At 51.9% G+C, this 230,686-nt stretch carries 195 protein-coding genes and 1 tRNA gene (2 of these 196 only partly in view); 98 read left to right on the top strand and 98 right to left on the bottom strand.

Features of this window, described 5'->3' with window-relative positions; translation table 11 throughout:
- The 3 genes from J2I46_RS11050 to J2I46_RS11040 all read left to right on the top strand — a co-directional run.
- Positions 1-388: the 3' portion of a DUF937 domain-containing protein gene (locus J2I46_RS11050; protein ID WP_207329053.1), read on the top strand. 959 nt of this gene lie to the left of the window's left edge; only the last 388 of its 1,347 coding nucleotides appear in the window; the start codon falls outside the window, past its left edge; the stop codon is at positions 386-388.
- A 121-nt stretch (positions 389-509) separates the two neighbouring features.
- A complete protein-coding gene (locus J2I46_RS11045; RefSeq protein ID WP_207329052.1) occupies positions 510-1,511 on the top strand; it encodes a sugar phosphate isomerase/epimerase family protein in 1,002 nt (333 codons plus the stop codon).
- 16 nt (positions 1,512-1,527) lie between these two features.
- Positions 1,528-2,856, top strand: coding sequence for a Gfo/Idh/MocA family protein (locus J2I46_RS11040; protein ID WP_207329051.1), 1,329 nt, complete (start codon positions 1,528-1,530; stop codon positions 2,854-2,856).
- A 73-nt stretch (positions 2,857-2,929) separates the two neighbouring features.
- On the opposite strand, the gene trpF is transcribed toward J2I46_RS11040, so the two are convergent.
- Entirely contained in the window at positions 2,930-3,550 is a 621-nt protein-coding gene (trpF, locus tag J2I46_RS11035) for a phosphoribosylanthranilate isomerase (RefSeq protein WP_207329050.1), read from the bottom strand.
- Positions 3,551-3,641: 91 nt separating this feature from the next.
- Positions 3,642-4,508 carry a tetratricopeptide repeat protein gene (locus J2I46_RS11030; RefSeq protein ID WP_207329049.1) on the bottom strand — a complete coding sequence of 289 codons (867 nt, stop codon included), beginning with the start codon at positions 4,506-4,508 and terminating at the stop codon, positions 3,642-3,644.
- Between the two features lie 405 nt (positions 4,509-4,913).
- Here J2I46_RS11030 and J2I46_RS11025 point away from each other — a divergent pair, with 405 nt between their 5' ends.
- Complete coding sequence (locus J2I46_RS11025) at positions 4,914-7,088, top strand: hypothetical protein (RefSeq protein WP_207329048.1); 2,175 nt, start codon at positions 4,914-4,916, stop codon at positions 7,086-7,088.
- Positions 7,089-7,134: 46 nt separating this feature from the next.
- On the opposite strand, the gene J2I46_RS11020 is transcribed toward J2I46_RS11025, so the two are convergent.
- Both J2I46_RS11020 and J2I46_RS11015 read right to left on the bottom strand, forming a co-directional pair.
- Entirely contained in the window at positions 7,135-7,767 is a 633-nt protein-coding gene (locus J2I46_RS11020; RefSeq protein ID WP_207329047.1) for a hypothetical protein, read from the bottom strand.
- A gap of 28 nt (positions 7,768-7,795) precedes the next feature.
- Positions 7,796-9,694 (bottom strand): beta-N-acetylhexosaminidase, encoded by a 1,899-nt coding sequence (locus tag J2I46_RS11015; RefSeq protein WP_207329046.1) that lies wholly within the window; start codon positions 9,692-9,694, stop codon positions 7,796-7,798.
- A gap of 162 nt (positions 9,695-9,856) precedes the next feature.
- On the opposite strand from J2I46_RS11015, the gene J2I46_RS11010 reads away from it, so the two are divergent.
- Entirely contained in the window at positions 9,857-10,324 is a 468-nt protein-coding gene (locus J2I46_RS11010; protein WP_207329045.1) for a hypothetical protein, read from the top strand.
- Between the two features lie 80 nt (positions 10,325-10,404).
- Here J2I46_RS11010 and J2I46_RS11005 read toward each other — a convergent pair whose 3' ends face one another.
- Positions 10,405-11,934 carry an aldehyde dehydrogenase (NADP(+)) gene (locus J2I46_RS11005; RefSeq protein WP_207329044.1) on the bottom strand — a complete coding sequence of 510 codons (1,530 nt, stop codon included), beginning with the start codon at positions 11,932-11,934 and terminating at the stop codon, positions 10,405-10,407.
- Positions 11,935-11,957: 23 nt separating this feature from the next.
- Entirely contained in the window at positions 11,958-12,797 is an 840-nt protein-coding gene (locus tag J2I46_RS11000) for a fumarylacetoacetate hydrolase family protein (RefSeq protein WP_207329043.1), read from the bottom strand.
- A gap of 219 nt (positions 12,798-13,016) precedes the next feature.
- On the opposite strand from J2I46_RS11000, the gene mnmA reads away from it, so the two are divergent.
- Entirely contained in the window at positions 13,017-14,144 is a 1,128-nt protein-coding gene (gene mnmA / locus J2I46_RS10995) for a tRNA 2-thiouridine(34) synthase MnmA (RefSeq protein WP_207329042.1), read from the top strand.
- An 88-nt stretch (positions 14,145-14,232) separates the two neighbouring features.
- Positions 14,233-15,075, top strand: coding sequence for a hydroxymethylglutaryl-CoA lyase (locus J2I46_RS10990; RefSeq protein WP_207329041.1), 843 nt, complete (start codon positions 14,233-14,235; stop codon positions 15,073-15,075).
- A 60-nt stretch (positions 15,076-15,135) separates the two neighbouring features.
- Here the strand turns inward: J2I46_RS10990 and J2I46_RS10985 are convergent, their stop codons facing one another.
- A complete protein-coding gene (locus J2I46_RS10985) occupies positions 15,136-15,660 on the bottom strand; it encodes a DUF7935 family protein (RefSeq protein WP_207329040.1) in 525 nt (174 codons plus the stop codon).
- A gap of 57 nt (positions 15,661-15,717) precedes the next feature.
- On the opposite strand from J2I46_RS10985, the gene J2I46_RS10980 reads away from it, so the two are divergent.
- Together J2I46_RS10980 and J2I46_RS10975 are read left to right on the top strand one after the other, a co-directional pair.
- Entirely contained in the window at positions 15,718-16,020 is a 303-nt protein-coding gene (locus J2I46_RS10980) for a HesB/IscA family protein (RefSeq protein ID WP_207329039.1), read from the top strand.
- Between the two features lie 87 nt (positions 16,021-16,107).
- A complete protein-coding gene (locus J2I46_RS10975; RefSeq protein WP_229379684.1) occupies positions 16,108-19,842 on the top strand; it encodes a sensor histidine kinase in 3,735 nt (1,244 codons plus the stop codon).
- A gap of 29 nt (positions 19,843-19,871) precedes the next feature.
- Here the strand turns inward: J2I46_RS10975 and J2I46_RS10970 are convergent, their stop codons facing one another.
- Complete coding sequence (locus tag J2I46_RS10970; RefSeq protein ID WP_207329037.1) at positions 19,872-20,489, bottom strand: NUMOD4 domain-containing protein; 618 nt, start codon at positions 20,487-20,489, stop codon at positions 19,872-19,874.
- A 279-nt stretch (positions 20,490-20,768) separates the two neighbouring features.
- On the opposite strand from J2I46_RS10970, the gene J2I46_RS10965 reads away from it, so the two are divergent.
- Positions 20,769-21,125 carry a CoA-binding protein gene (locus J2I46_RS10965; RefSeq protein WP_207329036.1) on the top strand — a complete coding sequence of 119 codons (357 nt, stop codon included), beginning with the start codon at positions 20,769-20,771 and terminating at the stop codon, positions 21,123-21,125.
- Between the two features lie 173 nt (positions 21,126-21,298).
- Here the strand turns inward: J2I46_RS10965 and J2I46_RS10960 are convergent, their stop codons facing one another.
- The 5 genes from J2I46_RS10960 to J2I46_RS10940 all read right to left on the bottom strand — a co-directional run bounded on the left by J2I46_RS10960 (position 21,299) and on the right by J2I46_RS10940 (position 25,365).
- Positions 21,299-22,306, bottom strand: a complete 1,008-nt coding sequence (locus J2I46_RS10960) for a 3-oxoacyl-ACP synthase III family protein (RefSeq protein ID WP_207329035.1) — start codon at positions 22,304-22,306, stop codon at positions 21,299-21,301.
- Positions 22,307-22,335: 29 nt separating this feature from the next.
- Positions 22,336-22,587: a phosphoribosylformylglycinamidine synthase subunit PurS gene (gene purS / locus J2I46_RS10955; protein WP_207329034.1), complete on the bottom strand. Its 252-nt coding sequence runs from the start codon at positions 22,585-22,587 to the stop codon at positions 22,336-22,338.
- Positions 22,588-22,676: 89 nt separating this feature from the next.
- Positions 22,677-23,411, bottom strand: a complete 735-nt coding sequence (gene pssA / locus J2I46_RS10950) for a CDP-diacylglycerol--serine O-phosphatidyltransferase (RefSeq protein WP_229379683.1) — start codon at positions 23,409-23,411, stop codon at positions 22,677-22,679.
- Between the two features lie 84 nt (positions 23,412-23,495).
- Entirely contained in the window at positions 23,496-24,143 is a 648-nt protein-coding gene (locus J2I46_RS10945; protein ID WP_207329033.1) for an MBL fold metallo-hydrolase, read from the bottom strand.
- Positions 24,144-24,663: 520 nt separating this feature from the next.
- Positions 24,664-25,365 carry an SAM-dependent methyltransferase gene (locus J2I46_RS10940; protein ID WP_207329032.1) on the bottom strand — a complete coding sequence of 234 codons (702 nt, stop codon included), beginning with the start codon at positions 25,363-25,365 and terminating at the stop codon, positions 24,664-24,666.
- Positions 25,366-25,516: 151 nt separating this feature from the next.
- On the opposite strand from J2I46_RS10940, the gene J2I46_RS10935 reads away from it, so the two are divergent.
- The 3 genes from J2I46_RS10935 (at position 25,517) to lptC (ending at position 28,245) form a co-directional block, all read left to right on the top strand.
- A complete protein-coding gene (locus J2I46_RS10935; protein WP_207329031.1) occupies positions 25,517-26,257 on the top strand; it encodes a type III pantothenate kinase in 741 nt (246 codons plus the stop codon).
- A gap of 54 nt (positions 26,258-26,311) precedes the next feature.
- Entirely contained in the window at positions 26,312-27,595 is a 1,284-nt protein-coding gene (gene bamG, locus J2I46_RS10930) for a BamG family beta-barrel-assembly machinery protein (protein WP_207329030.1), read from the top strand.
- A 62-nt stretch (positions 27,596-27,657) separates the two neighbouring features.
- The gene (lptC, locus tag J2I46_RS10925) at positions 27,658-28,245 is read left to right on the top strand and encodes an LPS export ABC transporter periplasmic protein LptC (RefSeq protein WP_207329029.1); all 588 of its coding nucleotides are present in this window, start codon (positions 27,658-27,660) and stop codon (positions 28,243-28,245) included.
- A 50-nt stretch (positions 28,246-28,295) separates the two neighbouring features.
- Here the strand turns inward: lptC and J2I46_RS10920 are convergent, their stop codons facing one another.
- The 10 genes from J2I46_RS10920 to J2I46_RS10875 all read right to left on the bottom strand — a co-directional run bounded on the left by J2I46_RS10920 (position 28,296) and on the right by J2I46_RS10875 (position 37,934).
- On the bottom strand, positions 28,296-28,736 hold the full coding sequence (locus J2I46_RS10920; protein ID WP_207329028.1) for a c-type cytochrome: 441 nt from the start codon (positions 28,734-28,736) through the stop codon (positions 28,296-28,298).
- 43 nt (positions 28,737-28,779) lie between these two features.
- On the bottom strand, positions 28,780-29,370 hold the full coding sequence (locus J2I46_RS10915; RefSeq protein ID WP_229379714.1) for an SCO family protein: 591 nt from the start codon (positions 29,368-29,370) through the stop codon (positions 28,780-28,782).
- A 52-nt stretch (positions 29,371-29,422) separates the two neighbouring features.
- Positions 29,423-29,902, bottom strand: a complete 480-nt coding sequence (locus J2I46_RS10910) for a viral A-type inclusion protein (protein WP_207329026.1) — start codon at positions 29,900-29,902, stop codon at positions 29,423-29,425.
- A 6-nt stretch (positions 29,903-29,908) separates the two neighbouring features.
- The gene (gene recN, locus J2I46_RS10905; protein WP_207329025.1) at positions 29,909-31,573 is read right to left on the bottom strand and encodes a DNA repair protein RecN; all 1,665 of its coding nucleotides are present in this window, start codon (positions 31,571-31,573) and stop codon (positions 29,909-29,911) included.
- 145 nt (positions 31,574-31,718) lie between these two features.
- Positions 31,719-32,630, bottom strand: coding sequence for a type IX secretion system protein PorD (gene porD, locus J2I46_RS10900; RefSeq protein ID WP_207329024.1), 912 nt, complete (start codon positions 32,628-32,630; stop codon positions 31,719-31,721).
- A gap of 16 nt (positions 32,631-32,646) precedes the next feature.
- The gene (coaBC, locus tag J2I46_RS10895) at positions 32,647-33,849 is read right to left on the bottom strand and encodes a bifunctional phosphopantothenoylcysteine decarboxylase/phosphopantothenate--cysteine ligase CoaBC (protein WP_207329023.1); all 1,203 of its coding nucleotides are present in this window, start codon (positions 33,847-33,849) and stop codon (positions 32,647-32,649) included.
- Positions 33,850-33,948: 99 nt separating this feature from the next.
- The gene (locus J2I46_RS10890) at positions 33,949-34,263 is read right to left on the bottom strand and encodes a DNA-directed RNA polymerase subunit omega (RefSeq protein ID WP_207329022.1); all 315 of its coding nucleotides are present in this window, start codon (positions 34,261-34,263) and stop codon (positions 33,949-33,951) included.
- A 7-nt stretch (positions 34,264-34,270) separates the two neighbouring features.
- Positions 34,271-35,170 carry an outer membrane protein assembly factor BamD gene (locus tag J2I46_RS10885; RefSeq protein WP_207329021.1) on the bottom strand — a complete coding sequence of 300 codons (900 nt, stop codon included), beginning with the start codon at positions 35,168-35,170 and terminating at the stop codon, positions 34,271-34,273.
- Positions 35,171-35,276: 106 nt separating this feature from the next.
- The gene (locus tag J2I46_RS10880) at positions 35,277-35,876 is read right to left on the bottom strand and encodes a T9SS type A sorting domain-containing protein (protein ID WP_229379682.1); all 600 of its coding nucleotides are present in this window, start codon (positions 35,874-35,876) and stop codon (positions 35,277-35,279) included.
- A gap of 147 nt (positions 35,877-36,023) precedes the next feature.
- Positions 36,024-37,934, bottom strand: coding sequence for an OstA-like protein (locus J2I46_RS10875; protein ID WP_207329019.1), 1,911 nt, complete (start codon positions 37,932-37,934; stop codon positions 36,024-36,026).
- A gap of 33 nt (positions 37,935-37,967) precedes the next feature.
- Here J2I46_RS10875 and tilS point away from each other — a divergent pair, with 33 nt between their 5' ends.
- The 3 genes from tilS to rho all read left to right on the top strand — a co-directional run bounded on the left by tilS (position 37,968) and on the right by rho (position 44,599).
- Positions 37,968-39,359, top strand: coding sequence for a tRNA lysidine(34) synthetase TilS (gene tilS, locus J2I46_RS10870; protein WP_207329018.1), 1,392 nt, complete (start codon positions 37,968-37,970; stop codon positions 39,357-39,359).
- Positions 39,360-39,494: 135 nt separating this feature from the next.
- A complete protein-coding gene (locus tag J2I46_RS10865; RefSeq protein ID WP_207329017.1) occupies positions 39,495-41,786 on the top strand; it encodes a carboxypeptidase regulatory-like domain-containing protein in 2,292 nt (763 codons plus the stop codon).
- A gap of 440 nt (positions 41,787-42,226) precedes the next feature.
- Positions 42,227-44,599 (top strand): transcription termination factor Rho, encoded by a 2,373-nt coding sequence (rho, locus tag J2I46_RS10860; RefSeq protein ID WP_207329016.1) that lies wholly within the window; start codon positions 42,227-42,229, stop codon positions 44,597-44,599.
- Between the two features lie 198 nt (positions 44,600-44,797).
- Here the strand turns inward: rho and ftsH are convergent, their stop codons facing one another.
- Together ftsH and rsfS are read right to left on the bottom strand one after the other, a co-directional pair.
- Positions 44,798-46,831 carry an ATP-dependent zinc metalloprotease FtsH gene (gene ftsH, locus J2I46_RS10855; RefSeq protein WP_207329015.1) on the bottom strand — a complete coding sequence of 678 codons (2,034 nt, stop codon included), beginning with the start codon at positions 46,829-46,831 and terminating at the stop codon, positions 44,798-44,800.
- A 106-nt stretch (positions 46,832-46,937) separates the two neighbouring features.
- The gene (gene rsfS / locus J2I46_RS10850; RefSeq protein ID WP_207329172.1) at positions 46,938-47,348 is read right to left on the bottom strand and encodes a ribosome silencing factor; all 411 of its coding nucleotides are present in this window, start codon (positions 47,346-47,348) and stop codon (positions 46,938-46,940) included.
- Between the two features lie 114 nt (positions 47,349-47,462).
- On the opposite strand from rsfS, the gene J2I46_RS10845 reads away from it, so the two are divergent.
- Positions 47,463-48,242, top strand: coding sequence for a biotin--[acetyl-CoA-carboxylase] ligase (locus tag J2I46_RS10845; RefSeq protein ID WP_207329014.1), 780 nt, complete (start codon positions 47,463-47,465; stop codon positions 48,240-48,242).
- A 70-nt stretch (positions 48,243-48,312) separates the two neighbouring features.
- On the opposite strand, the gene pafA is transcribed toward J2I46_RS10845, so the two are convergent.
- Complete coding sequence (gene pafA, locus J2I46_RS10840) at positions 48,313-50,010, bottom strand: alkaline phosphatase PafA (protein WP_207329013.1); 1,698 nt, start codon at positions 50,008-50,010, stop codon at positions 48,313-48,315.
- 120 nt (positions 50,011-50,130) lie between these two features.
- On the opposite strand from pafA, the gene J2I46_RS10835 reads away from it, so the two are divergent.
- Entirely contained in the window at positions 50,131-50,883 is a 753-nt protein-coding gene (locus J2I46_RS10835) for a fatty acid desaturase (RefSeq protein WP_207329171.1), read from the top strand.
- Between the two features lie 64 nt (positions 50,884-50,947).
- On the opposite strand, the gene J2I46_RS10830 is transcribed toward J2I46_RS10835, so the two are convergent.
- Positions 50,948-51,922 (bottom strand): polyprenyl synthetase family protein, encoded by a 975-nt coding sequence (locus J2I46_RS10830; protein ID WP_207329012.1) that lies wholly within the window; start codon positions 51,920-51,922, stop codon positions 50,948-50,950.
- A 239-nt stretch (positions 51,923-52,161) separates the two neighbouring features.
- Here J2I46_RS10830 and J2I46_RS10825 point away from each other — a divergent pair, with 239 nt between their 5' ends.
- Entirely contained in the window at positions 52,162-53,136 is a 975-nt protein-coding gene (locus tag J2I46_RS10825; RefSeq protein ID WP_207329011.1) for a patatin-like phospholipase family protein, read from the top strand.
- Between the two features lie 18 nt (positions 53,137-53,154).
- Here J2I46_RS10825 and J2I46_RS10820 read toward each other — a convergent pair whose 3' ends face one another.
- The 3 genes from J2I46_RS10820 to J2I46_RS10810 all read right to left on the bottom strand — a co-directional run bounded on the left by J2I46_RS10820 (position 53,155) and on the right by J2I46_RS10810 (position 58,912).
- Entirely contained in the window at positions 53,155-54,318 is a 1,164-nt protein-coding gene (locus J2I46_RS10820) for an ATP-binding protein (protein ID WP_207329010.1), read from the bottom strand.
- Between the two features lie 266 nt (positions 54,319-54,584).
- Positions 54,585-55,448, bottom strand: coding sequence for a glycerophosphodiester phosphodiesterase family protein (locus J2I46_RS10815; RefSeq protein WP_207329009.1), 864 nt, complete (start codon positions 55,446-55,448; stop codon positions 54,585-54,587).
- Between the two features lie 74 nt (positions 55,449-55,522).
- Positions 55,523-58,912, bottom strand: a complete 3,390-nt coding sequence (locus J2I46_RS10810; RefSeq protein WP_207329008.1) for a TonB-dependent receptor — start codon at positions 58,910-58,912, stop codon at positions 55,523-55,525.
- A 266-nt stretch (positions 58,913-59,178) separates the two neighbouring features.
- Here J2I46_RS10810 and selD point away from each other — a divergent pair, with 266 nt between their 5' ends.
- The gene (gene selD, locus J2I46_RS10805; RefSeq protein WP_207329007.1) at positions 59,179-60,246 is read left to right on the top strand and encodes a selenide, water dikinase SelD; all 1,068 of its coding nucleotides are present in this window, start codon (positions 59,179-59,181) and stop codon (positions 60,244-60,246) included.
- Between the two features lie 55 nt (positions 60,247-60,301).
- A complete protein-coding gene (locus J2I46_RS10800; RefSeq protein ID WP_207329006.1) occupies positions 60,302-61,081 on the top strand; it encodes an alpha/beta fold hydrolase in 780 nt (259 codons plus the stop codon).
- An 86-nt stretch (positions 61,082-61,167) separates the two neighbouring features.
- Here the strand turns inward: J2I46_RS10800 and J2I46_RS10795 are convergent, their stop codons facing one another.
- Positions 61,168-61,947: a glucose 1-dehydrogenase gene (locus J2I46_RS10795; protein WP_207329005.1), complete on the bottom strand. Its 780-nt coding sequence runs from the start codon at positions 61,945-61,947 to the stop codon at positions 61,168-61,170.
- Positions 61,948-62,304: 357 nt separating this feature from the next.
- On the opposite strand from J2I46_RS10795, the gene J2I46_RS10790 reads away from it, so the two are divergent.
- The 5 genes from J2I46_RS10790 (at position 62,305) to J2I46_RS10770 (ending at position 69,466) form a co-directional block, all read left to right on the top strand.
- Complete coding sequence (locus J2I46_RS10790; protein WP_207329004.1) at positions 62,305-64,017, top strand: sodium:solute symporter family protein; 1,713 nt, start codon at positions 62,305-62,307, stop codon at positions 64,015-64,017.
- Between the two features lie 136 nt (positions 64,018-64,153).
- Positions 64,154-64,852, top strand: coding sequence for a hypothetical protein (locus J2I46_RS10785; RefSeq protein ID WP_207329003.1), 699 nt, complete (start codon positions 64,154-64,156; stop codon positions 64,850-64,852).
- Positions 64,853-65,156: 304 nt separating this feature from the next.
- The gene (topA, locus tag J2I46_RS10780; protein WP_207329002.1) at positions 65,157-67,757 is read left to right on the top strand and encodes a type I DNA topoisomerase; all 2,601 of its coding nucleotides are present in this window, start codon (positions 65,157-65,159) and stop codon (positions 67,755-67,757) included.
- Positions 67,758-67,981: 224 nt separating this feature from the next.
- A complete protein-coding gene (locus J2I46_RS10775) occupies positions 67,982-68,695 on the top strand; it encodes an SIR2 family NAD-dependent protein deacylase (RefSeq protein ID WP_207329001.1) in 714 nt (237 codons plus the stop codon).
- Positions 68,696-68,761: 66 nt separating this feature from the next.
- The gene (locus J2I46_RS10770) at positions 68,762-69,466 is read left to right on the top strand and encodes an endonuclease III domain-containing protein (protein ID WP_207329000.1); all 705 of its coding nucleotides are present in this window, start codon (positions 68,762-68,764) and stop codon (positions 69,464-69,466) included.
- A gap of 65 nt (positions 69,467-69,531) precedes the next feature.
- Here the strand turns inward: J2I46_RS10770 and J2I46_RS10765 are convergent, their stop codons facing one another.
- The 5 genes from J2I46_RS10765 to J2I46_RS10745 all read right to left on the bottom strand — a co-directional run bounded on the left by J2I46_RS10765 (position 69,532) and on the right by J2I46_RS10745 (position 72,831).
- The gene (locus J2I46_RS10765; protein WP_207328999.1) at positions 69,532-70,254 is read right to left on the bottom strand and encodes a helix-hairpin-helix domain-containing protein; all 723 of its coding nucleotides are present in this window, start codon (positions 70,252-70,254) and stop codon (positions 69,532-69,534) included.
- Between the two features lie 12 nt (positions 70,255-70,266).
- Positions 70,267-70,761 carry a helix-hairpin-helix domain-containing protein gene (locus J2I46_RS10760; protein WP_207328998.1) on the bottom strand — a complete coding sequence of 165 codons (495 nt, stop codon included), beginning with the start codon at positions 70,759-70,761 and terminating at the stop codon, positions 70,267-70,269.
- Between the two features lie 19 nt (positions 70,762-70,780).
- Positions 70,781-71,740, bottom strand: coding sequence for an OmpA family protein (locus J2I46_RS10755; protein WP_207328997.1), 960 nt, complete (start codon positions 71,738-71,740; stop codon positions 70,781-70,783).
- A 75-nt stretch (positions 71,741-71,815) separates the two neighbouring features.
- Positions 71,816-72,061: a hypothetical protein gene (locus tag J2I46_RS10750; protein WP_207328996.1), complete on the bottom strand. Its 246-nt coding sequence runs from the start codon at positions 72,059-72,061 to the stop codon at positions 71,816-71,818.
- Positions 72,058-72,831, bottom strand: a complete 774-nt coding sequence (locus J2I46_RS10745) for a hypothetical protein (RefSeq protein WP_207328995.1) — start codon at positions 72,829-72,831, stop codon at positions 72,058-72,060. Before J2I46_RS10745 ends, J2I46_RS10750 begins: the two co-directional genes overlap by 4 nt.
- A 125-nt stretch (positions 72,832-72,956) precedes the next feature.
- Here J2I46_RS10745 and J2I46_RS10740 point away from each other — a divergent pair, with 125 nt between their 5' ends.
- A complete protein-coding gene (locus J2I46_RS10740; RefSeq protein WP_207328994.1) occupies positions 72,957-73,736 on the top strand; it encodes a UDP-2,3-diacylglucosamine diphosphatase in 780 nt (259 codons plus the stop codon).
- A 69-nt stretch (positions 73,737-73,805) separates the two neighbouring features.
- On the opposite strand, the gene J2I46_RS10735 is transcribed toward J2I46_RS10740, so the two are convergent.
- From J2I46_RS10735 to J2I46_RS10725, 3 genes are all read right to left on the bottom strand, one after another.
- Positions 73,806-74,699, bottom strand: a complete 894-nt coding sequence (locus J2I46_RS10735) for an SDR family oxidoreductase (RefSeq protein ID WP_207329170.1) — start codon at positions 74,697-74,699, stop codon at positions 73,806-73,808.
- A 116-nt stretch (positions 74,700-74,815) separates the two neighbouring features.
- The gene (locus tag J2I46_RS10730; RefSeq protein ID WP_207328993.1) at positions 74,816-75,655 is read right to left on the bottom strand and encodes a crotonase/enoyl-CoA hydratase family protein; all 840 of its coding nucleotides are present in this window, start codon (positions 75,653-75,655) and stop codon (positions 74,816-74,818) included.
- Positions 75,656-75,727: 72 nt separating this feature from the next.
- A complete protein-coding gene (locus tag J2I46_RS10725; RefSeq protein ID WP_207328992.1) occupies positions 75,728-76,174 on the bottom strand; it encodes a type I restriction enzyme HsdR N-terminal domain-containing protein in 447 nt (148 codons plus the stop codon).
- Positions 76,175-76,310: 136 nt separating this feature from the next.
- Here J2I46_RS10725 and J2I46_RS10720 point away from each other — a divergent pair, with 136 nt between their 5' ends.
- Positions 76,311-77,084, top strand: coding sequence for an AMP nucleosidase (locus J2I46_RS10720; protein ID WP_207328991.1), 774 nt, complete (start codon positions 76,311-76,313; stop codon positions 77,082-77,084).
- A gap of 140 nt (positions 77,085-77,224) precedes the next feature.
- Here J2I46_RS10720 and J2I46_RS10715 read toward each other — a convergent pair whose 3' ends face one another.
- Positions 77,225-78,565 carry a tetratricopeptide repeat protein gene (locus J2I46_RS10715; RefSeq protein ID WP_207328990.1) on the bottom strand — a complete coding sequence of 447 codons (1,341 nt, stop codon included), beginning with the start codon at positions 78,563-78,565 and terminating at the stop codon, positions 77,225-77,227.
- 275 nt (positions 78,566-78,840) lie between these two features.
- On the opposite strand from J2I46_RS10715, the gene J2I46_RS10710 reads away from it, so the two are divergent.
- Positions 78,841-79,275, top strand: a complete 435-nt coding sequence (locus J2I46_RS10710) for an Hsp20/alpha crystallin family protein (RefSeq protein ID WP_207328989.1) — start codon at positions 78,841-78,843, stop codon at positions 79,273-79,275.
- A 64-nt stretch (positions 79,276-79,339) separates the two neighbouring features.
- Here J2I46_RS10710 and pyrR read toward each other — a convergent pair whose 3' ends face one another.
- Complete coding sequence (gene pyrR, locus J2I46_RS10705) at positions 79,340-79,900, bottom strand: bifunctional pyr operon transcriptional regulator/uracil phosphoribosyltransferase PyrR (protein ID WP_207328988.1); 561 nt, start codon at positions 79,898-79,900, stop codon at positions 79,340-79,342.
- A 108-nt stretch (positions 79,901-80,008) separates the two neighbouring features.
- Between pyrR and pth the strand changes: the two genes are divergently transcribed.
- The 4 genes from pth to J2I46_RS10685 all read left to right on the top strand — a co-directional run bounded on the left by pth (position 80,009) and on the right by J2I46_RS10685 (position 83,417).
- Positions 80,009-80,569 carry an aminoacyl-tRNA hydrolase gene (gene pth, locus J2I46_RS10700; RefSeq protein WP_207328987.1) on the top strand — a complete coding sequence of 187 codons (561 nt, stop codon included), beginning with the start codon at positions 80,009-80,011 and terminating at the stop codon, positions 80,567-80,569.
- 240 nt (positions 80,570-80,809) lie between these two features.
- Positions 80,810-81,256 carry a hypothetical protein gene (locus tag J2I46_RS10695; protein ID WP_207328986.1) on the top strand — a complete coding sequence of 149 codons (447 nt, stop codon included), beginning with the start codon at positions 80,810-80,812 and terminating at the stop codon, positions 81,254-81,256.
- A gap of 244 nt (positions 81,257-81,500) precedes the next feature.
- Entirely contained in the window at positions 81,501-82,427 is a 927-nt protein-coding gene (locus tag J2I46_RS10690; RefSeq protein ID WP_207328985.1) for a helix-turn-helix domain-containing protein, read from the top strand.
- A gap of 108 nt (positions 82,428-82,535) precedes the next feature.
- Complete coding sequence (locus tag J2I46_RS10685) at positions 82,536-83,417, top strand: SDR family oxidoreductase (protein WP_207328984.1); 882 nt, start codon at positions 82,536-82,538, stop codon at positions 83,415-83,417.
- Between the two features lie 145 nt (positions 83,418-83,562).
- Here J2I46_RS10685 and J2I46_RS10680 read toward each other — a convergent pair whose 3' ends face one another.
- From J2I46_RS10680 to J2I46_RS10620, 13 genes are all read right to left on the bottom strand, one after another.
- Positions 83,563-85,830, bottom strand: coding sequence for an NADP-dependent malic enzyme (locus J2I46_RS10680; protein WP_207328983.1), 2,268 nt, complete (start codon positions 85,828-85,830; stop codon positions 83,563-83,565).
- Positions 85,831-85,917: 87 nt separating this feature from the next.
- Positions 85,918-87,213, bottom strand: coding sequence for a cation:dicarboxylate symporter family transporter (locus J2I46_RS10675; RefSeq protein ID WP_207328982.1), 1,296 nt, complete (start codon positions 87,211-87,213; stop codon positions 85,918-85,920).
- Positions 87,214-87,306: 93 nt separating this feature from the next.
- Positions 87,307-88,419 (bottom strand): hypothetical protein, encoded by a 1,113-nt coding sequence (locus J2I46_RS10670; RefSeq protein ID WP_207328981.1) that lies wholly within the window; start codon positions 88,417-88,419, stop codon positions 87,307-87,309.
- Between the two features lie 25 nt (positions 88,420-88,444).
- Positions 88,445-89,098, bottom strand: a complete 654-nt coding sequence (locus J2I46_RS10665) for an endonuclease III domain-containing protein (protein ID WP_207328980.1) — start codon at positions 89,096-89,098, stop codon at positions 88,445-88,447.
- Between the two features lie 64 nt (positions 89,099-89,162).
- Positions 89,163-90,365: an OmpA family protein gene (locus tag J2I46_RS10660; RefSeq protein ID WP_207328979.1), complete on the bottom strand. Its 1,203-nt coding sequence runs from the start codon at positions 90,363-90,365 to the stop codon at positions 89,163-89,165.
- A gap of 182 nt (positions 90,366-90,547) precedes the next feature.
- Positions 90,548-91,891 (bottom strand): RagB/SusD family nutrient uptake outer membrane protein, encoded by a 1,344-nt coding sequence (locus tag J2I46_RS10655; RefSeq protein ID WP_207328978.1) that lies wholly within the window; start codon positions 91,889-91,891, stop codon positions 90,548-90,550.
- Between the two features lie 25 nt (positions 91,892-91,916).
- Positions 91,917-94,994 (bottom strand): SusC/RagA family TonB-linked outer membrane protein, encoded by a 3,078-nt coding sequence (locus tag J2I46_RS10650; RefSeq protein WP_207328977.1) that lies wholly within the window; start codon positions 94,992-94,994, stop codon positions 91,917-91,919.
- 300 nt (positions 94,995-95,294) lie between these two features.
- Entirely contained in the window at positions 95,295-96,983 is a 1,689-nt protein-coding gene (locus J2I46_RS10645) for a RagB/SusD family nutrient uptake outer membrane protein (protein ID WP_207328976.1), read from the bottom strand.
- 18 nt (positions 96,984-97,001) lie between these two features.
- The gene (locus tag J2I46_RS10640; RefSeq protein WP_207328975.1) at positions 97,002-100,247 is read right to left on the bottom strand and encodes a SusC/RagA family TonB-linked outer membrane protein; all 3,246 of its coding nucleotides are present in this window, start codon (positions 100,245-100,247) and stop codon (positions 97,002-97,004) included.
- Positions 100,248-100,658: 411 nt separating this feature from the next.
- On the bottom strand, positions 100,659-102,305 hold the full coding sequence (locus J2I46_RS10635; protein ID WP_207328974.1) for a RagB/SusD family nutrient uptake outer membrane protein: 1,647 nt from the start codon (positions 102,303-102,305) through the stop codon (positions 100,659-100,661).
- Positions 102,306-102,332: 27 nt separating this feature from the next.
- Positions 102,333-105,503 carry a SusC/RagA family TonB-linked outer membrane protein gene (locus J2I46_RS10630; RefSeq protein ID WP_310589010.1) on the bottom strand — a complete coding sequence of 1,057 codons (3,171 nt, stop codon included), beginning with the start codon at positions 105,501-105,503 and terminating at the stop codon, positions 102,333-102,335.
- A gap of 352 nt (positions 105,504-105,855) precedes the next feature.
- Entirely contained in the window at positions 105,856-106,617 is a 762-nt protein-coding gene (locus tag J2I46_RS10625; protein ID WP_207328972.1) for a patatin-like phospholipase family protein, read from the bottom strand.
- A 63-nt stretch (positions 106,618-106,680) separates the two neighbouring features.
- Positions 106,681-107,520 carry an MBL fold metallo-hydrolase gene (locus J2I46_RS10620; protein ID WP_207328971.1) on the bottom strand — a complete coding sequence of 280 codons (840 nt, stop codon included), beginning with the start codon at positions 107,518-107,520 and terminating at the stop codon, positions 106,681-106,683.
- Between the two features lie 182 nt (positions 107,521-107,702).
- Here J2I46_RS10620 and J2I46_RS10615 point away from each other — a divergent pair, with 182 nt between their 5' ends.
- The 3 genes from J2I46_RS10615 (at position 107,703) to J2I46_RS10605 (ending at position 111,221) form a co-directional block, all read left to right on the top strand.
- A complete protein-coding gene (locus J2I46_RS10615; RefSeq protein ID WP_207328970.1) occupies positions 107,703-108,596 on the top strand; it encodes a cyclase family protein in 894 nt (297 codons plus the stop codon).
- 27 nt (positions 108,597-108,623) lie between these two features.
- A complete protein-coding gene (locus J2I46_RS10610; protein ID WP_207328969.1) occupies positions 108,624-110,516 on the top strand; it encodes a hypothetical protein in 1,893 nt (630 codons plus the stop codon).
- Between the two features lie 213 nt (positions 110,517-110,729).
- On the top strand, positions 110,730-111,221 hold the full coding sequence (locus J2I46_RS10605) for a response regulator (protein ID WP_207328968.1): 492 nt from the start codon (positions 110,730-110,732) through the stop codon (positions 111,219-111,221).
- Positions 111,222-111,390: 169 nt separating this feature from the next.
- On the opposite strand, the gene J2I46_RS10600 is transcribed toward J2I46_RS10605, so the two are convergent.
- On the bottom strand, positions 111,391-111,579 hold the full coding sequence (locus J2I46_RS10600; RefSeq protein WP_207328967.1) for a hypothetical protein: 189 nt from the start codon (positions 111,577-111,579) through the stop codon (positions 111,391-111,393).
- 383 nt (positions 111,580-111,962) lie between these two features.
- Positions 111,963-112,036 (bottom strand) — tRNA-Ile (locus tag J2I46_RS10595).
- A 116-nt stretch (positions 112,037-112,152) separates the two neighbouring features.
- On the opposite strand from J2I46_RS10595, the gene J2I46_RS10590 reads away from it, so the two are divergent.
- The 12 genes from J2I46_RS10590 (at position 112,153) to J2I46_RS10535 (ending at position 128,223) form a co-directional block, all read left to right on the top strand.
- Positions 112,153-113,400: an HD domain-containing protein gene (locus tag J2I46_RS10590; protein WP_207328966.1), complete on the top strand. Its 1,248-nt coding sequence runs from the start codon at positions 112,153-112,155 to the stop codon at positions 113,398-113,400.
- 213 nt (positions 113,401-113,613) lie between these two features.
- A complete protein-coding gene (gene lpxD / locus J2I46_RS10585) occupies positions 113,614-114,639 on the top strand; it encodes a UDP-3-O-(3-hydroxymyristoyl)glucosamine N-acyltransferase (RefSeq protein WP_207328965.1) in 1,026 nt (341 codons plus the stop codon).
- Positions 114,640-114,744: 105 nt separating this feature from the next.
- Positions 114,745-116,139 (top strand): bifunctional UDP-3-O-[3-hydroxymyristoyl] N-acetylglucosamine deacetylase/3-hydroxyacyl-ACP dehydratase, encoded by a 1,395-nt coding sequence (locus tag J2I46_RS10580; protein WP_207328964.1) that lies wholly within the window; start codon positions 114,745-114,747, stop codon positions 116,137-116,139.
- Between the two features lie 107 nt (positions 116,140-116,246).
- Positions 116,247-117,038 carry an acyl-ACP--UDP-N-acetylglucosamine O-acyltransferase gene (gene lpxA, locus J2I46_RS10575; protein ID WP_207328963.1) on the top strand — a complete coding sequence of 264 codons (792 nt, stop codon included), beginning with the start codon at positions 116,247-116,249 and terminating at the stop codon, positions 117,036-117,038.
- Positions 117,039-117,082: 44 nt separating this feature from the next.
- Complete coding sequence (locus tag J2I46_RS10570; protein WP_229379680.1) at positions 117,083-117,778, top strand: ABC transporter ATP-binding protein; 696 nt, start codon at positions 117,083-117,085, stop codon at positions 117,776-117,778.
- A 184-nt stretch (positions 117,779-117,962) separates the two neighbouring features.
- Entirely contained in the window at positions 117,963-121,241 is a 3,279-nt protein-coding gene (locus J2I46_RS10565) for a DUF7948 domain-containing protein (protein WP_207328962.1), read from the top strand.
- Between the two features lie 113 nt (positions 121,242-121,354).
- Positions 121,355-121,804, top strand: a complete 450-nt coding sequence (locus J2I46_RS10560) for a DUF4920 domain-containing protein (protein WP_207328961.1) — start codon at positions 121,355-121,357, stop codon at positions 121,802-121,804.
- A gap of 106 nt (positions 121,805-121,910) precedes the next feature.
- Positions 121,911-122,345 carry a hypothetical protein gene (locus J2I46_RS10555; protein ID WP_207328960.1) on the top strand — a complete coding sequence of 145 codons (435 nt, stop codon included), beginning with the start codon at positions 121,911-121,913 and terminating at the stop codon, positions 122,343-122,345.
- A gap of 80 nt (positions 122,346-122,425) precedes the next feature.
- Positions 122,426-123,727, top strand: coding sequence for a metal-dependent hydrolase family protein (locus tag J2I46_RS10550; protein WP_207328959.1), 1,302 nt, complete (start codon positions 122,426-122,428; stop codon positions 123,725-123,727).
- Between the two features lie 85 nt (positions 123,728-123,812).
- Positions 123,813-125,153, top strand: coding sequence for a hypothetical protein (locus tag J2I46_RS10545; protein ID WP_207328958.1), 1,341 nt, complete (start codon positions 123,813-123,815; stop codon positions 125,151-125,153).
- A 71-nt stretch (positions 125,154-125,224) separates the two neighbouring features.
- Positions 125,225-126,571, top strand: a complete 1,347-nt coding sequence (locus tag J2I46_RS10540; protein WP_207328957.1) for an MFS transporter — start codon at positions 125,225-125,227, stop codon at positions 126,569-126,571.
- Positions 126,572-126,702: 131 nt separating this feature from the next.
- Positions 126,703-128,223 (top strand): tagaturonate reductase, encoded by a 1,521-nt coding sequence (locus tag J2I46_RS10535; RefSeq protein ID WP_207328956.1) that lies wholly within the window; start codon positions 126,703-126,705, stop codon positions 128,221-128,223.
- A gap of 41 nt (positions 128,224-128,264) precedes the next feature.
- Here J2I46_RS10535 and J2I46_RS10530 read toward each other — a convergent pair whose 3' ends face one another.
- Positions 128,265-130,181 (bottom strand): DNA polymerase III subunit gamma/tau, encoded by a 1,917-nt coding sequence (locus J2I46_RS10530; protein ID WP_207328955.1) that lies wholly within the window; start codon positions 130,179-130,181, stop codon positions 128,265-128,267.
- 90 nt (positions 130,182-130,271) lie between these two features.
- Positions 130,272-132,980 (bottom strand): PAS domain-containing sensor histidine kinase, encoded by a 2,709-nt coding sequence (locus J2I46_RS10525; RefSeq protein ID WP_207328954.1) that lies wholly within the window; start codon positions 132,978-132,980, stop codon positions 130,272-130,274.
- Between the two features lie 155 nt (positions 132,981-133,135).
- Between J2I46_RS10525 and J2I46_RS10520 the strand changes: the two genes are divergently transcribed.
- Positions 133,136-136,000: an alpha-amylase family glycosyl hydrolase gene (locus tag J2I46_RS10520; protein WP_207328953.1), complete on the top strand. Its 2,865-nt coding sequence runs from the start codon at positions 133,136-133,138 to the stop codon at positions 135,998-136,000.
- Positions 136,001-136,120: 120 nt separating this feature from the next.
- Here J2I46_RS10520 and fdhD read toward each other — a convergent pair whose 3' ends face one another.
- Complete coding sequence (fdhD, locus tag J2I46_RS10515) at positions 136,121-136,972, bottom strand: formate dehydrogenase accessory sulfurtransferase FdhD (RefSeq protein WP_207328952.1); 852 nt, start codon at positions 136,970-136,972, stop codon at positions 136,121-136,123.
- A gap of 105 nt (positions 136,973-137,077) precedes the next feature.
- Between fdhD and J2I46_RS10510 the strand changes: the two genes are divergently transcribed.
- The 5 genes from J2I46_RS10510 to J2I46_RS10490 all read left to right on the top strand — a co-directional run bounded on the left by J2I46_RS10510 (position 137,078) and on the right by J2I46_RS10490 (position 142,362).
- Positions 137,078-137,593, top strand: coding sequence for a GNAT family N-acetyltransferase (locus J2I46_RS10510; protein WP_207328951.1), 516 nt, complete (start codon positions 137,078-137,080; stop codon positions 137,591-137,593).
- A 79-nt stretch (positions 137,594-137,672) separates the two neighbouring features.
- A complete protein-coding gene (locus J2I46_RS10505) occupies positions 137,673-139,631 on the top strand; it encodes a BamA/TamA family outer membrane protein (protein WP_229379679.1) in 1,959 nt (652 codons plus the stop codon).
- A 138-nt stretch (positions 139,632-139,769) separates the two neighbouring features.
- A complete protein-coding gene (locus J2I46_RS10500) occupies positions 139,770-140,234 on the top strand; it encodes a MarR family winged helix-turn-helix transcriptional regulator (RefSeq protein WP_207328950.1) in 465 nt (154 codons plus the stop codon).
- A gap of 36 nt (positions 140,235-140,270) precedes the next feature.
- Complete coding sequence (locus J2I46_RS10495) at positions 140,271-140,900, top strand: YceI family protein (RefSeq protein WP_207328949.1); 630 nt, start codon at positions 140,271-140,273, stop codon at positions 140,898-140,900.
- Positions 140,901-141,243: 343 nt separating this feature from the next.
- The gene (locus J2I46_RS10490) at positions 141,244-142,362 is read left to right on the top strand and encodes a trans-sulfuration enzyme family protein (protein ID WP_207328948.1); all 1,119 of its coding nucleotides are present in this window, start codon (positions 141,244-141,246) and stop codon (positions 142,360-142,362) included.
- A 78-nt stretch (positions 142,363-142,440) separates the two neighbouring features.
- Here the strand turns inward: J2I46_RS10490 and J2I46_RS10485 are convergent, their stop codons facing one another.
- On the bottom strand, positions 142,441-142,881 hold the full coding sequence (locus J2I46_RS10485; RefSeq protein WP_229379678.1) for a hypothetical protein: 441 nt from the start codon (positions 142,879-142,881) through the stop codon (positions 142,441-142,443).
- Between the two features lie 77 nt (positions 142,882-142,958).
- Positions 142,959-144,011, bottom strand: a complete 1,053-nt coding sequence (locus J2I46_RS10480) for a methyltransferase (RefSeq protein ID WP_207328947.1) — start codon at positions 144,009-144,011, stop codon at positions 142,959-142,961.
- A gap of 124 nt (positions 144,012-144,135) precedes the next feature.
- On the opposite strand from J2I46_RS10480, the gene J2I46_RS10475 reads away from it, so the two are divergent.
- Positions 144,136-145,203 carry a DUF3500 domain-containing protein gene (locus J2I46_RS10475; RefSeq protein WP_207328946.1) on the top strand — a complete coding sequence of 356 codons (1,068 nt, stop codon included), beginning with the start codon at positions 144,136-144,138 and terminating at the stop codon, positions 145,201-145,203.
- A 60-nt stretch (positions 145,204-145,263) separates the two neighbouring features.
- Positions 145,264-145,731 (top strand): RidA family protein, encoded by a 468-nt coding sequence (locus tag J2I46_RS10470; RefSeq protein ID WP_207328945.1) that lies wholly within the window; start codon positions 145,264-145,266, stop codon positions 145,729-145,731.
- A 44-nt stretch (positions 145,732-145,775) separates the two neighbouring features.
- Here the strand turns inward: J2I46_RS10470 and J2I46_RS10465 are convergent, their stop codons facing one another.
- From J2I46_RS10465 to J2I46_RS10445, 5 genes are all read right to left on the bottom strand, one after another.
- Positions 145,776-146,018, bottom strand: coding sequence for a hypothetical protein (locus J2I46_RS10465; RefSeq protein ID WP_207328944.1), 243 nt, complete (start codon positions 146,016-146,018; stop codon positions 145,776-145,778).
- A gap of 35 nt (positions 146,019-146,053) precedes the next feature.
- On the bottom strand, positions 146,054-146,881 hold the full coding sequence (locus J2I46_RS10460) for a toxin-antitoxin system YwqK family antitoxin (protein WP_207328943.1): 828 nt from the start codon (positions 146,879-146,881) through the stop codon (positions 146,054-146,056).
- Positions 146,882-146,964: 83 nt separating this feature from the next.
- Positions 146,965-147,771 carry a toxin-antitoxin system YwqK family antitoxin gene (locus J2I46_RS10455; protein WP_207328942.1) on the bottom strand — a complete coding sequence of 269 codons (807 nt, stop codon included), beginning with the start codon at positions 147,769-147,771 and terminating at the stop codon, positions 146,965-146,967.
- Between the two features lie 25 nt (positions 147,772-147,796).
- Positions 147,797-148,618 carry a toxin-antitoxin system YwqK family antitoxin gene (locus tag J2I46_RS10450; protein WP_207328941.1) on the bottom strand — a complete coding sequence of 274 codons (822 nt, stop codon included), beginning with the start codon at positions 148,616-148,618 and terminating at the stop codon, positions 147,797-147,799.
- Positions 148,619-148,733: 115 nt separating this feature from the next.
- The gene (locus tag J2I46_RS10445) at positions 148,734-149,576 is read right to left on the bottom strand and encodes an SDR family oxidoreductase (protein WP_207328940.1); all 843 of its coding nucleotides are present in this window, start codon (positions 149,574-149,576) and stop codon (positions 148,734-148,736) included.
- 108 nt (positions 149,577-149,684) lie between these two features.
- On the opposite strand from J2I46_RS10445, the gene J2I46_RS10440 reads away from it, so the two are divergent.
- Together J2I46_RS10440 and J2I46_RS10435 are read left to right on the top strand one after the other, a co-directional pair.
- The gene (locus tag J2I46_RS10440; RefSeq protein WP_207328939.1) at positions 149,685-150,278 is read left to right on the top strand and encodes an NAD(P)H-dependent oxidoreductase; all 594 of its coding nucleotides are present in this window, start codon (positions 149,685-149,687) and stop codon (positions 150,276-150,278) included.
- A 175-nt stretch (positions 150,279-150,453) separates the two neighbouring features.
- Positions 150,454-150,951: a hypothetical protein gene (locus tag J2I46_RS10435; protein ID WP_207328938.1), complete on the top strand. Its 498-nt coding sequence runs from the start codon at positions 150,454-150,456 to the stop codon at positions 150,949-150,951.
- A gap of 69 nt (positions 150,952-151,020) precedes the next feature.
- On the opposite strand, the gene J2I46_RS10430 is transcribed toward J2I46_RS10435, so the two are convergent.
- Entirely contained in the window at positions 151,021-152,172 is a 1,152-nt protein-coding gene (locus J2I46_RS10430) for a cysteine desulfurase family protein (RefSeq protein ID WP_207328937.1), read from the bottom strand.
- Positions 152,173-152,533: 361 nt separating this feature from the next.
- Positions 152,534-154,141, bottom strand: coding sequence for a WD40 repeat domain-containing protein (locus J2I46_RS10425; protein WP_207328936.1), 1,608 nt, complete (start codon positions 154,139-154,141; stop codon positions 152,534-152,536).
- 296 nt (positions 154,142-154,437) lie between these two features.
- On the opposite strand from J2I46_RS10425, the gene J2I46_RS10420 reads away from it, so the two are divergent.
- Positions 154,438-155,010, top strand: coding sequence for a pentapeptide repeat-containing protein (locus tag J2I46_RS10420; protein ID WP_207328935.1), 573 nt, complete (start codon positions 154,438-154,440; stop codon positions 155,008-155,010).
- A 22-nt stretch (positions 155,011-155,032) separates the two neighbouring features.
- Here the strand turns inward: J2I46_RS10420 and J2I46_RS10415 are convergent, their stop codons facing one another.
- From J2I46_RS10415 to J2I46_RS10400, 4 genes are all read right to left on the bottom strand, one after another.
- On the bottom strand, positions 155,033-156,433 hold the full coding sequence (locus J2I46_RS10415; protein ID WP_229379677.1) for a DUF418 domain-containing protein: 1,401 nt from the start codon (positions 156,431-156,433) through the stop codon (positions 155,033-155,035).
- 14 nt (positions 156,434-156,447) lie between these two features.
- Positions 156,448-157,845, bottom strand: coding sequence for a DUF418 domain-containing protein (locus J2I46_RS10410; RefSeq protein WP_207328934.1), 1,398 nt, complete (start codon positions 157,843-157,845; stop codon positions 156,448-156,450).
- A gap of 194 nt (positions 157,846-158,039) precedes the next feature.
- A complete protein-coding gene (locus J2I46_RS10405; RefSeq protein ID WP_207328933.1) occupies positions 158,040-159,182 on the bottom strand; it encodes a hypothetical protein in 1,143 nt (380 codons plus the stop codon).
- Between the two features lie 215 nt (positions 159,183-159,397).
- On the bottom strand, positions 159,398-159,550 hold the full coding sequence (locus J2I46_RS10400) for a hypothetical protein (RefSeq protein ID WP_207328932.1): 153 nt from the start codon (positions 159,548-159,550) through the stop codon (positions 159,398-159,400).
- 147 nt (positions 159,551-159,697) lie between these two features.
- Here J2I46_RS10400 and J2I46_RS10395 point away from each other — a divergent pair, with 147 nt between their 5' ends.
- The 3 genes from J2I46_RS10395 (at position 159,698) to J2I46_RS10385 (ending at position 164,132) form a co-directional block, all read left to right on the top strand.
- Positions 159,698-161,623 carry a pseudouridine synthase gene (locus J2I46_RS10395; protein WP_207328931.1) on the top strand — a complete coding sequence of 642 codons (1,926 nt, stop codon included), beginning with the start codon at positions 159,698-159,700 and terminating at the stop codon, positions 161,621-161,623.
- 170 nt (positions 161,624-161,793) lie between these two features.
- Positions 161,794-162,183 carry a BlaI/MecI/CopY family transcriptional regulator gene (locus J2I46_RS10390; RefSeq protein ID WP_207328930.1) on the top strand — a complete coding sequence of 130 codons (390 nt, stop codon included), beginning with the start codon at positions 161,794-161,796 and terminating at the stop codon, positions 162,181-162,183.
- 32 nt (positions 162,184-162,215) lie between these two features.
- Complete coding sequence (locus J2I46_RS10385) at positions 162,216-164,132, top strand: M56 family metallopeptidase (RefSeq protein ID WP_207328929.1); 1,917 nt, start codon at positions 162,216-162,218, stop codon at positions 164,130-164,132.
- A 65-nt stretch (positions 164,133-164,197) separates the two neighbouring features.
- Here J2I46_RS10385 and J2I46_RS10380 read toward each other — a convergent pair whose 3' ends face one another.
- Positions 164,198-165,325 carry a hypothetical protein gene (locus J2I46_RS10380; protein ID WP_207328928.1) on the bottom strand — a complete coding sequence of 376 codons (1,128 nt, stop codon included), beginning with the start codon at positions 165,323-165,325 and terminating at the stop codon, positions 164,198-164,200.
- A gap of 318 nt (positions 165,326-165,643) precedes the next feature.
- On the opposite strand from J2I46_RS10380, the gene J2I46_RS10375 reads away from it, so the two are divergent.
- Positions 165,644-166,285, top strand: coding sequence for a hypothetical protein (locus J2I46_RS10375; RefSeq protein WP_207328927.1), 642 nt, complete (start codon positions 165,644-165,646; stop codon positions 166,283-166,285).
- Positions 166,286-166,326: 41 nt separating this feature from the next.
- On the opposite strand, the gene J2I46_RS10370 is transcribed toward J2I46_RS10375, so the two are convergent.
- A complete protein-coding gene (locus J2I46_RS10370) occupies positions 166,327-167,169 on the bottom strand; it encodes a helix-turn-helix domain-containing protein (protein WP_207328926.1) in 843 nt (280 codons plus the stop codon).
- A gap of 121 nt (positions 167,170-167,290) precedes the next feature.
- On the opposite strand from J2I46_RS10370, the gene J2I46_RS10365 reads away from it, so the two are divergent.
- The 5 genes from J2I46_RS10365 (at position 167,291) to J2I46_RS10345 (ending at position 170,931) form a co-directional block, all read left to right on the top strand.
- Positions 167,291-167,935 (top strand): Crp/Fnr family transcriptional regulator, encoded by a 645-nt coding sequence (locus J2I46_RS10365; RefSeq protein WP_207328925.1) that lies wholly within the window; start codon positions 167,291-167,293, stop codon positions 167,933-167,935.
- Positions 167,936-168,008: 73 nt separating this feature from the next.
- Positions 168,009-168,773, top strand: coding sequence for a hypothetical protein (locus J2I46_RS10360; RefSeq protein WP_207328924.1), 765 nt, complete (start codon positions 168,009-168,011; stop codon positions 168,771-168,773).
- 41 nt (positions 168,774-168,814) lie between these two features.
- A complete protein-coding gene (locus J2I46_RS10355) occupies positions 168,815-169,075 on the top strand; it encodes a hypothetical protein (protein WP_207328923.1) in 261 nt (86 codons plus the stop codon).
- A gap of 248 nt (positions 169,076-169,323) precedes the next feature.
- A complete protein-coding gene (locus tag J2I46_RS10350) occupies positions 169,324-170,301 on the top strand; it encodes a porin family protein (protein ID WP_207328922.1) in 978 nt (325 codons plus the stop codon).
- A 294-nt stretch (positions 170,302-170,595) separates the two neighbouring features.
- Positions 170,596-170,931 carry an energy transducer TonB gene (locus J2I46_RS10345; RefSeq protein ID WP_207328921.1) on the top strand — a complete coding sequence of 112 codons (336 nt, stop codon included), beginning with the start codon at positions 170,596-170,598 and terminating at the stop codon, positions 170,929-170,931.
- Between the two features lie 41 nt (positions 170,932-170,972).
- Here the strand turns inward: J2I46_RS10345 and J2I46_RS10340 are convergent, their stop codons facing one another.
- The 4 genes from J2I46_RS10340 to J2I46_RS10325 form a co-directional block, all read right to left on the bottom strand.
- Positions 170,973-171,998 carry a bile acid:sodium symporter family protein gene (locus tag J2I46_RS10340; RefSeq protein WP_207329165.1) on the bottom strand — a complete coding sequence of 342 codons (1,026 nt, stop codon included), beginning with the start codon at positions 171,996-171,998 and terminating at the stop codon, positions 170,973-170,975.
- Positions 171,999-172,159: 161 nt separating this feature from the next.
- The gene (locus J2I46_RS10335; RefSeq protein WP_207328920.1) at positions 172,160-175,483 is read right to left on the bottom strand and encodes a M4 family metallopeptidase; all 3,324 of its coding nucleotides are present in this window, start codon (positions 175,481-175,483) and stop codon (positions 172,160-172,162) included.
- 119 nt (positions 175,484-175,602) lie between these two features.
- A complete protein-coding gene (locus J2I46_RS10330; RefSeq protein ID WP_207328919.1) occupies positions 175,603-176,175 on the bottom strand; it encodes an FAD-binding oxidoreductase in 573 nt (190 codons plus the stop codon).
- A 30-nt stretch (positions 176,176-176,205) separates the two neighbouring features.
- Positions 176,206-176,700 carry a SixA phosphatase family protein gene (locus tag J2I46_RS10325; RefSeq protein WP_207328918.1) on the bottom strand — a complete coding sequence of 165 codons (495 nt, stop codon included), beginning with the start codon at positions 176,698-176,700 and terminating at the stop codon, positions 176,206-176,208.
- 227 nt (positions 176,701-176,927) lie between these two features.
- Here J2I46_RS10325 and J2I46_RS10320 point away from each other — a divergent pair, with 227 nt between their 5' ends.
- Both J2I46_RS10320 and J2I46_RS10315 read left to right on the top strand, forming a co-directional pair.
- Positions 176,928-177,179, top strand: coding sequence for a YtxH domain-containing protein (locus J2I46_RS10320; RefSeq protein ID WP_207328917.1), 252 nt, complete (start codon positions 176,928-176,930; stop codon positions 177,177-177,179).
- A gap of 33 nt (positions 177,180-177,212) precedes the next feature.
- Positions 177,213-177,641 carry a YtxH domain-containing protein gene (locus tag J2I46_RS10315; protein WP_207328916.1) on the top strand — a complete coding sequence of 143 codons (429 nt, stop codon included), beginning with the start codon at positions 177,213-177,215 and terminating at the stop codon, positions 177,639-177,641.
- Positions 177,642-177,770: 129 nt separating this feature from the next.
- Here J2I46_RS10315 and J2I46_RS10310 read toward each other — a convergent pair whose 3' ends face one another.
- Positions 177,771-178,967 (bottom strand): alpha/beta hydrolase family protein, encoded by a 1,197-nt coding sequence (locus J2I46_RS10310; protein ID WP_207328915.1) that lies wholly within the window; start codon positions 178,965-178,967, stop codon positions 177,771-177,773.
- 218 nt (positions 178,968-179,185) lie between these two features.
- On the opposite strand from J2I46_RS10310, the gene J2I46_RS10305 reads away from it, so the two are divergent.
- Complete coding sequence (locus tag J2I46_RS10305) at positions 179,186-180,505, top strand: sensor histidine kinase (RefSeq protein ID WP_207328914.1); 1,320 nt, start codon at positions 179,186-179,188, stop codon at positions 180,503-180,505.
- A gap of 16 nt (positions 180,506-180,521) precedes the next feature.
- On the opposite strand, the gene J2I46_RS10300 is transcribed toward J2I46_RS10305, so the two are convergent.
- Positions 180,522-181,418 carry a 3-hydroxyacyl-CoA dehydrogenase gene (locus J2I46_RS10300; protein WP_207328913.1) on the bottom strand — a complete coding sequence of 299 codons (897 nt, stop codon included), beginning with the start codon at positions 181,416-181,418 and terminating at the stop codon, positions 180,522-180,524.
- A gap of 89 nt (positions 181,419-181,507) precedes the next feature.
- Positions 181,508-182,233, bottom strand: coding sequence for an NUDIX hydrolase (locus J2I46_RS10295; protein ID WP_207328912.1), 726 nt, complete (start codon positions 182,231-182,233; stop codon positions 181,508-181,510).
- Between the two features lie 104 nt (positions 182,234-182,337).
- Between J2I46_RS10295 and J2I46_RS10290 the strand changes: the two genes are divergently transcribed.
- From J2I46_RS10290 to J2I46_RS10250, 9 genes are all read left to right on the top strand, one after another.
- On the top strand, positions 182,338-183,141 hold the full coding sequence (locus J2I46_RS10290; protein WP_207328911.1) for an alpha/beta hydrolase: 804 nt from the start codon (positions 182,338-182,340) through the stop codon (positions 183,139-183,141).
- Between the two features lie 75 nt (positions 183,142-183,216).
- Complete coding sequence (locus J2I46_RS10285; RefSeq protein ID WP_207328910.1) at positions 183,217-184,104, top strand: alpha/beta hydrolase; 888 nt, start codon at positions 183,217-183,219, stop codon at positions 184,102-184,104.
- 8 nt (positions 184,105-184,112) lie between these two features.
- On the top strand, positions 184,113-185,690 hold the full coding sequence (locus tag J2I46_RS10280; RefSeq protein ID WP_207328909.1) for a carboxylesterase/lipase family protein: 1,578 nt from the start codon (positions 184,113-184,115) through the stop codon (positions 185,688-185,690).
- 106 nt (positions 185,691-185,796) lie between these two features.
- On the top strand, positions 185,797-187,425 hold the full coding sequence (locus J2I46_RS10275; RefSeq protein ID WP_207328908.1) for a carboxylesterase/lipase family protein: 1,629 nt from the start codon (positions 185,797-185,799) through the stop codon (positions 187,423-187,425).
- 88 nt (positions 187,426-187,513) lie between these two features.
- The gene (locus J2I46_RS10270) at positions 187,514-188,530 is read left to right on the top strand and encodes an alpha/beta hydrolase (RefSeq protein ID WP_207328907.1); all 1,017 of its coding nucleotides are present in this window, start codon (positions 187,514-187,516) and stop codon (positions 188,528-188,530) included.
- 28 nt (positions 188,531-188,558) lie between these two features.
- Complete coding sequence (locus J2I46_RS10265) at positions 188,559-189,854, top strand: CitMHS family transporter (protein WP_207328906.1); 1,296 nt, start codon at positions 188,559-188,561, stop codon at positions 189,852-189,854.
- Positions 189,855-189,914: 60 nt separating this feature from the next.
- Positions 189,915-191,252 (top strand): acyclic terpene utilization AtuA family protein, encoded by a 1,338-nt coding sequence (locus J2I46_RS10260; protein WP_207328905.1) that lies wholly within the window; start codon positions 189,915-189,917, stop codon positions 191,250-191,252.
- Positions 191,253-191,365: 113 nt separating this feature from the next.
- A complete protein-coding gene (locus J2I46_RS10255) occupies positions 191,366-191,671 on the top strand; it encodes an AtuA-related protein (protein WP_207328904.1) in 306 nt (101 codons plus the stop codon).
- Positions 191,672-191,785: 114 nt separating this feature from the next.
- Positions 191,786-194,746: a S9 family peptidase gene (locus tag J2I46_RS10250; protein ID WP_207328903.1), complete on the top strand. Its 2,961-nt coding sequence runs from the start codon at positions 191,786-191,788 to the stop codon at positions 194,744-194,746.
- Positions 194,747-194,829: 83 nt separating this feature from the next.
- Here J2I46_RS10250 and J2I46_RS10245 read toward each other — a convergent pair whose 3' ends face one another.
- On the bottom strand, positions 194,830-195,126 hold the full coding sequence (locus J2I46_RS10245; protein ID WP_207328902.1) for an antibiotic biosynthesis monooxygenase family protein: 297 nt from the start codon (positions 195,124-195,126) through the stop codon (positions 194,830-194,832).
- 222 nt (positions 195,127-195,348) lie between these two features.
- Here J2I46_RS10245 and J2I46_RS10240 point away from each other — a divergent pair, with 222 nt between their 5' ends.
- A complete protein-coding gene (locus J2I46_RS10240) occupies positions 195,349-196,431 on the top strand; it encodes a glutaminyl-peptide cyclotransferase (RefSeq protein ID WP_229379676.1) in 1,083 nt (360 codons plus the stop codon).
- Positions 196,432-196,480: 49 nt separating this feature from the next.
- On the opposite strand, the gene J2I46_RS10235 is transcribed toward J2I46_RS10240, so the two are convergent.
- The 7 genes from J2I46_RS10235 to nudK form a co-directional block, all read right to left on the bottom strand.
- Positions 196,481-197,356 carry a CE1 family esterase gene (locus tag J2I46_RS10235; protein WP_207328901.1) on the bottom strand — a complete coding sequence of 292 codons (876 nt, stop codon included), beginning with the start codon at positions 197,354-197,356 and terminating at the stop codon, positions 196,481-196,483.
- Between the two features lie 276 nt (positions 197,357-197,632).
- Positions 197,633-199,342, bottom strand: coding sequence for a RagB/SusD family nutrient uptake outer membrane protein (locus J2I46_RS10230; protein ID WP_207328900.1), 1,710 nt, complete (start codon positions 199,340-199,342; stop codon positions 197,633-197,635).
- 18 nt (positions 199,343-199,360) lie between these two features.
- Positions 199,361-202,651, bottom strand: a complete 3,291-nt coding sequence (locus J2I46_RS10225) for a SusC/RagA family TonB-linked outer membrane protein (protein ID WP_207328899.1) — start codon at positions 202,649-202,651, stop codon at positions 199,361-199,363.
- Between the two features lie 220 nt (positions 202,652-202,871).
- Positions 202,872-203,972 carry a FecR family protein gene (locus J2I46_RS10220; RefSeq protein ID WP_207328898.1) on the bottom strand — a complete coding sequence of 367 codons (1,101 nt, stop codon included), beginning with the start codon at positions 203,970-203,972 and terminating at the stop codon, positions 202,872-202,874.
- Positions 203,973-204,022: 50 nt separating this feature from the next.
- Entirely contained in the window at positions 204,023-204,670 is a 648-nt protein-coding gene (locus J2I46_RS10215) for an RNA polymerase sigma factor (protein ID WP_310589008.1), read from the bottom strand.
- A gap of 52 nt (positions 204,671-204,722) precedes the next feature.
- Positions 204,723-205,082, bottom strand: a complete 360-nt coding sequence (locus J2I46_RS10210) for a DUF4406 domain-containing protein (RefSeq protein ID WP_207328897.1) — start codon at positions 205,080-205,082, stop codon at positions 204,723-204,725.
- Positions 205,083-205,242: 160 nt separating this feature from the next.
- A complete protein-coding gene (nudK, locus tag J2I46_RS10205) occupies positions 205,243-205,821 on the bottom strand; it encodes a GDP-mannose pyrophosphatase NudK (protein WP_207328896.1) in 579 nt (192 codons plus the stop codon).
- Between the two features lie 54 nt (positions 205,822-205,875).
- On the opposite strand from nudK, the gene J2I46_RS10200 reads away from it, so the two are divergent.
- From J2I46_RS10200 to J2I46_RS10160, 9 genes are all read left to right on the top strand, one after another.
- Positions 205,876-206,628 (top strand): DeoR/GlpR family DNA-binding transcription regulator, encoded by a 753-nt coding sequence (locus tag J2I46_RS10200; RefSeq protein ID WP_207328895.1) that lies wholly within the window; start codon positions 205,876-205,878, stop codon positions 206,626-206,628.
- 160 nt (positions 206,629-206,788) lie between these two features.
- Entirely contained in the window at positions 206,789-208,783 is a 1,995-nt protein-coding gene (locus tag J2I46_RS10195) for a tetratricopeptide repeat protein (protein WP_207328894.1), read from the top strand.
- A gap of 148 nt (positions 208,784-208,931) precedes the next feature.
- Entirely contained in the window at positions 208,932-209,645 is a 714-nt protein-coding gene (locus tag J2I46_RS10190; protein ID WP_207328893.1) for a sensor histidine kinase, read from the top strand.
- A gap of 72 nt (positions 209,646-209,717) precedes the next feature.
- A complete protein-coding gene (locus J2I46_RS10185) occupies positions 209,718-210,476 on the top strand; it encodes a response regulator (RefSeq protein WP_207328892.1) in 759 nt (252 codons plus the stop codon).
- 232 nt (positions 210,477-210,708) lie between these two features.
- Entirely contained in the window at positions 210,709-211,407 is a 699-nt protein-coding gene (locus tag J2I46_RS10180; protein ID WP_510186067.1) for a YiaD family glycine zipper/OmpA-like lipoprotein, read from the top strand.
- Between the two features lie 8 nt (positions 211,408-211,415).
- A complete protein-coding gene (locus J2I46_RS10175; RefSeq protein WP_207328890.1) occupies positions 211,416-211,757 on the top strand; it encodes a DUF3140 domain-containing protein in 342 nt (113 codons plus the stop codon).
- 79 nt (positions 211,758-211,836) lie between these two features.
- Positions 211,837-212,292 (top strand): ferritin-like domain-containing protein, encoded by a 456-nt coding sequence (locus J2I46_RS10170; protein WP_207328889.1) that lies wholly within the window; start codon positions 211,837-211,839, stop codon positions 212,290-212,292.
- A 175-nt stretch (positions 212,293-212,467) separates the two neighbouring features.
- A complete protein-coding gene (locus tag J2I46_RS10165; RefSeq protein ID WP_207328888.1) occupies positions 212,468-213,847 on the top strand; it encodes a Gfo/Idh/MocA family protein in 1,380 nt (459 codons plus the stop codon).
- A 63-nt stretch (positions 213,848-213,910) separates the two neighbouring features.
- Positions 213,911-215,008 (top strand): mevalonate kinase family protein, encoded by a 1,098-nt coding sequence (locus tag J2I46_RS10160; RefSeq protein WP_229379675.1) that lies wholly within the window; start codon positions 213,911-213,913, stop codon positions 215,006-215,008.
- Between the two features lie 271 nt (positions 215,009-215,279).
- On the opposite strand, the gene J2I46_RS10155 is transcribed toward J2I46_RS10160, so the two are convergent.
- Positions 215,280-216,323, bottom strand: a complete 1,044-nt coding sequence (locus tag J2I46_RS10155; protein WP_207328887.1) for an isoaspartyl peptidase/L-asparaginase family protein — start codon at positions 216,321-216,323, stop codon at positions 215,280-215,282.
- 143 nt (positions 216,324-216,466) lie between these two features.
- On the opposite strand from J2I46_RS10155, the gene glgX reads away from it, so the two are divergent.
- The 4 genes from glgX to J2I46_RS10135 all read left to right on the top strand — a co-directional run bounded on the left by glgX (position 216,467) and on the right by J2I46_RS10135 (position 221,259).
- Complete coding sequence (glgX, locus tag J2I46_RS10150) at positions 216,467-218,572, top strand: glycogen debranching protein GlgX (protein ID WP_207328886.1); 2,106 nt, start codon at positions 216,467-216,469, stop codon at positions 218,570-218,572.
- Positions 218,573-218,657: 85 nt separating this feature from the next.
- Entirely contained in the window at positions 218,658-218,915 is a 258-nt protein-coding gene (locus J2I46_RS10145; RefSeq protein ID WP_207328885.1) for a hypothetical protein, read from the top strand.
- Between the two features lie 293 nt (positions 218,916-219,208).
- Complete coding sequence (locus tag J2I46_RS10140; protein ID WP_207328884.1) at positions 219,209-220,762, top strand: SGBP N-terminal domain-containing protein; 1,554 nt, start codon at positions 219,209-219,211, stop codon at positions 220,760-220,762.
- A 95-nt stretch (positions 220,763-220,857) separates the two neighbouring features.
- Complete coding sequence (locus J2I46_RS10135; RefSeq protein WP_207328883.1) at positions 220,858-221,259, top strand: DUF423 domain-containing protein; 402 nt, start codon at positions 220,858-220,860, stop codon at positions 221,257-221,259.
- Between the two features lie 54 nt (positions 221,260-221,313).
- On the opposite strand, the gene J2I46_RS10130 is transcribed toward J2I46_RS10135, so the two are convergent.
- The gene (locus J2I46_RS10130; protein ID WP_207328882.1) at positions 221,314-222,264 is read right to left on the bottom strand and encodes a 2-hydroxyacid dehydrogenase; all 951 of its coding nucleotides are present in this window, start codon (positions 222,262-222,264) and stop codon (positions 221,314-221,316) included.
- A 152-nt stretch (positions 222,265-222,416) separates the two neighbouring features.
- Between J2I46_RS10130 and pdxA the strand changes: the two genes are divergently transcribed.
- Both pdxA and J2I46_RS10120 read left to right on the top strand, forming a co-directional pair.
- Positions 222,417-224,222, top strand: coding sequence for a 4-hydroxythreonine-4-phosphate dehydrogenase PdxA (gene pdxA / locus J2I46_RS10125; protein ID WP_207328881.1), 1,806 nt, complete (start codon positions 222,417-222,419; stop codon positions 224,220-224,222).
- 108 nt (positions 224,223-224,330) lie between these two features.
- Positions 224,331-225,221 (top strand): YicC/YloC family endoribonuclease, encoded by an 891-nt coding sequence (locus J2I46_RS10120; RefSeq protein ID WP_207328880.1) that lies wholly within the window; start codon positions 224,331-224,333, stop codon positions 225,219-225,221.
- Positions 225,222-225,293: 72 nt separating this feature from the next.
- Here the strand turns inward: J2I46_RS10120 and J2I46_RS10115 are convergent, their stop codons facing one another.
- Positions 225,294-225,674, bottom strand: coding sequence for a hypothetical protein (locus J2I46_RS10115; protein ID WP_207328879.1), 381 nt, complete (start codon positions 225,672-225,674; stop codon positions 225,294-225,296).
- 108 nt (positions 225,675-225,782) lie between these two features.
- Between J2I46_RS10115 and J2I46_RS10110 the strand changes: the two genes are divergently transcribed.
- Positions 225,783-226,418, top strand: coding sequence for a DNA-3-methyladenine glycosylase (locus tag J2I46_RS10110; RefSeq protein WP_207329161.1), 636 nt, complete (start codon positions 225,783-225,785; stop codon positions 226,416-226,418).
- A 6-nt stretch (positions 226,419-226,424) separates the two neighbouring features.
- Here J2I46_RS10110 and J2I46_RS10105 read toward each other — a convergent pair whose 3' ends face one another.
- Complete coding sequence (locus tag J2I46_RS10105) at positions 226,425-226,994, bottom strand: RBBP9/YdeN family alpha/beta hydrolase (protein ID WP_229379674.1); 570 nt, start codon at positions 226,992-226,994, stop codon at positions 226,425-226,427.
- Positions 226,995-227,108: 114 nt separating this feature from the next.
- Between J2I46_RS10105 and J2I46_RS10100 the strand changes: the two genes are divergently transcribed.
- Positions 227,109-228,446 carry an MFS transporter gene (locus tag J2I46_RS10100; protein ID WP_207328877.1) on the top strand — a complete coding sequence of 446 codons (1,338 nt, stop codon included), beginning with the start codon at positions 227,109-227,111 and terminating at the stop codon, positions 228,444-228,446.
- 65 nt (positions 228,447-228,511) lie between these two features.
- Here the strand turns inward: J2I46_RS10100 and J2I46_RS10095 are convergent, their stop codons facing one another.
- The 5 genes from J2I46_RS10095 to J2I46_RS10075 all read right to left on the bottom strand — a co-directional run.
- The gene (locus tag J2I46_RS10095) at positions 228,512-228,856 is read right to left on the bottom strand and encodes a hypothetical protein (RefSeq protein WP_207328876.1); all 345 of its coding nucleotides are present in this window, start codon (positions 228,854-228,856) and stop codon (positions 228,512-228,514) included.
- 86 nt (positions 228,857-228,942) lie between these two features.
- A complete protein-coding gene (locus tag J2I46_RS10090) occupies positions 228,943-229,584 on the bottom strand; it encodes a hypothetical protein (protein ID WP_207328875.1) in 642 nt (213 codons plus the stop codon).
- 12 nt (positions 229,585-229,596) lie between these two features.
- Entirely contained in the window at positions 229,597-230,097 is a 501-nt protein-coding gene (locus J2I46_RS10085) for a methylated-DNA--[protein]-cysteine S-methyltransferase (RefSeq protein ID WP_207328874.1), read from the bottom strand.
- A 60-nt stretch (positions 230,098-230,157) separates the two neighbouring features.
- The gene (locus tag J2I46_RS10080; RefSeq protein ID WP_207328873.1) at positions 230,158-230,565 is read right to left on the bottom strand and encodes a response regulator; all 408 of its coding nucleotides are present in this window, start codon (positions 230,563-230,565) and stop codon (positions 230,158-230,160) included.
- Between the two features lie 80 nt (positions 230,566-230,645).
- A protein-coding gene (locus J2I46_RS10075) for a S9 family peptidase (protein ID WP_207328872.1) crosses the window boundary here: on the bottom strand, positions 230,646-230,686 show its 3' portion. It continues 2,140 nt past the right edge of the window; 41 of the gene's 2,181 nt are visible here — the last part of the coding sequence; its start codon lies off the right edge, out of view; its stop codon occupies positions 230,646-230,648.

Here is a 230,686-nt window from a genome sequence, read left to right as displayed (position 1 = left end):
CAATACTGCCATGACAACGTACCTGAACGATCCAACCCAACCCAAAGGACGCGTTTTCGGGTTAACGAGTGTAACTTTTCAGCCCGCTTCGCTGAGCATGACGCCCACATCGCAGGGCCAGATCAACGAGTTGGTGGCGTTACTTAAAGCGCGGCCAACACTTCAGATCCAGCTTCAGGGCTATGCCAACGACGCCCCCGGCCCAGCTGGCGGACTAACCAACAAAGCCCTGTCTTTCAAGCGGGTAAACGCCATTAAGCAACAACTTGTAGGGGCAGGCATCAACTACCTGAGGGTAGACGCCGTTGGCCTTGGCACCGGCGTCAAAGTAGGTGAACTCGGCAAGCAACCAATGAAAAAGATCAATGTGAAGGTGATCACCAAATAAAAACCAACCTCCGCTTCAGAGCGGTCACTGCCTGGCAGTGACCGCTTTTTTATTTATTGCCAATTAGCTGTTGACTAAAAGGAATTTAGTAGAAAGGTCTGTACGGCTACTTTGGCTGTACATGAAGCAACAGCTAATATCCTTACTCTTAAATCGCCAGCGGGCTTCTGACCACCTGGCGCCCGCCCTTGCTGATAGTCAGGAACAGACGGGTATCAACCGCAGGCAGTTTCTTCAGGCAGCAGGCGCTTCAGCGCTCGTATTGGCCGCCGGTGTAGACGGCATGGCAACACCGCCGAAATCAGGTCTGAAGATAGCGTACTCGGCCATTACCTGGGGCGGCAACGATGCCCAGGCCATCACAGACATATCGTCAACAGGCTTCAAGGGCATTCAACTGCGCGCCAATGCATTTGGGCCATATCGCACAAAGCCTTCAGAACTGAAAGCCCTGCTTGACCAACATGGGCTGCAGTTGGCTATGTTCTCGAGCGGTAATGTAGAGATTGACCCGGCTAAGTTCCAGAGCACCATCGATCAACACGTAGCCCATGCCAGCTTTGTAAAAGCACTGGGTGGGTCAGCTATACAGTTAACCAATTCAGCCCGGCCAAAAGACCGCCTCCCTACCACGGAAGAGTTGAAACGCCTGGCCACGGTAATGAACGAGATTGGCAAACAAACAGCCGATCTGGGTGTGCAGGCTGTATATCATAATCACATGCACCAGCTAGGCGAAACGCCCGCCGAAATTGATGTGATTGTGCAGGCGATGAAACCTAAGGCCATGCGCCTGCTTCTCGACATTGCTCACTTCAAACAGGGTGGCGGGCAGCCTGAACTTGCTGTTATCCAGTACCGCGATATAATTCATTCGCTCCACCTGAAAGATACGATGTCGCCACTGCCCGACCGGCCGGAGACGCCCAGCGCCTACAAATTTGTGGAACTCGGCCGTGGCAATGTGAACGTACCTGCCGTATTTAAAGCCCTGAAGACCATTAACTTCAACGGCTGGGGCATTATCGAATTAGACGGAGTACCTGAGCCAGGCCGCACAGCATTGCAGTGTGCCCAGACTAATAAAGAGTACATCACGCAAAACCTGAAATTTCCGCTTTAAAACAAGTACATAGCTTATGCATAACAGACGAGATTTTCTTAAAACATCAGCACTAGCCGGTTTGGGCATGAGCTTTTCGGCCAGTAGCTACGGGCGTATCATTGGCTCAAACGAGCGGGTACGCGTGGGCGTTATCGGCTTTTCTGACCGGTTTCGGCAGTCGCTCTCTCCCGCTTTTTCTGACCACGCCAAAGAACTGAACTTCTCTTTCGTTGGGGTATCCGACCTCTGGAATCGCCGCCGCGACGAAGCCAAGGCATATCTGACCGGCAAAGGCTGGGCCGATGCCAATAATTTTGCCATGTGCCGTAACAACGATGAACTCCTGGACCGGAAAGACATCGACGCGGTAATTATCAGTACGGCCGATTTCCAGCACGCGATTCACTGCGCCGATGCGGTCGAATCTGGCCGCGACGTGTACGTTGAAAAGCCGTTTGCTGAATCGATGGAAGATGCACGCAAAGCCCTGAAAGCCGTTGAAAAGTCGAAAAAGATCGTTCAGGTAGGGTCACAGCGCCGCTCGGCTCCTAACTACCACGCCGCGAATGACTTCATTAAGTCGGGCAAGTTTGGCGACGTATCGATGGTTGAAATGACCTGGAACGTAAACCAGCCCGGCCGGTGGCGCCGCCCTAAACTGGTATCCGAAATTCGCCAGGAAGATACCGACTGGAAACGCTTTTTGCTGAACCGCCCGGCCGAAGCCTGGGACCCACGCAAGTACCTGGAATATAGACTATTCTATCCCTACTCATCGGGTATTCCCGGCCAATGGATGTCGCACCAGATCGATACGGTTCACTGGTTCAGCGGCCTTGATCACCCCCGTTCGGTGGTTGCCAATGGTGGTGTATACGTTTGGAAAGATGGTCGCGTAAACGCTGATACATTCACCGCCGTATTCGATTACGGCCCGGACAATGACAAGAACAAAGGCTTCCAGGTGATGTACTCGTCGCGGATGCACAATGAGGCTGGCGGTACTAAAGAATACTACTATTCGAACGGCGGCATGATCAACCTCGACACCAACAAGATTTCGTCGGAAGGCGGCCTTCAGGCTAATTTCGCTCGTGAGATGGGTATGCAACCAAACCTGCTGGCAGCTCAAACGTTGTCGTCTGGTCCGAAGATTGAAACAAGCGCCAACACTGGTGGTGATCCAATGACATCGTTTCACATGCGGAACTGGATGGAGTGCGTGCGCAGCCGGAAAGAACCAAATGCCCCGGCTCGGGTAGGTTTCAACCACTCGGTAGCCAACATCATGGCCACTAAAGCGTTACATACCGGCAAACGGGTAACCTGGGACGCAACAAAAGGCGATATCGTTGTGGCATAAGCAGGTGGTTCAGGTGTCGAAGGCTCCGCAGACCTGCCGTTTTATCGGGTAGCACCCAGTTGACACGTGCTACTCAATCCACTTCCAGTACTTCCAGAATATCCATGAGCGCCCCAAAGTCACGGCTTCCGGGGCGTTCTTCATTTCCACCCGCCAGAGCAATTCCAGCTACGGGCAATTCGGCTAGCAATGGCTGAATGGTATCGGCTTCAAACCCAATGCCCAGCAGCACCGGATGACGGCCCGCAATCTGCTTCAGGGCAGCCATCAGTTCTTCGTCCAGATGGATAACAGACTGACTTTCAAGCAGTAAATAATCAATACCGGGCAACGCCGTACCGGCCACCGCATCGAGTTGTTCCAGCGACATTCCCGCCAGATCGACACGCAGCATCAGGGGTTTACCCATCGTACTTAGATAGGGTAACAGGGCCGTTTCTTCAACCTGCACTATATCGGGCTGATAATCAGCCATCAATTGCTCAATTTGCTCGGGATCGGCGCTGCTGGTTTCGCCCACGATGTGCACGCCGGCAACCCAACCCCGAATTTCGGCAAACCGGGCTGGATCGATATAATCAGGGCTGGTGCTATCCATTGAAAAGCCGAGAAGGTCAACACCCATTCCAGCACAATAACGGGCATCACTGAGGTTTGTGACGTTGGAAATTTTAACAATTGTCTGAAGGGCCATACGTACCTGCGCTTACTTATTTTTGGAGGGGCGAAAGTAGCACACACGAATTGTTCTTTAGCCACCAAACCGGCTAAAACACGCCAAAAAGTTATGCGCCAGCCTGTGCCCGCTTTAATATGCTACCTAGAAAACTGCCTACGAACGTGAGACCTATGGCTCCGTAGAGGCTGAACGACTCCACCTCCCGGTCAACGCTCGAGGCCGCAGGACCAACCACAAACGTGTATCCTGTCCAGATGAGCAACGCCTGACCAATGGCAAGCGCCCACCCTTTACGCGGTTCGGCAAAGCCAATCGCCCCTGCCGAAAAAGCGGCCAGTAGATAAGGCCAATGGATAACGGGACTATACTTGATCACAAACAATAACAGTAAGGCATTGATCACCGTAAAGCCAGCATTGACCACTAATGAACGACTGACGAACTCCGTCTGAACAGGGACCGCTGCGTCCATTGACAGTTGGGCCACCGATGTTATTGACTCTGCTCTGGCGAGGTCCTGCGCGGCTTCGGCAGGTTCGCCGGTTTGTTGTCGGGTTAGCCCGCGCCAGTAATAAGCTTCAGCTGAAGCCCCGTGGAAAATAGCCTTGTCAAAATCCTGAAAAGCGGTAACGTAATCCCCCAGTTGGTAATGGACCTGACCAGTTTCCAGGTGCAGGTCGGCAATGGTATCGTCATAACTTTTACCAGTTTCCAAATTCTTGAGGGCCGCCTTCATATCGCCAAGCGTCCGGTAAATTCGGGCACGGTACAGGTACGCCACGCCAAGTTTGGGTTGCGACTCCAGCGCCTGGTTGAAGTACGCCAATGCCGCCGCAAATTGGTCGTTCTGATACAGCGTAATACCTTCGCGCAGTTGATCGGCCTGCTTTTCAGCGGTACTCCGTTGATCAGCATAATTTCGTAGATAGATGATGTAGCCAACAAACGCGGCGACAGTGAGTAGTTCAAGCATACAAGACAGATCGCTAGTACCACAACTCCTGACCTCCCTATTTTGTGCCAGATTATCTGGATTCGGCCAGAACTGTAGTGAACGTACCTGATCATCACTCACCTCATGCCGGGCGTCGTTCGTGGATCTTGACGGCTATTCTTATAGCCATACGTTCGTGCAACAGTCATCCTTCAAGGATGATATGTATACCTGGCCTGGTATGGCACCAACACTTCCACAACACTGTCGTTAGAGTGTGACATAATTGACACACAAACTAAACGAACGTCGCCGGGTAACGTACCTACGGCAGCAAGGCTTGCAGTAGATGAAGCGGCCAATCGGGCCATAAGATGGATAGAAAGCAGTATTTAAGCCGTTGTGCATGCTCTGGCTTGTAGTATGTCGAATAATAATATCCAGATGAACACCATACGCCTGCTCTTGTCGTGCCTCCTCATCAGTTTATGCCTGAGTACGGTTGCCCAACGCGTATCCATTCAGCCTGCCGATCAGTCGCCCCAGAGCCGGTATGCGGTTGAACAGCTCTCAAAAGCACTCGTTGCCCGCGCCTACACCATAACGGCAGGCAAGGGCAGCAGCAATTCGTTCATGATTCGTCTGGCTCCGGCCAATTCAGTGCTTGGTGCCGAATCGTATGTGGTGCAACGGGGGGCCAATCAGCTCACCGTTACCGGGGGCGATGCGCGCGGTCTGATCTATGGCTGTCTTTCGCTTGTTGAAGACCTGCAAAATGGTATTGCACTACACAAACTAACGGCTCGTAGCGAACAGCCCCATCTGGCACTCCGCGCGATCAAATTCGACCTTCCCTGGGACACGTACCGGCACAGCTACGCCCTCGACCTGCATTACACTACCTGCCGCGATACCCTCTACTGGCGGGCTTTCCTAGACATGATGGTGGCCAACCGGTTCAATGCCCTGAGCCTCTGGAACCTTCACCCCTACACATTCATGATCAGGCCTACGAATTTCCCGGCGGCCACTCCGTTTGATAACCAGCAGCTGGCCGAATGGCAAACGTTGTTCAGAAGCATTTTCAGCATGGCGAAGGCGCGCGCCATTGACACGTACCTGATTCCGTTCAACATCTTCACCAGCCCTGAATTCTCAAAAGCGTATAACGTCAATCCGGCGGTGAACAACCTGGACCATCGCCATTTCATTGACGGCGATACGTCGGCTATTGTGAAACGATACACCCGCGAATGCGTTACGCAGGTGCTTAACGAATACCCGGACCTAACCGGCTTCGGCCTGACGCTGGGCGAGGGCATGGGCGGAATGACGCCCCAGCAGCGCGAAGATTGGATGACCGCCACCATCATTGACGGCATGCGACTGGCTAACCGGAAAACAAAACTCATCCACCGGATTCCGTTTTCCAGCACTACCGGCTCACTGGGCGTCACCAGCATTGACACGGAAAAACTGACGAGAAAATCAATTGAGCGTGAAGGGGCACTCGACTTTATTGAGGGGCCTGTCTGGGCCGATCTCAAATACAACTGGTCGCACGCCCATTCAACGCCAACGCTAGTAAAGGTGCATGGCGGCAAACTGTACGACACCTATTTCACGCCTAACCCATCTGCCTATAAAATTACCTGGACGGCCCGGAACGAAGATTTTTTCTGCCTGCGCTGGGGTGTACCCGCTTTCATTCGAGCCCATATTGCCGCCAATAATCAGGCATACGTGGGCGGCTATTTCCTGGGCTCCGAAACCTACATTCCCGCAAAAGATTACTTCACAACCCCCGGCAGGCCCGTCAACTGGACCTACGCGTTTGAGCGGCAGTGGCTGTTTTACAAACTCTGGGGGCGTTTGCTGTACAATCCGGCTACGGCTGATGCAGTGTTCAACGCGGAGTTCATCCGGCGGTATGGTTCATCGGCAAGTCCGTTGCTGGAGGCTTACTCGCTGGCTTCATCCACGCCCCTGCGGCTGGCGTCGGCCTTCGATTTTACGTGGGATTTTTCACTCTACAGCGAAGGCATGATGGCCCACGACGCCAACAAAAACGTATCATATATCTCCGTTAATCAGCAAATTACACAGCCTGTCCTTGATCCGGCCTACATGTCGGTGCTGGATTTCGTACGGGCCACAACAGCAGGAAGACCCATTGAAACCAACCGGGTAACGCCTCTTGCGCTGGCATCTATGCTGGAAACAGATTGCCGAAAAGCACTGCTGCTGGTTGGCCCGATAAAGACAACAACTAACCGATCATTGGCGTATGAGGTTGCAGACGTGAAGACGTGGGCGAACCTGGGGTTACACCTGGCGGCAAAACTACGGGGTGCCGTTGCGCTGCAAACCTACCGTTCTACGGGAAATGAAACAATGAAACAGGCTGCGGTTCAACACCTGAAAGCAGCGCTTGGGTACTGGGATGAAGTTGTTGCCATTACCCGACCGCTCTACAAGGATATGCCACTGGTTCACCTGAGCGAACAGAAAGGCAGCACACCGGCCCAGAATGACAAACTCCGGTTTCACTGGGCGTATCTCCGCCCACAGGTGGCCGCAGACGTGACTGTTGCGGAGCAGGCGCAACCAACCGAATAAGTATTTCAGGTACGTTGGCAACGTACCTGAAATACTTCTGTTTACTTCATTTTTTCGGGATCAGCTTACTGGTAAAATCCTGAAAACGAACAACACCCAGCTCATTTTTCGTCAGTACTTTAGGCGGCCTGGTATTGGTTGGCTGCCCAGGCGCAGCATATTCGAATGGCTGTAAGGTGATGGTGTGCAGCCACCAGTCGGGCCGTTTAGGGTCAAACTCAAACGTGATAACCTGCGAGGTTCGTTCGCCAAGTCCGTACGCACTGACAAACGAGAACAGATTTCCGTTGAATACTACCTTCACGAACGGATCGACCAGCGAACCACCGCCGCAGGTTGTACAGCGGAGAATCTGATCATTATACACGGCATTTCGAAGCTGACCGTTTGGCTGATACAGGAGCAGAATCACGCGCCGGGCCAACCCACCGGGCGCATCGCCGGGCTGGTGCTGCGTTCGTTGGGCGATGAGCACAACATCGGGTCGTTTGTCATTGTTCAGATCACCTACATAATGCCGCTCATAGCGATAAACGCCGGGTGTTTGCCCAATATGGCGCTGGTATAAAGCCACTGAATCGGCCGTGAGCGGTACCCGCCCCTGCCCATTTACCAGTATAGTGGCCCAACTCACTAGCAAAGCGGTAAGAAGAAGCTGACAACAACGTTGATGATTCATATAGACAGATAACGGCCCTGCAGACAGGTTATTTCGGTGCTCGCTTCACCAGTTCGTCGCGTTTAAGTGTCAGCTGGCGACCAGATGGCTTTCCGTTTCGATAGGTGACCACGCGCAGCGTAACGTTACCTTCAGGAATCAACAGTGGCTGTGAATACCGGGGGCTGTAGCGACCCGGCATCGTGTCGTCGATGGAATAGTAGATATCCGATCCGGGAATCTCCGAGTCGAGCATGACCGTCAGTTTGTTATCGGCCAGCACGGTTGTCACGATGGGGTCATACGCCGCGCGGGCGTAGTTGATGTTGGCCTGTTCGGCGCGCTGCATCTGGGTTTCCATACGGGGAATAAAGCCAGCCCAGTCGCGGCGGTTTCTGGGTGTCCAGAATACTTCTGCCAGGGCCCAGGCTCGCGGGAAGCTCATATATTCTACGTGTCCCATTGTTGGTGCCTGCTCTGTCCAGAGGTTACCCTGCCCGCCCAGAATCCGGGTCGAGTCGACGTCAGCGGGCACTGGTTCGAAGTTGTAACAGGTTTTCAGGCGAAGACTGGCGTAGATGCGTGGTTCCAGCGTGGGGTCGCTCTGCATATAATCGAGGTAAGCGAAGGTAGACGGCGACATCACGACATCGTGCCCGTTTTTGGCCGCTTCAATGCCTCCTTTCATGCCTCGCCAGCTCATAACCGTTGCGCTTGGCGACACGGTACCTCCTTCCAGAATCTCATCCCAGCCCATAAACTTCTTGCCTTTGGCATTAATGATCTGCTCAACCCGTCCCATAAAGTAGCCTTGTAACTCCTCTACTTTGGTCATGCCTTCCCGTTTCATCAGCGCCTGACAGCCGGGGTCTTTTGCCCAATACCCGTGGTAACATTCATCGCCGCCCGCATGGATATATTGCCCCGGAAAAAGAGCGGCAATTTCGCCAAAGACTTTGTCTAAGAACGTGTACACCGCTTCATCAGATGGGTTCAATGTGTTGTCGATCAACATTTTGAACGAGCCATTACCGTACCATTCAGCGAATTGCGTACCCGGGTTCACCCGCACCGAGGTGTCTTTGCTGCACGATAATTCGGGATAGGCCGCCAGGATAGCCATGCTGTGTCCGGGTACATCGACTTCGGGTACAATGGTGATGTTACGAGCCTGTGCATACCGAACAATTTCCCGAACCTCTTCCTGGGTGTAGAACCCACCATAGGTAGCTGCCTCGCCCGGCTTCGGATTGGGCCGCTCACCAAAATGGCCATCGCGCGGTACGCGCCATGCGCCCACGCTGGTTAACCGGGGCAACGACTTGATCTCGATTCGCCAGCCATTGTCATCGGTCAAATGCCAGTGTAACGTATTGATTTTAAGTTGGGCCAGCTCATCAATATACCGCATTACATCGGCTTTCGGGAAGAACGACCGGCTAACGTCGAGCATAACGCCCCGCCAGCCAAACCGTGGGTAGTCGACGATCTTCACCGCCGGAATCAAGAGTGTGGCGGTCTTTAGTGAGCCGGGCTGGGTACGTTCCACCGGCAGTAGTTGTAGCAACGTTTGTGCACCATAGAACAGCCCCGCCGACTGGTTGGCCGAGATCGTAATCCCTTTCGGGCCGCTGCTGAGTTTGTAGCCTTCGCGCCCCAGCCGGGCATCGGGCAACGAATTCAATACCAGGAAAATGGCATTGGCGGGAGCTACCAAAACGGCTTTACTAGTCAGGGTAAAGCTGGTTTGCCCGGCCAGTTGTTGAGCCAGCAAGGCTGCCAGCGTTGCCGATTCAGGTCTGGAGTAGGCGATGGTCGTTGCTTTGGTCAGCGCAAAATGGCCCGCTTGAGTCTGTACCGATACGGGTTCTGGAATGAGGTGAACGGGTTGTTGCGCATAGCTGGCCGACGTCAGCAGAAGCAGTGCGGTAAAGAGTAGTAGACGCATAGGGATATAGGGGAAGAGGCTGTCAGCCATTAATGATCAAGCCACCGGCTATGTACGTTAATGGCAACATCCGTTTACCAGCTTGAAAATTAAGTCCAAAACCGTTACAACCTTCTGCTATCATGAGCACACTTTGTCAGGAACGTTAACAGAACAAACCCCATGACAAAATTCCTGCTCCCCCTCAGCTTTATGCTGATGTATCTCCTGTCGGCTTGCACAACACCGGCCATCGAGCCAGCCACGACAACCGAAATGGCACAGGCCAGACAAGCCCAACAGTGGCTAACAGCCCAGGCAAAATGGGTGGTTTCAACGGCTAGTCAGAACAACGATGTGTATTATCAACGCGGCATTCAGCAGGTTGGCGAAGTAGACATGGAGGTTGAATGGCTGAGATTCCTGCCCGACAACCGGTTTGAGGTGCAGATGCTGGGCGGAACAAAGCCTACTGCCCTCTTTTACAAGATCGATGCGGCTACCAACGAACTCCTGGTTTCACAAACGGCCGACTTTACCAAGCTGTTGAACTGGAAAACCAAAATCGACAACATCCGCGAAAAAAGCGTCGATCTGTTTATTCGGGAGGGCGACGATGACCTGGTTACGCTATCACTCATTCCCCAGTAGAAAAGTGTCGAAATTGGAGTTTAGGCAAGATTGCTTCGCGCTCGAGACCCTTCGGTTAGAGCGCGAAGCAATCTTGCCCACTAGTACGCCTTCAGTACACCCTGCAACGTACCTGGCAGCGCTGAATCCGGAAATGCCTGGAAGCAGACAGGGCGCGTAAACCGGTATATCGCCGACGTACCCACGGATGAACTCCGGCTATCGGTAGTGGCCGGAAATGGTCCACCGTGTACCATCGCATGGTTCACCTCAACGCCCGTTGGAAACCCGTTGAATACCAAACGGCCTACCTTCATAGTCAATACGTCGATCAGGTCGGCGTACTCGGCCAGGTCAGCCTCTGTGCCGTGAATGGTTGCCGTCAGGTGACCATGCAGACTCCTGGCAAAGGTCATAAGTTCCTCCTTCGATTCGGCTACGATACCAACCGTTGATGGCCCGAATACTTCTTCCGACAACTCGGGATGCTGCAACGCGCTGGGTACGTTGGTCATTAGCAAATGCGGCTGGACGCCCTCATCTGTCCAACTGGTCGACGCCTGAGTACCCGTAAGGGAACGGAGGCGGGTAATGCCCTTGTGGTATGCCTGTTTGATACCGTCGGTCAGCATGGCCCCGCAGGGTGTGGCGGCCAGTTGGCGCTCCAGTTCGTCGGTAAAATCGGTTTGGCCCTTTCCAACAACGAACAAACCCGGGTTGGTACAGAATTGGCCAACACCCTGCGTAACCGATGCGGCAAAGGCCGTTGCCAGAGTCGCCTTGTTGTCGGCCAGCGCTCCCGGCAGAAAGAAAACCGGATTGGTGCTTCCCATTTCGGCATATACGGGAATCGGCTCGGGCCGGCGAACGGCCAGATCGTACAGCGCTTTTCCGCCCCGATATGACCCGGTGAACCCAACGGCTTTGATCAGCGGGTGCTGCACAAGCGCTTCACCAACCCGATGCGTTGCGCCCTGCAAGAGCGAGAAAACACCGGCGGGCAATCCCGTTTTCGCCAGCGCCCGGTTAATAGCCTGCCCCACCAGTTCGCAGGTGGCCGGGTGGGCCGGGTGCGCTTTAAAGACCACAGGGCAACCAGCCGCCAGTGCCGATACGGTATCGCCACCCGCTACCGAAAACGCCAGCGGGAAATTGCTGGCACCAAAAACAGCTACCGGTCCCAGCGCAATCTGCATCTGATGTAGCATCGCGGGTTCACCATCCGCTTTTTTCACAGCCTGTAACGGACTGCTGATGGCATTAACCCAGGTATCACTGCGGATAAAATCGGCGAATAACCGTAATTGACCTACGGTGCGGCCCCGTTCGCCTTCGAGGCGCGGCAGTGGCAGTGCTGACTCTTGCGAGGCCGTTTCGATCAGTTGAGCACCCAGGGCCAGAATCTCGTCGGCAATAGTTTCCAGAAAAGCAGCCCGCTCTGCGCCGGATGTTTTCCGGTATGTCCAGAACGATTCGTCGGCCAGTTTCACGGCCTGATCAATTTCGGCACCGGTCGCCTCGTAAAAGACCGTATCCATGGGTTGGTTGTTGTGCGGCGTGTAGGCCTGAAACTGTTCCAGACCCTCTCGTGAGCTTTCACCACCGATCCATTGTTTTCCAGTCAGTTGCATAGTTTTTAGTCGTTAAGCAATCGTTAGTCTACCCAGTTCACCAGCGATCCGATACCGTCAATGGTGATGGTGATCCGATCGGCTGATTGAAGTGTAAAGGTATTCGGTGGAACAATGCCAGTGCCGGTCATCAGAAAAACACCGTCGGGAAAACTGCATTCACGGAAGAGAAACGACACCAATTCGGTATGGTCACGCTTCATCTGACTGATCTGAATATCCTGCGAGAACATGATGGCACCAGCCCGTTCAATGGTCAGGCTTATCAGTGTCTCGGGCGCGATAGGCTTGCCAGGTACGTACAGACAAGGGCCCAGACTGGCCGAGCGGTCATAACTCTTTGCCTGTGGCAGATACAACGGGTTTTCACCCTCGATACTCCGCGAACTCATGTCGTTTCCCGCCGTATAGCCAACGATCTTGCCCGACGCGGTAATGAACAACGTCAGTTCCGGCTCAGGTACATCCCAGGTTGAGTCGCGGCGGATCCGGACGGAGTCGTTCGTTCCTACAGTCCGTTTGGCCGACGCTTTAAAGAACAGTTCGGGGCGTTCGGCATCATACACTTTATCATAGAACGTGTCGCCGCCCGCCACTTTCGATTCGTCCATCCGGGCGTCGCGGCTGCGCAGGTACGTTACCCCCGACGCCCACACTTCCTGGCTTTGAATGGGGGGCAGGATTGCCTGAGTTGCCAGCCAGTCGGCCCCAACGGCTTCGGCCCGATCGCTGTTGAAATCGGCCATTGAGGCTTCGTATAGATTATCACGGTTTATGTATCCGTCCCAATCCGTTGGGTCAAGCTGTTTCAGCTGATCATCCAGTTCAAGTACAATGCCGTTGGTTATCCGGTAAATTTTCATAGCTAAAAAAGTGGGGACATACGTCAATGAGTTCACTGGCAAAGGGTCAATTTATGGTTGACTTACTCATCCATGGCCGATTCGAAACTATTCACACTTCCATGCTCGTTAGCTAATTTGACGGCCTCGAATAGGGGCTGGGTGGCTGTAATGCGGCCCCCGAACACAAAACAAAACGAACCAGTACCTATCGCCGGACTTTGAACCCGGTCAGATACCATGAGCAAACACGGACGCATTCTGGTCGCGATGAGCGGCGGAATCGATTCTTCGCTGGCAGCGGTGATGTTGCACGAAGAAGGCTATGAGGTCATTGGCATGACCATGAAAACCTGGGACTACGCCTCGTCGGGCGGCACCAAAAAAGAGACCGGCTGCTGTAGCCTCGACTCAATCAACGACGCCCGCAACATCTCGGTGAGCCTGGGTTTTCCCCATTACATCCTTGACATTCGCAACGAATTCGGCGACGCGGTGATCGACCATTTTACGGGCGAATACCTGGAAGGCCGCACACCCAATCCCTGCGTGTTGTGTAACACCCACATCAAATGGGATGCCCTGCTCCGCCGCGCCGACCGCCTTGATTGCGAGCACATTGCAACGGGCCATTACGCACACATCCGGCAGGATACGACCGAAGGTCCATCAAATGGCAGGTACGTTATTTCGAAGGGTGTCGATACCTTGAAAGACCAGTCGTATGTGCTCTGGGGCGTATCGCAGGAAAGTCTGGCGCGGACCATTTTGCCGCTGGGGCACCTGCGAAAATCGGAGATTCGGGACATGGCAACCGAGCGCGGTTTTATGGAACTGGTGACTAAATCAGAGTCGTACGAAATCTGTTTCGTACCCGATAACGATTACCGGGGTTTTCTGAAACGCCGTGTTCCGACGCTGGAAGCAGAAGTAGCTGGCGGAAACTTCATTCTGGAAACTACCGGGAAAGTAGTGGGCAAGCACGAAGGCTATCCGTTTTATACCATCGGTCAACGCAAAGGGCTGGGCATTGCCCTGGGGCATCCGGTATTTGTGACCGAGATTCGGAAAGATACCAACGAAGTAATTCTGGGCCTCGACAAAGACCTGTACCGGAATGGGATGATGGTGAGTAAACTGAACCTTCAGAAATACGCCGGCATTGCCGAGCCGCTGCAAACGGTAACGAAAGTGCGCTACAAAGATCCGGGTACGTCGGCAACGGTTGTTCAAACCGGCCCTGACCAGATCGAGGTGCGGTTCGATGAAGGCGTTTCGGCCATTGCTCCCGGTCAGGCAGCAGTTTTCTACGAAGGCGACGACGTTGTTGGCGGTGGCTGGATCATGAAGAGTTTCAACCAGAACTAGTGAGTGGAGTAGCGGATGAGTGCATGCCTGGTTACCGCTTTGTGACACTATCCTGATCTGCTAATCCACCCATTCACTCATTTTTTTTATGCTCCTTACCGAATGTCCGCGCGATGCGATGCAGGGGCTGACCCGGTTTATTCCGACGACCGATAAGATTCGCTACCTGAATGCGTTGCTGAAAGTCGGTTTCGACACGCTCGATTTTGGCTCGTTCGTGTCGCCGAAAGCCGTTCCGCAGATGCAGGATACGGCCGAGGTACTGGCGGGGCTTGATCTGACCGGTACCCAAACCAAGCTGCTGGCGATTGTTGCTAACCGGCGCGGAGCTGAGCAGGCTATTGGCTACGAAGCAATCAGGTACGTTGGTTTTCCCCTGTCAGTATCTGAAACGTTTCAGCAGCGCAATACGAATAAATCTATTCAGGAAGCCCTTGCTGACGTAGCCGCCATGCAGCGCCTTTGCCAGCAGGCCGATAAAGGGCTGGTTGTTTACCTGTCAATGGGCTTTGGCAACCCCTATGGCGACTCGTACAGTCCTGCTTTAGTGGTTGATTTCACGACTCGGCTCGTTGACCTCGGCATTCGCCACATTATCCCCTCCGATACCGTTGGTACGGCAACACCGACTGCCATTGAGGCCCTCTTCGATCATCTCTCTGACGCCTTTCCGTTTCATGCGTTCGGGGCGCACCTGCACGCCCTCCCCGGCGAAGCGCCCGCGAAGGTACGCGCAGCCGTGCGGGCCGGCGTGAAGCGCATTGATGGTGCCATTGGCGGTCTTGGTGGTTGCCCGATGGCAGCCGATTCGCTCACCGGCAACCTGCCTACCGAAGAGATCATAGCTACGCTGGGTACGTTAGGTATTCCTACCGGTCTGGATATGGCAGCATTTTCCAGGGCCGTTGAGCTATCCCGCGAGGTTCTGTAAAACACGTCTCAATCAGACGATCATCGTTCACCGTGAAGGTGGTCTATCGAAACCACGGTTCTACATGAACATGGTTTGAATCTCATCTTTCACCGTCCGCAGCGCATCGGCAGTGGGCTGACGGTCGCGCTGGATGATACGTTCAAATATACGTTTTGATAGGTCGATAGCGGGCGCATCGGGGTGAACATCACCGCTGGCCTGATTGATGAGCGTTGTTACATCGTTCATGGCGTTCTGCACCTGGTCCCAGGCATGCTGACTCATGTAGACCTGTTGCGATAGATTATGATTGTATTCATCGCGGATGTCGCGCAGGAGGAGTTGTTGCAGCTCAAGTGTAGAATCGGCCGAACCGCCGAGTCGTAACAGCATGTTGTTGGGGCTGATTCGCTCCAGAAAGAGCACGATCCGCTCGTAGGCCTGCAGCCGAATCGGGATAACGTTTTCGCTATAGCGCTGTTTTACTTCGTTTTGGTGACGGGCCGCCTCCCGTTCCAGCAGTAACTTTACGGTCAGGTACATCCCGTACAGTACGAGTGCTGCGGGTACAAGAAGTTTCACTAGATCACTCAGGACGGTCATTTTTTCGTAGTTTAGTAGTTAGTTAACTGGCCGAGACACAGCTCGCCGATCTGTATTATGGTAATTGCCCCCGTTCAAATTCGCCCCGAAGCACGTGCCCGGATTATTGACACGCTAACAACGCAAAAAATTCCGGCAGAGTATGGACTTCGGGTGGGTGTGAAAGGTGGTGGCTGCGGGTCATCCTGGTTACTCGGTTTTGATCTGCCTGGCCCAACTGACGACATTTATTCGGTAGATGGAGTACGCGTAATCATCGACAAACGACATCTTCTTTATGTTCTGGACGCTACTATCGGGTTCGAGCAGACAGAAGAAGGGAACGGATTTGTAGTGAATCGACCCGGTGACCTGAAATAATGGCACGATTTTAGGTCACAATGCCCGGTAAGTACCTGTTTGTTTTTACTCGCACCTGTGGTTTTTATAGAACGTCATATCTTTTTGTTGTTAGCGATTGTCGCGTGTTTTGCGTCGGCACTTTGCTACACATTTTTAGAGCGAAATGCCCCCGGCGCCACTGATGAGCAATATGTCACATCGATTCAGGAACGCATCAAAACGGAAACGAAACAGTGCGATGATGAACTGACTCAACTGACAGCCAGCCTGAAGAACACGCCCAATTATACGTTTACCGCCTTAAGTCAACGGACTCACTACCCGTATTACATCTTCAAGAATAAGCGCTTACTCTACTGGTCTGATAACCGGTTTATCCCCGACTACGCCCTCGTAGCCCCTATCCGCTACCCGAAACTCATTGATTTTGATCAGGGCCGGTTTATTGTAAACCACAAACAAACGTCTCATCAGGGTGATACGCTGGATGTTTTTTCGCTTATCATGGTGTATCGCCAGTACACGACAACCAATCCTTTTCTTCAGTCGGGCTATAACCCGGCTTTATTTTCGCTTGATCCGCTTGCGCTGACCACCAGGAAAGGTGCTGCTTATCAGAATATATACGACTCTACACCAGTCTTCCTTTTCTCTGTTGTTCCTCCCAAAGTAGACCCTTTCCGAAATCGGACCACGCCGGTCAATACGGTTATTCTTGCCACACTGGCAGTGTTGTTCTTTGGCCTGTACGTAATCAGACGGTTACGGTGGGCTTCTCAGGTACGTCAGTATGAACTGGGTTTCCTGTGGCTTGCCGGTTATTTGCTGCTCCTGCGCGGCGTAATGCTCTATTTGGGCGTACCTTATCTGTTCATTGAGAACGATCTCTTCAACGCCAAATATTATGCGTCGTCTGAGCTGGCTCCGTCGTTAGGCGATCTGATGCTCAATAGTGTAGCGCTGCTGATCGTGGCCTTTTATATCGTCAATAATTTTTACCGTTCCCGTACCTACAACCGGCTTATTCACCTGCCTGCCTGGGCCTGGGCTATTGGTTCGGTAATGCTGGTGATGCTGAGCTACAGCGTGTATTTCGCCTGTTTCAGCCAGTTAAATGCGCTGTATGAAAAATCACAGTACACGCTCGACCTTGCCCTGAGCATTGAATTTTCGCCGCTGAAAGTGGCTAGTCTGCTTTTCTTCATTACCCTGTCGATCATTTATTTTCTGGTTCAGCATATTCTGGTCAGCCTGTTTATTCGGTTCAACCAACGCCTGTTGGTTGGGCTGGGGTTGTTTCTGGTGGGTACACTGTTGAGCTTCGGCGTTTACTATTTCTTTTTGGGCGACCAGTTCGAGCCGCTGTATCTACTCAACTCGGGCTATTTCCTGGCCCTGTATATCAGTCGGTTTCCCCGTTTCCTCTACACGTTTCAGTATAAAACATCGCTCTACTTTTTTCTGGGTAGCTTCATTTGCGCGTCAACAGCGGCCAGTGTAGTGTATCGGCAGCAGATACTCGAAGATTTGCGCACCAAGCAGGTACTGGGAAAAACGTTACTGGCAGAAAACGACGAATACGGCGAGCTCTTACTCCGAAAGGCTCAGATATCAATCAACAACGACCCGGAAATTCGACGGGTTTTTCGGAACGATACCCTTCTGGTTCGCCGGGAGCGCATCCAGGAACGCATTAAAGGACTGCACCTTGACAAGTACTTCGATAAGTATGATACCGAAGTTTCCTCATTCGATGTGGGCGGTACACCGCTGGATGCCAGCGAAAACCCGGCATCGCTCAGTGGGTACGTGCAGCAGTACCAGCAAAAGAAGTACAAAACAAAATATGCTGATCTCTACTTCGTCAATGAGGTTGGCAATCAGTTTATTAAGGAATATATTGATTTTATCGACATCCACGATGCAGATAGCGCCGTGGTTGGCTACGTGGTGCTGGATCTCAAACTTCGGAAAAAGGCACCCGGATCAGATTATTTTCAATTCCTGACGAATGATAAACTGGTGCAATCGCCTAAGATGCAGCATTACAGCCACGCTGTTTATGAACGCCTGCCCGGCTCGAAAGGCTTTCAGCGGCCTCACATCACGGGCACATATAACTATGAGCGCCGAATGCCGGCCAGTATTCTGAACAGCCCGGTGCTCTATGATAAAGGTATTGCGCACGAAGGCTTTGTTCACCTGGGTATTCGCGGCTCTAGTGGGCGAACACTCGTTGTATCGTCACCAAAGTACCCCTATGGCAGTGTATTCGCCAATTTCTCCTTTCTGTTCCTGATTTTGGTGCTTTCCGTGATCGTTGTCATCATCCTGTACTCCGTTCAGTATGGCTTTTCGCGGTTTAGCATCAACTATTCAACCCGTATTCAGGTATTGCTGAATTTGGCTTTCTTTTTGCCCCTACTCCTCGTAGTTGTTATCATCCTTGGCGTAATCAGCAGCAATTACATCAGCAACCAGGAAGCCAGCTACATCAGCAACACCAAAAACATTGCGGCTAATTTCCAGGCCTATCTTGACGAACACGTTAAAGGAATACGTAGCAAGGAAGCGATGGAACAGGAGTTGGAAACCATAGCCCGCGACGCCAACATTGATATTAACCTGTTCGATACGACCGGCTACCTATATAGCACAACCCGAAAATTGATGTATGAAAGTGGCCATTTATCGCCCTACATCAATCCGCAGGCTTTTATGCACATTGCCGAGGACAAAGAAAATCAGGTGTTGCTCAATGAATCGCTGGGCACAAAACAATTCAGTACGGCCTATGCCGGTATCAAATCATTTGACGGGAAATTCTACGGGCGATTGATGGGTATTCTGAGCGTGCCCTACTTTGATGCCCGGCCTGAGCTTGATCGCCAATTGCTGGAAGTTATTTCGTCGGCTCTCAGTGTCTTTACGTCGCTGTTTCTACTCTTCCTGATCCTATCGTATTTCGCCTCCAGCAGCATTACGAAGCCACTGCGGATTATGACCCAAAAAATTCGCCGAACCAGCCTCGACCGTCTCAACCAGACGATCGAATGGCAGTCGGACGATGAGATCGGGGCCCTGGTGAAGGAGTACAACCGAATGCTCACCAAACTGGAAGAAAGTAAATTCTCGCTGGCGCAGAGTGAAAAGCAATCGGCCTGGCGCGAGATGGCCAAGCAGGTGGCCCACGAGATTAAAAATCCGCTCACGCCGATGAAGCTTACGCTGCAACAATTGCAGCGCACCCTGCCCGGCACCAATCCGGTTACAGACCGCGCCGTAAGCCGGACGCTTGATTCATTGCTCGACCAGATTGACAACATCAGTGATATTGCTACGTCATTCTCTGATTTTGCCAACATGCCAATGCCCCAGAATGAGTTGGTAGAACTCACGTCAGTGGTCCACAAAGCCGTGGATCTGTATGCCGATGATAAGCGGGTATCTATTCGTCGGCAGATCGAGGCGGGCCCGGTCTGGATTATGGGCGACCGTCAGTTGCTCATGCGCATCATGACCAATCTGATCATCAACGGCATTCAGTCGGTTCCGCCCGATCAACGGCCGATCATCGACATACGACTTTTCACAACGGACGACAACGCCAACGTTGAAATACACGATAACGGATTAGGCATACCGGAATCGATTCGATCAAAAGTGTTCCTGCCCAACTTTAGTACGAAAGAAGGTGGCACAGGCATCGGGCTGGCCATATCAAAGCGGGGCATTGAACATGCCGGTGGAAGCATCTGGTTTGAAACGGATGTGAACGTAGGTACGTCCTTTTTCATTGCTATGCCATTGGCCGGCCCGGCCCGTTCAGGCAGCAACTAAATACGCCATAAAAAAAGGTAACCCGAAGGTTACCCGTTGTTACGCGTGGCGTAGGCCAGTGTTGCAGGTTGCTGGTAGTGGTTCTCATCCTCCAGAACAACGTGTTTCCAGTTTTCGCCAGAGCGAATCCGATTAAGTTGCGTATGGGTGATACCAAACTGCCGGGCAATCGTTTTGAGCCGATTCTTATCGTTCCGGAGCAGTTTTTTGATCATTTTTACTTTACTCTCCGTCAGCTTATAATTGCGGGTACGTTTAGGCAATGGCCGATTGAGCACATTCGGGTTTGACCGGTTGTGCTCAATCATTTCTCCCTGCGTTGCCCAGCGCAGGTTCTGTACCCGATTGTTGAGCTTATCATGGTCCAGATGCACCACATACGTTTGGTCTGGGCGACCTGCTTCCAGGAAGTATTCAGCAACGAGCTTATGCACGTAGCGATTGATCGTCTTCCCTTTCTTGCGAATATTAAGTGATCGGTAGCCCTGAATGACTGACCCTTTTATGATAGCACCGCCCGCTGATGCCTGAAAGCTGCGCAGACGCCCGTAATTGGATATTTGGTACACGGGCGCATCCTCTATGTCTTTAAACACAATAGGCACCCATTGCTCGTTCCAGAACGTTGCTGGTATTTTACTGGTCATGGCTTGCTCCGTCTGTGAGTTGGAAAAGTATTTTCCTGAGGTTTTGTTTAATTAAAGTTAAACAAATAAATGGCCTTAAAGTTAGAAGCCGAAATATAATAATTTACGAACTATCCCTATTCACTTAATCAACAGAACGTATACTGAATGACGCGATCTTATTATACGTCAGGTTTTGTTTAATCAAACATCAACAAAAGCAGATGGTAGCAACAACTCACTGATAACAATCTGGAGCGATTGGTTATTATATGTGCAAACCACGACTCCCTAAAACGCATGAAGACCTTGGTAATTGGCGCATCTGAAAACACGGCTCGCTATGCAAACCGAGCGGCTCAAAGCCTGCTACAGCATGGCCACGCTATAGAACTAATTGGCTTGAAAGCCGGGCAAATTCAGGGGTACCCCATTCAGACGGGCTTGCCAACACTCAACGATGTTGATACGGTTACGATGTATGTTGGCGCCCGTAACCAGGCTGGGTACGTCGATTATCTGAAAGATCTGAAGCCCCGACGAGTTATTTTTAACCCAGGGGCAGAGAACCCCGAGTTAGCTCAGCAATTGAAAAAGGAGGGTATTGAACCTATCGAAGCCTGTACGCTGGTTATGCTGTCGATTGGCAATTATTAAAAAAAGCGTGGACGATAAGGCTGTATGACTTTACAGCTTACCGTCCACGCTTTTCAATCTGCGGGACTTTCCTGAAGAAAAAGGAGCGGCCTGTCGGCCACCTTATTGGTAGAAATGGGTGGGGTCAGTGCCAGTTTTTACAGGAAATCCCTGTTTCGGGCCGGAACTGTAGTCTACCAGCGGATTAGTGCAGACGCCCAGGTGAATCCACTTCCGAAAGCGGCGAGGCAAACAAGATTCCCCGGTTGAATACGGCCTTCATCAAAGGCCTCTGTCATAGCGATGGGAATCGACGCAGCGGTGGTGTTACCGTATTTATGAATATTATTAAAAACCTTCTCGGCCGGCAGATTCATCTGTTGCCGCACGTACTCAGATATACGAATATTAGCCTGATGCGGAACGAGCAGATCCAGGTCATCAGCCGTGTACCCGTTAGCATCCAACGCTTCGTTGATCACCTCCATAAAACGCACAACGGCATGTTTGAACACCGCATTCCCATTCATAGCCACATTATAGTCACCTGCGGCCAGCGTCTCTTCTGTCAACCAGCGACCATCACGGCTGCTGCCAGGGTCTTTCACCATCAGATCTTCGGCATATCGGCCATCGGCATGGAGGTGCGTACTTAATAGTCGATGTTCAGGATCTTTGGTAGCCTGCACAACGGCTGCTCCCGCACCATCCCCAAAAATCACGGCTACATTGCGGCCTTCAGTCGATTTGTTGAGCAGAGACGATTGAATTTCAGAACCCACCACCAACACCGTCTTGTAGGTACCACCCTTGATGAACTGATCAGCAATAGACAGAGCATATACAAACCCTGAGCACTGCTGCCGTACGTCGATTACAGCAGTTCCTTCCAGACCCAGGTCGCGCTGCATCAGAAAGGCCGAGCCGGGAAAATAATAGTCCGGCGTGATGGTTGCGTATACGATCAGGTCTACGTCAGCGGCTGCAATACCAGCCCGATCGAGTGCCATCCGACTGGCAGCTGCCCCCATGCTGGCATTCGTGTCTTTGCCAAACGTAAAATACCGACGCTGCTGAATTCCCGTCCGCTCCTGAATCCAGGTGTCGGAGGTTTCCATGTACTGTTTCAGATCGTCGTTCATGACGATGTTGTCAGGTACGTAGAAACCCAGACCGGTAATTTTTGAATAAGTTGGTGTCATAAACGATTAATGACGATTCAATGACCAGGTTAGGCCGTCTTCAGCGTAATGCTGTACTCTTCCATAATGAGGTTGGCCAGTAACTGACGGCAGGCGGCATCAACCGTTTCGCGGGCCTGCGCTTCACTGTCGGCTTCCACTTCAAGGCGAATATGCTTCCCGATCCGCACATTGTCGATGGTATCCATATTCAGGTTATGCAGGCCCAGCTTTACGGCTTTGCCTTGTGGGTCCAGAATTTCTTTCTGGGGCATGATGTCGATTTCGGCGAGATACTTCATAAGAACTTAATGAGTAAACACGTGAATAACTGGATGGATGGGATAGTTAGGCAACGTACCTGGAAGCCAGCTTCCCTATGCCTAGTCAGTTAGTCACGAATTGGTTGGCGGTTAACGAAAACAGAAAGGAGAATATACAATAAGATGATCAGCGGAATAGCGGCAAACTGCAGTAGCACCAGCAGCAACACCGATGCGATAAGAAAACTATACTTGACCTGATTGGCCTGCCAGCCAAAGCTTTTGAATTTGAAAGCCATCAAGGGTAATTCAGACACCATCAGGCCAGACATGACCACTATGTAGCCCGCCAGAAATGGAACAGACAGGAAGAAATCGGCAAGTGGTTTGCTTACGGTTCCGGCTGAGGCGGCCATCAGGGGTAATGAAGCCACAACCAGTGCATTGGCGGGTATAGGCACCCCGAGAAACTGCTCTGATTGGCGGGTATCGATATTGAAACGCGCCAGACGAAGGGCACCAAAGACGGCAATGGCAAATGCAGCATATGACTCAAGCTGTAGTTGCCCCCCCCCTATCGAAGCGCCAGTTTCGTAAGAAAAATTCCCCCGCAACAGTTCAAGGAGAATAAAGGAGGGCAAAACACCAAAAGTAACAACGTCGGCAAGCGAGTCCAGTTCCTTACCGAACGGACCGGAAACACCAACCATACGGGCCACGAACCCGTCGCCGAAATCGAGTATTCCCGCCAGGATAATCAGCCAGGAAGCAGTTACCAGATCCCCTTCTGTAGCCATCAGAATACCGATGCAGCCGCATAGCAGGTTGCCGCAGGTCATGGCGTTGGGTAGGTGTTTGAGCATAGCGAATAAATTAAGATAAACATGACGGTGTGCTATCCGCAACGGTAAGACTAGCTGCGGTCACTTATGCTTACACCGTCCTTATTAATTCCTGATTTCTTTAGTATACGGATTAGACCGTTTTTCCCGCCCAATAGTTGTTGGGTCCATGTGGCCGGCATACACCACATAGTCATCAGGAAGCGAATAAAATTTGGTTAGAATGCTATTGAGCAGCACGGCATGGTTTCCGAAAGGGAGGTCAGTGCGGCCCACACTATTCTGAAACAGCACATCGCCGCCAATCACATACCGCTCAGCGTGGTTTATAAACGCCACATGACCCGGTGCATGGCCTGGTGTTTCAACCACTGCCAGCTCGATACTCCCAAACCGGATAACATCACCTTCGGCCAGGTTATGGTCGCGTTCGGCGTGTTCGTAGCCACGGAGGCCATACAACTGGCAGCGAGTGGGTACGTCGTTCAAAATCGGGATGTCTTTTTCGTTGAGGTACATCGCAACACCATACTTGCGCTTTACGTAGGCCGCCCCAAATACGTGATCGAGGTGGGCGTGGGTGAGCAGCAAATAACGGATTGTCAGATTCTGGCTGGCAATAAACGCGGCCAGTTCTTCTTTCTCAGCCTGTTCGTAACAGCCGGGATCAATAACTACGGCCTCGCGGGTGACGTCGTCTGCAATTACGTACGTGTTTTCCTGAAACGGAGAGAATACGAATGACTTTACCATAATGAGCGCACAAAAGTACGAAATTGCCGGGCATGATTGACGAAGCCCGCAATTGACAAGTGGTTATATGGTCATGCAGTTGTGTTTGTTTACCCTTCGGCCAATGGCAATCATCTTTATAAAAGGAGGTTTTAGGGAGGTTGGTTAACAAAGGCCTCCGTTTTTTCGGGAAGGTTGATCAATGAACCGGGTAAATCCTGAACAGTATACGTTTTCTGATACCTGTTCAACCTCCGATAACACCTTTCTTCATCTTATTTTGCTGCTGGGCGCACTCCTGTCAGTTCATGCTGTTTATGCACAACCGATGCGCTACGTAATGTCTATAGCCACTGGAACGGGCGACGGCTCTTCCCTCCCGGCCCAATGCAGCTGTCAGGCCGGTTGATAGTACGCTTGTGGAAGGGCAGGTGAGCTACGAGCCAAACGGCCAACTTCTGTTTCAATAGTTTGTCTGGCAGATATTGCTCCCCCTTACTGCCTACTGGGGCAGTTCACCTCTTATCAGATTTGCTGCTGATCAAAACAGCAAAAAGATAGTAGGCTTTTTATGAAGATCTGGTATAGTCATTTTCCACTGCTTTATTGGTTTTGTCTGTATCAGCGCATCAGGAGCCGTTACATTGGCGGCGATACACAGGCGTGTGTCGGGCAGGCAAGTGGCCAGTAAGTCAGCCAGGAGCGCATTGTTGCGGTAGGGCGTTTCCATGAAAATCTGTGTCTGCTGCTTCTTACGGGCATCCGTTTCCAGTTGTTTTAGTGTCCGGCTCCGTTCCCCCCTATCGATTGGCAAGTAACCATGAAAAACAAATGATTGTCCGCTCATTCCAGAGGCCATCAGGGCCAGAAGAATCGATGACGGCCCCACTAAGGGTTCTACCCAAAAGCCCAGTTGATGAGCCAGCCTAACGGCCACAGCCCCGGGATCGGCCACGCCGGGGCACCCCGCCTCTGATAAAATACCCGCATCCCGGTTAAGAGCCAGCAGATCGGTCAGTTGCCGTTTGGTGTCGGCTTCCGGCGTATCTTTATGCAGTTCAAAAAACGTTGTTTCGTCAATGATACGTCCCGTGCGCAGGCTGCTGATGAACCGGCGGGCGGTACGCAGTTCCTCCACAAAAAAGCAGTCTAGACGAGTAATCACCTCGGGAATTGGCGGCGTTAGCACCTGCGAGGCCGTATCAGGAGCAAGCGGCGTCGGAATCAGATAGAGTGTTGGCATAGGATTTCACAAAGTTTGTTAAAAAAGCCCGTTAGCCGATACCATTCGACGTTCTGAATAGAGCAGCAGTCAATTTCCTGTGGAATTACCTTTCCGCAGATACCCGTAGACCAGCGAAGCAATTACACTAGATAGACTGAAAATTTACGACATGAACCTTGTCATTGACTGGGGAAATACACGCATAAAGGCAGGTTGGTTCGAGGGTAATACCCTTGTTGAAACAGCCAGGTACGTATCTGCCGAAGCGCTGGGCGATGCGCTGGTCAAATCACCACCCAGGTACGTCATGGCCTCGTCGACCAGCCGCCCGGCCGATGAACTTCGCACGCTGTTGAATGCGTTCGACGGTGGCGCTAACTGGCTGTTACTCACGCCCGACCTACCCATTCCGATCCGCAATGCCTATGAAACACCTCGTACGCTAGGAGCCGACCGACTGGCGGCGGCGGTGGGGGCCGTACACCTATTTCCCGCTCAGAACTGCCTGATACTGGACCTGGGTACGTGTATCACCGCTGATTTTGTTTCGGCTGACGGCACCTTTCAGGGTGGCCTTATTTCGCCCGGCCTGAGAATGCGTTTGCAGGCCATGCACACATTTACCGCACGCCTGCCTCTGCTCGACAACGTACCTGGCACCGAAGCCTGGCCGCTACTGACGGCCCGCAACACGCGCGAGGCCATGCTGAGTGGTGCCATGAACGGTATGACGCTTGAACTGGCGGGAATCATCGAAGAATATACCAACTGTTACGAAGATCTTCGGGTCATCCTGTGCGGAGGGGATGGACCATTGTTCATAAACCGCTTGAAACCGGGTATATTTGCAGTACCGGAGTTGGTATTGCAAGGCCTAAACCGCATTATGTTGACCAATCTGCAACCGTAATGCCGCCGTTTTTATAATCTGATCGAAACCAACCGGCATCTGACACGATTTTTTGTGAAAAAGTTAATTCTTCTGGCCGCTGGCCTTAGCCTGCTGGCTACCCATACGTTACAGGCACAGGGCCTCGGCAATTCTCCTTATTCTGCCTTAGGCCTCGGCGAAATTTTGCCAGCCACCAATGTCGCCAATATTGGTATGGGCGGCGTTGGTGTTAGCTACGCCAGCCCCTTCTACCTCAATAGCCAAAACCCGGCACTGCTGGCCCGGCGCAGCCGATTCACCATTTTCGAGATCGGCCTGTTAGGGCAACAGAAGACGATCAGCCAACTGGTAGTAAACGAGCCACTCACGCAACGCGATTTTGGCGCTAATCTAAGCTACCTGGCACTGGCATTCCCGTTGTCGTCGCGTTGGAATACGTCGATTAGCCTCCGGCCCTACAGCTATGTCGATTACAAGTCACGCACGTACGGCAAAATTCCGGGCACTATCTATGAAACCCAGTTTGATTACAGTGGCCGGGGAGCCCTCAACCGGGCGTCGATCAGCAACGGTGTTCGACTGGGCAAGAATATCTACCTGGGTGCTGATGCCTCATTCATTTTTGGCAACATTTCGGCCCAATCTGATGCGCAGGTGCTGATCAATTCGTCGTCTGATATCACCACCTCACGAATCAACAAAGTGAACTACAGCGACATTGTCTGGAACCTGGGTGCGGCCTGGCGTCCGTCGCTGGGGAAGGATTACGTACTGAACATTGGGGCTACCTTCGCTCCTAAATCGAGCTTAAGCGGCACCGAAACGGACGTTTACCAACAGATTTCGTCAAGCGGAACGGTCATATCGGGCAGCGATACATTGCGCGTAAACTCAGATGGCCACGTGCCTCTTCCACAGCACATCCAGTTTGGCATCACGCTCGAAAAAGGCAATAAGCTGGCAGTTGGTGTCGAGGCAGGTATGCAGTCGTGGAGCCAGTTCAGAACAATTACGGATCAGCCCGGCAACCTGCGCGACGGGTTCCACTCGTCGATCGGTCTCGAGTATACACCCAAACCAACCTCTACCCGCTACCGCGACCTGATCACCTATCGGGCCGGGCTTCAGTATAATAAGCTTCCTTATCAGGTAAACGGCGTACAGCTAAACGATGTAAATGGTAGTCTCGGCTTTTCTATTCCGGTGGGCGCCTATTTCGTAAATCACATCAACGTTGCCGTGGTTGGCGGGCAACGCGGCGTACTCACGGGCGCTCAGATTCGGGAGAAATATTTTAAAGTAGCAATAGGCTTCTCACTCAACGACTGGTGGTTCCGTAAAACGGTAATCGACTAAGGGAGACATGAACCGAATTGCACCGCGACTGTTTATCGTTCAGCACTGAATTTTTGCGTCAGATGACACATAAACAACCAATACCGCATCCAACACATTCTCACTATTTTGGCTTAATCGTTGTTGGCCTGTTGGCGCTGCTTGCTTCTCTCACCTCCTGCGAAGAAGATAAAAAGCCTGTTAAAGCCGTAGCCTATAAGGGGCCAATTGAAGAGATCAACAATGTGAAACTGCTCTACAGCGAATCAGCGATGATGCGTGTAAAGCTGACAACGGAACGCCAGTTACGATTCATCAATGATGATCGTAAATACCCGAAAGAAGTCTTTATTGATTTCTACGACCCTACTGGCTCACAGATAGTAACAACCCTTCGTTCTGATTCCGGCAAATACGACAAAGCAAAGGATCTGTACACGGTGATGGGCCATGTAGTGGTGATCAACAAAGCCAAGCAGGAGAAACTCCAAACCAACCTGCTGAACTGGAACCCCAATACAAAGAAGGTATATACCGAAACCCGCGTTGTTGTTTCAAGCCAGTTAACCGGCGAAAAACTGTATGGGCTCGGTCTTGATGCCAATCAGGATTTTTCACGCTACTCAATTCGTAAACCCACCGGCGTTTTCAATCTGGAAGGCGGCATTTAATACCTCCTGCACACTTACCTGGGAAGACCGACATTGCGTGGGGCGGTTATTCATCTCGCGCATTTTTCTAAAAGGCGCTCGGCCTCTTTGCCCGTAACGAGACGTTTGTCGTTACCCCACTGGCTGTAGATGTACGTGGTAATTTCGGCTACTTCCAGCGCGCTTAACTGTAGCTGAGGCGGCATAATCCGGTTATACGTCTTGCCATTCACAACAATCGGCCCTTGCTGACCGTAACGTATTGAGCAAATAACCGCCTGTTTATTTTTCGCCAGATAATCTGAGTTGGCTAATGGAGGGTACAAACCGGCCAGCCCTGCCCCATCGGCCTGGTGGCAGTTAGCACAGTTCCTGCGATATAATAAAATGCCTTCGGTAATGTATTTCTGCCGTTTGGTTTCTTCGTCGCTCTGGCAGGAAAAAAAGGTTGAGAGAAGTCCTAGGCTGAACAGGGAAAAAGTTAAAATCGATTTTCCAGGAAGTGTCGGCATGATTACGTACCTCAGCCTAAGCTAAGTATCCAGTCGATAGTGGTTATTTCTCCGTTAATAGTTTATCCATGTCGGTCATCAATTTATCGACGCCCGACTCGGTTGTTCCGTCATAAATTCCCCGGATGTGACGGTTTTTATCGACCAGAATAAAGGCGCCGCTATGCACTACCCCACCCGGTGCCGACGAATCGGCCTGTGCCGTAACCATGTAGCTGTTCTGGCCAATGTCATAGATTTTATCGCGGTCGCCGGTAACGAATAACCAGTTTTTGCCAGACACGCCCAACTCCTGAGCAAATTCCTTCAGCACCGGAACCGAGTCATGGGCCGGGTCAATCGTATGCGAGAGTAACAGCACCTCCGGATTGGTCTTGAAACGTTCGTACACCCGCTTCAACTGCGTTTTCATTTTCGGGCAGATGGTGGGGCACGACGTAAAAAAGAAATCGGCAACGTAGATTTTACCGCTGACCGTTGCTGCCGTCACGGTATCCCCGTTCTGACTGACAAACTTAAAATCGGGAATGGTGTGATAAACGGAGTCAGTAACGGTTTTACCATCAACCTGTTTTGTCACCGCTTCGCGCTCGCCCAGGATGGGCAGCTTATCCGTTTGTGTGCAGCCAGCCATTCCCAGAAGCAGGCCAATAGCTGGTGCAAGTACTGCCAGCCGGGCAATGGAACTACTGTTTAAGGTAGGTCTGAGCCTGCTGGATACTCTGATTAATTTTTGCTTTTGCATTATTGATAAGTTGCTTCTGTTCAGCCAGATAACGCAGGGCATCGGCTTCAGGCAATTTCTTCAGGGTATCGCCATGATACTGGCCCATCCAATCCATCATAAGGCTGTCGGCTTCGGTCAGGTGGCGAACCAGCTGACGTAGCTGCGCTTTCTGCTCATCAATCCGGACAGTCTCAGTAGGTGTTCCCTGTATACTATCTAAAGCTGTGAGTTTGCCGTTCAGTTCCTTCTTCAGTTTCATGACATTATCAATGCGTGGCATTACCTCATCATGGACCGCAAGGACTTCTTTTTCGGCTTTATCGATCGGTGTACCGTCTTCGGCCATGGCCATGTCGTGCCCTTCATGACCAGTTTTCTCTTTCGCACCACAGGCGGTCAGGGCCAGCACTAATCCAATGGCAATAAATACGTTTTTCATTGATTATTAAACAGTTGCATTTTGCTCTAATATTTCGCGGGCACTACTCACGGCACTTGGCGACGGCGACTTACCACCAATCATCTGGGCAATTTCCTGCACACGCTCCTCAAAGGTAAGCTTACGTACCCGGCTTACCGTTTTAGCGGCCGAATGATCTTTATAGACAAAATAGTGAGCCATGCCCTGCGCCGCGATCTGGGGCAGGTGAGTGATGGATATAAGCTGGTGGGTGTGCGCCATGTCGCGCATCATCTGCCCCATTTTAATAGCAATCTCACCTGACACACCGGTATCAATTTCATCGAAAATGATGGTGGGCAATGATCGTTTGCTGGCCAGAATATATTTGATAGCCATCATCAGTCGGGAGAATTCGCCACCCGACGCCACATTTTTAAGTTGCTGTGGCTTCACCCCTTTATTGGCACTGAACAGGAACGATACAGTATCGATGCCCGTTGGCGTAGGCCGCCCCCGCTCGGCGTGAATCTGTAGCGATGCGTTGGGCATCCCCAGATCATCCAGCAGCCCTTTAATCTCTTTCTCAATAGGTTTCAACACCGACAGCCGAACTTTCGATAGCGCTTCGGCACTCACCGTCATCTTCTTCTGAGCAACCTCAGCTTTCGATTTAGCTTTCTCTATCTCATCATCAAGGTTAAGCACCTTGCTAACCTTCTGCTCCAGTTCGTTCCGTAATGAAATGAGCGTAGCAACGTCTTTCGCCTGGTGTTTGGTCTGGAGCTGATAGATCAGGTTCAGCCGTTCGCGCACAGTTTCGGTGCGGCTGTCATCCATCTCAACGCTTTCCTGCTCGGTGTTGATCTCATCAGCCAGATCGCGCAGTTCGATCAGGGCACTTTGGGCACGTTCCTGCAGCGCCCGGTACTGATCAGCTACTTTAGTTACCTGATTCAGGCAACCCACCGCGCTTTTCAGCAGGGCCACAACCGATTGTTCAGGATTGTCGAGGTATTCGGAAGCCAGCAGTAACCGCTCCTTAATCTCGCCCGCGTTTTCCAGTACATTGAGTTCCTGCTCTAGCACTTCCTGCTCGTCGGCCTGTAGGTTGGCCTTGGCCAGTTCCTGATAGAGAAAGTTATTGTAATCAAACTCCCGGCGCATGGCTCCGGCTTCGTTCATCAGGTGATCGTAAACCGTTTGACGTTCCCGGTAGGTCTGGTAGTCGGCGCGGTATGTTCGTAGCCGGTCGTCATCCTGTGCGTAGGTATCAACGATCTGCAATTGATATTCATTTGACCCCAGCAACACTGAATCATGCTGCGAGTGGATGTCCATGAGTTGGCTCGTTACACGCCGCATGGTTTCCAGATTCACGGGTGTGTCGTTTACGAAGGCGCGCGATTTACCGGCGGGGCTAATTTCACGGCGGACAATGCAGGTTGGGGCAAAGTCCAGTTCCTCTTCCTCGAAAATGGTTTCGATAACGTACCCAGATACATCAAATGACCCTTCAATGATACATTTCACCGATGGATCGTACAAAACGCGGGTGTCGGCCCGGTTGCCTAATAACAACCCAATGGCTCCTAACATAATGGATTTTCCTGCCCCTGTTTCGCCCGTGATGATATTCAAAGCGTGGTCAGGCGCCATCTCCAGTTGGTCAATAAGCGCGTAATTCTTAATCAATAAGTGCGATAGCATACGAATAAGAAACAATCAGCCGGGGTGAAAAAGTTGGCAACATCCGTTTACGGTTCACAGTTTTCTGTCTTCTATTGCTCCGCCTCGTAGCGAGCATCCTGATGTAGCAGCGCAACAAAAGACAGAAAATTGTAAACAGTAAACGTCAGTTTAACAACCGTCTATAATTCTCTGTTTTCCCCGGGTCTAAAAATGAGAGCATATCAAAAGCGCGCTTACGTTCGTCGCGGGTGCCTTCGGCCATAATGTTCAACAGTTCATCTGACTTGGCGTCGAAAAAGGAGTTGAGCAGTACGGCTCCGGGCTTTTGCAAGGTAATCTGCCGAATGCTCGTCAGCAAATCCATGGTGTATTTTCGGGCCTGTATCGGGTTACTGGCGAAAGCGTCGAGCCCTAAACGATGATAGGCATAAAACCCGTCTCTAAATGGCGTAACCTGCTGGTTTTGTAGATTTTCGATCAACCAGTACCGGTTTCTGCGGCTATTATCCTGGGCCGACCATGCGCCATTATCCGATACAGCCTGTGCCACATTCACGATCTGGAACGCCCGCTGAATGTATACGTTTCCGCCCTGACGCGAGAACGAATCGTAATCAACCGCCAGAATAACATTGGCGTAGAATGCCAGCGACTGCGTCAGGTCATCAGAATACTGGTTCTCGCGGTAGAAAAAGGGCTGGGAGGGCAACCAGCTAAAGTCGAAATTCCGGTCAACGAAGCTGAGCGTGGTTGTCTGGTAATTGGAACCGTAGACCGGACGAGTCACACTTAGCTGGGCATTTCCTTTGAACACACCAATGGCCGTTGACTGAATCAGGTTAATTGTCAGTGTGCAGTTGATCTTCTCGTTTGGTGCAAACTGATCGGTAGACCAGCGGCGATTATTCATGAATTCAGAAATTACCCCCCGCAACTGGTTGAAGTAGGTCAGATCAGCTTTCTGGGCAGCAGCCAGTTGATCGGTATTCAGCGTAACGGTGCAGTTCAGCTCCTGGGCCTGCAGGGCGCCAATTGAAGCCATTAACAAACTGATAAAGAACAGTATACGTGACATTGTCAGGCGCGTTTACTTATAGTTTTTGTACGATGATGGATAGCAGATCGGCGGCAACTTCATCTTTGGTTTTCAGACCAAACTCCGCAACCGTTTCCTGCCTATCCATAACGGTAATTTTGTTGGTGTCGTGCCCAAAACCAGCGCCAGCATCACGTAATGAGTTCAACACGATCCAGTCCAGATTTTTCCGATGGAGCTTTCCAAGCGCATGTTCATGCTCGTTGTTTGTCTCCAGCGCAAAGCCCATCATCAACTGATCGGGGCGTTTCAACGTACCCAGCGTGGCGGCAATATCTACGGTTTTGGTCAGTTCAATTGCAAACTCGGCCTCTTTCTTTTTAATTTTTTCGGTTGCCGGGTGAGCAGGCGTATAGTCTGCCACGGCGGCATTCAGAATTGTTATGTGTGCCTTGGGAAACGCTGCGGCAGTGGCCTCATACATCTCCTGTGCCGACCGCACATTCACCCGCCTGATGGTTGGTTCGGGCGTTATCAGGTACGTTGGTCCACACACCAGTGTAACATCTGCCCCTGCTAAAGCGAACACGCGAGCCAGGGCAAACCCCATTTTCCCGGTCGAGTGGTTACTGATATACCGCACCGGATCAATAGCTTCCTGCGTTGGACCAGCCGTTATCAGTACTGATTTACCCACCAGCACATCCTGCAGGCTAAAGTGGCGTTCCAGCGTTTGTACGATCGTTTCGGGTTCGGCCAGCCGCCCCTCACCTACCAGGCCGCTGGCCAGTTCGCCATGTTCAGCCTGGATGATATGATTGCCAAACCGACGAAGCCGATCCAGGTTCTCCACCAACGCCGGATGCCGGTACATATCCAGATCCATTGCCGGAGCCACAAACACCGGACATTTAGCCGACAGGTACGTTGCGGATAACAGGTCATCGCAAAGTGCCGTGGCACATCGGGCCAGCGTTCGGGCAGAGGCCGGTGCAATAACCAGCGCATCGGCCCATAAGCCTAACTCGACGTGGTTGTTCCACACGCCGTTGTCATCAGCCACGAAGGTTGACAACGCAGGTCGTTTTGATAACGTGGCCAGTGTCAACGGCGTTATAAACGCCTTGGCTGCTTCGGTCATGATTACCTGTACTTCAGCGCCAGCCTTCACCAGCAGCCGCACCAGCAACGCCGACTTGTAGGCGGCAATACTACCCGATACGCCCAGTATGATTCGTTTACCTTGCAGGGGTTCCATAAGCAGCAAAAATCCCACGTAAAGCGCAACGATGTACAGAGTTCGTACAAACTCCGTGCCTCGGTGGCTTCACGTGGGATCGTGTAGTAATGCGTTGACTTATTTCTCCTCGCCTTCTTCCGGGTACCGGAAATACACTTTGCCAGCCAGAAACTCATCTGTTGCCAGCGTAGTGGGCTTGGGCATCCGTTCGTAGAATTTTGAGATTTCGATCTGTTCGCGGTTTTCGAACACTTCTTCAAGGTTATCAACAGCAGAAACGAACTCCGACAGTTTGTTGCTCAGTTCTTCTTTGTTCTTGGTCGAGATCTGACGAGCGCGTTTCGAGATGATCGATACTGATTCGTACAGATTGCCTGTCATTGCCGCGATCTTGTCGGTATCGCGCGTGATAATCGAAGGATTTGATGCCATAATTTTATCAGTTTACCGAGGTCACTTTCGCAGGCGCGTTAGGGTTCGGCTGTTGTTGCTTTTTAAGGTCTTCGCGGGCTTTCTCTTCCTTGGCAATGCGATCCAGCTCTTTCGTGCTGCTATCAAACATTTTTTCGGCCTGCTTTAAATACTTACTGTTGGGGTACTTTTCCTGAAACGACTTGTAAAACGCTACTGCATCCTGAAAACGTTCCTTCTGCTTTGTATCGAGTGAGTTCTTCGCCAGGTTATACTCGGCATCAACTTTCAGGTAGGCTAATTCTTCGTTGAATTCTGAGTCAGGGAATTCACGCTGAAAATTATTGATCGATACCACCGATGATTTATAGTTGGCAATACTGAAGCCACTTACCTTGTAATACTGTTTGGCCCGTTCGTATGCTTTCCGTTCCAGTTTCTTGCGCAGGTCCAGAATCAAGTCGGTACAATCCTTTACGTGTTCACTATCAGGGTTCGTGTTCACGAAATCCTGTAACGCAGACATCGCCGAGATGGTATTCGACTGGTCCAGGTTATAACCGGGGGTAGCTTTGTACAACGACAGAGCATAGAGGTACATGGCTTCGGGGGCCGATTCACTACGGGCAAACGTTTCGTAAAACCGCTTAAATAGCTGAGCAGCAGGCTCATAAAGGCCTTGATTATACTGCGTATAGGCGTAATTAAACTGCGAGATCTCCTGCTCAGAGCTACCCTTCAACTTAGGAATAATCTCTTCGAACAGTACCCCGGCCCGATACCAGTCTTTCTTGTTGTAGTATTTCAGGGCAGCCTGGTATTTCTCAGCATCAGTACCATTTTTCTGCACTTTAGCAAAGTCAGTACACGCTGAAAGGCCCAACACTACCAGTCCCACAACTAGGGCAAACAAACTACGGTTTCGCATAAGGTCGCAAATATACAAAAATAATGGCTACACCCTTTAAACGGGGGTGTAGCCAATCTGGTGCGTCACTTAACAAATCTTAAGACAATCAACAGGTAAAGACTTGTTACTGATGCTTTACGAGCAGTTTCTTGGTAGCCACTTTAACGCCCTCAACTGAAAGCTGATAAAAATAGTAGCCGGTTGGCAGGTCGCGGGTTTGCAGGCGTACCTTACGGTCGTTCCGATCAAGTGTGTATTCGGCGATAGGAGCACCCAGAATACCCAATAATGTAATTGACGCACTACCAACGTTACTGTTCATCACGTAATCGATCTCGGCAACGTCATGAGCCGGATTAGGATAGATGTTCGACACCGTTAACCGGTCGCTGCTATACATCCGTTCATCAATCCGTACGGCTTCTTCTGATGACCGTTCGGTAATGGCACCCGAAACAGTACCCTCGGCCATTCCACCGGTACGGCTTACCGTGGCTTTAGTGCTGGATGTGGGGGCGGCAATTAGCAATGAGCGATAGTAATCGCGCATGGCCAAATTTTTCCCTTGCGAAAACAAATGATCCATAGGCGACATAGGCCGTGGAAGAGGCAGTAAAACACGCTGGGTTTTCCCGGTGGTTACGGCCGATGTAGTTGGTGTGCTTTTTCGACCAAGCTCAAGCCGACTCCGCCCGGGCACCTGCGCCTGAACCGAAGTGGCCAACAGAAGGCCGATTAAACACCCATATAAACGTAAATAGTCTCCCATTCCTGAAAATCAATGCCTTGACACGGCCTAACACAAACGTAAGTGGTTTGAAAGATAATGTCAACGTGATAAAAAGTAAAAAATTGTTAATTCCACTGCGATTTACTTCTTCTGACCCGGTTTGTTGGTCAATGGTTTAAAATTAGCGTCAAATTTAATGCCGCTTTTATCCAATGGTGATGTAAGCCCCGTTGACAAAAGTTGTTGCTTTACCGCCGCCGTTGCCGAAGCAGGAATAGTGACAGCCGGAATCGGGCTGGCTGGCGAACTAACCGGTTTTACTATGCTTCCACCGGCTTTACCCAACACTTGCTCTTTCGTTGGTTTTTCACCAACCCGCCAACGAAAACCATCTAGTTTTTTCTTTTCCTCCGTTAATAATTTAGGAGGTGTTAAGGCACCGTCCGGACTTCCATAAAAGCGAATATTACCTACTCTGCCTTTTAAAAAATCGATCGTCATTTTACTGCAATCAACCCGATTCATTCCCGTGAAAACGTTCTTCTCATCTACTACGTAATAAATGCTCTGACCGTTGCCCTCAACAACAACTCTGTTCAATTCTGTTTTGTCTTCTACCGTAAACGGGCCCGCTGCCGCTGTTGTAGAACGGGGGGGCGTGGTGGTTTTCGCGGTTGCCGTCCGAGCCGTTTTTGTGCGTGCCCGCGCCGTTACGAGCGGTTTTGGCCGAATAGTGTCCAGCACATTTTTGAATGAAGCGGTAATAGACCGGCCTTTTATCTGGTTGAAATACTGGAGCGAATCCTGCGAAATAACAAACGACCGCCCCCGCAACAGCATCGTGTTGATCCGGTTATTTTTCAATTTTGCCGTCAGCGTATCGGCTTCCATCTGGTAGGCCTGACTCCAAACGATTGGTTTTTTATAAAAGAAAATAGTAGAGTCGGAAACCGCATAAACCAGCGAATCGCAGCGGCTCTGCAGATCCGATTTATAGACCAGTACATTTTTCTGCCCTACCAGTTTTCGGGGTCTTTTTTCGGTACTTCCGCTGGGTGTGTCGTACGAAAAAAGGGTGTCGGCCCGCATATATAATGTATCCTTACTCACAAGCGACCGTACGACGGCATTACCCGTTACACGAGACACCCCCGCCTTACCGTTGTATCGACCCTGATCGCCAGTGATAATAGTATTGTTTTCTTTTCCAATCAGCACAACGTTGCCCTTGGCAATACCTAATTCAGTTTGGTTATCAAAATCAAGCGTGTCGCCAGTGAGCGTATATTTTTCTGTGTAGGCTGTGGCCCGTTTTCTGAAATTCGAGATTCTCGTTACCGTATTATACGTTCCCTCACGAGCTACCAGCGTGCCGTCTTTGTTCACAATTTTAGTAGCCCCCTGAAACGTCGCCAGTTTTGTAGCACTGTTATACAGCAGCGAATCGGCGGTGAGTGTGGTTTTCGGGTTGACCAGCCGAACGTTTCGGATAAACGTAAACTGCTTGAAACGGGTATCATAATAGCCCTCTTCGCTGGTCAACACATTATCTTTATCCACAATCCGGCCTTTGTTTGGGTAGTGCGCAATACCATTGGCCATATCATAATCAAGGCGCGACGTGGTCAGCGTCATTTTTGTATCCCGAAGCGAGACCCGGCTCAAGAGCGTCGACGAACGCGTGTTCCCATAGTAATACATAGTATCACCTTTCACCGTGATGGTGTCACCCTGCAGGATACGTACATTCCCATAGGCTTCCACTACATTGGATGTTGCATTCTGAATGGCCAGATCGCAGAACATCAACGCGCCCTTATGCCGAAGACGCACCTTGCCAACCAACCGTCTTGTAGCACTTCCCGGTATCTGACTAACCTCCAAGCTATCTGCACCCAGAATCTCTACCTGCTCAGTTGACCCGCCAGATGACGTACCTGGACGGCCTACCTGCGCCTTCACTGACGTACCCAGCAGTACAAGTGCAGAAAGACTACAGAAAAAAACGGCTATAGGCCGCAAAAGGCTATATTTTTGTGTAATCAAGTTCATGTAGCGTTCAACATGCAAATCTAACGTACCCGCGTGCTACCCGACGGTTTTTTAGCTTTTATTAACGAGCATCGGCTTTTTGCCCATACTGACCGCCTGCTACTGGCAGTCAGTGGTGGCGTTGACTCTATGGTTCTGGCGGCGTTGGTAAAACAAGAGGGGTTTGACTTCGGGATAGCCCACGTCAATTTCGGTTTACGCGGAACGGATTCTGACGATGACGCAGCCTTTGTTGAGAACATAGCCCTCTCTTATGGGGTTCCGTTTCACCTGACGCGGTTCAATACCGCTGCTGAAGCGCAAAAACGGGGCGAGTCAACCCAGGTAACGGCGCGTCAACTGCGCTACGAGTGGTTTCGTCAGCTGCAAACTGAACATGGCTATGCAGCCGTGGCAACAGCGCATCACCTGAACGACGTTCTGGAGACGATGCTGCTAAACCTGACAAGGGGTACTGGGCTTGCCGGTCTACGCGGCATGCCTGTTCAGTCGGAGCTTACGGCAACATGGCCAAGGTTGGTTCGTCCGTTGTGGTTTACCAGCCGCGCGGCAATTGACGCCTATGCCCGGCAACAGTCAATCCTTTGGCGCGAAGACTCGTCGAACGCATCGGATGCGTATAGCCGAAACCAGATTCGGCATCATGTGGTACCCGTGCTGGAACAGATCAATCCCGGCGTACTTCAAACAATTCCACGAACAATTGGCCAGTTACGAGCTGCGGAAGTCATTCTGCAACACGAGCTGACGGCTTCGTTTCAGCAATGTACCCAGCCTGCTGACGACGGGTTCATTATTGACATTGCCGCGCTAAACCGCTATCCGGAACCCCTTTTTCGGCTGGGCGAGTGGCTGCGTCCATACGGCTTCACTACTGACGTGCTGACTCAGTGCTGGCAAGCGGTTAACCCTACCGGTAGCAACGTACCCAAACAAAGCCAGGTATTTCTGGCAAGTGATTACCGGCTCATTCACGAACAGGGGAAGTTATCCCTGCTTCCGCATCAGTTGGGTATTGACCTACCGGTTCAACTCAACACCTGGCCCGACAAACCAATTGACTTAGGAAAAGATGGCCAGCTTGTTGTAGAGCTTGTTGGCATGAATGAATGGGATGGAACATGGCCATCAGAACCTACTATTGCTCTTCTGGATGCAGGTACGTTGCCTTTCCCCTGGCAATTGCGCCACTGGCGGCAAGGCGACCGCTTCAAACCGCTTGGCATGAACGGCTCCCGGTTGGTCAGCGATTTTCTGGCTGATGGCAAACTCTCCCGCCGCCAGCGCGAACGCGTTTGGGTGCTCGAGTGTGCCGGGCAGATCCTGTGTATCCTCGGCCTCCGCGTTTCTCAACTGGCCCGGCTCACCAACACGACCCGCCAGCTAGCTATATTACGCTGGCAACACAAATCGGGCACTCGTTAACTATTAAAAGTGAAAATCAGTCTGTTATAACCAATACCTTGCTCCGTTTACCCTATTACCCTATACGTGCGTTTAGTTTGGCACTTATTTTGATGTTATGCTCAGGGGAAACCCATAGTTAAAACAGATTACCTCATGAACCGATCAACACGGGTTCTGCTACTGATAGCGGGGCTGCTGATATCGTCGCTGACGCTACATGCGCAAAGTGGTCGTCTTAAGGCCGCTAATAAGCAGTACGACAATTACAGCTATCTGGCGGCTGTTCGTATGTATGAAGAGTTTTTGCGCGGCAAACCAGGCGACGCTACAGAAGCCAGGGAAGCCATGACAAAACTTGGCTTCAGCTATCGTAAACTTCAAGACACCCGCAATGCAGAACGGGTATATGGCGAACTGATTGCCAGCTACCCCGATCTGGAAAGCGAGATTTACCTTTATTATGCTCAGGCGCTCGCTTCGAATGGTAAAAGCCGTGAAGCGCAGAAAATGTATAGTCAGTATGGTCAGCGCCAGAGTAATGATCTGCGTGGTCGCACTGGTACGATTACTTATATGGACCTCAGTCGCTTTTATCTAGACTCGTCGTCGTACCGTATTCAGAACTTACCGATCAATTCACGGCAGGCAGATTTCAGCCCGATGTACTATAAGAAGGGGTTAGTGTTTGTCTCATCTCGCGACGAAGGCGGTGCGATCAAACGCGTGTTCTCATGGAACCAGACGCCTTTTCTCGACCTCTACTCTTTCCCTGACACCAATCAACTCCGCATTCCCGGTTTCGACCCGGTTGCACGGCCAGCCGGAACGGCCGTCTTGGGTGGTGGTGGCCCAGCGGCAGATCAATCGGTTGAGATCGAAGCGGAGAATAAACCAATTTCAAAATCTGAGAAGTTTAGCCGGACCCTGAATACGAAATACCACGAAGGCCCCGTAACCTTCACACAGGATCAGAACTTCATTGTTTTCACCCGCAATAATGGCAGCAAGGGCAAATCGGCGAAGAGCAGCGACGGGGTTCGGAAACTGAAACTGTACTCAGCGGTATTCCGTGGCAATAAGTGGCACGACGTAACCGAATTACCATTTAACAGCAGCGAATATTCTGTTGGCCACCCAGCCTTTGCGCCCGATGATCAACGGCTTTATTTCGTATCAGATATGCCAGGCGGCTATGGTGGTACCGATATATATGTTGTTGAATTTAAGAACGGCGAATGGGGTACACCTGTCAATATGGGCAAAGAGCTGAATACAGAAGGCAACGAAATGTTCCCATACGTTGATGGATCCGGTAACTTGTACTTCGCTTCTGACGGCCACGCCGGTTTAGGTGGACTTGATGTCTTCTACGCTGAAATGAAGGATGGCGTACCGTTTCGCGATGTGCAAAACGTTGGCTACCCGATCAACTCAGAAAAAGACGACTTTGGCCTGATTACTGACAAGGGGCGAACGTCGGGCTATTTCAGTAGCAACCGCCGCAAAGGCATCAGCGATGACGATATTTATTCATTCCGTCGCTCCTGCAAGCAGTTGAACATTCTGGTATTCGACGCCAAAAGCGGAGCTCCACTCAGCGCGGCCGATGTTCGGATTGTTAGAAATGGCTCCAATCAGGATCTGAAAGTTACAAACAACGATGGTAAAACAGATCTCTGCCTCGATGTGAACACGGAGTATGAGTTTAAGGCTGTGAAAGAAGGTTATGCACCCAACAGCATTCGGTTCTCAACCCTGACTCAGTCAAACAAACCACAGATGAACGTATCGATTTATCTGGAGAAAAGCGAAAACACGATCGTTCGCGGTGTGATTAAAACGGAAGTCAACCAGAAACCGGCTGAAGGTGTAAAAGTTACGCTGCGTAATGAAAAAGACAAGTCTGAAAAATCGGTCGTGACAGGCCCCGATGGAGGCTATGAATTTGATGTTAAGCCAAACTCACCATTCACGATCACTGCCCAGAAAGATAAATACGCCACTAAACGTACCCAGGGCAAAGTTGTGAAAGGCAAGAAAACCCAACGTACCCAGGTTGATTCGCTTGGCTTATACGGTGAAGGCGATGTATTCCAGCTCAAGAATATCTACTACGACCTGAACAAGTTCTTCATTCGCCCCGATGCGGCACGCGAGCTTGATCATGTGGTGGCTATTTTGAAAGAATACCCAACGATGAAGATTGAGCTGCGGTCACATACCGATGCGCGGTCGGGCGACGCTTACAATATGCGTTTGTCAGAAAGCAGAGCACGGGCGGCCGTTGATTATATTGCCTCGCGTGGGATTAACCCAAGCCGACTGACCGCACGTGGCTACGGAGAAAGTGAAATCGTGAACGGATGTACGGATGGCGTTGATTGCGCAGAAAGTGAACATCAGCAAAACCGGCGGACTGAGTTCAAGATTCTGGCGGTCAAATAAGACCTTGTGTAGTGAGGTAAGTTCAGGGAGGCGTGGGTTTGCAAAAACCCGCGCTTTTCCATTTTAAAGCCGCGCAAACGGCATTAAAAACGTATTGCGAACTGAGTTAGGCCGTTCGATAATGGAAACCTTTTCAGTTTTTTTTCGTTTCGTAATTAATCTGACGGATTCTTCTATATTTGTATACCTATGATTCAGAGGCGCTGACCCACAACGCGGCACCTCGTTTATAGCCTGCAAATCACAGTATATTCCCGTTGCAGATTTTACCACCCGAGCATCGTATCGGGCGAGGTCATTCAGGCCAGCTTATTCTCTATTTCCTGTCGTATATCCTTCAGCGTACATCACTTGTTAGCTGGTCCATGCGGCCACTTTCCCAATTCTCTCTGTGTGTGCTCACCTTGCTCCCCGACAGCAGTCTGCGCTAACCCTTACATATGTATACTATTGACGACTTAACGTCCAAGCTCGTTACCGAGTTACGTGGCCTTGCTGACCAGTTCGGCATTTCAGACGCCACCAAGTACCCCAAAAAAGACCTTGTTTATAAAATTTTGGATCAACAATCACGGCAACCCGGCGACGCATCGCCCAGTACAGCCAGTTCAGACGCCGCTGCTGAAGTAGCACCCAAGCGCCCAGCCCGAGGCCGTAAAGTGCAGACTAACAATGAGGTTAGCACACCAGTAGCCGTTGAGGCTACGCCTGAAGTACCGCAGCAAGAACCCGCGGCAGACGTATCGCCTAAAGTTCGGCCGCAACGGGCTAAACGCACATCAGAACCAGTACAGGTAACTGCACCGGAACAGACGCCTGTTTCCGTAGAACCAGCCACTAGTTCAGAAACCGTTGCCGAAGCACCTGTATCGGCTCAACCCGCCCAGTCGGTAGAAACAACCCAAGCCGATGCTTCGCCGTCGGAAGGTAACCAGGAACAGCGGCGTGAGCCCCGAGCGCGGATGGACGGCCCACGCCAGAATGACAATCGGCAGGGTCGTCAGGATGATCGCCGGAATCAGTCGTCAGATAATTTCCGGAACGACAACACTACCCGTCAGGGGCGTCCAGATCAGCTAAACCGAAATCGACCCGATCAGAGCCGACCGGAACAGGGGGATATGCCCCGTCGTACAGATAACGGTAGAGATGACTCCCGACCCCGGAACGACGATCGGCGTAATCAGGGAGATCGGCCGCGCGACAATAGCTACGGCCGTCCGGATGCCCAACGGTTTGATACCGGTCGGCCTTCAGGTAATCTGCCTCAACAACGGAATGACCGGTTTGGTAATCAACAACGCCCTGGCCGGACCGATCAGGATCGGAATCAGCAAACACGCCGCGAACTACGCGACTCGTACCGGAGTCAGAATCCTAATCAGTCATCCGCTCCTTTTCAACAATCGGTTCAAAATCGGCGCCCGGCCGTTCGTGACGAGAACGCCACGAATTTTCAGCAGGAGCCTGAAGAGGAGTTTACCATACCAACGGTTATTTCCGACGAAACACCCGGCTTGGCCAACGTATCAGAGCAGGCAGACCAGCAGGAAGTTCCTTCAGAAGCACAACCAACAGACGGTGGTGAAGCTACCGGACAGGATGGGCAACGTACCCAGTCGCCGCAGCCTACCCGCGAACAAACCGAATACGCCAGTCGGATTCGGCGGCAATACAACCAGCACGTTCGCGAATTCGATGGTATCATCGATAACGAAGGTGTGCTGGAAATCATGTCGGATGGTGGCTACGGCTTCATGCGCTCGGCCGGTTATAATTACCTCGCCAGCCCGGATGATATTTACGTGTCGCCATCGCAGATCAAACTGTTTGGCCTGAAAACGGGCGATACCATCAACGGATCGATTCGGCCACCGAAAGAAGGCGAGAAATATTTTGCCTTACTGAAGGTTACGACCGTTAACGGTAAAACGACCGAAGAAATTCGTGATCGGATTCCGTTCGAGTATCTCACTCCACTCTTCCCCGAAGAGCAATTGAAACTCAGCACCCGGCCCGACGTTTACTCGACCCGCGTACTCGATCTCTTCGCTCCGATTGGTAAAGGGCAGCGCGGCATGATCGTGGCTCAGCCCAAAACGGGTAAAACGGTGCTGTTGAAAGAGATTGCCAACGCTATCACGAAAAACCACCCTGAAGTATACCTGTTGATTCTGCTGATCGACGAACGCCCGGAAGAAGTGACAGACATGGCTCGTAGCGTCAATGCTGAAGTTATCTCGTCGACCTTCGATGAGCAAGCCGACCGCCACGTGAAAGTGGCCAGCATGGTGCTTGAAAAAGCCAAACGCATGGTTGAATGTGGCCACGATGTCGTGATTCTGCTCGATTCGATTACCCGTTTGGCGCGTGCCTATAACACGGTTGTGCCTTCGTCGGGTAAAATTCTGTCGGGTGGTGTCGATGCCAACGCGCTACACAAGCCTAAGCGGTTCTTTGGTGCGGCACGTAACGTAGAGCATGGCGGTTCGCTAACGATCATTGCTACGGCGCTGATCGACACGGGATCGAAAATGGATGAGGTTATCTTTGAGGAATTTAAAGGAACCGGCAACATGGAACTCCAGCTCGACCGTCGCCTGGCCAATAAGCGCGTTTACCCGGCTGTTGACGTCATGGCATCGGGCACCCGGAAAGAAGACCTGCTGCTTGACCGTGAAACGCTACAACGCGTTTGGATTTTGCGCAAGCACATGTCAGACATGAACCCTGTTGAATCGATGGACTTCCTCCTCGACCGGATGCGCGGCACCCGCAACAACGAAGAATTCCTGATCTCGATGAACCGGTAACGTACCTGGCAGAAAATCCTTGTACAGCATAGCATACAAAAAGTCCCTGCCATTTGTGGCGGGGATTTTTTGTATGCAGGTACGTTGTCTGTTCACCCTACCGTTTTCTACTCTACCTGCTTACAGTTCGGATTTAGGTCAAACAAAAAGGCCCAACCATTGCTGATTGGGCCTTTTTATGTAAGTCAGGTACGTTGATTAAATACCTTCGAGCGTCTCCTGTGGTTTGACCGCATCGGGAATAGACTCCGTGCCAATCTCTTCCTTGACCTCTTCAGCAATACCCCGCTTTTTGTACGCCTGATAAACGGTATCACGCTCGAATGGGCGTTTGCCAATCAGACGAACAAGGTCATCCTGGTATAAAATCTCTTTCTTCAACAACTCCTGAGCAATGATTTCCAACGCCTCGCGGTGATCGGTCAGCATCGTTTTCGTGCGCTCGTAGGCTCCTTCAATGATCTTCCGAACTTCCTCATCGATCTGACGAGCCGTTTCTTCCGAATAAGGCTTATTGAATGAATATTCAGACTGTTTCGAGTCGTAGAATGACACGTTACCAATCTTGTCGTTCATACCGTACATGGTCACCATACTGTAGGCCAGTTTGGTAATCCGCTCCAGGTCGCTCAGCGCACCGGTCGAGATTTTATCGAAAACCAGATCTTCGGCAGCCCGACCACCTAAGGCCATACACATTTCGTCCATTAGTTGCTCGGTACGGTACAGATACTGCTCGCGGGGGAGGTATTGCGCATAGCCCAGCGCGGCAACGCCACGTGGCACGATTGATACTTTCACGAGCGGATCGGCGAATTCGAGGAACCACCCGGCCAGTGCATGACCAGCTTCATGGTAGGCAACGATTTCTTTCTCTTCCGGCGAAATCAGCTTGTTCTTCTTCTCAAGACCACCAATAACGCGGTCCATCGCATCCTGAAAATCGCTCATATCAACTGATTCTTTATCCCGACGGGCGGCAATCAGCGCGGCTTCATTACAAACGTTGGCAATTTCAGCACCGGCAAAACCAGGCGTTTGGGCGGCCAGTTCTTTCGGCTCCACATCGGCCGACAACTTGATCGGTTTCAGGTGGACTCTGAAAATTGCCTCCCGGCCAATGATATCCGGCTTGTCAATGCTAATCTGGCGGTCGAAACGACCGGGCCGTTGCAAGGCTGAGTCAAGCACGTCGGGGCGGTTGGTAGCGGCCAGAATAATGATACCCGAGTCGGTTGCGAAACCATCCATTTCAACCAGCAATGAGTTCAGCGTATTCTCGCGTTCATCGTTCGCACCGGGCATCGAGCCACGGCCACGTGAGCGACCCACGGCATCGATCTCATCAATGAAGATGATACAGGGGGCCTTTTCTTTAGCCTGTTTGAAGAGGTCACGTACCCGGGCGGCACCAACCCCCACAAACATTTCTACGAAGTCGGAACCCGATAGCGAGAAGAATGGAACGCCCGCTTCGCCAGCTACAGCTTTAGCCAGCAGAGTTTTACCGGTACCCGGAGGTCCGATCAGCAATGCACCTTTCGGAATCTTCGCACCTAGTTTGGTGAACTTTGACGGATTTTTGAGGTAATCAACAATTTCTTTGATCTCCTCTTTGGCTTCGTCCAGCCCGGCCACATCGTTAAACGTGATCTTCACCTTACTGTCGGCGTCGAACAGGGCTGCTTTCGACTTGCCGATATTAAAGATCTGACCGCCGGGCCCACCACCACCCGACATGCGGCCGAGGATAAAGTACATGGCCAGAATCATGGCGATGAAGAACCCGTACGTAGCCAATTGGCTGGCAAAGTCTGTGCGGGTTTCAACATTATAGTCGATCCGCTGATTATCAGGTTTATCTTTTTCAATGCGTTCCAGATCGCGTTTCAGCGATTCAGCGGACGGCACCTCAAACTGATAGTGTGGGCCAGTTCCACCCCCGAAATAGGGTTTTTCGCCGTTTAAATTACGATACTCTGGCTTTTGCAGTGCCTGCTGATTCAGGGTCACCTCGGCATATTTGTCGTTTACAACGACAACTTTCTGGACGTCATTATTGCGAGCCATGCGCTCAAACTGCCGGGCAGAGGTGGGGCGCACCGATGTATTTTTGCTCAGGAACGCGATGCCCAGAATAGCGGCGATCAGCAGAACCACGATCCAGCCCTGGAAATTCGGCTTTCTAGGTAACCGGGGCAATGGATTTTTATTGTTGTTGTTATCAGACATTTCGACAGGTTATACAGAAATCGGTTAATAGGGAAACACAGTACAATAGTGAATGTTTTTGCTATTGTACTGCGAGTAGGAAGACAACCAGCCCATGTTCAGCAGTCTAGCGCTGCACAAACACATCGGATTCATTGTCGACCCACGTCATCTCGGCATCCCCCCAGAGTTGTTCGAGATCGTAAAAAGCCCGGCGATCTTTCTTAAACACGTGCACAACAACGTCCATGTAATCCAGCAGGATCCACTCGCGGTTCAATTTGCCTTCACGGTTTGTTGGGAACACCCGGCTCACTTTTAATATTTCTTCTTCGATGGAGCCAGCTATAGCATCGATTTGTGTGTCGGAGCTACCAGAACAGATTACAAAGTAGTCGGTAATGGCATTTTTTACATTACGCAGGTCCATCACCACGATGTCCTGCGCTTTTTTCTCCTGCATTCCTTTTACAACCAAATCACGGAGTTGTTCGGTCGTTAATTCTGTTAGTTTGGCTGAAACAGCGTTTTGAATCATGCTTTGCGTGTAAACTTGTGAGCGCAAACAGGTAGCGGGTACGTTGCCAAGTCAAGGAAGCAACTGCTTCAGCGCACCATACATTATTTGACTAATCTATAATCGTAACAATCATTGTACAAAATTTATCCCAAAACCCTCTTCGTTGGCCAAAAAATCGTTTATCTGCCAAGCTGTCAGTCTACCAACGATGAGGCCGCGCTTCTTTTAGGCCGGGAAGACGTACCTGAAGGCACCCTTGTAGTCACCGATCAGCAGACGCAGGGACGTGGTCAGCGGGGCAATCAGTGGGAAGCCCAACCTGGGCAAAACCTGACCTTTTCGCTTATTGTTCGCCCTGCGTTTCTGACCGCCGCCGAACAGTTCTGGCTCAATATGACTGTTTCACTAGCGATTCAGGACACCCTGTCACCACTACTGACGTCTTCTGTTCTAACGAGCAAATGGCCCAATGACGTTTATGCACATGACCGAAAATTAGGCGGGGTATTGATAGAAAATACACTGCAGGGCTACACATTGGGGCATTCTGTCATTGGCGTGGGCCTGAATGTGAATCAGGTCGCCTTCAACGTACCTACGGCTACGTCCCTCCTTCTTGAGTCTCCTGCGCCAGACGGGTACTCGTTGCCGGGCTTGCTGACAGCATTGGCCGAGAATCTCGAAAAACGATATCTTCAGTTGCGGGCTGGTCACAGAAATGTGCTTCGGGCAACGTATCTGCAACACCTGTATCGGTTTCAGCAGCCCCACACGTACCTGGCCGATGATCAGCCTTTCACCGGCGTTATTACTGATCTTGACCCAACCGGACGTCTTGGCATTCTGACAAACGGTGTCATGCGCTATTTCGCCTTCAAAGAGGTCGTTTTCATGACAGATGACATATACTAGTAAAAAGAATGGCTCGGCTGCAGCCCATCCGGGGCAGGCAACAAAGCCATTCCTTTTACTAGTATATGTCTTACTTCAACGCATCTTCTACCGGATTGCCGACGCAGCCACTCGGCTCCAGAATGCCCAATAGCGCACAGATTGTCGGAGCGATATCTGCAATCTGCGTACGGTGGAAAGTTTGCCCCTGCTTCACGCCCCAGCCATAGATCAGGAATGGCACATGTGTGTCGTAGGGATACATTGTGCCGTGGGTAGTGCCTTTGCTACGACCTTCAAACCAGCCAGCCTGGAGCATCACATAAAAATCGCCGCTCCTATTCGGGTGATACACATTGCGCAACATAGACAATTGATTGTCGGGCAGTGCTGTGTTGGCCAGGTTATGCAGGTTAAGCACATTGATTACACCCCGTTGGGCCAGCAGCGTAGACCGTACGAGCGCGTAAACGTCCTGGACCGGGATTTTCTTCTCGGCCAGCAGCGCCGTATTCAGATACACCTGCTGATTGAAGTAAGTAAGCATCCACTGACCGGGGCCATAGGCTTTTGCCAACGTTGCTTTGACGGCTTCCCCTACATCACCGTATGATTTTATATCAGCTGGTATACGGTATGATCGTGAAAAGGCTGGAATATCGGCAGCGCCGTGGTCGGCAGACAGGAAGGCCAGCCACTCACCCTTTCCAACTTTGGCATCCAGTTCATTGAAAAACTCCTGTAACTGTAGATCCAGCCGGAGATATTCATCTTCCGTTTCAATGGCGTGGGTTCCAAAGGCGTGCCCAACGTAGTCGGTTGATGAGAAACTGACAGCCAGTAAATCAGTGATATTGTCTTTACCCAACTGCTCACCATCGAGCGCAGCCAATGCGAATTCTTTGGTAAGCTGATCACCATAGGGCGATGCACGCAATACTTCGTAGCGACTCTGTCCGGCAACGGCTACAAATTCGTGGGGAAACACCGATTTTGTTTCGCCCGGCAGTGTCGCCTCGTAGGGCTGGTTGTCAGACGTGCTTTCAACGTATTTGTCGAGTGCCAGCAAGGGTTCCCATTTCTGCTTCAGAAACTGGTCGGGCTGTCTGCGGTTATTATAGGCTTTTACCCACTCTGGCAGGTCTTTCCGGTAAAACGTACTGGTGATCCAGTTACCATCTTTTGAATCAAACCAGTAGGCAGCGTCAGCGGCATGACCAGCGGGCAAAATAGAGCCACGATCTTTCAGGGCAATACCCACCACCTTCGCCCGGTTATCCGTAGCCAGCTTCAGTTGGTCGCCAATCGTGGTAACGAGCATATTGCGGGGCGACATCAGTCCGGCAGAGCCTGTATTACCAACTGTCTGCACTGTAGTGTCTTCGGCGCAATACACAAGCCGACCCAGTTGACGATCATAAAATTCATTGCCAACAATGCCGTTGTACGCCGGCGCAGAACCGGTGTAGATGGCAGCGTGGCCAGGCCCGGTGTATGTAGCTGCGTAATGATAGTGATTGTTCCGGCAGTTGTATCCCTGTTCAATCAACCGGCGGAAACCGCCGCCGGTGCTCAACGAACTATACTTCTCGTAGTAGCGATACAGGTAATCGTACCGCATCTGATCAACTACAATACCAACAACCAGTTTGGGACGGGCAGACGTAGCGGAGTTCCCTGGGCTTGTAGTGGGCGTAACAATCGCCGTACTGGCCTTTTTCGACTGGCCAATAGTCGTCAAAGTGCTGAAGAGTGCAAAGCACAATAATGGAGAAGCGAAGCGCGTCATGAAACAGAGTGGCGAAACCAGCAATAGATGATCGCAAAGGTAACGAACATTTCGGGCGTGGCTACCGTTGATTCAGTTACCAAATCACGAAGTCACCGGCTTGTTTTCATGCATAAAGGAATGTCGTTTAGCCCCGCTCAGATCGGCAATAAGGGCATCTGGATTGCTCTCACTATTCTATCGGCCTGGTTTGCGCTGCTGGCTTTCCTGCTTACCTATCGCAGTCCGGAGCCATCGGTAACAGGTATTGGCCTGAGTTGGGCAGATCCGCTCGTGTATCTGTTCATCCTGCTTCAGACGCATCTCTATACGGGCGTGTTTATCACCGCTCACGATGCCATTCACGGCGTAGTTGCTCCGAATAATAAGCGATTGAATAACGCAATTGGCTGGGTAGCAACCTTGCTGTTCGCCTACAACAGCTACGGTAAATTATCCGCTGGTCATCACCTGCACCACCGCCACGCAGCCACCGAACACGACCCCGATTATCACCGTGGTAATCCGAACATTCTGCTCTGGTTCGTTGATTTTGCCCGCAGTTACGTATCCATCTGGCAAATTCTAGCGATGGCAATCACGTATAACGTGCTAAAAATCTGGTTTCCAATGGAAAATCTGATCGCCTTCTGGATGATCCCTGCGGTTCTAAGTACGTTTCAGCTGTTCTTTTTCGGAACGTACCTACCCCATCGTGGCGACCACGAGAACCCACCTCATAATGCCCGCAGTCAGAGGTTAAATCATGCGTGGGCGTTTGTTTCCTGCTATTTTTTCGGCTATCACTTCGAGCATCACGACCAACCCTATCTCCCCTGGTGGAAACTGGCCGAAGCGAGGGAGACGAGTGAAGAATTAAGAGTTGAGCATTAAGAATGGCTCTGCCAATGGACATACATTACTGCTAATAGAGCCATTCTTAATGCTTAATTCGCTCTCACTTGCTTCGCTCGATTGTATATTGAATGAGGCCCTCCAGCGAGTTGCGGTAGGTCGAGGCAGGAAGTTTATAGAGAAGGTCTTTTGCCTGCTGCACGTAGTTCTGCATGGCAACCGTAGCGTATTCGATACCCCCAGACTCTTTCACGAAGGAGATCACATCGTTAACTTGCTTCGGCTCATCGCTATGATTTTTGATGATATTGATCACACGCCGTTTATCACTTCGAGCTGCCTTATTAAGGGCATAGATCAACGGTAACGTCATCTTTTTCTCCTTGATATCGATACCGAGCGGTTTACCGACTTCAGCCGTTCCGTAGTCGAACAGGTCGTCTTTTATTTGAAAGGCGATGCCCACTTTTTCACCGAACAGACGGGCTATTTCGATCATCTCAGTTGTTGCATTCACCGATCGGGCACCCATGGCGCAACAGGCGGCAATAAGCGACGCTGTTTTTTGCCGGATAATTTCGTAGTAAACATCCTCGTTGATATCGAGGCGCCGTGCTTTTTCCAGTTGGAGAAGTTCGCCTTCCGACAAATCACGCACAGCCTTGTTACCAATGCCCAGCAGGTCATAATCGCCGTTATCGAGCGAAAGCGATAGCCCTCTTGCGAGTAGATAATCCCCTACCAGCACCGCAATTTTATTCTTCCAGAGCGCGTTGATGGAAAAAAAACCACGGCGGTAGTTCGAATCGTCGACGACATCATCGTGGACAAGCGAGGCAGTATGAAGCAGTTCGATAAGAGCGGCCCCCCGATAGGTAGAGTCGTTGATGGTGCCACAAACACCCGCCGTCAGAAAAACGAACATGGGGCGAAGCTGCTTGCCTTTACGCCGGACAATGTAGTTCGTGATCTGATCGAGCAGCATCACGTCACTTTTCATCAGGTCTTTAAACGTCTGCTCGAACCGATTCATTTCAGCAGCAATCGGAGCCTGGATATCGGCAATGGTGAGAGACATTCGTAAATCTTAACCGTAGAGCCAGCCCAATCCGACTACGTCGCGGCCGCCTGTACTACGTCATTAATTGATAAGTGATTGGGCAAAAGTAACGACGAATTGACGAACTGTTGGTAAAAATCACAATCTTCGAGGCAGCTCTTGGAAGAGTATTTTCCAGGACATTTTACAGAGACTAACATCAAGATAGCTCTTGTCCTGTTTTAGCTCTCTCCAGTACTACTCTCTACAGTCAACTCATGCCTGACCAACCTACCATTCCTGCTTCTGAAGTTCATTCCGACTTATTACCTACTTCCTGCGGCCGTACCCTGGTGCTGGGTGGTGGCTCCCTGAAAGGCGCTTTCCAGTGTGGTGCCATCACGGCCATCTTCGAGAAAGGGTTCAAGCCCGAAGCTATCTACGGTATCTCTGTAGGCAGTCTGAACGCCACTTTTTTGGTTCACGAAGCCAACAGGCAGCATGCCGAAACAGGCCGGATCGACTGGCCGAAAGTTGGCCGTGTCCTGCTCGAATTCTGGATCAAGCATATCACGAAACCTGATGATGTAGCCGTGATCCGGTCGCGCGTGCTGACGGGCTATAATACGCTGTTCAGCCGGTTCGATGGTTTTCTGGACAATACGCCTTTACGCAACCTGATCAGCGAGCATATTGATGTAAACGTGTTGAAGCAGGGACCGATCAAGTTGAAAGTTGGGGCCGTAAACGTCATCGAGGGCGATATGGTGTATGTGTCGCCCAACGAAGCACATTTCCTCGACTATGTTTTTGCCAGCAGTTCGCTCCCTTTTCTGATGCCCGCCGTTCAGATCGGCGATGACCGGCGTAAAGCGTTCCTCGATGGAGGACTCCGGGAGGTGGCACCACTGCGCGAAGCCATCGATGATGGCGCAACCGAACTGATGTGTGTAGCCTGCCACGCCAAACGAATCTTCAACGAGTCGTTCAATCACCGCAATCTGCTCAACCTGATGGAGCGGGTGAAAGACATTACCGTCAATCAGATTGTCAACAACGATATTGCCTGGGCCGAACGTTTTGTTGATCGCGAAAAACTGCGCGGTCATACCTTCAGCCTTACCGTCATTCGCCCAACCGAACCACTCAGCCTGAATCTCCAAAAGTTCGTCTCCGACGACATAGGCAAGCTAATCGTGCAGGGATACAAAGCTGGCACTGACGTACTCCGGATGATAACCGTCAACTCGTAGTGCTGTCATACGTATTACCTACGGAAACAATTCCAGCGTCTGCCAGGTCATTACCTGGGCCTGGGTACGTTGCTGTGCCTGATCGCCACCATAAATCAGGTACGTCTCCACGGTTTCAGTAGTATGGGGCAGATCGGCGTAGAAACGTAGTCCATCGAAGAAAGAAGGTTGAATGGTTTGCCCGGATTTAATCTCAACGGCCCGATGAATCATCCCCTCGTCTGACAGCAGGTCAATTTCATGTCCGGTACTGTCGCGCCAGAAATAGAATTGCGGTTTCTGGCCTGCGTTGAGCTTATTTTTCATCAATTCATTGATCATCAGATTCTCAAACAGCGCCCCCCGCAAGAAATGCGTTTGCAGCTGATCGGCCGATCGAATTCCGAGTAGCGAGCAAGCCAGTCCGGTATCGTAGAAATAGAGTTTCGGTGATTTGACAATGCGCTTGTTGTAGTTGCGGAAATAAGGTTGCAGACGATAGGCGATAAAACTGGTTTCCAGGATAGACACCCACTTGGCAACCGTTTTAGCATCAAGTCCCAGCTCTAATCCTAACTGAGCAAAGTTGACTAACTGACCAATTCGGCTGGCGCAACTAATCAGAAACGCCTGAAACTGACCTACGCTCTGTATGTTTACTACCTGACGAACATCGCGCTCTGCATACGTGGTGAGGTAGCTTGGATAGAAATCAGCTGGAGACAACCCCTGCTGATACAGCCGCGGGTAGCTCCCCTGCCAGAGATAGGTTGACCAGTTGCCGACATCGTACGTCGTTCCCCGGATCTCGCTGACGGCAAATGGTAACAAAGTAAAAATGGCTACTCTACCCGCTAATGACTGCGTGATTTGCTCGAGCAATAAGAAGTTCTGTGAACCGCTCAGGATATACTCGCCCGGCTGATTTCGTAAATCAGTGTAATACTGTAAATACGAAAACAGATTAGGAACAGCCTGCACTTCATCCAGAATAACTCCGCCTTTATACGTTTCCAGGAATCCATGCGGGTCTTGTTCGGCAAACTGCCTATTCTCCAGCAGTTCCATGTTCAGATAAACATAATCGGGACATAGTAATCTACAGAAAGTTGTCTTGCCCGATTGCCGTGGCCCATTGATCGTCAAAATCGGAAATTTAGCTAACAACGCTGCCGCTTTGTTAGCTAGTAGCCTGTCTATCATACGCTTGCAAATCGGGAATTGGATTCCTGATCTGCAAACGTATTGTTTTTATCTATACGAGGGTAGTTTGTACTAAACTTTTCATGAAAAGCGGAACTGCATAGTCCACTAAGCAGTATCACCGTCATTCGCCCAGCCGAACCACTCAGCCTAAACCTGCAAAAGTTTGTTTCCGATGATATCGGCAAGCTAATCGTTCAAGGCTACAAAGCCGGTACGGATGTCCTCAGACTGACAACTGTTAATTCTCAATTTAACCTGGTCAGCTAAAATAACTCAGATACAGCCATTGGCCTATCTGTCGTTAATATGTCACCGCCTTGTCGAAACGTATCCCGATACCGATTCGCTACATCAGGCAATGGTTGCTCGTCCAATTGGCCGACACCATACGTACCTATGGCACATGGTATACCATGCCTATGCAACCGCTCATAGAACAAGGCTGACTGACGTTGTGGCGGTGTAAGGGCAATCAAACGGCCGGAAAGCGAAGCCGCTTCAAGCTTATCGATATCGGCCAGGCTACCAACTCCAACGGCCAACCAGAGCGTCGGGTAATCCTTTCGCATTTGCTGCGCATCAGCAAGCGAATAACAGATCATAAAGACGGAATGCTCGGCGTTGTACTTTTTAACTACGTTCATCACGCGCACCAGATCAGTCCCCGGTTTAACATCCAGCGCTAATACGTACCTGTTTTTATTCCAGTTCAGTACATCAGCGAGAGTTGGTATAGTCTGTTTCGTGAGATCGCCGGCCAACGTTTTCAGCAATACTTTTTTTAGGTCGGCAAATGTCCAGTCACTAACGGCTCCGTTGGCGTTCGATTCCCGATCCAGCGTTGCATCGTGTAACAAAACGAGGCTGCTATCACGCGTCATGCGCACATCCATTTCCAGAATAGCATCCGGAAGAGCCGTGGATGTTTTGGCAAACGTGACAATTGAGTTTTCAGTATCTGCCGGGCCAGGCCCACCCCTATGCGCTAAAATAAGTGGCCTTTGCTGAGTCGGCTGATACTGTAGAAACAAGTCAAGCGTCTGGCTATCGCGAAATCGATTGATCGATTGGGCTGTAACCGAACTGCTTACAAACAGCGTGAAGAGTAGAAGAAAGCTGCTTTTCATATCGTCAATTGATATCAACAAAAACCCCCGGCCATATCTGGTCGGGGGTTTCATTTTCAGGTACGTTATTCTTCTTAGTTGAAGATATAACGAAGGCCAAATTGAGCCTGCCAAACGGAGTTCAGCGACACGTTAGGCGCGAATGAATCACGCAACAAGACAGTTTTCGATACACCACCTTCTGTAACCGACTGCGTAGCCAGTGTGTATGAGAGTGCTCCGTTCGCTGCTACCGTTGCAGAAAGGGGATTGAACGATGTCGATTGGTAGCCAATACCCCACGAGTCGTTGAGCAAGTTACCTACATTCAGAATGTCAGCACGAAGCTGAATTGTGTTGCGCTTACCTTTTGCACCAACGTTGAAGTAGAACTCCTGGATGAATGTGAAGTCAACACGGGTCAACCAGGGGAAAGCACCGCCATTCCGCTCAGCAAACTGACCGCGACGGGTTTTCAAATAATCGTTGCCATCGATAAAAGCGTCTAGCGCAGCCTGCTGCTGTGCTGCGGTGTAGGTAACAGATGAAGAAGGCGTAGTAGCTGTAGCGGCCGTGGTCACTACCAATGGCCGGAACGTCAAATCAGATGCCTTGTTCGGTACGAAGATCAGGTCGTTCGCATTCTGTCCGTCACCATTCACATCCTGGCCATAGGTGTATGAAATCTTTGAACCGCTGTTCGACACCAGACCCAGAGTGAAAGTAGACGAGCCACCCACTTTACCGCCGTAGTTCAACCGGTAATTCAGTAAACCAACGATGCGGTGACGCAGATCGTTATCTGAATACGTCAGGGGCAGGTAATTCTGACCAAGGGTTGTAGGTACGTTAGCTTGAACCGTGCTACCCACAAAGGCGATATCACGCGCTTCTCCGTAGGTGTATGAAACAAATCCGCCAAATCCTTTCACAGCTGGCTTCTCCAGTTTGATCGTCGCAATGTATGAATCGCCCTGATCCGTGTTTTTCAACACAAAGGCATTACTAATTGTCGGATTGATAAAACGGGCATTGGTAGCTGCTGTACCACTCAAGCCTAACGCCGGGAAGCGTGGACGACCATCAGGCGTTGTTGCGTTCGGTGCGGCAAGGTTAGCATCGATATAACGTAGGCCGTTCAGCGTTTTGTTGTAGATGAACTCAACCGTAGCTACCAAACCTAAAGGCAAGCGCTGATCAACGGCAATGTTCGTTTTCCAGATTTGTGGGTATTTTAAATCCTGATCCGATGCGTTTATGGCATAACCGGTCAAGCTTTGCGGACTTGTAGGAGCCGGCAGAATACCAGCTGGCAATTTGCTTGGGTCAGTAACGAATGGAACACGCGTGTTCGTTAAGTTGAACACTGCCGTATTGATACCGTTGTTACCCAACTGGTTTGATATCAATACCTCAGGTATACGTGATACGAAGAAACCACTACCACCACGAATCTGTGTTGTCTTATCACCTTTCACATCCCAGTTAAAACCAACACGGGGCGAAATTAACAGCCGTGGTTTGGGGAATGAGCCTGTCGTGATCTTATATTGATTGTTGTTATTTTCATCACGGAAATTTAAGTCCGCCACACGCTGGTTGTTGAATGAAGCAGCGTTTGAATCGTCATAAGCGTAAACATCACCGCGCAGACCCAACGTCAATTTGAAGTTTGGTGTGGCCTGATACTCATCCTGAATGTAGGCGCTATACAGGTCGCGGTCCAGACGTTGCAGTGGCTCAGCACCACCGTCGATTAATGAGTAACGCAGGTTGTAACGGTTTACCGCTACCGGCGAAGTCGTACTCGTAGGGTTAGCGATTGACGCTAAAGCAGCTGCCTTGAAGTCAGCAATTGAGTTGTAGACATACACACCATTTGACGATGGGAAGAACACGTTGTTCGATGTAAAGTGTTCGTAAACCAATCCAGCAGTTAACGTGTGTTTGCCTGCATAATAGCTGATATTATCCGTGATGTTGAACGTCGAATAGTTCAATTTGTTACTAGGCGTGAATGGATCAAAACCAATCGATGTCAGCGTAGTTCCACCCGGTGCATTAAGGATATCAATCGTTGGGAACAAGCCCGTCTTATACGTACGGTCTTCAACCTGCTTGTTATAGGTAACAATCAGGTCGTTCGACACTTTGCTACCAAGCGTTGATGTCAATTCAGCTGCGATCGAGCGGGTATTATCGGCGATGATATAACCACTGCTTTCCGGCGATATAGCATCCCGCAAATTGGTCCGGTTACCATTACCGGCTGTGTTGCTACTGCTGCTATTACTAATGGGAACATCCGACTCCGAATTGTGATGCGAATACCGTACCGACAGTTTATGATTGTCGTTGATATTATAATCCAGACGAACCAGTCCTTTAATACTCTTCACCTGGTTATTGAAACCGTCGAAAGGCCCTAAGGCGCGGCCAAAGTTGGTCTGCATGAAACTCGTCAGATCAGCCGCTTCTGCCGCTGTCAAACGCGAAATATTTCCGCTGGTTTGTCCACGGTCCAACGAATAGGTCAGAGCAGGTGTGCTGCTGTCGAACTGCTCACCATTAACAAAGAAGAACAGTTTGTCTTTGATGATCGGACCACCCAACCGGAAACCGTACGTGGTTTCGCTAAGATTTGGTGCCGGTGTATATGTCACACCACCTACCGTTTTACCAACAACTTTATCAGAACGGAACAGGGTGTAAGCTGAACCTGAGAATTCGTTTGTACCTGAGCGGGTAACGGCGTTGATACCGGCACCGGTGAAGCCCGACTGACGAACGTCATAAGGTGCTACGTTAACCTGAACCTGATCAAGCGCGTCGAGCGACACGGCCGTTGTACCTGTCCGGCCACCAGCTTGTGCTGAGCTACCCAGACCAAAACCATTGTTGAACACAGCGCCATCAATAGTGATATTGTTGAAGCGGCTGTCCTGACCAGCGAATGATTGACCATTACCATATGGGTTGTACTTGGTAATGTCGTTAATCGTACGGCCAATTGTTGGTGTCGTGTTGATGGCTTCCCGTCCAAATGACGAAGCAGCACCCGTGCGATCCGAGCTAAAAATATCTGACCGGTTCGTGGTAATTACCACTTCGTTCAGGCTTGTACCTTCGTCTGTTAGTCTGAAGTTGGCATCAGCTGCTGTTCCCAGGCTCACAAATGCGTTGTTTGTCGTTTGATCTTTGTAACCGACAAATGTCACTTTGATGGTATATGGTCCACCTACCCGTACTGTTGGCAATGTATAACGCCCTGATGCATTCGACGTTGTTCCGTACCGAGTCCCCGATGGCTCGTGAATGGCAATAACCGTAGCACCGGGAAGACCCTCCCCTTTGTTATCGGTAACAATACCGTTAATGGCACCAGAAGTTACCTGTGCCATGGCCCCGCCCCCGAGGATTACGGTCAGCATCATACTGGCAAGCAGTAAGAAAGCTGCCCGGAAGCGCAGTAGCTTTTTAAACATAGAAGTGTTTGGTTTGATTGTTAATGCAGTCAAGTCCACACGGTTGGATATGGAATTGTTTTCGGGGGCAAAGGTCAGACAAGTTTTCGGGACCGCCAAGTCTATTTTCTACAAAAAGTGCTATGTTTCACTTATTACGCGGCTTATTTCTTTAAAAATTACATATTTTCCATGCTATCAGCCTAGTAGGTTATTGTTATCTTATTGTTAAGCCAACCCAAAGGCAACCTTCTGCGTTAGTCTACTTGATTTCACTCCAATTTCCGATGATACCAACCTCCGATAGTAACGCAACCATTAAGCTCACTCAGTATAGTCATGGGGCGGGCTGCGGCTGCAAAATTGCCCCTAAAGTGCTCGACCGTATTCTGCACGGACAGGCCAGTGGACCTACTTCGCCAGCCAATCTCTTTTCTACTTTGTTAGTTGGAAACGACGCCCGCGATGACGCTGCAGTTATGGATCTGGGAAACGGTGAGGCTATCATCAGCACCACCGACTTTTTCATGCCCATCGTCGACAATGCCTTCGATTTTGGGCGCATCGCATCAGCCAACGCGATCAGTGATGTGTATGCGATGGGCGGTCAGCCCATTATGGCCATTGCGATTCTTGGCTGGCCCATCGATAAGCTGTCGCCTGAAATAGCCGGGGAAGTCATTGCCGGTAGCCGGGCCATTTGTGCCGAAGCAGGTATTCCCCTAGCAGGTGGTCATAGTATCGATTGCCCCGAACCAGTTTTCGGACTAGCCGTAACAGGCCGGGTACGTATCAGCGACTTAAAACAGAACAACACTGCCACCGAAGGCTGTGTACTTTACCTGACCAAACCGCTGGGCGTAGGCATCCTGACAACCGCCCAGAAAAAAGGCATTCTACTGCCCGAACACGCCGATCTGGCTCCCCGTCAAATGGCCCAACTCAACTCATTCGGGGCTGTGTTAGGTCATCTGCCCTACGTAAAAGCTCTGACCGACGTAACCGGTTTCGGCCTGCTTGGCCACCTCACCGAAATGGCGGAAGGTAGCGGACTGAGTGCCGATATTCGTTTCGACGACGTACCCAGGCTGGAAATAGTTGACACGTACCTGGCTCAGGGCAGTATTCCCGGCGGCACGCATCGTAACTGGGATAGCTACGGCCACAAAATCGCGGAGCTTACCGACAGTCAACGCCACATCCTGGCCGATCCGCAAACGTCAGGCGGTTTGCTCATCGCCGTTGAACCGCATTGCACAGACGAATTTGAACGCATGGCGAAAGAAAACGGCTTCAACCTAACGTCATTCGGCACAATGGTGGCGAAGCAGGAAAAAGTCGTCTATGTATCATAAGGTTTTGGCACAGAGACGGGCTCGCCGCTGTGTTGAAACCCATGTATAAAAACCTATGAAACTGTATTACCGCGAAGTGGGCGAACCCACGGCGACACCACTTATTATTGTCCACGGCATTTTTGGCTCATCCGACAACTGGCTCACGATCAGTAAAACGATTGCCGCACAAGGTTACCGCGTTATTTTGCCCGATCAGCGCAACCACGGACAGTCGCCCCGCAGCGATGACTTTTCGTACGTCGATATGGCGGCAGATATCCACGAACTGATTACCGACCTCGGTCTGGAGAAGCCTATTCTGGTTGGGCATTCGATGGGCGGCAAAACCATGATGCAATACGTGTTTACGTACCCAGGTACGTTTACAAGCCTTGTTATCGTTGACATTGCCCCCAAGTTTTACCCGGTTCATCACAGCGAAATCCTTCGCGGATTAGCTTCTATTGATCTAAAAGGTGTTCGTACCCGCGCCGAAGCCGATGCCGCTTTAGCCCCCTACGAGCCGTCGCCAACGGTTCGGCAGTTTTTGCTCAAGAACCTGTACCGGGAAGAAATTGCAGGTACGTCTCAATTTGCCTGGCGGCTGAATCTGCCGGTGATTAGCCGCGAGATCCATGGCGTCGGTGAAGAGCTGACCAACCCGCATCCGATCACCGAACGTACCTTATTCATACGCGGAGCGCGGTCACCCTACATTCTCGACAGCGACTGGCCCGCCATTCTCCGGCTTTTCCCCAACGCCCAACTCGTCACGATCGAAGACGCCGGCCATTGGGTACAAGCCGAGCAGCCCGCCGAATTTGTGGAGGCGTTGATGGGGTTTTTGAATTAAGAAATAAGAGTGAAGAACTAAGAATTGCTTCGCAGGAAGACACTTCGTGCTTGTGACGAAACAATTCTTAGTTCTTCACTCTCACTTCAAATTACAGTTCCCCCATCAGCATAAAACAGGCTACCGGTGGAATACGATGAGGCAGATGAAGCGAGGAATAAGGCCAGTGGGCTAATTTCGTCGGTAGTACCCATGCGGGCAATAGGCAGGCGTTTGGTAAAGTGTGCCAGCGTTTTGTCATCCTGCCAAAGTGCCTGACTGAACTTGGTTTTGATCAGGCCGGGGCAAATAGCATTTACCCGAATGCCATCAGTCCCCCATTCTTTCGCCAGCACTTTCGTCAGCATGTTCAAGGCTGCTTTACTGACACTGTAAAGACCAAGACCCGGATCGGGCGTGTGGCCGGCAATACTGCTGACCATAATAACGCTGCCACCACCACGGGCTTTCATGCTTGGGTAGCATAGCTTACTCAGTTCAAAAGGGGCCTTCACATTAGCCTGCATGATCTTGTCGAACGCGGCACCGTCGGCATCCAGCGATGGGCCAAACACCGGATTCGACGCGGCATTATTGACCAGGATATCGACGCCACCATACACCGCAACAGTTTTTTCAACTAGTTGCGCCAGTTGATCCATGTCGCCCACATGGGCCGCAATGCCAGTAGCCTCTCCTCCTGCTGCTTTTATGTCGGCAGCCAGTGTGTCGCAGGCATCCTGTTTGCGGCTGCTGACTATGACTTTGGCGCCAAAGCGAGCGTAGAGCCGGGCGATGTCTTCGCCAATACCTTTACTAGCTCCGGTGATAATGGCGACTTTATCCGTCAGGTCGAAAACGGCCTTTTCAGTTTGGGCAATGGTCATCTCTTCGTTAATTGGTTAAATGGTTGACTGGGCAATTGGTTGATTAGTTAACTGGTTTATTGGATAAGGTAGGCAATTGAACAGATGGGTGCTACTACCAGCCCGAAGTAAATCGACATTGTAGCCAACCAATTAAGCCAGCCAAAAATAAGAGGTGGCATCATTTGTGCGTTACAGCTTCAGACTACAGCATCGGCAGTCCAACGGTTCGTGCGTACATTTACTGCCAATCTTCATCCCTATGCCCGCCTCATCTGACTCACCTCTCTTTGGCTCCTGGCCGCGTGCTTATGCCGTGGTCATTGGTGCCCTGCTCCTCGAGATTGCCTTTTTCTATGGCCTAATGCGCTGGTTCGCATGAGCAGTCTGGACTGGTGGGTACTAAGCAGCACACTGGCCGTACTGGTTGGCTACGGCCTGTACAGAAGTCGCGGGCAACAGGATTTTGATGATTTCACCCGCGCCGGACAGTCGCTGCCGTGGTATCACGTAGGCCTTTCTGTGATGGCTACGCAGGCAAGCGCCATCACGTTTTTATCTGCACCGGGGCAGGGCTTTACCGACGGTATGCGGTTTGTTCAGTTCTATTTCGGCCTTCCGCTGGCCATGATCGTGCTCTCGGTCACCTTCGTGCCAATTTTTTCCAAACTAAACGTCTATACTGCCTACGAATTCCTGGAGAAGCGGTTCGACGGCCGGGTACGTTCCCTTACGGCGGGCCTCTTCCTATTGCAGCGCGGCCTGTCAACGGGCTTGTCGATTTATGCGCCAGCCATTATTCTGTCCACTATCCTCGGCTGGAATATTTACCTGACCAACCTGATCATGGGCGGGCTGGTACTGGTTTATACCGTCACCGGTGGTACCAAAGCTATTTCACACACGCACTTGACCCAAATGCTGATCGTCACCGTAGTGATGGTGGTTGCGGGATGGCTCACCGTACGGTTACTGCCCGAAAGTATGGGCTTCACTGATGCGTTACGCGTAGCGGGCAAAGCGGGTCGCCTCAACCTAATCGATACTAAATTTGATTTGCAGAACCGGTACAATCTATGGTCGGGGCTGATTGGCGGCTTCTTTTTGCAACTCTCTTATTTCGGTACCGACCAATCGCAGGTGGGGCGCTACCTGACCGGGCAATCCATCACGCAGAGCCGTGTGGGGCTGCTCATGAACGGCTTGTTGAAAGTACCCATGCAGTTTCTGATTCTGCTGGTGGGCGTACTTGTCTTTGTATTCTATCAATTCAACGAATCGCCTATCTTTTTTAACCAGCAGGAAACCGAACGTCTCCGTTCAGGTCCATTCGCTTCCGAATTTCAGCTTCTCGACATTAAACATCAGACCCTCAGTGCCACCCGCCGCGAAGCTGTTGCCGACCTGGAAGTGGCCATTCAATCGCATAATGACCTGGCGGCTGATCAGGCAGGCGAGCAGATCAAAGCCAGCGATGGCGAACTGACCAGGCTCCGCAAAGATGTATCTGCGCTGGTGAAGAAGAACAATCCCACGGCTGATACCAACGATGTCAACTATGTGTTCCTGCGGTTCGTGCTCGATCACCTGCCGCATGGGCTGATTGGCCTGCTCATCGCCGCGCTGTTCATCGCTTCAATGGGCTCCATCGCGTCGGCCTACAATTCACTGGCGTCGACCTCGGTTGTTGATGTCTATAACCGAATTGTGCCTGTTGCTGATCAGAAAATCAGCGAAGTGGCGCTCTCGCGCTGGCTGACATTGGGCTGGGGCGTATTCTGCATCATCGTAGCGCAGTTTGCCAACATGATCGGCGGGAGCATGATCGAGATCGTGAATGTACTTGGGTCACTATTCTACGGCGTTATTCTGGGTATCTTCTGCGTGGCCTTTTACCTGAAGTCTGTTGGTGGCCGGGCAACCTTCTGGGCGGCGCTTCTGGCCGAAGCCATTGTAGTTGGCTGCTACCAATTCGATCTGATGGCTTTTCTGTGGCTTAACGTGGTTGGTTGCCTGCTGGTCATGCTTTTTGCCCTGGTACTGAACCAGTTTACCCCTGCCAAAGCAGACGCAGCTGTTAAAATCTCTTAATCTAACGTACCCAAACAGGCTTGCAGGCACTGTTTAGGGCTATTTATGGGTTCAATAGAGTAACGTACCCATCCCACACCATACAGGATTAGCGTTGCGGTCCGTTATTTTTGCACTCTCCTGTTTTCAATTCTCCATGCGTCTGTTTTTTACGTTGCTTCTGCTTTTACCCGCTTTTTGTAAGGCCCAGACACCCCGGTTCATTATCGGAAAGGTGCTGGATCAGGAGAACGGCAGCGGGGTAAACAACGCAACCGTGATCAACCCACGAACGCAGGCGATTGGCCGTACCAACGTTTCCGGAGCTTTTTACCTCGACGTAAAACCGGGCGATTCTGTAATCGTTACCAGCCCCAGCCACGGCCGGGCCGGCTTGAAATGGGATGGTGTTAACAAGGAACCTCAACTGGTCATGAAACGGCAGCTATCCGACGAGGTTGTCAACCTGCCAACGTTGACTGTTCGGGGCAGACGCGAAGCCGAGGTACGTAAGGAACTGGAGCAACTGCTACGTGAGCCCGAAGCCCGTAAGAATTTGTCGGGCGAACAGATTTTCAGTCTGGCTCAATCGCCGGTCACATTACTGTATGAACTGTTCAGCAAGCAGGCTAAAGCCAGCCGTAAAGCGGCTGTCATCAGTCAGCAACACCGCAAGCGGATGCTCGCCAACTACCGGGTTGAACTAATCACGCAGCGGGCTACCGACTTGCAGGGAGAGACCATCGAAACCTTCCGTGACTACTGCAATTTCAATGATGACTTCGTGTTGCAAGCGTCAGAATACGATCTTACATTCGCTGTTTTGCAACGGTATCGCCAATATTCGCGTCATTAAATACACCGCTCACCTATTTTTTATGAACAGTAGGTAATATGCCTTTGTTTAACGCAAATCGGGAGCAATCTTTTACGTTTCAATTGTCTGATAATTAGACAAATAAGCGTCGATAATACATTTCCTTAACCGAACGTTCAACCACAGGAACGTGTTAGTTAAGTAGACCATTTTCCCCCCTTATAACTGGTTTTGCCGATCACGCGCCTTGCATGATATAATTGGTTTGCGTCTATATTTGACCCCAACCGCTATATCTGGCACAGAACGTGAACGGTCTACATCATCAACTGCAGGACACTTTATGTCAAAGAACTTAGTCATTGTCGAGTCGCCCGCGAAGGCGAAAACAATTGAAGGCTACCTCGGTCGCGACTTCACGGTCCGGTCTAGTTTTGGCCACATTCGCGACCTGCCTAAAGACGGCCTGGCCGTTGATGTGAAGAACGGATTCGCACCCGATTATCAGATTTCGCCTGATAAAAAGCAGCTTGTCAGTGAGTTAAAGAAACTGGCGAAAGATGCCGATGAAGTGTGGCTGGCAACAGATGATGACCGCGAAGGCGAAGCCATTTCGTGGCACCTGAAAGAAGCCCTTGGCCTGAAAGCCGACACAAAGCGAATCGTGTTCCGTGAAATCACGAAAAACGCGATTCTGAATGCCATTCAGATTCCCCGTACCATTGACCTCGATCTGGTAAACGCGCAGCAGGCACGGCGTGTGCTCGACCGGCTCGTTGGTTACGAATTGTCGCCGGTTTTGTGGCGAAAGATCAAAGGTGGTAGCACGGGCCTGTCGGCGGGCCGGGTTCAATCAGTGGCTCTGCGGCTGGTGGTTGAACGCGAACGGGAGATCGACAAGCACAATGCCAAGTCCAGCTTTAAAGTAACGGCCCAGTTTATCGTTGATGGCGGTAAAGTGCTCAACGCCGAATTGCCCAAAAACTTTGCTACAGTTGCCGAAGCGCGTAGCTTCCTGGAACAGTGTATTGGCGCCACGTTCACGATCAAAAGCCTGGATGTGAAACCGGCCAAGAAATCACCCGCGCCACCGTTTACGACCTCGACGCTTCAGCAGGAAGCATCGCGCAAACTCGGTTATTCAGTAGACCGCACCATGCGCATTGCCCAGAATCTGTATGAGGCGGGTAAAATTTCGTATATGAGGACCGACTCGCTGAATCTTTCAACGGAGGCGGTTGATAAAGCCGTTGCCGAAATCACGTCTGCATTCGATGATCGGTATGTACAGAAGCGGCATTTCAAGAATAAGAACGAGTCGGCTCAGGAGGCACACGAAGCCATCAGGCCAACAAACTTCAATGACCATAGTGCTGGGGCAGATCGTGATCAGAAACGCCTCTATGAACTGATCTGGAAACGGTCTATTGCCTCGCAAATGGCTGACGCTCAGCTGGAGCGCACTACCGTATCGATCAATATCCGCACGACGGGCGTACCTACCGAAGGCTTCCCAACGGAACTGATCGCTCAGGGTGAGGTCATCAAGTTCGATGGTTTCCTGAAAGTCTATCTCGAATCGAAAGATGACGAAGACGACGAAGATGCAAAGGGTATGCTGCCGCCGCTGAACATCGGGCAGGAGCTGGACTTGAGCCAGATGAAAGCGTCGGAAAAATTCACCCGCCCGCAACCGCGCTACGCAGAAGCATCGTTGGTGAAAAAGCTCGAAGAAATGGGCATTGGTCGCCCATCAACTTACGCGCCAACCATCTCGACGATCATCAACCGTGGGTACGTTACCAAACAGGATAAGCCTGGCCAGGAACGCACATTTAAGGAGTATACCCTTCAGGCTGAGACGATTACCGAAACAAGCGGCAAAGAAACGTTTGGCTCCGAAAAAGCCAAGCTGTTCCCGACCAACACCGGTGTAGTTGTCTGCGACTTTCTGATGGAGTATTTCCCCGGCATTGTCGATTACAAGTTCACAGCCAACGTTGAGCAGGAGTTCGATGAAATTGCGGGCGGTAAGCTGGAGTGGCAGACGATGCTACAGGATTTCTACGGTGACTTCCACAAGAACATCGAAGATATTCAGGGAGCCGCCGCCGGCATTAGCTTTAAAACCGGGGCTAAAGAACTCGGAATCGACCCCAAAACGGGTAAGCGTGTATCGGCCCGGCTGGGCAAGTATGGCGCTTACGTGCAAATTGGGGAATCGACCGACGAGGAAAAGCCACAGTATGCCAACCTCCGTGATGGTCAGTTGATCGAATCCATTTCGCTGGAAGATGCGCTTAGCCTGTTCGGGCTGCCCCGAGAGGTTGGTATGTTCGAAGATCAGGCCATGACCATCGGAGTTGGTAAGTTTGGCCCGTATGTAAAGCACGACGGCAAGTATGTTTCGCTTGGCAAGGAAGATGACCCGTATACGATCACGGCCGAGCGTGCGGCTGAACTGATTCAGCAGAAACGAACCGAGTCGGCCAGCGAGGCCATTGGCGAGTTTGAAGGTAAGCTTGTCACTACCGGTAAGGGTCGCTTTGGGCCGTATGTGAAATATGAAGACAAGTACATTTCGCTGGCAAAAGGTGAACAACTGGCGGGCTTAACGCTGGAACGGGCCATTGAACTGATTCAGCAGAAGCGTAATGCCGAGGCCAATAAGTATATCAAGGAATTCCCGGAACGCCCTGAAATAAAAGTTGTTAACGGCATGTATGGCCCGTATCTGGCGGTTGGCAAACGGAATGTACGCCTGCCCAAAGACATTGACCCTGCCGAACTGACGCTGGAGAAATGTTTGGAGCTGGCTGGCGATGATCCGAAAGGCGAAACAGCCAAGAAGGCACCGGCTAAAAAAGCGACAGCAGCGAAATCGACTACAACCAAAACGGCGGCAAAAGCTCCCGCCAAGAAAGCTGTAGCCAAGAAGAAATAAGCCATTGCTTATATTGGAAGCCGTTTAAACATACCAGATTCACTGCTTTTACGGTGGTTTTGTTGCCCCGTCGAAGACAATGCACATGACCCGTTTAAAACAGCTAATAGTGATCCATCTGAAGCTCTGCCAACTGGTAGAGCTTCTTTTTTGCAGGTCGTTTTTACGCCTGATCAGCTAGGATTTCCTTCTTGAATTCCGCTACTATTCCGTATCTTGATACGATGAAAACGCGTCAAAAAATCGTTGTCTTAACAGGTGCAGGTATCAGTGCGGAAAGCGGAATTGCTACCTTTCGCGACTCGAACGGGCTCTGGGAAAACCACCGGATTGAAGATGTAGCTACGCCCGACGGCTGGCGAAAAGATCGCCAGTTGGTGCTCGATTTTTATAACCAGCGACGTAAACAGGCACAATCCGTTGAGCCAAATGCCGGGCATTACGCTCTGGCCCGGCTGGAAGATTATTACGATGTTACAATCGTCACCCAGAACGTTGACGGCCTGCACGAGAAAGCAGGTTCGACGCACGTACTCCACCTCCACGGAGAATTGTCAAAGTCGCGCAGTTCAATCGATGAATCGCTGGTATATGAGATCGACGGATGGGAAATAAAACTGGGCGATACCTGCGAGAAGGGGTCGCAGCTCAGGCCGCATATTGTCTGGTTCGGCGAATCGGTTCCCATGATGGAGGAAGCCGTTGACGTAGCCCTGACAGCGGATATTTTCATCGTAGTAGGTACGTCGCTGGTTGTTTACCCGGCAGCAGGTCTGGTAGATTACATCCCTAAAACGGTTCCTATTTACGTTGTTGACCCCAATCTGCCCGACATTCGTCCACGCCCGAATCTGACACTCATCGGCGAACCCGCCAGTGTGGGCATGACCCAACTAGCCGACAGGCTGATTGCCGAAGCACTGGCAACCCGGTTGTAGCCGGTCCAGTTAAAAAGATTAACCGGTGTAAATCGGCGTCAGGTACGTCCTCTGTGTTTCGAAAGCATGACACCCTCGGAAAAGACGTTGCTGGCGCATCAACTGCTGAACGAACAATACGGTATTCAGGCCATCTACGGCTACAAAGATCCTATGCATGAGTTGGTAGGAACGATCCTGTCGCACCGAACAACGCATGATAACGAAGTAACGGCCTACCGGACCATGCGCGAGCAGTTTCCGAGCTGGGAAGCTGTTCGTGATGCGCCATTGGCTGAGTTAATCGATGCGATTAAAACGGCTAATTATCCGGAAGTGAAAGCTCCCTATATCCAGCAATTACTGACCGTATTAATTGCGGAGCGAGGCCAGGCCAACATTGATTTTCTGGCCGATATGTCGACCCATGAGGCCATGCAATGGCTAAACAGGCTTCCCGGTATTGGCCCAAAAACGTCTACATTGCTGCTACTTTTTTCGTTTCAGAAACCCGTACTACCCGTTGATACGCACGTGCATCGCGTTACGCAGCGGGTTGGCATGATTGGGCCGAAAGTAAGCGCCGGAAAAGCCCATGATCTGCTGCTGACAGCCCTTCCGAACGACGCCGTAGACCTCTTCAATTTTCATAAACACTTCTATTGGCACGGACAGCGTACCTGCACCTGGTACCACCCAAAATGCGACCAGTGTGTGCTGGCACCGCACTGCGACTTCCTGAAATCGGGAAAGACACTGATCTTGAGCAGCACGCCAACCCGGAAAAAGTGACAGGTTCCAACCAAAACGGGTTACCAGTTGCTGCTGATAACCCGTTCAAACGAATGCATCAATCACTATTCTGTTACTCTTCCACCGTACTTCTGTTCGTAAAACGCTTTAGACTGGCTCACCCAGTTGTCGCGCTCGATACGGCCGGGGAAGAACTCGATGATCTCATTCACTTTATCGATGTCTTCTTTGGTGAAATTCCCAACCTGCCTAAACGTGTAGATACCCAGGCTGTGTAGTTTACGCTCCAGAAATGGCCCAACGCCTACGATATCTTTTAGGTCATCGGCTTCAGCAGCCGTAGCCCGACCAATACGATCAAAGTTGATTTCGTTTGCCCTCGACGCAATACGGTTCAGAACCGCATCTTCTGAACTGGCAACGGGTGGAGCGGACGATATGGTTGGCAACACCACAGGCTCGGCCAGCGGTGGTGCTACAACGCCTACAACAGGCTGGATAACCGTTGTTTCCACAACGGGGGGAAGCTCTACCGGTACTTCCAGCACCGGAGCGGCCATAGCCGGTACAATCAGTGGTTCGGTAACAACAGAGGGCGAAGCCACGTCTGTCCGAATGGTATTGACCGGAGGTTTTGAAGCCGTAGCTTTCGAACGACGACAGTTGTCCAGCTCGGCTTCTTTTTCGGCAATCTCGGCCTGCAATGCACTAACACGGCCATTCAGAATAAGGCGAGCGATCAGCCAGCCAACAAACGCCGCCAGCGAAAGCAGCAGCAACATTTCAATTATAGCGACTGGGCGACTAAAAGGATCTAATCCAAACATGGGTGTAGGGGGTTAAGCGTTACGTTTCTTACGTTCAAACTCAGCCGACTGGCCCACCCAGTCGTCGCGTTCGATACGGCCGGGGAAAAACTCGATGATGTCGTTTACTTTAGCCACGTCTTCTTTGGTAAAGTTGGCGATCTGCCTGAAGGTGTAAATGCCAATGGCATGAAGTTTCTTTTCCAGAAATGGCCCAACGCCTACGATGTCTTTCAGGTCGTCGGCTTCAGCAGCCGTAGCCCGACCAATGTATGAGAAATCCAGCTCATTAGCCCGGGCACGTACCCGGCTCAGAATCAGCGATTCCTGATCAGAAGGAGCAGCTGTTACTACGCGCGTGCAGTCGGCCAGTTCGCGTTCTGTGCTGGCCAGATCGCCTTCCAGCTGGGCAATCATCCCTTTCCGGGAAATGTAGCCAATAATAAAACCCAGCGTACCAGCCACAAACAGCATAATCCAGTGCTGTAGGGTAGCGTCGGGCAAATTCAGGGGATTCATGGTAAACATAGTGCTTCAGCGTTTTCGGTTATTGAACAACAACGGTAACCCGACGATTGGCTTTACGGCCTTCCAGTGTCTCATTCGACTCTTTTGGCTGGGTTTCGCCCTTGGCTTCAACCATGATCTGATCGGCAGCAATGCCTCCCTTCCGGAGGCGGCTTTTCACCGTAGCAGCCCGCGCCTTCGACAGTTCCATGTTCACGGCATCCGGGCCTGCATTATCCGTATGGCCGGTCAGCAACAGTTTTTTATCCTTGTTCTCCTTCAGGTATTTCGCGGCTTCTTCAAAAAATTTCTTTGTGTCTTTGGTCTGAATATAGCTCGATTCACTCAGCTTGAAGTACAGGTCGATTGGCTTGAACACTGACGTATATTTCTGGGCATCGGCCAGCGCTTCTTCTGTTTTTGGCATCGGCACCACTTTCGCCATTGTATCTGACACCGGGGCAGGCTCTGTTGTAACGCCGGTAAAGGCAAAGGCCAAACCGCCATAGAGTGAGTCTCCTTTTGCGTTGTATGGCATTGTGCTGGCAGTAGCTTCACTCACCAGAATACCGTTTGTTGTCAGTTGAGTAGCCGGAACACCCATCTTCACCAATTGAGCCTTAATATCCTCGGCTCTGGCCACACCCAGATTCGGGTACGTCGACGGGTTCTGTTCATCGGCCCGATAGTAGCCATCTATACCCAGCGTCCGGGTTGGATTGGCTTTCAGATAGTCGGCCAGTGTTTGCAGGGTATTCCCAACGGCAGCAGCATTGGCCGTAGCTCCTGATTTAGCATAGCTGAAGTTGCCCGGAACATTCAGGTTTAGCCGGTCGGCATCCGTGATAGTGAGGGCAGGCATTGACACATCAGCACCAGGTACAGCAACTGTCAAGGGCTTCTCAAGACAAAGCTGCTTGATCTTACAGACGTGCCACCACGTCGATCCGCCCATCCAGAGAAGGAGCAGAATAATCCAGGGGGTTTTGTTAGTGAACATAGATGGAGGGTAAAAATTGAGCCTACCAAGTGGTTACGTGTAGGAAACTGGTTAGACGAATGATGTCGCCAATAGTCATCCAAAAATAGGATTGTGTTTTATAAATGCAACACTATCAGGCTTTTTCGACCGCGAATGACCAAATTTCAGGTCAAGATACAGCCGCCGTCCGGCCGAACTACCCACCACAGCAACGTATCCAACTGATTCACTATCGTTCAGGTACGTATCGCGCAGGCCGATGGCGGTTATTTCAGCCAAAAAAAAGCCTTCTCCCTGTTGGAAGAAGGCTTTTTTATAGAAAACTGCAGACTTGTTCAATGACTGCCCAATACCTCATCGAGCATCACGTTGGCCAGAATAGCCGCCCGCTGACGAGCCATTGTCACATTATCGCTGGTGTTTACCCGGACGTTCAGGATGTGATTATTCAACAGCACATGCATCGTCTTTGTTGAGGCATCCCAAACTGCTTTGTCACCCAGGCCCGGGTAGGCAGCAAACCGACTAGTAGTAACGGCAGGCGTTACTAAACGGGCCGCAACGGCGGTTTGCCTTGATACGCTGGAAGCAGTATCGTTTTTAGCCGAAGCATCCTTCTTCTCAATGGTGCCGGTTGCTGATTCGGCAGGCTGCTCCGCTCCGGTACCTTCCGGGGCAGGTCCACTCTGTGGCGCTTTTTCGGCCATGTCAGGGTCAGCATCCATGGTCATTTTAGCAGCCGGTTTGTTCTGGTACATCCGGTCAAACGCGTATTCGGCATGGTAAATAGACTGGTATGGGCGTTGGGTAGCAAACGAAACATCTACTTCGTTCTTACCCCATATAAATTTTCCGCCCTGCTTCTCGTCAACAACCTCTAGCTCGGTATCTCCGCCAAGCTCAAATGTGCCCCGAACGAGGTCTTCAGCAAGCAGGTTACTTGCTTTTTCATACGGAGCATCGCTCGAGAGCATTCGTACGCCGACGACCTGCTTTGCCAGATAGGGGCTGGCAGTGCCACCGGCATCGTTAGCATCGTCGGTCACGTTTGGCCGACACGAGGTCATGCCCAGTAGTGTAATAGAGAAGAGAATGGCTGACTTTTTCATAAGTTGATCGTATATACCTGCCACTTCAACTCCATTTGACAGCAGAATGTTGTGAATCAATTTCTGGAAGTTGAGTTACGCGCATGCGTCTGCGCCCTGCGGTTTCTAACGTATTTTTGCCCCACATGAATGCTATTGACCATATTGCCCTCCCGCAGGGACGCCAGATCTATTTTGCCTCTGACTTTCACCTAGGCACGCCCTCTCCCGCCCAAAGCCGTGAACGGGAGGCAGCGGTAGTTCGCTGGCTTTCTGCCCTTGAGGCAGACGCTGCCGCCCTGTTTCTGGTGGGCGATGTATTCGACTTCTGGTTTGAATACAAACATGCTATTCCGAAGGGGTTTACGCGCCTGCAGGGTAAACTGGCTGAACTAGCTGATGGTGGTCTGCCGATCACGCTCTTCACGGGTAACCACGATATGTGGATGCGCCATTACTTCACCGACGAGCTGGGCATTCCGGTTTACCGCCAGCCCCGCTCCTATCAGCTGGGCACAAAACAGGTGCTGATCGGTCATGGCGACGGGCTCGGCCCCGGTGATCACGTATACAAGCGACTGAAAAAAGTGTTTGAAAGCAGCCTCGCCCAACAGGCTTTCCGCTGGCTACACCCCGACATTGGTATCAGCCTGGCGCAAGCCTGGTCGCGACGGAGCCGTATAAGTAATATGGAAAAGGGTGAAGAGGTCTTCCGGGGTGAAGAGCACGAATGGCTCTGGCATTACTGCCGGGAAATAGAGTCTCAAACGCACCACGATTACTACATTTTCGGCCATCGTCATATTCCCCTCGACCTGGCCGTATCACCCACCGCCCGTTATATCAACCTCGGCGAATGGGTTCACGGACGTACCTATGGCGTATTTGATGGCGCTATCGTTAGGCTTGAAACCTTTAAAGAGTGACTAGGTGACCATGCTGCTCAATCGCTAATGAGGCATGGTCACCTGGTCACTCTTTATCACGTTCACTCGTTACTTCTGACCTTCTTTCTTGCTTTCGCGGTTAGCCTGCTTGATTGTTTCACCAATCATATCCCACTGATCTTCAGTAACTTTTTCGAGGTGATTGAACTCGCCGGCAGCCAGTACTTCGCCCCCGTCGATAGTGATGCACTCACCGGTAACGTACCCGGAGAAATCGGAGAGCAGGTAAGCGGCCAGATTGGCCAGTTCCTGATGTTCGCCAACGCGCTTCAGCGGAATACGACTTGTGGGGTCCATCATGCTGGCCAGCGGCTCAGGGAAAAGACGATCCCAGGCACCCTTCGTTGGGAATGGCCCCGGTGCAATGGCGTTCAGCCGAATACCGTATTTGCCCCATTCGGCCGCCAGCGACTTTGTCATAATCAAGGCACCGCCTTTAGCCACCGCCGACGGAACAACGTACCCAGACCCCGTAGTGGCGTAGGTCGTTGAGATATTCAGCACAGTGCCTTTTATCTTGTTCTCGATCCAATACTTGCCAACGGCCAGGGTGAAATAATACGTGCCACGCAGCACGATATCGACCACCACATCAAACGCTTTGTACGACAGTCGTTCGGTTGGGCTAATGAAGTTACCCGCTGAATTATTGAGCAGGCCATCAACCTGGCCAAACCGTGCCACGGTATCGGCAATGACTTTTTCAATTCCCACCGGGTCGCGAACATCACAGGCAATAGCCAGCACCTGGCCAGCGCCAACCTGGTCTTTCAATTCGTCGGTCAGTTCCTGCGCGGTCTGGTCCAGCACTGCCTGTCGGCGGCTACAGATGGTCACGTTTGCACCGAGCTGCAGAAAATACCGCGTCATCGATTTACCGAGACCCGTACCGCCGCCCGTTACAATAATTGTCTTACCCTTAAGCGCGTCATCGCGCAGCATGCCTGTGTTTATCATATCATTCAACTGGGTGAACTAGTGGATGAGCGAATGGGTGTGTTTCTCGTGCGTTACTGCGATGCTAACCGCCCAGGAAGCAATTCGAGCACCGCTGATTTTTAATAGCCTCTGTTTAATTTTTTATTGAAAGCCGCCTGCCGACGTTCAGATGTGGCCTGCATGGCTTCTGAAAAATCCATCGATTGTAATTGCGATGAATTCCAGACAGCTACGTATTGTAGTCCGGCATCAATCGATTTATCGAGCCCATAGTTCAGCACGGCTTTAGCCCCCTGCACGGCCAGTGCAGCGTTGTCGGCAATCTGTTGGGCTAGTTCGTCCGCTTTGGCAAACAGCTCATCCGGTGTATTCAGCACATGATTGACCAGGCCGGTACGCAGCGCAAACGTGGCGTCATAATCGCCCGCCGTGAATGCCATTTCGCGCGTGATACCTTCACCTACAATCCGTGGTAACCATTGCAGAGCGCCAATGTCGGGCGTGATGGCCAGTTTGGCCTCGCGCAGGCTGAATTTGGCCGTTGACGAACAAAGCCGGATATCGGCCGCCGAAATCATATTGAGGCCTCCACCAATACACCAGCCATGAATGGCTGCAATGAATGGTTTGGGCGACTCGTGCATCTTCTGAAACCCGGACTGCATTTGCCGGATCATGTCCATCAACTCGCGCCGCCGATCAGCCATTTGGTTGGGGCCAACCATAGCGGCCAGTTTGGGCATCATCTGAGGTAGGTCAAGGCCATACGAAAAATGATCACCACTTCCCCGCACTACCACCGCCCGAACGTCGTCCATCTGGTTAATCTCATCGATAGCAGCAGGAAGCTCTGCCCAAAAATCCGGCCCCATGGCATTGCCTTTACCAGGGCCCAGCAAGGTTAAGGTGAGTACGCCGTTCTGAGTAGAAGTTGAAAGCGATTTATAGGTCTCTGCCATAGAAAGTAGTATGCAAGCATACTATTTTTGATACAGGGCAAAGGTATAAATTCCCCCAAAAAGACAAGGTCGTTACCCAATAAATACCGGAAAATCGTCGAGAAACGTGATATTAGCTGTTTCCTGACACACGTTACAGCAATAATGAGTAATCCCGTTTGTAATGACCAGGTAAGGGGCCTGATGCACGTGATTGTAGCGAGCAGCCTGATCAAACACCGCCTGTGTGAGCGGTATATGGGGTGCCTTACATTCAACGATCAGGAAAGGCTTTCCATCGCGGGTGAAGGCCAGCAGGTCGGTGCGTTTCTGGGTAGCATTCAATACAACCCCTCCTTCCGACCGTATTAGCGCCTTAGGGTAATGATAATGCGTGATCAACAGATTAACCACATGCTGACGTACCCACTCTTCGGGCGTTAATCGCACGTGCTTGCGTCGTAACAAATCGAAAATATACGGTTTGCCATTGATCTCCGTAAGTTTGCAATCGAATTCAGGCAGATTTAGCGCATCCATACACGAAGATAATGGGTGAACCCTTGAAAGGAAAGACGAAAACCTGCGCGAACAACGGTGCATCGCAGGCCTTGCTCACGACACGTATCTCACTTTTCACCACATCACCCATGCTCTTTTTTCGCTCGTCACACACATGAAAACAAAAGAAGAAATAGTACAGAACTGGCTCCCCCGCTACACCGGAACGCCCATTGACCAATTTGGCGAGTATATTCTGCTGACGAATTTTATCAACTACGTCGAAATGTTCGCCAAGGACCATGACGTAGAGATTTATGGCATTGGTCGGGCCATGCAAACAGCAACCGCCAATAACATCACGATCATTAATTTCGGGATGGGCAGTGCAATGGCCGCCACCGTGATGGATTTGCTGTCGGCCATTAGCCCCAAGGCCGTGCTTTTCCTGGGTAAATGCGGTGGACTGAAACGACGTACCCTGATCGGTGATCTGATTCTCCCTATCGCCGCTATTCGGGGCGAAGGAACCAGCAATGATTACATGCGGCCTGAAATTCCGGCCCTGCCCTCATTCCGGCTGCAACGGGCCGTTTCGTCAACAATTAAAAAACACGAACTGGATTACTGGACAGGCACGGTATACACAACCAACCGCCGAATCTGGGAGCACGACGAAACATTCAAGGAATACCTTCGAGAAACCCGGGCTATGGCCATCGATATGGAAACGGCCACGATCTTCTCGGTCGGTTTCATCAACGCAATTCCTCATGGTGCCTTGCTACTGGTCTCTGATAACCCGATGGTACCGGAAGGCGTGAAAACTGAAGAGAGCGACAAGGTAGTAACGACCAACTTCGTCAACAAGCACCTTCAAATCGGTATCGACTCGCTACTCGAACTTGCCACCTCCGGCGAATCAGTGAAACACCTGCGGTTTGAATAAAGAAGAAGCAGGAGAGGGAGAACGGAGGAAAGGAGAACGGAGGAAAGGCAGTGCTGGCGCCGGCGTAGTGGCTAACGCGTTAACACAATACCTTTCCTGCGTTCTCCCTTTCCTCCGTTCTCCCTTTCTTGCTTCTTGCTCTAATTACAATAATCGCTGATCACCTTATAGGCAGGCGTGTAACCCAGTTCACCTGATTTCGACAGATCGAGACAGCCGCCGTTTTCGTCGCCCAGGCCATGCCGGATAATTCCCCGAACGTAGAAAGCTTCGGCGTATCGCGGGTTGAGCTTGATAGCACTATTGCAATCGAGGATGGCGCCCCGCTGATCATTCTGAGCCGATTTGATCAAGCCCCGGCTGAAGTAAGCTTCAGCATAGGTCGGGTTCAGTTCAATGGCTTTGTTAAGGTCAATAATGGCCGCTTTAGAATCGCCCTGTTTATTCTTACTGATTCCCCGGCTGAAATACGCTTCTGATCGTTCAGCCGACAGTTCGTTGAGCTTATTTCGCTCCTGCACTACATTAAGCAAACTTCCGAGTGTAGCGCGGCTGATACGCCCACTGAACAGCGTTTTCGATTCAGTGTTTGTGTTGTTCAGTTCAATGGCCTGGTTGAAATCCTGCACGGCACCTTTCTGGTCGCCCAGCTTGCTGCGACAGAAACCACGTCCGTAGTAGCCTTTATAGTTTGTTGCGTTGAGCGAAATCGCCTTGTCGTAATCAATGTTAGCGCCTTTGAAGTCTTCCAGTTTCCCCTTGGCAAACCCCCGATTCAGAAACGATTCAGCATCGTCTGGAGTAATCTCAATAGCTTTATTCAGGTCAGTTATGGCTCCGTTGAAATCATTCAGTTCAATTCGGGAAGCCCCTCTTGCTGCGTAGGGTTGAGATTTCTTCGGGCTTAGTTCGATCAGTTTTGTGAAATCGGCCAGGCTACCCGAATATTCCTCCAGTTTCTGCTTCGTGATACCCCGTGAGTACAAAGCCGCCTGGTTGTTGGGTTCAAGTTCGAGCGTGCGGTTAAAATCCTGAAGCGCACCCCTATACTGTTCGAGCTTACTACGACTTGCTCCCCGGTTATAATATGCCTGTGCATCTTCCGGACTTAGTTCAATAGCCCTGCCAAAATCAAGCAAAGCCGAGCGGTGGTCATCCTGTTTGCTTTTACTGACACCGCGATTCAGGTAGGCCAACGCATCTTTCGGGTTCAGTTCGATAGCGCGGTCATAATCCAGAATAGCGCCCCGGTGATCTTTCAGATTGGCTTTGGCTAGCCCCCGGTTGTAATAGCTGGCGGCGTTATCAGGGTTCATGGTGATCGCCATACTGAACGCCTGTAATGCACCTGTAAAATCACCGGAGCGGCTTTTGGTTACGCCACTTTCGAAATAATCAACGGCAGTTTGCTGGGCCAGGAGCGGTGTGCCAACAACTAAACTTAGTAGCAGCGCTAAGACAGGTAGAGTACGACGTATCACAAATAGATAGTTTAAGTTACGCAGATTTAGTTAGCTAACGGAGCTTAAAATTACGGTATGTGCCTTGGCGCAACAAATTAAGTTTATGCGCAAGCATATAAGCTGTCTTTATTTCCGACAGATATGTTGATATGGAGAACAAAACCAGACTATTTGTCAGCAAAAACAGGTAAAATGATCCATTTACCGACAAATAGTCTGATTTCACTGACTGGTATCAGATTTGACTATGAGTGTGTATCCTGCTTGTAAACGCAGTTAAACACGAAACAACGATGAATACCTTAGCACGCGTAAACTCAATGCCGACTTTGTTCGACACTTTTTTTGGTCCTTCATATGCGACACGTCCTTACATCACCCGGTATGCGAAACCAACTGTTTCGACCCCTGCAGTAAATGTTAAAGACACTGAAAACGCTTACCTTATCGATGTAGCGGCACCCGGCGCTAAGAAAGAAAATTTCAGCCTGTCGGTTAATCAGCAAGTGCTGACGTTAACGTTCAAGAATGAAGAGAAGGCAGAAGAAACGAAAGACGCTTATGTACGTCACGAGTTCAACTTCCAGTCATTTGAGCGCAGCTTCAGGTTACCTAAAACGGTGAACGTAGAGGCTATTAAAGCTACCTACACAGATGGCATCCTGACCGTTGAGCTTCCTAAAATGGAAGAACCAAAACCAGAAGTGAAACAAATCGAGATTGCCTAACTCCAGGCTACTCGTTCTTATAAACGAAAGCGGCAACCTCAGATGAGGTTGCCGCTTTCGTTGTTTATTCCGGATCAACCAGCCAGATTCGATCCTGCTCGGCTCCCTGTTCAGTCCATTCGACCAGCACGCGTTGCGTATCGAGTGTATGCACGCGTTGCCCGACGTAATCGGGCGTAATCGGAAGATCCCGGTTATATAGCCGGTCGATAAGCACCAGCAGTTCCACTTTACGGGGGCGCCCGAAGGCGGTCATAGCATCCATAGCGGCGCGAACCATCCGACCTGTGGCCATTACGTCGTCAATCAGAATGACGCGTTTATTCTCAAGCAAAAATGGAACGTTGGTCGTATTTGGGCGAAGTGGTGAATCGCGACGGCGAAAATCATCGCGGTAGAACGTAGCGTCCAGGTAGCCCAATGGCACGGTCACTCCCGGATTGGTACCCGCCAACGTCCGGTTCAGTTCGCGAACTACCCGTTCGGCAAAGTAAATGCCGCGGGGCTGCAGACCCAGTACTACCGAGTTAGCAAAGTCGTTGTGGTTTTCTATCAACTCCTGGCTGAGGCGGCTTATGACGATCTCCAGCAGCGGGCTAGACAACACGAGGCGTTTTTGATTCATGCCTTAAAAGTAGGTTTCCAGGAGTAGTTTCTGGCTTTCAGCAGTCAATTTTATGACCTTTGTGTTAGCAAAATACTCCTTTGCAGTACCCAAATTTATTCTGAAGCAATGAAATTTCTGATTGTGGGCCTTGGCAATATCGGTCCTGAATACGCGATGACGCGGCACAATGCCGGCTTTATGGTACTTGACCGGCTGGCAGCGCAACACGGTTTTTCGTTTACGATGAATAGGCTGGCATACACGGCAACCTGGTCATATAAAGGCAAGCAGTTTGTGTTCATCAAGCCAACCACGTTTATGAACCTGAGTGGTAAAGCCGTATCCTACTACATGAAGCAGGAACGTATCCCGGTTGAAAACATACTGATCCTCACCGACGACAAAGACATTGCCTTTGGCAAATTGCGGCTGAAACCCAAAGGATCACCCGGCGGGCATAACGGTTTACGTAGTATTGACGAGCTGCTGGGTACGCAGGAATACGCCCGATTACGCATCGGCATTGGCAATGATTTCTCGCGGGGTCGGCAAGTAGACTTTGTGTTGGGGCAGTTTCCGGAAGATGAACTGATTCAATTACCGGACTTTCTGGACCGGGCCGGCGACGCCGCCCTCAGTTTTTGTACTATGGGCATACAACACACCATGAATAATTACAACCAATGATATAACTTTTTGAAGAATATTTGAATTATATCAAGAGTGACAAAATAGAGGTGAGCCCAAAACAACACCAAATACTATTTTGTTTTTCTCGAGCTATAAGGACTAAATTTGGATTTTTGGGCGATAACCATCGATTAATTCAGAATAATATTCCGAAGCAGCCTTAGTAACTACCTGAACTATATAAACTTCCTGTGGCCTGCCTGTGTTCTATCACTGAACACAAAATAGAATAAAACAATGAAAACGCGTGTTATCTTTGCATCGTTGATTCTTGGATTAAGTCTCACGGCAACATCAAACGCGGCCATTGGCGTAGCTACCACCACAATCGATGATAGCCCGGCTGCCAATAAGCCAGCGGGAACAATGCTCATTAATGGTTCAGAAAAAATGTTCAGCCTGTATGCTGATCAAAAAATGAATCATCTTACTCGTCAGCCCGAATGGCAGACCTGCATGAATGTTGTGACGAAGTACAACGAGAATCCCGTTTCCGTGCTGAATTTGTCAGCCGCTGAACGTGACAGTTTTAAGCAAGCTTCGTCTGTAGTGACGAAGCAGTTGGCTAAGCAAAAAGACGGCGCTGCCAGCCTGTGGTTAAACCAGGTAAACAACACCGTCCGAATGATATCTTACTTCTGGGTAGTAAGCCAGGAAGTACCGCAATTGCCTGACAATGAGTAGTTATAAATTCTACCAAATTAGTTGGGTTCTTGGAACAAGAACGAGTTTAAGTTAGTTTTTCAAGTAGAAAAGGTTAAGGGTTTAGGAATAGTCAGTAAAGGGCCGGGTCAATGATCCGGCCCTTTCTTTTTGTCCTTTCCAGCGCACCAACCGTATTGGTCCTTCGCTGCCATTCATCGTAGCAGTTAGTAGGTGAACGGGTAAGGCGAAGGACACTTATCTTTGTTTTTTACAACTGGCTGCCATGAGCAAATCGATCGAAGAACTGTACAGTAAGGTAACACCTGTTGCTGATGACGTTCCAGGTACGTTGCTACAGCCAGATCTGCAACGAGAGGTCGGGCATTTCAACGTCTTCAATGTAGAGGATCTGATGCGTGGCAACCGCGACAAACCGCCAATGAGTTTTGACCGGCGGGCCTTCTACAAAATCAGCCTGATTCGCGGCCGAAGTCGGGTCGAATATGCCGATCAGGAGATTGACATTGATCAGTGTGCTTTGTGGTTCGCCACTTCGCGGGTTCCCTATCGTTGGCTACCACACAACTCAACCCAGATTGGCTATTTCTGCATTTTCACCGACGAGTTCTTATTACCCGCCAAAGGGGGCCTGGCGTTGGAAGAACTACCGATTTTTCAGCCAGGCAACTGTCCGATATGGTCGGTAACGAATGAAGAATACACAGCAATTGAGGCCCTTTTCCTGAAAATGACACAGGAAATCGCGTCTACTTTTCCGTATAAATATGACCTGCTTCGGGCCTACCTACTGGAATTGATTTACCTTGGGCAAAAGATGCAGCCGGCCTCGGCGCTGACTCCCGGTCATAACGCATCAACCCGGTTGGCTGCACAGTTTGCCGACCTGCTGGAACGTCAGTTTCCCCTCGACAGTCCGCAGCAACAACTACGATTCCGAACGGCCAAAGACTATGCTGACCAATTGGCTGTGCATGTCAACCACCTGAACCGGGTACTCAAGGAAACAACGGGCCACACAACCACTAAACTTATTGGTAGCCGGGTAACCCAGGAAGCCAAAATCCTGCTTAAGCAAACTAACTGGAGCGTCTCTGAAATTGCGGGGAGTCTGGGTTTTGCTGACGTAGCGCACTTCTGTAATTTCTTCAAACGGCAGACCGGGCTGGTGCCAGGTTCCCTCCGGATGTAACGTTATTGTTTGAATTATTCAGTAGATGGTTTGAGACACGCAAAGCCGACATCATTCGTCGGGCAGAACTTTGCAGCCTAATCAACTATCAAACTAAATCAACCAATCATGCGTGTTTTCGTAACCGGCGCTACGGGCTTTATCGGTTCAGCCGTCGTTCAGGAATTACTCGGTGCAGGCCACGAAGTCCTCGGTCTTGCCCGTTCAGAAACAGGCGCCCAACAACTTATCGCTGCTGGCGCCAAAGCCCACATGGGTTCACTCAACGACCTTCCCAGTCTGGCCCGCGGAGCAACATTATCAGATGGTATTATTCACCTGGCTTTCATACATGATTTTTCTGCCTACGCTGCAGCGGGTGAGGCTGACCGCCTTGCCATTGAGGCACTTGGCAGCGCACTTGCCGGTTCAGATCGCCCCCTCGTTATAACGGCCGGGCTTGCAGGCTTTACATTGGGACGCCCCGCCACCGAAAACGACGTACCTGCCACCTCGCTCCGCATGTCGGAACAAATGGCACTGGCACTGGCAGCACAGGGCGTTCACGCATCAGTAGTACGCCTGTCGCCATCAGTACATGACAGGGGCGACTACGGCTTTGTGCCTACTCTGATTGAGATCGCCCGTCAGAAAGGCGTGGCAGCGTACATTGGCGACGGATTAAATCGTTGGTCCGCCGTGCATCGGCTCGATGCAGCCCGGCTGTTTCGACTAGCGCTGGAAAAGGGAACGATTGGTACCAGCTATCATGGCGTTGCTGACGAGGGCGTGTCTATGCGCGACATAGCTACTATCATCGGTCAGCATCTGAATGTACCTGTCATTTCGCTATCACCCAAAGAAGCCACAGCCCACTTTGGCTGGATGGCACGATTCGCCGGGATGGATGCTTCGGCTACCAGTGTGCTTACACAACAGCAGTTATACTGGCACCCCAGTCATCCATCGCTTTTGGCTGATCTGGCAATGGGCCACTATTTTAATCAATGAGCAGCTTGCGGCAGGCGAACGCACTGTCCTAGATTGTATAGCTGATAAATAGGGAATTGTTTGCGCCGTGTTGGCTTCGCTCTATGGCTTCGCGTGCAGCCATAGAGCGAAGCCAACACGGTGCAAGGCAATGGTTGCAACGTACCTAATCGGCAACGGCGATAGCTACCATGTTGACGATCTCACGCACCGAACTACCCAGCTGCAGAACGTGAACAGGTTTACGCAGGCCCATCAGCACTGGTCCGATCTTTTCGATACGGCCGATTTCTTTCAGCAAATTATAGGCGATATTCGACGCTGCCAGGCTCGGGAAAATCAGCACGTTTGCGGGTTGATCGGCCAGGGGGGAGAAACTGTACGATTCGCGCATCAACTCCTGGTTGAAGGGCAGGTGAGCCTGCATTTCGCCATCGACAATCCAGTCGGGGTGGCGGGCCTGTAACATGGCCGTTGCCTGCTGCATCTTTTCGGCATCTTCACCGGTGGCACTGCCAAAAGTTGAGTACGACAGCAGGGCAATGCGCGGCTCGATACCTAGCCGCCGAACGGCGTAGGCCGTTGTTTCGGCTATTTCCACGATCTCGGCCGTATTAGGGTTCATGTTTACCGTGGTATCAGCCAGGAAAATAGGGCCAAACCGCGACATCAGCACGTACATACCCGACACCTTACGAATACCCGTTTGTCGGCCAATAACCTGCAGGGCAGGCCGAAGCGTTTGTGGGTAGTTCCGGGTTAGGCCAGAAATAAGCACGTCGGCCTCGCCGGTTTCGAGCAACACCGAGCCAAAGTAATTTCGGTCACGCATCAGGTTTTGCGCTTCGCTCAGGGTCATACCTTTCCGCTTGCGTTTCTCATACAACACCTGCGCAAACGATTCCCGCATACGGTCCTGCCGGGGAGCGCGGTGGTCAATGATGCGTGTATCGCCCAGATCGAGACTATGCTCTTTGAGCGTGGCATGAATGATATCGGGGTTACCAAGCAGAATAGGCACGGCCATTTTCTGGTCACGAACCTCGGCTACTGCCCGTAATACCGACAGGTTTTCGCCATCAGTAAACACCACCCGTTTCGGCGATTGCTGGGCCAGCCGGACCAGGTTACGAATGAACGAGTTATCCTGCCCCTGCCGCTGCGACAGGCGCAGGTCATATTCAGCCCAGTCGCGAATGGCGGTACGGGCCACACCCGAGTCCATAGCTGCTTTGGCAACAGCGGGGGCAACCATCGTCAGCAAGCGTGGATCAGAGGGTTTCGGCAAAATATAGGTACGCCCGAATACCAGTCCATTGATGCCGTAGCTTCGACTAACAGCCTCTGGCACAGGCCGTCTGGCTAGTTGAGCCAGCGCCCGAACCGCCGCCAGTTTCATTTCTTCGTTGATCTCGGTGGCCCGTACATCGAGCGCTCCCCGGAAGATATAAGGGAAGCCAAGCACGTTATTCACCTGATTCGGAAAATCGGACCGGCCCGTTGCCATGATAATATCGGGACGAACCGCCGTGGCATCTTCATAGGTGATCTCCGGATTCGGGTTGGCCATGGCGAAAACGATCGGATCAGCGGCCATGCTTTTTACCATGTCCTGCGTAACAACGCCGCCAACCGACAAACCCAGAAAGACGTCGGCTCCAACCATAGCGTCGGCCAGAACGTACCCGGCGGGATGGCGGTCGGTGGTGTATTTATACTGATTACCAACCAGATTGGTCCGGTCTTTCGTCAGCAAACCATCTTTATCGAAAACGGTGATATGATCGGGCGACACACCCAGATGCACATACAGATCAAGGCAGGCAACGGCAGCTGCCCCCGCTCCGTTAACGACCAGATTGATATCTGCGATGTTTTTCCCGGCCAGTTCAAGGGCATTCAGAAGGGCGGCCCCAGACGTAATTGCCGTTCCGTGCTGATCATCGTGCATAACAGGGATGTTCAATTCCTGCCGCAGCCGCCGCTCAATTTCGAAGCACTCGGGCGCTTTGATATCTTCCAGGTTTACCCCGCCGAAGGTTGGCTCCAGAATCTTGACGGTACGTATGAACTCGTCAACATTGGTGGTATCAAGCTCAATATCGAAAGCATCAATATCGGCGTATATCTTGAATAACAGGCTTTTCCCCTCCATGACGGGTTTAGACGCCACAGCACCGATGTTACCTAAGCCAAGCACGGCCGTTCCGTTTGAGATCACGGCCACCAGGTTGCCCTTGGCCGTGTAATCGTAGGCTCGCTCGGGGTTATCGGCGATGGCCAGACATGGCTCGGCTACACCCGGCGAATAGGCCAGCGACAGGTCGCGCTGATTCTCGGTTTCTTTGGTGGGGGTGATTTCAATCTTTCCGGGGCGGCCCTTGGCATGGTAATGCAGGGCGTCTTCGCGGAGCTTTTGTGATGACGTGCTCATATTTTTTTATGGCAACACAGAGGGGGCCGATCTCTCGGCCCCCTCTGTGTTGACGCTAATCAACTGTAAAATTACACCGATCCTACCTCAAAACTTGATTTTTTCCGCCTGATCCAGCTTACCGAAAGCGCGCACCATCTGTTCGCGGTCAAATGCGTTCTCATTGTTGGCCAGCCAGATTGTGGCCACACCATTACCAATGAAATTGGTAATGCTTCGTGCCTCCGACATGAATCGATCGACACCCAGTAGCAGCGCCAGCCCTTCTACCGGAATTACGTTGATAGCCGTTAATGTACTGGCCAGCACCACAAATCCGCTGCCGGTAACCCCTGCTGCTCCTTTAGAGGTAACCATCAGAATGCCGATTATGGTTAGCAGTTGGCTTCCGTTGAGGTGTACGTTGAAGACCTGCGCCAGAAAGATGGTGGCCATCGACAGATAAATTGTGGTGCCGTCGAGGTTGAACGAATAGCCTGCGGGCACCACCAGCCCCACCACCGACTTGGCACAGCCCATCCGTTCCAGCTTTTCCATCAACGACGGCAGCCCCGCTTCGGAAGAGGACGTACCCAGCACAATCAGCAGTTCTTCGCGGATGTAGCGTAGAAAACCTAAAATCGGTACGCGGCAGGTGTACAGGATAGCGCCCAAGACACCGAAAATGAACAGGGCCATCGTAGTGTATACGGTCATCATCAGTTTAGCCAGCGGCACCAACGTACCCAGCCCATATTTTCCAATGGTATAGGCCATACCACCAAATGCGCCGATTGGAGCCAGCAGCATAACCTTATGCAGGCCCGAAAAAATGATTTTCGACAATCGGTTCATCATCGCCACAATGCGTTCCCGCCCTTCGTACCGACTCAGGAGCATGCCCGTGATAATGGCGGCCAGCAGCACCTGAAGCGTTACGTTATCGAGGAAGAATTTCCACCAACTGAAAGCCTGTGCGCTTTTCGTGTATTTAGAAATATCGCCGCCACCCAGAGCCGTAGTCACCACCCCGTCGCCCGGCCGGATAACGTTGGCCACGACTACCCCGATCAGCAGGGCCACTGTGGTCACTACCTCGAAATAAAGCAGCGACTTCGCTCCTACTTTGCCTACTTTTTTCAAATCCCCCATGCTGACAATACCGAGCGTGATGGTCAGAAAGATGATCGGGCTGATAAACAGTTTGACAGCACTGATGAAGATGCCGCTCAGAAATTCACTGAACGTAGCACCAATGGTCAATTCCTGACCCATAAAACGACCTTTAAAAGGCGCGCCGAGCACAGGCAGCAGCGCAATGTCGGGCCTGAAATGACCAACCAACACGCCTAACGTGATGGCGGTGAGTACCCAGAAGGTGAGGTTCGTAACCAGTTTTTTCAAGTTAACAGGGGCTTACTGATGAGTCGTGTTGGCAAGAAAGGTAGTGGCTAATATATCACTCAAAAACGGGTACCAAAGCCAGATCGCGGATTATCATCCCCGGTCGAGATGATAGCTTTTCAGCCAGGCCCTCAGTTGTGCCGAATCCGTCAGCATACTCAACTCGAATTTCAACGCTTTCACGGCCTGTTTCATCGACTTTATATCCGCATTGATCGCAAAATCGAGACCCTTCGCATTGCCGACAGTGGCCACCCGCCCCCCGGTCATATTGCTCAATTCCTCCTGACGCTGAGCCAGTTTGCCATCCAGTTCATCAGCCTGTTGCTTAAGGATCCTATTATAATAAAGCAACTGGTTGTCGGCCAGCTTTTCCAGGTGGGCCTGATCTATTCGTTCAAATTCGAGTTGCAGCCGGAACAGACCGAGTAAATCACTTTTCTCGTAGGCTTCGGTTACGCGCTGCATAATGGTCGTCTTCCGGATTTTTTCGTCCTCGTCCGGCTCCCTGTCCGGGTGAAACGCTTTCACCAGATCCATGTACAGCGCACGCACCGCCTTGGTCGTATTCTGCACCTCAGCCTGTTTTTTCGCTTCACGGGCTTGTTGCTTTTCCGATTTTGGTCTGCTGGCCTCACGCGCTGCCGCCTCCTGCTGCCGTTGCTGGTCGGCCTGGGTACGTTGCTGTAACTGCTCGTGTATGTAGGCACGAACGGCATCAGGATCGCTCACGTCAACAGAAGGGTCGAACTCGATACCGTACATTAGTTCAGCCATTCGCTTCAACGACAAGGCTCGCTGCTCGTCTGATTCGGCCACGGCAGCCTCATAACCGTCTTCATTGTAGCGATCATGAATCTCAACCAAATCGTCGTATCCCTTCTGGATCAGTTCGGTCGTGATATCCGTAATGAGGTTCCGTAGCTTTTTCTGCTCTGCCCTTGTGTAGTCGTGGCGCGTGTTCATGCGATCAAACAGCCGGACCAACTCCGCACGCAACTGATCGAACTGTGTGTACAAGGGAGCTAGTTCAGCCTGGATTTTCAGCCGTCCCCGGTCAATCGCAACGGTTAACTCGGTCAGCAGCGTTTCCTGCTCGGCAACTCGGGCTGTTAACTGGTTAAAGGTCTTCTGATTCTTTGAAAGCGGTGTCGCCTTGGCATCAGTGGCAATCCTGACGACCTGTTGATGGGGCTGCTTATTCATTGGTATAAAGGTACGGCCGTTACCCTTACCGATGCCGCTCTACGCCTACCTGCGCGCAATAGGCCAGCACCGGGCAGGTTGAGCAATGCGGCAACGTACCTGTGCAGATATGCTTACCAAAGGGCATCAACAACCGGTTGATATTGATCCATTGCTCCACCGGCACCTGCTTTTCCAACGCAGCCAGTGTTTTCTCGGGCGTCTTCGTGTGTACGTAGCCCCAACGGTTGGTGACACGGTGAACGTGAATATCCACGCTGATGGCCGACTGTCCGGTTGCCACGCCCAGTGCCAGATTCGCACATTTGGGGCCGACTCCTTTCAGGGAAGTCAGCACGTCATAATCCGCGGGTAACGTACCTGCAAACTCCGTTATGATGCGTTGCGCAATACCGATAATGGTGTACGCTTTCTGATCGGGATAGCTTGTTCCGTACAGAAGCGGAATCAGTTCGTCGGGCGATAGCGCGGCAACTTCAGCGGGAGTTCTTGCCACCTCGAACAGCCTCAGCGACACCGGAATGGTCGTTTCGTCGAGTGTTCGGATCGAGATGATGCACGAGATCAGTTGCTCGAACAGGCTATTGTATCCTCGCTCGAACAGATCAAACATGGCCGCTTTCGGGTAAGCAGCAATAGCGGGTTCAATGGCGGCCAATACCGTATCGAGAGGAAACATAAAATGAGTTGGCTGTTTACAGTGTACCCGCTCTGGCGGAGCGGGTACACTGTAAACAGCCAACTCACGCTTTGGTTATCACCAGTTCCACCCTTCGGTTTTCCGGATGGGGCTTGCCGGGCGTGCTGTTGATAGGGCGTGAATGACCGTACCCAACGGCTTCTACACGAGTCGCGTTTATACCCTTACTAGTCAGGTACTGCTTCACCGATTGTACCCGGTTTCGCGACAATTCCAGATTTTTGTCAAAATCGCCGATAATGTCCGTATGTCCTTCCAGCCTGATGGTCATCGTCGGGTTCTGGCGCATCACGGTCGCGAGCTGATCCAGTTCAGGGAACGACTCGGCCTGTAGTTCGTATTTCGACTGGGCGAAGTAGATATTGTTGAGTGTGATCTTCGCTCCGGCCACAATCGGCACCAGGTCGAAATTGGCCGTTTTCTCTGTCAGGTTGATGCTGATGGTATCGCGCTGCCCAAAATAGCCTTTGGCCGATACAGCCACATCCCAAACCGTCAGCGCATCGCCCGGAATCTGATAAGCGCCATCCTGCGGTGCAGACCGAATTGAGTCTGGGGCCGCATTGCCATACGATTCAGCGCCCGATAGTAAACGGTATGTTAACGTAGCTACAACCGGCTTACCCGTTTTGGCGTCACGAACAAGGCCTTTTATGGCCAGCGTGGGCGCTGGCACAGGGGGTGCTGTCTCTGGCGCTGGTTTGGGAAGCGGCTTGGCTGGCGGGGGCGTTGTGCGCGGAAACTGCCGCGGGGCCGGCGCTGGCGTCTGCGGAGCCGGGGTGCGTTGCTGCCGCTTCAGCGGGTTAGTAACATGTACGCCCCAGAAGTTGAAGCAAACGATGCCGCTCCGGTTCCTGTCTGAACATTCAAACAAATCAAACGTCTGTATACCAGGGTCTAACCGTTCAAAATAGGCCACAAAACTCACCTCTTCGCCCTGAACCACACTACGTTTTCGCTCGCCGACCGGGATGTTTTCTGCCCGTATAAATTTGAAGGAACGCGCCCCATCGTTGGCATATAGCCGGGCCGTAGGAACAAATTGAATTTCGCTCCCCTCCCGGGCCCTTCCCCGAAACCGCATCGAAATAATTGTATACTGAGCCGTCAGATCAACGCGGCTGATCACCACATCCCGATCATTCACATCATCGATGCGCGGTTGGGGAGTAGAATATTCAATTGCCTGAGCCTGTGCAACAAACGAGGCACAAACGCCGATAATGACAAAAAAACGCGTCAACATAGTGTTTTGGAAGCCTACGTGAATACCGTAGTCAAAACGTTAGAGTTGCCTTACTAGTTTAGGTTTAATGTCTGCGAACGGCCTGTTTTTACACGAACGGTCGGCACTGTTGGTCAACAGAAACGCGCAAAAAAAAAACGGGCCACAAACGCAGCCCGCTTTTTACACATACTGATCAATAGTTAATAACCGGGGTTCTGCACCAGGTTTTTGTTCGTATCAATTTCGCGCTGCGGAATAGGCAGCACGAGGTTATTGGCAGAATAAGGCGTTGTGCCAACGGTGCCGGCTATGCGCTTCACGTCGGCGATCTGTTGGCCTTCGAAGGCTAGCTCCAGACGGCGTTCCAGCAGAATCGTAGCCAGTGTTACCGACGTAAGCAACGGCGCGCCTGCCCGGGCACGTACCGCATTTACATCGGCCAACGGTGATGCACCAACGCTGCTGCTCAGGCGGCTGTTCGTTTCGGCCCTTACCAGATACATTTCGGCGAGGCGAATGACAGGTACGTCGCCAAAGCGATCGTTGAACTTGTTGGTAAACACGTTATTGTTGACCGTCGTGAAGAATTGTCCACGTGGGTCGGCCGCGTCGTATAGCTGCCGGAATTTGGTCTGCACCCGAATATCGCCCCGGCCCGAAACGCGGGTAGAGCCATAATAGGTGTTCAGGCCATTGCTGCCATCCTGATCAGTCACCACGATTTTAAAAATCGTTTCGGGCGAGGCATCTGTGAAGGCCGCCGCAAACGTAGTAGCCAGCGAGAACGTACCTGACGCAATTACCCGGTTGGCCGCATCGCGGGCCGACGAATAGTTTTGCTGTTGCAGGTAAACCCGGGCCAGCATGGCCTGTGCGGCACCTTTGGTAGCAAAACCGGTTCCATTGGCCTGCGTAGCTGGCAACAGTTGCTCCGCCTTGGTCAGATCATCGAGCACCTGCGTATACACTTCAGCCACGGTATTGCGCGTGCGGTAATCGGCATCTGTTACGCTGGCGGTGGGCGTCAGAACAAGCGGAACACCGGGATTTGAGGCCGGCGTACCATCGTTGAAGCTCTTACCAAACAGCTTGATCAATTCGAAGTACATGGCGCCGCGAATAAATCGGGCCTGTCCTTCAATCGAATTCCGGTTGGCTGTACCGACTTTACTAACATTCGCCAGCACGTTGTTGGCCCGGTTGATGGCGTTGTACCCATCGAGCCATGTATCCCGAACGTCGACATTGCTTGTGGTAATCGTTTTCCGCCAGAACTCGTCGAGCGTGGTGAACGTACCTCCAAACACAACGTCGCGGTTATCACCCAGTAACTCGCCGGTGTACTGGATACCGCCGCCGTACAGGTTTCCATCGCTGATCCCATCATAGGCGCCGGTTAGCGTAATGTTTACATCCTGCTCGGTAGCCAATGCCTGTCCAGAATCGATACTCTGCGTTGGCTGAACGTTCAGGCGATCACTGCAGGCGGTCAGCACCAGGGTGCTCAGGCCAATCAACAATCCGTTTTTTATGTATGTATTCATGATATGAAGTCCGTTTTCAGCTTGCTTAAAATCCAATGTTGATCCCGCCCGTGATTGTACGAGCCTGTGGCGCGGTATAGAAATCGTACCCCTGGGCAATGTTGCTCACGATATCATCGGCATTCACTTCCGGATCCCAGCCAGCGTAGTTGGTGAAGGTCAGCAGGTTCAGACCGGTAACAAACACACGTACGTTATTCAGTTTAGCTTTGCTGATCAACGTTTTAGGCAGGTTATACGCCAGCGTCACGTTCCGCAGCCGAACAAACGAACCGTCGAGAATGAACCGGGTTGAGGGCTGCGCGCCATTGTTGAAGAACAAACGCGCTTCAGGTACGTTGGTGTTTGGGTTCTCCTTGGTCCAGGCGGCCAGTTGGTCAACGGTCTGGTTGTCCTCGAAGCGACCATTGGCCGACGAGAAGCGGCCAATGCCGTAGAAATTGATTTTATTACCCAGCACCGCGTTGAAGAACACACTCAGGCTGAACCCTTTATAGCTGAACGTATTGGTTACGCCACCCGTAAATTTCGGTTGTGGGTTGCCCGCCACCACACGTTGTGCCAGGTTGTAGGTGCTTGTTGTCGTACGGTCAAGGGTGCCGTCGGCCAGGGTTGTATTCTTATACCAGAGTGCATTTCCGTTCGCAGGGTCAACACCGGCATATTCAGGTGTGAAAAATACACCCAGCGGCTGCCCTTCAACAGCCCGGCTCATCGAGCTCAGCCCACCCTCGATCACCTGCCCCTGCAGGTTTTTGATCTTGTTCTGGTTAAATGCACCGTTCAGGCTTGTGGTCCAGCGGAAAGCGCCCGTCGTGTTTTCGGTGTTCAGGACAAACTCGAAACCCTGGTTTTCCAGGCTACCCACGTTGCGGAACTGGGTGGCAAAACCAGAAGTGCCAGGTACGTTCACGTTTAGCAGCAGACCAGTCGTTTGCTTATTGTAGTAATCAATTTCGCCGTTGATCCGGTTGTTGAGGAAGCCAAAGTCAATGCCAATATCAGCTTGATCGGTTGTCTCCCATTTCAGGTTAGGGTTGGCCAGTTGCGATGGACGTTGACCGGGTAAACCCGCATAGCCAGCATCGCCCGTGAACAGCCCCAACTGCGGGAAGTTCTGAATCTCGGCATTACCCGTCCGGCCATAGCTCCCTCTGATTTTCAGGAAGCTAACGGCACTCGTATTTTTCAGGAAGTTCTCTTCCGTTAATACCCACCCCGCCGATACAGCCGGGAAGAAACCGTAGCGGCTATCCAGCCCAAAACGCGACGAACCATCAATTCGGGCGCTTACACCCAGCAGGTACCGGTCGGCAAATTTGTAGTTGGCCCGGGCGAAGTATGATAGGAACCGGTAGTCAGTGGCCGACGAACTGGCGTTTGTTTTGCGGGCTGCACTGGCAATCTGCTTGTACGCATCCGACGGAAAGTCCTGCCCTTCAGCAAGGTTAGCCCTGGTTTGCGACTGCTGGTACGACATACCGACAATCCCATCGATCGTGTTCCGGCCAAGCACCGTATTGTAGCTGAAGAAGTTGTTGGTCGTGTAGTTTTCAACCCGTACGTAGCGGTTCGATGCTTCGCCCAGTGGCGACCCTGAGTTACGCTGCGTTTTGCTGCTGTAATACAACTCCTCCTGCTGGTTCAGCACGTCCAGACCAAATTCCGAGCGGAACGTAAGCCCCTTGATGATGCCCAGCTGACCATATACATTGCTGATGTTGCGGTAAACTGTTGTGTTAAAGAGCGAGTTGCCGATGTTCACAATCGGGTTGTAATAGTACGGAATGCTGATGTCGCCGGGAGGTGTCCCCGCTGGTAAACCCGTAACCGGGTCGAGCGATGGGGTCATAGGCGGCAGGGCCACCATCTGCATCGGGTTGTCGAACTGACGGTCGCCAGACAGACGCTCGTTGAACGTACGCGACAAGCCTGTATTGAAACCCACCCGGAACCGATCAGAGATTTTGTGATCGAGGTTGATGCGGCCCGAATACCGTTTCAGCGCGTTGCCAATCAGAATACCTTTCTGATCCAGCAGCTGACCCGATAGGTAGAACGTCGTTTTGTCGTTACCGCCATTGATGTTCATGTCGTACTGCTGATACGGCGCATCCTGGTATGACAGATCGCCCCAGTTTGTACTTGCCTGCTTGTCGGTTCCGAACGTACCCAGCCCCTGCGTCACGAAGAAATCTTTCATGTAGGTCGTGTACGAATCAGGATCGGCGGCGTCATACCCATCAATACGGTCGGAGTTGGCGGCCGCTTTCAGGTAGAAGTCAACGTATTGCTGTGTGTTCAAAAACTGTACTTTCCGCGTTGGTTTGCTACTTCCGGCCTGAATACCAAACGTAACATTAGTACGACCCGCTTTCCCTTTTTTGGTGGTAATCAGCACTACTCCGTTTGCCGCCCTCGACCCGTAAATAGCACCGGCCGAGGCATCTTTCAGAATCTCGATACTTTCGATATCCTGTGGATTAATATCAGACAGTGGGTTGGTGGCAGCCGAGTTGAACGACAGGTTGTCGGTTGTAACGGGCGTTCCGTCAACAACATACAATGGCTGGTTAGACGCAGACACGGATGATTTCCCCCGAATATTCACCTGAATCCCCTGCCCAAGTTTACCGCTTCCCGCGTTGACCTGCACTCCGGCAGCTTTACCCTGAATAGCCTGATCGAAGCTGGTTACGGGCTGATCCTGAATATCGGCCGGGCGAATTTTGGCAATATTACCCGTCAGGTCGCGCTTGATCTGCTGGCCATAACCGGTTACTACCACTTCAGACAGCAGGCGTGATTCATTGGCTAGCGACACATTTATGACAGACTGATTGCCAACAGCTATCTCCTGAGTTGTGGAGCCGATAAAGCTGTAAACCAACGTGGCTTTACTACCTGGAACTGGCAGCGAATAATTACCCTGTGCGTCTGAGGAGGTCCCACGCGTGGTTCCCTTCACCATTACAGACACACCTGGAATGGCTGACCCATCTTCAGCAGAGATAATTCTACCGGTTACTGTCTTGTCTTGCCCTACGCATAGAGTCCAGAGTGACGATGACAATATCAAGCATACAAGTAATACATGTTTCATACTTTGCTTTTAGTAAGTTAAAATACACTAACCTCTTGGCCGCGAAATTAAAACTCAATTAACGAGCAAAAAACTTTCTGATTCCATTTTTACCAATTTATCGATTGGTTACCCGCTAAAAAGACAAAATATTATTCCGTTTTTATACTTTTCTTAGATATAATAGTTTTCATTCGATACACGCACGAAACAATATTGCTCTAGTAGCTTATAACTAGTTTTCTGTTACAGATAGCAATCAAGAAAAGCCCGGCCTACTCAGACCGGGCTTTTTACACTACAGACCACTGGTTACTTTTTCTAAAAATTCGGATTCTTCGTGGCTACACCTCCTGTTGTGGCGTTCAACACTGACTCATCGGCAGGTACGTCCCAATAATCCAGGAAATTATAATTGATGGTCACGTTTTTATTGATAACCGTTCCGGCCGACGTGATCATGACATTCCCGTAGCTACCACCGCCGTTGGCAATATCATAGATCCAGCCCCACCGTCTGTTATCATAAAAAGCCAGCCCCCGGCTAAACAGCGCTACCCGTCTTTCTTTAGTGAGTTCGGTCAGAGCACCCGCCAGCGTCAGTTTAGTACCAACTGTAACCGGTACACCAGCCCCCTGGTAGGCACGAACGGCATCAACAAAGCCCAGGCCAGTTTCAATGTTGCCCAAACGCATATTAGCTTCGGCCAGCATCAGCGCATTCTCTTCGTAGCTGCCGGCCATGTACACTTCATGAGCACCCACATCCTTAGAACCATAGACATACACACCAGCAACTCCATTACCGTTCGGCACCATACTGTAGCGTGTGGTAAACGAATAGTTGTTTTTGTACATCGTCTTGGTATTGAAGTTATTCGCCACCCGCTGATCGCCCGCGTTGAAAGACTGCATGAACCGCTCGCTGATTTTAAACGTCGAGCTGGTATTCACGTTTGAGGTTAATGCGGCAACAGTACCACCCGTTGGTGAGAACGGCGAGTTCGACGCCGTGCTGCGCTCAGTAAAGACGGCATCGCCTTTCTTGATCCCGTTGGTAGCCAGGGTCAACACGCTGTTCCAGTCGGCAGCCGTCATAGCCGTTGTTGATGACTTAGCGATCGTAGCGGCCGGGTTACCCTTAACAAACGGTGCCAGCTTGTTTACCAGAATGTTCCGGGCCAGCATGGTATTAATATTCCGTTTCCACATGTCGATAGTTGGCACAGTGCCATTACCAACCTGAATAAACGCGGGAATAAGCTTACCCATAACCGTCTGATAGTCAGACACGCTGGTTATCTTACCCAATGTGGTAGCCGCCAGATTGTAGTAATCGTTCGACTTATTGATGATGGCATCGTGTAGTACGTACCCACCGCTAGTCACGCCCGTCTGGTCAGCGATCAGCCCAGCATAATACATTGACCCGATTGATCCGTAGGCGTAGCCTTTCCACCAGTACGCCCAGGCCCTCATGGTATTGGCGCGGCTGGCCGCATCGCCGTCAAACTTGACTGTTGCCGTAATGTCCAGTATCTGGTTACAGACGTTGTTCAGGGCATACATATTCAGCCATTGGTAATAAAGCGGGTTGTTTCCTGCTCCGGTGGCAGCCCGGCTGTTATAGGCGCGGATAATGCTGATCTGCGGCGCCGGATTCGTCAGCTTTGTGCCATCGTCCAGAATCATATAATCGGGTACGCCAATCGTTGTGATCTGGTTGTTCGAGGCATCGGCCCCAACGTTATCGGCCATGAGTTCACTGTAGCCCCAGGGTAACGAGAAGTAGCTGTTACCTAACCAGCCGTCACCGTTCAGAAAACCGTTTACGTATACCCCACCCTGGGCAAACCCGATGAGCCCGGCCTCGTTGCTTACGTTGGCGGCCAGCGTTGGTGCGTTTGGGTTACCAACGTCCAGTTGATCCTTGCAGGAAGATACGGACCCCATCAGAACAACCGTTGCAAGCACTGAGGCAATAAGCTTATTTGTATGAATGAGTTTCATAGTCTGGGAAGTTAATAGTTAGAACCCAATATTAAGACCGACCTGATACGACTTGATGTTGGGTAGTGTACTGTGGTCTACCCCTCTGTCGAACGATGAGTTTGACGAGCCAGAACTGATTTCAGGATCATAGCCCGTGTATTTCGTGAAGGTCAAAATATTGCGTCCGGTAAAGACCAGCTGGCACTTATTGAGGTAAGGAAGCTTAACAAACCTGGCCACATCGAAAGCCAGCGACACGTTCCGTAGCCGTACAAACGACGCATCTTCTACGAAGAAGTCTTTCGTGGCGTTGTTACCAGCGCCGCGTGTGCTACCCCACAGGTTGTAATAAGCGCCCGACCAGTAGGCAGGAAAGGCTCCCGTTTTGCCGTCGATCGTGACCTGCTTCGAGAAATCACCGCTGATACCATCCCGATACATCCATTCTTTTGTCTGGTTGTATAGATGGCTGCCATATACCCAGTCGAACTGGAAGTTCAGGGTCAGGTAATTTTTGAACGTTACCCCGTTGATAAACGACGCGTTGAAGATCGGGTTTGGGTTCATCAGTGGGTACGTCTCATTCGTAAACTGAGGCTGGTACGTCAGCTTGCTCACAACCCGACCATCTACAATAGTATAGTTGGCTTTATCTGCTTCACTGATGTAGGGCACACCCGACTGGTTTACATAGTCGAGACTAGTCAACGCTTTGTATCCATATACCTGACCAATTGGCTGACCGGGTGTTAACACCAGGGCGGTACTGCCGGCACTCGACGTCAGGATAATGTCGGCCCCACCAGAGATGGCATCGATTTTAGAGATCTGGTGCCCAAAGTTCGTCGTGAAATCCCAGCGCAGATTTGGGGTTTTATAGATGGGAATATTCAACGAGAACTGAACCCCGTTCGACGACATATCAATCGCGTTTGTCAGCTGCCCTGTCGACCCAATCGAGGGCGGTACGCTTACCGTATAAATTACGTTGGCGCTCGACCGCTTCCAGTAAGTAAATGCCCCCGAGATCGAGTTAAGCCAGATACGGTTCGAGTTACCACCAATGGTGAAGTCGGTACCGATTTCCAGTTCTTTCGACACTTCTACCTGCAGGTTCGGGTTGTTTGTCGTTGTTGGAATGGTATACACCAGACCGGAACCCAGATTTCGCTGGCTCAACACAGGGTAGCGATCAAACGCCCCCGGCTGAATGCCCGCTTCACCATAGGCTGCCCGTAACTTAAAGTAGGTCAGCGTATTGGCCAGACCACTGTTTTTCACGAACGATAGCGGTGCAATGTGCGCGTCGAAATGGGGGAAAGTAAAGGGCGTTGAACCAGCGCCAAAGGCCGACGAATAGTCGGTTCTGAAACCAGCCGTGATTCCGCCATAGTCGCCATATTCAATTTTCTGGTTAACCAGATAACCGTACGTGATGAATGGGGTCACGTTATCATACGCAACTGACTGGGTCGAGGTGGCACCAACGTTATAGGGCGGCGCGGTACCTAAGCCAAGGCCGTAGGTATCATACTCTGTCGATTTGTTTTTCCGATAGTCGAACGAGATCTGGGTGCTGGTCTGGATGGGCAGCTTACTGTTGAAATCATTCTCGAAATCAGTACGGATAAAGGCAGTACCCAGGAAGTTCTGAAACGTGTTGGTATACTGGTAGTTGTCAATTTCGCCCAGGTTATCCGGCGCGTAGGCACTTGCATACGAATTGTAATAATTTGAACTAGCGTTTTCAGACTGATTGTAATACGTCTTTCTCGACGTTTCAGTACGGTAGTTGATTCCATACTTCGCGTTCAGATCCAGAAATTTGTTGATCTTGTAATCAGCCTCAAAATTCTGCACCACATCAATTTTGTTGTTTACAGCGTCAGTGTAGGCAGCCTGGTAGTAAGGGTTACCCGCATTGATGCTCAGGAAGTCAGCAGTGGGGTACACTGGGTACGTGCCGTTGGCCAGTTTGCGGGTCAGGTCAAAGAAGGGTGATGTATTCAGAAAACCATATACAGAGCCCACATCACCGTTTCCTGTTCCGAAGGCCGCCCCCAAGCCTGGTTTCAGCGTATTCTTGGTATAGATCAATTGGGTATTCGATCGCAGCGTGAAGCCTTTGAACAGTTCAGTACCCAGGTTGGCCGAGAAATTACTCCGGTCAATGAAACCATTAACGCTTGTAAGAATAGGCGATGTGGTGTGGTTGTTGGCCACGGCAATATTGAAATCGCTCTTATCCGATGCGCCCGAAATGCTGATGTTATTGTTGGTAGTAGTACCCGTCTGAAACACCTGCTTGAAGTGATCATAATACTTCAGATTACCGCTGTATGGCGTATTGGCGTCGTTCCGAATATCCTGAATGGCGTAGCGCGTGGCACCACCATACTTGTATGAAATGCCCGTGATGGCACCAACATCGGTGTAATCAAGAATATTCCCCTTCGCATCAACAATGTTATTGTTAGCATCGGTCAGGTAGGGGTGCAACTCGGCTTTGTGAACGTTTCCTGTATTCAGGAATTCATTGGCCGAGTAGCTGGTCGAGAAATTGATAGCCGTACGGCCTTTCTTTCCTTTTTTAGTAAATACCTGAATTACACCATTGGCACCTTGGGCACCATAAATTGAGGCAGACGCAGCTCCCTGCACCACTTCAACCCGGTCTACGTTGCTCAGATCGAGCGAGTTGATATCGGTTGAAGCGATCTGCACGCCATCTACCATGATCAATGGTTTGGTGCCGCCCTGTACACTGTTGATCCCACGAAGCAGAATATTGACCGGATCACCAGGGTTACCACTGACCGACGAAATCTGGGCGCCTGGAATCTTACCGATCAGCGCCTGGTCGATTGACGCGGTTGGTGTTTGTGGCAAATCTTTCGAAGACACACTCTCAACGGCAATCCCCAGTTTGGCTTTGCTTGTCGCTACCCCGCTACCTGTTACCACTACTTCGGTCAGCTGGCGCGTATCACTACCCAACGCCACGTTCACCATTGTCTGATTCCCAACAACTACCTCTTTGGTTTCGGTGCCAACAAAACTGTAGATAAGCGTAGCTCCTTTACTTGGCACTGAGATTGAATAAGTACCGTTAGCATCTGTTGCTGTTCCCCGCGTTGTTCCTTTTATCACAACCGATACACCGGGTATGGCTGCATTGTCATCTGCCGAAGTAACCTTTCCAGTCAAGGTTCTGTCCTGAGCCAGACTGATAGTCCAGGTAGAGCATACCAGCAATAAGCTCATAAGTAAGAATTGCCTCATGTAAATTGATCGTTAGATTAAGTTAAAATACTCACACGTACACTAAACAAATCTAGCCACAGATGATTAACTTATCAATATGGCATATTTCTCTTTACGCCAATTATAATTTTTTCTAACTAATATTTTACAGAATATTATTGCTGTATTTTATGATTTATACTAATAATAGTTTAAATACTATAATTGATACCATTCTCAATTAGTACTCATAATTCTTTAATACTAACTTAATTGTATTTTAATACTTCAGCGAGCCTGCCTCGTTTTGGTTTCTGGGTGTCGAGTATAGCTGACCTTGGTATAATTCAATTTGGCCATATCGTAAAACATAAAAGCCTGACCAATCGAATCGGTCAGGCTTTTACACACTGGGTACACACCAGCGTTGGCTAATAGGCTGCCAACAGCTTATTTCGGATTTTTTGTTGCCGCGCTACCCGCTGCTGCCGGGTTGTACGCCAGTTCATTATCAGGTACGTCCCAATAATCCAGGAAGTTATAGTTGATCGTAGCGTTGGTACTTACCTTACCGGCTTTATCAACCACCACGGCTCCTTTGCGTCCATCGGTAATGACACCCCAACGGCGAGCATCGTAGAAGGCCAGCCCCCGGAACGCCAAAGCAACGCGACGCTCTTTACGTAATTCCTCCAGCGCCTGAGCCTGAGTGAGGCCCGATAACGGAGCCAGACCTGCCCCCTGCGATGTACGAACGACATCGATGGCCGTTAAACCACCAGCAATGTCACTGGTATAGATTTTGGCTTCGGCCTTCATTAGCTCGTTTTCTTCAAACGTGCTCGCCAGATACAACTCATAGGCACCTTCAACCCGGTTATTCAGCACAACAACGCCAGCCATACCCTTACCACCGTCGTCGATCAACCAGCGGGTATTGAATGAGTTGCCCCGGTCCTGGTTGAACAGGATAGCTGCCGGTTGTTTGGTGAAGTTGTTGTCTAGCCGCTTATCGCCCGCCGGGAAATCCTGAATCAGGCGCTCACTGATTTTAAACGTACCGCCAGTTGGGCCGGTCGACTTAGCCGCAATATTGCCGTCCAGTCTGCTCATAAAATCAGAATTTGAATTTGACCGGCCTGTAAATACCTTATCCGCTGCTCTCACCCCGTCGTTAGTGAGCGTCAGCACCTGGCCCCACTGCGCGGCGGTCATCGATTTGGCGGGTGTGTTAACTACAATGTTGCGGGCTTTCATGGTGTTTATATTCCGCTTCCACTCGTCTGGTGTGGGCACAACGCCTTTACCTACCTGGTTGAACGAAGGAATCAACCCCCTCATCACCGCCGTATAATCAGTACCACCCGCACCCAACGCCGTAAGTGCAGTACTGGCGAGGTCAAAGTTTTTAGCGGCTTCTTCGATGATCTTTTCTTTAGTAACGTAGTTACCGGTGGTTACCCCGGGCTTATCGTTGATCAGCCCTGCATAGTAGATGGAGCCTATGCGTGAGTAGGCATAGCCTTTCCACCAGTAAGCCCATGCTTTCAGGGTATTCAGCTTGGCCGTCTGAGCCGCCGCATCGCCCGCAAATTTGGTGCTAGCCGCAATTTCCAGGACGGAGTTCATCCCGTTGTTCAGGTTATACATGTAGGCCCACTCGTTGAACAACGGATTGGCACCACCCTGAGCGTTTACGTTTACCGTGCGGATCAGGGCAATTTGCGTATTTACCGAGCTTGGGTTAGTCACTTTCGTGCCATCATCGAGCGTCACCAGATCGGGCATACCGATCTGATTACCAAACTGGTTGGCAGCTTCTTCGCCTACTTCATCACCCATCAGGGCGTGGAAGCCAACAGCGCCCGTCCAGAAACCGCCCGGTACACCATCATAGTATTTTATACCGGCACTTGAGTTACCCATACCATTGATATAGACCGTTCCCTGGGCAAGCGAGATTACGCCTACTTCCGTTGCCGCGCTGGAGGGCGTAGGCTGGTTTGGGTTTTTTACGTCCAACTCATCCGTGCTACAGGCCATCAGTAAGCCGGTGACGGTCAGGGTCAGCAGGGTATTTTTGATGTATGTCTTCATGAATTTGATTCAGTGATGATTGAGTGATTAGAAACCGAAGTTTAGACCAATCTGATATGAGCGCAGGTTAGGCATGGTATTATGATCCGTTCCCCGGTCAAAGGCTGAGTTTTCGTTACCCGTTGTCTGACCTGAACTTACTTCAGGGTCCATACCCGTATACTTCGTGAAGGTCAGCAGGTTACGGCCGCTAAGCTCAAGTTGCAGGTTGCGAACAGGCAGTTTGGGGATGGCTTTTGCCAGGTTGAACCGGAGCGAGACGTTCCGCAGACGTACAAACGAAGCATCTTCATAGAAGTAATCTTTGGTGCCGTTGTTGGCCCCAGCCTGATATACACCCCGGTAGAAGGCTGTCCAGGCACCAGTGTTACCATTGATGGTGATAGGCTGCGTGTAATCTGAGCTAATGCCATCACGATATAACCAGCTTTTGGTTTGGTTGTAAACATGACTTCCCTGCGTCCAGTCAAACTGGAACCCAAGTGTTACAATGTCGCGGAACGATATGCTGTTGATGAACGTCGAAGTAAAGGCCGGGTTCGGGTCACCCAGGCTATACTGCTTAGAGCTGAATAAGGGCTGTTTAGTTGTTTTGTTAACAACGTACCCATTACTCGCCACTTCATACAGGGCTTTGTTGGCTTCAGAGATAGCTGGTGTGCCATCAGGCAGAATCTGGTTTAGGTCACGAATGGCCACGAATCCAAACAACTGACCAATTTTCTCGCCTGCCTTCAGCACGTAGTTGGTGCTACCCGCGCTTGAGGTTACGGTAATTTGAGCGTTCCCTTTTACAGACGTAATCTGTGAGGTCTGTTTGCCAAAATTGGTTGTGAAATCCCAGGTAATGTTCTTACCGCGATACAGAGTTGTATTCAATGAGAACTGAAGCCCATTCGATGATAGCCCAAACGCGTTGTCTTTCAGTTGGCCGATACCCGTAGATGGCGCGGCATCGACGTTATAAATCGAGTTGTCGGTGCTCCGTTTCCAGTACGAGAATGAGAAGTTCAGCTTGCGGAGCCATTCGCCATTTCCACCTTTCACGCTGAAATCGGTCCCGATTTCCAGCTCTTTCGATACTTCTACGCTCAGGTCGGGGTTGCTTTGGGTTGGGCTGTAGTAGAATACGTTGTTGGTACCGAGCGATCTGGTGCTTAACGTTACGTACCGGTCAAACGGACGGGGCTGAATACCCGCTTCGCCATAGGCCGCCCGAATCTTGAACTCCGGCACAATCTGTCCCAGCGAGCTATTCTGCCAGAAATTGAACGATGATGGCCGGATGTAAGCGTTACCCGCCGGGAAGCCAAATGGCGTTGACCCACGACCAAAGGCCGATGAGTAGTCGCTGCGATACGTACCCGTTATCCCGCCAAAATCACCAAATTCAATGTTCTGACTAACCAGATACCCAAACGTAATGAACGGAGTCACGTTGTCGAACCGAGTGCGGGTAGAGGTTGCCTGAGCCGCCGTTACCGGGCTGTACAAGGGCAAGCCCAGATTGGCTACACCATTCTCGCTGTATACGTTTTTCCGGTAATCAAACCCAACCAGGGTGTTGGTGCGGATGGGCAGGTTGATATTGAAATCCTTTTGGAAATCAGTCTTGATGGTTGCGCTGGTGAAGGCGTTCTGAAACACCGTCTTATAATTAAATTCGGTGATTTCGCCGCTCCCGTCAGAGTTATAAAAAGAGGTGTACCGTGTTCTATCGGCTATGTTGTTCCGATTCTGGGTCTGGTTGAGGTATGTATACCGATCTGTCTCTGTTTGGTAATTCAGGCCGTAACGGGCGTTCAGGTCCAGAAACTTAATGGGGCTATACGTCAGGTTCAGACTCTGGATGACATCGATCTTGTTATCGTTATGGGTTAGATATTGCTGACGGTAATTGGGGTTGAACGCGTTCACACCCGATGCGTCCCCATAATAGCCACCGTAGTTTCCGTCTACATCAACAGCATTGTAATCGGCAAAGGGCCGTGTGTTGTTGACCGAATAAAGCAAATTCCGGTCATCCACTTTCAGCGAATTACGGGTGTATATCAATTGCGTTACGCTGCGTAGCGTGAGGTTTTTGGCCAGCGTCATCCCAATGTTGGTCACCAGATTGGTCCGGTTGAAATCACCGTTATTCCGAATTGGGCTCGACTGGTAGTTGTTGGAGAGCGTGATGCTGAAATCGGACCGGCTGTTACCACCCGACAGGTTTACCGAGTTGTTTATCGTTTTCGACGGAACCATGAAGGTGTTGAAGTGATCGTAGTACTTCAGGTTTTGGTCGTAGGCTTTGTTGGCGTTGCTGTTTACATCCAGTGCATTGTACTGAACGTTTTCGCTCCACCGCAGGGAGTTGGGGTCAAGCGTAATAGGCTTACCCGATACACCGATAACATTGTTGCTGGCATCCGTTACAAAGGCGTGCTTGTCGGCCTTGCGCACGTTACCAATGTTCAGGTACGTGTTTTCGGCATAGCTATTCGAGAAGTTGACCCGGATTGGGCCGTCGACGCCGCGCTTGCTGAACAACTGAATTACCCCGTTGGCACCCTGCGCTCCGTAGAGCGTTGAGGCAGCCGCACCCTGAATAACTTCCACCCGGTCAATGCTGCTCAGATCCAGTGAGTTGAGATCGGTTACCCCAACCTGCACACCGTCCATCAGCACAATGGGAGCCGTTCCCCGGTTTACCGTATTAATCCCACGCAACAGGATATTGGCCCGTGCACCGGGTGTGCCGTTTGCGCTCACAATCTGAGCACCGGCAATTTTACCAACCAATGCCTGATCGATCGAGGCAGTTGGAGCAGCAGGCAAATCTTTTGACGATACCGATTCAACCGAAATACCGAGCTTAGCCTTAGTGGTGGCCACACCGACACCGGTTACCACTACTTCGCCAAGTTGACGGGCATCACTAACGAGTGACACATTCACTACGGATTGATTGCCAACAACTACCTCCTTCGTTACAGACCCTACAAAGCTGAAAACCAGGGTTGCACCCGCACCAGGCACCGAAATTGAGTAGTTTCCTTCCGCATCTGACGATATACCGCGCGTAGTGCCTTTAATAACCACCGATACCCCAGGTATGGCCTGATTATCATCTGCAGAGGTGACTTTCCCGGTCACTGTCCTGTCCTGGGCAAAACCGATGGTCCAGGTAGAGCATACCAGCAGTAAGCTCATAAGTAGTAATTGCCTCATGTATTTCGATTTTAAGAGTAAGTGAAATTACGTTAGCTATTGAATATACAAAACTAATTATTGTACGGTGAGTAGACAATAGCATCAGGTGCTTTATCCAAATTTATATTCCGCCTATACTACGAATATCAAAATATTATTTCACTCCCTAGCTCTATTAAACTATAACTTTACACCCTCACCGAATTGATTAATTGCAGCTTATCCTTAAAATAATATAGTCTTATGGCGCTCAATAAGTAATAAATTGAGCAATACCACCTAATGCGCCCATAAGTAGCGGCGCTACATGGAAGCTTGGTTATACCACCAGATTAATAGATTAAATTTTTACTTAAACAGCGCTGGCAATAGCATCAGCCACCTGAAGCGTACGCGCATACCGGTATCCCGCCTGAAAAATATCGCGGGCTCGGCGAAGGTCAGACACACTAAAGTTTACCAGAGTTGGCGGCTCAATGATGAAGTTACATTGCTCTAACCGTTCTTTTGTTTTGCTCCGTACCGACAAAACAAGGCTGCGCTCAATTACCCCGCGGGCTGTTCGAATGGGTTTGTTGGCAGGAAAGGGGTTGCAATGAGACCCAATGATATAGTCTACTTTCCCGAGTACGGGCTCTATAGGCAGGTTATTCAAGACACCACCGTCTATATACTGTTTTTTATTGATGAGCAACGGCTCGAAAATACCCGGCAAACAGCACGACGCCAACACGGGCCGGATAAGCTCGCCCTTCTCAAAAATGATCAGTTCACCGGCATTAAGATCAACGGCAGCTACATGGAGCGGTATGCTCAGCGCCTCGAAACTATCGGTTGGAATGTATTTACGATACAGATCAATGGCGGTATCAATGCGCAGCAAGCCCATCCGGGTCCAGGCCGGGCGCAGGTGCCGAACAAACGATGACGACTCAATGATCTTGAGCGATTCGTCGGGTGTGTAACCGGTGGCAATCAGCGCACCCGCAATAGCACCCGCGCTTGTGCCTGATAACCGACTGATCTCGATTCCCTGCTCAAGAAGTGCTTTTATAACACCGAGGTGAGCAATGCCGCGGGCTCCTCCTCCCGATAAAACCAGGCCAACCGTCATTGTACTACAGTGAATTATAGATAGACAAACGTACCTGAGAAACGTAGTGGGTCATCCGAAGGTTTAGGCCAGCAAATCAGCTAGCGTTCCCCTGGTCTGAATCCGGATTCCTTTTTCGGTTTGCTCAACGGTGGCGGCTTCGGTTGTTGCGTCATGCTCGAATACAAGCACCCAATTACCCGCAGCAGCTTCGGCCAGCAGTTGCTCTTTCTCAGTCATAGTGAGCAACGGACGCACGTCGTAACTCATCACATACGGCAACGGCACGTGACCGGCCGACGGGATCAGGTCGGCGCAGTAGAGTATCGTTTTGCCGCCAACGGTCAATTTCGGCAGAGCCATCTTCTCCGTATGCCCGTCAACGTAGATCAGCTCCAGGCCCGGTACGTCCAGGTACGTTTCGCCAAAAAACTGAAGCTGGCCACTCTCCTGCAATGGCATGATATTCTCACGCAGGAATGACGCCTTCTCACGCGGATTCGGGTGTAAAGCCCAATCGAGGTGTGCAGCGTGTGTCCAGTACGCAGCGTTGGCAAACGCAGGAGTTAACCGGTCGCCCACCCGGTCAACAGCACCACCAACATGGTCGAAATGAAGGTGTGTCAATACTACGTCGGTAACATCGGCGGGCGAATAACCAGCCTGCCGGATCGACCCATGCAGCGACGCATCGCCGCTGAGCGCGTAATGACCGAAGAATTTCTCGTCCTGCTTCGTGCCGATTCCCGTGTCAACCAACACCAGCCGTCTATCAGCTTCAATGAGCAGGCAACGCATGGCCCAGGTGCACCGGTTCTGCTCATCGGCAGGGTAGCCTTTTTGCCAGATCGGCTTAGGCACAACGCCAAACATAGCCCCGCCATCGAGTTTGAAAAAGCCGGTATCGATCGTCTGTACAGTCATATGAATCGTTGATAAGCGAATGGGCGAACTTACGGATAATTCAGAGACACGTCGGGCAATTTCGTACAAAAGCCTACCTTAGCCTACCCACCAGACACTAAATAAAGAAACGAGCCGCTCGCCTTTTTCGGTGGATAACTGGCCAATCGTACCCACTACTGGCGATCAACCAACCACAATTTATGCAGAAACGAGTCCGATTTGATTTCGATGTATTCTTTACCAATGGCGGCAGCTTAACCGGCCATGATTTCCGGCTCGATATCGCCGGCGATACAATTTCCGATACTGAACTGGCCAATTGTATTATCGCCGACCTGCGTTTATTGATGGTGGGCCAGGTAACAATCCGTAACAAAGTCATGCTGACCGAGGCTCATAAGCGAACGGCAGATGCCCACCCGACTGGACAACGTACCCAGCTTATTGACCTGAGCCATACCATTGAAAACGGCCTGATTACCTACAAGGGTCTGCCAGCGCCGATTATCTGTGATTTTCTGAGTCGGGAAGATTCACGCAATCTGTATGAAGAAGGTACTGAATTTCAGATCGGCAAGATCGAGATGGTAACCAATACCGGGACGTACCTGGATTGCCCCTTTCATCGTTTCCCCGATGGTAACGATCTGTCGCAGGTTGGCCTTGAGGCATTTACCGATCTGCCGGGAACCGTGATCCGGTTCCCACATCGGGAAGTGCGCTCCATCACCGCTGATCATCTGCGCAATCAGGAGATCAGGAACCGGGCTATACTGATTCACACGGGGTGGGATGAGCACTGGAATACAGACCTGTATTACTCGAATCACCCGCACCTGACCGAAGATGCAGCAACGTACCTGCGCGATTGCGGTGCGAAACTCGTGGGCATTGACTCGCATAACATTGACGACACCACGGGGAAGAACCGGCCGGTACATACTACTTTATTGGAGGCTAACATCCTGATTGTTGAACATCTGTGCAACTTATCAGCTATATCTAGCAACGACTTTACCTTCAGTGCTGCACCGCCCAAATTTAAAGGTGTAGGTACGTTCCCGGTACGGGCACTGGCAAAGGTTCGTTATTGATGATATGACTCAATTACTTTTCTCACTATGAAACAATTTCAGACGGCGCTGCTGCTGCTTTTCTGTTATACCGGAATTGCCCAAAACCAGACCGCACCCCGATCTCAGGGCAACTTTTTTGCCTTTACACCGCAACTGGCCAAAAATACCCTACAGGTTAACCGTTTTCCGTCGGGCTGGGCTATCCCGGCCTCACGGCCATTCATTATGGGCTTTGGCGTTCCGTTTACGTCGTCGATCGCCGAGAATCAACTTCGCCTGACCAACGCCGGTTTTACCCACATGGAGCGCGACATATTGGTTGAGCGTTTGAAACTACCAATCAGTAAACGATACCGGATGCTGACCGACGCTACCTGTAAAGGGGCAGCTGAAGCCTGGGCGGCCTCGCTCCCCAATTCAGACCCTCGTAAAGTACACATCGCCGCCTACGGGGCCAACCGGGCAGTAACCTCAACCGACCCGCGCATTTATTTTGAAATTGGGCGGCGAACGTACCTGAACGGGCGTGGAAACGGACTTGGCATGGTCGGTATCGACATTGAGACCTTCGCCGATGGCACATCTGGCCCGGCCATGGAGCTGTTTTACCGGAACGCCGTTCTCGGCCTCACGCAGGGCATTACCGACAGCGGCGACAAGGCCACTATTTTTCAGTATGGCGGCTCACTGGCCTCCATCGTTACGTACATCAAAAATCGGCAGGACGGCGACATTTACATGCGCATTCCCGGCGCTGACTGGATAGGAAACGACGGCAAGTTCAACATCAACGCAAACCCGGTTGTTACGTACTATCGAACGCATGGGGCGTTTGTTGGGCGTGATCAGTATGCCCGCCGCACATTCGACGACCGAAGCCTCTGGCAGAAAAACAGCAATGGCTCCATTAAACTAGGCAGCGATGGCCAGCCCAAACTGGTGGTCATGAACTACCCCACCGACCGGGTGACCAACTTTGGCGTTCAAAGCATCGTATACAGTTATGAACCCATGTACTGGCTTCAGATGTGGTACGAAGAGATGGAGAAGATCCTCTGCGACTGGCGTTGGTTGTGCAACACGCCCATAGCCTACGATGGCAACCAGACGCCCGGCTCTATGCCCTACCCGAGAGGCACTGTCGACATCAGACCGGGGCTGGAAGGTATACGCCTGTGTGGCTGGTATCGCGATGAAACGGAGGCCGAATCGATGGGAAATCCGGATAAAGGGTGGGCTGGCGAATATGACCCGGCAACGGGCAACAACCGCCCGCTAAATCCCCGTTCAACGCGATTTCAACTGCTGATGCGATCGCTCCTGTACCACGGTAACATTCTATGGAGCGATAAAGCGTACTACAACATGAGTCAGGGCGCACCTTACAGCCAGGTTGAAGGCGGACAGCTAGTCAACAAACGACCGTTGGCGCTGGGGCAGTTCGAGATGATGATAGCAGGCAATTACCAGGCAAAAAACTTCCCTGTCTTCTTCGATCTGATGGATCAGCACAAAATTGAATTCATTATTCCCAAGCGGTTTGTCTGGAAAGGCAATCTGGCCGTGGGCGAACGCGAAATTGACAAGCCAATTGTTTGGCTTATGAAAGAGCAGAACGGACGGCGGGTGTTTGGCACCTGGGTCTATCCCTGCCAGGATGTGAACAATCCGGCTCATGACCGCGACATTACGGCCTGGATCGTGTTGGATAACGGCACCAAATCAGGAAGCTGGAAACTGAGTTGCAAAAACCGCGATACGGCCTACGACACCTGGACTATCCCGGCAGGATTTGAGCAGGCCAAACCCGAAAACTGGCGGTTTCAGTTTACGAATCTACTCGGTCAGACGTTTACCTGGACAGGCAGCTACAACGTCCCCTTTACCGGTAAAAACCCTGTACCACCCGCCCCCATAAACCGCACTACAGTCAACTGACACCCAGACTTGTCTCTCCTGTATGCTGCTGGTCCGGCACTGTACAGGAAAAGACAAGTCTTACTAAAATACAATTTTTAACAACCAAAAGACAATATTATCAAACCCGTTTCCTTACTGTCACCTTCTTTTTGTACCAAACCAGTACATGATCTGTTTACTTGCCAGACACACTTTGATAAATAGATAGATAGATTGATAGATCGATGGAAAATGGAAAAAGAGCTTTCTATACGAGACCTTAACTTTCGACGCGCCTCCGTACTTATTGTTGAAGACGATGACGACATCTGGACTATCACCCGTATTGCGCTTCGTAAAGAGTTACCAGAGATAAAGCTGGAACGAGCTGCTACCTACGAACAGGCATTGACCTACGTTACCAACTGCGTAACGAATGACCTCCCCTTACCTAAGTTAATTATCCAGGATCTGTACATGCCCTGCCGGGAAGATGGTCTGAAGTTGTTAACCGCCATTCGGACACAACTAGCAGCCGGTGCCTGGCCTCAACTGCCCATTTTGGTGATGAGTTCGTCTGCCGACCCGGTCGATATTCAGTCCTGTTACCGGCATGGTGCCAGTTCCTTTGTGGTCAAACTAGGATCAATCCGTGAGCAATCCGGTATTTATCAGGCCATTCGGACATTCTGGTGGGAAACCAGCGTGCTGCCGCTAACCGAACCAACGCCCGCTTTACCATAGCCCGCCCCCGTTGGCGGACACCATCACCTAGCCAAGTCCGGTGAGTATGCTTATGAATGAACGTACCTGACTCCTGGCTCCGTCTTTCCGATAGCTAATCGCTACTCAATGCAAATCAACGCTCATCAGTCCCAGTAACGAAAGAAGCCCGCTTGGCGGGCTTCTTTCGTTACTGGGACGCATTTTCCTGCCCATATTGGCTCTTCAACTGCGCCCTGAGTCGATTGGCACCTTCCTTGATCACCTCGGCGTAAAGTTCTTTGAGGTGTTTTTTCTCCCCCTGCATTTCCAGATCGATCTGGATTCGCCTTATCACGTAATGCACATCATCGGGTACATCTACATTGATCTTTACCATCTTGATTAATTAGTTGTTGTAGTCACTCATCTATTGATTATAAAGATAATAGCCCCACTTACTGTTAAATCAACAATGAAATAAACCTAGGCAATGGGCATCACAGATCGGTCCGGTAAGTCTGTTCAACACGGTAGCCGGGCGAATCAGGGCTTGACAAAACTCTACAGATACAGAACGAATCTGTAGGTACATACCAACACAGTATTTTTTAGCTGGCCCAAATCTGACCCGTTACTCTTCCAGAGCGACAGATCAACTAGTGCAGGCAGGTAAATCAGCTCTTCTGGAAGCCTGCACGGGTTCAGGAATCCAGTCAGCAACGGCCTTAAACGACAGAATCCCCCCATACGTGCTGTATAGGGGGATTCTGTCTGGTACTGTGGGCCAGCCTGGGCTCGAACCAGGGACTTACTGATTATGAGTCAGGCACTCTAACCAACTGAGTTACAAGCCCTTGTCAGTATGATAACTCATTTCTAACAGCACAAAAATACAGGTTTACGTCGAATTAATGACCATCTGGCACAATTTTTCGTTTTTAAGGCGGTAACGACCTGCTACCTTTAGCCTATGGCCAACAAGAAGAAAATCCTTAACGACCCGGTCTACGGTTTCATCAGTATCCAGTCTCCGTTACTCTTCGATCTGGTCGAACATCCACACTTTCAGCGGCTTCGGCGTATCAAACAGTTAGGCTTGTCGGAGTACGTGTACCCGGGTGCGTTGCATACGCGTTTTCACCATGCGCTGGGAGCCATGCACCTGATGGGCCAGGCTACATCTACATTGTGTAGCAAAGGGAATCAACTATCCGAAGCTGAATGTGAAGCCGCCCAGATTGCCATTCTGCTCCACGATGTTGGTCACGGCCCGTTTTCGCACGTGCTGGAGTGCTGCATTCTGGAAGACATACACCACGAAGAAATATCGCTGATGCTGATGCATGATCTCAACCGCCAGTTTGGGGGAGCCTTGACATTAGCCATCGAGATGTTTGAGGGAACATATCATCGCCCTTTCTTCCATCAATTGATTTCCAGCCAGTTAGACATGGACCGAATGGACTACCTTAACCGCGACTGTTTTTATACGGGCGTTGCTGAAGGGGCCATTGGGGCAGAGCGCATCATTAAAATGCTTGATCTGGCCGATGATCAACTGGTGGTTGAGGATAAAGGCATATTGAGCGTTGAGAATTTCCTGAACGCCCGACGGCTGATGTACTGGCAGGTGTATCTGCACAAAACGTCGATCTGCTGCGAATCCATGCTGGTGCAGATTCTGCGGCGGGCCCGGTTTCTGGCCCGCAACGGCGAACAGATCGACGCCCTCCCCGATTTCCTGATGTTTCTGCGCGAAAGCATTTCGATCGATGAGTTTCGGGCTAATCCGGATTACCTGCAGGCATTCACCCGCATCGACGACTATGATGTGTGGGCCTGCGTGAAGGCCTGGGCTACCCACCCGGACCCTGTGCTCTCAATACTCTGCCAGATGCTGCTCGACCGGAAGCTGTTCAAGATTATTCTGTCGACCGAGCCTTTTCAGCCTGTTCTTGTTGAGGAGATGACCCAGCAACTTCGGCGCAAAGGACTTTCCGACGACGAGCTATCATATTTTCTGGTAGAAGGGCAGGCCACAAACGCGGCCTACCTGCCCACCGGCGATTCGATCCGGATCAAATTTAAAAATGGGCTCGTTCGCGACATTGCCGATGCATCTGATCTGGCCAACATTGGAGCGCTCTCAACCATTGTGAGACGACACTACGTTTGCTGGGCGCGCGAGTTAGACTGGGCTGTGGTTAAGCGAGTTTAGCCATAGCTGCGTGTTGCCACAGCATGCGGTAAGAAGACGTACCTGAGTAACTTAACAGAACACTGAAAACGGTGAACAGTAATTCTGTTCTGGACGGCGCCAACAATAAATTGAATTAAACGGCCATTTATACGAATAGTGCAATTTGTTGGCTACCTTGCGACCCTAACGTCTACTTAGACGAAATCCTATTCCCCGGATTATTAAACGCCTATGGAGTTCACAGTCAGGCAGATAGCCGCCTTACTAAATGGTGAAATTAGCGGCAATGACACACTGACGGTCAGCCAGTTAGCCAAGATAGAAGAGGCTTCTCCGGGCAGTATTTCCTTTCTTTCCAACCTGAAATACGAGCCCTTTCTATACAGTACACAAGCGTCGGCCGTCATTGTAGACCGTTCTTTTACGCCTCGCGAGCCGGTTTCTACCACGCTTATCAAGGTTGAAAATGCCTATCTGGCGTTTACGCAATTATTAGAAGAATACCATCGGCTGATAAGCTTTGCCCGGGTTGGTACGGAGCAACCATCATTCTTCCATGAAAGCAGCCAGATGGGTGAGCGGGGATATCTTGGTGCGTTTGCCTACGTTGGTAAGAACTGCCGGATTGGAGCCAATGTAAAGATCTACCCCCACGCCTACATCGGTGATAATGTGACGATTGGCGATAATACGATCATCCATTCCGGGACAAAACTGATCGACAACACCGTCATTGGCAGCCATTGTGTCATTCACCCTAATGCTGTGATTGGTTCAGATGGCTTTGGGTTTGCCCCACAGGCCGATGGCACCTACAAAACAATTCCGCAGTTGGGCAACGTAGTGATTGAAGATTACGTGAGCATTGGGTCGAACACCACGATCGATTGTGCCACTATGGGGTCAACGGTTATCAGAAAGGGTGCCAAACTCGATAACCTGATTCAGATCGGCCACAATGTGGAGATTGGCCGCAACACGGTCATTGCAGCTCAAACGGGCATTTCCGGCTCAACCCGCATTGGAGATAACTGCGTGATTGCGGGTCAGGTAGGTTTTGCCGGTCACCTCACAATCGCTAACGGCACAAAAGTAGGTGCCCAGTCAGGCATTGGTAAAAGTGTGTCTGAAGAAGGAATTTCATTGAATGGGTCTACAGCCTTTTTACTGCGCGACAATATGCGCTCGCAGGCTGTGTTCCGCCGCCTTCCTGAACTTGAACGGCGGGTTAGTGATTTAGAAAAAAAACAAAATTAGTTTACTGTTTTCCGGCTTCTGTCTTCTGTTGCTACGCTATTCAACCAGTATATTATATAGCAACGTAACAGCAGGCAGCAAACAGAAAACAGCAAACAGTTTACGATGAATATTAAACAGCAAACCATTCAGAAAGCCGTTTCGGTATCGGGTGTAGGGTTGCACACGGGCGTATCGGCTACTATGACGTTCATGCCTGCGCCCGCCAACCATGGCTATAAATTCCAGCGTATCGACCTGCCCGGCCAGCCAACCGTTGATGCCGACGTTGATTTCGTTGTCGATCTGTCGCGCGGGACTACGCTTGAGCAGAACGGCGCTCGTATCCACACGGTCGAACATACGCTGGCTGCGCTTGTTGGCCTGCAGATCGACAATGCCCTGATTCAGCTCGATGGGCCGGAGCCCCCCATCATGGATGGCTCGTCGATCAAGTTTGTCGAAGCACTTCAGTTTGCAGGAATCGAAGAACAAAACGCCGATCGGAAGTATTTCGAAATCACGGAGTTTGTGCACCACCGGAATCCTGAGAAGGATATCGAAATAGCTGCCCTTCCGCTCAACGATTATCGCCTCACAGTGATGGTCGACTATAACTCGCAGGTTATCAACAGCCAGCATGCGTCGTTGAACGACCTGACCCTGTTTTCGCAGGAAATTGCCTCGTGCCGCACGTTTGTCTTTCTGCATGAGCTGGAAGCGCTTTATAAGCAGAACCTGATCAAAGGCGGCGACCTGAGCAATGCCATCGTTATCGTTGACCGTGATGTTGACGAGGGCGAACTCGACCACCTGGCCGAATTGCTGAATAAACCGCGGGTGGGGGTGAATAAACAGGCGGGTATCCTGAATAACCTGCAACTGCATTACCCCAACGAGATGGCTCGCCACAAGCTGCTCGATATGATTGGCGATCTGGCGCTGATTGGCCGCCCAATCAAAGCACAGATTCTGGCAGCACGCCCGGGCCACGCCGCCAATGTGGCGTTTGCCAAGAAAATTAAGGGCCTGATTCAAAAGAATGCCCAGAATCAGGTACCTCAGTACGATCCCAGGCAACCGCCTGTTCTCGACATTAACCGCATCACGCAGTTACTGCCCCACCGGTATCCGTTCCAGATGATCGACAAAATCGTTGCCCTTGACGAGAGCAGCGTGGTTGGCATCAAGAACGTGACTATGAACGAGCCTTACTTCCCGGGCCATTTTCCGGGCAATCCGGTCATGCCCGGCGTATTGCAGTTGGAAGCCATGGCGCAAACAGGCGGTATTCTGGTATTGAGCACCGTTCCTGATCCCGAGAATTACTGGCCTTACCTGATCGGTATCGAGAATTGCCGCTTCCGTCGCAACGTATTGCCCGGAGATACCGTAATCTTCCGTTGTGAGTTCAGCTCACCCATGAAGCGCGGAATTGTGAAAATGCAGGGACGTGGGTATGTGAACAACAACCTGGTCTGCGAAGCTGATATGATCGCCAGTTTAGTCAAGAAAAAATAGTTTGCTGTTTGCCGTTTACTGTTTACTGTTGCGCTGCTTACCTGAACGTATCTGAGCAAGCGGAGCAACAGTAAACAGAGGACAGTAGACAGTAAACAATATTCATAATGATTCAACCATTAGCCTACGTCCATCCTGAAGCCAAGATTGCTCAGAATGTGGTAATTGAGCCTTTCGCCATTATCCATAAGGACGTTGAAATCAAGGAAGGCACCTGGATTGGCTCCCATGCGGTGATCAATTCGGGTTCTCGTATTGGTCGAAACTGCAAAATCTATTCTGGTGCCGTCATTGCCGGCGTACCTCAGGATCTCAAGTTCAACGGAGAGGTAACGCAGGCCATCATCGGCGACAATACCACCATTCGTGAGTACGCAACCATCAGCCGGGGAACAGAAGAGCACTGGCGCACCGAAATCGGAGCCAATTGCCTCATTATGGCCTACGCGCACGTTGCCCACGACTGCCGGATCGGTGATCACTGTATTATCGTGAACAACGTACAGATGGGCGGCCACGTGCATATGGGCGATTGGGCCATCATTGGCGGGTCAAGCTCGGTACATCAGTTCGTGAAGGTTGGGCCGCACGCCATGGTGTCGGGTGGCTCGCTGGTTCGGAAAGATGTGCCGCCCTTCACAAAAGCCGCCCGCGAACCACTGTCATACGCCGGTATCAATTCAATTGGCCTGCGTCGCCGTGGTTATAGTAACGAACAGATCAACGAGATTCAGGAGATTTACAGGTACGTGTTCCTGCGTGGCTTCAACAACGCCGAAGCCATGAACCGCATCGAACTCGATATTCCGGCCACCGCCGAACGCGACGAAGTACTGAATTTCATCCGCAACTCAGAGCGCGGCATCATGAAAGGTCCCGGCGGCGGAAGCGGCGAATAAGTCACAGTTTTCAGTTTGCAGTCTTGAGTTTTCAGTTGCGCTGCTTGCTGACTGCGTTACCACTTAGCGAAGCAACTGAAAGCGGCAAACTGAAAACGGCAAACCTCACGTTAGTAGCTGAACAAATCGGGAAGAAATACCGTCGGGAATGGATTTTCCGAGGTGTTGATCTGACCCTGTCAGCGGGCAACAGTTACACCTTTGTTGGGCCAAACGGGAGCGGAAAATCAACGCTCCTTCAAGTGCTGGCAGGTATGCAGCCGTCATCGGCAGGTAAGCTAACGTACCTGCGCAATGAACAACCAATCGATGACGAGGACTGGTACAGGCAGATTGTACTGGCCGCTCCGTACCTTGAACTCATCGAAGAACTAACGCTTCTTGAGTTGCTCGATTTTCATCGCCGCTTCAAGCCCTTCCGCAACGGAGCCGAGCCGCTGGAGTTGATCGAACAAATGCAGTTGACCCACGCCCGCAACAAAGAGATCAAATTTTTCTCGTCGGGCATGAAGCAGCGCGTCAAACTGGGGCTGGCATTCTTCTCAGAAGCCAGTATCGTCCTCCTCGACGAGCCTACCTCGAACCTCGACCGGCAGGGGGCGGCCTGGTACCACGACCACGTTACCCGGTTAATCGCTCCCGCCACAACGCCACCGGTTGTGCTGCTCATTGGCTCTAACCAACCCTCCGAATACGATTTCTGCCCGAACGTGATCGACGTGATGCAGTGGAAGCAGTAATTCGATGCACTTGCCTGCGCGTAGGCTGAATACGTAACGGCTAGCAACGTAAATCCCAGTGGCGTAGTATTCATCAGAAAGGCTGTGGACCGGCACATGAGGTTATCTGCCTGAAAAGCGAACAGATAACAAGGCTCGGAATAATTTTTGTAGCTTTAGATAAGGCTATACCCTACCCTGCCCCATGCGCTTTGTTCTGACATCGATACTTCTATTTCTAACGTACCTGACCTGTTCTGCCGTTCCTGGCGGCTTTGCACCCGGCGTGGATTCGCCGGGCGACTCCACGCCGGGCATCGTTTTCGTAGAGAACAACGGGCAGTGGGCAGGCGATATCCTATTCCGCGCCGACCTGCCGGGTGGTTTTCTGTTTCTCAAACGGAGCGGCCTTCATTACGTCTTTTACGATACCCGCGAAACTGCCCGTCGTCATACCGCCCCAACCGCTACAGATCCGATTTCGCCAAGCATACGAGCACACGGCGTTTCCGTTTCGCTGCTCAATCGAACTGGCACAGGTCGCGTAGACGGGATCAACCCGGTAGGTACGTCGTTCAGCTATTTTACCGGCAATGATCCATCGCGTTGGGCAGGTGGCGTACGTGGATTTCCTGAAGTGATTTATCACGATGTCTATCCCGGCATCCATCTGCGCATTTACGCGTATTACCAGACACTGAAATACGAGTTCGTGGTGCAGCCCGGCGCCGATCCGGCCAGGATCCAGCTTGCCTACGCGGGGGCCGATCAGCTATCGCTCACCGATAACCGACTGATCATCAAAACATCAGTGAATGAGTTCCGGGAAAATGCGCCCTACAGCTTCGTCACTCAGGCCGAGAAGGCTACGGAAGTGCCAACACGGTGGATACTTGATGGGCCAGTTGCCCGGTTTGACTTCCCGAAGGGATACGACAAGACCCAGGCGCTAACGATCGATCCGGAACTGGTATTCACGACATTTTCTGGCTCACGCGCCGATAACTTTGGGCACACCGCCACTTATGACCAGGAAGGCAACACCTATGCAGCCGGATCGGTTTGGGGATCTGGTTTTCCGGCAACAACCGGCGCATTCCAGGTTGATTATGCCGGGCAAACCGACGTGGGTATCATGAAATTTTCGCCCGATGGATCGCGCCTGCTTTATGCCGTGAACCTGGGCGGTAGTGGTGCAGATCTCCCGCATAGTGCCGTAGTGAACAGCAAAGGTGAACTGATCATCATGGGAAGTACCGCGTCTCCTACCTTTCCAACCACCGCGGGGGCTTTTCAACGGGGCCTTACGTCTGTTCGGGGTGGCGGAACGTCCGTATATGGCGGCTATCTCGATTACACCCTGGCCAGCGACTTGTTCATCTCGCGCCTCGCTACAGATGGCAAATCGCTCATTGGCAGCACCTTACTAGGCGGCTCAGATAATGATGGTTTAAATCTGTATGTACCACCTCAGGCCCAGCTATCAGCTTACGTTCGCAATTATTCAGATGAGTTTCGGGGTGAAGTGATCGTTGGTCCTACTGATGATGTGTATGTAGCCAGCACGTCGCTGTCAGCCGATTTTCCCGTGACAGACGGCTCCAAACTTAACGGATTTTCAGATGGTGTAGTTTGCCGACTTTCGGCCGACCTGACGCAGCTTCGATGGGCTTCCCGAATTGCAGGAAACAGTGTGGATGAAGCCCACGGACTACGCCTGTCACCCGATGGCACGCTCTATGTGTGTGGCTCTTCATACAGCACCAATCTGGGAACAGCGGGCAGCTTTCAACCGCAATTGGCGGGCTTAAACGACGGTTACCTGGCCCGCCTGACCGAAGGGAAAATCACGGCCCTAACGTACCTGGGTACGTCGTTCTCCGATGTGGCCGATCTTGTTGATATCGGACCCGATAACTCGCCGCATGTGCTTGGCCTAACCAGGGGGCTTTACCCGGTGTCAGCCAACGTGTATACGAATGCCAGAAGCGGCCAATTCATCCACGCCCTTTCGCCCGATCTCAGCAAAACTGTCTTTTCAACCGTGATCGGTACGGGGCGGGCGTTGCAGGCAAACGGCTCAATAACAGGCCCGGATATTGCCCCCACGGCCTTTCTGGTCAATGCATGCGGCAATATTTACCTGGCGGGATGGGGTGGCACCGTCAACCAGCGAAATGGCTACAATGCGTTTAGTACCACCGCTGGTTTGCCCGTTACGCCAGACGCTTATCAGCCCGTTACCAGCGCCAGTAACTTCTGGATTGGCGTACTGGAACGGGGCGCAAAGTCGTTGCTTTACGGTACGTTCATGGGCGATACCCGAACAGCCGCCGACGCAGTTTCCGACGGTGACCACGTAGACGGAGGTACATGCCGATTCGACAAAGACGGTACCATTTACCACGCGGCCTGTAGCTGTCGAACCAACCTGTTTCCAGCTACTGCCACCGCCTGGTCGAAAACACGGGGTAATACCAGTTGCAATAACATTGCCTTCAAATTCGATACGGATAAACTGAAAGCCACCTTCGACACGTACCTGGGCACTAAGAAAAACGTAACCGAAGGCTGCGCGCCACTGACTCTTACTTTCCAGAACACCAGTATTGGCGGGCGGCGCTACGAATGGCAGATAGTTGGCAAAGTGCAATCGACCAACGCGCTCGCTACGGTATACACATTCGATAAACCCGGCGAGTACATTGTTCGGCTACGGGCTTATAATCCGCTTAACTGCAAACTGGTAGACTCCACACAGCAGGTTATCCGGGTAAATCCGGCCGATTTCCGCGTCAGTAAAGACACGGCTCTTTGCGCCGACCGACCCGTTTCGCTTACCGCTCAGGGTGGTGTAACGTACCTATGGTCACCAGCGGCCGGGTTGGCCAATCCAACGTCGGCCAGTATTCTGGTGGCAGCAAAGGCAAGCACAACCTACAGCGTATCCATTACCAACGAATATGGTTGCTCGGTAAACCGCACCGTCACCGTCAGCGCCGATAATTCGTTCAAACCCAACATCAGCGTTGAGGCCACACCCGACTGCGGCAAACCTACCCGACTCACCTTTATAAACTCGACCGTGGGCGCTAACCAGTTTCTATGGGTGATGGGCGATGGTGATACGCTTCGTACCCGCGTGCCCGAGAATTACCGCTACCCGCGATCAGGTACGTATGAGATTACGGTAACGGCGATGAAAAACGACTGTGCCATTTCGCTCAAGTACCCCATTATCTACGAAGATTTCAGCCAGATCCCCAACATGATTACGGCCAATGAAGACGGCAAAAACGACGTCTTCGATGTTGGTTTCCCCGGAGCCAAACTCGACATTTATAACCGCTGGGGCAAGCTGCTGTTCCAATCCAGCAACTACGCCAACGACTGGGGCCGAAAAGTGGCCCACGGCACCTATTTTTACCTGCTTATCACACCCGGAGGCTCTCAATGCAAAGGCTGGATCGAGGTGCTGGAATAAAGCGAGTGTCAAGGGCTCCACTGACATACCCTGTCGACGAGAAGCAAAGCACTTGACACCTGAAACTTGGCAATTGGCACACTATCTTTGTACTACTAAAACACACAACTCGTATGAAACTCGTTGCTATACTGGCCCTTGTACTGGGCTTAACAATTGGCGCTTCGGCCCAGGACTCGTTTCACGGCAAAAAAATCACCGAGAAGGGTGCCGTTCCAGCTGCCCAGTTAGCCACCACCATGGCGAACAAAAAAGAGATGCCGGCCAAAGTGGAAGGTACCGTTGAGTCTGTCTGCAAAGTAAAGGGCTGCTGGATGAAGGTAAACACCACCGATGGTCAGACGATGCGGGTATCATTCAAAGACTACGGTTTCTTTGTTCCGAAAGATATTGTTGGCAAAACGGTTGTCATGCAGGGTACGGCTATCCAGAGCGTTACGCCTGTAGACGAACTGCGTCATTACGCCGAAGATGCTGGCAAAAGCAAGGAAGAAATTGCCAAAATTACCGAGCCGGAGAAAGCCCTCACCTTCGTAGCTGACGGTGTAATTGTTAAAAAATAAACGCGCTGTTCCAACGGCCGATCAGCGGCATGGGTCATAGATAGCGTAGCCAATGCAGCCAACGGCCGTATCGGCTACGCTTTTTTAGTGCTAAACCGATTGTGTTATGACTTACTCGCAGAAATCGATCGCCGCTTTTCTTTTCGCAGCAGTCCCCTTGGCATATGCCTGTAAAACGTCGGATGCTACCCCCACCAACCGCGTAGCGCTCCGTGCCTACCAGTCGGCCCGCCTACAGAATGATGTTACCGTTCGCGTCGATTCCCTTACTGATAGCCGTTGCCCGGAGGGCTTAGTCTGTATCTGGGCAGGCAACGCGGTTGTAAAAGCAACCCTGTCGAAAGACACTGATCAGAAACAGGTACGTCTGGTACTCGGCCCGGATGTAACGAATGGTGCTCAGCGAAAATCAGATTCAACTGGTGTAGTTCTTTCGGGTGCCACGTACAAAGTAATCCTGCGCGACGTTACACCGTATCCTACAGTCAACCAGCCATCTTCGGCGGCAACGCAGGCAGTTATTGACGTAACAAAACTGTAGGAAAATCCCTGTTGATTTACCTATCTTCAAGGCCGTAACCTGTTTGGGTTGCGGTTTTTTTGTATCCTCAGGTCTACTTCATGAACCGTCACTACTTGTCCTTACTACTCGGGCTTTGCCTTGGCACGTCTCCCCTATTGGCTCAACCCGCCGCAACGGCGCCATCACGTACCCTGCTTCATTGCGGCAACCTATTCGCCGGCACCGGCAATGATCTGCAACGCGAAATGACCATTGTGGTGGAAGGCAATAAAATTGCCGCCATTCAGCGTGGATACACAACTCCTGCTGCACAGGATCGGGTAATCGACCTGAAAAGCAAGACTGTACTACCGGGCCTGATTGATATGCACGTTCACCTGGAAACTGAAACCCGGCGGGGCGGCATCGTTGACCGGTTCACACAGAACGTACCTGATGTGGCTTTTCAGGCAGCAAAATATGCCAAAACAACGCTGATGGCGGGGTTCACCACCGTACGTGACCTCGGCGGCACTGGCGTGAACGTGTCCCTGCGCAATGCGGTGAACCGGGGCCTGGTAGACGGGCCACGTATCATGACAGCGGGTAAATCCATCGCCACCACGGGTGGCCACGCTGATCCAACCAACGGCTACCGGAAAGACCTGATGGGTGACCCGGGCCCGGAAGAGGGCGTGATCAATAGCCCCGATGAAGCCCGGAAGGCGGTTCGTCAGCGGTATAAAGACGGTTCCGACCTGATCAAGATAACGGCAACCGGTGGCGTACTGAGTAACGCCAAAGACGGGTCTGGCCCGCAGTTCACCGAAGAAGAGGCCCGCGCTATTGTGGAAGCCGCCAAAGATTACGGGTTTGCTGTTGCGGCCCACGCCCACGGTGCTGAAGGCATTAAACGGGCTGCCCGCGCTGGCGTTCAGACCATCGAACACGGCACATACATGGACGACGAGGCCATTGCCATCTGCAAGAAGATGGGCACCTACTACGTACCTACCATTATTGCTGGTAAAACCGTGGCCGACTCAGCCAGAATGTTCGGCTATTACACAGCCTTGGTTACGCCCAAAGCGCTGGCTGTTGGCCCAAAAATTCAGGCCACCTTCGCAAAAGCGTACAAAGCGGGTGTAAACATCGCTTTCGGCACCGATGCGGGCGTGTATATTCATGGCTACAACGCCAAGGAATTTGAATACATGGTGGAGGCGGGCATGCCACCCGTTGAAGCCATTCGCTCCGCCCTGATGACCAACGCCAAACTGCTGGGCATGGATACCCAGATTGGTTCGATCGAGGCAGGTAAGTTCGCCGACATCATTGCCGTTGACGAAAACCCCATTCAGAATATCAAGACCCTGCAAACCGTCCGGTTTGTCATGAAAGACGGCAAGCAATATAAATAGCGCATTTAATACGTAGTAGGCAGTCGGTGGAAGAACTCGCCGACTGCCTACTACAACTCTTAACTACTCGGCTTTATACCATCCTATGACACCAGCTTTAGAACCCGACGAACAGGAAAAACTACGGGAATTAACCGCCCAGAGCTGGAATCTCGAACTGGCCATTTCGGGCGTTGCCATGTTTGCCATCCTGCAACTGCCCGACCTGCTCGATTCGGCCTACGGTTACCTGCAGCACAATTTTCTGCTCAATACGGAGGGAATACCCCAAGTGCTTATATCGCTGTCATACAGCTTGATACGAGCTACGTTTTACGTATTGTTTGTCGCTTTCCTGGCCAACTTCGTCATGCGGGCGTTTTGGGTAGGGCTGGTGGGGCTGCTTGCCGTTTATCCGTCGGGAATCCATTACGACCGCATCCCGTTCTCGACTCCTTTTGCCCAGCAACGGATGGCCGAAGAGCTGGGCCCGCTCGATCGCTACATTCTCTGGCTCGACAAGCGGTGCAACATTGTGTTTGCCCTTGCTTTTCAGTTTGTGTTTTTTCTGTTTATAATCTTCATATTCTATCTGCTGAGCTTAGTAGCGTACATGCTCATTCAGCCAAACGTATCGGCGCAGGTTTGGCAGGGCGTCAAGATCGGGGCTGGTGTGCTGGTTATTTGTTTTTACATCGCGCTGATCGTGCTGAGCCTGAAAAAAGTACGAGAACACCCTGCAGGTGAAAAAATGCACTACCGGTTGACGAAATCCTTCCAACTACTGTTTTTGGGTATCCACCGGCCTTCGTCGTACATCACAAACACATTCTACAGTCACATACCAAAGCAGCGCTTTACCCGCACCTTTGCGATTTTTATGACCGTGTTTGGTGTGGTGTTTTTTGTCGAATACGCAGTAGACCAGTCGCGGGGCAACCGGCGAAGTTCGTTTTTAAACAGCCGCCACCTGTACTCGGCCCGGGTAGACAGCTTGTTTGTAGATCCTGACGCATACGACAATCAACGGCCCGAGGGTGCGCTTATAGACGTAGCCTCTATTCAGGCCGATGTGATCCGCGAACCCTACATACGGCTTTTCATCGCTTACCCGAAAGCCCTCGACACACTGCTAACCCGCGTAGCACCGAAGCCCGTCTGGCCCGATTCGCTATCGAGGCAGGAAGTGCGCCGCCAGTATGCCTCCTGGAGTAATCAGCAGATCAACAAACTTGTCAGGCTAACGGTTAATGATTCGGTATTTACCCAGCCAGAACTGCTTTTTGCGCAGGCTGGAACAATGCAGCAGCGCGGTTGGCAAACGGTACTGGTACCGGGCAACCTCATCAAAGGCCGGAATCTGCTTCGGGTAGGGATCCAGCGCCCCGGACAACCCGCTCCCGACGATATTATTGCCATTCCGTTCTGGTACGTACCAGAACCTTAACGCCGCCAGTTATCGCCCAAAGTCACCTTTGGGTTGAGGGTAAATTCAACTCGTTTTGTGCTTTCGACCGCATGAATCTTACTTCTCCCGGCACATTTCGCTGGCGTATGGTTGCGCTGCTTTTTGTGGCAACAACCATTAATTATATTGACCGGCAGGTGTTATCCTTTACCATGACGGATGAGCTTTTCCGCAAGGAAATGCTCGGCATGGCAGTAACAGACATTCTGACTCAGGAGCGCATTGATCAGTTCAGGGTTGAATACAGTAAAGTCGACTCGGCATTCAAGTTTGCCTACGCCATTGGCTTTCTGCTGGTTGGCTGGCTGATCGACCGGATTGGCACCAAGCGGGGTTTCTCATTAAGCATCATTGTCTGGAGCCTGGCGGCCGTGGGTACGTCGTTTGTGCAGAATTTATCCGGGTTAACCCTCGCCCGCATTACCCTTGGTTTGGGCGAAGCCGCCAATTTTCCGGCAGCTATCAAGACGGTGTCAGAGTGGTTTCCGCGCCGCGAGCGCTCATATGCCAACGGTATTTTCAACGCCGGCACCAACGTTGGCATCATTCTCACAGCCCTGCTGGTGCCCTATCTCATTCTGAATTTTGGCTGGCGCAGCTCGTTTCTGGTGACGGGGATATTAGGGTTTGGCTTGCTGATTCTCTGGTGGTTTACCTACACAAAACCACACCGAAACCGCCGCCTGAGCCCGGCAGAATTAGCCTATATCCGTAGCGACGATACCAGCGAACCACCACTGCGTGTGTCATGGTTGCGCCTGCTTTCCTATAAGCAGACCTGGGCATACGCTATCGGCAAATTTCTGGCCGATCCAATCTGGTGGTTCTACATGGCCTGGTTACCCGATTTTTTCAATTCCAACGATGCACTTGACCAAAAGCTCGACCTTAAATCGTTTGGTGTTCCCTTCCTGATCATCTACGTTGTTTCTGACGCAGGCAGTATCTTCTTTGGCTGGCTCAGCACACAGCTCATGAACTCAGGGTGGTCGGCCAATAAGGCGCGGAAAACAACCATGCTGATCTGTGCGCTCTGCGTGGTACCCATCATGTATGCCGCCAAAACCAATAGTCTGGTGGTGGCTATTGCCCTGATTTCACTGGCTACGGCGGCGCATCAGGGCTGGGCGGCCAACATGTACACGTTCGCTTCAGACCTGTTTCCAAAAAACGTGACCGCCACCGTTACCAGCATTGGCAGTATGTTTGGCGCAGTAGGCGGCATTTTACTGGCCCGGTACTCAGGCGATATCATTAACACACTCGGTTATCAACCGTTATTCATTATGGCCGGTTGCGCTTACCTGCTGGCCTTGCTGCTAATTCATCTGGTGCTGCCCCGCCTTGAACCCGTTACGGCCGACGAGTTGGCACCAGATTTTACCCTGGCCCGTTGATTCAGGCCTTAATCCGATCAATTCACTACGAATCAGCGTGATATATACGCTGGTATGCGCCGTAGGCTTATTTTTACTCAGAAATAGCAGCTACATTATCCAGACGTGGCTGTTGCCCCTTATTTTGTCCCATGAACCAATCCCCATCACCTGTCATCTCTGCGATCGGAACACCAACCGCCGCACTTCCTGAGCGCGTTCTTCAATTTGGCACCGGCGTATTACTGCGTGGTCTGGTCGATTTTCTGATCGACAAAGCCAACAAACAAAACACGTTCAATGGGTCTGTCGTCGTTGTCAAATCGACCGGCAATGATGTGAGTGAGTTCGCCCAGCAGGAAAACCGGTATTCCGTTTGGGTACGTGGTGTACAGAATGGGGAGACCATTGAAGAACAAACCGTTGTTACGGCCATTAGTCGGGTGCTGGCTGCCCAGACGCAGTGGGACGATGTTCTGGCGCTGGCCCGCAAACCGTCGCTTCAGGTCGTTGTCTCCAACACCACCGAAGTTGGCCTTCAGTATGTAGAAGAAAGCATCTTCCAAAGCCCACCAAAGTCGTTCCCGGCCAAGCTGACGGCGTTCCTTTACGAGCGTTTCAAGGGGGCGGGTGGCTCTCGGAAAATGGGTCTGGTTGTTGTTCCTACGGAGTTACTTCCCGACAATGGCCTTCGCCTCCGCGATGCCGTTGAACGCACCGCGCAGCACAATGAATTGGGTAAGCTGTTCATGAAATGGCTGAAATTTCACGTCCGTTTCTGCAATTCACTGGTCGATCGGATCGTGACCGGCAAACCCGACGAAGAAGCTACCGCCCGTTTCGAACAGCAGGCTGGGTACACCGATTCGTTGTTAACGGCCACCGAACCCTATTATTTCTGGGCCATCGAAGGTGATGATCGGGTTCGTAAGGTGCTTTCCTTTGCCGACGTCAGCCCAACGCACCTGGTCATCGACGAAGACATCAGCTTCTACCGGGAGCGAAAACTCCGGTTGCTCAACGGTACCCATACGTTTATGACCCCGCTCAGCTACCTGCTGGGCAATGTAACGGTCGACGAGTCGATGAAGCACCCATTGATGGGTCCGCTCGTTGCCAGGCTCATGCTGGAAGACATTGCTCCCAGCGTACCAACCGATCTGGCGGGCGATGATGGTGAGGCGGCTGTCAATCAGTTTGCTCAGGAAGTGATCGACCGCTTCAAAAATCCGTTCAACGAGCATTTTCTGCTGAATATCACTCTCCAGCAATCGGCCAAAATGCAGGTGCGTAACGTACCTACCATGCAGCGCCTGGCCGCATCTACCGGGGCTGTACCTGCCCGTATGGCGCTTTGCTTTGCGGCTTTTCTGCTCTTTATGCGCGCCAGCAGGCAGACTGACGAAGGTGAGTTTGTGGGCGAAATTCTTGTGCCCGGTGGCGAACTGGTCTATCCTATCCGCGATGCGCAGGCAGCTTACTTCTACGACAAGTGGCAGACCGTAAAAGCTGGCGACAGCGAGTCGGTAACAACGTTCGTTCAGGCGGTGTTAGCCGATAAAGCGCTTTGGCAAACCGACCTGACCGCACTACCCGGCTTCACGGAGCAAGTGACAACGTACCTGAACACCATGCTGACAAACGGTGTAGAGGCCGCGGTGAACATGGTGTAGGTGTTTTAACGAATGGTCATTGAGTAGTTGATGGCCATTCGTTAATAATCGACCTCCATCCCCAGGGCCTGTCGGAGTTTATGCAGGGCAGGATTCTTTTCGGCGAGGTAATTGAATTTATCCTGCGGCGAATAAATCATCTTTTTAACCTCGGCCATCACCACGGCGTGCTCGATCTGAATCTGCCAGTTTTGCAGGCTCTGCCGTAAATGTGCCAGCAGCTCTGGCAGCATACTGACGAACAGGTCTGCCTGAATGTGGTTGTCCAGATTGAGGCTGATGGTATAGCTATCGAGCGTAAAATCCCGATTCAGAATAATCTGCTCGGTAGCATTATCTGTCTGCTGGCGGCGCTGCACCGCAAACGTTTGCCAGGCAGCCTGAAGGGCAATAACCGTGAAAGGCTGACTGGGCCGCTCGCCGGTAACAACGGTCACTTCTGCTTCAACGACCTGTGGTTTCGCGCCAATGCCAACGGTTGATCGTAACCGACTGGTGGCCGGAAGCGGTGTACCTGTGGCCGGTGCAGCAGTACGCGGCGGCAGCGGCGGGATGGCCGGGCGTGACGCCGCCGGCCGGGCAGCAGCCTGATAATTCCCAACGGGTTCACTGGTGAAGGGCGGCGTTTCGGCTGTAGCTGATGTGGCAGTAGCTGGTTCAGGTACGTTACTATCAGGTACGTTTGTAGCAATTTCGGGCGTTTCTACTACAGCGTTACCGGGTTGGGCACTGTCAGGCTGGGAGTGGCCGTTTTTTTTTTCAGCACCGTTCTCTGTGCTGATGGCAATTCCGTTGGTAGCCGGCGCAATAGCCGATGATCGGCTCGTGGCCGCTGGCTCGGGCATGGCTTCCCAATTCAACAGATCGCGGAGGCTGGCCAGTTTCATCAGGCACAGTTCAACGTGTAGCCGCTGATCTTTGGCCTGCTTGAAGTTCATGTCGCACTGCCCGCCGATGCTTAATCCAGACAGGAGAAAAGACATTGGTGCCTGTGCTGCCTGAGCCAGGTACAACATCTGCACCCGCTCTGTTACCTGAAGCAATTGTACGGTGGCTGCGTCTTTGCAAACCAGCAGATCACGAAAATGACGATTCAGTCCCACCACGAACTGATGGGCATCGAATCCTTTTCGCAGAATCTCGTCAAGTACCAGCAGCGTCTGTGGTAGATTACCCAGCAGCAGCAGATCGGTCAGGCGGAAATAGTAGTCGTAATCGAGAATATGCAGGTTATCAAGCACTTCCCGGTAGCGCAGCGTTCGGTCGGTCGAGAAGGTAACGTTCAGATCGAACATCGACAGGGCATCGCGCAGGCCACCATCGGCCTTTTGGGCAATCAGTTCCAGCGATTCACCATCGGCAGTTACACCTTCTTTAGTGGCAATACTGGCCAGATGAGCCGCCATATCGGCCGTTTTGATCCGGTTGAAGTCGAAGATCTGGCAACGCGACAGAATCGTGGGCAGAATCTTGTGTTTCTCGGTCGTTGCCAGAATAAAAATGGCGTAGACAGGCGGTTCCTCCAGCGTTTTCAGAAATGCATTGAAGGCCGCCGCTGAGAGCATGTGCACCTCATCGATAATATAGATCTTGTATTTTCCCGACTGCGGCGGGTAACGTACCTGATCGATCAGGTTCCGGATATCATCAACCGAGTTATTGGAGGCGGCATCGAGCTCATGAATATTGAACGATGCATTTTGGTTAAAACTAACGCACGACTCACACTGATCGCAGGCCTCTGCGTCGGGCGTTAGATTGGTGCAATTGATTGTCTTTGCCAGGATACGGGCACAGGTGGTTTTACCCACGCCACGTGGCCCGCAAAACAGGAACGCCGACGCCAACTGGTTGGTCCTGATTGCGTTCTTGAGGGTAGTGGTAATGTGCCCCTGACCAACGACGGTGTCAAAGGTGGCGGGGCGGTATTTCCGGGCCGAAACCACAAAATTATCCATACTCAAAGATAACGGGACGAGGGCGGAAAACCTACCTCACCGGCTAACCTGATCGCGGGAGATGCGCCAATATGCTGGCCATTTCACCGGCTAGATGGCTGGCAGATAAATAGTGAATGTGGCTCCTTTTCCAGGTTCGCTGGTGGCTACAATGGCACCGCCGTGGTTCTCAACCACCTTCTGTACGATGGCCAGTCCAATGCCTGTACCTTCGTATTTGCTACGTCCATGCAACCGTTGAAAGACCTGAAAAATTCGATCTACATACTTTTGCTCAAAGCCTATTCCGTTGTCTGATAGCTCGATACGCTCGTAGTAGTCGGCCTGTTGAAGAGGTTTTACGTCGGCAGGGAGTGTAGCTGCGGGCACTCGTTCACTCTGTATGTGTACTACCGGGGAGCTACCCTCCGGCCGGAATTTCAGGGCATTCGATAACAGGTTCTGCAGTAACTGCCGGAGCTGAAAATCATCACCACATACGGTAGGCAAGGGACCGGCATGTATAACGGCGCCGGTTTCCAGGATCGACAAATCAAGGTCGTCGAGCACCCGCGACAACACCGTTTGCAATGAGATCGCTTCCAGGTTCTCCTTACGCGAAGCCAGCCGCGAATACGCCAGCAAATCGCGAATCAGGCCCGACATTCGGTTGGCAGCGGTCTGCATTCTATCGATCAACCCGGTCCCTTCGTCATTCAGCTGATGGCCGAAACTCCCTTTCAGCACATCCCCAAACGACCGGATCTTGCGCAGCGGTTCCTGCAAATCGTGGCTGGCTACGTAGGCAAACTGTTCCAGGTTATCATTTGTTCGTTTCAGGTCGGCAATCGTATTCTCGAGTTGGTGCTGGAGTTGTTTCAGAGCCGTGTAATCGGTAAACGTTACCAATATCCCCCCTTCCATTTTCGTCACCATTATATCCAGCCAGGCGTCGATGCCACCATCATCGTAGTGAAAATCGAACCGCTGATTCTGGCCGGTCAGGTACGTTGCCCGATAGCGCTCAAAAAGCCCGTTCGACACGTAATCGGGAAAAAGCTGGCTACCCAGTTTACCCGTAATTTCTCTGGAATCTTTATTGATATACGTCCCCAACTGCTTGTTGGCCAGTTTGAACCGAAAATCAGTAACCGTTCCCTGTTTATCGAATATGGGTTCAAACAGAAAAATGCCGGTCTGTGAGGTGTCTACAACCGTAATCAGCTCACCAGCAGCATCTTCTACGGCCCGGTTAGCCCGTTTCAGAGCCGAAATGTCGGAGAACGTCACCACGAAACCATCGCCTAGCTGCTGCGCTGAAATGGTCAGCCAGAAATCCAGCCCATCATGATTGTAATAAACTTCCGTCCGGCCGGGTTGCCCCGTTTCGGTGGTATGGGCATACAATTCAAACAAACCGGTTTCCCAGTTTCCGGGGAATACTTCATACAGGCTCTTCCCTACCAACGGCTCAATCGGTAAACCTAAAATCGATTCGCAGGCTTTGTTGACAACTACGAACCGAAAATCGACGATCGTATTCAGTTCAGGATCACGAACGGCTTCAAAGGCCATGATGCCGCTCTCTGAGCCATCGAGCACGCTGTTGAGCAATTCAGTTTGTTTCCGGGTCTGGTTGGCTTGCTGTTCAAGGGTCTGTTGTGCGTGCTTCAGGAGCGTGTAGTCGGTGAAGGTGACCAGTACATCATTGTCTACCCGCACGCTCTGAACATCGAACCAGACATCGAACCCATCAACGTTGTAGTTAATATCAAACCGCTGCGGTTCGCCGGTTAGGTACGTATGCCGGTATTTATCAAAGAGGCCCGTCTCGCGGTAGCTGATAAACCAGTCTGAAGCCACCTGACCCGTGATCCCATCGGGAGTTTGCCCCACCAGCGCGGCCACCATTCGATTAATAGTTTTGAACCGAAAATCGATGATTTGCTCGCCCAGTGGGTCGAAAACGGGGCTGAAGACGAAAATGCCGGTTTGCGAATGATCGATGACCGACTGCAGGTTGCGGGCCGCCTGCTCCACAGTGGCATGGAACTCGTGAGTTTCGGTTGTCTTGGTAACCGTCAGAACCAGGTAATTGCCCTGCTTGTTGATCGACGCCTCGAACCACCCTTTGCGAATAGCATCTTCGTAATAGTATTCGGCCCGGCGGGGTTCACCGTCAATAAATGTTTGGCAATAGAGCCTGAAGAATTCACTCTGTCTGTAATTGGGGTATACCCTTTCCATGGGTTGCCCGATGATAGCCTTGGGATCAAAATTGCTGATTTCGCCCATGGGCTTATTGGCGGCAATGATCAGAAAATCATCGATCTGCTCCTGTACGTTGTAGATAGCCTGTAGCAACAGCACACCTGCCTGCGAACCATTCAGCATTGCCTGCGTCAGGCTGGCCTGTTCTTCCAATGCTTTGGCGGCCTGCATTTCTTCCGATACGTTGCGGGCCACACTCAGCACGCCACCGTCCATGAGCCGGTGCGTGATGGTGTACCAGCCGTTGAGGAGTTCGTTGAACTGGGTATAGGTTTGCGTTACGCCCGTTTGAAGCACTTGGCTCAGCAGCGAAAAGTGTTGCTGGAAGTAGGCTGGCCTGACCTCGGTATCGTCTAGAAAAAACGTGCCCGGCTCAATAGCATAGTTCGTGATTCTCGACTGGGCACGAATTACCTCGTTGACATACACAAACTGAAGGTTGATCAGTTCATTATCGGCGTTATAAACGGGTTTCAGCCAGGCAATTGCCTCAGGCAGAACGTCTAACAGCGCAGACAATGACAGATCGTTGGATGATTCAGGCAACATTCAGAGAAGTTAAAAAAAGCCTTGAGTAGCTGGCGGGATGGGTCAATCAACGGCAATGCAAGTTACATATGGCCTCACCATCCGCACTCGTACTGCGTAATATTTAAAATCAGTAGGATAGCTTCACTACCTTTGATAATCCAAAAATACAACGTATGTGTACCAAACTTTATCAACTTACCAGGGGTGTTTTACTGACGGCACTGTGGCTTGGCAAGCTCGTTCCGGCTCTTGCCCAGCTAGTTACTACACAACCCTCTTTCCCCACGGCCGATCGTGAGGTAACCATTATCATTGACCTGAAACAGGCAAAAGACGGCCGGGCTGCAGGCCTGCTTGGCAAAAAAGACGACGTTTACCTCTGGTCGGGCGCGGGCCGTACCGAAACGGGTAATGCCTTTGAATTTGGCCCAACGGGGCAAACCAATTTCAATGCGCCCTACGCACCCGGCACCATGACTTCGCTGGGTAACGATAAATGGCAGATCAAGATTGTACCCCGCACCTACTACAACGTACCTGTAGGAACCCCCATTAGGCGCCTGGGTCTGGTTGTAAAAAACGGTGCCGGAACCGCACAGACCGAAGATTTTTTTACGCCCATCTACGACGCCAAACTGACCGTTTCCTTTGCCCGTCCTACGGCTAAATTCCTGTTGGTAGAACCCAATACCAGCGTTTCTGTTCGAGCCAACGTTTCTGACAAGGCGACACTGACGCTCCGGGTGAATGGCGTTACGTCGGCGTCGGCCACGAATGCAGACTCACTGGTGGCCAGCGTGCCCACAGGCACCGCCACCAACACCATACGCAAAGTGGTTGTCAGCGCCCAAACGGCTACAGAAACGGCTGCTGATTCGTTTCTGTTGTACGTGAAACCCACCCCCACCATTGCGGCCCTGCCAGCCGGGTTAAAAGACGGCATAAACTACAGCGCTTCTGACCCCACCAGTGCCACGCTGGTCTTGTATGCGCCGAAGAAAACGTTTGTGCTTGTGTTGAGTGAGCAAAACGACTGGACCCCCGACCCGGCTTCGCTCATGAATAAAACACCCGACGGTGACCGCTACTGGCTGGCACTGACGGGTCTCCGATCAGGGCAGGAACTGGCCTTCCAGTACCTCGTAGACGGGCAGATTCCGACCGGTGACCCCTATTCAGACAAGATTCTGGACCGCAACAACGATTCGTTTCTGACGGCCACTTACGCCGGTCTGAAAGCCTTTCCTACCAAAGCGCAGGGACAGATTGTGTCAGTGCTGCAAACCGGACAGACGGCTTATCCCTGGAAAGTGTCCAACTTCACCCGCCCCGATGCTAAAAACATGGTGGTATATGAGTTGCTGGTTCGCGATTTCATCGCTTCCCGCCAGTATAAAAACGTGGGCGACTCGTTACCATACCTGAAGAAACTGGGCATCAACGCCATCGAGATAATGCCCATCATGGAATTTTCGGGCAACGATTCGTGGGGGTATAATCCAATTTATTACTTCGCGCCAGACAAGGCCTATGGGTCGAAAAATGATCTGAAAGCGTTTATCGATAAATGCCACGAAAACGGAATTGCCGTGATTCTGGACATGGTACTGAACCAGGCCGATTACGAGTTCCCGTACGTAAAAATGTATTGGGATGGCACCAAACCATCCACCGACAGCCCCTATTTTAACCCAACGGCCACGCACCCGTTCAGCGTTTTCTTTGATTTCAACCACGAAAGTCCGGCCACGCAGGCACTGGTACAACGAATCAATCAGTACTGGTTGCAGGAATACAAAATGGACGGTTTCCGGTTTGACCTCTCGAAAGGATTCACGCAGAAAAGTAATCCGAACAATGTGGATGCCTGGGGTGCCTATGACGCCAGCCGCGTTGCGATCTGGAAACGGATTTATGACCAGATACGTACCTACGACAAGTCGGCCTACGTGATTCTGGAGCATTTCGCCGATAACACGGAAGAGAAAGAACTGGCCAATTATGGCATGCTGTTCTGGGGTAACCACAATTACAATTACCGCTATGCCGCCCGGGGTGTAGTAAACGGCCGCGACGATAATTTCGACTGGATCTCCTACAAACTGCGCGGCTGGAACAACCCAAATGTTCTGGGTTACATGGAAAGCCACGACGAAGAACGAATGGTATTCGACCTGGTTCAGAACGGAGTTTCGGCAGGTACGTACAATACGAAAGACGTTGCTACAGCACTGGAGCGGGCCAAACTGGCCGCCGCACTGTTTATTCCCGTTCCCGGCCCAAAACTGATCTGGCAATTTGGCGAACTTGGCTACGATCTGGGGATCAACGCCTGCTCTGACGGCAATTACAACAACGATTGCCGCACTGCCGCGAAACCTATTCGCTGGCAGTACACCGCCGATGCCAACCGGGCCAAGCTGCTACGCGTGTATCAGGAGCTGATCAAGCTGAAGCTGTCGCAGCCAGCGTTCCAAACGACTGATTACACGTTTATAGCCAATCAGCCCGTGAAACGATTGGTACTGAACAACGCCACACAACCCGTGGTGATCATCGGCAATTTTGACGTGCAGGCTAATGCTGTCGTGCTCGATTTACCCAAAACCGGTACGTGGTACGATTATTTCACCGGCCAGTCGGTCAACGCTACGGCAAGCACGGCGTTAACCATGCAACCCGGCCAATGGCATATTCTGACCACCACCAAGCTGCCTACGCCCGAAGCCAATATTGTGCCCTGGAATCTGGTGCCGCCAGCCCCGGTAGTACTGGCCACAGAACCACTGTTTGGCCTCACGGTATCGCCAAACCCCACCACCGACGTGGCTGTGCTGGATTGGGAAAGCGCCTATCGTGGCCCGGTAACGGTGTCGGTAAATAGTGTATCGGGACGTACCCAGCAAACGCTGACGGTTCAGAAAACAGCCCAGACATTGCGCCAATCAGTGAGCTTGAAAGCCTTGCCAGCCGGCATGTATTTCCTGAACGTCCAGACAACCGATGGTGCGCAGGTACGTAAGGTGCTAAAGGAGTAGACAATCGTTTTAAACCTATAAGATCAGTCTGCACTAAAAAGCCCCGGCACTCGTCGGGGCTTTTTTAGTGGCAACAAGGAACGTACCCGCAAATATTTGTTCAGAATAAGCTGCTGTTAATCAGCGGGCTATCAGTTCAGCATCCAACACGCGTTCCGGGTGCGTGTAGAGCGTAAATCGGTCGGATCGTAGGAAACCGACCAGGGTTATGCCAGCTTCGCGGGCCAGGTCAACGGCGAGGCTGGATGGTGCTCCCAGTGCAATGAGCATCGGCACACCGGCCATCCAGCATTTTTGAACCAGCTCAAAGCCAATTCGGCCACTGACCAGCACGGCTTGCCGGGCCACAGGTACGTTGCCATTCCAGAAGGCAATGCCCAGCAGTTTATCGAGTGCATTATGGCGGCCAATGTCTTCACGTACCGGACCCAATTGACCGTTTGCGCCCACAAATGCCGCAGCGTGTAGCCCTCCCGTATGGGCGAAGGCCTGCTGTTGGGTACGTAGCTGATCGGGCAATGTCCGCAACGTAGCGGAGTCGAGGCGGAACGTACCTGACACCGGTGCGGGGCAGGAGGTACGGATCGCGTCGATGGATGTTTTGCCACAAACGCCGCAATTCGAGGCTGTGATGCCGTGGCGGTCAAGCCGGGCCCAGTCGAGCTGCACGTCGGGATTGAGTTCAACGCGAATTACATTACCTTTCTCGGTTTCCTCGCGCGAACAGTGGCGGGCCGACAAAATTTCTCCCCGCGCATGCACAATACCTTCGGTGAACAGAAACCCCAGCGCCAGTTCAACGTCGTGGCCGGGCGTTCGCATGGTTACTGCCAGCGGGCGCTGCTGCCGATCATCAGCAGGTCCGTAGCCCAGCCGAATTTCCAGCGGTTCTTCAACAGCCAGCAGGTCGGGCGTTTCTGCGATAGTTCCGGCTGAAAAACGATAAACGGCGGTGGGCGCAACGAGTGGCATAAGCAACTGGATTGTAAAAAGGTCGTATATCTATAAGTTCGCGAAGAGCTAATAGGTTTTACGCTGGCCAAACTTTGTAACGTCAGCATTTTCAATCACTGCGCCATGACCATTCGCCAAGCTACGTTATCCGACCTCGATACGCTTGTTTCGGTTGCCCGACAAAGTTTATACGCGGCCTTTAGTCCGGAAAAATACCCCGGCAACCCCATCCAGCAGTATCTCGACGAAGCCGTCACTGTTCCCGTCTATGCTCAGGAATTCACCAATAAACGCGCCACGTTCTGGCTGGCCGAAGATGACGATGGCCAGGCGATTGGTTTTCTGAAACTCCACGCCCACGCCCCACCACGCCGAATGCCAATCCGGAACGCACTGGAGATTGTTCGCATCTATTTGCTCGACGAGTACGTGGGTCGGGGATACGGTCGCCGACTGATGCAGCACTGCCTGGATTACGCTCATAATCAGGGGCATGCAGCGGTTTGGCTGGGTGTTTGGGAACACAATGCCCCCGCGCTTGTTTTTTATGAGAAGATGGGCTTTGTCCGACTCGGCTGGCATGTATTCTGGTTCGCGGGCGAACGGCAACGTGACTTCTGGCTATGGAAAGCCCTCTAAGTAATTAAACGTTCGGCCCGCATTCGTATCTATACGGAGCTGTACCCAATCAGCTTCACCGCTATATCCTATTCATCCATTGTTACGCGCTATCATTTTACTCCGGATTCTGACTGGCAGCCTGCTGTTTTGGCTGGCCGGTACAACCTGTGTATGGGCGCAAGACTCAACACGAACCGCCACACCCGCCACCAGTACCACAGCCGCCGTAGATACAACGCCCAAACAACTCCCGATCGACTCGCTGATAACGCCCTACGGATTGATGCTGGCCGACAGTGCCGAACGAGTACGCGACAGCGTACGGTATACCCGCCTGAAACAGCGTATGTCGAAAGGCAAGCTCACCCGCGAATTGTATAACATCCTCTTTAGAGACGTGTATAACAGCCGGCCCTCGGGCGAGGTAAACCAGATCGAAGTCAACCCATACAAGACATATGAAGGGCGGGTCATCGGCACCATTTTCATCAAGCGGCTGGGCGTATTTGGTGCCAGTGTGTACGATACGACCCGCAACTCGGCCAACTGGGTGGAGAAGTTTGCCAACAAACTGCACATAAACACCCGGGAAAGCGTCATCCGACGATCCTATTTACAATTCCAGGAAGGCGACCAGATAAACCCCACGGTGCTGCGCGACAACGAACGGCTGCTCCGGAATGTGGGCTTGTTTCTCGACGTTCGTATTCTGGTGGTGCCCCGGCCCAACAGCAGGCAATTCGTTGATGTGTACGTAATTACGCAGGATGTATGGTCGCTGTTACCCGACGGTGGATTCAGCGGATTCAACAATTTTCAGTTCGGCCTCGACCAGCGCAATTTCCGGGGCATGGGGCATCAGCTGTTCAACCGGATCAGCTATAATGCTACGCTGCCCGGACAGAAAACCGAATATCAGGGCCGGTACCTGATTCCCTACATCGGTAAGACCTTCCTGACTGGTCAGGCTGATCTGGTGCTGCTGCGCGACCTGAAATACCTGTCGGCCAAAATCTTCCGCCCCTTCCTGAATCCCGATACAAAATGGGCGGGGCAACTGGAACTTGGCCGCTACTGGACCAACAACCGGGTCACCGACCGGCGCGATAGTATCCTTAGCTTTCCGCTCAACTATTATTACAGCGATATCTGGATTGGCCGGTCGTTTCCGTCACCGTTTCGGGTAAAAAACCCCGATGACCGCGCCCGGATCGTGGTAGCGGGCCGCCTTACGGCTTATGATTATACTAAACGACCGGAAGTTACGGCTGATAGTAATCAGCTTTATCAGAACCGGCGAACCACCATTTTCAGCCTTGGCTATTCGCAGCGCAGGTACGTTCGGGATGTGCTCATTTACGGGTTCGGCCGTACGGAAGACGTGCCATATGGTAGCCTGATGTCGTTTGTCGGTGGGTTTGAAGAAGCCGAACTTGGGTTACGTAACTACTTCGGTATCAGCTTCTCGCGCGGACAGTATATTCATAAAATCGGGTACGTGTATGGCCTGCTTAACACAGGTTCTTATTTCCGGAAAGGGCGTCGTGAGCAATCGGTCGTCAATATGGAAACCAACTATTTCAGCCCCTTACACCGGGTTAAATGGGGGCAGATGCGTCATTTTGTCAATACCCACGTTACGGTAGGTGCCGACCGTTTCAACAATGAATCGATCAACCTGAACAACAATAACATTTTTGGAGCGGGGGGTGAAGGCCTGTTTGGCACCAAACGGCTGATTGTCGACTACGAAAATCTCCTTTTCTCACGGGTCAATATCGCTGGTTTTCGGGTGGCCTTTTTAACGTTTGCCAACATGGGTCTGGTCAGCTACCCCGAGCGATCGCTGCTGGCCGGGCCACTCTATCAGGGCTATGGCATTGGTTTCAGGCTCCGGAATGAGAATCTGACGTTCAACAGCTTCCAGATACGGTTTACGTACTACCCTAATCTTCCCAATAATGCGGCGGCCCTGCGCTACGCCTTCGAGGCCGTCCCCGTTCTGCGTCTTCGCGACTTCGACATCAACTCGCCCCAGGTTAGCACGTTCCAGTAAGCATTTTTTTCCAGCGACGCATGAACTATAACCGCTAAATTACGCTTGTAATTAATGTATCGACATTATATTTGTCACGAAGTTGGAAACAGTCGGTTGTCTCCTTCTTCGAGCACTATTCTGACGACACCTACGCACATGAAAATTGAAGAGGAAATAAAACAGTCGCAGTTCAAATCACCGCTCCACCGGCTGATCGTGAACCTGATGTACACCAACAACTGGCTGTGCGACAGTCAGATGCGCCTACTCAAGCCTTTTGGACTCACCGTACCGCAATATAATGTGTTACGGATTCTTCGGGGTCAACATCCCCAGCCCGTGAAGATCAACGACATCACAGAACGAATGATGGATAAGATGTCGAACGCCTCGCGGCTGGTCGACAAACTGGTCAGCAAGAAGCTTGTGCTCCGGACCGAATGCCCCAGCGACCGCCGCGCCGTTGATGTTCTGATCGACGAAAAGGGGCTGGCGCTGCTCAAAAAAATTGATGAAGCGCAAGATAATTGGGAACTCCAGTTTAAAGCATACGAAGGTCTGAAAGCCGACGAGCTGAACGCCATGCTGAACGACTTCCGCAGCGTGGCCACCGACGATTAATTACCAAGTTTATTCACTATATAATACACAGTTCAAATGAAAAACAACCTGATTCTGGCTGGCTTTGCCGCTCTCGCTCTAACTGCAACTACCGCATTCACTGGCCCAGGCAAATCGACGACCAAAGCTGTTGCCCCTAAAGCAACTACTTACAAAATTGATGCAGCGAAAAGCACGTTATCGTGGAATGGCAAAAAAGTAACCGGCGAACACTCGGGCAACATTAAAGTACAGGATGGTGCGTTTGTGGTTGACGGCAGCAAAGTAACGGGCGGGCAGTTTACGTTCGACATGAACAGCATTACCTGTACCGACCTGACCGACAAGGGCTACAACGACAAGTTTATCGGCCACATGAAATCGGAAGATTTCTTTAACACCGCTAAATTCCCAACGTCGACCTTCAAAATCACAAAAGTGACGCCAAAGGGGGGTGAGTTGTATGATATCACGGGCAACATGACTATCAAAGGCATCACCAACGCGGTTACATTCCCGGCCACGGTAAAAGTTGCCGGCAATCAGATCACGGCTACCGGTAAGGCCACACTCGACCGGACGAAATACGATATCCGTTACGGATCGAAATCGTTCTTCGAGAACATTGGTGACAAAGCCATTTATGACGACTTCACCGTTGACATGAAGCTGGCTGCTACGAAATAATTTCGGTTTACCCTTACATGGTTGCTGAAACCAAGCCCCGGCCAATGTCGGGGCTTTTTTTGGGCCTACAGTTTTCTGTTGGTTCGCCACAAAAGCCAGAGTAGCCATACCGCCAGTGCCAGCAGCGAAAGCAGGCCCGCGATACCCCAAACCCACACCGACGAAACGACTCTTTCCACTTGTTTAGCCACTTTGTTTATCTGTCTTTACAACCGGATACTACGACTATTCTTTTCTGCCAGAACGGGTATACTGAGTAAACGGAACCTATTCTGTATATCTGGTAGCTAACTACTCGTCGGATAAGCAGCCGCAAATGCGCTTTTTCTATTAGTTTGCAATCATGAAGCCCGAAACGATTGCGTTACTCTCAACGCATTATTACGACCGTAATGCTGGTGCACTGGCACCGCCCATTTACCTGTCGACAACCTACGAACGCGATGCCGATGGTACATTCAAGCACGGCTATCTGTATGCTCGCAACGCCAACCCGAACCGCGATGCCCTTGAACGCAGCCTGACCGCCCTGGAAGGGGGTTTTGCCTCCACGACCTACGCCTCGGGTCAGGCGGCTACCATGAACCTGTTTCTGGCGCTGGCTCCCGGCGATCATGTACTGGTGCCTACCGATGCCTATTACGGAACGCCCGCCCTGCTTGAAGAACTGATGCACCCCTGGGGCCTTACCTACACCCGCGTCGACATGACCGATCTGGATCAGGTACGTGCCGCCATGCACGACAATACACGGGTGATCTGGCTCGAAACGCCCTCGAATCCGCTGCTGAAAATTGTTGATATTCGCGCACTGGCCGACATTGCCCACGCGGGCGGTGCCATCTGTGTGTGCGATAATACCTGGGCCACCCCTATTCTGCAACGGCCGCTCGATCTGGGTTGTGATGTAGTGATGCACGCCACGACCAAATATTTTGGCGGGCACTCCGATGTGCTGGGTGGTGCCTTGGTCTTCAAAGAAGATGGCACCCTGTATCAGCGTATTCGTCGGCTCCAGTCGGTTGGTGGTGCCGTACCGTCGCCATTCGAGTGCTGGCTAGTATTGCGGGGCATTAAAACCCTGGCAGCCCGGATTCGGTTGCAGAGTGAAACAGCGGGAAAAGTAGCCGAATTCCTGGCTACGCACCCCAACGTAGAGGCCGTTCATTACCCCGGCCTGCCTACTGACCCCGGCCATGAACTGGCTAAAAAACAGATGACCGGTTTCGGTGCCATGCTGTCTGTTCAGGTACGTGGTGGTGCCGACGAAGCCATTCGGACGGCGGCTAAAGTGCAGGTGTTTACCCGCGCCACTAGTCTTGGCGGTGTTGAAAGCCTGATCGAGCACCGGGCCAGCGTTGAGGGCCCTACCAGCCAAACACCACCCAACCTACTCCGTATGTCGATCGGCCTGGAACATGCCGACGATCTGATCTTTGACCTGAAGCGGGCGCTTGATTAAAAGCAGAGAGTCTGGATTCTGGGGTTGCAAGTTCAACCCCAGAATCCAGACTCTCTGCTTTTAATCAAGCGCCCCGCATCACTTACTGGTAACGGTTACGACGTAGGTTTTCTTTAGTTGCCCATCACCGTTTGCGCCAGCTTGCTTTTCCGTAAACACCACCCGGGCTGTACCGGCTGTAACACCTTTGATCAGAAAAACGGCTCGTCTCGCTTGAACAGACGCCGAACCGCTGCCGGTTGACGTCATTGTCTGTTTGCGCGATACGTCAACCACTTCCTGATTATCAGATGTGGCGGCGAGTTGCCAGGTCGTGTCGGCGCGGGTATTTATGGTTACTTCCTGGATGTCGCCCACGTTCAGCCGAAGTTTCTGTCCGTCTGCCAGGCTGGTGCGGTCAGTGGTGCAGGCCATCATCAGGGCAAACAGGCAGGCCATCAGCGCAAGCGCACACATTTGAACTGCGTGCGATGCCTGGCTCAGCAGTCGTTTGGCCAGGGTAACGAATTTGTTGTTCATAGGGTAGTAACCCAATTGACTTACCTACGGTTTTAACAGCCTTTCGGCTTACCTACTGGCTCCACCGGCAGCCTAGCCTACCCGTTACGCGCTCCGATCAATCCGTAATCCAGTTTGGTGGGAATGGCGTCGGGTAAAGGCGTGAGTCCGGCTTCGGCGAACCAGCTCTGGTACTCGGCCCGGCTGTAACAACGCCCTTTTGTTACCCAGAACAGTTGGGCTGAATAATCGGTAGCCGCCAATGGACCATCGAGCGTGTCGTTCAGAAACGTATCATGCACCCAGATTTCACCACCAGGGCGAAGGGTAGCCGCAAACCGATGGGCCAGTTGCCGACAGGTTGACGTTGGCCAGTCGTGAAACAGGCTGGCGGCCAGCAGCAGATCCGTTTGGGGAAGGTCATCGGTCAGCATATCGCCGGGTTGAAACGTTACGCGTGACCGAACACTGGCAACGCCTGGCCGTCCACTGGCCGCAAATTGGTCGAGCAACTCAGCAGCTACCGCCAACACAGCCTGACGGTCGAACAGGGTTGCCGTTGAGGTCGGGTTAGCCAACAGCCACTCGTAGGTGTAGAAGCCTGAGCCCCCGGCCACATCGAGCAAATGGCCGGTACGCTTCGGGAGGTTGGCCGCCACAATGGGTGAAAGCAGTTGCGCACGGCCAGCCAGCCCCAGCGTGAATTTTCGGGCCAGTTCCGTATCATCCATCGGCGATGGTCCGTCACCTTCTTTCACGAACGAAATGCCCTGTGGAGAGGCCAACGGGCCATCATTTCGAAGAAATTGAGCCATCTCAACCGCCCCTGGATCGTCTTTCTCCAGGCCGGTGTAGCCCGTCAGGTTCGGCGTCTGGCTTTGCGTTACGTAGTGGCCCAGGTCGGTTATTTGCAGCCTTCCCTGCTGGTCGTAATCAAGCAGTTCCATGGCACAGAGCGCCGGAAAGAGAACCATTGCCGGGCGTTCGGCCAGGCATAGCCTATCACTGAGTTCAGCCAGCGACAATGGGCCGTTGCCGAGCGTCTCGAATACGTTCAGATGATGAATGGCGGCCAGTAAAAGCCGTGAACCAAACATGGCCCGAAGCTGACGGGTGATGGGTGCCGGGTCGGGTTGAGAGGAAATAAACATAACGGTTGCGAATCAATCCAGATTGATTCGTAAAGATAACGTGCCTTTATCGGCCCTGAGCGGTGTGAGTAACTTACCCAGCCGACCTCCTTACTACAACGCTAGTTACTAATCCGGAAAACGCATGAAACGTACCCTATCCCTGCTCCTGCTCTGCTCGCTCCTATCGTTCACTGGCTTCGCCCAGTCAGCAAAAGTCATTATGGAGTCGGCAAGCCGGTTTCTGGGTACGTTGTCGGCCGAAGAGCGGCAAAAGACGCACTATGCGTTCACCGATTCATTACGCTACAAGTGGACCAATCTGCCTGTAGGGCTTGTTCCGCGGCCGGGTATCGCCTACGGTACGTTGTCTGACCAGAGCAGGCTGGCCTTTCATCGGGTTTTATCGGCTATGCTGAGTTCGCAGGGGTATCTGAAAACAACAAGTCTGATGCAACTAGACGATATTCTGAATACCCTCTACCAGCAGGCTTTCGATAGCGGACAGATTGATCAGCGCATGCTCACTATGATGCAGAACATGAAGTGGGCGCATGGTAATTATTTCATATCTATTTGGGGAAAGCCGCAAACGGGCGAGGCCTGGGGACTTAATTTCGGCGGGCATCACATGGCCATCAGCCTTACCTCCGACGGACAAACCATCTCCATGTCGCCTTATTTCATCGGCACAGATCCGTCAGAGGTCAAGTCAGGAAAATATGCGGGTTTACGGGTGTTGAGCAAGGAAGAAGATTACGGTTTTCTGCTGATCAATGCCCTGACCGATGCGCAGAGAACGGTGGCGATGCTGAAGCAGGACGTACCCAAAGACATTATCACCTCGCCGCAGGGAAGTCAGCGTATTACAAGCTATTACGGTATTCCGGCCAGCCAGTTTACGGCCGATCAGAAAGACATCCTGACCATGCTGATTCAGGAATATACCCACAATTTCGAACACCAGAAGGCACATCAGCTGTTTGGCAAGATCATGAAATCGGGCCTCGACAAGGTGTATTTCGCCTGGGTAGGTAGCCTTGAAAACAACAAGCCACACTATTACATCATCAACGGCCCCGACTTCCTGATCGAGTACGATAACGTTGGTTTTCAAAACGATGGCAACCACATCCACGCCATCCTCCGCGAAAAAGGCAACGACTTCGGCGACGACCTCCTGAAGCGTCACTACCTCGAAGCAAAGCATTGATCATACGTTGGGACATGCCATTGTGCAACCCATTGTTTAGCACTATGACTCCCGACCTGTATGCTGACACCAGACGAAAACTTTGCCGCGCTGGCTTTCGAACTTCCGCCAGCGCCTACGCCCAAAGGGGTTTATAAACCGAGCCTGATTGTTGGGCATTTCATCTACGTATCCGGCCACGGCCCTTACTGCGCCGACAGCAGCCTGATGACTGGCCGTGTTGGTGCTGAAGTAGACATTGAATATGGCGTTGCTGCTGCGCACCAGACAGGCCTCGCCATTTTATCAACGCTGATAGCAACACTCGGTAGCCTGAACCGGGTTAAACGGGTAATCAAGATTCTGGGGATGGTAAACGCCGTTGACGACTTCGAGCAACACCCTAAAGTCATCAATGGCTGTAGCGAACTATTTGCGACCGTTTGGGGCGAAGAAAACGGGATCGGCGTGCGAAGTGCCGTTGGCATGGGATCGCTGCCCAACAATATCTCCGTGGAAATTGAAGCGATGTTTGAACTGAACGTGTAGATACGATTCCGGAAACGTACCTGGCATACAGGCCCAGGTACGTTCTATTTTGCCCCAACGCAAGGCAAATTTTTTATGACAAAAACGTATTGAAAATAGTCGGTTGTTACAGTAGGCACTAATTCATACGGACTCACTTTGGTACCGGTCATACCAACTGTCTTGACCAGTCGGAGCGTTTGCCAATGGGGCGAATCGGGCACATCGAGTTTAAACAGTGTCAGTTGATTAGCTGGATTATGGGCATCGACATCGTCGAATTTATCCACTTTAAATACGACGTTCATCACGGTTTGGGACGTTCGAGATAGTGTGATCTGGCCTACGTTCTTGATCCGGGAAAGCTTAGGCGTAAAAAACGACCGTCCCGGTAGGCGCGTATAATCCAGCTACCCGGTACTGGAACCCCATCCATCCGGGCCGGTTTCCAGTTCGACTCGTTCTCCCGCCAGCGAGGCATCTCCTGTATCACGGTCTGAATAGCAGCCGATACTGCCAAGTCTTGCCGGGCGGTATACAATTCCACCCCGGTAACCTGCCCAATTTCGTTTATGATCACCCTGATCTCGCCCAGCAACACATGTTTGTTGATTATAGGCAGCAGGTTTTCCTCGAAATAGCGCGTTAGCCTGGCTGGGTCACCAGCGAACTCAGGCAGCTGAAAAAACGCTTCGCAATTTATCTCTCCGCCGGCCGCATCATAGCAGGTGCTCTTTTTCAGGTTGCCTTTCTGGTATAATTCTCTTCGTTTTATGGTGCCGTTCGGATAAAATACCAGAAACGCACCATTCAGGTAATCCAGTTTATACATACAGGACAAATAGAGTCCTCCACCAGGATACATAATTTTAGTCAGTCCGTTTCTAACAGGCCCCTGACCATCTATCTGTTCCTGCCAAATAAATTTCGGTTTGTCGTACGTAAATGAAGTTATACTATATAACGTACTATCAGCCAGGTAGGTCTCAACAATAAACTTATTTTTCTTCTTTTCCAGATAAACAATACGCTCATAATATCCGGCATGACTTTGATAATCGTCAGAAATAAATGGGTTCGTCGGTAACCCGCGCTGCGCCATCACCGGTAAACCTATGATGAGAAACAGCCATGTAAAAACGATCGATGTTTTGTGATGATACAGTTTCATTACCTATATCTGACGAACTATCCGTTACCTTATCGACAAGCCGTTGACGTCTGGTTTCAGTACTAAATCTACACCGGCCAGAATCAGAATGGAAAGCTAACGCGCCAGGCACTCCGTTCCCAGTTAGCCTGCACGAGCCATTTGCCAGGAACAGCTACACCATCCATATTGGCAGGCTTCCAATTCAATTCATTTTCATGCCAGCGAGGCATCTCCTGCACCATCTTCCTGATAGCGGCCGCCACGGCAGTGCTGCTTCGCCCGGCACCCATTTTCACGTCAACAACCTGACCTATCTCGTTAATAATCAGCTCAAACGTTACGATAAACGATAGGTTACTATCTAAAATTGGCTGTAATTTTTTATCTAAATAAGCCTTTAGTTCTCGTGGATTCCCCTTAAAATAAATCCTTTGATAGAAGGGCTCACACATAAACTCCCCGCCATCCGTATCGTAACACACGCTTTTTTTTACGGTTTCATTTCGGTATAACTCCCTTCTTTTTATGGCCCCGTCGGGATAATAGACGATAAATGGACCACTCAGTTTGTTCATATTATAATCACAGGTCACATACAGTTTACCATTGTTATATAAAATCTTAGCAGGGCCATGTCTGACGGCCAGAAAACCAAAATTAACCCCCTGATCAATGAACCTGTAATTATCGATCCGATAGAGTGTACTATCTGCCAGATAAGTCTCAACAATAAACCGATCTTTCTTCTTACCTACATAAATTATTCGTTCGTAATAATCGTCATGGCTTTGATACTCGATCACCGATAAATCAGAAACGGTACGATCAGTCTGAGCGTTGACAATTGTGTAAAAGCAAGCAAAAAAAAACAGGTGCAGGTAAGCAGAGATGCGTATAAATAATGTCATTTTATTTCCAGAAAGTAGCCTTCGCTTAATTGGAACGGGCGCTATGCGGCAGACTTACCTGCAAAAAATTCCGGTCGCGGTATACCTGCATTACCCACACGCCTGAAACGGGGCTACCATCCATAGTCGCGGGTTTCCAGTTCGATTCGTTCTCTCGCCAGCGGGGCATTTCCTGCACGATCCGTTTTATACTGGCTGCGACTTTAGCATTATCACGACCCACTTCACTCACCACCTCAATGATTTGCCCAATATCGTTCACTACCAATTTTACAGGAAACAACCGGAGTGACGTTCCATCAAGCACAGGCACCAGGCTTTTTATCAGGTACTCGGTCAGTTCTTTTTCATTGCCCATGAATTTAATCTGCTGATAAAAGGGCTCGCAGACCTGTTCGGCACCATCGGGGTCGTAGCACACGCTTTTTTTCAGCGTTCCGTTTTTATACAACTCCCGCCTTTTTATTGAACCGTCGTTGTAGTAAACAATGAATGCGCCGTTGAGCACATTCATGTTGTAATCGCAGGTTAAGTATAGCCGGCCGTCATCGTACAGAATTTTCGACGGGCCGTGCCGTACGGCCAGCACCCCAATCAAGTTGCCCTGATCAATGTACCGGTAGTTGTCAATTCGGTACAACGTACTGTCTTTCAGGTACGTATTCACGATAAAGTGATCTTTCCGTTTGCCAACGTAAGTGATTTGCTCAAAATATTTATCGTGATGCTCGTACTCGGTAACCGCAAATTCAGATTGTTTGGCAACTGGCTGAGCTGGTAGCCGGTGACCCATCAGCAACAGGCTCGCCGACAGGAAGCAGTAGGTTAGTGACAATGAAAAGCCCATTTTTCTGGTGGTTGAAAGGAAAGTTAACCTACACATTTTTCGGCATCCTACTCATCTGTTCGCTCATTTTTAATACAAGCTGTTGGCCCGGTCACCGTCCACCTTTACACGTCTATTATAGGCCTGCCAATTCGGTACTCATGTCCCACAGGCGTTTGGCGTAGAAGTTGTTCTGCGCGTCTTTGGTTGGCGTTTTCGGCTTGCTATCGTCGAAATACAGTCCTGTAACGTGGTTAACCTGCGGCGAAGCAGCCAGAAAAATACTGGTAGCTGCGCCCTGTTCCGGCGTTTTCAGGAACGGCCGGGCCAGACTGAGTATAGCGCCGAAAACGGCGCCCGAATCGGCCGCGAAATTAGTACTTACGGTTCCGGGATGTAAACTGTTCGAGGTAATGCCATCATCCATTAGTCGGTTAGCTAATTCGTTGGCAAACAATATATTACACAGTTTAGATTTCCCATAGGCCTTCATAGCACCATAAGATTTTGGCCGGGCCAGTTCATCGATCCGGAACGTACCTGCCAGTCGATGTGCCTCCGACGATACCGTTACCACGCGGGCATCCTGTCCTTTGCGGAGCAGGCCGAGCAGCAGGTTTGTCAGTAGAAAAGCGCCGAGGTGATTGGTGGCAAAAGTCAGTTCATATCCATCGGGCGAATACTGCTCTTTATCAATGTATAAACCGGCATTGTTGATCAGCACGTCGATGTGGTCATACCGATCCTGTATCTGTTTGGCCGCCGCGCGGACAGAGGCCATACTGGCCACATCGCACTGGATCAGGTCAATGATGACGGTCGGGTTTGCGGCCTGAATTTGCTGCTGCACAGGGCGGGCTTTATCGAGGTTGCGGCAGAGCATAACAATACCGAAGCCTTTGCGGGCCAGTTCCTGCGCTGTGATTTTACCAATACCTGAGTTCGCCCCAGTAATAACGCAGATTCGTGATGCTGTCATGGTCTATGTTGGATTGACTTACCGTACGTAAACTATCTGTCTGACGGTGTGGTTTTCTTTACCGACAGCTCCGGGCTTTTCCCGGATGCCCCGAACACTACGTTTACTATGAGAATTGCTATTATTTCTACCTCTCCCCGTGCTAACAGCAATACCCTTCGGTTCTGCAAATTTGCCCAGAACATCTTGCTGGAAAGTGGCCAGCACGAGGTAACCGTTATCGATTTTGTGGATTATGACCTCCCTTTTGTTGGTACGGCCTGGATAAAGCCCGATGCATTGACGTCGTTTCAGCAGGCGTTCATTACAGCCTGGGGTGAAGCTGATCTGGTCTTCTTCGCCTCACCTGAATACAACTGGACCGCCACGCCACAAATTATCAATGCCTTCAATTCACTCGGTGGACCAGCTTTCAAGCAGCTATTCGAGAACAAGGTGTTTGCGATGATCGGTACGTCAAACGGTCGTGGCGGTCGTCAGCCTGCACTCGATATGACAACGGTGCTGAACAAGGTCATCAGCTTTACCAATAATTTCTCGATCATTTCGCCAAAGCTGTACGAATCGCATGAAACAGATAAAAATCTGGATGCTGATGGCCAGTTTATTGGTCACGAAGTGTACGACCGCACCGCCCGCGCTTTTATCGATTACACGCTCACCGTTGCCCAACGGTGGCATGGTGTCACTGTCGACGTTTAGGTACGTTCCAGACATTGGTAACTAGCCCGGGTACGTGTTCAGGAATAGAGCCCGGTAGCGCGCTGGTTGCTACAACAACAAATTGACCCTGTTTAGTATGTGGAACTGATCAAACGGTAAATCTTTTATAATACTTACTGCGTAGGTATAGTGCAGTACACCGTAGTTTGATAATATGAAGGCTCTAAATACGTTTTTCGCCCGTTTCAATCAGTTCGACCTAACGTTCAACCGATGGCTGGTCGATCACAGCAGCACCCTTTTGCGCCTGTTCACCGGTGTCGTTTTTCTGGAATTCGGACTGATAAAGTTTGTTTTCGGCAGCACCCCTGTTGAAGATCTCACCGCCAATTTGCTGACTGGCGGATTGGTATCGGGCGATTCTGCAACCAACATTGTTGCATTGCTTGAGTGCATTACCGGGCTATGTTTTCTGAATAGCCGCTCATTGCGGTTTGGCGTATGGCTGCTCGCTGTTCAGCTGGTCGGTGCGTTGGTGCCGTTTATCTTTTTCTCGAATGAGCTGCTTTTGTCTCTGTTTTACACCAAAACGCTGATAGTCCAGTATGTTCTTACGGAGGTGATTCTGGTGGCAGCCGGCATTTTTATTGCTCTGAACTGGCGGGCTGCCAAACTAGCGTTACCATCAAAAGGCACCTGGGTTAAAAGCTAGCTAGTGTTATATAGGGAGGGGGCCTTGCCGCACACCGTTTTGGTTGTTTGGCAAGGCCCCCTCGTTCGTTTAAACGTTCATAGCGTACATCTCGGCTACTTTCGACACAGCGAAATCAACTTCGTCGGCGGTATTGTACTTGCCAAACGAGAAGCGAATATTTCCCCGGTCAGGATTCAGGCCTGGCAGTGCACCCAGCACATGCGAACCCACATCTGACCCGCTCGAGCAGGCCGACCCGCCCGACACCGAAATACCGGCAATATCGAGGTTAAACAGCAGCATGTCGCTCATGTCGGTTGCGGGCAGGCTCACGCTCAAGACCGTATACAGGCTCTTATCCAGATCAGCCGATTCACCGTTGAAACGCACATCGCCAATAGCGGCCTGAAGCTGCTTGATCATCCGCTGTTTCAGGAATTCGATATGTTGCCGGTGCTCGGCCATCTCAGCGTAAGCAATTTCCAGGGCTTTGGCCAGCCCTACAATGCCATACACGTTTTCGGTCCCACCACGCCGGTTGCGTTCCTGCGAACCACCGTGAATAAACGGATGAATGGCGGGGCGGTCAGTTGGGCGGGCATACAGGAAGCCGACTCCCTTGGGTCCGTGGAATTTATGGGCAGCCCCCACCAGGAAATCAACTTTCAGCGCTTGAACGTCGTGCCGGTAATGCCCCATGGTTTGCACGGTATCTGAATGCCAGACAGCTCCATACTCCCGGCATAGCTCACCTACCAGATTCATATCCAGCAGATTACCGATTTCATTATTACCATGCATCAGCGATACCAGCGAGTTCGGATTTGCGTTGAGCAACGTACCCAGCTGCTCATAATCCAGGCGGCCGCGTTCGTCTACCCGCAGCATGCTGAGTTTGATCTTCCCCGTTTTGGCCAGGTATTCCAGCGTGTGCAACACCGCGTGGTGTTCCAGCGGTGAGGTGATGGCGTGGGTGATGCCGTAGGTATCGATGCTCCCCTGAATAGCCGTATTGTCAGCTTCCGTTCCGCCCGAGGTAAAGAAGATTTCGGCAGGGGCTGCGTTCAGGAGAGAGGCTACGGTTTTGCGCGCCTTTTCAACCGCCGATCGCACCACGCGGCCGTGGCCGTGAATAGATGAAGGGTTACCAAAATTATCCTGCATCAGGGGCAGCATGGCCTCCAGCACAGCAGGATCGAGCCGGGTAGTGGCGGCATTATCGAAATAAACGCGTTGCATAGGTTGTATGAGAATCGTTGGGCAAAAGTACGAACGCCTTACCGTCTAACCGCGAAAATGGCCAGCCGGGTTCAGCGATAGTGGCCAAACGCTGAGAGTCAGTCTCTGGTGCATCTTTTCGTGAATCAATGTGCCAAGGGTACAGAAGAAACGGACATAAGCAACCTGATTCAGGAGATTGGCAGATCAACTAAAAAATAAAATGGCCTGGTTTGCATCCACATTATATACAGTAACTGGAGCTTTAGCCAATTTTAGTGTTCAGTTCGAGTGCCTAACCAGGCACTCGAGCGCTTTGACCATGTCGCTATAGAAAGCAAGTCACAATCTCTCTCACTTTCTCTAAATCACGGCTAACACGTTAACGCTCCAGGTACGTCCAGGTGCGGCATCCCGATAGGGGCTTTATCTGCTTGTTAAAGGCATCTTTAATCAACAGTTCCAAACCAGAGTAAGAGGATTCAGCATCGCTGAATCCGGTATGTACATCCCAACGGTTATCATCCTTTCGGTTACGAATCACAATGCTTTTTCCAATTCGCGTAGACTGAAGAGAGTTTCGATAATAGAACTCAAGTCGGTATTCTTTCTCCATCGAATCCTCATTGATCAACGTGATGTAGGCGTAAGCCTCACAGTCAGTATGATTAGCTAAACCTGGTGCAACCGTCCGCGAACTACTATAACCCGATGAGGCCGCTCCAGATCGGTTTGCTGCCTGCATTGCCTCACAGGCAGTTGCTTTTTTAAGTCGGCCAGCCACCAGGCTTCGATATTGCCCAGCCGGAAAAACTGACAGGTATAACTGAATATTTCTTACGCTACAGGTACCAACCAGATCAAAGGCTTTCTTATCAGCAAGTGCTTTTTGTGCAGGAATACGCTTTGCTAATTTCGCCCATTCCTCCATGCTCCTGCTATCAATGGCCAACATCTCAGCCAATTTCGTTTGAACCTGCGCATCAGTTGGATAAGTAACTCCCAATGCTTCCCATTGTGCCAACGAGACGGCCGTGGCTCTGGTTATTTCTTTCTCAGAGGCGGGCAACTTACCCATTGGCCATGCTTTTATAGCAGCCTCATTCTGAGTAATCAAATAATCGCCCGTGGGGCTGAAATAAAGATGGTCGCAAGTTTCAGAAATGGCCCTGATTATGCGTCGGTTGGCGATGGTCCACACGCTTACGACACGTGTTGTCCAGTTATAGGTTGCAAAACGTTTACCATCCGGGCTAAAAACGGCCATCGACACATCGGGAAGTTTAATGAGCTCTTCTTTAGTTTTTATATTCCATAGCGATGTCCACTGACTTCCAAAAGGTTCACTTACAACGCTGAGCAAGTGAGTATTATCTCGACATATAGACAATTTATCGACCTCGCCACCAGCAGACAATTCAGTCTGAATTTGGCCATCTATACCTTCTCTGATGCAGATGCGTTTGCTATTGCTACCCGTCACCATCAAAGCATCATCATGACTAAACACAAGTGCGCTTACAGCTTTAGGATGAGCATCCCACCGGGTAAGAGGTGCATCTGAATCTGTTTGCCAAACGTAAACCATACCATTATAAAAACCTGCTGCTACATAGTTTCCACTATGGCTAAAGGCAAGAACAGACGCACTGCGGCTATTATGCCGGTAGGTCCTTACTATGGTTTTGGTATCGAGGTCAATGAGTTGTGGCTCCTCTTGCTTATGAACAAGTAACTTTCTGCCGTCTGGACTGGCAATAATTTGTCTGTTACCAATTGAAAGCTGACCAGCGCTAATCACCTGGATAGCCTGTTTTGTTTTTAAGTCATAGCTGATGCCATTACCTCGGCTGTCAACGTAAAAAAGGTGCTGATTTGACAAAAAAGAGGCTTTACTTCCCATCAGCCCTGCTATCGTATGAGTTGGCTTGTCTTGCGACTGAGCTGCCAATGTGCTTAGTAATGATAGGCAACAGAAATAGAACTTCATAGCTTACACTAGTTATTTACGGCGTGTGATCGCCCTAAAATTCGCAACCAGATAATAACTAAGCAATTTTTCTAAGTAATCTCGGACTTATAAATAGGTTTGACAGCAATATTTTTGCCTTCTAACGGCAAAAAATCAGGATTATACGTTCATTCAGCTACTGTAAATCAGTTGGATACAGGCCTGTAAAGCATGGTCTGATTAAGCAAATTAAACGTCTGAAATGCTTCCCCGGTAGAACGGAACACAGCTGTTGCCAGTTGACATCAAGACATCCCAGCTTTTACCTCAGACCAATGGCCGACGTATTTTCCATAAACGAACAATTCAACAACATCAATTATACAAAGAGCAAGCTGCCGACCGGCGAATACGAACTTTGCCGTTTTACGAGCTGCGATTTCACCAAATCTGACCTATCGAACTGCGTTTTCTACGATTGCGAATTCATTGATTGTCAGTTGGCTGGCGTGAAGCTGATGAAAACCGCATTTCGGGATGTGCGGTTCAGGAATTGCAACGCCGAAGGGCTGCACTTCGAGCATTGCAACGATTTTCTGTTTGCCGTCAGCTTCGATACGTGCGTGCTCAGCAGGTCATCATTCTACAAGCAGAAAATCAAGAATACGACGTTCAAAAAGTCGATCCTGCATGAAGTAGACTTTATGGGGGCCGATCTCACCGGCTCCGATTTCGACGAGAGTGATCTTCGCCGCGCCGCCTTTGAGAATACCATCCTGGAAAAAGCTGACTTCAGAACTGCCTACAATTACTCGCTCGACCCGGAATTGAACCGCATAGGCAAGGCAAAATTTTCGCTGTCGGGCATTGCCGGATTATTGGCAAAGTACGATATTGATATTGAGTAGGTACGTTGCTGAGGCAACGTACCTACGCTACTGCCATTTCCTGCTTTACCGCCCGGCGCATGGGTTGCGGAGTCCAGTAGGTCAGGCTGCGCCAGAGCCATTCGAAGGGGCCAAATCGGAAATAGCGGAGCCAGATGGGCGAGATAATCAGCTGGAAAACCCAGACGGTGAACACAACATAATAGAGCTGGTAGTACGCCAGTTTACCGTAGTAGCCAAGCCCGTAACCGTTGAAAAACAGAGCACATACAATACTGTGTGTCAGATAATTAGTAAACGCCATTTGCCCCACCGCCGTCAGCGCACGCATAAGCCATGGCACCAGTTGCGACCGGTACACCAGCATGAGCAGGCTGGCGTGCCCCAGCGCCAGTAGGCCACGACGCAGATCATAGAGCGCGTTGGGCGATATCCGGTACGTATCGACCGCCAGGCCGGGGTTCAGGTACATCTGGGCCGTGTGCTGTACATAAAACCAGCTAATGGGTAAGCCGATTCCGTATCCGATCAACACGATTGTCTTGTAGGTATTAGACGACAGTTTGTTGCTGAAAAAACCGAGTTGAAGCAAAGCCATTCCCAGGAACATCATCACCAGCATATCCCAGGCGCCATGATACACGTACCAGACCTCGCTACCCGCATTCTCGGGTAGTATATGCCTGAAAACCGATGCGTAGTTGCCGCGCATTTCTTTCAGTGCTTTGGCATCGGCCTTCGGATCGGGCTTCGTGCGGCCTTCGATTCGTTCCCAGTTCGCCTTCTGCTCCAGTTGCTTTTCAGATGGTTTTTTACCCGACTTCTCCAACTTCACAGCCTGCAGATAGCCGGCTCGGGCTTCGCGCATGTTGCTTTGCCACCCCTCATTTTTATATAACCCAATCAGCAGACAGGCAAACGCGACACCCAACAACCAGTTAGCCTTGAGCTTCCTGAACGGATAAAGCAACATCCCCATCAGGCCGTACATAAACAGGATATCGCCCCGCCAGTGGAGAATGTAGGCGTCGAGCATACCGAACAATACCAATAAGACCAGTCGACGGTAATAGTATTCAGCTACCGACGGCCCGTCGATCGATTCCGGCTTGTTTGTCGCAAACAGCACCATGCCTGCGCCGAAGAGCATCGAAAAAAGAGCCCGCATTGTTCCTTCAAACGCCGTGCCCACAGCCGCAAAGGCGAAATAATCGCGGCTGCCGGGGTCTTTTACCACCGCCGCCATACCCGATTCCAGATAGCCAAACAGAGGAATGTTCATCATTAGAATGCCCAATAAGGCCATTCCCCGCACCAGATCGACGGTTTGAATGCGTTCAACTGCCTCCACCGGGCGGGGAGCATGATTCGTTTCGGTAGCCGGTACAACTGTTAAATCGATGGCTGTATCATCGGCTGGGTACGTTGGTAGCAAAGTGTTCATGCTGAACGGTCGATTTAGGATAGAACAGGTGTAGGTGAAACCGGGCGCAGTGGCTGTTTTTGGGCCAATGTCAGCGATTGCCAGAGCCATTCAGCCGGGCCAGTCTCGAAGCGACGTACCCAGAGCGTGCTGGCAACCAGTTGCAACAGCCAGATCTCAGCAACCAACACATAGAGGTAATGCAGGCGCAGGCTCCCGAAATAGCTCATGCCGTAGCCGTAGAAAAAGAAGGTGAGCAGGGCCGCCTGCAACAGGAAGTTGGTCAGTGGCATCTGGCCAACGGCCCCCAGCGCCCGGCTCAGCATGCCAGCCCGGCCGGTCTGGCAGATCGCCATCAGCAGCCCCACCAGCCCAATGGCTGCCGCCGCTCGCTCAACGGGCGTCAGTAGATCAGATAGGGGCAACGTACCTGAACTGATCAGTTTCGAGTAGTCAACCATGGCCGCCTCGTAGGAAGGCAGCGAAAGCCACGCCACCGTCTGACTAACGGCCAGTCCCGCTATCGCCATCATGGCATACTGACCGGTTGAGAGCCGATTCGAAAAAACGCCCCACCGAAACAGGGCCATACCCAGCAACATCAGTGAAGCGATCTCCCAGATTTTGCGCTGGTAGAACTGCCACGCCTGCTCGAACTGGAAACGCGGCACCAGAAACGTCCATACATCGCTGTAGGCGGCGGAGCGGGTGGTGGCAATAGCCTTTTTATCTTTCTCTTGATCATAGGCCACGCCCTTTACTATGCCCTCCCAGGCCGATTTTTCGCCTTTCTGATCATCGGTAAGCTTTACGTTTTTATTCTTCTTTTCCAGCGCCACCACCTTTTGGTATTTGGTGTATTTCTCGCGCTGCTCGGTGTAGTTCCAGTAGCCTTTTCCGCTATAGAATAACCCGGCCATAACGGCAGCGATCACAAACCCCCGCGCCGATAACCGGTGGAGCGGGAACAGAAGAACGCCTACAATACCGTAGTGAAACAATACATCAACGGGCGACAGCAGAATAAACGCGTTGACGATGCCAAAGACGAGTAGCCAAAGATTGGCCCGTATATAACGCTCGGGAACGGAGAAACCGGCCGTGGTTCTTGGTCTTGACAGAAACGGGAGAATGCCCGCTCCGAACAGGAGGGCAACCAGCGGTGCCATGGCGTTATCCAGCAGCAGATGGGTCCATTTCAGCAGTTGATAGGTACCGCCATGTGGCCCGCGCCATAGTTGCATCACCTGCGCCTGGGTAAGGCCACTTGAGCGAATCGTGACCAGTAACAGTCCCAGAATTCCCACACCCCACATCACGTTGAGCGGAGTAACCTGGCGAGCCACCGCTGGCTGATCATCCGTCTGTCCAGGCGCAGTTAGCGTTGCTGTATTTGTGTCTGTTTCTACCGGATACGTAGACTGATTTTCCATGAGTAGCGGCGTTAGGGAGAGATCGTAAATCTATCATAAAGCCAAGAAAAACAATCATTTACAGAACCATTAAAGAAGCATAATGAGTAATCGGCAGGCTGCTCAACTTCTTTTGCCGTGTACCAGTTGTTCGCCTGGTCGGCGTGTGGCGAATTCAGGCGGGGGTAAGCGCTTTTCACTGGCTCACCTGGCTCCTACCGCAGGCGGGCCAGCTTCATCTGGACCGTATCGCCATCGATAATGCCCGATAGCCGCATCGTTTTTTTTGTTCGTTCTCTAATACTGAGCCGGAGCGTATCGTCAGGAGTGGCATCTGACCCCATAGGTACGTATTTAACGATCGTCAATCCATTGTTCAAACTATCGAACTCGTAGGTGCCCCGCATGCTTTCAGTTGCCTTGTACCGGTACGGATTGGGGCTGAATGCGCATCCCTGCATACCAGCGAAATACACCCGATTCCAAGCCGTTGTATCGGCTAGCCAGGCCGTTGCAGGCAGCATCTTGCCATTACGGATAAGCTGGTCAACGCGCCAGGTGCCTTTGAGCAGCGTATCGCTTTTGTCGGTGAAAACAAATTGCGCAATAAAGGCGAATGCCAGGGCAATCGGCAACACCCGAAGCGCATGTTTTACCCAGTTTCGGCCCAGCGTGACTGGCGGTAAATGATCAACCAAGTCCCAGAAGGCGGCTTTGAGTTTAGGTACGTCGAGCAGCAATAAAAAAATCAGCCCCAGGGTAAACATGACCGAATTGAAAAAGGCACCGGGGGCAATCTGATAAAACAGGTTGATCAGGACAATGTTGATCATTACCGGCAACAGCAGGATGACACCCAGCAGGGTGGTTCGGCGGTAAAGCAACAACACCGAGCCGCCCACCTGGATCAGGCCAATGATGACAGCCAGCGTGTAGGAATAGCCGAAATAATACCAGGTTAACCCAAAGCCGTTGACCTCTCCCAGCGGCGTATCGAGGCGGAAATCGGGTGATTGAAATTGCGTCTTCAGGATTTTGGCGAACCCGTAGGTGGCAATCGAGAGCGCCAGCCAGTACCGGATAATACCCTGCATCCAGGCGTGACGAATACCGCTCTCACTGTTACCTGCCTGCTCGCCCCGGTGCCAGAACCAGCTATACACCAGGCTGCCCAGCACGGCTACACCCACAACGCCCAGCAGCAAATACTCGAGATATGACCCGTACTGCACGATGACCGACCGTGGAAGCAGTTCGAGCCCCATCATCAGAATATTGAGCACGGCAATGGCGGCCAGGGCGCATTCACAGCATTTAAACAACCAGGTGGTGCGGGTATAAGTCGGTGAAGAAAGCATGAAAAAAGACGAGTCGGTACACGTATTCGTTGTTGGCGGCAAGCAACCGGCCCCTATTCCTTCGCGTTGGTAGTGGCTGACGATCAGGGCACCACGCCTGCCAGAGCCCGAAAATAAGCATGTTTGCGGAACTACAAAACGGAAAGGCTTTAGGGCAGCCAAAATGCTCGTTATCGTAGTTAACGGACATAAATACCCGACAACTGTTACACTGGTCAAACCGAATCGATGCCCCACTGAACCCGCCTGGCACTGCCCAATACACCAAACGGAAGCAGGTCGGTTAGTGGGTTGGGCAGAAGCGCCGACAAAACCCGAATCGTGGTGGCGGGGCGTAAATTGGCGGTATAAAAAGATGGAGACCTCATACCCTATATCGGACACGCATTTGATACTGTTGTATTGGACAAAAACGCGTATCTTTGCGTCCCCGCAAAAAGACCTGCACCTATCTACGTGCTGATGGTCAGCGAGGTTAAGCACAAACAGGCAGTTGACAAGTACTGCATTTTTCAATGAAACGAGATAAAGATAGTAACGACCGCCGGGATGGTAAAGGTCGTCCGGAAGGCCGTCGGGATGACGCCCGTGGTGGATTTAATAAAGGGGGTAGCCGCCCATCATTTGGCGGAGCCCGTTCAGGTGGGTCAGACCGCCCGGCATACGGCGACCGGAAGCCATTTTCTGGCGGAGACCGCCGCGAGGGTGGGTCAGATCGCCCGGCCTATGGCGACCGGAAACCTTTTAATGGTGGCGACCGCCGCGAAGGAGGCGACCGCCCGGCCTATGGCGACCGGAAACCGTTCTCTGGCGGGGGCCGGCGGGAAGGCGGTTCGGACCGGCCAGCCTATGGCGACCGCAAGCCATTCAGCCGGGAGGGTGGTTCAGACCGGCCAGCCTATGGCGATCGTAAGCCGTTCTCTGGCGGAGACCGTCGCGAAGGTGGCGATCGCCCAGCTTATGGAGATAAAAAGCCGTTCAACAGGGAGGGTGGTTCAGACCGGCCAGCCTATGGCGATCGCAAGCCATTCTCTGGCGGAGACCGTCGGGAAGGTGGATCAAACCGGCCCGAACGCAAGCCGTTTAACCGTGATGGTGGTGACCGCCCAGCCTACGGAGACCGCAAGCCATTTAACCGCGATGGCGGCGATCGGCCAGCGTATGGTGATCGGAAGAACACCGGATCGGACGAACCACGCAGGCCATTCAACCGCGACGGCGACCGTCCGGAACGTAAGCCATTCAATCGGGATAGGGATCGGCCTTCATTCAATGATCGCCCGGAACGCAAGCCATTTAACCGCGACGATCGCCCAGCCGGACCACGTGAAGGCGACAGTGCCCGTTTTGATCGCCGTGACCGGACCGAAGGATCTGACAATCGTCCTTTCGAGCGCAAGCCATTCACTCGTGACCGTGATGACAATCGCGACGAGCGTCCACGCTTCGAACGTCGCCCCGAAGGTGACGAGTCAGGTGATCGCCCGGAACGCAAGCCCTTCAATCGCGATGACCGCCCCGCCCGCGACCCGAACGGTCCGGCCCGGCCACGGACAACCGGAAGCCGAAAGCCATACAGCAAGGATACCGACAACGGCGACGAGAAACCATTTGAACGCCGGACTGGCCGGTACGAGAAAGCGCCGAATTACAACCTGAGTGCGATGCGGGAAAACCTGCCACGTTCGCGGAAAGTAGCCAAGAACCTGGACCGTGAGCGCGAATCTGATCCGAACTCAATTCGGCTGAACCGCTACATCGCCAATGCTGGTGTCTGTTCGCGCCGTGAGGCCGATGAACTCATTGCCAAAGGTGATGTGCAGGTAAATGGCAATGTGGTAACCGAGATGGGGTATCGCGTGAAGCCTAACGACGTTGTGAAATATGGCAACAAGGTACTGAACGCCGAAAAACTGGTGTACGTGTTGCTCAACAAGCCCCGCGACATCATCACGACGACCGAAGATCCCGAAGATCGCAGCACCGTGCTCGACCTGGTAGCCGATGCAGGTCCGTTCCGCCTCTACCCGGTTGGTCGCCTCGACCGCAATACCACGGGTCTGCTGCTGCTGACCAACGACGGAGAACTGGCCGGTAAACTAACCCACCCGTCGAACAACGTAAAGAAGGTGTATCAGGTTGAGCTCGATAAGCCAATAACGGATGAGCATTTCGAAGCCATTCGTAACGGGATGGACCTGGAAGACGGACATATCAAGCCAGACGACCTCGCCATTATTACGCCTGATGCTCAGGTGATTGGTGTAGAAATTCACTCAGGCCGTAACCGCATCGTTCGTCGCATGTTCGAATCGCTGGGTTATGAAGTAACGAAGCTCGACCGTACCGTTTTTGCGGGCTTAACCAAGAAGGAGTTACCACGCGGTAAGTGGCGCTTCCTGGAGCCTAAAGAAGTGGTGAAGCTGAAGTATTTGATCTAAAAAACCTCTGTTTTCAGTCCTCTGTTTTCTGTTGCACTGCTCCATAGCGAAGTACCAGAAAGCAGGGGACTTTCTTTTTGAACAATATAACTAAAATAATAGTTGTTAAACTAAGTCAATAGTCTTACGTTTGGATCAGCTTACCTACACACCCGTTCAGGGCCACCATTATGAGAGAATTAACCAACGCTGAGGAAGACGTGATGCGCGTGTTATGGCGACTGGAGAAAGCTTTTGTCAAAGACATACTGGCCGAACTGCTTCCGCTGGATTCGACGGGCGAAAAACCTGCGTATAACACTGTGTCGACCATCATTCGTATTCTGGAAAAAAAGGGCGTGGTGGGCTACACGGCCTACGGAAAAACGCACGAGTACTATCCGCTCATTTCGGAAGATGCCTATCGCCGTTTCCAGACCGAGCAACTGATGACCAACTATTTCGACGGGTCGCTGCAAAAGCTGGTGTCGTTTTTCGTGAAAGAACGCAACGTGAGCCTGAATGAAGCCGACGAGATCATTCAGTTATTGAACAAGCAGGGCGATAAACCGAGCAAGTAACGTACCCAGCCAATCCTAAACCTCTCAATGCCATGACACCGCTTGTCGATCACTGGCTGAAAGCCAACCTGTTTCTGATTCTTTTCTACGGGTGTTACGCCCTGCTGCTCCGTCGGCATACGTTTCTGACCCTGAACCGAACGTACCTGATGGGCTCATTGGCGTTGGCATTTCTGTTACCGCTGGTGCATATTCCGGGCCTGTCGTTTCCCTGGCCGTGGGAAGAAACCAACGTACCTGTATACACAGCCGTTACCATAGATACGATCAGCGTTGCTGGCCTGACAACCGAAACCGAAGCCCCCCTCCTGCCCGATTGGCCCGTGCTGGCTGGCTTGGCCTTTGCACTTGTGGCGGTGGGGTTACTGGTCCGAACGGCCTGGCGCACGGTTTCGCTGCTTCGGTTCATTCGTCAATGGCCTTCGCACTCAATGGGCGATCACACGCTGGTACTACCCGATACCGCACAAACCCCCACCTTTTCGTTTTTCCGATACCTGATATTGAATCCCGAAGACGCCCAGACCGACGCCGTTCGGCAGCACGAACTGGTGCATATTCGACAGAAACACAGCCTCGATGTGCTCTTGCTGGAAGTGGTACAGGCGCTCTGCTGGCCTAATCCGGCCCTGTTTGGCTACAGGCAGGCAATTCGGCAGGTACATGAATACCTGGCCGACCGCGACGCTACCAAACAAACAACAACTGACCGCGACACCTACGCCCGCTTTCTGGTCAGCTACGCTTTCCACCTCCCGGCTGATAGTCTGGCACACTCGTTCGGCCCCAACCGGCCCGATTCGCCAACCCTTAAACAACGGATTCAGATGTTATACCAACAACACACCCGCCGCCGCGCGCTCTGGAAATACGCGCTGGTGCTACCCCTAGCCGCCACCCTGCTGGCTATGACTAACGTACCTGAACCCGATACGTTGGTAAAGCAGGTACGTTTCACCGATTCTACGAGCCAATTAACTCACGTGCAGGGGATCGTCTCAGAACAGCGGAGCACGTCCGACGATCATCGTCCATTACCCGGAGCAACCATCGTTGTACGGAATGGACATAAGGGCACTACTACTGACTCCAGGGGCACCTTTTCAATAGACGTACCTGCTGGTACTGAGCTAGTGGCCAGCTTTGTTGGGTTCGCCTCACAATCTATGGTTGTACCCGCGCAAGGAGGAAACATAGTACTTTCCTTCAAATTAAAACCGCAGGCTGTAGATGGTTCGTCTATGCCGATGACGGCGCCGCCAACCTCACTTACGGTACCCACAGCCCCCGCCAAATCAGGCGAGGTTTTTACCGTAGTAGAAAGTCCTCCGACCTTTCCGGGTGGCGCAAAAGCCCTGTCTGAGTTTATCAGTAGCAACATTCGTTATCCGGAAGAGGCACGTAAGCAACGTGTTCAGGGCAAGGTGTTTGTCAATTTCGTCGTCAATACCGACGGTTCGATCGACCGAATCAATATTCTCAAAGGACTGGGTAAAGGGTGCGATGAAGAAGCGGTGCGTGTGGTTGCAATCATGCCAAAATGGGATCCTGGCAAACAAAACGGTCACCCTGTAGCTGTCCAGTACAATCTGCCGATCAACTTTTCGCTGGGCGACAAAAAAGTGGGAATGAACGTACCCAGCTCCCTCCTTCTTCAGATGGATACCGTTGTAAAAAACAATCCTAAATTTTACTACCAGGGCAACGGCAAAGAAGTCCCGGTTATACGAACACAGTTTAACAGTAAAATTAACCCTCCGCTCTTTCTGCTGGATGGTGAAGAAATATCCCAGGAAGCGATGGATGCGATCGACCCAAACACGATACAATCTGTGGACGTACTCAAAAGTGAATCAGCCACCTCATTCTATGGTTTGAAAGCCAAAAATGGCGTTGTTCGTATCACAACGAATAAAGGCAGCGAAATCGAGAAAAAGAAAGACCGGTAGCCGCCAGGTACGTTTAAAAACGTAAGCAGATAGAACAGGAGCACATGGCATTCACACCATGTGCTCTATTTTTTTGTATCAGGCGGGCTGAATGGCTGGGGTACAATGGCAGCAGGATCAGCCGTAAACCAAATATCCAGCCCAGCCAGATGCGGCTGCGCAATTGGCTCCGCTTTTTTGCCCGGAAAGCAATCGGAAGCATCTTCCTGTTGATAATCGGCTGTTTGGGGAAGTTTTACCAGTAGTTCCCTGACAGCTAGCGGCACATCCCCCGTGGTGTATGTATAGGATGTACAGACGCAGTTCATGTATTTGTAGTCGTGGTTGACACACACAAAATGGCGGGCATTGCCATGATTGCTGTCATTGGTTTCTTTTAGCAGAAAATCTATCCGGCCTGCTCCCCGGTTGATATGCGTGACCACCCCTTCGAAACGAACCAAACTCGTATCTGAATCGCGGCCCCGCCCTTTCCGGCGAATCACCAGTTGGCTGTCTGGCGACACATACAATTCCCAAACCATCCGATGGTAGCGATCGGCGCTATCGCAGGAGCGCAGGCTGTTGGCTCTGGTTCTGGGAACATTGCCCCGGTTATACGACGCATATACGCCCAATAGCTTACTCATTTCGGCTTCCTCGTAGGGTAGCCCAACTTTAAGCAGAGCCGGTTTACTGGCTTCGGAATACCAGCCCCAGCTCAGAAAACAACATAGCCCCACAAGCACGGCCCACACCAGCAAAACGGGCCTGTATCGGTTTTTAGTTGGCCGCTGACGTATGGGCTCCGGCTTTTTACCCGAGGATACAATGACAGCATCGCGGCTGTATTTTTTCCTGGTCAGGTAGTCGTTAAAGTGCTCGTAGCCCAGGTATCGCGTCAATTTATCGAGCATTTCATCGGAGCAGCTAACGGTGGGCTCTTCCCTGGTTACCGACTGATGATAATTGTAATAGGTGCGAATGCCTGTAACGTTCGCAGGCATCTCAATAGCAAGCCTATGGGCAATAGCTGCAGGTAGCGTGTCCCGACCATTTATTACGTAAGGTGTTGCCGAATTCCCCAGCAGCGGAGAAGCTGTTAAACGACCGTTGTCGATGAGGTGCGACCAGCTTTCTGCACCGTGGACGTCGGTAGCGTACTTGTCTAAAGTGGCAACCCAAATCTCTCTGAAATAGCGTAAATAAATCATACGTTTTGGTTGTATGTGTGCCTAGAAGACCGTAGAAAACGAATAGAATGCTCTGATTCGAGCGCCCAATACAATATACTATTCTGCCATTCTTACTTTTTGACGAATATTATTTTTACGCAGCGCCAATATCAAAATAATTTCCTGTAATCTAGCCGGAGTAAAAACAAGCCAAGATTAGTTTGACTACGGCCAGGAGCCAACCCACAGGAAGGGGTTGGCTTACGCTTCCTGAAACGGTGTGTATGCCTTTACACGGGTCGGTTCTACTGCCCGCCTAGGTACTCTCTTGCTCACATTTTTTCACAGGCACATTCTATGTTTTTCGTCATCTTCTTCTCAAAGCTACTGCTCCCAGTAGCCACCCGAATTCAACTTCTGCAAGCCTATAAAGCCCTTTACGAAAACCGCGGCCATACGCAACTGCCCTGGCGCTACGTGCTCCACTGCCGTGTTCGCTTACTGACACGCACCGCTCCCGATGGCCGAATTGAACTGCGGGCCGGCTACTGTATCAATAGTGGCCGTGTCCCGTTCAGGTACGTTGGCCTGGCAATTCTGACGCCCTCAGAACGTCGGCAGCTACTAACGGCATTCGGTTTCAGTCTGACCCAATGCTGCGAGCTAACAGGCATTGTCTTCGGTTCCAGTCTGTCTTCCCGGCACCGTACCGGCCTCTATGCGCTAGCACTGATAGATGCTTTACTGACAGGTAAACAGGTCATTATTGGCGGCTCAACCGTTCCTAAAGTAATAGCCCAGCAGCAGCGAGTACTTCGTCATCGCCTGTTTGACAAACAGGTTGTATTCACCCGCGAAGACGGCACTTTCGAAACCCGCAACGCCAATGTTTATTTTGCCTACCGTTACGAGGTAATTCCTTTGTTGATGAAATGCCTTGTTGAAGACTGGCTGAAGCAGTTGCGGCCAATCAGGCTTCAGTTAGATCAGAGTCACTAGAACAAGCATTCGTCTGAACCGGCAGCAGGTGGTCTGTCGGTTCAGACAATGCCCTGTTGGCGCATAAAGGCAGCGGCTTCGCGCAATGAAAATGGTTGACCAAACAATTGGGCAGCCTTTGCACGCAGATTCCGGGAATGGCTTTCTACCGTGTTCAGTGTGATATCGAATTCTGACGCCAGATCATTACTCGAACTATTGGCCTGATAAGCAACAAATCGGGCTATCCGTAACTCTGTCAGGGTAAAGGGGCGTTGGTTGGCAGGTAGCCGTTCAAGTGTCGTGTAAATTCCGGTTCGCAATGCTTTCTCCAGCGCTTCAACCCGAATGCCGTTACTAGCCAGTACCCTGGGCGTAAGCGGCTCATTATCATACTCTTTTACTATACTGTATTCATTCAGCCAGGCAGTAACCCGGCGATGCGTATCATATTGCCAGGGCGATAGCGTGCGCTTACAAAGCAGATAGGTGCCATTCCGGTGCTGTAATCCAATTAACACGATAAGTCGGTTTCGGCAGAATTCAAGTTGAAAATTTTCGGCCTGTGTAACCAGGAGCGCAGTTTTCGCCATGAGGCTCAGGCTAGACAATGAGGTTTTGTGAATAATGCGGAAATAATCGCGTATCTGAAATTGCTCATCGATATACCCAAGCCATTGGCCAAATCCGGTTACGTGTTCGAGTTTAGCCTCCAGCAAGTTGAAGACGCAGAAAAACCGTTCGTGACTGATCGTTCGATTCAGCGAATTAAGCTCGTCTAGCTGCTTTTGTCTGGGAACAACCAACTGTGGAGCAGCGGAACTGGTCGGAAAAAGACTGGCTGTAATCTGCCTGAATTCATCCATCGCGGCGCGAGGGTCAGCGGCATAAAGAGCAGTGCTCATAGATCGGTACGTAGTAATGCCTGGGCGGATAGACATCACGGTAACCGTGATGCGCACGAATAAATCGGATCTAAAACTTACTGCTCAAATATAAATACTACCAACGTAATGGTAAGTGACCATGCACGCTCAAAATGAACTGATCAATACCTTAAACCGCATTTATCCCCTGTCGCCTCCACTGGAAGCCGACCTGCGCGCGGCTACCAGTGAACTGATAGACGTTCCTCCCCGCACCATTCTGCTACGACCCGAGCAGGTAGCCTCCGTGGCTTATTTCGTGGTCAGCGGCCTGGCCCGTGTATATGCGGTACACGGCATCAACAAGGCTATTGACGAGCAGATCAGAGAGGTGGAAAGTACCACACGCTTTTCGCAGGCGGGCGATCTGCTCATGGCTCCGATCAGCTTCTTCCGGCAGCAGCCCAGCCTGGAAGTAATTCAGACACTGGAAGAAAGCGTGCTGGTATCGCTGCCCTACGCCACCCTTCAGACCCTGTACCATACGTACCCAACCTTCAACATCATTGGCCGGGTACTGACAGAGCGCTATTTTCTGCTGGCCGAAAACCGGGCCTACTGCCTGCGCCGCCACACCGCCCCCGAGAAATGGGCGTGGTTCAAAGTCACCCATCCGCAGCTGCAAGGGCGCATTCCGCTCAAATACATCGCAACGTACCTGGGGCTCTCGCGCGAGCATCTGCAGCGGCTGGTAGAACCTGCATGGCGCTGGCAATCGAAAAATGAAAAGAAAGATCAGGTGTGAGAAAGCTCACACCCCTATCGCAGCAGACGGCCCTACGTTTACGCTACCATTTAAAACCTGTTCACAATACACGATGAAATACATTCTCTACCTGACCGGCCTCCTGCTGCTCGTTGGCCTGCTCACGGGCTGCGCCCAAAAAACGGTTGATCCAACGCCGGTTAGTTGCCGGATACTGTCGTACCAGGCAACCGCACCATCGGGGGCTACCCAGTCGTATCAGTATGAATACGATAGCCAGGGGCGGCGAACGCGCTACGTCTGCCCCGGCACCTTCGACACCCGCTACAGCTACAGCGCCGATGGGTTACTGATCACCGAAGCCTACTCCACGTCAAGCGGTTACACCTCGACCAGCGAGTATACCCTCGATGCCCGAAAGCGGGTGATGCAGGAATCGTTTATCGGGAGCACAACTAATGTCCGCTACACTTACACCTACGACGCCGACGGTTATCTGTTGCGCGAAGAGTATACAATCTACGACAAGACCGGCAAGCCTACGGGGCCAGCCTACTCACAGAGCTACTTCTATAAAGACGGCAACCTTGATCAGACCAGCGATAGTCAGGGGCGCGGGCAAGCATTCAGCTACACCACCGACTCATTCGTGCCGTTTACCGGCGGGCTGAATTACGGGAAGCCCAATCGGCTCAGGTACGCTTCCGTTCAATACAGCTACGCAGCTACGCCCAGTGGTACATCGCCCGCGAAACGTACCTACACGTATGTGCTCGACAGTAATAGTTACTCCATTAACAATACCACCACAACTACCTATGTGAACGGCACATCCGACAAATCATCTACCTCAAATCCTGTATATCAATGTCCTTGACTACTCGATAAACGCCCTCTGTTCAGCCCGTTTAACACAATATGAAACCCCTGTTTACCAGCTCATACCACACGCTGCTGCTTACCATAGCTACGTTCGCCTTACTGGCTACATCCTGCAAAACCGCCAGTTCCGACCCTGACCGGCGCGACAATTCCGTGGGGTCGTGGACCAAGAAGAGCACCAATGGCAAAGCACCAACGGCTGGTAGTGCGAATCAGATTACAATCAAAAAATCGTCGGCGAAGGATACGTACCTGTCCGTTTCGGGGCTGGCCCAGAAGGATTCGACGTCATTCTGAACGCCGCCGGATTTACCGGAGCCAGTGCCGACATTCCCAGCCGCAGCTACTACACCTTCAGCGATAACTCGACCGGCGAAATCATTTTTTTTCTACCCGATGGTGCCGTGTCAGGGAATGAACTAACCCTAACCTACTCACGGACAGCCGAATTCAAAACCAGGTCGGTCAGGGCAGATGATTTTATTGAGGTATTCACCAGAAACTAATTACCACCAATTTCAATGACTATCAAACGCTCCGTTCCCATGCAAAAATCACTATACGCGGTTCTGCTGACCGGCCTGCTCTTCACCAGGCCAACCAATGCTCAGGCCCAAACCCGCCCGCGCCAAGCCACTCCGGTTCTTACCAAACCTGCCGACGCCACCGTTGCACCACCCGTATCAACTTCGAAGGCAGATATGCTGGTTCGGCGAGATGGGACCCAACTGGAAGTGCTCGTTACAGAAATAACGGATAAAGAAATTGTTTATAAACGGGCAAACAACCCAACAGGCCCTTCATTTCGCGCGCAAAAAGCTGATTTCAGTTTTATCAAATACGGCAATACGGATGAGATCGAGCGATTTTTGCCAGTAGCTCAACCGGCCCCTCCCCCACAGCCTGTGCCCCAATCTGTTCAGGAAACCGGGTATCAACCGCGCCCGATGACCCAGCCTGCGGCTATACCGCAGGGCATCCGATTCGGGTTTAAAGCCGGCATACAAAGCGCATCGCTCTCATTGAGTGGCAGTGGGTTGACCGGCTATTCGGCCAAAGGAATTGTTGGCTTTCAGGGTGGGGTACTTGCCACGATACCTGTCAGTTCAGGCATTCAGTTACGTCCGCAAGTGCTATACTCAAGCAAAGGCTGTAATCTCAGCAAAGGCGCCAATAATGCCGATATTACCATTGCCTACATCGAAGTACCAGTCGACCTCCTTTTCCGGGTTCCAACATCGAGTGGCGCCTTACTACTGGGCGGCGGGGGCTATGTGGCCTCGGCCATGAGCGGAAAATTTGGCACCACCGACGCGAAAATAGGCAGTACAGCAGCAGACGACATTACCCCCCTCGATTTTGGGCTACGCTTCGCCGGATGGTATGACTTACCCGCAGGCCTGACCCTGAACGCTTTCTACAACCTGGGACTGGCCGACATCAATCCTGATGCGAGCCAGCTATCTACCCTTAAAAATACCACGTTTGGGGTCGGTATCGGCTATTTCCTTTCAACGAAATAAGCCATTGACAGCCAACACAGCCAGGTACGTCTGTTGCCGGCTATGTTGGCTGTCAATGCGCAGTACCGCTTCAACCCCAGCCTCTATCACACTGACAATAACTATTAACCTACTCCTATGACAGTCTACGAACTATAAAACCAGAGGCCATTGAATCGATCGAGCTTTATAAAGGCAAAGAAGCCTTTATTCGCTATGGCAGTAAAGGCGCTCGAAACGGGGTAATTGCCATTACGACGAAAAAACGACGTAACTACCTGATTCGTTAACGAGTAAACACGTACTAGCAAGGTCATGTCTGAATTACTGGATACGGGTTCGCCCGAACAGAAAGGCGCGTTTATAAACCCCGCATTTCCCGGTGGCCTTCCGGGCCTGGCCAACTATGTACGTAGTAATCAGCGATACCTTCAGCCCACTCAAATTGCCTGTAGTCAGGCAAACGTGATCGTTGAATTCATCGTCAATACGGATGGTACAACCAGTGATTTTATCATACTGGCAGGCCTCGATCCTGCCTGTAATCAGGAAGCGATTCGGTTGGTAGAATCCATGCCAGCCTCGACGCCAGGTACGTTGGCCGGTGAGCCGGTCGGGGTTAAGTTGGTGCTGCCAATCCGCTTTTCCTGACCCTGCGCAAACCACAACACTGTGCCAGGTACGTTGTTCGGCTATGTGTTGCTCTCCACTTTCACTGGTTGTGGGGCTGGTTGCCAGTTGACCATTGCCTTGGCCAGGATGCTGGCTATGATTAGTTGCAGGGCGTGGTAGACCATGATGGGCAGGAGTATAACCCCGACTGCTGTGGGCGGAAACAGCACTTTCACCATCACACTCCCCTGCACCAGCGATTTCTTGGAACCGCAGAATAACGCCGCGATACGATCTTCCCGGCTAAAATGAAGCCACCGGCTAACGACCAGCACAAAGCCAAAAACCACAAAAAAAAGCAGCAGCATGCCGGCCGTCAGTAGCAGCAGATCGAGTGCCGAGTAATTGCGAAAGAGGTTGAGATGAAATGATTCGCAAAAGGCGGTGTACACGATCAGCAGAATCGTTAGCTGGTCGAAATAGCGGAGGGCTGTCTTGTTTTTTTCGGAGAACCAGCCCAGTTTTTTGTTCAGCAGCAGCCCGAGCACAACCGGTGCAATCACCTGTAGCGATAGCTTCAGGATTACCCCCTGTAAATCGAACTGGTTATTGTTGGCACTCAGCAATACGCTCATCCAGACCGGCGTGATAAACACACCGATCAGGCTGGAAATACTGGCGTTGAAGATCGCCGCCGGCATATTCCCGTTGGCGATCGATACCATCACCACCGACGAGGAAACGGTAGAAGGCAGGGCGGCCACATAAAAAATACCTGTCCAGAGCAGCGCGGTTTCAGGCGATACCAGCAGGGCACGTGCCCCCAACACAAGGGCCGGAAAAAGAACAAACGTAGTGAGGTGAATCAGCAGGTGCAGGCGATAATTGCGCAACCCCGCTTTTAGCTGGTCGACGTTGAGTTTTAGCCCGTAGAAAAAGAAGATCAGCGATACGCCGTAGTTGGTCAGTGACGAGATCGACAATGGACCTTCCTGCAAACCAGGTTCCGGCCAGAGTTTAGCCAGACCAATCATGCCTACTAGAGCCAGTATAAACCAGTCGAGGCCAACACGGGCCAGCAGCGTAGCGAACGACGTTTTTGCCATACTCAAACTAACCCGCTTCGTGCGGCTTTCGTTTGGGAGTAATGAGTTTGTGTAACGAACGCGCGGTGATACACGGAGGCGCATAATCCGGCATACAGACGATCAATAAGACCTTACTCTGTATTGCCGAACTATGCGCCTCTGTTTCTAAAACCCCTTGCTTATTCCCGCATCAGTTTGCGCTGTATACGCCCCTGATTCGTTTCAATACTGATTACATACAGGCCCGATGGCAACGTACCCAGGTCCAGAGAGAGCGTACTTCCCAACGTAGCCGCACTGCGGTGTTGCTGCACTACAGCGCCGGAAGTACTGACCAGATTGGCCGTTTGCCAGCTTACGCCGTTGGGCAGTTCAACCACGACGCGGCTGCGGCTGGGGTTTGGGTATAGCCGCACCTCATTGGCCCAGTCGGGTTCAACAGCCAGAATGGGGGCCTTGATCAGAAACGTGCGGGCCACGGGCGTAGCGGCATACGTCTGCGTGTTCCCTTCCTGAAACGCAACGACCGTGACCGACCCGACGCCCGTAAAGCGTAGCTGATTGCCGACCAGTTCAGCCGGGCCAGCCTGCACGGAGAAGCCAACCGCTAAGCCAGCCGATGAGGTAGCCTGCAACGTAACGCTTCCCGCCGTGAGCATCTGATCGGCAATTGCATTGAAAGTGATGGTTTGGTTCACCTTCGTTGGAATGGCCCGTGCTACGTTTGAATACCACACCGGCCATTTGGCACCCGTGTAGAGAGGCGTAGCGGCCGTTCCCCTAGGGGTCAGTTTATCGGTGTTCAGATTTATCAGCGCCACGCTTTCTTTGCCAGACTTATCTATGGTTCCGAATACGATGGCGTTGTCAGTCCGGGAATAGCCCGGAAAACCAAGATCGTTGTTTTCGTAGACGATATTCACATCGCCCTTCTCAATATTAGCCGATAATACGTAGTATGACTTGTCATTCTCGTCGAAGTAATCGAAGGCAATCAGGTCGGGCGAGGTCTTCGAGAAGGATGGGTTTCCGATGCTGATGCCTTCGTCGAGATCCGTGAACAACTTATCAATCCGGCCCGTGGCAAAGTTCTTTTTGGAGCCATCCCAGACGTTGATGATGCCCACATCCCAATAATCGACGGCCTGCCCGCTGGAATTGGTGAGCTTATTATAGGCGTCGTAGATAATGAACTCGCCCGAATAATCCCACTCAAAGGAGTCTGCATAGGCTACTTCGCCCGTTTTTACGCCCTGTGCTGAGGTTGGGTTATAGAGCGTAAACGTGTTCCATTTCTGCAGATCGAAGCTGTAGACCCACAGTTTGCCGTCCTGCTTATCGGTCAGGGCGGCGAGTTTCGTACCGTCTTTCGAGATTACCACGTTGGCCCAGCCCGCCTCCTGTGAAATCACAGTTTCGGAGGCAGGGCGCGTCATGCTCGATGCCCGGATTTTTCCGTCACTCCCCACAAACACGGCTACACTACCATCATCGGTAAGACTGGGGCGACGTTTCAATCCCGATAAACTACGCTGGGTGAAGGCCGTTGTCGGGTAGGGTGTATTATACAGTTTACTATCGCTGGTGCTGACTAACGCCACGAAATCCTGTCCCGTAGAGGTTGGAATGGGCGCTTTGTCCTGCGTGGGAGTACTACTGGTTTCGGTAATGCCCACATTATCGAAGGCGGCTTTTATAGCGGCTACTTCCGAACCACTGGCTCCGTGTATATCGGTTGCTGCCTTGATAAGAGCCAGCCGAAGATCCAGGAATTTCGACGAGCGGGTTAGGTACAGAGTCAGGGCGCGGTAATAGATCTGCTCGGCTTTGTCTTTGCCGATAGCCGTAGCAATCTGGTAAAAAGCGTAGTTAGGAATGCCGCTGTTGATGTGTACACCGCCGTTATCTTCGGTGGTACTCACATACTGCGCCATCGTTTTGGGCTGATACCCATTATCCGTTTTGCCGCCCTGATTCGGGTTGGCCATGCTCCGCAATGCCCCCGAGGGAAAGTATTTGCTTACCACTACCTCTTCGCCGATGGTCCAGTCGTCACGGTCGATCAATACGCCAAACACGTCGGCAAACGATTCGTTGATGGCCCCAGCCTGCCCGTCGTATACCAGATTGGCCGTATTCTGAATCACACCATGACTCATTTCATGACCAGCCACATCGAGCGAACCGGCCAGTGGCTTAAAGCCCACGTCGCCATTTCCGTACATCATGTACTCGCCGTTCCAGTAGGCATTATCCATGCCTTTACCCGTTTCGGGGTCGTTGACGTTGATGATCGAGGTAATCGTTCCGCCAGATCCGTTGATAGCGTTTCGTTTAAAGGTCTTCAGGAAATATTCGTACGCAATGCCGCCGTTATACTGGGCCGACGCCGCCGTAGTTGACCAGTTCGTATTGTTGGTTGAAGACACCTGTTTCACGCTGATATTATCGCCGTAGGTATTGCCCGCGTCGATAACCCAAAGCGCACCAACGGGGCTGTCGGGTAGTTTCGATTTGGCGGTGCTGTACATGGCGCGGGTGGCGTCCATCATCACGTAGTTGCTCCCGATCTGATACGTTTTGAACGTGCGCGTTACGCCGTTGAGGTCGCGGGCCGAGGCATCGCGCGGCCCATCGATGCTGCAGGTACTGTTGAATTTCCGAAGCACCTCGCCCGTTTGTGCATCAACGATATACTGCCAGCGCTCCATCAGGTTGGGCCGAACGGTAAGGTCGTAGGCAAGCCGGGGGGCTTCTTTCGAATCTACGCTACCTGCGTACACGCAGAGTTCGCCAACGACGGGTTCCAGTTTTAGCAGACTCTGCCCAAACATCTGCACCGGTGCCGATTTGCCCATGTGCCGAAATGCCTCTTTACCCGCTTGCACCAGCGATAATGACGGCCGCACATCGAGGGTCGACGGAATTAGCCGGTACTGCCCCGTCATGAGCGTCACCTCACCGTTGACCTGATGTACCGTCAGTTCGGCACCGTAGACCGGAACACCCCGATGTGTTTGTCTCATGCGGTGATGGGTCTGGCCCAGGTCGTCGGTATCAGTTTGTTTGATGGTAAATGACTGCTCAGGGTCGGTGATCATCAGAACACCACGTACCTGGCTCAGAAACTGGTAGGTAGTGGCCTGAATTGTCCGGCGGGCCCGCTGACTCGACGTGCCTTTACCTGCCGATAGGTTTTCGACGTAAACAGGCAGGCCCGACGAGGCATCGCGCACGATCTTCAACTTCAGCGGCGGCAGCGACACGGGAGCGCTACCGGTTGCCAGCAGTGTTTGCCGGGTACGTTGGTCGGCAGGAAGCGGCACATCTGTGGCGTTAAGGCGACGGGCCAGATCCAGATCAGCGCGCCCGGTTTTCTGCTTCATGGCAAAGCCACGACCGAAACCCGGCATAGCCCCGTTCAACTGGGCATTACTGTCCTGAACAGGTGGCTGGGCCAACGCACCGGCCGATATAACTAAGCAAGCGTAGAGTAATTTCATAGTAAGGGGGTAGGTGGGATGGTTGAGTTGTTGGCTGGTTGGCTGGTTAATTGGTTGGCTGGTTAATTGGTTATTGGGTTCTTCGATAACCAATTAACCAGCCAACCAATTAACCAGCACTACCTGTAAGCAGCGGGAATCATACCCATGAAGCCGCTATAGACCTGTTCGTAGTTGGGGGGTAACTGCTTATCACCGGGAGCCCAGGCCACCTTATGTTGCACGGCACCCTTTTTCCAGTTGACGAAGCGATAGATATTACCCGGTTTGTTGTAAGCGGTTTTCCTGATGGCACACCGATCTTCGACCGACCAGAATACCTTTTTGGTATTATCGGCCGTTTGCTGACCGACAAACGTATAGGTTTTCTGCCCCGATTGCCGACTGAACAGGCGTCCATCGTCGAGGAGCAGATAGGCCTTTTCTTTCCCGACCACCCCGCCTCCCGAGCCAACCGTTAGAATCCGGCCTTTATACGTGTCTGGAATCTCGCGGGAGGTCGTTTTTTTCTGGGTCGTGGCTGTGTGGGAGGCCGTTTTTTTCTTGATCCGCATCACCATGGTCGGCGTTTTATCCGTTTTTACGGGTGCTTTCTTTGGCAGCGAATTCGGAGCGGCGACGGTGGGGGCCTGCGTAAAGGCCGTGGTGGTTATTGTAGTCAGCAGAGCAATAGTGAGTAGCGTTTTCTGCATAGTAGGTTGGTGTAAAGCACGTTATTAGGTTTAGTAGGTCTCTTCCTTGAGGGTTGCTTTCCAGCCAGAACTGGTCAGGCGCATTTTGACGATCAGCAGATTGGCATAGTCACCATGTTGAATCATTTGCCGAACCGGCGTTGTGCCCAGGTCACGGGCAATTTCCAGAATGGTATTGCTGTGGCCAACCGCCAGCGCCGATTTGTTCCGAAAAGTACGTATACGCTGGGTGAGTCTGGTAACGGGGCTTGGGGGGTATTGTGTTAACGGCAGCCCCTTTGAGTGTGCGGTGGGCAGGGCCGTTTGCCGGGTACGTGTATAGGGAGTCACGTAGATTGTATCCAGATGCACCTGAGCCAATCGTAGAGCCAGTTTATCAGCGCGGCGCAGTCCGTCGGCCGACAGACTGGTTGTGTCTGAATCATTGGCCCGTTCGGCATGGCGAACGATATAGAGCGTGGCCGTTGGCGAACAACTGGCACACACGCCAAGCAGCGTGAGCCCTACCAGGTAAGTTTTGAGCATTGTGTACATGGTTTGAGTAGATCAGTGGGGGCCATACTAACCAGTTTGTGGAAGTTGTTCCCCGTTGGCAAGATACACCACAGTTTTATACTATACCGTTAACCACCTGCCAAATACCTGTTGTACAGTTGTTTAAGGATTTATTACACCTATGAGCCATCTTATTGGTACGCTTTTTTCACTACAGATTACGTCTCCATGACCCAATTCACATAACACACATACTCATGAAATCACTACCCGGAATACTACTTGGCATCGCAGCAGGTGTGGTAGTCGGGGTGCTTCTGGCACCACAAAGCGGTAAAAAAACCCGCGAAGGCCTTGTATCCGACACCGACAATTTTTTCAGCGATCTTCAAGATCAACTTCAGGATGGTCTGGAAAGCATTCGGAAGCAGTACAACGATTATGTTGAAACGGCAACCGACAAAACAAAGAGTGTGGCTGCAGACGCCAAACGTCGCGCCAAATTTTAGTATCAATCAACCAACTCGTAAATCAAGAAAACAATGCGTAGCACACGTGATTTCCTAACCGGCCTGTTGACAGGCGTAGCCATTGGTATTCTGACAGCTCCCCGGAGCGGCAAAGAAACCCGCGAAAAACTGGTCGATGAAGCCAACAAACGGTCAGAAGACCTGAAAGATCAGTTCGGCAAAGTGAAAGAACAGGCTGGCCAATATGTTGATCAGGCGAAAGACCAATTTGGTAAGGTGAAAGAACAGGCCAACCAGTATGTTGGTCAGGTAAAAGATCAGGCGAACCAGTTGGTTGGTCAGGCAAAAGACCAGTTCAACCAGACTAAAGGTCAGGCGCAATCTGAGTTCGACGCCCATAAATATGAAGCGAAAGCTGATTTTAACAACGCAGTAGAAGACACAGCCGATACAGCCAAGTCTGGAATTAATTCAGCGAAAGAGTCGATCAAAATCGACTAAAAGCTACCCAGTGCCCAGTACAACAGTACTGATTTACTCAACGATCTATGAAAGAACGCCCCCGGCTTACCAAAGCCGGGGGCGTTCGCTTTTTGTGGCGTGCAGATTCGGGAGAAATCTGCGGGCGGTTTACTGGGCTTGTTTCGAGCTGAAAAACTCGAACGTACCCAGCACAAAATCAAGGATACCCGTAGCGTGGGTGCGGCCGGGCAGGCGGTAGAGCGCTACGTTGGTTGCGCCCCGTGACTGCATGGCATCATAGGCGTTCTGTGTATTAAAATAGAACACCGTACTGTCGGCATCGCCATGATATAGCCGGGTTGGAGCCAGCGGTTTCCAGTCGTGGATATCATTCGCCTGCACTGCCCTGATAAACTCCGTATCTGTTCCATTCTGAATAGCCTGCCGGAACGTGTCGGTCAGCGCTTCGTTGAAACTGACGTTGATCAGCGCACTGCGACCATTTGCCTGCACCCGGCTGGCATATGGCTCTTTGAAGTAGTACGACGCCGGACGGTTCAGGCCGTATACGCGGTCGTACGTCAGCAGCACCCACAGATACAGCCGGTTATAATCAACGCTGCCCTGGGTACGTGTGTTCACGATATAGCGCATGAAGGCCGGTTTATCATACGCCCCCGCTCCGGCGCTGGAAGCGATCAGGTTAAATTCGGTCAGCGCTTCGGCTTCCAGCTTCTTCTGTAAGGCCATTGTTGCGTAGCCGCCTTCCGAATAGCCTGCCGTGTACAATTTCTGATTCCAGTTCACCTTCTGGGCAGCCAGAAACTCCTTCGTGGCCCGCAGCATATCCAGCGAGGCAGAGGCCAGCGACGCATAATGCTCATACGGATGCGGTAGCTTGTTTGATGCCCCGTATCCGATGTAGTCCGGCGCAGCCACGATATACCCCACCGACGCGAACACCGAACCGAACGTGTAGGCTTCACTGCTGCTTCGGTAATAAGACGGTGCCTGCTCATCGCTGCTGATCGTGCCATGCTGCATACTGATCAGCGAAAGGGCCTGCGCAGTCTGTGGAATCAGTACCGCACCCGATGCTACGATAGCGCTGCCATCCGAATTGGTGGTATTGTAGGTAAGGCGATAAACCTTGATACCATACTGCGTAAGCAATTTCAGAAACGACGTGGCCCCGTTATAACGCCCTTTCAGCTGATCAACAGTGTACGTACCCAGCAATTCTGAGCTAACAAGTGTGGGCGGTTTTGGCGCAGTGACAACATCAGCAGGAGCCGCCTGACGACAGGCCGACGGTGCTAAAGCTACCAGCCCGAACAGAGCCGATAGCAGCAGGATTTTGATCATGAAACGTTGAGTGATTGTTACTTGAAAAACACGTTTCTGTACCCTTACGTTCAGTTTTCCCCGTTTGGGTTCAGGGGCTACCTACAGCTTAACCCGACGCTAAGTGACTGGCCCTTTACATAACTTCTTGGGTCTATTTCTACCTCCTCACTACTACCGGGGGGTTTTATACTCTGTAAATTTCACCAGTCATCACACACTTCATCTTAATCTTACCCATGCATTCGAACTCGTCTGTTCATCCCAAAGCTATAAAAGACCTGGTTGACTTTCTGTTCAACCGGCGCGAGACAGTACTTAATAACTGGCGGTCGGCCTGCGAAGCAGACACGTCGCTGAAGAAGATCGCTATTCTGTCGCGTGAGGAATTCAATAACCTGATGCCGATCATGTTCGACATTCTCGAGCAGCAGCTACTGGGCGAAAAGCCACTGGTAGAGCCAGCCACCGCCGCCAGAGCCCATGGCCTGCACCGCTGGCAAAAATCACTTGGCTTGCCGGAGTTGTTGAAGGAGCTTCATCATCTGTCGACCGAATTGTTCAATGAATTGAGGCTCTATCGACAGTTGTTTCCTCAATCAGACCCTGATCTGGTATTACGGGCGCAACAGCAGATCATGGCCTTGATGAACGATATCGTGTCGGGCAGTATATCCAAACACGATGAGCTTCAGCGGCTTCAGGCGGCCGACCGGGCGGCTAGCCTGGAAGAGGCGCTTCAGGAAATGTATGACTTGTCAAGGCTGCGGGGTGACATGCTTCGGACGTCGTCGCACGATCTGCGGAGTGGGCTTGGCTTAAGCATAGGGGCTGCTTCTCTGCTTCAACTGGATGGGTTAAGCCAGGAAGACCGGAAACAGTACAGCGATATGCTGAACCGAAACCTGGCGCATGTTGAGTCTATGCTGACAAGCCTGATGGATCTGGCCCGGCTTGAAGCTGGCCAGGAACCCATTCATTTAGAGGATTTTGACGCCGCCCAACTCCTGAACGAACTGGTAGCCAATGCGCAGCCCAAGGCCGTCGAACGAGGTGTTATCCTGCGCGCCGATGGTCCGGATTCGCTCCCTGTAAAAACTGACCGGATCAAGATTTACCGCATCGTTCAGAACTTACTCGTCAATGCATTGCTGCATACGCCCAGTAGTAAAGATGAACCGGGTATGGTCTCGGTTTCCTGGTCGGCCGAAAACGACTGGCGGTGGGGGTTCAGTGTGCAGGATTCGGGGCCGGGGATGCCCACCAAATTAATGGAGTATTTTCATCAGCAGTTCAGACCCATCGTTGAAGAAACCAGTGTGCTATCGCCGGATGAAGGGCAGCCAGTATCAACTATTCCCAATGAAGACCATCAGATTCCCGCAGGGCCGTTACTAGGCGAGCCGGGGCCCGGCGCAGAGGAAAAAGGCGAAGGTGTTGGCCTGCAAATTGTAAAACGCCTCTGCGAACTGATCGGAGCCAGCATGGAGCTGGAAAGTATCGAAGGCAGAGGCACGCTATTTCGTATACGTATGAGCATGCGTACGCCTGACAACTAGCCGGAGCCTTACACTACTAGTGCAAAAAATCGGGCTGCTGGTAGGCCGGATTCGGGTACGTATAAAAACCTTCGCCGGTCAGTACGCCCAGTTTCCCCTGATCGATAAACCGTTCTTTCAGCGTCTGGGCAGCTCGTTGCAGAATTCGGTCGCCCGTCTTGTCGGCGTTCAGCTTGGTGATGTTATAGGCGGTTGTCAACCCCACCATATCATAAATGGCGAACGGACCTTTTGGAGCCCCCGTCGCCTTCATCCAGGTCTTATCAATGGTTTCGGGGTCGGCTATTCCTTTCAGATACAGTTCGAGCGCGGCGCGCAGAAAAGGCATCAGCAACGTATTGAGCACATACCCGGGTTGCTCTTTGTGAATGGGAATCGCGAGCATGCCAATTGCTTTCGCGAAGTCAACAACGGCATTGAACGTACCTGGGTCTGTGCCGGCATGCCCCATGATCTCGGCCGTGTTGTTCTTCCAGATTTCGTTGGCAAAATGCAACGCCAGAAAGCAATCGGGCCGACCGGTTTCCTTCGCAAATTGACTGGGCAGAAGTGTCGACGAGTTGGTGGCAAAAATGGTTTTAGCGGGGGCCACCTGTCCCAGCTCCAGGTAAAACTCCTTCTTCTGTTGCACATCTTCCGGAATGGCTTCAATGGCCAGATCGGCGTGGCGTACAGCCTCGGCCATCTCGCTCGAACAGGTCAGCCGTTGCAGAGTGGCATCTATTGCAGCTTGCGAGGCACCCAGATCACGCTTGTACAAGTCGCCTAGTTCCATAAACCGATGGCTGACTTTGTGGAGCTGATCGTTACTGATGTCGCAGATTGTTACGTTGAACTGGTGGAAAGCGGTTTGAAAAGCAATCTGGCTACCCAATACACCGGCGCCAAAAACCGTCACATGCTGAATGTCCATTACTCCGTTACACAGGTTGACTCCCCTACTTAACCCGCTACCTGCAGAGCAAATTTCGGGAGTCGTCAAAAAGTACGTGAACGGCCTTGTTACAGGTGCTTCGCTTTAAATCGGTACAGATAGGGAGCTTTGTGGGGCGTGCCAGCCCGGCGTTCAGACAGTCGTTCAAGTGCTCCCGAGCCAACTATCTTCTTGTAGAAATTGCGGGCATCGAGTGGGTAACCCAGAATGGTTTCGTACAGCCGTTGCAATTCCGGAATAGTAAACGTTTCGGGCAGTAAGTGGTTGATCGGCTGGTCTTCAATCTGCTTTCGGAGCGAGCCTAACGCCACGTTGATGATGTTGTTATGGTCGAACAGCAGGCTGGGTACGTTGTCGATAGGCCACCAGCAGCACTCATCGGTCATGAAATCGGGCGTGGGCACCACCTTCGAATGTTCTACCAGGGCGTAATAGCCAATGGAGATCGTCCGTTCCGACCACTTCACGGTCTGGATCGGCAGTTTCGTTCGTGCCCAGGTGTCGGCCTGATCGTAGCGATTGGCTTCTCCGAAAACGTGAAACTGCTGCAAATACAGCTTGTCGAGGCCTGTTCGCTCCTGCACCACGCGCTGCGCCGCCACGTCGACCGATTCCGCTTTCCGAATGAAGCCGCCCGGTAAGCTCCACTCCGTCGTATTCTTCCAGCGCAACAGCAACACCTTCAGCTGATTCTCGTGAAAGCCGAAGATCACCCCGTCGATGGAGAGGTAATGAATGCACTGTTCAGAAACCTCCTGATAGTAGCGAACCGCCGGATGGTTATAGTCGATCATAAAATTTTACAACAAAGACCGGTATGTATCGATCAACAAATCCTTCTTTACGTACTTTTGACGTAAAGGTATTGACTACACCTCGTTTACTCCTCCTTCTAACTATGCGTTCAATCCGCCTGCTCCTGTATGTATGCCTGCAGACCGCCGCTTTTTCTGCTTTCAGTGCCAAAGTAGACACGCTCGACGTACCCAGCAAAGTAATGAACCGAGCCATGCGCGCGGCGGTAGTGCTACCCGAGTCATATGCCAACCTAAAAAATACGCTGCCGGTGCTCTATCTACTTCACGGCGGTGGCGGTCAGTTCAGCGACTGGCTCAAACAAACGCCCGATAAGGCGCTCGTTCAGAAACTGGCCGATCAGTACAACCTCATTATTGTGATGCCCGAAGGCGACCGACTAAGCGGGTATCTGGACAGCCCGGTTCAGAAAGACAACCTGTTTGAAACGTACCTCACTAAAGAAGTCATCGACAAGATCGATAATACCTACCGTACCATCCGCGACCGCAAAGGCCGGGTCATCACGGGCCTGTCGATGGGCGGGCATGGAGCGCTATACCTGGCAACGCGCCACCCCGACCTGTATTGCGCGGCCGGCAGTATGAGCGGCGCGCTGGATCTGAATCAGGCCAATTGGCGGATAGCACCTGAGTTTGCCAAACAGATCGAGCCTCAGTTTACCCGCATCCTGGGCGCTCCCGGGTCAACACCCGATTACTACGCCGCCAACTCAGTGGTGAACATGGTGGATAAGCTGAAAGCGAACAAACTGCCTCTGATCATCGATTGTGGGGTGGATGATTTCCTGATCGAGCCAAATCGCGAGCTGCACCGGCGGCTGGTCTACGCCAAAGTAGAGCATGATTACACCGAACATCCGGGCGGCCACACCTGGGGCTACTAGCAGAACTCGCTGCCCTATCATATCCTGTTTTTTCAGAACGTATTGAAGTCAAATGGCTCATTGACCCAATAAATCATGCATAACTCATTCACGACCAAGCTCCTGCTCCTGGCGTTTAGCCTGCTGTTGACGTGTCCTCTCCTTGCCGCCAGGGTCGATACACTCGACGTACCCAGCAGCAGTATGGGCCGAACGCTCCGGGCCGCGGTTGTTCTTCCGGAGCGCTACAAAAAAGCCAAAAAACAAGCTTTCCCGGTTCTGTACCTGCTCCACGGCGGCTCAGGCGGCTTCCGCGACTGGCTGACCAAAACGCCCGACAAAACACTGCTTCACCGCCTGGCCGATCAATACAACATCATCATCGTAACACCGGATGGTGATCCAACGAGCTACTATTTCGATAGTCCACTGGTGAAAACCAGCCAGTTCGAGACGTTTATTTCGAAGGAGCTCGTTGATCGGATTGACAACACCTATCGCACCGTCCGCGATAAGAAAGGACGCGTCATTGCGGGCCTGTCGATGGGTGGTCACGGGGCCATGTTCATTGCCAGCCGCCACCCGGAACTGTACGCCGCCGTGGGTAGCATGAGTGGTGTTATGAACATCAATACGGCAACCTGGAAAGTACCGGCCGACTTCGCCAAATCACGCGCCGAGAACCTGGCCCGGTTGTTAGGTCCGCCGAAAAACGGCGACGCGCCGTATCCGGGCTTTACGATGGTGACCCTGGCCGATCAGCTCAAAGCCAATAAGCTTCCGTTGATACTGGATATCGGCGTAGATGATTTTCTGATCGAAGGCAACCGGGATTTACACCGTCAGCTAATGGCCAACCAAACGCCGCACGACTATACCGAACGCCCCGGTGCGCATACCTGGGATTACTGGGAAAATTCGCTGCCGTATCACCTGCTCTTCTTCCATAAAATTCTGACCGCCAATCAGGTTACCGTTCTTTAATTATACACATGAAAACTACAATCGGTCTATTCAGCGCCGCTTTCGTTACCCTGCTCGGCATAGCTGCGTTTACAACCGTCGCGAAGGAGTTTGACCCGGTAAAAATTGACGGTGGACTGGTGTCAGGTACGTTCAACGCGGCCGGCGACATCCGTATTTTCCGGGGAATTCCCTTTGCGGCCCCACCCGTTGGCAACCTTCGCTGGAAAGCACCGCAACCCGTGAAACCGTGGACGGGCGTTCGGAAATGCGATGCGTTTGGTCCAAGCCCTATGCAGGGTACACCCAGTCCGTTTGGCCCCTGGAGCGCGGAGTACCTCATTGCGAAAGAACCGATCAGCGAAGATTGCCTCTACCTGAACGTATGGACCGGCGCTAAGTCAGCCACGGAGAAACGGCCTCAGGAACGCCTGCCGGTCCTCCTGTGGATTTACGGCGGCGGATTCGGGAGTGGTGGCGGTAATGTACCGATCTACGACGGCGAGGCAACCGCTCAAAAAGGTGTTATTCTCGTGAGTGCCAACTACCGGGTGGGGCCATTCGGCTTCTTCGCACACCCTGAGTTGACCAAAGAGTCGGGGCAGAACGCGTCGGGTAATTACGGGCTGATGGATCAGATCGCGGCTCTCCGCTGGGTGAAGCAGAACATCGCGCAGTTTGGCGGTGACCCCAACAACGTCACCATCGCCGGTCAGTCGGCCGGGTCGATGAGCGTCAATTGCCTGGTGGCTTCGCCATTGGCAAAAAACCTGTTCACCAAAGCCATTGCCGAGAGCGGAGCCAGTCTGGCCCGGCCCATGTCTACGCTGGCGCAGGCTGAAGAAAGCGGCATGAAGGTGATGCAGACAATGGGTACGTCGTCGCTGGCGGAACTGAGGGCCAAATCAGCCGCCGAGATTTTGCAGAAAGGCCAGGGCAGTGTGCGCGGCCCCATTGTTGACGGGTACGTGATTCCGCAGCCGATGGCCGAGTTGTTCAGGGCGGGTCACCAAAACAAGGTTACGCTACTGACGGGTTGGAACGAAGATGAAGGCATGTCGTTTAGTCCGCCCAAGAACGCGGTCGACTATAAACGACAAATCAGGCAGCAATATGGTGCCGACGGCGAAACGATGCTGGTTCATTATCCGGGCGAGACCGACGCACAGGCAGCAACGTCGCAGAATAACCTCTCGCGCGATCAGATCTTCGGTGCCCAGAACTACGGCTGGGCTAACCTGGAGAGTGGGCAAGGGAAAAAGGTCTATGTCTATCGGTTCACCCGGAAGTTACCCGCCACGGGTGAATACGCCCGATACGGTGCGTTTCATACCGGTGAAGTGGCCTATGCTTACGACAACCTTAAATTCATCGACAAGCAGCTTCGCCCACTCAACGCAACCGACGACGAACTGGCTAGAACGATGTCGACCTACTGGGTCAACTTCATTAAAACGGGTAATCCTGACGGCAAAGGCGTGCCGCACTGGCCTGCCTATTCAGTTTCCGACAAGCAAATCATGATGTTGGGCGACAAGGTGCAAGCCCAAACCCTCACCGACGCCGCCTCGCTCGATTTCCTGTTTGGCCTGATGAGCAGGAAATAAGGAGCGTAAGTAATCTAGCTCGCGAAGCAACACATACTAACCCTAGTCCATTAGACACCTATTACTTAACAAACCCCTACTCACAGTACTTACTTCCCCCAAATCAATGAAAACGCAATCAATCCTGGTCTCACTGGCCATTCTGGCGTTGCCGCTACTGACCGTTGGGCAGACGGCAAAAATGGCGCAAACGCCCGTTATGGCGGGTAAAGACATTGCCGTTGTACCAACTGAATCAGGCAGAGTGAAAGGCTATATTCACAATGGCACGTTTACCTTCAAAGGCATTCCGTATGCCAAAGCCGACCGGTTTCTGGCGCCTGCCAAGCCCACTTCCTGGACAGGCGTACGTAGCTCGATGACCTACGGCCCCGTTTGCCCGATGGACGCTACCACGAGCACCAATGATGAAATTGAGTTTCCGTTTCATCACGACTGGGGCTACACCAACGAAAACTGCCTGAGTCTGAACGTCTGGACGCCCGAGATCAATCAGGCCAAGAAACGCCCCGTTATGGTGTGGTTCCACGGCGGCGGCTTCACGGCGGGCTCGTCGGTCGAATTGCCTTCGTATGATGGCGAGAACCTGACCAAAAAAGGCGATGTGGTAGTCGTAACGGTCAATCACCGCCTGAACGTGCTCGGCTTTCTGGACCTGTCGGCCTACGGCGATAAATACAAAAATTCGGCGAACGCGGGTCTGATGGACCTGGTAGCGTCGCTGCAATGGGTAAAAGCCAACATTGCCCAGTTTGGTGGCGATCCCGATAACGTAACCATCTTCGGCCAGTCGGGCGGCGGTGGTAAGGTGACCAGCCTCATGAACGCACCATCGGCCAAAGGGTTGTTCCACAAAGCCATTGTGCAAAGCGGTAGCTACATCACCACATTCGCCGAAAAAGACATCATGCAAAAAGTCAGTGCGGCGCTGCTCGACGAGTTGAAACTGCAACCCAGTCAGGTCGATTCGTTGCAGACTATTTCGTACGAACGCCTGAATGCCGCCAGCAAAAAAGCCCTCCGCAAAGTGGGTGAAAGCCTGAAGGCTGAAAACCGCCCTGCTTTCGGACTAGGCTGGGGGCCTGTCCACGACGGCACGTTCCTCCCCTACCAGCCGTCTGAACCCGCCGCTTTAGCGTTATCGAAAAACATTCCGCTGCTGGTCGGCTCCACCAAAACCGAGTTCGGTCCATTTAGTCCGGCCAACCGGCCATCGGACATGGATATCGCCAAAGCCAGCCTGAAACAACGGATGGGCGACAAGACTGACACGTACCTGACGGCGGTTAAAAGAGCGTATCCAGAGACTGTGCAACCAGCCGATTTCGTAAACATCGACATCAATTTCCGGGCGGGAGCCATTCGTCAGGGCAGTCAGAAAGCGGCCGTTGCCGGGGCTGCTCCTGTTTACATGTATCTGTTCTCGTGGGCATCGCCGGTAAACGATGGCCTCTATAAATCGATGCACTGCATGGAAATTCCGTTTGCGTTCGACAACATCAGCCGGTGTGAAGAAATGACCGGCGGCGGAAAAGAAGCCCATACCCTGGCCGATAAAATGAGCCGCGCCTGGGTCGCCTTCGCCCGTACCGGCAATCCCAACCACAAAGGATTACCAACCTGGCCGCAATACAACGCCGAGAATGGGGCCACCATGATTTTCGACAATGTAAACCAGGTCAAAAACCACCACGACAAGGAGTTGCTGGAAGCAGCGCTTGGCAAATCGATGTAATTGAGCGGTGCTTTGTACTGCTTGGCCTGCGTAGGCTGACGCAGGCCAAGCAGTACAAAGCACCCGTTAACCCATTCCCAACATACCTATGAACCACCTACTTACGTTATTGACGCTTGTTTGCTTATCTACCAACGCCAAACCTGCGCTGGAGGAAAAATTCACCAAAGCCAGTGATATTGTCTGGGCGTCGCCCAACGGGTTTAACCTGACCATGGACATTTACACGCCGAATACGGGCAAGGCAAGCTATCCGGTCATTGTTATGTTTCACGGGGGCGGCTGGCTGATCAACAACAAGAGTATCATGGACGAGCCGGCGGCGTATCTGGCCAGCCACTCCGATTATGTGGTGTGCAATGTGAATTATCGGCTGCTAGTCGACCAGAACAACACGGTGAAGATGAACGACATCGTGAACGATGTATTCGGGGCGGTGCTCTGGGTGAAAGACAACATCAGCAAGTACAAGGGCAAACCCGGTCAGCTCATCGTTACCGGCGACAGTGCGGGTGGCCATCTGGCAACGATGGTGGCGTTGCAGGGTAATAACCTGGAATCGGATGGTTTTCAAGGCAATACCCTTGGTTTCACGCCAACGTACCTACCCAAAGGCAAAACGGCCGAGCAGGTAGCCAAAGCAAACGGACTGGCCGTTCAGGCAGCGCTGATCAGTTATGGCGCATTCGATCTGTATGGCAGTGCGCTCGGTGGCTTCGAAAAAGAAAGCAACATCTTCTGGAGCATGGGCAAGGCCAAAGCCAGAGGCATTTTCGGCAACGGTATCAATCCGACCGACAACCCCGCTCCCTACAAACAGGTATCGCCGCTGTACACCATTCCGAAAGCCAGCGAGCGCAAACTGCCGCCTATGCTGTTCACGGTTGGTTCGAAAGATAACCTGACCACTCCGGCGTCGATCGAAGCATTTATGGCCAAATTGAAAGAAGCCGGGCACACTAACTTCGAGTATTGGGTGCACGAAGGTCGCCCCCATGCCTTTCTGGATTCGGGGTCGAACCAGTTTCTGGGCACCAGCTTTCAGAAAGACGCCCCCCCGGCCCTCGACCGGATGATCGCGTTTTTGAATAAGATCTTCTACTGAGCACGCACCCAGCCAACCCTCCCGTACGATGCTCTCGTTCTTCGGTTTCGCCACCATTAGCCTTTTCCTGGCACTGATTATCACCAAACGATTATCCGTTATGACGGCGCTGGTACTGGTGCCGCTGGTCATGGGTCTGTTGGCTGGCTTTGGCCCCAGGGAACTGGGCGAGATGATTCTGACGGGGATCAAACAGGTGGCTCCTACGGGCATACTGCTCATGTTTGCGGTGCTCTATTTCGCCACCATGCTCGACGCGGGCTTGTTCGATCCGATTATTGCTGCTATCATCCGCTACGTAAAAGGTGACCCGCTCAAAGTCATCGTGGGAACAGCTATTCTGACGATGGTCGTCCACCTCGACGGCGACGGAACGGCTACGTTTATGATCGTGATGTCGGCGTTTCTGCCCATCTACCGGCAACTGAACATCAACAGGCTCATCCTGCCCGGCATCGTGGCCCTGAGCGTAGGGCCGTTGCACCTCGTTCCCTGGTCAGGTACGTCGGCACGGGCGATCTCAACGCTCAAGACCGACGCCACCCAGTTGTTCAACCCGAACATACCGGCCATTCTGGCGGGCATCTGCTGGGTGTTGTTTGTGGCCTACTGGTTCGGTCTGAAAGAGCGTAAACGGCTGGGCATCATCGATCTGAACTACGTTCACCACGATAACCTGACCGACGAACAGCGGCAGTTCCGGCGGCCCAAGTTATTCTGGATCAACGCCGTACTGACGGTTGGCCTTATTGTGACATTGATGAAAGGCTGGGTACCGGCCCCGGTGTTATTTGTCGTGGCTGCGATGGTGGCTCTGCTGATCAACTATCCCCGCCTGCCCGACCAGCAGAAAGTGCTCAAAAGCCACGGAAACAACATTTTCATGGTATCGAGCATGATTTTCGCCGCGGGAGTTTTCTCGGGCATACTGACGGGCTCGAAAATGATCGAGGCTATGGCAACGTCGCTGATCTCGCTCATTCCGCAACAACACGCAACCTGGATTCCGACCATCACGGCCGTTACGAGCCTGCCCGCGAGCCTGCTCTTTACGCCTGATGCCTATTACTTTGGGGTCGTACCGATTCTGAGTCAAACCGCCACTCAATTCGGCATCGACCCACTCGAAATTGGCCGCGCCGCACTACTGGGGCAGATGACGGTTGGCTTTCCGGTCAGTCCGCTTACTGCCTCTACGTTTTTGCTGGTCGGCCTCGCCGAGGTTGATCTGGGCGATCATCAGAAATTCATCCTGAAATGGGCATTCGGCACCACCCTCGTCATGACACTCGCCGCATTACTCACGGGATCAATTCACTTATAAATCCTCTCAAAAAGCTCCTCCCCTTGTTTAAGGGGAGGGGTATGGGGTGGGGTAAAAACGATGAAAAAAACCATCAGAATTGGGTGTGGGGCTGGCTTTTCCGGCGATCGGCTCGACCCGGCAATGGTGCTGGTTCAGCAAGGTCAACTGGATTACCTCGTGCTGGAATGCCTGGCCGAGCGGACCATTGCCCTCGCTCAGAAACGTAAACGGCAAGACCCGACCCAAGGCTTCGACCCGCTGCTGGAACGCCGTATCGAAGCCCTCCTCCCCCACTTACTGGCCAACAACGTTCGGTTGATCACCAACATGGGGGCCGCTAATCCGTTGGCGGCGGCTCATAAGATCATCGAGATTGCCAATCGCCTGGATCTGTCCGTATCGGTGGCCGCCGTGACTGGCGACGATGTGTTCGACCAGTTATCGGGTAACGAAACGTCCCTGGAAACGAGCAAGCCGTTGGCCGAATCAGGTACGTTGCTGTCGGCCAATGCCTATCTCGGCACCGACGCTATTTTACCCGCCCTCGCCACAGAGGCCAACATTATCATTACAGGCCGGGTGGCTGATCCGTCGTTGTTCGTGGCTCCACTCGCGCATGCATTTGGCTGGTCGCTGGCCGATGCCAATCAGATGGGGCAGGCAACCGTAATTGGTCATTTGCTGGAATGCGCGGGTCAACTAACGGGCGGTTACTTCGCCGATCCCGGCCGGAAGGACGTACCTGATCTTGCCCATTTGGGCCATCCGTTTGCCGATGTGTCGCCTGATGGCACAGCCGTGTTCGGGAAAGTGGCCGGGACGGGTGGTGTTTTGAGTCTGGCAACGGCCAAAGAGCAGCTCTTGTACGAAGTGATGGACCCCAGCTGCTACATTACGCCCGACGTGATTGCTGATTTCACGCAGGTCCGTCTGGAACAGACAGGCCCCGACCAGGTGCGTGTTACGGGCGGGCGGGGTACGTTACGCCCCGACACGCTGAAGGTTAGCGTTGGCTACGATGCCGGCCACATTGGCGAAGGCGAAATCTCGTATGCCGGGTCAAATGCGCTGAGCCGCGCCAAGTTGGCCGGATCCATCATTCAGGAACGACTGGGCCATCAGTTCACCGACCTCCGAATCGACTACATCGGCAGCACATCGGTGCATCGAACCAGTTTCGGAACGTACCCGGACCCATACGAAATCCGGCTTCGGGTAGCGGGGAAAGCCATTACGGTCAAACAGGCAGCCTTGGTAGGCGAAGAAGTGGAAGCCCTTTATACAAACGGCCCGGCAGGTGGCGGTGGTGCTCGCAAATACATTCACGAAGTAGTCGGCATCGTATCGACGCTCTTACCACGTACCCAGGTTCAACCAATGATTAGCGTATTGAATAGCGAACGACTGAAAGGGTGATTTGTGGAAGAGCGAGTGGCGAATGAGCGAATTTCACAAATCACCCTTTCACAAATCACTCTTTCACTCGTTTCCTATTCACCCTTTCACTATTTCGCCATTCACTCTTTCCCATGAAACTCTACGACATTGCCCACAGCCGGGCGGGCGATAAAGGTAATACCCTGACCCTGTCGCTCATTCCGTATGACCCCGACAATTACCCGCGATTATTGAAAGCCGTAACGGCTGAAGCGGTGAAAAAGCACCTGCACGCCCTGGTCGAAGGCGACGTATTGCGCTACGAATTACCCAACCTGCCCGCCCTTCAATTCGTCTGTCAGCAGGCACTGACGGGCGGTGTAACGACTTCGCTCACGATGGATACGCATGGCAAGAGCCTCAGCTATGCCTTGCTGGAAATGTGGATAGAGGACTGACACGTCCATCCGTGTTATCGCAGACAGCCTAGACCTGCTTGTTGCATCAGATCAGCTGTTGAATGCCTGTATATCGTATATTGAGTGGCATTTCATACAACCTGATGTTTACATATGATACGGATCGCTACGTTCTTCGTCTGCTTCTTCCTCACAAACTCGCTCTTTGCGCAAACCACCAAACGCCCGCTTACTGCCGCTGATTACGATCGATGGGAAAGCGTTCGATCAGAAAACTTAAGCCGGGATGGCCGCTGGATCGCCTATCAAATTGATCCTCAAGACGGTAACGGTCGGCTCGAAGTGGCCGACGTCTCGCGCAAGTCAGCCATTCGCCAATTTCCACGTGGGTATATGGCCCAGTTTACGCCTGATAGCCGGTACTTAGTCATGCGTCTGAAAGTGCCCGTTGCCGACACGCGAAAGGCCAAACTGAAAAAGAAAAAAGCCGACGAAATGCCCAAAGACAGCCTGCTGGTGCTGACCCTGGCGACGGGCGAAACCAGAAAGCTGCCCAACGTAAAGTCATTTATGCTTGGAAAAGATGCCGGTTCGTGGCTGGCTGTGTTGCAGGACGCCAATGCACCGAAGCTGGTGTCCGAAGCGAAACCAACGTCGAAAAAAGATACGCTGCTACCTACGCAACCGGTATCGACTACGACCGTGGCGGGCAGAAAAGGGCCAGCGAAAAAGCCCAAAGGCGATGATCTGGTCCTCCTGAACATGGCCGACGGCACGCGCCGTACGGTGACTTTTGTCTCGAACGTGACCATGTCAGACAACGGACAAACGGTGTTTTACAGCCGCGAGTCAGCACGTGATTCATTGAAAGCGGGTGAAGCCTTTATGCCCGGCGTGTTTGTCTTCAGTACGGCTACTAGCCAGACGATGCTCGTTGACAGCAGTTCGAAGATTAAACTCTACAAAGGGCTGGCTGTTGACAAACAGGGTAAGCAACTCGCCTGGATGACCTCGGCCGACAGCGCCGGGGCTGACGTGCGCATCTTCTCGCTCCGCTACAAAAACCTGGCACCCGCGCCCGTTGCCGCCAAGGGAAAACGCAGCAAACCTGCCGTTGCCGAAGGCCCTTACCGAATTCTGCTCGACACGCTCAACAACCCGCTCCCCAATCGCTGGACGGCTAATGAGTTCAGGGAGCCGAAATTCTCGGACGATGGTACCCGACTCTATTTCTCGACCTCACCCATTGGCATCAAACCGATTAAAGACACGCTGACACCCGACGACGAGAAGGTAAAGATGGACGTCTGGAGCTGGACCGACAACCGCCTGCAACCGATGCAGCAGAAGCGGCTCAAGGAAGAAAAAGAGCGCGGGTTCCTGACCGTCGCTGATCTGGCGCCCAACAGCACTACGTTCGGTCGATTAGCCCTGCTCGCCAACCGCGAAATTCCGACGGTGAACTTCGACCCGAAAGTAAATACGCGTTATCTGCTGGGAGTAAGCGACTTACCGTATCAGGTGCAATCATCGTGGGACCCCGGCCACACGGACCTGTACCTGATTGATACCAAAACGGGTGAAAAGAAGCGGATTGCCAACGACATCATGGCGTCGGAAACGCGCCTGTCGCCGGGCGGTACCTACGCCTACTGGTTCGACGAGCGCGATTCACTGTGGCGAGCCTGGTCGATTGCCGACAACAAGCGACTTGACCTGACGCGCGGCTTACCCAGCAAGTTCTTCGACGAAGAGCATGACACCCCAAACCTGCCCGGTTCCTACGGACTGGCCGGCTGGACGACTGGCGATAAATACATCTGGCTCTACGACCGCTACGACATCTGGCAGATTGACCCGACTGGCCGCGAGAAACCCAGAAATCTGACTAATGGCTGGGGCCGTACCAATAAAGTACGCCTGCGCCGCGCCGATCTGGACCCCGACGAGAAAGCCATTGACCCGAAAGACGACCTGTGGCTCACGGGTATCTGGGAAAGCGACAAACATACTGGCATACTGAAAGCGACCCCACCCGCTAAAGGTGCCGTAGACATTGGTATTGTGGCCAACAGCGCCCATCGGTATGCCGGTTTGGCCAAAGCGAAGAACGCAAAGACCATGACGTTTTACCGGGGCAATTTCAAGGAATCCACCAACCTCTTCCTGACCGATACCACCTTCGCTACGCCTGTGCAGCTGACGAAAACGAACCCGCAGCAGGATAGCATCAGCTGGGGTAGCGTTGAACTGGTGAAGTGGGTTGGCACGAATGGGACACCGCTCGAAGGACTGCTGTTTAAACCAGAAGAAATTCAGGAAGGCCCTACGGGTGCGCCTAAGAACAAAAAGTACCCGATGCTGACGTACTTCTATGAGCGTAACGCCGAAACGCTGAACGATTACCGGGCTCCATCGCCCAGCCGCTCAACGATCAACATTCCGTATTGCGTATCGAATGGCTACGCGGTGTTTGTGCCGGATATCGTTTACACCACTGGTCAGCCTGGACCGAACGCCTACGACTGCATTGTTCCGGGGGTGCTGAAACTGCTCGAACGCGGCTACATTGACCGGGCGCGGCTGGGCATTCAGGGGCAAAGCTGGGGTGGTTACCAGACGGCCTACATCATTACGCGGACCAACCTGTTCAGAGCCGCTGAAGCAGGCGCTGCCGTGGCCAACATGACATCGGCCTACGGTGGTATCCGGTGGGAAACGGGTGTTGTCCGTCAGTTCCAGTATGAAAAAACACAAAGCCGAATTGGTGGTACCCTCTGGGACAAGCCGATGAACTACATCGAAAACTCACCGCTGTTCTTCGCCAATCGCGTGGAAACCCCGTTGATGCTGATGCATAATGATGCCGATGGCGCTGTGCCCTGGCAGCAGGGAATTGAGTTTTTCACGGGCCTGCGTCGCCTGAACAAGCCCGTCTGGATGGTGGTGTATAACGGAGAAGGTCATAACCTTACGGCCCGGCATAACGCCAAAGACCTGAGCATCCGCATGTATCAGTTCTTCGATCATTACCTGAAAGACGCGCCCATGCCCGCCTGGATGAAAGATGGCCGCACCGCCGTTGAAAAAGACCGGGGCGACATGAAGTACTAAAAGGCTGGAGATTCCGCCTTAAAAAGTGCCCTGTTTAGTAGCAGAGAACGTCAACCGTCTGCCACTAAACAGGGCACTTTATGTTAGGCAATTTGTACGGCTACTTCGTAATAGTCAACCACGGGCTGACCCGCAAAGTAAGGCTTCATATTCTTCAGTACATCCTGCAGAAACCCGTTTGATTCAGCAGCCGTTCGGTTTTCTTCCGAATCCCAGAGCGTGACCATCAGGCAACGATTATTTGTTGAATCAACCAAAAATCGGCTGTTTTTGAAGCCCTGATGTTTCTTGAGGGCTGGCCCTACCGACTCGCGGAAGTAATCAGTGGCTTTGGCGATAGCATCAGGTAACAGAGGCACCTGAACAATTCGTGCATACATAATGAACAGCGTTTACGGGTACAATGATTTGGTCCTCTGGTTCAGGTAGCATGCCTTTGGCGACCCACCAGTCAAAACAGAAGTGAGTGTATCGGGTAGCCTACTTTGCCGATCAATAAATAGGGGAAATCCATCCGTTTTACCGGTGGCCATCGTCTATCGTCCAGGTCACTGTACCAGAAACTGCGTTGGCAATGCCCCGAACGACACGTATTATTGTGCATGATTCGCCTGTCCCGCTCACTACCTGGTTTATGCTTGTTTGGCTTGATGTTGTTTGGTTGCCAGGCGAAAAAGCCGACAGAAGCGCCCCCCGACATCGAGCTTAAGCCTGCGGTAGCGGCGTTGACCAAAACAGGCTATCAGCCCGGCGATTCGGTTACGATTCAGCTTAGTCAGCCGCTCCACCAGTTATCCGTTTTCTGGGACGGGGCAGTTTTACTGATGAAGACAGTGGCTACAGACAGTATTCGCATCGTCGCTACGGGTAATACGGTTGGGCGTCATCAGCTCGTTGTGCAAGGTTTGTCAGCCAACAAAGAGCGAAGGGCTGATACCCTCTCCGTTGATCTTTGGTCGGACGTAACACCGCAGAAACTGACGTATGCCTTGCTGCAAACGTACCCACACCAGACCAGCAGCTTTACTCAGGGCCTCGAATTCGATCAGGGGACGCTGTATGAAGGGACAGGCTTGAACGGGCAGTCCAAACTCATGAAAGTCGATCTTAAAACCGGCACCATCCAGCAATCTGTATCGCTACCGGAGCAGCATTTTGGCGAAGGCATTACGGTGGTCGGCAATCACGTGTATCAACTGACCTGGACGTCGGGGCAGTGCTTTCGGTATACCAAAGACCTAGTGCAGGATAACAGCTTCGCCTACCACACCCAGGGTTGGGGTCTTACGCACCGAGACACCACGCTGATCATGAGCGATGGTTCTAACCGACTTGTTTTCTATACCCCTACCCTGCAACGAACGGGTGAGTTAGCCGTTTATGACAACAACGGGCCGGTAGTGAATCTCAACGAACTGGAGTACGTTAATGGCTACGTGCTGGCCAATGTATGGCAAACGAACCGGATCGTCCAGATTGATCTGGCAACGGGAAAAGTAGTGGGTGAACTAGTAATGGATGCCATCCTGCCCGCTGGTGTCAACACAAGAGAGAACGTGCTCAATGGCATTGCCTACCGCCTGGAAGAAGGCGCTTTATACGTGACCGGCAAAAACTGGCCGTCGTTGTTCAAGCTAAAAGTCAACGGATTACAAAAAGCAAGAAAAGGCGCTACGATCCAGTAGTATAAGGCATTAGGTACGTTGTTCCGCGCGTCATAGACAGCAACGCATCCTATTGGATTTGGCGCTTGAAAAAAGCGAGTGCTTCCAGATGCACGTCGATATCGTTGGGGTAATCGTGCTTGCCACCGTTCACTTTTAACAACACGATTTCGGGCTTGCCTTTTTCTTTGTACATATAACGTTCAACAATTTTGCCGTCGTTCGGGTCGGTGTCAGGCACATTCTCCATTGTTGGCTTCCCCTGGTAGTGAGCCAGATTAGCCCAATAAGCCAGCGTTCTGTCCGTCGATCGTACAGCCCCCATGTTCATATTTTTGCCCAGCACCACCACGCCGCCGTTGTAGGGGTTCGTAGTATCGTCGGTACCGTTAATGATCATGACGGGTACTGCCTTGCCAGCCGGTTCACAATCCAGATTCGTTGTGTCGGGCAGGTTGGCAATAATGGCCGTGATAGCCCGGAAGGCGCGCGGCATGGTCAGGGCCAGTTTGTAGGCCATATGCCCGCCACCCGACGTACCCACGGCAAACACGTGTTTCGTATCGACGCTGTACCGCTTCCTGAAATACTGGATCATCCCGTCGAAAAACGCCTGCTCGTTCACGTTTTCTACGTTGGCCTGCGCCGGTGACGACTTTCGACACTCATTCCAGTAGCGTTTGTAGCCGCTTGGATAAACCACCAGCGTATTCTCGTTAGCCGCCTGCTGATCCATTTTCACGGCCGCTTTCATCATGTCACGCCCATTCCCACCCGATCCGTGCAGTACAAACACCAGGCTCGGTTTTCGGAAGGTATCCGGTGGTTTGTTGAAATAAAACGTCCGGTAATTTCCCTCAACCAAAATCGAATCGCTGAGCACCTGTGCGTTAGCAATGATAGAAACGGATAATAGCAGAGCCAGAGCAAGTGTAAGTCGGATCATGATTTATAGTGAGTAAGTCCAGGATTGAGTTAGCGTATTGCTGACGCGCGTCCCTTCGATAGGCTCAGGGTGACAACTCACATCCAAATGTTCATGATGAACCTGAGTGGGAGTGGTCCGCCACCCCGATGTCACCCTGAGCTTGTCGAAGGGACGCGCGAAAGTAATACGCTATGTAGAATCAGCTTTACTGAAAAGCTGATTACCACGGTGGTCTACCTTGTTGTTACTGCCTCAGCAAAAATCCAAAACTCCCAATCCACCATCCCAAATCAGTTAATATCCCGGATTTTGTTTCAATTGAGGCGACACGTTCAGGACATTGAAACCGATCGGGAAGATCTTGGTGTGATCGTCGGCGTCGGGTTGTTTATCCCACCACGTACCTGTGTTGAATTTATCGAACCGGATCAGATCCGTTCGGCGGCGACCTTCCGCTACGAACTCACGGCCCCACTCGTCGAGCAGTTCCTGTTCCGTTAGCGTGCTGCCATCTGTTGGGTACAGGCTTGGTGAACCAGCCGGGTAATACCGCTTGCGGACCGTGTTCAGTAACTGAGCCGCCTGGGTTTTGTTACCTAACCGAAACCGACATTCGGCCAGCGTGTAGTATACTTCGGCCAGGCGGATCTCGGCATAATCGGACTCGATCTTGTGCACATCACTCGAGGGGTACACCGGGTATTTCGTGACGTAGATGCCTGAATTCTGGTCGGCATGATTCATATTCGATTCCTTATCGGCCAACACCTGACCGGGCTTCGTCTTTTTGAACCAACCCACCTGATCGCGGATGTACAGCGTATAATCGCGGGTGCTTCGCACGGTGTCGCGGTTATTGTTGTAGGTCAGGTAGCCGTACAGGAACATTCCCTCGCGCTGGCTGTTGCCCAGGTTCCGGTACTTCTTCAGCCGCACATCATCGGCGTATTTCTGGAATTTAATAAACGGTTTGCCCAGCGCGAATGAATATTCCAGGCTATCGACATTACGGCCGGGTTGCAACGCATACCGTGGGTTCGCGTTTCCAAAATCGGTAAAGCTCATGTACCCTTGCGCCGCGTTGAATGGCATCATCCAAAAATACATGCCCCCATCATATTGCCAGTGTGACCGGCCAAACGTACCTGGGAAGGCAAAAATAGTCTCTGCCGACTGATCGTTGTTCCAGTCGTAAGGCGCATCCCAACGGGTAGCAACCGAATAAGCACCGTATTTACCATCTATAATGTCCTGACAGATTGTGGCGCAGTCGGCGTATCGGTCCTGACCGATGTAGACTTTCGCGTTCAGGTACAACCGGGCAAGTAACGTCATGGCTCCTGCTTTGGTCCAGCGGCCCTGAAACTGCTCGGTACCGGCGTCACCTTTGGCAGCCAGCAACGGCAATGATTCTTTCAACTCCGTTTCGATAAACGCAAAGGTTTGCTGCGGCGTCGACTGGGTGGTACCGGTCGTCTGTCCTTTCACAGCGGTGATGATCTCCAGATTCCGATACAGATCAAACAGCCGGATGTAATACCAGGCGCGCATAGTCCGCAGCTCAGCGATAAGTTGTTGCTGTTGCGCAACACTCAGGTTAAACTTTGCCGGGTCAATTCCCTGAATATCCTGCAGTGAATTGGTAGCCAGCGTAACACCTTGATACAGGTTATTCCAGCCGTCGTTACACCAGCTATCCTGCGAGGTCCAGGTGTGACCGTGTGCGCGAATGTACTGGCCACCGTCATACCAGTCACCCTCGCGGTTGGGCGTCATGAGTTGGTCGGCGGGCAATTCCTGCATGATAAACTGCGCCCCCTGCACCGTCCAGTAGCCGTGTTCGAAAGTCCGCAAAAACGAGCGGTACACATCGTCGCGGGTCTGGAAGAAGTTGCCGGACGTAACCCGGTCGTAGAGCGTTTCATCCAGCTTGGTACAGCTGGCAAATAAAGCTGTGCCCAGGCAAAGTGCAGACACATAGGAAAAAAATGTACGGATAGTCATCTGTTGTAACGTCGAGAGTTATAGACCTAGCTGAATACCAACCAGCACCTGCGTGGTGGTCGGGTAGTATGAGCGAGACGAGTTAATACCGGGATACAGGCCATTCACGGGGTACCGGTCGGGGTCGCCGCCGGTGAAGCTGGTAAACGTGACCATGTTCTTCGCCGCCGCATACACCCGCACCGACCGCACCACCTTCGAAGTGACACGCGGATTGTAGCCGATCGAGGCATTGTCGAGTTTCAGGAATGACCCATTCTCCAGAAAATAGTCGGACAGGATCACCGTTGTGGCCTGGTTGGTCAGCAGCGCGTATTTACTGCTTCCGTAGGCCGATGTCAGCACGTTGGCATTCGATTGGGTCGAGGGCGTACCGGTGTAGAAGGCTTGCGTGTTGAAGATTTTGTAGCCAAAGCTTCCCCGGAAAAACACCGTAGCATCCCATTTTTTGTACGAAAACGAATTGTTCAGGCTAAGGGTCAGCTGGGGCAAGCCGTTTCCAACTACCTGTTTATCATCATTATTGGCTTTATCTGCCGGAATGATCTCGCCTATCTTGTTGTACACCTGCAACTTACCATCGGTACCCACACCAGCCGATTTCAGCATGTAGAATGTACCAATGCGCTGCCCTTCCTGGAGCCGCTGCGCCGTACCCGGACTACCTGGCGCGGGCAACCCAACAACGTCAACGTAGCTCTGGCCCTTGTAGGCATCGTTTGAAAATGACACGAATTTGTTACTGTTGGTTGCGCCGGCAAAAGACAGGTTGTATTTGAAATTCGGTTTGTCAACAATCGTCGCATTCAGTTGCAACTCAATACCTGAGTTCTGCATACTGCCCACATTGGCGTAGGTCTGTCCCTGAATGTTTGGGGGCAGTTGCACCGTGTAGTTCCCCAGCAGATCGGTATTCTTGCGGGTGTAGTAGTTGATGCTCCCCGACAGTTTATTGTTGAAGAAGGCGAAATCAGCCCCGAAATTCAGGTTTTGAGCCGTTTCCCAACGCAGGGTATAGTTCGTGTTCTGGCTGGGTCCCCAAACCTGGTATTGCACCCCATTGAGCAGATAATAGCCATACCCCGAATACGTATCCAGCGAAAGGTAATTACCAAAATCCTGGTTACCCGTTACGCCATAGTCGGCCCGTAGTTTCAGTTCATTGATCCAGGTACGTCCTTTCATGAAAGGCTCTTCGCTGATGCGCCATCCGGCCGATACGGCAGGGAAATTTCCCCATTTGTTATCAAACCCGAATTTCGACGACCCTTCGCGGCGTAAACTGGCCGAGAACAGGTACTTGTCCTGATAGCCGTAGTTGACACGTCCGAAAAATGCGATCAGTTTCGAGTCATTCTTGTATGTCGCCAGTCCATTCCGGCCTTCTACCTGCTGGTATAAACCCGTACCTAAGTTATTGTAGGTCAAGGCATCAGACGGGAAATTGCGGTTATCAGCCGACAATCCCGAATTGACAAAATACTGGTATGAATAACCCGCCAGCACCTTCAGCGAATGCGCCTGCAGATCGAGCGAATAGTTGCCTACCCACTCCAGACTGCGCTGATCATTCTTGTTATAGGCCCGGCTAGCCGAGTTCATGCCTCCTTCATACTGAGCTGCATAAGTCGAGGTCGAAGGACGGAAAAAGAAGTCGAAAAAATCGCGGGTAAACTGCCCCCAGGTCACCTGCGTGTTCAACGTAGGCAGGATGTTCAGTTTCAGGCTGGCGTTATAATCCAGGAATTTCGCCTCTGTGCCGCTTTGCTCGGTCTGCAACCGCTCAACCGGGTTGAAAGGCGAGGTAAAACCCGACTGAATCTGGTAATACCGCGTCGGGTCGGTGAGGCTTCTGATTGGCAATGTCGGGTTCAGTGTCAGGGCCTGATCGTAAGCGCCATAATCGGCATTGCTGCTGGTATAATAGCGTGGAGCCACATTGACACCGATGGTATACAGGTTATTGGGCGATGTGTGGTTCAGGCTAAGCCGGGCACCATATTCGCCCCGGTTGGCCCGCAGGTCAATACCTTCCGCGTTTCGGTAATCGGCCGTTACGCGGTAGTTGTTTTTCGCATCACCACCCGAAAATGACAACGTATGTTTATACGTGAACGCCGCCTGCCGGGTAATGGCTTTTAGCCAGTCGGTCTTGGCGCCGTAATCCGTGCCGCGCTTCTGAGCCAGAAACTCGTCGGCACTGAGCACCTTTGGTTGCAGCGTAGCGAAATCGAAAGCCGCGTAGCTATTGTAGTCGACCTGATAGCCTTTGGTGCCTTTTTTGGTCGTGATCATGATCACCCCGTTGCTCCCCCGTGTCCCATAAATGGCCGAAGCTGCCCCGCCTTTCAGCACGTCGATCGATTCGATATCATTCTGGTTGATGTTTTCCAGCACACCACCCGGTACGCCGTTGATGACCACGAGCGGCCCCAGACCAGCATCACGCGAGGATACGCCCCGAAGCTGAATGCTCGGCATCGAGTTTGGGTCACCACCACCAGTATTGGTGATCGTCAGACCGGCTACTTTGCCCTGAAGGGCAGAGATGGGGTTCGTGGCGCCAATCGTTAACAGGTCACGACCCGACACGTGGGTAATGGCGCTGGTTACTTCCTTCTTGTCGAGCGTACCGTAACCCACTACCACCACTTCATTCAGCGATTTGATATCTGCTTCAAGCTGAACAACAATCGACGCCTGGTTTTCAACGGTCACGTCCTGCAGAACGTACCCAACAAAGCTGAATGTCAGAATCTGTGGGCCATCAGGAATCGTCAACTGGTATTTGCCGGTGGCGTCGGTAACCGAGCCTCGCGTGGTGCCTTTGATGACGACGCTGACGCCGGGAAGTACAGCCCCTTTTTCGTCGGTGACGGTCCCCGAGATGACCCGGTCAACAATAGCGTCGGGTATGTTTTCCGGTTGCTCTGGCGCAGGTTCAGCCAGCGAAACAGACAGCCGGCTCAGGATAATCTGCTGACCGGCAACGCTATACCGTACCTGAATGGGAATAAGCAGTTGATCTAATACTTCTTTGAGCGTTGTATTCTGGGCATTCAGCGACACAAGCCGCTTTGATTGTACCACCTGCGGGCTATACGAGAACTTGACATCAGCCACCCGTTCAATGGTCCGGAGCGCCGCCCGCATGTTCTCATTACGGACCTGCACCGTTAATCGACGGTTGAGCAGATCCTGCGCATCGGCATTCGTTGCCCGCGAGGCGTCGGTGAAAAGGATGGCAAGAACTAGTTGTATCAACGTGAGTTTCATCCCCCTTATCAAATAAAGGTTTACTTTTTTCATAATTTGAGCTTGGTTAGTTCGGTTGGAGCAAAAAATCGGGCAACGCCACACCCCTCGTTCCATCGGGACGGCATTGCAGCAGGGGACATTTGGGCCAGCGGTTTTCGCAGAACCGCTGGCTTTTTTTATACCCTGTTTCTGAAGAAAGAGCGGGTTAGTTCATCTGTTGCTTTGGTGAAAAGTAAAAAGATAGCGTTGTGGAAATGGGGTAAAAACAGGCTCACCGGCAATCCCCGCCGGAGATAACAACTTGGCCATCAATAACCTCATACTCAGCCCCTATGGTCTTGCAGATGATCGTCAGCTTTTGCTCGAACGATTCGTCGGCTAATGAAGCGCTGAGTTGACAGCGGGCCAGCGCCGTTTTGTTGAACAGTATCTGAATGTTGTAGGCCTTCTCCAGCTCAGCAAACACCAGGGCTACCGGCGTTTCGTCGTAGAGGAACGGGCTTATTTTTACTTGTCTGTCAAGAACCACACGTGGCGCATGGGTCAGCCGTTTGTCGAACTGCTCCGATTTCCGGGTAAACACCAGGAGTTGATTGGCATGGAGCAGAACACCTTTGCGGTCGGCTTTCGTAGCGGCCCCGCCTTCCCGATAAACCGACACCTGACCGGAGGCCACATCGACGTTGATATTCGCTTCCCGCTCGAAAGCCCGCACGGTGAACTTCGTGCCGAGTACTTTGGTCACCAACTCGCCAGCATAGACCAGAAACGGTTTTCTGGCATTTTTCACGACCGAAAATGTAGCTTCACCAGTGAGGTATACCATCCGATTGATCGAAGTCGTGTCGGTTATAAAGCTGATTCGGCTGCCGGGCGACAGCGCGACCGTTGAGCCGTCGGGCAGCACAATTTCCTGCAATTGGCCTGTCGAGTTGACCCGTTCAGTGATCGGTTGCGCTACCGCTGCCAGTTGCCGTTCGTAGGGGGAGCGAAACCGGTGGATGTTCAGCCACCAGAGGCCAGCGCCAGCGGCCAATAGTAAACAGGCCGCTGCTACCCAACGTACCCAGCTGAGTGAACGCTGTACCACAAACGGCTCCTGTTGCGTATTGCGGTTGGTTGCCTGAATGCGGATCAACAGCTGCTCTACCGCTTCCTCCGACAGGTACGTTCTGGCGTAATCATCCAGGCCGAGCCGTAGCGATTCGACAAGCTTAACTGCCTGCTGCCATTCAGTTGCGCGGTCGGGATGTTGCCGGAGCCAGGCTGTCCAAAAAGCGTGCGATTGCTCCGTAGGCGTCAGCTGATGACTAACGAAGGCATCGTCGGTCAGGAAATCAGCCGCTGAGAAGTGGTCGTAAAGTTGTACCAACGTATGATCGAATTTGCCGTAGATGACAAATTCTAAAAACCATACTCACTTTAAGCCAAAAAAATAATGGAAAAAGTTAATAAGAGGCCTAGAAGACGCCCTCTAAGCTTCTCAACAGCCCTGAATACCAGGTTTTGAGCCGACTGTTTGTTTACCTCAAGCACCTCGGCAATCTGGCCGTAATCCATATTTTCGACAAAGCGGAGTTTCAGGGCTTCCTGCTGACGGGGCGGCAATTGCGCAATCAATAGCTTGATCCGCTCCTGCCGGTTGGTCGCTTCCGCTATATCTTCCTGCTGCTCCAACTCATCTGGCTGAGACCAGAGGTCTTCATAGTCAGCTTCAGACAGCGACTGATAAGGTCGCTCTTTGCGTTCAAGCAAATGCATGATGCGGGTTTTCAAGGCCCTAAGCAGGTAAAACCGCACATTGTCGGGCGTTGACAGCCGGGTGCGTTTCACCCATATTTCGGTAAACACATCGTGAATGCAGTCAAGCACAAACGCTTCGGAAGCCGCTACCAGGCTCAGCCCGTAGCGATACATAGCCCGCACGTGTAGCTGGTAAAGCTCCGTATAAGCTGCCTCATCACCTGCTTTAAATGCGTCCCAACGTTGCTGTTCCGTCTGCTCACTCACGTTCACGATAGTGCTTGAATTTGCCAGCTTACAGCAGGCTACTTCATGATAACGCAGCACTACTGCGTACTCGTTCGCCGGAATGGTAAGCCTTGAAACGATTTCGGGTATGTTACGTGCAAACGCCAGGTACGTCCTCTAACCGAAAGTAGACGGGAATACCACGTTCCTGAGCCAGACGAACGTCATTATCAGCACCAGCCGAGGCACCCTTGATCCGAAGTAGCGCGTCACATTTATCAAGCAGTTGATGGGCCACCGGATATTGAATTTCATTCCAGACCTCGTCGCCGGGTTGGGTCGACCCGCCCAGTTTAATGAGGGGAAGCGCTACCCATTCACCAATCATAGGCAAGTGACCAGCACGGAATAGTGGTAAGGCCACAGACTCAAGCTGAGCCAGATTGTTGGCCATCAGCGTGGGGTCATCGTTGGTACCGCCCCGATACGGGCCGGCAATGAGAATCATCATGGTAATGTCTGATTGGGGATTTTGGATCGGTCCGCCGACGCGGTTGGATTTAAGGTTGCTTTCGCATCTCCCTTCGACAAGCTTAGAAAGTTGCGAAAGCAACTTGGCTCGCGAAGCAATGCCGACGATTAGTAGCGATTGATTTTAATGGCCTCGCGCCTCAGTTTGCCAGCTGACGTAGGCGAAGATGATACAGGAGCATGATCGTTTTACCGTCCATGATCTCACCGGTGGTGATCATTCGCAGGGCATCGGTAAAGGGCAGCTCCAGCACGTCGATGTCTTCTTCGTCAATGCCGCCACCTGTTTGCCGGGTAGTATCGGCGCTGTATTCGGCGAGGTAGAAAAAAAGCCGCTCCGTTACTGACCCCGGACTCATGTAGGCTTCCATCACTCTTTCTACTGCCGAAATCTGATAGCCGGTTTCCTCTTCCATCTCGCGCCGGATGGCATCATCGGGATGGTCATCGTCGAGCAGGCCCGCGCAGGTTTCGATCAGCATACCGGAGTCATTACCGTTTACGTAGGTCGGTAAGCGAAATTGGCGGGTCAGAATCACCATGTCGGCGGCTGGGTTGTGGAGGAGAATAGTGGCTCCGTTGCCCCGGTCATACGCTTCCCGTTGCTGTGTAGTCCATTCGCCGTTGGCCTGCTGGTAATCGAATGTGTAGCGTTTCAATACGTACCAATTGTCGGAAAGCAGCTTTTCGTCGGTAATTCGTACCCGAGGATTGGTCATTTTGTTTATTTTTGTTTGAATTTGTTCATTTTTGTACAAATAAATTAAGGAGTTATGAATTATCAAAGCCGGAAGCGATTAATTCTTCAGTTGGTAGAGCAACAGGAATCTGTTGATGTGCGCGAGTTGGCCCTTCACGTGCAAACGTCTGAGATGACTATTCGCCGCGATCTATCACAGCTTGCCGCTGAGGGTCTTGTGTACCGGACACATGGTGGAGCCATGCGGGTCGATCTGGCCAAACAGCCATTCCGTTTCGAGCATAAAGCGGCCAGCCGGGCCGAACAGAAAGATCAGATCTGCCAGTTGGCTGCGCAGGAAATTCAGGAAGGCGAAACCGTTTTTCTGGATTGTGGTAGCACCGTTTTTCGCATGTGCCCCTATATCCGTCATAAGCGCATTCAGATCATCACCAATTCATTACCCATTGTAGCTGAACTGATGAACTCTTCCGTAACCATTAATCTGGTGGGTGGCGAGATCGACATGCAACGCCAGGCCGTTCATGGGCTCATTGCCGAAGAACACATTCGCCGATACCGCGCCCACCGCGCTTTTATTGGTGTTGACGGGATCTCCGTGGCCAACGGGTTGAGCGCTGGTAGCGAGAAAGAAGCGAGCACGGCTTTGACCATGGCCAGCCAGGCCAGGTACGTGTACCTGCTGTGCGATTCGTCGAAATTTGAGCAGGATAAATACTTACACTTCGCTCCGCTCACACTGGCTCAGACATTGATCACGGACAAAGACGCCCCGCCCGAGGTTGTAAACCAATATAAAAACAGCGGTATACATATAATCCAATGAGTTAGCAGTTACCAGTATGTTAGTAGCCACCTTTCTTCAACGAATAATCGATTAGTCGACCGCTGGCTAATAGATGTTACCGATTTCTAATTATGAAGCAATATCATTTGGTTAGTTATGCTGTAGATTAGCTCTTCGCTTACCAGCCTAACCGTCATCAATGCCTGCTTACCTTTTCATAACCGTATTTATCTGGCTTGATGGCAGTTCGGCAATGAATGGCCGGGCACAGCCCGATTCATTGCTCCGAAACCGGCTTTACACACAATGGCAGGCAGTGCGGTACAGGCTCCCCGACTCTTCGCTCTATTACGCAACGCAGCTTCATCAACTGGCCAGGAAAACAAGAAGAGACGCCGATCTGGCCCAAAGCCTGATGACACTGGGCATTGTTGAGCGAGATCGGGGTAACTACGCCGAAGCGGTTTCGCTATTCCAACAGGCACTACCCCACGGCGAACGTCTGACCGATCACGATGCTATTGGCTCTATTTATCAGAACATGGCCCTCACCTACAAGCGAATGGGCGATTCGCAACGGGTGACAGCCATCTGGGAACAGGCCCTCGGATACGCCGAAAAAGCGTACTCACTGTTTAAAACCTACCGTAGCTCACCGGGTAACATCGCCAACGCTCAAAACACGATGGCCATTATCCAGCGCGATCTTGAGCAGTTTGAGAAGGCCCGTCAAAACTACCAGGCGGCCATCGAGTTACTGGAACCGATTCAGGCTAATCTTAGCCGGAAAGACCTGAGCACGCTGGCCATTCTGTACGGTAATCTGGGCCAGCTCCTGATCAACGACAAGAAGTACGACCAATCAATCAGCCTCATTAGTAAAGCGCTGGTTATCAACACCAGCATCAATCAGCTGACCAGCCTTGAGCACAATCGGCGCAACCTGGCCAAAGCCTACCGGCTTCAGAAAAACCTGCCCGAGTCGGCAAAAAATGCGCAGAAAGCTATTGAATACGCCCGCCAGATTGGTGATCCGCACCGGCTGTTCAACACGCTGTCTGTAACCTACGAAACCTACAGCGACCTGGGCGATTATAAACAGGCGCTGGACATGCTGAAAGAGCAAAAGCTAATTGAAGATTCGCTCATGCGGGTCGATAAGGCCAGGCAGATTCTGGCGCTTCAGGCCCAGTACGACAATGAACGTACCCGGCAGCTAGCCGAAGTTACCGCCCAGAAAGACCGATTACTGGCTGAGACGAAAGCCCGGCTACTGCTTCAGCATGAAGGCGATCTGGCTCGAATCGACGCGGATAAAACGCGCGACCTGTCGCGGATGAGCGCCAGAGCCGAATTAGATAAAGAGGAATTACGAAGCCGGTACGCCAGTGCCTCGAACCAGCAGAAGATCAGACAGCTTGGCGCGGAAAACAGTCGTCAGAGCCTGCAGGTGCTTTGGCTCAGCATCGGCGCCTGCCTGTTTTGCCTGCTATCTGGTTTACTGTTGCTGCTGTATCGCCGTGTACGTCACAGCCGGGCCAAAATTCAGACCCAGTCTGAGCAGATGAAACTGCTGATGCGCGAACTGCACCACCGGGTCAAGAATAACCTCGCGGTGGTATCGGGGCTGCTCGAACTGCAGGCCAACCGCCTTGGCGACGCTCCCATCCGGCAGGCTTTTGTGGAAAGTCAGCAGCGGATACAGGCGATGTCGCTCATTCACCAGCGCCTGTACCAAACCGACACCACCACCCAAATTAACCTGACCGATTATACGCACAGCCTCATTGACTCACTGATGGCTGCCTACGGCTATACCCCCAATCAACTGGAGCGAAAAGTATCAATTGAAGTGGCCGATGTTGATGTTGATATTGCCATTCCGCTTGGCCTGATCTTGAATGAGTTACTAACCAACGCGTTTAAGTACGCCTTCCCCAATGCCAAATCAGCCCCCAGGCTCACGGTTCGGATCTGGCACAAAGATGGCCTGAACCTGCTGCTCGCCGACAACGGACCGGGCTTGAACCTAAATGAATGGAAAACCGAGCAGACGTTAGGCCGCAACACATCATTTGGCCGACGGCTAATCCACAGCCTCAGCGATCAGATCGGGGCATCGATGGATGTTGACGTCAGACAGGGGACATGCTTCACATTACACATTCCAACACACCTATTTCAGATGAATTAACCAACAAAAAGTACTCATCGGCCTCTACTCCAATGTAGTTCACCGACATTACCCTGCACCTTACCTACTTTATCAGCATTTTAGAGAATCAATTTCAGGGTGACCAATCAATTTCGTAGTTGGCTACCCATAATTGGTCCGCGAATACATGGTGCCAACGTTTATCACTCCCACATACCTCTGGCTGGCGCTCGTCGTTCTTGGTAGCCTTGCGCTGGCATGTGGGCTACTCGTATATCGGCTCAGGCAGGTCAGGCAGGCGGTGCACCAGCAGGAAGATGATCTACAGGCATTACGTCGGGAACTGAGCCACCGGGTAAATACCAATCTGGCCGTTGTGATCGGGCTGATGGAGTTGCAGCTGGCCCAGGTTATTGACCATTCGGCCCGGCACCCGCTGCAGCAAAGCCTGAGCCGGGTCAGGTCGGTGGCGCTGCTACAACAGCGGCTTTATCAGGGCAGTGCGCCTACAGCCGTCAACCTGCGGCAGTATGTGCAACGGCTTTATCAAACCCTGACACTCACCGATGCCACTGACCTGACGTTGTTGCTGGATACAGATGAATTAAGTGCCGACATGGCTTTGCCCGTCGGCCTTATTCTCCACGAACTGGTTGCCGATGCGGCGTTGCATGCCGCGCCAAAGCAGCCAATGCTCACCGTCAGCCTCTCGCAGCGCGATGGGCTACTGCTTGAAGTTACCGACCAAGGGCCATCGCTGGAAAACCAGGGCCCACGCTGGTCGCGGGCGGGTGTGGCACTTCCCCAACGATTGATCGAAGGCTTAAGTGAACAAATAGGAGGAGCCTGCTCTATGCAACCTGGTCTGGGCATGCACTTTCGATTGCATATTGCTAAATGATCAATGGTCAATTAGTAATGAACATGCGCAACGTACCTCAGTGAAGCAACGGATAACTGATCCCTGAAAAACATGAACTTACTAGTTGTTGAAGACGAAGCAATTTTAGCAATGACCCTCTGCGACCATCTCGAAGCAGAAGGGTATCGCGTGGTAGGTATTGCTAACAACGGCCTGAAGGCGATTGACCTTTTTCAGCACAACCAGGTGGATCTGCTCCTCTGCGACATCACGATCAAAGGGGAATTTGACGGTATTGAGACGGCACGCCGCATCAATGCCATCAGGAACGTACCTGTTATCTACCTGACCGCCTACTCCGACTCCGATACCGTTTCTCGCGCCAAGCAAACGTTTCCGGCCGCCTACCTGACCAAGCCGTACGACATCATGAATCTGCGCCTGGCCATTGAAATTGCGCTCAATAACGGCACCAGACCAACGTCGGCAAGCCCTCCTCCGGCCACACCGGCCGTAGAACCCATGGTCAGCGCCCGGGAAATGATCCTGAAGAGCGATCAGCACATATTCATTCGGCAGGGCTATCAGTTTGTAAAGGTTAATCTAAGCGATATTCATGTGCTGGTTGCCGAAGACATCTACACTACCTTCCTGACGGCAACCAAGAAGTATTCACTGCGAATGCCTTTGACCACTGTGCTCGACAAACTTGATTACCCAAAGGTGGTTCGGGTGCATCGGTCCTACGCCGTAAATACATCGCTCGTTGATACATTCGACGAAAACGAGATCAGAGTGGCCGAACGCCTCGTGCCGCTGGGACGACACTATAAGGATCAGTTTCTACAGAGCCTGCATCAGTCAACTTAATTATCCCACTTACTACGTAGAATTAATTCCACAAAGTGGCGAATAGGTGCTATACTGCATCCATATCCGCATGGCTATCTTGTTTACCAGTGCCTCAATAAGCGGTTCAGCAACTTATTGACAGTCAGCCGGTATACTTCATAACAAGTTATTTATCAGGCACAAACACATAGCTGGTACAGCTTTTGGCCATGTGTAGCCGAATCAATTTCACTCACACGTTATGACTAGTATGAAAATGAATAGCAAGGGCTTCGTCGCCTTGCTCCTGGCTGCCGGCCTGACCTCCAGCGACGCGCTGATGAGTTGTAAATCTGTCAAGAACAATACAAACAAAACACAGCGGGGCGCTGCTATCGGCGTTGGTGCCGGGGCAGTGGCTGGTGGTGTAATTGGCCGCAAATCAGGTAACACTGTCTTGGGTGCTATTCTGGGCGCCACGGTTGGTGGTGCGGCTGGTGCTGTAATTGGCCGGAAGATGGACAAACAGGCTGAAGACCTGAAAAAAGACCTGCCAAACGCCACCGTAGAACGAGTTGGCGAGGGTATAAAAATTACGTTTAACTCCGACATTCTGTTTGCCGTTGGCAAGTCAGATTTACAGGAAGCCACAAAACGTCAACTGTCTGATTTTGCTCAGACGCTGGAAAAATATCCGGATACAAACCTGATCATTGAAGGACACGCCGATGCTACTGGCTCCGACGATCTGAACCTTCGCCTATCAAATCAGCGCGCCGACGCGGTATCAAGCTATTTGAAATCGGTTGGCGTAAAAGGGGGCCGTTTAACGGAGAAAGGCTACGGAGAATCGCAACCTATTGCCGATAATAGCACAGAAGCTGGTCGCGCAAAAAACCGAAGGGTCGATATTGCCGTATTTGCTAATGATAAGATGCAGCGCGACGCCAAAAATGGTAACATCGATTAACAGAGGCTATGGCTATGCTAGACGACAACGAGAAGAAAACAGTTAGGCACGAATTCAATGAAGTCGTGAACATGTCAGCTTCTTCTCTGGAGAAATGGCTTGAGACCGACGAATCAAAAGCTGTCGGTCAGAAAAAAGAGGGCAACAGTGAATCAATTGGTCACGAATCTGGCAAGAAGATCATTGCCATTCTGGCCAAGAAACAGGCCGAACTGACCGACGATGAGTATGCACACATGCAGAAAGTAATCAGCTACGTTCGGCGCCATTCGGCCCAAAAACCAGCCGAAGTAGCCGGTAGTAACTGGCTTTACTCGCTCAAGAACTGGGGGCACGACCCGCAGAAGTAAAAGCGCGAAATCGCTTTCTGATTTACTCAACACATTAATTTCAGTACCAGTACATTACTTATTTTAACTCAACAACGTTATGAATGTTAAGGAAACACGGGGTGAAATCCTCGACCAGCTCAATAAGCTTTTGACCAGCAGCCACGATGCCGAAAAAGGCTATCAGGAAGCAGCCGAAAGCGTGAAGGATGCCGAACTGAAAAGCCTGTTCCTGGCCCAGTCGCGCCAGCGTGCTGAGTTCGCTACTGAACTCGACCGTGAGATTCGCGCCTTGGGTGGCGATCCAGACAACGGAACCAGTCTGGCCTCAGACCTGCACCGTGCCTGGATAAACATCAAGTCGGCGGTATCAAATAGTACAGATAAAGCAGTAGCCGAAGAGTGCCAGCGCGGCGACTCAGAAGCACTGAACGATTATAAAGATGTGTTGGAGCAGACTGACATTGCGGCTAGTACCCGTGAGTTGCTGCTTAACCAGAAGAGTAAAGTCGAGTCGGCCCATGAAACAATGGGACGCTTGGCTTTGGTAGTGTAGTGAATGGTGGGATCGGAAAGCCTGCGCTCATTGAGTGCAGGCTTTTTTGTTTTAGGGGTATTTGTTCTACTTTGGGCATCGGTTGAGTGGCAGGCTGGTTAACTAGTTGACTGGTTTGATCGATTAATAAGCTAACCACCTAACTGATCAACCAATTACCCAATTCCCCTGATACATGCATTCGTCCCGACGCTCTTTTCTTCGCACAACGGCTCTTGGTACGGCCGCCCTACCTCTCTTCCCTTCCGTGCTGACCCAGCCCGTTTATGCACAGACAGACACAAAGGCACCTCTCGAAAAAGTACGCCTTGCTTTCATTGGTCTGGGCGAACGCGGCCGAGGCCATCTGGAACAGGCTATTTACCGCCCCGACGTGCAGATAACGGCACTATGTGATATTGATCCAGTCTCGTTAGGCAAGGCCAACGCACTGCTTCAGAAAGCAGGCCGCCCCCTGCCACCAACCTACTCGAAAGGAGATGAGGCGTTCAGAGAGATGCTGAAGCGCGATGACATTGACGGGGTTGTCATTGCTACGCCCTGGGAATGGCACGTACCGATGGCAGTGGCAACGATGCTGGCCGGAAAATATGCCGGCGTAGAAGTATCGGCAACGGTAACTCTTAAGGAATCCTGGGATCTAGTCAACGCGTACGAGAAAACGGGGGCACACTGCATGATCCTCGAAAATGTCTGCTACCGCCGCGATGTACTGGCTGTGCTTAATATGGTTCGGCAAGGTATGTTCGGCGAGCTGACATACGCCCATTGCGGCTATCAGCACGATCTGCGCGAGGTGAAATTCAACAATGGTAAACAAGTGTATGGCGGCGGTGTTGAGTTTGGACCGAATGCCATGTCGGAAGCTCGCTGGCGCACCCAACACTCCGTTGACCGGAACGGTGATCTGTATCCCACTCACGGTCTGGGCCCGGTAGCGCACTGGTTGAATATTAACCGGGGGAACCAGTTTCTGTACCTGACCTCAATGGCCACCAAATCGCGCGGGCTCCACAAATACGTGGTTGACAAAGGCGGAGCCAATCACCCCAACGCCAAGGTAAACTTTAAGCTGGGCGACGTGGTGACGACGATGATCGAGTGCGCTAATGGCGAAAACATTGTCATCATTCACGATACCAATTCACCCCGCCCCTATTCGCTGGGTTTCCGGGCGCAGGGGACGCAGGGCGTCTGGATGGACGACGGCGATGTGATCTACCTGGAAGGCGTTTCGGCCAAACCGCACGTGTTTGAGCCTTTCAAGGAATACCAGGAGAAATACGATCATCCCCTCTGGAAGCGGCACGCCGCCAGCGCCGAAAAAGCGGGGCACGGTGGTATCGATTTTTTTGTGTTCCGGGCATTCGTAGAGGCCATCAAGAACCAGACCGCCCCGCCCATCGACGTATATGACGCCGCTGCCTGGAGTGCCATTAGCCCGCTGTCGGAACAGAGTATTGCAAAAGGCAGCAAACCCATTGAAATTCCCGATTTCACCCGGGGCAAATGGAAAACCAACCAACCCATCTTCGGCCTGACCGACGCGTACTAAAAAAGCAATGTCGTTACGTGGTCATTAGTCAGCGGCTATCCAATGACCACGTAACGACCATTTATGCCGCGAAGCATAATGACTACAAACCCGTTAACTGCCTCAACGCCTGGTCGCATCTGCCTTTTCGGCGAACATCAGGATTACCTTGGCCTGCCCGTTATTGCGGCGGCAATTTCCCGGCGTGTCAGCGTAAGCGCCCATCGGAGTGGCCCGCCGCAGGTACGTCTGCAACTGCCCGACCTTAAGCAGGAAATCACGTTCGACATCAGTCAGTTTCCGCTAACGTACCTACACGACCGTGACTATTTCAGCAGTGCACTAAACGTGCTGCACCGTGAAGGGTTGCGTTTTTCGGAAGGTATCAGCGGCGAAGTATCAGGCAACATTCCGATAAACGCAGGTACGTCGAGCTCATCGGCGTTACTGATCAGCTGGCTGAACATCCTGAGCCAACTGGCCGATACGCCACGAACGTTTTCGCCGGCACAACTCGCCGAATTCGCCTACGTGGCCGAGGTGCTCGAATTTGGCGATCCCGGCGGTATGATGGATCATTACTCCACTGCACTGGGTGGCGTTATCTACCTGGAATCGGTTCCTCAGATCAAGGTCGAACCGTTTACGCCGGCATTGGGCACGTTTGTGTTAGGCGATTCGGGCGAGCCGAAAGACACCATCGGCTTGCTGAGATACGTGAAATGCGGCATGCTGGCCGCGATGGATAAGATGCGGGCATTCGACCCGTCGTTTTCACTGGAAAAATTACCGATCGATGGGCTAGCCAGGTACGTTCACCTACTCACGCCCGACGAGAAAACGTTGGTTCACGGTAATCTTTCCGACCGGGATATACTGCGCGACGCGTTGATGCTGCTTCGTCAGCCCATCATTGATCACCAGCAGTTTGGCAACCTACTGACGTTTCACCAAAACAACCTTCGCGACGCGAAACGCATTTCAACTCCAAAAATCGACCGGATGATCAACGCAGCATTGGCTGCGGGGGCTTATGGTGCCAAGATCAACGGCTCGGGCGGTGGCGGCTGCATGTTTGCCTACGCACCTGAGCATCCAGCATCAGTGGCCGAAGCCATAGAACGAGCTGGAGGCCGGGCATACCTGATCGAGGTGGATCAGGGAACGTGGAGGATTGGTTAATTAGCTGATTGGTTGACTAGTTGATTTGATTGGATAACTGGTTGATCAGTTACTAAGAAACGTACCTGGTTCGTTGTCGCTTGCCTATGGCGAGTGACCTGTATCTATAGGGCCTATGGCCCGTTAGTAGCCAACTGAAGGGCTTTTGCTCATAGTTCGTAGAGTGGATCGAACGGGCCGGAGGCCCTATCAATAAGGGTCACTCGCCACAGGCAAGCGACAACGTTCCTCTCACCCCTTCTTCCCTTTCCCCCCTCCTCCCTTTTCTCCCCTATTTGAAATAACTCAATGATTTGATCAGGACGCCGTTTTGTTCGGCGTTGGTCAGGGTGTAGCTGAAACCGGGCTGAACGGCGTAGGCACCAACGTCGCCGGCTTTGTTGAGGGCAATGAAGCCCACCTGGAATGTTTTGGCCTTTTCGGGGTCGCGCTTGACGATGCGTTCAATCGCCCGTTTACAGGCTTCGGCGGGTGTAAGGCCCTGCCGCATCAATTCAACTACGGTGTGTGACCCAGCCATCCGGATCACCTCTTCGCCCTGACCCGAGCAGGTTACTGCCCCAATGTCACCGTCGACAAACAGACCGGCGCCAATCAGTGGCGAATCGCCGAGGCGGCCGCGCAGCTTGAAGGCCATGCCGCTTGTGGTGCACATTCCCGAGAGATTACCGGCAGCGTCGAGCGCTATTGTTCCCATTGTATCGTGATTCGGTGTGCCATCGTCGAAAAATGATGGCGCAAACGGGCCGTGGCCTTTCGTGCCACGAACGGGCTTCTGGTTTTCAATATTGATGACTGGCTTGTACTCTGACTTTTTCAGCCACTCGCGGTAGGTCTTCTCCGCATCCGGCGACAACGTACCTGACTCAAGTGTAAAGCCATTGGCCAGCGCAAACTGCTGCGCTCCCGAACCAACCAGCATCACATGCGGCGAGTTTTCCATGACTTTCCGGGCTACCGACACCGGGTGTTTGATCCGTTCCAGAAAGGCAACCGACCCGCAGTTGGCTTTTTCATCCATGATACAGGCGTCGAGCGTCACGAAGCCGTCGCGATCGGGATTGCCGCCCAGGCCAACGCAGCAGTTGATATCATTTTCGATGGCGACGCCCGCTGCCTCAACCGCATCAAGCGCACGACCGCCGCGGTGCAATACCGGCCAGGCAGCTTTGTTGGAAATGACACCACTATCCCAGGTTGATACAACCACCGGTTTAGAAGCAAGTACCTGGTTAGAGCCAGCCAGGGCCCGATTGGTGAGTAATGGCGGCAACAGCAGTGCACTCGCCCGTAGAAAAGTCCGTCGTGAAGTCATGAGTGGCAAGATAGCAGATTCTTCAGTTTCTTGCTCATTACATACCCAATTCTAACATACTCAGCCGACTACGGAGAAGACCTAACATTTTTCACTGATTCAGGTTTATTCTATGGTACTCTATACCACGTACTTCAACGAATATGACAACTTCTCCGAACGTTTCAACGGCCACCATACCGTCGCGACCGGGCCAGCCTTATCCGCTGGGAGCCTCTGTTGATGAGCAGGGCGTAAACTTTTCTATTTACAGCGAAAACGCTACAGGCGTATCGCTTTGCCTTTTTTCGTCGAAACGCGGCGAAAAAGAAACCCACCGGATCGAGCTAACCGAAAAGACCGAAAACGTCTGGCACATTTACCTCGAAGGCATCAAACCCGGCCAACTGTATGGTTACCGCGTTGATGGTCCGTATGCACCCGAAGAGGGCCATTATTTTAACGCCAACAAACTGCTGCTCGACCCCTATGCCCGCGAAGTGCACGGCACGGTTGGCGGCAGCACCGAGCCCCTGGGCTATAATTTTGAGAGCGAGGCCGACGACCGGTTCATGGAAATGAGCGACGTCGACAGCGGTAAAGTGGCGCCCAAAAGTGTGGTTATCGACTCGGCAGCGTTCGATTGGGGCGACGACAAAGCACCCCGCACACCGATGCACAAATCGGTGATTTACGAAATGCACGTAAAGGGCTTCACTTACCAGCACCCAACCATCGACGGTTCTATCCGGGGTACGTATGCTGGTCTGGGCACACCCGAGGCAATCGATTATTTCAAGAGATTAGGTGTCACGGCGGTAGAATTGCTACCCGTTCATCAGTTCTCCAACGAAAGCTACTGGGGCTACAACAGCATCGGTTTCTTTGCGCCACACAATGGCTACGCTTCATCGGATAACGTAGTAGCTGAATTCAAGCAGATGGTGAAGAATCTGCACGAAGCGGGCATCGAAGTAATTCTCGACGTAGTTTATAACCATACGGCCGAGGGCAATGAAATGGGGCCTACCATCTCGTTCAAAGGCATTGATAACAAAGTATATTACCACACCGTACCCGAGCAGCCGCAGTTCTACATGAACCACACCGGTACGGGCAACACCTTTAATCTGACGCACTCGCAAACGCTACGCGTGGTGATGGACAGCCTGCGCTACTGGGTACAGGAGATGCATATCGACGGTTTCCGTTTCGACCTGGCTTCGGCGCTACTCCGTGAGCTGGACGACAACGTGTCGTCATTCCTCGACACGGTCAATCAGGACCCTACGCTGAGCCAGATAAAATTGATTGCGGAACCCTGGGATATTGGCTCCTACGATGTTGGTCAGTTCCCGGTGCGCTGGTCGGAATGGAACGGCAAGTATCGTGACTGCGTGCGGAAATACTGGAAAGGCGACAAAGGTCAGGCCCACGAAATGACTCTCCGCGTGCTCGGAAGCCCTGATCTGTATGCCGATGGCCGTGGCCCAGGCAATAGCGTCAACTTCATTATTGCCCACGATGGTTTCACGCTCAATGACCTGGTGAGCTACAACGAGAAGCACAACGAAGCCAACGGCGAGGATAACAACGACGGCGAAAGCAACAACGAAAGCTGGAACATGGGCGCCGAAGGCCCCACCGACGATCCAGACATCAACCAGGCGCGCGAGCAGCAGAAACGGAACTTCCTGACGACGCTATTACTCAGCCAGGGCGCGCCGATGTTTATGATGGGCGACGAATACGGACGTACCCAGCATGGCAACAACAACGGTTACAATCAGGATAGCGAGATTAGCTGGTTCAACTGGAACTGGGACGAAAAACAACAGGCCCTGTTCGACTTCACGTCGCAGCTGACCGCTCTTCGCCAGAAATACCCGCTGTTGAGCCGCCGCAAATTTTACGAAATCGAACAGATCGACTGGCTTCGTCCCGACGGATCGCCGTTCCAGCCCGACGATTACGCGAACCCCGACACACATTGCCTTGCCCTCTGGATCGATGGCGCGCGCGTGGGTGAGCAGGATGAGACCGGCCAGCATAGCAACGAAACCGAAGAAGGTGCCAGCAAGCTACTCTGGGTGCTGAACAGCTATTGGGAAGATCTTCCGTTCAGCCTGCCCGCCCCGCATAAATCACGGACGCATTACGAGGTGGTGGTTGATACAACAACCGGCCAAATTGAATCGGGTCGCCGCATTAACGTAAAAACGCCTTTCAACGTGCCAGCCCGCTCATCGGTGCTGCTACGGATGGTATAACATACAGTAATTAACTGACTAGAAGCGGGTTAGCCTGGGTACGTTCTCCGGGCTAACCCGCTTTTGATTTCATTATCGTTGACCTGTGCTGGCCAGCACGGATCACCCATTTGGGGAATGCGACGAGAATAAGGGGAAGAAGGCGCTCATCAACGCAGTCCGCTACGCTACACCGGGGCCAGTCAGGTGCGGGTACGTCTCGATCGATCGCCCGCAGCACCAGTTGCAACTTGCCATCAGCGGCAACAGGCTGAAAAACCGGCAGGTATATACCCAGGCCCGATCAGGCTTTTTCCAGCACTACGCATCAACTCAGGCTGACCGGCCTGTTACCGCTGTATGACCGGACAGGGTTCAGCGAATACCGGCAAGTTCGGTCGCTGTCGATGGCAACTCATTGACGGTGCTTGCCCCTTATCCGCTCGCTGGCCGCTGAAGAACCCCCTAAGCGATATACTACGATTTCTCGATGATCGTGCGCCGGAACCGAAAACCGGGGCAACAGACGTTGACCGCTCCTAACCAGACTTGTCATGTTCTGCACGGCGGCATCCCACATTTTGGGTATTGTAGTGGGAACGGCATTGGGCGACTTTTGAGCCAACATCTAATAGGCTTTCCGCCAATCGCCATACCATGAACTCATTTCTTAAACTGCCAACGATCAGCCAAACCGTTCTGTTGCTGATCGTTGGCCTGCTCCTGGGTACGTTGCCTACGGGTTGCAAAAAAACAACAGACCCCGCTCTTCCCAAAAGCAGCGACAACAGCATCACAGCCTTTGCCTTCAATGGGTTAAGCCCGGCTATAAATGCCACCATTAGCGGGAATACCATCTCGGCTACGGTGCCGGTAGGTACCAACCTGACGGCCTTGGTGCCCACAATTGTACTACCGGCGGGAGCGTCGGTTTCACCGGCTTCGGGAGTGGCTCAGAACTTCAGCAGCCCCGTTACCTACACGGTGAAAGCAGAAGACGGTACCATCCAGACCTACACCGTCTCGGTCTCGATTCAGGGCATCAGTATCGTGAGTTTTGCGCCAACCTCGGGCGGGGCGGGCACAACGGTGGTCATCAACGGGGCGGGGTTCAGCAACGTATCCACCGACAACAAGGTTACCATCAACGGACTGAACGCTCCAATCACGGCCTCGCGCGCTGACCAGATCACGGTGCAGATTCCCGAACGGGCCGGTTCGGGTAACCTGGTGGTGGCTGTGGGAGGCAAACAGGCTACCTCAGCGTCGGCCTTTTCCTACCAATATCAGGTTGGCACCAACACGACCCTCTACAGCGCGTCGGGCCGGGCCTTTCAAAGTACCGCCGTCGACCCCGACGATGGCACCGTTTATGCGTCTGACCGTACCAACAGCGCGGTGATTACGATCAAGACCAACGGCACCACGTCGGTTGTCACATTGAACGATCCATCTGGTGTAAAGCACGCGTCGCTGACTGGCATCAACATCCTGAAAACGGGCCTGGGCGGCAGTACTGACAAATACCTCATCGTTACCAATGAGGCCAAGGGTATTTACGCATACACCCTTTCAACCCTCGCCTACTGGACACCGGTGCAGGCTAACGACGCTATTTACAACGCGCCAACGTCGGTGGCAGTGGTGTCGCAAAGCGCGTCGGCTAGTTTTCCAACCAATGGAATCTACTACATGGCCTGCTTTGGCAACTCAACCATCGTTCGCACCAACCGCAGCAATGGTATGGTCTCTGGCGCCTCTACAGTTGGGGCCGCAGGTAGTCGGGGCTTTAATGCGGGGCAGGTAAGCAGCACCAACGCCCGTTTCAACGGCGTGGTGGGCATCTTCCTGAAAAACAATCTGCTCTACGTAGCCGATGAGGGCAACCACGCGGTGCGGGTAATTGATTATAATGCCGGAACGGTTAACACACTGTTTGGCAACGGCACGGCAGGCAACGCAGATGGCAACGCCAGTGCAGTGCGCCTCAACCTACCCGCCAACGTGGTGGTCGACAACAGCGGACTGGTGTATGTTACCGATCGCGGCAACGGCAAAATACGGGTGTTCGACCCCCGCAGTCAGACCTCGCAGACCCTGATCTCGGGCCTGAACGCCCCCTATGGCCTCAGTATCGACAACAGCGGCGCGCTGTACGTGGGCGAATGGGGAGCCGGCACCAACCGTATCCTGAAACTTACCGTGAAATAGCGACAGGCACCCGGAGGTACACGAATCCGTATTGGCCCTGTGGAGGTGAGCCGTAATAGGCCGTACCTTCGCAGGGTCTTTACGATTCAGACTCTATGGAAAATTTGATTGCACAGGCCCGCTGGGTCATACAACTGGGAAGCGTACTCGGTTTTTTAAGCGTTGGCATTGGCGCGTTTGGTGCCCACGGTCTTCGCGCTAAACTGGAGGCGGCTGGCCGGATGGACACGTTTGAAACGGCTGTAAAATACCAGTTCTACCACGCCCTGGCGTTGGTACTGGTGGGCATCATTACGCAGCTACTGGCCAACAACCCGGCGGCACTGAAGACGCTGAACTGGTCGGCCTGGAGTTTCGTGGCAGGTACGTTGATCTTCTCTGGCTCACTTTACGTCCTTTGCCTGTTGGGTATCAACTGGCTCGGAGCCGTTACGCCCATCGGCGGCCTGTTCTTTCTGGCTGGTTGGGCGTTGCTGTTCTGGAGCGTAAAAAGTTAAGAGTGAAGAGTTGCGCTGCTAAGGCCTTGTATGGTAACCTTAGCAGCGTAACTCTTAACTCTTCACTCTTAACTCCTTCAACTGCCTGACCAACACTTGATTGATCCTGACATAGCTTTCGTGTGTCCAGCCGGCAATGTGAGGAGTCAGAATCACCTGATCGGCTTGGCGGAGGTAGTTGAACGTGGCTTGTTGGGTGGGCGTCAGGGTTTTTAGTTTTTCATTTTCCAGCACATCCAGGCACGCTCCCTGTATTTTCCCGGATTGTAATCCTGCTACAACGGCATCGAGCGAGACAACTTCACCGCGCGATGCATTAATCAGGAAAAACGGCTTTGCCATCCCGGCCACAAAGGCGTCATCGATCCAGTGACGGGTATACTCGGTCAGGGGAACATGCAGGCTCAACACATCGGCCTCTGCCATGATTTGCTCAACGGTTACCTGCTCGGCAAACTGGTCACCGTAGTTTGTCCGATATTTGTCGAACGTAATTACCCGGCAGCCAAATCCACTTAGCCGACGAGCCGTAGCGCGGCCATTATTGCCGTAGCCAAACAGCCCAACGGTCTTTCCCATCAGCTCGATACCCCGATTGCCTTCCCGGTCCCAGATGCCCTGACGTACCTGCCGATCAGCACGGAGTAAATTAATAAACAGCGCCAGCAACATGCCAACCACGTGTTCGGCAACGGCGTCGCGGTTGCCCTCGCCCGCATGGAAAATCCGAACGCCACGGGCAACGGCTTCGTCTGTATCGATCAGGTCGAGACCGGCACCGGCGCGGCCAATATAGCGCAGTGCCGGAGCGGCGTTGAACATCTCCGCATCGATGACTGTTTTACTACGAATTATAAGCCCTTCAAAAGGCGCAATAGTTGTCAGTAAGGCTTTCCGATCAATGGTAGGCTGGTAATCATACGTAAAACCCGCTTCGTCGAGCATGGCGAAGAGGGAAGGATGCATTTCATCGGCAATCAGAATAGCCGCTTGGGTCGTTGACATGTAGGGAAGTTTGTAACTTGCAACGGCAATTATCAAGAATCAGTCAGCAATTACCAATCCAGCGGCTCAAAAAAGGCGAAAGAAGGTCAAAAGCTGATTACATCCTCAGGGGGTAGCTGACCTGGATAACACAAGCCACCTCTGTAAGGTCAATGGAACAACAACCTAACAACACCAATAATCCGAACGAACGCTCGGCTGAAAATCGCCCCGGCGGTCAGTCGGATCGGAATCGGAATAGGAACCGCAACCGTAACCGTAATCGGGGACGCGACAAAGACCGTAGCGGCTCGCCCCGCGGTGAGCAGTCGACCGAAACCAGCGATTCGCCAATCGATGACCAGGCCGTTGGCGTCATCGATGTTGATTTGATCGCTGGCGTGTCGAAGGATAAACCGGTTACTGAAATTCGCCCCACCAGCGACCAGCCTCAGTTCAATCGGCCGCTACAGAACGAACGTCACGCTCAGGGTCAAGCAGGTGCAGCTCAACAGGTACGTCAGGAACGCGAAGGCCGCCCCCCCCGCGACCAGCAACGGCAGCCCGGTACCGATCGTAACCGCGACAATCAGGAACGTACCCCGCAGGAACGCAACAGGCCCGACCGGAGCCAGGAACGCAACCGGTCTGAACGCCCCGAACGTAGTGCTGGTGATCGTATGGAGCGCGGTGGCTCTGACCGTAACGTACGCCCCGAGCGCGAGCGCAGTGTCTACGACCGGGCCGATGAGGTCATTCCCGAACGCCCCCGGCCCGAGCGGCAGGAGCGTTATGAGCCTATGGCTGTAGACCGGTTTGCCGGTGCGTCTGTCTTCGAAGACGATGGTAGCCAGTCGGGCCGCAGTGAGCGTACGCCCCTGTCAGAAGCCAGCCAGCAGGAACGGCTTATTATTGGCATTTCGCTCGGCGACTTCAACGGCGTTGGCCCTGAAGTCATTTTAAAAGCACTGCAATACAATCAGTTACAGAAAATCTGTACGCCTGTCATCTACGGGTCGATGCGGGTGTTGAACCGGTACCGGAACCTGCTGAATCTGAAAGACTGGAATCTGAACGGCATTCAAACTGTGGAACAGGCCAGCCATAAGATGACCAACGTCATCACCTGTTTCAGCGACACGATTCCGAGCCCGCCCGTAGCCGAAGGAGAAACGCCCCTTCCGCCCCAGCCCGCCACGGATATTCAACCCGGCAAAGTAACGCCCGAAGCCGGACTTGCTGCGTTTGCCTGCCTGAACCGGGCCGTGGAAGACCTGAAAGCGGGTAAGATCCACGGGCTGGTAACGGCTCCCATCAACAAGCACAATATCCAGTCGGAAGCTTTTTCGTTTCCCGGCCATACCGAATACCTCGCCAATGCCTTTGGTGTTCCCGACGATCTGATGTTTATGGTCAGCGACATCCTGAAAGTTGGCGTCGTTACCGGCCACGTACCCATCAGTAAAGTGAAACAGGGTATCCATAAGGGAGCAATTGCGCAGAAGCTGGAGATGATGACCAAATCATTGAAACAGGATTTTGGCATCCGTCGCCCCAAAATTGCGGTATTGGGTCTCAATCCACACGCTGGCGAACGGGGCTTACTGGGTAATGAGGAAAATGACATCATCACGCCGCTCATCAACGAATTACGGCAGAAAGGGCAACTCGTCTATGGCCCCTTCCCCGCCGATGGTTTCTTTGGCACCCGCTCGTACAAAAAATACGACGCCGTATTGGCCATGTACCACGATCAGGGTCTGATTCCGTTCAAATCGATCGCTTTTGAAGAAGGCGTCAATTTCACCGCTGGCCTGCCCGCCGTGCGTACCTCGCCCGATCACGGTACCGCCTACGACATTGCAGGTAAAGGCCTTGCCGACGAAACTTCGATGGTTCAGGCCATCTACACCGCCTGCGACGTAGCCCGCCGCCGTAAAGAATACCAGGAATTAGAAGCAAACGCTCTTAAAAAATAAGTTTACTGTTCACTGTCTGTTGTTTTCAGTTGCCCTGCTGCGGAGCGATAACATCCCTGAGCAGAGCAGCTGAAAAAAACAGACAGTGAACAGTAAACTTCCCTTCTCATGCTCAAATCAATGACCGGTTTTGGTACTGCGACCGTCGAAGCCAGTGGCTTATCAGCAACCGCAGAGGTTAAAACCCTGAATTCTAAGTTTTTAGATATTTTCTGCCGCTTACCGCGCGGATTCTCCGATCGCGAAATCGAAGTACGGAATATCCTCACCCAGCAACTCGAACGCGGCAAGGTAGAATTCAACCTCAACATTAACCGCACCACAGATCTCCGGCCCACGGTAACGGTGAACCGCCCGCTGGTAACTGCTTATGTAAAAGACCTGACCGAAGCCGCCAGTGCAACGTACCTGAGCCTCTCGCATGATGAGGTGTTCCGGCTGGCGCTGGGTATGCCAAACGCCTACCTGAGCGAGACGAGCAGCCATACGGATAACGCACAGGAAGACTGGGCGGCCATTCAGGAGGCGATCAGCGAGGCAATTCGCCGGTGCAACGAGTTCCGTCAGCAGGAAGGTGCCTCGCTAGAAGGTAAATTCCGGGAGTATATCCAGACCATCACGGATCGGCTGGCCGATATTGAGGTTCAGGATGTTACGCGCATTCCCGCCGTTCGTGAACGCATGCGCACCAACCTGACCGACCTGATTGGCAGCGAAGATTTCGACCGAAACCGTTTCGAGCAGGAGTTGGTCTACTTCGTTGAAAAATTCGACATTTCGGAAGAGAAAGTGCGCCTGAAAAACCATCTGGCTTATTTCATGGAAGTGCTCGCCACAGAAGAAGCGAATGGCAAGAAGCTTAATTTTATCGCTCAGGAAATTGGTCGTGAGATCAACACCATCGGGTCAAAAGCCAATGACGCCACCATTCAGCGGTTCGTTGTTCAGATGAAAGACGAATTGGAGAAGATTAAGGAGCAAACGATGAACGTGATTTAATACACGTTATACTCACCTTACTATTTGATGAAATTTCATCAACAGTTTATCCAGAGCATCAGGTCGTTCGCCTCACTTCCTGACGCTGATGGCCGATAACGTCACCTGTGGAATCTCGCCGGCGGCTTCGCCCGCATCGTTCGCCGTGATTCGCTTGATCACTTCGTTCTTACCCGTCAACCGACCCGAGAAACGCACCTGAAGGGGCGTAGCCGGGTCGGTTTTTAATGCTGCCTGTTTTAGGCTGTCGGCCAGATTTACCGGGTAGAAACGAGTTTTCGCGTCGGCATCCGGCACCGCCAGAATATACTGGTACGCCCCCCGCGAGTAGACTGAAACGATAAGTACGCCATCTGTATCGGTAAATGACGATGGTTGCGTTTGCTGCGCCTGACAAGAAAGCAGGGCCGTGTTCAGCAGGCCGGCAAACAAGTAAAACAAGGTAGGCTTCATGGTGTATGTTGGGTTAGAGAAAGACCATACAGGAGCGATTATCGTTCCTTACGGGATCATAACGAAACAAAACCACTTTAATCCTGTCATTCTGTGAAAGAACTGAATATGAATAAGCTCCCGCTCGATTTTTACGAGCAGCACGATACGCTTACGCTTTCGCAGTTACTACTCGGTTGCGAACTGGTGCATGAGTCGCCGGAGGGAACAACGGCGGGTATAATCGTTGAGACGGAAGGCTATATCACCGGCGACCCGGCCTGTCATGCCTATCGTCGGCCAACGCCGCGCAACGCCGCCATGTTTGGTTCTGCAGGTACGTTGTATGTGTATCAGATCTACAACCACTACAATTGCATCAACGTGGTTACGGGGCCGGAAGGTATCGGCGAGGCAGTTTTGATTCGGGCGCTTCAACCCACCGAGGGCATCGAACTGATGGCCATACGGCGGAATGAAGCGTTTAAAACCGGTTTTGAGCGGTACCGCAATAATACCATTGATCCAGGTACGTCGGAGGGGTTTCGCAATCTCTGTAATGGCCCCGGTAAACTGGTCATCTCACTGGGTATCAGCCGGACGGAACAGAATTTCTCGTCATTGGTCACGGGCTCCGTTTTCATTCGACCACCTGTGCTAAAAGACTTCGAGATGGTAACAACCACCCGGATTGGCATTACACAGGGCGTTGACCTCCCCTATCGCTACTACGTGAAAGGTAACCGGTACGTAAGCAAAAAATAAATCAACTCACCTGTCCAGTTCTTTTAACCACGCTAACCCCCGTGGCCATTCACCGTAGCCGCTTGCCACGTTAATGTGCCCGGCATCGCCGATTTCCTCGAAACGGCTGCCCCATGCTTCAGCGAATTGTCTGGCCCGTTCCAGGCTCACGTAAAAATCGGATGAACTGGCCACTACAATCGATGGGAAAGGCAGTTGCACGAGTGGCACAGGCGTGAATCCCGTTGTGCCGGGCGGATAGCTCGCGGCTTCGGTATCACTGGGTGCAACCAGCAACGCGCCTTTGATTGAGCGCTGGTAGGTTTGTGCCCAGTAGGCAATGGTAATGCAGGCCAGACTATGACCAACCAGAATAACATCAGTCGGATTGCCTGCCATCACGGCCCGGTCAACCTGTTTGATCCAGTCGGCACAGACGGGTGTTTCCCAGTTGGTTTGTTCAACGCGCTGAAAAGACGGGTGCTGGCGTTCCCAGCTGCTTTGCCAGTGCTGCTCGCCCGAATTGCCCAGGCCCGGCAAAATGAGTACTCTCGACGAAAAATCCATAGCTACTAATTCCTGGCTTAGCAGGCGCATAAAGAAAGGCATTCTACCTTGGTCAGGCAACTAAATTGCTTTTTACATGGGCCACACACGTTCCTTATCATACGGGCTACGTGCCAGTTCGTCTTTAGCTAGCTTACGCTTACTATGGAACCCGGCTCATCAACAGCGGCTTTACCGACTGTTTCCCGCCCGGCGCTGATTCTGACCCAGAGCCAGCGCCTGCGGTTTATCACCTTCTTTTATCTGTACGTCATGCAGGGGGTTCCTGCAGGATTTGCTACCACAGCGCTGGCAAATTACCTGGCAGCCGAAGGCCTCCGTGCCGATCGCATCGGTACGTTTGTGGCCATGCAGGGATTACCCTGGACCTTTCAGTTCATCTGGGGTCCGTTCATCGATCGGTATCAGGGTTCTCGCCTGGGTCGTCGGCGGCCCTGGGTCGTCGTGGCCCAGGGAATGGCTTTCCTGGCTTCGTTGTCTATGCTATTGGTCGACGATCCGGCCAGTCAGGTGGTGCTTCTGGGGCTGACCTTTCTGGTTCACGGCACCTTCGCGTCGGTTCAGGATGCCAGCGTCGATGCCATGGCTATCTCAACCATTCCAGCCACCGAGCGGGGCCGGACAAACGCATTTATGCGGGGTGGTTTTTTGCTGGGCACCGGTTTGGGAGCCGCCGGACTCGCCTATATGCTTCGCCATCAGGGCTTTCATGCAGCAGTGCTTGCCCAGTCTGCTTTTTTGCTGTTATTCACGGTACTGACGGCGTGTATTCGCGAACGACCCACCGATGCCTTGTTCCCGGGGCACAGTACCAAACAGACTGATTTGGCGCTTATACAGGCACATGTCCACCCAACCCGATGGCTTTTCCGTGAATTGGTTCGTGGATTGACTGATCGAAGCAGTTTACGCTGGTTTTTGCCCATTCTGCTGGTCTACTCAGCTCAGAGTATCTTTATTCGCGCCTATAACGTTCACCTGATTCAGCAACTCGGCTGGAGCGACACGGCCCTTTCAGGTCTTTCGGGTAGCTATGGTGTGCTGATTGTGATCGTTGTCGTGCTCGCAGGAGGCACAATAGCCGATCGGTTCGGTGCCAGACGGATACTCCCCTATCTGATCGGATTCCACTTTATCTATTTACTGACTATCAATTTATTAGCCTCATACTGGTCAAACTCCACGGTAGCGTCGGCAGGGTCCATCATCTGGAACATGATGGACCCCAGCCTGAGTGTTGCCGCTATCCCGATCATTATGTCGCTCTGCCGGACCGATGTTGAAGGATCTCAGTTTACGGCTTATATGGCGATGATTAACCTGGCCGATGTAGTCGGCGCTTTTTTGTCCGGCCACGCTCAGCGCGTTGCAACAGCACCGACGATCGGTCTGTTCAGTACCGCAATGGTTGCCTGTAGTCTGCTCTGGATAACGTACCTGTCCCGAAAGCAGACTACACTGCCGCAAAACACAACTTCCTGATACCCAGCAAACACATTCCTCTTTAAACACCATTGTTGCTCTGATCTTCAGAATGCTTGTCCTGGTTATTTACCAAGCATCGCCGAATCGGTCTCGTGGCCAACATCGGCAATTCGGCAGCCATTCGGGGTAACAACCAGCACACCGAACTTATCAGACGAGCAGCCGCCGCCTTTTCGTCCGTCGGGTGTGTATCTGAAGAATTCCAGGTTGGTTATCTCATTCTTTTCGTTCCGGCCAAGCACCTGTATCCGAACGGGCGTGCCGAACCGCCGGGTTGCCTGCCGCTCTGCCCGTTTAACCTGTCTGTCAGAAAAGTCTTTGGACACCGTAATTGTTGATTTTTCGAACCCACACAGGCCCGTTATAAGTGCAAACGAGAGCGGAAGCAGGTATTTGGTCATATACATGGTTTTGGTTCAGGAGTTGGATTCGCGATTGACTCTACCGGTTGCATTGCTGGTGCGTTGACAGTCTATACGATAGCAAAAGCCCGCTAGTTTGCCTGCTGCCGTGCATACATGGCTTTGATCATCCAGACAATCCGGAACAACACCGCCACGAACGTAACTTTCTGTATAACTGGCAAATAATAGAGTAAATCTTTCGTGTAATAAATGTAATTATTCACCGCCATCAGGAGCAGGCAGCTACAGCCAAACCAGAATAAGTTTACTAAACGGCATCTGTAGAGGCCGACGAACGTACCTGCGAGGGCGAAGAAGCCGAACAGGCTGGCAATCATAATTACGATATCATGATAGGCCGTGACTATAAACGCCGCCGAAAACATCGAGCAGATACCCGTGATTTGAAGCAGTAGGTCGGCGCGCTGGTTGGTATGTAAAAAAAGCAGTGGCAGATAATACCAGAAGACGGACAGCGATCCGCAGAGGATGAGCATAGCAGCCAGGGCTACTGGTCGGGCGGGATTCTGTTCACCATTCATGGCCCGTTCGTTTAGCAAATTACACCAGTAATTGTGCATCCAGCTAAAGCCAACAGCCTGTTTATCGGCCTGCCAACCACCGGGATACAGGTACGTTGCCCAAAAGAACAGCAGCAGGAACAGGGCGATACCAACCAGTGGAATCAGGATAAACCCCGCCGCTGAAGCGGTATCGTTCCGGGCAGGCATAAGTTGGCTTGCCTAAAAAGCGAACAGGCTTAACTGACCTTCATTGGTTTTTCGGCGCGAGCCTTCATGTTCCAGCAGCCATTGCTTACGCCATAAGCCACCCGCATAACCCGTCAGGCTCCCATCCGAGCCGATGACGCGGTGACAGGGCACAACAATTGCCAGCGGATTGCGGCCGTTGGCAGCCGCCACAGCACGGATCGCCTTTTCATCACCAAGCTGGCGGGCCAACGATAGATAAGACCGGGTCTGCCCAAACGGCACCGTTAACAGCGCCTCCCACACGCGCTGCTGGAATGGTGTTCCGATAGGCGACATGAGAAACGTAAAATCTTTACGGATACCGTCGAAGTAATCAGTAAGCTGATCACAGGCCTGTTTCAAGGGTACAGGCAGATCACGCATCAGGAACAGATCGGGCATAGGGTCGTCCAGACACGAAATGGCCGACACGCCCGATACGTCGCCGGTTATTCGAAGGGTGCCAAGAGGAGAAGACAGGTACGTATGCATACAACCAAAGCCCGATTTTGGCCGCGTCAGGTGCGTGGCCATCAGTTGCTTCAGGCTAACTTACGAAAAACGTCCGATCAGTACATCGTCCAGCATCGCTTTTGTGAGGGGTTTATTCTTATAGCCCGTTACTTCGTTGAACTGTTCAGCGCGGTTCTCGTCTGACGGATTAAGCGAGGTAGTGAGCATCATCACAACCACATTACTTTTCAGGTTATCGGCCAGCCGGTGGTATTCTTCCAGAAACTCGAACCCGTTCATGCCCGGCATATTGATATCCAGTAAGATCACTTCTGGTCGAATGTAATCGGGGTGGTCTGTATTAGCCAGGTATTTCAGGGCTTCGATCCCGTTTTCAGCAACACGTACGGCATCGCATTTGCCCCAATCGGCAATAACTAATTCATGAATGTAGTTATCGTCAGGGTCATCATCGACCAGCATAATACATTGAAGATGTTTGTCCATAGCTGTTGCATTGGCATAAGGGTCTTGCTAGTTGGATAAAAGTCAGTACCGCTATGCGCAGAAATTAATTCTTTCTGTAGTTAACGCGAAACAGGCAGGTACTTCCCAAAAAACTTAGCCA

The sequence above is a fragment of the Fibrella forsythiae genome (assembly GCF_017353175.1).
Classification (GTDB): domain Bacteria; phylum Bacteroidota; class Bacteroidia; order Cytophagales; family Spirosomataceae; genus Fibrella; species Fibrella forsythiae.
The sequence above is the reverse complement of the archived record's forward strand: the minus strand, read 5'-3'. Positions and strand labels throughout refer to the sequence as shown.

Coding starts and splice junctions, on each gene's coding strand:
- J2I46_RS11045 (WP_207329052.1), top strand. CDS start 510: ATGAAGCAACAGCTAATATCCTTACTCTTAAATCGCCAGCGGGCTTCT.
- J2I46_RS11040 (WP_207329051.1), top strand. CDS start 1,528: ATGCATAACAGACGAGATTTTCTTAAAACATCAGCACTAGCCGGTTTG.
- trpF (WP_207329050.1), bottom strand. CDS start 3,550: ATGGCCCTTCAGACAATTGTTAAAATTTCCAACGTCACAAACCTCAGT.
- J2I46_RS11030 (WP_207329049.1), bottom strand. CDS start 4,508: ATGCTTGAACTACTCACTGTCGCCGCGTTTGTTGGCTACATCATCTAT.
- J2I46_RS11025 (WP_207329048.1), top strand. CDS start 4,914: ATGAACACCATACGCCTGCTCTTGTCGTGCCTCCTCATCAGTTTATGC.
- J2I46_RS11020 (WP_207329047.1), bottom strand. CDS start 7,767: ATGAATCATCAACGTTGTTGTCAGCTTCTTCTTACCGCTTTGCTAGTG.
- J2I46_RS11015 (WP_207329046.1), bottom strand. CDS start 9,694: ATGCGTCTACTACTCTTTACCGCACTGCTTCTGCTGACGTCGGCCAGC.
- J2I46_RS11010 (WP_207329045.1), top strand. CDS start 9,857: ATGACAAAATTCCTGCTCCCCCTCAGCTTTATGCTGATGTATCTCCTG.
- J2I46_RS11005 (WP_207329044.1), bottom strand. CDS start 11,934: ATGCAACTGACTGGAAAACAATGGATCGGTGGTGAAAGCTCACGAGAG.
- J2I46_RS11000 (WP_207329043.1), bottom strand. CDS start 12,797: ATGAAAATTTACCGGATAACCAACGGCATTGTACTTGAACTGGATGAT.
- mnmA (WP_207329042.1), top strand. CDS start 13,017: ATGAGCAAACACGGACGCATTCTGGTCGCGATGAGCGGCGGAATCGAT.
- J2I46_RS10990 (WP_207329041.1), top strand. CDS start 14,233: ATGCTCCTTACCGAATGTCCGCGCGATGCGATGCAGGGGCTGACCCGG.
- J2I46_RS10985 (WP_207329040.1), bottom strand. CDS start 15,660: ATGACCGTCCTGAGTGATCTAGTGAAACTTCTTGTACCCGCAGCACTC.
- J2I46_RS10980 (WP_207329039.1), top strand. CDS start 15,718: ATGGTAATTGCCCCCGTTCAAATTCGCCCCGAAGCACGTGCCCGGATT.
- J2I46_RS10970 (WP_207329037.1), bottom strand. CDS start 20,489: ATGACCAGTAAAATACCAGCAACGTTCTGGAACGAGCAATGGGTGCCT.
- J2I46_RS10965 (WP_207329036.1), top strand. CDS start 20,769: ATGAAGACCTTGGTAATTGGCGCATCTGAAAACACGGCTCGCTATGCA.
- J2I46_RS10960 (WP_207329035.1), bottom strand. CDS start 22,306: ATGACACCAACTTATTCAAAAATTACCGGTCTGGGTTTCTACGTACCT.
- purS (WP_207329034.1), bottom strand. CDS start 22,587: ATGAAGTATCTCGCCGAAATCGACATCATGCCCCAGAAAGAAATTCTG.
- pssA (WP_229379683.1), bottom strand. CDS start 23,411: ATGCTCAAACACCTACCCAACGCCATGACCTGCGGCAACCTGCTATGC.
- J2I46_RS10945 (WP_207329033.1), bottom strand. CDS start 24,143: ATGGTAAAGTCATTCGTATTCTCTCCGTTTCAGGAAAACACGTACGTA.
- J2I46_RS10940 (WP_207329032.1), bottom strand. CDS start 25,365: ATGCCAACACTCTATCTGATTCCGACGCCGCTTGCTCCTGATACGGCC.
- J2I46_RS10935 (WP_207329031.1), top strand. CDS start 25,517: ATGAACCTTGTCATTGACTGGGGAAATACACGCATAAAGGCAGGTTGG.
- lptC (WP_207329029.1), top strand. CDS start 27,658: ATGACACATAAACAACCAATACCGCATCCAACACATTCTCACTATTTT.
- J2I46_RS10920 (WP_207329028.1), bottom strand. CDS start 28,736: ATGCCGACACTTCCTGGAAAATCGATTTTAACTTTTTCCCTGTTCAGC.
- J2I46_RS10915 (WP_229379714.1), bottom strand. CDS start 29,370: ATGGCTGGCTGCACACAAACGGATAAGCTGCCCATCCTGGGCGAGCGC.
- J2I46_RS10910 (WP_207329026.1), bottom strand. CDS start 29,902: ATGAAAAACGTATTTATTGCCATTGGATTAGTGCTGGCCCTGACCGCC.
- recN (WP_207329025.1), bottom strand. CDS start 31,573: ATGCTATCGCACTTATTGATTAAGAATTACGCGCTTATTGACCAACTG.
- porD (WP_207329024.1), bottom strand. CDS start 32,630: ATGTCACGTATACTGTTCTTTATCAGTTTGTTAATGGCTTCAATTGGC.
- coaBC (WP_207329023.1), bottom strand. CDS start 33,849: ATGGAACCCCTGCAAGGTAAACGAATCATACTGGGCGTATCGGGTAGT.
- J2I46_RS10890 (WP_207329022.1), bottom strand. CDS start 34,263: ATGGCATCAAATCCTTCGATTATCACGCGCGATACCGACAAGATCGCG.
- J2I46_RS10885 (WP_207329021.1), bottom strand. CDS start 35,170: ATGCGAAACCGTAGTTTGTTTGCCCTAGTTGTGGGACTGGTAGTGTTG.
- J2I46_RS10875 (WP_207329019.1), bottom strand. CDS start 37,934: ATGAACTTGATTACACAAAAATATAGCCTTTTGCGGCCTATAGCCGTT.
- J2I46_RS10865 (WP_207329017.1), top strand. CDS start 39,495: ATGAACCGATCAACACGGGTTCTGCTACTGATAGCGGGGCTGCTGATA.
- rho (WP_207329016.1), top strand. CDS start 42,227: ATGTATACTATTGACGACTTAACGTCCAAGCTCGTTACCGAGTTACGT.
- ftsH (WP_207329015.1), bottom strand. CDS start 46,831: ATGTCTGATAACAACAACAATAAAAATCCATTGCCCCGGTTACCTAGA.
- rsfS (WP_207329172.1), bottom strand. CDS start 47,348: ATGATTCAAAACGCTGTTTCAGCCAAACTAACAGAATTAACGACCGAA.
- pafA (WP_207329013.1), bottom strand. CDS start 50,010: ATGACGCGCTTCGCTTCTCCATTATTGTGCTTTGCACTCTTCAGCACT.
- J2I46_RS10835 (WP_207329171.1), top strand. CDS start 50,131: ATGTCGTTTAGCCCCGCTCAGATCGGCAATAAGGGCATCTGGATTGCT.
- J2I46_RS10830 (WP_207329012.1), bottom strand. CDS start 51,922: ATGTCTCTCACCATTGCCGATATCCAGGCTCCGATTGCTGCTGAAATG.
- J2I46_RS10825 (WP_207329011.1), top strand. CDS start 52,162: ATGCCTGACCAACCTACCATTCCTGCTTCTGAAGTTCATTCCGACTTA.
- J2I46_RS10820 (WP_207329010.1), bottom strand. CDS start 54,318: ATGATAGACAGGCTACTAGCTAACAAAGCGGCAGCGTTGTTAGCTAAA.
- J2I46_RS10815 (WP_207329009.1), bottom strand. CDS start 55,448: ATGAAAAGCAGCTTTCTTCTACTCTTCACGCTGTTTGTAAGCAGTTCG.
- J2I46_RS10810 (WP_207329008.1), bottom strand. CDS start 58,912: ATGTTTAAAAAGCTACTGCGCTTCCGGGCAGCTTTCTTACTGCTTGCC.
- selD (WP_207329007.1), top strand. CDS start 59,179: ATGATACCAACCTCCGATAGTAACGCAACCATTAAGCTCACTCAGTAT.
- J2I46_RS10800 (WP_207329006.1), top strand. CDS start 60,302: ATGAAACTGTATTACCGCGAAGTGGGCGAACCCACGGCGACACCACTT.
- J2I46_RS10795 (WP_207329005.1), bottom strand. CDS start 61,947: ATGACCATTGCCCAAACTGAAAAGGCCGTTTTCGACCTGACGGATAAA.
- J2I46_RS10790 (WP_207329004.1), top strand. CDS start 62,305: ATGAGCAGTCTGGACTGGTGGGTACTAAGCAGCACACTGGCCGTACTG.
- J2I46_RS10785 (WP_207329003.1), top strand. CDS start 64,154: ATGCGTCTGTTTTTTACGTTGCTTCTGCTTTTACCCGCTTTTTGTAAG.
- topA (WP_207329002.1), top strand. CDS start 65,157: ATGTCAAAGAACTTAGTCATTGTCGAGTCGCCCGCGAAGGCGAAAACA.
- J2I46_RS10775 (WP_207329001.1), top strand. CDS start 67,982: ATGAAAACGCGTCAAAAAATCGTTGTCTTAACAGGTGCAGGTATCAGT.
- J2I46_RS10770 (WP_207329000.1), top strand. CDS start 68,762: ATGACACCCTCGGAAAAGACGTTGCTGGCGCATCAACTGCTGAACGAA.
- J2I46_RS10765 (WP_207328999.1), bottom strand. CDS start 70,254: ATGTTTGGATTAGATCCTTTTAGTCGCCCAGTCGCTATAATTGAAATG.
- J2I46_RS10760 (WP_207328998.1), bottom strand. CDS start 70,761: ATGTTTACCATGAATCCCCTGAATTTGCCCGACGCTACCCTACAGCAC.
- J2I46_RS10755 (WP_207328997.1), bottom strand. CDS start 71,740: ATGTTCACTAACAAAACCCCCTGGATTATTCTGCTCCTTCTCTGGATG.
- J2I46_RS10745 (WP_207328995.1), bottom strand. CDS start 72,831: ATGAAAAAGTCAGCCATTCTCTTCTCTATTACACTACTGGGCATGACC.
- J2I46_RS10740 (WP_207328994.1), top strand. CDS start 72,957: ATGAATGCTATTGACCATATTGCCCTCCCGCAGGGACGCCAGATCTAT.
- J2I46_RS10735 (WP_207329170.1), bottom strand. CDS start 74,699: ATGCTGCGCGATGACGCGCTTAAGGGTAAGACAATTATTGTAACGGGC.
- J2I46_RS10730 (WP_207328993.1), bottom strand. CDS start 75,655: ATGGCAGAGACCTATAAATCGCTTTCAACTTCTACTCAGAACGGCGTA.
- J2I46_RS10725 (WP_207328992.1), bottom strand. CDS start 76,174: ATGGATGCGCTAAATCTGCCTGAATTCGATTGCAAACTTACGGAGATC.
- J2I46_RS10720 (WP_207328991.1), top strand. CDS start 76,311: ATGAAAACAAAAGAAGAAATAGTACAGAACTGGCTCCCCCGCTACACC.
- J2I46_RS10710 (WP_207328989.1), top strand. CDS start 78,841: ATGAATACCTTAGCACGCGTAAACTCAATGCCGACTTTGTTCGACACT.
- pyrR (WP_207328988.1), bottom strand. CDS start 79,900: ATGAATCAAAAACGCCTCGTGTTGTCTAGCCCGCTGCTGGAGATCGTC.
- pth (WP_207328987.1), top strand. CDS start 80,009: ATGAAATTTCTGATTGTGGGCCTTGGCAATATCGGTCCTGAATACGCG.
- J2I46_RS10695 (WP_207328986.1), top strand. CDS start 80,810: ATGAAAACGCGTGTTATCTTTGCATCGTTGATTCTTGGATTAAGTCTC.
- J2I46_RS10690 (WP_207328985.1), top strand. CDS start 81,501: ATGAGCAAATCGATCGAAGAACTGTACAGTAAGGTAACACCTGTTGCT.
- J2I46_RS10685 (WP_207328984.1), top strand. CDS start 82,536: ATGCGTGTTTTCGTAACCGGCGCTACGGGCTTTATCGGTTCAGCCGTC.
- J2I46_RS10680 (WP_207328983.1), bottom strand. CDS start 85,830: ATGAGCACGTCATCACAAAAGCTCCGCGAAGACGCCCTGCATTACCAT.
- J2I46_RS10670 (WP_207328981.1), bottom strand. CDS start 88,419: ATGAATAAGCAGCCCCATCAACAGGTCGTCAGGATTGCCACTGATGCC.
- J2I46_RS10665 (WP_207328980.1), bottom strand. CDS start 89,098: ATGTTTCCTCTCGATACGGTATTGGCCGCCATTGAACCCGCTATTGCT.
- J2I46_RS10660 (WP_207328979.1), bottom strand. CDS start 90,365: ATGTTGACGCGTTTTTTTGTCATTATCGGCGTTTGTGCCTCGTTTGTT.
- J2I46_RS10655 (WP_207328978.1), bottom strand. CDS start 91,891: ATGAATACATACATAAAAAACGGATTGTTGATTGGCCTGAGCACCCTG.
- J2I46_RS10650 (WP_207328977.1), bottom strand. CDS start 94,994: ATGAAACATGTATTACTTGTATGCTTGATATTGTCATCGTCACTCTGG.
- J2I46_RS10645 (WP_207328976.1), bottom strand. CDS start 96,983: ATGAAACTCATTCATACAAATAAGCTTATTGCCTCAGTGCTTGCAACG.
- J2I46_RS10640 (WP_207328975.1), bottom strand. CDS start 100,247: ATGAGGCAATTCTTACTTATGAGCTTATTGCTGGTATGCTCTACCTGG.
- J2I46_RS10635 (WP_207328974.1), bottom strand. CDS start 102,305: ATGAAGACATACATCAAAAATACCCTGCTGACCCTGACCGTCACCGGC.
- J2I46_RS10630 (WP_310589010.1), bottom strand. CDS start 105,503: ATGAGCTTACTGCTGGTATGCTCTACCTGGACCATCGGTTTTGCCCAG.
- J2I46_RS10625 (WP_207328972.1), bottom strand. CDS start 106,617: ATGACGGTTGGCCTGGTTTTATCGGGAGGAGGAGCCCGCGGCATTGCT.
- J2I46_RS10620 (WP_207328971.1), bottom strand. CDS start 107,520: ATGACTGTACAGACGATCGATACCGGCTTTTTCAAACTCGATGGCGGG.
- J2I46_RS10615 (WP_207328970.1), top strand. CDS start 107,703: ATGCAGAAACGAGTCCGATTTGATTTCGATGTATTCTTTACCAATGGC.
- J2I46_RS10610 (WP_207328969.1), top strand. CDS start 108,624: ATGAAACAATTTCAGACGGCGCTGCTGCTGCTTTTCTGTTATACCGGA.
- J2I46_RS10605 (WP_207328968.1), top strand. CDS start 110,730: ATGGAAAAAGAGCTTTCTATACGAGACCTTAACTTTCGACGCGCCTCC.
- J2I46_RS10600 (WP_207328967.1), bottom strand. CDS start 111,579: ATGGTAAAGATCAATGTAGATGTACCCGATGATGTGCATTACGTGATA.
- J2I46_RS10590 (WP_207328966.1), top strand. CDS start 112,153: ATGGCCAACAAGAAGAAAATCCTTAACGACCCGGTCTACGGTTTCATC.
- lpxD (WP_207328965.1), top strand. CDS start 113,614: ATGGAGTTCACAGTCAGGCAGATAGCCGCCTTACTAAATGGTGAAATT.
- J2I46_RS10580 (WP_207328964.1), top strand. CDS start 114,745: ATGAATATTAAACAGCAAACCATTCAGAAAGCCGTTTCGGTATCGGGT.
- lpxA (WP_207328963.1), top strand. CDS start 116,247: ATGATTCAACCATTAGCCTACGTCCATCCTGAAGCCAAGATTGCTCAG.
- J2I46_RS10565 (WP_207328962.1), top strand. CDS start 117,963: ATGCGCTTTGTTCTGACATCGATACTTCTATTTCTAACGTACCTGACC.
- J2I46_RS10560 (WP_207328961.1), top strand. CDS start 121,355: ATGAAACTCGTTGCTATACTGGCCCTTGTACTGGGCTTAACAATTGGC.
- J2I46_RS10555 (WP_207328960.1), top strand. CDS start 121,911: ATGACTTACTCGCAGAAATCGATCGCCGCTTTTCTTTTCGCAGCAGTC.
- J2I46_RS10550 (WP_207328959.1), top strand. CDS start 122,426: ATGAACCGTCACTACTTGTCCTTACTACTCGGGCTTTGCCTTGGCACG.
- J2I46_RS10545 (WP_207328958.1), top strand. CDS start 123,813: ATGACACCAGCTTTAGAACCCGACGAACAGGAAAAACTACGGGAATTA.
- J2I46_RS10540 (WP_207328957.1), top strand. CDS start 125,225: ATGAATCTTACTTCTCCCGGCACATTTCGCTGGCGTATGGTTGCGCTG.
- J2I46_RS10535 (WP_207328956.1), top strand. CDS start 126,703: ATGAACCAATCCCCATCACCTGTCATCTCTGCGATCGGAACACCAACC.
- J2I46_RS10530 (WP_207328955.1), bottom strand. CDS start 130,181: ATGGATAATTTTGTGGTTTCGGCCCGGAAATACCGCCCCGCCACCTTT.
- J2I46_RS10525 (WP_207328954.1), bottom strand. CDS start 132,980: ATGTTGCCTGAATCATCCAACGATCTGTCATTGTCTGCGCTGTTAGAC.
- J2I46_RS10520 (WP_207328953.1), top strand. CDS start 133,136: ATGTGTACCAAACTTTATCAACTTACCAGGGGTGTTTTACTGACGGCA.
- fdhD (WP_207328952.1), bottom strand. CDS start 136,972: ATGCCACTCGTTGCGCCCACCGCCGTTTATCGTTTTTCAGCCGGAACT.
- J2I46_RS10510 (WP_207328951.1), top strand. CDS start 137,078: ATGACCATTCGCCAAGCTACGTTATCCGACCTCGATACGCTTGTTTCG.
- J2I46_RS10500 (WP_207328950.1), top strand. CDS start 139,770: ATGAAAATTGAAGAGGAAATAAAACAGTCGCAGTTCAAATCACCGCTC.
- J2I46_RS10495 (WP_207328949.1), top strand. CDS start 140,271: ATGAAAAACAACCTGATTCTGGCTGGCTTTGCCGCTCTCGCTCTAACT.
- J2I46_RS10490 (WP_207328948.1), top strand. CDS start 141,244: ATGAAGCCCGAAACGATTGCGTTACTCTCAACGCATTATTACGACCGT.
- J2I46_RS10485 (WP_229379678.1), bottom strand. CDS start 142,881: ATGAACAACAAATTCGTTACCCTGGCCAAACGACTGCTGAGCCAGGCA.
- J2I46_RS10480 (WP_207328947.1), bottom strand. CDS start 144,011: ATGTTTATTTCCTCTCAACCCGACCCGGCACCCATCACCCGTCAGCTT.
- J2I46_RS10475 (WP_207328946.1), top strand. CDS start 144,136: ATGAAACGTACCCTATCCCTGCTCCTGCTCTGCTCGCTCCTATCGTTC.
- J2I46_RS10470 (WP_207328945.1), top strand. CDS start 145,264: ATGCTGACACCAGACGAAAACTTTGCCGCGCTGGCTTTCGAACTTCCG.
- J2I46_RS10465 (WP_207328944.1), bottom strand. CDS start 146,018: ATGAACGTCGTATTTAAAGTGGATAAATTCGACGATGTCGATGCCCAT.
- J2I46_RS10460 (WP_207328943.1), bottom strand. CDS start 146,881: ATGAAACTGTATCATCACAAAACATCGATCGTTTTTACATGGCTGTTT.
- J2I46_RS10455 (WP_207328942.1), bottom strand. CDS start 147,771: ATGACATTATTTATACGCATCTCTGCTTACCTGCACCTGTTTTTTTTT.
- J2I46_RS10450 (WP_207328941.1), bottom strand. CDS start 148,618: ATGGGCTTTTCATTGTCACTAACCTACTGCTTCCTGTCGGCGAGCCTG.
- J2I46_RS10445 (WP_207328940.1), bottom strand. CDS start 149,576: ATGACAGCATCACGAATCTGCGTTATTACTGGGGCGAACTCAGGTATT.
- J2I46_RS10440 (WP_207328939.1), top strand. CDS start 149,685: ATGAGAATTGCTATTATTTCTACCTCTCCCCGTGCTAACAGCAATACC.
- J2I46_RS10435 (WP_207328938.1), top strand. CDS start 150,454: ATGAAGGCTCTAAATACGTTTTTCGCCCGTTTCAATCAGTTCGACCTA.
- J2I46_RS10430 (WP_207328937.1), bottom strand. CDS start 152,172: ATGCAACGCGTTTATTTCGATAATGCCGCCACTACCCGGCTCGATCCT.
- J2I46_RS10425 (WP_207328936.1), bottom strand. CDS start 154,141: ATGAAGTTCTATTTCTGTTGCCTATCATTACTAAGCACATTGGCAGCT.
- J2I46_RS10420 (WP_207328935.1), top strand. CDS start 154,438: ATGGCCGACGTATTTTCCATAAACGAACAATTCAACAACATCAATTAT.
- J2I46_RS10415 (WP_229379677.1), bottom strand. CDS start 156,433: ATGAACACTTTGCTACCAACGTACCCAGCCGATGATACAGCCATCGAT.
- J2I46_RS10410 (WP_207328934.1), bottom strand. CDS start 157,845: ATGGAAAATCAGTCTACGTATCCGGTAGAAACAGACACAAATACAGCA.
- J2I46_RS10405 (WP_207328933.1), bottom strand. CDS start 159,182: ATGCTTTCTTCACCGACTTATACCCGCACCACCTGGTTGTTTAAATGC.
- J2I46_RS10400 (WP_207328932.1), bottom strand. CDS start 159,550: ATGAGGTCTCCATCTTTTTATACCGCCAATTTACGCCCCGCCACCACG.
- J2I46_RS10395 (WP_207328931.1), top strand. CDS start 159,698: ATGAAACGAGATAAAGATAGTAACGACCGCCGGGATGGTAAAGGTCGT.
- J2I46_RS10390 (WP_207328930.1), top strand. CDS start 161,794: ATGAGAGAATTAACCAACGCTGAGGAAGACGTGATGCGCGTGTTATGG.
- J2I46_RS10385 (WP_207328929.1), top strand. CDS start 162,216: ATGACACCGCTTGTCGATCACTGGCTGAAAGCCAACCTGTTTCTGATT.
- J2I46_RS10380 (WP_207328928.1), bottom strand. CDS start 165,325: ATGATTTATTTACGCTATTTCAGAGAGATTTGGGTTGCCACTTTAGAC.
- J2I46_RS10375 (WP_207328927.1), top strand. CDS start 165,644: ATGTTTTTCGTCATCTTCTTCTCAAAGCTACTGCTCCCAGTAGCCACC.
- J2I46_RS10370 (WP_207328926.1), bottom strand. CDS start 167,169: ATGAGCACTGCTCTTTATGCCGCTGACCCTCGCGCCGCGATGGATGAA.
- J2I46_RS10365 (WP_207328925.1), top strand. CDS start 167,291: ATGCACGCTCAAAATGAACTGATCAATACCTTAAACCGCATTTATCCC.
- J2I46_RS10360 (WP_207328924.1), top strand. CDS start 168,009: ATGAAATACATTCTCTACCTGACCGGCCTCCTGCTGCTCGTTGGCCTG.
- J2I46_RS10355 (WP_207328923.1), top strand. CDS start 168,815: ATGAAACCCCTGTTTACCAGCTCATACCACACGCTGCTGCTTACCATA.
- J2I46_RS10350 (WP_207328922.1), top strand. CDS start 169,324: ATGCAAAAATCACTATACGCGGTTCTGCTGACCGGCCTGCTCTTCACC.
- J2I46_RS10345 (WP_207328921.1), top strand. CDS start 170,596: ATGTCTGAATTACTGGATACGGGTTCGCCCGAACAGAAAGGCGCGTTT.
- J2I46_RS10340 (WP_207329165.1), bottom strand. CDS start 171,998: ATGGCAAAAACGTCGTTCGCTACGCTGCTGGCCCGTGTTGGCCTCGAC.
- J2I46_RS10335 (WP_207328920.1), bottom strand. CDS start 175,483: ATGAAATTACTCTACGCTTGCTTAGTTATATCGGCCGGTGCGTTGGCC.
- J2I46_RS10330 (WP_207328919.1), bottom strand. CDS start 176,175: ATGCAGAAAACGCTACTCACTATTGCTCTGCTGACTACAATAACCACC.
- J2I46_RS10325 (WP_207328918.1), bottom strand. CDS start 176,700: ATGCTCAAAACTTACCTGGTAGGGCTCACGCTGCTTGGCGTGTGTGCC.
- J2I46_RS10320 (WP_207328917.1), top strand. CDS start 176,928: ATGAAATCACTACCCGGAATACTACTTGGCATCGCAGCAGGTGTGGTA.
- J2I46_RS10315 (WP_207328916.1), top strand. CDS start 177,213: ATGCGTAGCACACGTGATTTCCTAACCGGCCTGTTGACAGGCGTAGCC.
- J2I46_RS10310 (WP_207328915.1), bottom strand. CDS start 178,967: ATGATCAAAATCCTGCTGCTATCGGCTCTGTTCGGGCTGGTAGCTTTA.
- J2I46_RS10305 (WP_207328914.1), top strand. CDS start 179,186: ATGCATTCGAACTCGTCTGTTCATCCCAAAGCTATAAAAGACCTGGTT.
- J2I46_RS10300 (WP_207328913.1), bottom strand. CDS start 181,418: ATGGACATTCAGCATGTGACGGTTTTTGGCGCCGGTGTATTGGGTAGC.
- J2I46_RS10295 (WP_207328912.1), bottom strand. CDS start 182,233: ATGATCGACTATAACCATCCGGCGGTTCGCTACTATCAGGAGGTTTCT.
- J2I46_RS10290 (WP_207328911.1), top strand. CDS start 182,338: ATGCGTTCAATCCGCCTGCTCCTGTATGTATGCCTGCAGACCGCCGCT.
- J2I46_RS10285 (WP_207328910.1), top strand. CDS start 183,217: ATGCATAACTCATTCACGACCAAGCTCCTGCTCCTGGCGTTTAGCCTG.
- J2I46_RS10280 (WP_207328909.1), top strand. CDS start 184,113: ATGAAAACTACAATCGGTCTATTCAGCGCCGCTTTCGTTACCCTGCTC.
- J2I46_RS10275 (WP_207328908.1), top strand. CDS start 185,797: ATGAAAACGCAATCAATCCTGGTCTCACTGGCCATTCTGGCGTTGCCG.
- J2I46_RS10270 (WP_207328907.1), top strand. CDS start 187,514: ATGAACCACCTACTTACGTTATTGACGCTTGTTTGCTTATCTACCAAC.
- J2I46_RS10265 (WP_207328906.1), top strand. CDS start 188,559: ATGCTCTCGTTCTTCGGTTTCGCCACCATTAGCCTTTTCCTGGCACTG.
- J2I46_RS10260 (WP_207328905.1), top strand. CDS start 189,915: ATGAAAAAAACCATCAGAATTGGGTGTGGGGCTGGCTTTTCCGGCGAT.
- J2I46_RS10255 (WP_207328904.1), top strand. CDS start 191,366: ATGAAACTCTACGACATTGCCCACAGCCGGGCGGGCGATAAAGGTAAT.
- J2I46_RS10250 (WP_207328903.1), top strand. CDS start 191,786: ATGATACGGATCGCTACGTTCTTCGTCTGCTTCTTCCTCACAAACTCG.
- J2I46_RS10245 (WP_207328902.1), bottom strand. CDS start 195,126: ATGTATGCACGAATTGTTCAGGTGCCTCTGTTACCTGATGCTATCGCC.
- J2I46_RS10240 (WP_229379676.1), top strand. CDS start 195,349: ATGATTCGCCTGTCCCGCTCACTACCTGGTTTATGCTTGTTTGGCTTG.
- J2I46_RS10235 (WP_207328901.1), bottom strand. CDS start 197,356: ATGATCCGACTTACACTTGCTCTGGCTCTGCTATTATCCGTTTCTATC.
- J2I46_RS10230 (WP_207328900.1), bottom strand. CDS start 199,342: ATGACTATCCGTACATTTTTTTCCTATGTGTCTGCACTTTGCCTGGGC.
- J2I46_RS10225 (WP_207328899.1), bottom strand. CDS start 202,651: ATGAAAAAAGTAAACCTTTATTTGATAAGGGGGATGAAACTCACGTTG.
- J2I46_RS10210 (WP_207328897.1), bottom strand. CDS start 205,082: ATGATGATTCTCATTGCCGGCCCGTATCGGGGCGGTACCAACGATGAC.
- nudK (WP_207328896.1), bottom strand. CDS start 205,821: ATGACCAATCCTCGGGTACGAATTACCGACGAAAAGCTGCTTTCCGAC.
- J2I46_RS10200 (WP_207328895.1), top strand. CDS start 205,876: ATGAATTATCAAAGCCGGAAGCGATTAATTCTTCAGTTGGTAGAGCAA.
- J2I46_RS10195 (WP_207328894.1), top strand. CDS start 206,789: ATGCCTGCTTACCTTTTCATAACCGTATTTATCTGGCTTGATGGCAGT.
- J2I46_RS10190 (WP_207328893.1), top strand. CDS start 208,932: ATGGTGCCAACGTTTATCACTCCCACATACCTCTGGCTGGCGCTCGTC.
- J2I46_RS10185 (WP_207328892.1), top strand. CDS start 209,718: ATGAACTTACTAGTTGTTGAAGACGAAGCAATTTTAGCAATGACCCTC.
- J2I46_RS10180 (WP_510186067.1), top strand. CDS start 210,709: ATGAAAATGAATAGCAAGGGCTTCGTCGCCTTGCTCCTGGCTGCCGGC.
- J2I46_RS10175 (WP_207328890.1), top strand. CDS start 211,416: ATGGCTATGCTAGACGACAACGAGAAGAAAACAGTTAGGCACGAATTC.
- J2I46_RS10170 (WP_207328889.1), top strand. CDS start 211,837: ATGAATGTTAAGGAAACACGGGGTGAAATCCTCGACCAGCTCAATAAG.
- J2I46_RS10165 (WP_207328888.1), top strand. CDS start 212,468: ATGCATTCGTCCCGACGCTCTTTTCTTCGCACAACGGCTCTTGGTACG.
- J2I46_RS10160 (WP_229379675.1), top strand. CDS start 213,911: ATGCCGCGAAGCATAATGACTACAAACCCGTTAACTGCCTCAACGCCT.
- J2I46_RS10155 (WP_207328887.1), bottom strand. CDS start 216,323: ATGACTTCACGACGGACTTTTCTACGGGCGAGTGCACTGCTGTTGCCG.
- glgX (WP_207328886.1), top strand. CDS start 216,467: ATGACAACTTCTCCGAACGTTTCAACGGCCACCATACCGTCGCGACCG.
- J2I46_RS10140 (WP_207328884.1), top strand. CDS start 219,209: ATGAACTCATTTCTTAAACTGCCAACGATCAGCCAAACCGTTCTGTTG.
- J2I46_RS10135 (WP_207328883.1), top strand. CDS start 220,858: ATGGAAAATTTGATTGCACAGGCCCGCTGGGTCATACAACTGGGAAGC.
- J2I46_RS10130 (WP_207328882.1), bottom strand. CDS start 222,264: ATGTCAACGACCCAAGCGGCTATTCTGATTGCCGATGAAATGCATCCT.
- pdxA (WP_207328881.1), top strand. CDS start 222,417: ATGGAACAACAACCTAACAACACCAATAATCCGAACGAACGCTCGGCT.
- J2I46_RS10120 (WP_207328880.1), top strand. CDS start 224,331: ATGCTCAAATCAATGACCGGTTTTGGTACTGCGACCGTCGAAGCCAGT.
- J2I46_RS10115 (WP_207328879.1), bottom strand. CDS start 225,674: ATGAAGCCTACCTTGTTTTACTTGTTTGCCGGCCTGCTGAACACGGCC.
- J2I46_RS10110 (WP_207329161.1), top strand. CDS start 225,783: ATGAATAAGCTCCCGCTCGATTTTTACGAGCAGCACGATACGCTTACG.
- J2I46_RS10105 (WP_229379674.1), bottom strand. CDS start 226,994: ATGCGCCTGCTAAGCCAGGAATTAGTAGCTATGGATTTTTCGTCGAGA.
- J2I46_RS10100 (WP_207328877.1), top strand. CDS start 227,109: ATGGAACCCGGCTCATCAACAGCGGCTTTACCGACTGTTTCCCGCCCG.
- J2I46_RS10095 (WP_207328876.1), bottom strand. CDS start 228,856: ATGTATATGACCAAATACCTGCTTCCGCTCTCGTTTGCACTTATAACG.
- J2I46_RS10090 (WP_207328875.1), bottom strand. CDS start 229,584: ATGCCTGCCCGGAACGATACCGCTTCAGCGGCGGGGTTTATCCTGATT.
- J2I46_RS10085 (WP_207328874.1), bottom strand. CDS start 230,097: ATGCATACGTACCTGTCTTCTCCTCTTGGCACCCTTCGAATAACCGGC.
- J2I46_RS10080 (WP_207328873.1), bottom strand. CDS start 230,565: ATGGACAAACATCTTCAATGTATTATGCTGGTCGATGATGACCCTGAC.